The organism is Aquirufa sp. ROCK-SH2, from assembly GCF_054558315.1.
The window spans coordinates 346,029-576,714 of record NZ_JBPXKB010000003.1 but is presented as its reverse complement, the minus strand read 5'-3'; the positions used below and the strand labels follow the sequence as shown (position 1 = coordinate 576,714).

The 230,686-nt window shown below is 35.5% G+C and carries 205 protein-coding genes and 2 tRNA genes (2 of these 207 only partly in view); 114 read left to right on the top strand and 93 right to left on the bottom strand.

Annotation, left to right across the window (positions count from 1 at the left end; translation table 11 throughout):
* From V7S79_RS09645 to V7S79_RS09630, 4 genes are all read left to right on the top strand, one after another.
* On the top strand, positions 1-207 hold the final stretch of the coding sequence (locus tag V7S79_RS09645) for a type I restriction enzyme HsdR N-terminal domain-containing protein (RefSeq protein WP_459490377.1). It extends 252 nt beyond the left edge of the window; 207 of the gene's 459 nt are visible here — the last part of the coding sequence; its start codon lies beyond the left edge, outside the window; its stop codon occupies positions 205-207.
* Positions 204-1,835 (top strand): alkaline phosphatase PafA, encoded by a 1,632-nt coding sequence (gene pafA / locus V7S79_RS09640; protein WP_459490376.1) that lies wholly within the window; start codon positions 204-206, stop codon positions 1,833-1,835. Before V7S79_RS09645 ends, pafA begins: the two co-directional genes overlap by 4 nt.
* Before the next feature lie 83 nt (positions 1,836-1,918).
* Positions 1,919-3,229 carry a UDP-glucose dehydrogenase family protein gene (locus V7S79_RS09635; RefSeq protein WP_459490375.1) on the top strand — a complete coding sequence of 437 codons (1,311 nt, stop codon included), beginning with the start codon at positions 1,919-1,921 and terminating at the stop codon, positions 3,227-3,229.
* A gap of 83 nt (positions 3,230-3,312) precedes the next feature.
* A complete protein-coding gene (locus V7S79_RS09630; RefSeq protein ID WP_459490374.1) occupies positions 3,313-4,284 on the top strand; it encodes a UDP-glucuronic acid decarboxylase family protein in 972 nt (323 codons plus the stop codon).
* Between the two features lie 10 nt (positions 4,285-4,294).
* On the opposite strand, the gene xerD is transcribed toward V7S79_RS09630, so the two are convergent.
* Positions 4,295-5,203: a site-specific tyrosine recombinase XerD gene (gene xerD, locus V7S79_RS09625; RefSeq protein WP_459490373.1), complete on the bottom strand. Its 909-nt coding sequence runs from the start codon at positions 5,201-5,203 to the stop codon at positions 4,295-4,297.
* Between the two features lie 92 nt (positions 5,204-5,295).
* On the opposite strand from xerD, the gene aroQ reads away from it, so the two are divergent.
* Genes aroQ through mog form a run of 8 tightly spaced genes read left to right on the top strand, consistent with a single transcriptional unit; the run spans position 5,296 to position 11,010 of the window.
* Positions 5,296-5,721 carry a type II 3-dehydroquinate dehydratase gene (aroQ, locus tag V7S79_RS09620; RefSeq protein ID WP_459490372.1) on the top strand — a complete coding sequence of 142 codons (426 nt, stop codon included), beginning with the start codon at positions 5,296-5,298 and terminating at the stop codon, positions 5,719-5,721.
* A 3-nt stretch (positions 5,722-5,724) separates the two neighbouring features.
* Positions 5,725-6,786, top strand: coding sequence for an aminotransferase class V-fold PLP-dependent enzyme (locus V7S79_RS09615; RefSeq protein ID WP_459490371.1), 1,062 nt, complete (start codon positions 5,725-5,727; stop codon positions 6,784-6,786).
* A 5-nt stretch (positions 6,787-6,791) separates the two neighbouring features.
* Positions 6,792-7,361 (top strand): MarC family protein, encoded by a 570-nt coding sequence (locus V7S79_RS09610; RefSeq protein ID WP_459490370.1) that lies wholly within the window; start codon positions 6,792-6,794, stop codon positions 7,359-7,361.
* Position 7,362: 1 nt separating this feature from the next.
* A complete protein-coding gene (locus V7S79_RS09605) occupies positions 7,363-7,983 on the top strand; it encodes a ribonuclease H1 domain-containing protein (RefSeq protein ID WP_459490369.1) in 621 nt (206 codons plus the stop codon).
* The gene (locus V7S79_RS09600; RefSeq protein WP_459490368.1) at positions 7,970-8,686 is read left to right on the top strand and encodes a tRNA1(Val) (adenine(37)-N6)-methyltransferase; all 717 of its coding nucleotides are present in this window, start codon (positions 7,970-7,972) and stop codon (positions 8,684-8,686) included. The genes V7S79_RS09605 and V7S79_RS09600 overlap by 14 nt, the downstream gene beginning before the upstream one ends.
* Before the next feature lie 49 nt (positions 8,687-8,735).
* A complete protein-coding gene (locus V7S79_RS09595) occupies positions 8,736-9,689 on the top strand; it encodes a glycosyltransferase family 2 protein (protein WP_459490367.1) in 954 nt (317 codons plus the stop codon).
* Positions 9,690-9,691: 2 nt separating this feature from the next.
* The gene (locus V7S79_RS09590) at positions 9,692-10,486 is read left to right on the top strand and encodes a tRNA threonylcarbamoyladenosine dehydratase (protein WP_459490366.1); all 795 of its coding nucleotides are present in this window, start codon (positions 9,692-9,694) and stop codon (positions 10,484-10,486) included.
* Complete coding sequence (gene mog, locus V7S79_RS09585) at positions 10,486-11,010, top strand: molybdopterin adenylyltransferase (protein WP_459490365.1); 525 nt, start codon at positions 10,486-10,488, stop codon at positions 11,008-11,010. The genes V7S79_RS09590 and mog overlap by 1 nt, the downstream gene beginning before the upstream one ends.
* 88 nt (positions 11,011-11,098) lie before the next feature.
* Here mog and V7S79_RS09580 read toward each other — a convergent pair whose 3' ends face one another.
* From V7S79_RS09580 to aat, 3 genes are all read right to left on the bottom strand, one after another.
* Positions 11,099-11,329, bottom strand: a complete 231-nt coding sequence (locus V7S79_RS09580) for a hypothetical protein (RefSeq protein ID WP_459490364.1) — start codon at positions 11,327-11,329, stop codon at positions 11,099-11,101.
* A 61-nt stretch (positions 11,330-11,390) separates the two neighbouring features.
* Positions 11,391-12,413 carry a glutamate 5-kinase gene (proB, locus tag V7S79_RS09575; protein WP_459490363.1) on the bottom strand — a complete coding sequence of 341 codons (1,023 nt, stop codon included), beginning with the start codon at positions 12,411-12,413 and terminating at the stop codon, positions 11,391-11,393.
* 54 nt (positions 12,414-12,467) lie between these two features.
* On the bottom strand, positions 12,468-13,070 hold the full coding sequence (gene aat / locus V7S79_RS09570) for a leucyl/phenylalanyl-tRNA--protein transferase (RefSeq protein WP_459490362.1): 603 nt from the start codon (positions 13,068-13,070) through the stop codon (positions 12,468-12,470).
* Positions 13,071-13,299: 229 nt separating this feature from the next.
* Here aat and V7S79_RS09565 point away from each other — a divergent pair, with 229 nt between their 5' ends.
* The 12 genes from V7S79_RS09565 (at position 13,300) to V7S79_RS09510 (ending at position 27,865) form a co-directional block, all read left to right on the top strand.
* Complete coding sequence (locus V7S79_RS09565; RefSeq protein ID WP_459490361.1) at positions 13,300-13,968, top strand: GNAT family N-acetyltransferase; 669 nt, start codon at positions 13,300-13,302, stop codon at positions 13,966-13,968.
* A gap of 1 nt (position 13,969) precedes the next feature.
* Positions 13,970-15,160, top strand: coding sequence for an argininosuccinate synthase (argG, locus tag V7S79_RS09560; RefSeq protein WP_459490360.1), 1,191 nt, complete (start codon positions 13,970-13,972; stop codon positions 15,158-15,160).
* 151 nt (positions 15,161-15,311) lie between these two features.
* The gene (gene argC, locus V7S79_RS09555) at positions 15,312-16,265 is read left to right on the top strand and encodes an N-acetyl-gamma-glutamyl-phosphate reductase (protein ID WP_459490359.1); all 954 of its coding nucleotides are present in this window, start codon (positions 15,312-15,314) and stop codon (positions 16,263-16,265) included.
* Positions 16,266-16,291: 26 nt separating this feature from the next.
* Positions 16,292-17,413, top strand: a complete 1,122-nt coding sequence (locus V7S79_RS09550) for an aspartate aminotransferase family protein (RefSeq protein ID WP_459490358.1) — start codon at positions 16,292-16,294, stop codon at positions 17,411-17,413.
* Between the two features lie 129 nt (positions 17,414-17,542).
* The gene (locus tag V7S79_RS09545) at positions 17,543-19,660 is read left to right on the top strand and encodes a peptidylprolyl isomerase (protein WP_459490357.1); all 2,118 of its coding nucleotides are present in this window, start codon (positions 17,543-17,545) and stop codon (positions 19,658-19,660) included.
* Between the two features lie 71 nt (positions 19,661-19,731).
* Positions 19,732-21,405, top strand: a complete 1,674-nt coding sequence (gene gldG, locus V7S79_RS09540; RefSeq protein WP_459490356.1) for a gliding motility-associated ABC transporter substrate-binding protein GldG — start codon at positions 19,732-19,734, stop codon at positions 21,403-21,405.
* 93 nt (positions 21,406-21,498) lie between these two features.
* A complete protein-coding gene (gene dnaN / locus V7S79_RS09535; RefSeq protein ID WP_459490355.1) occupies positions 21,499-22,623 on the top strand; it encodes a DNA polymerase III subunit beta in 1,125 nt (374 codons plus the stop codon).
* 8 nt (positions 22,624-22,631) lie between these two features.
* The gene (locus V7S79_RS09530; RefSeq protein ID WP_459490354.1) at positions 22,632-23,054 is read left to right on the top strand and encodes a thioredoxin family protein; all 423 of its coding nucleotides are present in this window, start codon (positions 22,632-22,634) and stop codon (positions 23,052-23,054) included.
* A 97-nt stretch (positions 23,055-23,151) separates the two neighbouring features.
* Positions 23,152-24,180 carry a sterol desaturase family protein gene (locus V7S79_RS09525; RefSeq protein WP_459490353.1) on the top strand — a complete coding sequence of 343 codons (1,029 nt, stop codon included), beginning with the start codon at positions 23,152-23,154 and terminating at the stop codon, positions 24,178-24,180.
* 163 nt (positions 24,181-24,343) lie between these two features.
* Positions 24,344-26,767, top strand: coding sequence for a TonB-dependent receptor domain-containing protein (locus V7S79_RS09520; protein ID WP_459490352.1), 2,424 nt, complete (start codon positions 24,344-24,346; stop codon positions 26,765-26,767).
* Between the two features lie 136 nt (positions 26,768-26,903).
* Positions 26,904-27,485, top strand: coding sequence for a hypothetical protein (locus tag V7S79_RS09515; RefSeq protein WP_459490351.1), 582 nt, complete (start codon positions 26,904-26,906; stop codon positions 27,483-27,485).
* A complete protein-coding gene (locus V7S79_RS09510) occupies positions 27,482-27,865 on the top strand; it encodes a hypothetical protein (protein WP_459490350.1) in 384 nt (127 codons plus the stop codon). The genes V7S79_RS09515 and V7S79_RS09510 overlap by 4 nt, the downstream gene beginning before the upstream one ends.
* On the opposite strand, the gene V7S79_RS09505 is transcribed toward V7S79_RS09510, so the two are convergent.
* From V7S79_RS09505 to V7S79_RS09495, 3 genes are all read right to left on the bottom strand, one after another.
* Positions 27,866-28,480 carry a LolA family protein gene (locus tag V7S79_RS09505; protein ID WP_459490349.1) on the bottom strand — a complete coding sequence of 205 codons (615 nt, stop codon included), beginning with the start codon at positions 28,478-28,480 and terminating at the stop codon, positions 27,866-27,868.
* A gap of 9 nt (positions 28,481-28,489) precedes the next feature.
* Positions 28,490-30,973: an FtsK/SpoIIIE family DNA translocase gene (locus V7S79_RS09500; RefSeq protein WP_459490348.1), complete on the bottom strand. Its 2,484-nt coding sequence runs from the start codon at positions 30,971-30,973 to the stop codon at positions 28,490-28,492.
* 61 nt (positions 30,974-31,034) lie between these two features.
* Positions 31,035-32,069: a quinone-dependent dihydroorotate dehydrogenase gene (locus tag V7S79_RS09495; protein WP_459490347.1), complete on the bottom strand. Its 1,035-nt coding sequence runs from the start codon at positions 32,067-32,069 to the stop codon at positions 31,035-31,037.
* A 187-nt stretch (positions 32,070-32,256) separates the two neighbouring features.
* On the opposite strand from V7S79_RS09495, the gene V7S79_RS09490 reads away from it, so the two are divergent.
* Genes V7S79_RS09490 through V7S79_RS09480 form a run of 3 tightly spaced genes read left to right on the top strand, consistent with a single transcriptional unit; the run spans position 32,257 to position 34,857 of the window.
* Positions 32,257-33,219: an alpha-E domain-containing protein gene (locus V7S79_RS09490; RefSeq protein ID WP_459490346.1), complete on the top strand. Its 963-nt coding sequence runs from the start codon at positions 32,257-32,259 to the stop codon at positions 33,217-33,219.
* Between the two features lie 52 nt (positions 33,220-33,271).
* Positions 33,272-33,997 carry a peptidase gene (locus tag V7S79_RS09485; protein ID WP_459490345.1) on the top strand — a complete coding sequence of 242 codons (726 nt, stop codon included), beginning with the start codon at positions 33,272-33,274 and terminating at the stop codon, positions 33,995-33,997.
* 5 nt (positions 33,998-34,002) lie between these two features.
* A complete protein-coding gene (locus V7S79_RS09480; protein WP_459490344.1) occupies positions 34,003-34,857 on the top strand; it encodes a transglutaminase family protein in 855 nt (284 codons plus the stop codon).
* Positions 34,858-34,943: 86 nt separating this feature from the next.
* Here the strand turns inward: V7S79_RS09480 and V7S79_RS09475 are convergent, their stop codons facing one another.
* The gene (locus tag V7S79_RS09475) at positions 34,944-35,675 is read right to left on the bottom strand and encodes an MlaE family ABC transporter permease (protein ID WP_459490343.1); all 732 of its coding nucleotides are present in this window, start codon (positions 35,673-35,675) and stop codon (positions 34,944-34,946) included.
* Positions 35,676-35,713: 38 nt separating this feature from the next.
* Here V7S79_RS09475 and V7S79_RS09470 point away from each other — a divergent pair, with 38 nt between their 5' ends.
* Together V7S79_RS09470 and V7S79_RS09465 are read left to right on the top strand one after the other, a co-directional pair.
* The gene (locus V7S79_RS09470; protein WP_459490342.1) at positions 35,714-36,409 is read left to right on the top strand and encodes an SDR family oxidoreductase; all 696 of its coding nucleotides are present in this window, start codon (positions 35,714-35,716) and stop codon (positions 36,407-36,409) included.
* Positions 36,410-36,420: 11 nt separating this feature from the next.
* On the top strand, positions 36,421-37,683 hold the full coding sequence (locus V7S79_RS09465; protein WP_459490341.1) for a replication-associated recombination protein A: 1,263 nt from the start codon (positions 36,421-36,423) through the stop codon (positions 37,681-37,683).
* Here V7S79_RS09465 and V7S79_RS09460 read toward each other — a convergent pair.
* Positions 37,680-38,342, bottom strand: a complete 663-nt coding sequence (locus tag V7S79_RS09460; RefSeq protein WP_459490340.1) for a thiamine diphosphokinase — start codon at positions 38,340-38,342, stop codon at positions 37,680-37,682. The two genes, V7S79_RS09465 and V7S79_RS09460, sit on opposite strands and share 4 nt — an antisense overlap.
* 2 nt (positions 38,343-38,344) lie before the next feature.
* On the bottom strand, positions 38,345-38,818 hold the full coding sequence (moaC, locus tag V7S79_RS09455) for a cyclic pyranopterin monophosphate synthase MoaC (RefSeq protein WP_459490339.1): 474 nt from the start codon (positions 38,816-38,818) through the stop codon (positions 38,345-38,347).
* Positions 38,819-38,895: 77 nt separating this feature from the next.
* Between moaC and V7S79_RS09450 the strand changes: the two genes are divergently transcribed.
* From V7S79_RS09450 to V7S79_RS09440, 3 genes are read left to right on the top strand one after another with little or no spacing between them, the layout of a single operon-like run.
* Positions 38,896-40,080: a molybdopterin molybdotransferase MoeA gene (locus V7S79_RS09450; RefSeq protein WP_459490338.1), complete on the top strand. Its 1,185-nt coding sequence runs from the start codon at positions 38,896-38,898 to the stop codon at positions 40,078-40,080.
* 5 nt (positions 40,081-40,085) lie between these two features.
* Positions 40,086-41,099, top strand: a complete 1,014-nt coding sequence (locus tag V7S79_RS09445) for a dipeptide epimerase (RefSeq protein WP_459490337.1) — start codon at positions 40,086-40,088, stop codon at positions 41,097-41,099.
* A 1-nt stretch (position 41,100) separates the two neighbouring features.
* Positions 41,101-42,132: an aminotransferase class I/II-fold pyridoxal phosphate-dependent enzyme gene (locus V7S79_RS09440; protein WP_459490336.1), complete on the top strand. Its 1,032-nt coding sequence runs from the start codon at positions 41,101-41,103 to the stop codon at positions 42,130-42,132.
* Positions 42,133-42,139: 7 nt separating this feature from the next.
* Here the strand turns inward: V7S79_RS09440 and lgt are convergent, their stop codons facing one another.
* A complete protein-coding gene (gene lgt, locus V7S79_RS09435) occupies positions 42,140-42,976 on the bottom strand; it encodes a prolipoprotein diacylglyceryl transferase (RefSeq protein WP_459490335.1) in 837 nt (278 codons plus the stop codon).
* A 72-nt stretch (positions 42,977-43,048) separates the two neighbouring features.
* A complete protein-coding gene (locus V7S79_RS09430) occupies positions 43,049-43,192 on the bottom strand; it encodes a hypothetical protein (protein WP_459490334.1) in 144 nt (47 codons plus the stop codon).
* 206 nt (positions 43,193-43,398) lie between these two features.
* On the opposite strand from V7S79_RS09430, the gene V7S79_RS09425 reads away from it, so the two are divergent.
* The 9 genes from V7S79_RS09425 (at position 43,399) to V7S79_RS09385 (ending at position 52,930) form a co-directional block, all read left to right on the top strand.
* Positions 43,399-44,562 carry a PepSY-like domain-containing protein gene (locus tag V7S79_RS09425; RefSeq protein ID WP_459490333.1) on the top strand — a complete coding sequence of 388 codons (1,164 nt, stop codon included), beginning with the start codon at positions 43,399-43,401 and terminating at the stop codon, positions 44,560-44,562.
* A 62-nt stretch (positions 44,563-44,624) separates the two neighbouring features.
* On the top strand, positions 44,625-45,194 hold the full coding sequence (locus V7S79_RS09420) for a hypothetical protein (protein WP_459490332.1): 570 nt from the start codon (positions 44,625-44,627) through the stop codon (positions 45,192-45,194).
* Between the two features lie 64 nt (positions 45,195-45,258).
* Complete coding sequence (locus V7S79_RS09415; RefSeq protein ID WP_459490331.1) at positions 45,259-46,005, top strand: NIPSNAP family protein; 747 nt, start codon at positions 45,259-45,261, stop codon at positions 46,003-46,005.
* Between the two features lie 43 nt (positions 46,006-46,048).
* Entirely contained in the window at positions 46,049-46,969 is a 921-nt protein-coding gene (locus V7S79_RS09410; protein ID WP_459490330.1) for a hypothetical protein, read from the top strand.
* A complete protein-coding gene (locus V7S79_RS09405) occupies positions 46,953-47,996 on the top strand; it encodes a glycosyltransferase family 2 protein (protein ID WP_459490329.1) in 1,044 nt (347 codons plus the stop codon). The genes V7S79_RS09410 and V7S79_RS09405 overlap by 17 nt, the downstream gene beginning before the upstream one ends.
* Positions 47,997-48,072: 76 nt before the next feature.
* Positions 48,073-51,132 (top strand): PVC-type heme-binding CxxCH protein, encoded by a 3,060-nt coding sequence (locus tag V7S79_RS09400; RefSeq protein ID WP_459490328.1) that lies wholly within the window; start codon positions 48,073-48,075, stop codon positions 51,130-51,132.
* A gap of 1 nt (position 51,133) precedes the next feature.
* Complete coding sequence (locus V7S79_RS09395) at positions 51,134-52,045, top strand: hydroxypyruvate isomerase family protein (protein WP_459490327.1); 912 nt, start codon at positions 51,134-51,136, stop codon at positions 52,043-52,045.
* Between the two features lie 55 nt (positions 52,046-52,100).
* Positions 52,101-52,388: an autorepressor SdpR family transcription factor gene (locus tag V7S79_RS09390; RefSeq protein ID WP_459490326.1), complete on the top strand. Its 288-nt coding sequence runs from the start codon at positions 52,101-52,103 to the stop codon at positions 52,386-52,388.
* 56 nt (positions 52,389-52,444) lie between these two features.
* Positions 52,445-52,930 carry a hypothetical protein gene (locus V7S79_RS09385; protein WP_459490325.1) on the top strand — a complete coding sequence of 162 codons (486 nt, stop codon included), beginning with the start codon at positions 52,445-52,447 and terminating at the stop codon, positions 52,928-52,930.
* A 25-nt stretch (positions 52,931-52,955) separates the two neighbouring features.
* Here the strand turns inward: V7S79_RS09385 and V7S79_RS09380 are convergent, their stop codons facing one another.
* The 3 genes from V7S79_RS09380 to V7S79_RS09370 are packed head-to-tail and all read right to left on the bottom strand — an operon-like array spanning position 52,956 to position 55,795.
* A complete protein-coding gene (locus V7S79_RS09380) occupies positions 52,956-54,218 on the bottom strand; it encodes an MFS transporter (RefSeq protein ID WP_459490324.1) in 1,263 nt (420 codons plus the stop codon).
* On the bottom strand, positions 54,199-54,981 hold the full coding sequence (locus V7S79_RS09375; RefSeq protein ID WP_459490323.1) for a hypothetical protein: 783 nt from the start codon (positions 54,979-54,981) through the stop codon (positions 54,199-54,201). The genes V7S79_RS09380 and V7S79_RS09375 overlap by 20 nt, the downstream gene beginning before the upstream one ends.
* Positions 54,968-55,795, bottom strand: a complete 828-nt coding sequence (locus V7S79_RS09370; RefSeq protein ID WP_459490322.1) for an MOSC domain-containing protein — start codon at positions 55,793-55,795, stop codon at positions 54,968-54,970. The genes V7S79_RS09375 and V7S79_RS09370 overlap by 14 nt, the downstream gene beginning before the upstream one ends.
* Positions 55,796-55,904: 109 nt before the next feature.
* Between V7S79_RS09370 and V7S79_RS09365 the strand changes: the two genes are divergently transcribed.
* Complete coding sequence (locus tag V7S79_RS09365; RefSeq protein ID WP_459490321.1) at positions 55,905-57,260, top strand: TolC family protein; 1,356 nt, start codon at positions 55,905-55,907, stop codon at positions 57,258-57,260.
* Positions 57,261-57,373: 113 nt separating this feature from the next.
* Here V7S79_RS09365 and V7S79_RS09360 read toward each other — a convergent pair whose 3' ends face one another.
* Positions 57,374-59,179: an ABC transporter ATP-binding protein gene (locus V7S79_RS09360; RefSeq protein WP_459490320.1), complete on the bottom strand. Its 1,806-nt coding sequence runs from the start codon at positions 59,177-59,179 to the stop codon at positions 57,374-57,376.
* Positions 59,180-59,252: 73 nt separating this feature from the next.
* Here V7S79_RS09360 and nusB point away from each other — a divergent pair, with 73 nt between their 5' ends.
* From nusB to V7S79_RS09330, 6 genes are read left to right on the top strand one after another with little or no spacing between them, the layout of a single operon-like run.
* The gene (nusB, locus tag V7S79_RS09355) at positions 59,253-60,416 is read left to right on the top strand and encodes a transcription antitermination factor NusB (RefSeq protein ID WP_459490319.1); all 1,164 of its coding nucleotides are present in this window, start codon (positions 59,253-59,255) and stop codon (positions 60,414-60,416) included.
* A 2-nt stretch (positions 60,417-60,418) separates the two neighbouring features.
* A complete protein-coding gene (locus V7S79_RS09350) occupies positions 60,419-60,718 on the top strand; it encodes a YtxH domain-containing protein (RefSeq protein ID WP_459490318.1) in 300 nt (99 codons plus the stop codon).
* 1 nt (position 60,719) lies between these two features.
* Positions 60,720-61,169 carry a DUF1573 domain-containing protein gene (locus V7S79_RS09345; protein ID WP_459490317.1) on the top strand — a complete coding sequence of 150 codons (450 nt, stop codon included), beginning with the start codon at positions 60,720-60,722 and terminating at the stop codon, positions 61,167-61,169.
* Positions 61,170-61,182: 13 nt separating this feature from the next.
* Complete coding sequence (gene yajC / locus V7S79_RS09340; protein WP_459490316.1) at positions 61,183-61,485, top strand: preprotein translocase subunit YajC; 303 nt, start codon at positions 61,183-61,185, stop codon at positions 61,483-61,485.
* A gap of 9 nt (positions 61,486-61,494) precedes the next feature.
* Positions 61,495-62,913: a dephospho-CoA kinase gene (gene coaE / locus V7S79_RS09335; protein WP_459490315.1), complete on the top strand. Its 1,419-nt coding sequence runs from the start codon at positions 61,495-61,497 to the stop codon at positions 62,911-62,913.
* A 40-nt stretch (positions 62,914-62,953) separates the two neighbouring features.
* The gene (locus tag V7S79_RS09330) at positions 62,954-64,798 is read left to right on the top strand and encodes a DNA polymerase III subunit gamma/tau (RefSeq protein WP_459490314.1); all 1,845 of its coding nucleotides are present in this window, start codon (positions 62,954-62,956) and stop codon (positions 64,796-64,798) included.
* Positions 64,799-64,801: 3 nt separating this feature from the next.
* Here the strand turns inward: V7S79_RS09330 and V7S79_RS09325 are convergent, their stop codons facing one another.
* The 9 genes from V7S79_RS09325 to V7S79_RS09285 all read right to left on the bottom strand — a co-directional run bounded on the left by V7S79_RS09325 (position 64,802) and on the right by V7S79_RS09285 (position 75,279).
* Positions 64,802-66,061: a glutamate-5-semialdehyde dehydrogenase gene (locus V7S79_RS09325; RefSeq protein ID WP_459490313.1), complete on the bottom strand. Its 1,260-nt coding sequence runs from the start codon at positions 66,059-66,061 to the stop codon at positions 64,802-64,804.
* 55 nt (positions 66,062-66,116) lie between these two features.
* Complete coding sequence (locus V7S79_RS09320; RefSeq protein WP_459490312.1) at positions 66,117-69,188, bottom strand: hypothetical protein; 3,072 nt, start codon at positions 69,186-69,188, stop codon at positions 66,117-66,119.
* A gap of 38 nt (positions 69,189-69,226) precedes the next feature.
* Positions 69,227-70,270 carry an NAD(P)/FAD-dependent oxidoreductase gene (locus V7S79_RS09315; protein WP_459490311.1) on the bottom strand — a complete coding sequence of 348 codons (1,044 nt, stop codon included), beginning with the start codon at positions 70,268-70,270 and terminating at the stop codon, positions 69,227-69,229.
* Positions 70,257-70,943 carry a (d)CMP kinase gene (gene cmk, locus V7S79_RS09310; protein WP_459490310.1) on the bottom strand — a complete coding sequence of 229 codons (687 nt, stop codon included), beginning with the start codon at positions 70,941-70,943 and terminating at the stop codon, positions 70,257-70,259. The genes V7S79_RS09315 and cmk overlap by 14 nt, the downstream gene beginning before the upstream one ends.
* 4 nt (positions 70,944-70,947) lie before the next feature.
* Entirely contained in the window at positions 70,948-71,664 is a 717-nt protein-coding gene (locus tag V7S79_RS09305) for an alpha/beta fold hydrolase (protein WP_459490309.1), read from the bottom strand.
* Positions 71,665-71,674: 10 nt separating this feature from the next.
* Positions 71,675-72,925, bottom strand: coding sequence for an ATP-dependent Clp protease ATP-binding subunit ClpX (gene clpX / locus V7S79_RS09300; protein ID WP_459490308.1), 1,251 nt, complete (start codon positions 72,923-72,925; stop codon positions 71,675-71,677).
* 6 nt (positions 72,926-72,931) lie between these two features.
* Positions 72,932-73,639: a ClpP family protease gene (locus V7S79_RS09295; protein WP_459490307.1), complete on the bottom strand. Its 708-nt coding sequence runs from the start codon at positions 73,637-73,639 to the stop codon at positions 72,932-72,934.
* A gap of 144 nt (positions 73,640-73,783) precedes the next feature.
* Complete coding sequence (locus tag V7S79_RS09290; RefSeq protein WP_459490306.1) at positions 73,784-75,124, bottom strand: trigger factor; 1,341 nt, start codon at positions 75,122-75,124, stop codon at positions 73,784-73,786.
* Between the two features lie 73 nt (positions 75,125-75,197).
* Positions 75,198-75,279: transfer RNA gene (locus V7S79_RS09285), tRNA-Leu, on the bottom strand.
* A 251-nt stretch (positions 75,280-75,530) separates the two neighbouring features.
* Here V7S79_RS09285 and V7S79_RS09280 point away from each other — a divergent pair.
* Positions 75,531-77,207 (top strand): sodium:solute symporter family protein, encoded by a 1,677-nt coding sequence (locus V7S79_RS09280; protein WP_459490305.1) that lies wholly within the window; start codon positions 75,531-75,533, stop codon positions 77,205-77,207.
* A 65-nt stretch (positions 77,208-77,272) separates the two neighbouring features.
* Here the strand turns inward: V7S79_RS09280 and V7S79_RS09275 are convergent, their stop codons facing one another.
* Positions 77,273-77,851, bottom strand: coding sequence for a peptidylprolyl isomerase (locus V7S79_RS09275; RefSeq protein WP_459490304.1), 579 nt, complete (start codon positions 77,849-77,851; stop codon positions 77,273-77,275).
* Between the two features lie 48 nt (positions 77,852-77,899).
* Positions 77,900-79,102, bottom strand: coding sequence for an MFS transporter (locus tag V7S79_RS09270; protein WP_459490303.1), 1,203 nt, complete (start codon positions 79,100-79,102; stop codon positions 77,900-77,902).
* A 271-nt stretch (positions 79,103-79,373) separates the two neighbouring features.
* Between V7S79_RS09270 and V7S79_RS09265 the strand changes: the two genes are divergently transcribed.
* Genes V7S79_RS09265 through V7S79_RS09255 form a run of 3 tightly spaced genes read left to right on the top strand, consistent with a single transcriptional unit; the run spans position 79,374 to position 82,737 of the window.
* Positions 79,374-80,513: a Gfo/Idh/MocA family protein gene (locus tag V7S79_RS09265; protein WP_459490417.1), complete on the top strand. Its 1,140-nt coding sequence runs from the start codon at positions 79,374-79,376 to the stop codon at positions 80,511-80,513.
* A 14-nt stretch (positions 80,514-80,527) separates the two neighbouring features.
* Entirely contained in the window at positions 80,528-81,673 is a 1,146-nt protein-coding gene (locus V7S79_RS09260; RefSeq protein WP_459490302.1) for a Gfo/Idh/MocA family protein, read from the top strand.
* Between the two features lie 11 nt (positions 81,674-81,684).
* Positions 81,685-82,737 carry a sugar phosphate isomerase/epimerase family protein gene (locus V7S79_RS09255; protein ID WP_459490301.1) on the top strand — a complete coding sequence of 351 codons (1,053 nt, stop codon included), beginning with the start codon at positions 81,685-81,687 and terminating at the stop codon, positions 82,735-82,737.
* A 110-nt stretch (positions 82,738-82,847) separates the two neighbouring features.
* Here the strand turns inward: V7S79_RS09255 and V7S79_RS09250 are convergent, their stop codons facing one another.
* The 11 genes from V7S79_RS09250 to kduD form a co-directional block, all read right to left on the bottom strand.
* Positions 82,848-83,267 carry a hypothetical protein gene (locus tag V7S79_RS09250; protein WP_459490300.1) on the bottom strand — a complete coding sequence of 140 codons (420 nt, stop codon included), beginning with the start codon at positions 83,265-83,267 and terminating at the stop codon, positions 82,848-82,850.
* A gap of 117 nt (positions 83,268-83,384) precedes the next feature.
* The gene (locus tag V7S79_RS09245; protein ID WP_459490299.1) at positions 83,385-84,485 is read right to left on the bottom strand and encodes a hypothetical protein; all 1,101 of its coding nucleotides are present in this window, start codon (positions 84,483-84,485) and stop codon (positions 83,385-83,387) included.
* Positions 84,486-84,562: 77 nt separating this feature from the next.
* Complete coding sequence (locus V7S79_RS09240) at positions 84,563-85,081, bottom strand: hypothetical protein (RefSeq protein ID WP_459490298.1); 519 nt, start codon at positions 85,079-85,081, stop codon at positions 84,563-84,565.
* A gap of 19 nt (positions 85,082-85,100) precedes the next feature.
* On the bottom strand, positions 85,101-87,074 hold the full coding sequence (dnaG, locus tag V7S79_RS09235; RefSeq protein WP_459490297.1) for a DNA primase: 1,974 nt from the start codon (positions 87,072-87,074) through the stop codon (positions 85,101-85,103).
* A 1-nt stretch (position 87,075) separates the two neighbouring features.
* Positions 87,076-88,314 carry a NupC/NupG family nucleoside CNT transporter gene (locus V7S79_RS09230; RefSeq protein WP_459490296.1) on the bottom strand — a complete coding sequence of 413 codons (1,239 nt, stop codon included), beginning with the start codon at positions 88,312-88,314 and terminating at the stop codon, positions 87,076-87,078.
* A gap of 18 nt (positions 88,315-88,332) precedes the next feature.
* Complete coding sequence (gene ppk1, locus V7S79_RS09225) at positions 88,333-90,618, bottom strand: polyphosphate kinase 1 (protein WP_459490295.1); 2,286 nt, start codon at positions 90,616-90,618, stop codon at positions 88,333-88,335.
* Between the two features lie 3 nt (positions 90,619-90,621).
* Positions 90,622-90,840, bottom strand: a complete 219-nt coding sequence (locus V7S79_RS09220) for a hypothetical protein (protein ID WP_459490294.1) — start codon at positions 90,838-90,840, stop codon at positions 90,622-90,624.
* Between the two features lie 3 nt (positions 90,841-90,843).
* Positions 90,844-92,811, bottom strand: a complete 1,968-nt coding sequence (gene gyrB, locus V7S79_RS09215) for a DNA topoisomerase (ATP-hydrolyzing) subunit B (RefSeq protein WP_459490293.1) — start codon at positions 92,809-92,811, stop codon at positions 90,844-90,846.
* Between the two features lie 143 nt (positions 92,812-92,954).
* A complete protein-coding gene (gene purH / locus V7S79_RS09210) occupies positions 92,955-94,475 on the bottom strand; it encodes a bifunctional phosphoribosylaminoimidazolecarboxamide formyltransferase/IMP cyclohydrolase (RefSeq protein WP_459490291.1) in 1,521 nt (506 codons plus the stop codon).
* Positions 94,476-94,527: 52 nt separating this feature from the next.
* Positions 94,528-95,703, bottom strand: a complete 1,176-nt coding sequence (locus V7S79_RS09205) for a glycoside hydrolase family 88 protein (RefSeq protein ID WP_459490290.1) — start codon at positions 95,701-95,703, stop codon at positions 94,528-94,530.
* A gap of 30 nt (positions 95,704-95,733) precedes the next feature.
* Positions 95,734-96,498, bottom strand: coding sequence for a 2-dehydro-3-deoxy-D-gluconate 5-dehydrogenase KduD (gene kduD / locus V7S79_RS09200; protein ID WP_459490289.1), 765 nt, complete (start codon positions 96,496-96,498; stop codon positions 95,734-95,736).
* A gap of 120 nt (positions 96,499-96,618) precedes the next feature.
* On the opposite strand from kduD, the gene V7S79_RS09195 reads away from it, so the two are divergent.
* From V7S79_RS09195 to V7S79_RS09180, 4 genes are read left to right on the top strand one after another with little or no spacing between them, the layout of a single operon-like run.
* On the top strand, positions 96,619-96,999 hold the full coding sequence (locus V7S79_RS09195) for a hypothetical protein (protein WP_459490288.1): 381 nt from the start codon (positions 96,619-96,621) through the stop codon (positions 96,997-96,999).
* 59 nt (positions 97,000-97,058) lie between these two features.
* On the top strand, positions 97,059-97,841 hold the full coding sequence (locus V7S79_RS09190; RefSeq protein WP_459490287.1) for an MbnP family protein: 783 nt from the start codon (positions 97,059-97,061) through the stop codon (positions 97,839-97,841).
* 30 nt (positions 97,842-97,871) lie between these two features.
* The gene (locus tag V7S79_RS09185; RefSeq protein ID WP_459490286.1) at positions 97,872-98,891 is read left to right on the top strand and encodes a cytochrome-c peroxidase; all 1,020 of its coding nucleotides are present in this window, start codon (positions 97,872-97,874) and stop codon (positions 98,889-98,891) included.
* A gap of 1 nt (position 98,892) precedes the next feature.
* Positions 98,893-99,789 (top strand): hypothetical protein, encoded by an 897-nt coding sequence (locus tag V7S79_RS09180; protein ID WP_459490285.1) that lies wholly within the window; start codon positions 98,893-98,895, stop codon positions 99,787-99,789.
* Here V7S79_RS09180 and V7S79_RS09175 read toward each other — a convergent pair.
* Complete coding sequence (locus V7S79_RS09175) at positions 99,781-101,079, bottom strand: glycoside hydrolase family 88/105 protein (protein ID WP_459490284.1); 1,299 nt, start codon at positions 101,077-101,079, stop codon at positions 99,781-99,783. The two genes, V7S79_RS09180 and V7S79_RS09175, sit on opposite strands and share 9 nt — an antisense overlap.
* A 60-nt stretch (positions 101,080-101,139) precedes the next feature.
* A complete protein-coding gene (locus tag V7S79_RS09170) occupies positions 101,140-103,968 on the bottom strand; it encodes a PQQ-dependent sugar dehydrogenase (RefSeq protein WP_459490283.1) in 2,829 nt (942 codons plus the stop codon).
* A gap of 145 nt (positions 103,969-104,113) precedes the next feature.
* Between V7S79_RS09170 and V7S79_RS09165 the strand changes: the two genes are divergently transcribed.
* Positions 104,114-104,545, top strand: a complete 432-nt coding sequence (locus V7S79_RS09165; protein WP_459490282.1) for a YybH family protein — start codon at positions 104,114-104,116, stop codon at positions 104,543-104,545.
* Between the two features lie 6 nt (positions 104,546-104,551).
* On the opposite strand, the gene V7S79_RS09160 is transcribed toward V7S79_RS09165, so the two are convergent.
* Positions 104,552-106,255: an amino acid permease gene (locus tag V7S79_RS09160; RefSeq protein ID WP_459490281.1), complete on the bottom strand. Its 1,704-nt coding sequence runs from the start codon at positions 106,253-106,255 to the stop codon at positions 104,552-104,554.
* Positions 106,256-106,355: 100 nt separating this feature from the next.
* On the opposite strand from V7S79_RS09160, the gene V7S79_RS09155 reads away from it, so the two are divergent.
* A complete protein-coding gene (locus V7S79_RS09155) occupies positions 106,356-107,351 on the top strand; it encodes a glycosyltransferase family 2 protein (protein ID WP_459490280.1) in 996 nt (331 codons plus the stop codon).
* Here V7S79_RS09155 and V7S79_RS09150 read toward each other — a convergent pair.
* Entirely contained in the window at positions 107,348-107,569 is a 222-nt protein-coding gene (locus V7S79_RS09150; protein WP_459490279.1) for a PspC domain-containing protein, read from the bottom strand. The two genes, V7S79_RS09155 and V7S79_RS09150, sit on opposite strands and share 4 nt — an antisense overlap.
* Positions 107,570-107,890: 321 nt before the next feature.
* Here V7S79_RS09150 and V7S79_RS09145 point away from each other — a divergent pair, with 321 nt between their 5' ends.
* Positions 107,891-108,085, top strand: coding sequence for a cold-shock protein (locus V7S79_RS09145; RefSeq protein ID WP_109322468.1), 195 nt, complete (start codon positions 107,891-107,893; stop codon positions 108,083-108,085).
* A gap of 217 nt (positions 108,086-108,302) precedes the next feature.
* On the opposite strand, the gene lysS is transcribed toward V7S79_RS09145, so the two are convergent.
* A complete protein-coding gene (gene lysS / locus V7S79_RS09140; protein WP_459490277.1) occupies positions 108,303-110,018 on the bottom strand; it encodes a lysine--tRNA ligase in 1,716 nt (571 codons plus the stop codon).
* Positions 110,019-110,183: 165 nt separating this feature from the next.
* Here lysS and V7S79_RS09135 point away from each other — a divergent pair, with 165 nt between their 5' ends.
* Positions 110,184-111,659 carry a Do family serine endopeptidase gene (locus V7S79_RS09135; RefSeq protein WP_459490276.1) on the top strand — a complete coding sequence of 492 codons (1,476 nt, stop codon included), beginning with the start codon at positions 110,184-110,186 and terminating at the stop codon, positions 111,657-111,659.
* A 219-nt stretch (positions 111,660-111,878) separates the two neighbouring features.
* On the opposite strand, the gene V7S79_RS09130 is transcribed toward V7S79_RS09135, so the two are convergent.
* Both V7S79_RS09130 and V7S79_RS09125 read right to left on the bottom strand, forming a co-directional pair.
* The gene (locus V7S79_RS09130) at positions 111,879-112,091 is read right to left on the bottom strand and encodes a hypothetical protein (RefSeq protein WP_459490275.1); all 213 of its coding nucleotides are present in this window, start codon (positions 112,089-112,091) and stop codon (positions 111,879-111,881) included.
* 81 nt (positions 112,092-112,172) lie between these two features.
* Positions 112,173-113,156, bottom strand: coding sequence for a pyruvate dehydrogenase complex E1 component subunit beta (locus V7S79_RS09125; protein ID WP_459490274.1), 984 nt, complete (start codon positions 113,154-113,156; stop codon positions 112,173-112,175).
* A gap of 144 nt (positions 113,157-113,300) precedes the next feature.
* On the opposite strand from V7S79_RS09125, the gene aroB reads away from it, so the two are divergent.
* Positions 113,301-114,326, top strand: coding sequence for a 3-dehydroquinate synthase (gene aroB / locus V7S79_RS09120; RefSeq protein ID WP_459490273.1), 1,026 nt, complete (start codon positions 113,301-113,303; stop codon positions 114,324-114,326).
* 97 nt (positions 114,327-114,423) lie between these two features.
* Here the strand turns inward: aroB and gatC are convergent, their stop codons facing one another.
* The 4 genes from gatC to V7S79_RS09100 are packed head-to-tail and all read right to left on the bottom strand — an operon-like array spanning position 114,424 to position 116,780.
* Positions 114,424-114,711 carry an Asp-tRNA(Asn)/Glu-tRNA(Gln) amidotransferase subunit GatC gene (gatC, locus tag V7S79_RS09115; RefSeq protein WP_459490272.1) on the bottom strand — a complete coding sequence of 96 codons (288 nt, stop codon included), beginning with the start codon at positions 114,709-114,711 and terminating at the stop codon, positions 114,424-114,426.
* On the bottom strand, positions 114,698-114,892 hold the full coding sequence (locus V7S79_RS09110) for a hypothetical protein (RefSeq protein ID WP_459490271.1): 195 nt from the start codon (positions 114,890-114,892) through the stop codon (positions 114,698-114,700). Before V7S79_RS09110 ends, gatC begins: the two co-directional genes overlap by 14 nt.
* A 2-nt stretch (positions 114,893-114,894) precedes the next feature.
* Positions 114,895-116,400, bottom strand: a complete 1,506-nt coding sequence (gene gltX, locus V7S79_RS09105) for a glutamate--tRNA ligase (protein WP_459490270.1) — start codon at positions 116,398-116,400, stop codon at positions 114,895-114,897.
* An 8-nt stretch (positions 116,401-116,408) separates the two neighbouring features.
* Positions 116,409-116,780, bottom strand: a complete 372-nt coding sequence (locus V7S79_RS09100) for a Rid family detoxifying hydrolase (protein WP_459490269.1) — start codon at positions 116,778-116,780, stop codon at positions 116,409-116,411.
* 73 nt (positions 116,781-116,853) lie between these two features.
* Between V7S79_RS09100 and V7S79_RS09095 the strand changes: the two genes are divergently transcribed.
* A complete protein-coding gene (locus tag V7S79_RS09095) occupies positions 116,854-117,750 on the top strand; it encodes a DMT family transporter (protein WP_459490268.1) in 897 nt (298 codons plus the stop codon).
* Positions 117,751-117,939: 189 nt separating this feature from the next.
* Here the strand turns inward: V7S79_RS09095 and V7S79_RS09090 are convergent, their stop codons facing one another.
* Positions 117,940-119,034 (bottom strand): chorismate mutase, encoded by a 1,095-nt coding sequence (locus tag V7S79_RS09090; protein ID WP_459490267.1) that lies wholly within the window; start codon positions 119,032-119,034, stop codon positions 117,940-117,942.
* Positions 119,035-119,147: 113 nt separating this feature from the next.
* On the opposite strand from V7S79_RS09090, the gene V7S79_RS09085 reads away from it, so the two are divergent.
* The 6 genes from V7S79_RS09085 to V7S79_RS09060 all read left to right on the top strand — a co-directional run bounded on the left by V7S79_RS09085 (position 119,148) and on the right by V7S79_RS09060 (position 123,313).
* A complete protein-coding gene (locus V7S79_RS09085) occupies positions 119,148-120,356 on the top strand; it encodes a proline dehydrogenase family protein (protein ID WP_459490266.1) in 1,209 nt (402 codons plus the stop codon).
* Positions 120,346-120,936 carry a lipoprotein signal peptidase gene (locus V7S79_RS09080; protein WP_459490265.1) on the top strand — a complete coding sequence of 197 codons (591 nt, stop codon included), beginning with the start codon at positions 120,346-120,348 and terminating at the stop codon, positions 120,934-120,936. The genes V7S79_RS09085 and V7S79_RS09080 overlap by 11 nt, the downstream gene beginning before the upstream one ends.
* A gap of 24 nt (positions 120,937-120,960) precedes the next feature.
* On the top strand, positions 120,961-121,692 hold the full coding sequence (locus tag V7S79_RS09075) for a sulfite exporter TauE/SafE family protein (protein WP_459490264.1): 732 nt from the start codon (positions 120,961-120,963) through the stop codon (positions 121,690-121,692).
* 140 nt (positions 121,693-121,832) lie between these two features.
* Positions 121,833-122,168, top strand: coding sequence for an ArsR/SmtB family transcription factor (locus tag V7S79_RS09070; RefSeq protein ID WP_459490263.1), 336 nt, complete (start codon positions 121,833-121,835; stop codon positions 122,166-122,168).
* Between the two features lie 2 nt (positions 122,169-122,170).
* Entirely contained in the window at positions 122,171-122,692 is a 522-nt protein-coding gene (locus V7S79_RS09065) for an ArsI/CadI family heavy metal resistance metalloenzyme (protein ID WP_459490262.1), read from the top strand.
* A gap of 12 nt (positions 122,693-122,704) precedes the next feature.
* Entirely contained in the window at positions 122,705-123,313 is a 609-nt protein-coding gene (locus tag V7S79_RS09060) for a low molecular weight phosphatase family protein (RefSeq protein WP_459490261.1), read from the top strand.
* 130 nt (positions 123,314-123,443) lie between these two features.
* Here V7S79_RS09060 and V7S79_RS09055 read toward each other — a convergent pair whose 3' ends face one another.
* The 7 genes from V7S79_RS09055 to V7S79_RS09025 form a co-directional block, all read right to left on the bottom strand.
* On the bottom strand, positions 123,444-124,661 hold the full coding sequence (locus V7S79_RS09055) for a DUF3570 domain-containing protein (protein WP_459490260.1): 1,218 nt from the start codon (positions 124,659-124,661) through the stop codon (positions 123,444-123,446).
* A 12-nt stretch (positions 124,662-124,673) separates the two neighbouring features.
* Positions 124,674-124,901 (bottom strand): DUF4266 domain-containing protein, encoded by a 228-nt coding sequence (locus V7S79_RS09050; RefSeq protein ID WP_459490259.1) that lies wholly within the window; start codon positions 124,899-124,901, stop codon positions 124,674-124,676.
* Positions 124,898-125,842, bottom strand: a complete 945-nt coding sequence (locus V7S79_RS09045) for an FAD:protein FMN transferase (RefSeq protein ID WP_459490258.1) — start codon at positions 125,840-125,842, stop codon at positions 124,898-124,900. Before V7S79_RS09045 ends, V7S79_RS09050 begins: the two co-directional genes overlap by 4 nt.
* A 7-nt stretch (positions 125,843-125,849) precedes the next feature.
* A complete protein-coding gene (locus tag V7S79_RS09040; RefSeq protein ID WP_459490257.1) occupies positions 125,850-126,269 on the bottom strand; it encodes a thioredoxin family protein in 420 nt (139 codons plus the stop codon).
* Positions 126,270-126,281: 12 nt separating this feature from the next.
* On the bottom strand, positions 126,282-126,896 hold the full coding sequence (locus V7S79_RS09035; protein ID WP_459490256.1) for a Rieske 2Fe-2S domain-containing protein: 615 nt from the start codon (positions 126,894-126,896) through the stop codon (positions 126,282-126,284).
* A gap of 108 nt (positions 126,897-127,004) precedes the next feature.
* On the bottom strand, positions 127,005-128,435 hold the full coding sequence (locus V7S79_RS09030) for an amidohydrolase (protein ID WP_459490255.1): 1,431 nt from the start codon (positions 128,433-128,435) through the stop codon (positions 127,005-127,007).
* Positions 128,432-129,298, bottom strand: coding sequence for a diacylglycerol/lipid kinase family protein (locus V7S79_RS09025; protein WP_459490254.1), 867 nt, complete (start codon positions 129,296-129,298; stop codon positions 128,432-128,434). The genes V7S79_RS09030 and V7S79_RS09025 overlap by 4 nt, the downstream gene beginning before the upstream one ends.
* Positions 129,299-129,450: 152 nt before the next feature.
* On the opposite strand from V7S79_RS09025, the gene V7S79_RS09020 reads away from it, so the two are divergent.
* Positions 129,451-130,863 (top strand): PQQ-dependent sugar dehydrogenase, encoded by a 1,413-nt coding sequence (locus V7S79_RS09020; protein ID WP_459490253.1) that lies wholly within the window; start codon positions 129,451-129,453, stop codon positions 130,861-130,863.
* Between the two features lie 86 nt (positions 130,864-130,949).
* Here the strand turns inward: V7S79_RS09020 and V7S79_RS09015 are convergent, their stop codons facing one another.
* A complete protein-coding gene (locus V7S79_RS09015) occupies positions 130,950-131,582 on the bottom strand; it encodes a uridine kinase family protein (RefSeq protein WP_459490252.1) in 633 nt (210 codons plus the stop codon).
* A 61-nt stretch (positions 131,583-131,643) separates the two neighbouring features.
* Positions 131,644-132,180 carry a class I SAM-dependent methyltransferase gene (locus V7S79_RS09010; RefSeq protein ID WP_459490251.1) on the bottom strand — a complete coding sequence of 179 codons (537 nt, stop codon included), beginning with the start codon at positions 132,178-132,180 and terminating at the stop codon, positions 131,644-131,646.
* Between the two features lie 57 nt (positions 132,181-132,237).
* Between V7S79_RS09010 and V7S79_RS09005 the strand changes: the two genes are divergently transcribed.
* Together V7S79_RS09005 and V7S79_RS09000 are read left to right on the top strand one after the other, a co-directional pair.
* Positions 132,238-132,729 (top strand): gamma carbonic anhydrase family protein, encoded by a 492-nt coding sequence (locus V7S79_RS09005; RefSeq protein WP_459490250.1) that lies wholly within the window; start codon positions 132,238-132,240, stop codon positions 132,727-132,729.
* Position 132,730: 1 nt separating this feature from the next.
* Positions 132,731-133,207 (top strand): SixA phosphatase family protein, encoded by a 477-nt coding sequence (locus tag V7S79_RS09000; RefSeq protein WP_459490249.1) that lies wholly within the window; start codon positions 132,731-132,733, stop codon positions 133,205-133,207.
* Between the two features lie 265 nt (positions 133,208-133,472).
* Here V7S79_RS09000 and kdsA read toward each other — a convergent pair whose 3' ends face one another.
* From kdsA to V7S79_RS08980, 4 genes are read right to left on the bottom strand one after another with little or no spacing between them, the layout of a single operon-like run.
* Entirely contained in the window at positions 133,473-134,282 is an 810-nt protein-coding gene (gene kdsA / locus V7S79_RS08995) for a 3-deoxy-8-phosphooctulonate synthase (protein WP_459490248.1), read from the bottom strand.
* A 2-nt stretch (positions 134,283-134,284) separates the two neighbouring features.
* Positions 134,285-135,325, bottom strand: coding sequence for a UDP-N-acetylmuramate dehydrogenase (gene murB / locus V7S79_RS08990; protein WP_459490247.1), 1,041 nt, complete (start codon positions 135,323-135,325; stop codon positions 134,285-134,287).
* Position 135,326: 1 nt separating this feature from the next.
* The gene (locus tag V7S79_RS08985; protein ID WP_459490246.1) at positions 135,327-136,055 is read right to left on the bottom strand and encodes an ABC transporter ATP-binding protein; all 729 of its coding nucleotides are present in this window, start codon (positions 136,053-136,055) and stop codon (positions 135,327-135,329) included.
* Between the two features lie 26 nt (positions 136,056-136,081).
* Positions 136,082-137,299 carry a bifunctional 3,4-dihydroxy-2-butanone-4-phosphate synthase/GTP cyclohydrolase II gene (locus tag V7S79_RS08980; RefSeq protein ID WP_459490245.1) on the bottom strand — a complete coding sequence of 406 codons (1,218 nt, stop codon included), beginning with the start codon at positions 137,297-137,299 and terminating at the stop codon, positions 136,082-136,084.
* Between the two features lie 93 nt (positions 137,300-137,392).
* Between V7S79_RS08980 and V7S79_RS08975 the strand changes: the two genes are divergently transcribed.
* Positions 137,393-138,100, top strand: a complete 708-nt coding sequence (locus V7S79_RS08975; RefSeq protein WP_459490244.1) for an ABC transporter ATP-binding protein — start codon at positions 137,393-137,395, stop codon at positions 138,098-138,100.
* Positions 138,101-138,216: 116 nt separating this feature from the next.
* Here the strand turns inward: V7S79_RS08975 and pgeF are convergent, their stop codons facing one another.
* The 4 genes from pgeF to V7S79_RS08955 all read right to left on the bottom strand — a co-directional run bounded on the left by pgeF (position 138,217) and on the right by V7S79_RS08955 (position 142,967).
* Positions 138,217-138,891 carry a peptidoglycan editing factor PgeF gene (pgeF, locus tag V7S79_RS08970; RefSeq protein ID WP_459490243.1) on the bottom strand — a complete coding sequence of 225 codons (675 nt, stop codon included), beginning with the start codon at positions 138,889-138,891 and terminating at the stop codon, positions 138,217-138,219.
* Positions 138,892-139,068: 177 nt separating this feature from the next.
* A complete protein-coding gene (locus tag V7S79_RS08965; RefSeq protein ID WP_459490242.1) occupies positions 139,069-139,701 on the bottom strand; it encodes a gluconate 2-dehydrogenase subunit 3 family protein in 633 nt (210 codons plus the stop codon).
* Entirely contained in the window at positions 139,701-141,455 is a 1,755-nt protein-coding gene (locus V7S79_RS08960; protein ID WP_459490241.1) for a GMC family oxidoreductase, read from the bottom strand. Before V7S79_RS08960 ends, V7S79_RS08965 begins: the two co-directional genes overlap by 1 nt.
* 81 nt (positions 141,456-141,536) lie before the next feature.
* Entirely contained in the window at positions 141,537-142,967 is a 1,431-nt protein-coding gene (locus tag V7S79_RS08955; RefSeq protein ID WP_459490240.1) for a trypsin-like serine peptidase, read from the bottom strand.
* A 70-nt stretch (positions 142,968-143,037) separates the two neighbouring features.
* Here V7S79_RS08955 and V7S79_RS08950 point away from each other — a divergent pair, with 70 nt between their 5' ends.
* From V7S79_RS08950 to V7S79_RS08935, 4 genes are all read left to right on the top strand, one after another.
* Entirely contained in the window at positions 143,038-143,754 is a 717-nt protein-coding gene (locus tag V7S79_RS08950; RefSeq protein WP_459490239.1) for an SDR family oxidoreductase, read from the top strand.
* A gap of 163 nt (positions 143,755-143,917) precedes the next feature.
* On the top strand, positions 143,918-145,231 hold the full coding sequence (locus V7S79_RS08945) for an MFS transporter (RefSeq protein ID WP_459490238.1): 1,314 nt from the start codon (positions 143,918-143,920) through the stop codon (positions 145,229-145,231).
* A complete protein-coding gene (locus tag V7S79_RS08940) occupies positions 145,228-146,178 on the top strand; it encodes a carbohydrate kinase family protein (protein ID WP_459490237.1) in 951 nt (316 codons plus the stop codon). The genes V7S79_RS08945 and V7S79_RS08940 overlap by 4 nt, the downstream gene beginning before the upstream one ends.
* A gap of 7 nt (positions 146,179-146,185) precedes the next feature.
* Positions 146,186-148,132: an alpha-amylase family glycosyl hydrolase gene (locus tag V7S79_RS08935; RefSeq protein ID WP_459490236.1), complete on the top strand. Its 1,947-nt coding sequence runs from the start codon at positions 146,186-146,188 to the stop codon at positions 148,130-148,132.
* Here V7S79_RS08935 and V7S79_RS08930 read toward each other — a convergent pair.
* Together V7S79_RS08930 and dusB are read right to left on the bottom strand one after the other, a co-directional pair.
* A complete protein-coding gene (locus tag V7S79_RS08930; RefSeq protein WP_459490235.1) occupies positions 148,129-149,418 on the bottom strand; it encodes a DUF2851 family protein in 1,290 nt (429 codons plus the stop codon). The two genes, V7S79_RS08935 and V7S79_RS08930, sit on opposite strands and share 4 nt — an antisense overlap.
* A 246-nt stretch (positions 149,419-149,664) precedes the next feature.
* Complete coding sequence (gene dusB / locus V7S79_RS08925; RefSeq protein ID WP_459490234.1) at positions 149,665-150,657, bottom strand: tRNA dihydrouridine synthase DusB; 993 nt, start codon at positions 150,655-150,657, stop codon at positions 149,665-149,667.
* Positions 150,658-150,690: 33 nt separating this feature from the next.
* On the opposite strand from dusB, the gene V7S79_RS08920 reads away from it, so the two are divergent.
* From V7S79_RS08920 to V7S79_RS08890, 7 genes are all read left to right on the top strand, one after another.
* Entirely contained in the window at positions 150,691-151,650 is a 960-nt protein-coding gene (locus tag V7S79_RS08920) for a CPBP family intramembrane glutamic endopeptidase (protein WP_459490233.1), read from the top strand.
* Between the two features lie 3 nt (positions 151,651-151,653).
* Positions 151,654-151,869 (top strand): putative signal transducing protein, encoded by a 216-nt coding sequence (locus V7S79_RS08915; RefSeq protein ID WP_459490232.1) that lies wholly within the window; start codon positions 151,654-151,656, stop codon positions 151,867-151,869.
* Entirely contained in the window at positions 151,863-152,699 is an 837-nt protein-coding gene (locus V7S79_RS08910) for a phosphatidate cytidylyltransferase (RefSeq protein WP_459490416.1), read from the top strand. The genes V7S79_RS08915 and V7S79_RS08910 overlap by 7 nt, the downstream gene beginning before the upstream one ends.
* A 60-nt stretch (positions 152,700-152,759) precedes the next feature.
* On the top strand, positions 152,760-153,476 hold the full coding sequence (locus V7S79_RS08905) for a carboxypeptidase-like regulatory domain-containing protein (RefSeq protein WP_459490231.1): 717 nt from the start codon (positions 152,760-152,762) through the stop codon (positions 153,474-153,476).
* A gap of 862 nt (positions 153,477-154,338) precedes the next feature.
* Entirely contained in the window at positions 154,339-156,156 is a 1,818-nt protein-coding gene (locus V7S79_RS08900) for a 3-keto-disaccharide hydrolase (protein WP_459490230.1), read from the top strand.
* Positions 156,157-156,177: 21 nt separating this feature from the next.
* On the top strand, positions 156,178-158,136 hold the full coding sequence (locus V7S79_RS08895) for a hypothetical protein (RefSeq protein ID WP_459490229.1): 1,959 nt from the start codon (positions 156,178-156,180) through the stop codon (positions 158,134-158,136).
* A gap of 8 nt (positions 158,137-158,144) precedes the next feature.
* Complete coding sequence (locus V7S79_RS08890; RefSeq protein WP_459490228.1) at positions 158,145-159,068, top strand: bile acid:sodium symporter family protein; 924 nt, start codon at positions 158,145-158,147, stop codon at positions 159,066-159,068.
* A gap of 169 nt (positions 159,069-159,237) precedes the next feature.
* On the opposite strand, the gene V7S79_RS08885 is transcribed toward V7S79_RS08890, so the two are convergent.
* On the bottom strand, positions 159,238-160,131 hold the full coding sequence (locus V7S79_RS08885) for a sugar phosphate isomerase/epimerase family protein (RefSeq protein WP_459490227.1): 894 nt from the start codon (positions 160,129-160,131) through the stop codon (positions 159,238-159,240).
* A gap of 110 nt (positions 160,132-160,241) precedes the next feature.
* Here V7S79_RS08885 and V7S79_RS08880 point away from each other — a divergent pair, with 110 nt between their 5' ends.
* Together V7S79_RS08880 and V7S79_RS08875 are read left to right on the top strand one after the other, a co-directional pair.
* Entirely contained in the window at positions 160,242-161,312 is a 1,071-nt protein-coding gene (locus V7S79_RS08880) for a Gfo/Idh/MocA family protein (RefSeq protein ID WP_459490226.1), read from the top strand.
* 151 nt (positions 161,313-161,463) lie between these two features.
* Positions 161,464-163,500 (top strand): M13 family metallopeptidase, encoded by a 2,037-nt coding sequence (locus tag V7S79_RS08875; protein WP_459490225.1) that lies wholly within the window; start codon positions 161,464-161,466, stop codon positions 163,498-163,500.
* Between the two features lie 125 nt (positions 163,501-163,625).
* Here the strand turns inward: V7S79_RS08875 and V7S79_RS08870 are convergent, their stop codons facing one another.
* The 11 genes from V7S79_RS08870 to V7S79_RS08820 all read right to left on the bottom strand — a co-directional run bounded on the left by V7S79_RS08870 (position 163,626) and on the right by V7S79_RS08820 (position 186,091).
* Positions 163,626-163,874, bottom strand: coding sequence for a 4a-hydroxytetrahydrobiopterin dehydratase (locus tag V7S79_RS08870; protein ID WP_459490224.1), 249 nt, complete (start codon positions 163,872-163,874; stop codon positions 163,626-163,628).
* A 153-nt stretch (positions 163,875-164,027) separates the two neighbouring features.
* The gene (locus V7S79_RS08865) at positions 164,028-166,514 is read right to left on the bottom strand and encodes a zinc-dependent metalloprotease (protein ID WP_459490223.1); all 2,487 of its coding nucleotides are present in this window, start codon (positions 166,512-166,514) and stop codon (positions 164,028-164,030) included.
* A 23-nt stretch (positions 166,515-166,537) separates the two neighbouring features.
* Positions 166,538-168,949: an alpha/beta hydrolase family protein gene (locus tag V7S79_RS08860; protein ID WP_459490222.1), complete on the bottom strand. Its 2,412-nt coding sequence runs from the start codon at positions 168,947-168,949 to the stop codon at positions 166,538-166,540.
* 82 nt (positions 168,950-169,031) lie between these two features.
* Positions 169,032-170,513, bottom strand: coding sequence for a RagB/SusD family nutrient uptake outer membrane protein (locus V7S79_RS08855; RefSeq protein ID WP_459490221.1), 1,482 nt, complete (start codon positions 170,511-170,513; stop codon positions 169,032-169,034).
* Positions 170,514-170,523: 10 nt separating this feature from the next.
* Entirely contained in the window at positions 170,524-173,676 is a 3,153-nt protein-coding gene (locus V7S79_RS08850) for a SusC/RagA family TonB-linked outer membrane protein (protein WP_459490220.1), read from the bottom strand.
* 150 nt (positions 173,677-173,826) lie between these two features.
* Entirely contained in the window at positions 173,827-175,257 is a 1,431-nt protein-coding gene (locus V7S79_RS08845) for a SusD/RagB family nutrient-binding outer membrane lipoprotein (protein ID WP_459490219.1), read from the bottom strand.
* 20 nt (positions 175,258-175,277) lie between these two features.
* Positions 175,278-178,484 (bottom strand): SusC/RagA family TonB-linked outer membrane protein, encoded by a 3,207-nt coding sequence (locus tag V7S79_RS08840; protein WP_459490218.1) that lies wholly within the window; start codon positions 178,482-178,484, stop codon positions 175,278-175,280.
* A gap of 365 nt (positions 178,485-178,849) precedes the next feature.
* Complete coding sequence (locus V7S79_RS08835) at positions 178,850-179,848, bottom strand: DUF1735 domain-containing protein (RefSeq protein ID WP_459490217.1); 999 nt, start codon at positions 179,846-179,848, stop codon at positions 178,850-178,852.
* 37 nt (positions 179,849-179,885) lie between these two features.
* The gene (locus tag V7S79_RS08830; RefSeq protein WP_459490216.1) at positions 179,886-181,325 is read right to left on the bottom strand and encodes a SusD/RagB family nutrient-binding outer membrane lipoprotein; all 1,440 of its coding nucleotides are present in this window, start codon (positions 181,323-181,325) and stop codon (positions 179,886-179,888) included.
* Positions 181,326-181,354: 29 nt separating this feature from the next.
* On the bottom strand, positions 181,355-184,606 hold the full coding sequence (locus tag V7S79_RS08825) for a SusC/RagA family TonB-linked outer membrane protein (RefSeq protein WP_459490215.1): 3,252 nt from the start codon (positions 184,604-184,606) through the stop codon (positions 181,355-181,357).
* Between the two features lie 168 nt (positions 184,607-184,774).
* A complete protein-coding gene (locus V7S79_RS08820; protein ID WP_459490214.1) occupies positions 184,775-186,091 on the bottom strand; it encodes a GntT/GntP/DsdX family permease in 1,317 nt (438 codons plus the stop codon).
* Between the two features lie 127 nt (positions 186,092-186,218).
* Between V7S79_RS08820 and nadC the strand changes: the two genes are divergently transcribed.
* Both nadC and nadA read left to right on the top strand, forming a co-directional pair.
* Positions 186,219-187,079 (top strand): carboxylating nicotinate-nucleotide diphosphorylase, encoded by an 861-nt coding sequence (nadC, locus tag V7S79_RS08815; RefSeq protein WP_459490213.1) that lies wholly within the window; start codon positions 186,219-186,221, stop codon positions 187,077-187,079.
* Positions 187,076-188,065 (top strand): quinolinate synthase NadA, encoded by a 990-nt coding sequence (nadA, locus tag V7S79_RS08810; protein WP_459490212.1) that lies wholly within the window; start codon positions 187,076-187,078, stop codon positions 188,063-188,065. The genes nadC and nadA overlap by 4 nt, the downstream gene beginning before the upstream one ends.
* 79 nt (positions 188,066-188,144) lie before the next feature.
* Here nadA and V7S79_RS08805 read toward each other — a convergent pair whose 3' ends face one another.
* Positions 188,145-188,606 (bottom strand): RidA family protein, encoded by a 462-nt coding sequence (locus V7S79_RS08805; RefSeq protein WP_459490211.1) that lies wholly within the window; start codon positions 188,604-188,606, stop codon positions 188,145-188,147.
* The gene (locus V7S79_RS08800) at positions 188,603-191,248 is read right to left on the bottom strand and encodes an MGH1-like glycoside hydrolase domain-containing protein (protein WP_459490210.1); all 2,646 of its coding nucleotides are present in this window, start codon (positions 191,246-191,248) and stop codon (positions 188,603-188,605) included. Before V7S79_RS08800 ends, V7S79_RS08805 begins: the two co-directional genes overlap by 4 nt.
* Before the next feature lie 182 nt (positions 191,249-191,430).
* Here V7S79_RS08800 and V7S79_RS08795 point away from each other — a divergent pair, with 182 nt between their 5' ends.
* From V7S79_RS08795 to V7S79_RS08770, 6 genes are all read left to right on the top strand, one after another.
* The gene (locus tag V7S79_RS08795) at positions 191,431-192,402 is read left to right on the top strand and encodes a GSCFA domain-containing protein (protein WP_459490209.1); all 972 of its coding nucleotides are present in this window, start codon (positions 191,431-191,433) and stop codon (positions 192,400-192,402) included.
* Positions 192,403-192,463: 61 nt separating this feature from the next.
* Positions 192,464-193,546 carry an Mrp/NBP35 family ATP-binding protein gene (locus tag V7S79_RS08790; protein WP_459490208.1) on the top strand — a complete coding sequence of 361 codons (1,083 nt, stop codon included), beginning with the start codon at positions 192,464-192,466 and terminating at the stop codon, positions 193,544-193,546.
* An 8-nt stretch (positions 193,547-193,554) separates the two neighbouring features.
* Positions 193,555-193,803 (top strand): NifU family protein, encoded by a 249-nt coding sequence (locus tag V7S79_RS08785; protein WP_459490207.1) that lies wholly within the window; start codon positions 193,555-193,557, stop codon positions 193,801-193,803.
* Between the two features lie 12 nt (positions 193,804-193,815).
* On the top strand, positions 193,816-195,528 hold the full coding sequence (locus tag V7S79_RS08780) for a D-alanine--D-alanine ligase family protein (protein WP_459490206.1): 1,713 nt from the start codon (positions 193,816-193,818) through the stop codon (positions 195,526-195,528).
* Positions 195,529-195,531: 3 nt separating this feature from the next.
* Positions 195,532-196,059, top strand: a complete 528-nt coding sequence (locus tag V7S79_RS08775; protein ID WP_459490205.1) for a YfiT family bacillithiol transferase — start codon at positions 195,532-195,534, stop codon at positions 196,057-196,059.
* 400 nt (positions 196,060-196,459) lie between these two features.
* Positions 196,460-198,892 (top strand): TonB-dependent receptor, encoded by a 2,433-nt coding sequence (locus V7S79_RS08770; RefSeq protein ID WP_459490204.1) that lies wholly within the window; start codon positions 196,460-196,462, stop codon positions 198,890-198,892.
* Between the two features lie 89 nt (positions 198,893-198,981).
* Here V7S79_RS08770 and V7S79_RS08765 read toward each other — a convergent pair whose 3' ends face one another.
* A complete protein-coding gene (locus tag V7S79_RS08765; RefSeq protein WP_459490203.1) occupies positions 198,982-201,585 on the bottom strand; it encodes a TonB-dependent receptor in 2,604 nt (867 codons plus the stop codon).
* Between the two features lie 147 nt (positions 201,586-201,732).
* On the opposite strand from V7S79_RS08765, the gene V7S79_RS08760 reads away from it, so the two are divergent.
* The 11 genes from V7S79_RS08760 to V7S79_RS08710 all read left to right on the top strand — a co-directional run bounded on the left by V7S79_RS08760 (position 201,733) and on the right by V7S79_RS08710 (position 213,990).
* A complete protein-coding gene (locus V7S79_RS08760; RefSeq protein ID WP_459490202.1) occupies positions 201,733-202,281 on the top strand; it encodes a GNAT family N-acetyltransferase in 549 nt (182 codons plus the stop codon).
* A 213-nt stretch (positions 202,282-202,494) separates the two neighbouring features.
* On the top strand, positions 202,495-203,469 hold the full coding sequence (locus tag V7S79_RS08755; protein WP_459490201.1) for a Rossmann-fold NAD(P)-binding domain-containing protein: 975 nt from the start codon (positions 202,495-202,497) through the stop codon (positions 203,467-203,469).
* A 9-nt stretch (positions 203,470-203,478) separates the two neighbouring features.
* Positions 203,479-204,258 (top strand): acetylglutamate kinase, encoded by a 780-nt coding sequence (gene argB / locus V7S79_RS08750; protein ID WP_459490200.1) that lies wholly within the window; start codon positions 203,479-203,481, stop codon positions 204,256-204,258.
* Complete coding sequence (locus V7S79_RS08745) at positions 204,258-205,349, top strand: M20 family metallo-hydrolase (protein WP_459490199.1); 1,092 nt, start codon at positions 204,258-204,260, stop codon at positions 205,347-205,349. The genes argB and V7S79_RS08745 overlap by 1 nt, the downstream gene beginning before the upstream one ends.
* Before the next feature lies 1 nt (position 205,350).
* Positions 205,351-206,703: an argininosuccinate lyase gene (gene argH / locus V7S79_RS08740; RefSeq protein WP_459490198.1), complete on the top strand. Its 1,353-nt coding sequence runs from the start codon at positions 205,351-205,353 to the stop codon at positions 206,701-206,703.
* A gap of 186 nt (positions 206,704-206,889) precedes the next feature.
* Complete coding sequence (rpoN, locus tag V7S79_RS08735) at positions 206,890-208,332, top strand: RNA polymerase factor sigma-54 (RefSeq protein WP_459490197.1); 1,443 nt, start codon at positions 206,890-206,892, stop codon at positions 208,330-208,332.
* 338 nt (positions 208,333-208,670) lie between these two features.
* Positions 208,671-210,101, top strand: coding sequence for an asparagine--tRNA ligase (gene asnS, locus V7S79_RS08730; protein ID WP_459490196.1), 1,431 nt, complete (start codon positions 208,671-208,673; stop codon positions 210,099-210,101).
* Positions 210,101-210,478 carry a diacylglycerol kinase family protein gene (locus V7S79_RS08725; protein ID WP_459490195.1) on the top strand — a complete coding sequence of 126 codons (378 nt, stop codon included), beginning with the start codon at positions 210,101-210,103 and terminating at the stop codon, positions 210,476-210,478. The genes asnS and V7S79_RS08725 overlap by 1 nt, the downstream gene beginning before the upstream one ends.
* A 14-nt stretch (positions 210,479-210,492) precedes the next feature.
* The gene (locus V7S79_RS08720; protein WP_459490194.1) at positions 210,493-211,146 is read left to right on the top strand and encodes a DUF4290 domain-containing protein; all 654 of its coding nucleotides are present in this window, start codon (positions 210,493-210,495) and stop codon (positions 211,144-211,146) included.
* Between the two features lie 9 nt (positions 211,147-211,155).
* On the top strand, positions 211,156-212,463 hold the full coding sequence (gene murA, locus V7S79_RS08715; protein WP_459490193.1) for a UDP-N-acetylglucosamine 1-carboxyvinyltransferase: 1,308 nt from the start codon (positions 211,156-211,158) through the stop codon (positions 212,461-212,463).
* Between the two features lie 195 nt (positions 212,464-212,658).
* Entirely contained in the window at positions 212,659-213,990 is a 1,332-nt protein-coding gene (locus tag V7S79_RS08710) for an MATE family efflux transporter (RefSeq protein ID WP_459490192.1), read from the top strand.
* Between the two features lie 621 nt (positions 213,991-214,611).
* On the opposite strand, the gene V7S79_RS08705 is transcribed toward V7S79_RS08710, so the two are convergent.
* Positions 214,612-215,412 carry a TerC family protein gene (locus tag V7S79_RS08705; protein WP_459490191.1) on the bottom strand — a complete coding sequence of 267 codons (801 nt, stop codon included), beginning with the start codon at positions 215,410-215,412 and terminating at the stop codon, positions 214,612-214,614.
* A gap of 157 nt (positions 215,413-215,569) precedes the next feature.
* Between V7S79_RS08705 and V7S79_RS08700 the strand changes: the two genes are divergently transcribed.
* Positions 215,570-215,647 (top strand) — tRNA-Val (locus V7S79_RS08700).
* 148 nt (positions 215,648-215,795) lie between these two features.
* On the opposite strand, the gene V7S79_RS08695 is transcribed toward V7S79_RS08700, so the two are convergent.
* The gene (locus V7S79_RS08695; protein ID WP_459490190.1) at positions 215,796-216,521 is read right to left on the bottom strand and encodes a hypothetical protein; all 726 of its coding nucleotides are present in this window, start codon (positions 216,519-216,521) and stop codon (positions 215,796-215,798) included.
* 257 nt (positions 216,522-216,778) lie between these two features.
* On the opposite strand from V7S79_RS08695, the gene V7S79_RS08690 reads away from it, so the two are divergent.
* Both V7S79_RS08690 and V7S79_RS08685 read left to right on the top strand, forming a co-directional pair.
* On the top strand, positions 216,779-217,810 hold the full coding sequence (locus V7S79_RS08690; RefSeq protein ID WP_459490189.1) for an endo-1,4-beta-xylanase: 1,032 nt from the start codon (positions 216,779-216,781) through the stop codon (positions 217,808-217,810).
* Positions 217,811-218,296: 486 nt separating this feature from the next.
* Entirely contained in the window at positions 218,297-218,776 is a 480-nt protein-coding gene (locus tag V7S79_RS08685) for a YybH family protein (protein ID WP_459490188.1), read from the top strand.
* Between the two features lie 43 nt (positions 218,777-218,819).
* Here V7S79_RS08685 and V7S79_RS08680 read toward each other — a convergent pair whose 3' ends face one another.
* Positions 218,820-220,352: a sulfatase family protein gene (locus V7S79_RS08680; RefSeq protein ID WP_459490187.1), complete on the bottom strand. Its 1,533-nt coding sequence runs from the start codon at positions 220,350-220,352 to the stop codon at positions 218,820-218,822.
* Positions 220,353-220,483: 131 nt separating this feature from the next.
* Positions 220,484-221,143 carry a hypothetical protein gene (locus V7S79_RS08675; protein WP_459490186.1) on the bottom strand — a complete coding sequence of 220 codons (660 nt, stop codon included), beginning with the start codon at positions 221,141-221,143 and terminating at the stop codon, positions 220,484-220,486.
* Between the two features lie 61 nt (positions 221,144-221,204).
* Between V7S79_RS08675 and V7S79_RS08670 the strand changes: the two genes are divergently transcribed.
* Positions 221,205-222,107 (top strand): CorA family divalent cation transporter, encoded by a 903-nt coding sequence (locus V7S79_RS08670; protein ID WP_459490185.1) that lies wholly within the window; start codon positions 221,205-221,207, stop codon positions 222,105-222,107.
* Between the two features lie 150 nt (positions 222,108-222,257).
* On the opposite strand, the gene V7S79_RS08665 is transcribed toward V7S79_RS08670, so the two are convergent.
* A complete protein-coding gene (locus tag V7S79_RS08665; RefSeq protein ID WP_459490184.1) occupies positions 222,258-222,425 on the bottom strand; it encodes a hypothetical protein in 168 nt (55 codons plus the stop codon).
* Between the two features lie 240 nt (positions 222,426-222,665).
* Between V7S79_RS08665 and V7S79_RS08660 the strand changes: the two genes are divergently transcribed.
* From V7S79_RS08660 to V7S79_RS08650, 3 genes are all read left to right on the top strand, one after another.
* A complete protein-coding gene (locus V7S79_RS08660; RefSeq protein WP_459490183.1) occupies positions 222,666-222,851 on the top strand; it encodes a type II toxin-antitoxin system HicA family toxin in 186 nt (61 codons plus the stop codon).
* Entirely contained in the window at positions 222,851-223,237 is a 387-nt protein-coding gene (locus V7S79_RS08655) for a helix-turn-helix domain-containing protein (protein ID WP_459490182.1), read from the top strand. The genes V7S79_RS08660 and V7S79_RS08655 overlap by 1 nt, the downstream gene beginning before the upstream one ends.
* A 135-nt stretch (positions 223,238-223,372) precedes the next feature.
* Positions 223,373-224,509, top strand: a complete 1,137-nt coding sequence (locus V7S79_RS08650; protein ID WP_459490181.1) for a hypothetical protein — start codon at positions 223,373-223,375, stop codon at positions 224,507-224,509.
* A 66-nt stretch (positions 224,510-224,575) separates the two neighbouring features.
* On the opposite strand, the gene V7S79_RS08645 is transcribed toward V7S79_RS08650, so the two are convergent.
* On the bottom strand, positions 224,576-225,292 hold the full coding sequence (locus V7S79_RS08645; RefSeq protein ID WP_459490180.1) for a type III pantothenate kinase: 717 nt from the start codon (positions 225,290-225,292) through the stop codon (positions 224,576-224,578).
* Positions 225,293-225,326: 34 nt separating this feature from the next.
* Here V7S79_RS08645 and panD point away from each other — a divergent pair, with 34 nt between their 5' ends.
* Positions 225,327-225,677, top strand: coding sequence for an aspartate 1-decarboxylase (gene panD / locus V7S79_RS08640; RefSeq protein ID WP_459490179.1), 351 nt, complete (start codon positions 225,327-225,329; stop codon positions 225,675-225,677).
* Here panD and panB read toward each other — a convergent pair.
* Together panB and panC are read right to left on the bottom strand one after the other, a co-directional pair.
* Positions 225,674-226,489, bottom strand: a complete 816-nt coding sequence (panB, locus tag V7S79_RS08635) for a 3-methyl-2-oxobutanoate hydroxymethyltransferase (RefSeq protein ID WP_459490178.1) — start codon at positions 226,487-226,489, stop codon at positions 225,674-225,676. The two genes, panD and panB, sit on opposite strands and share 4 nt — an antisense overlap.
* Positions 226,467-227,342, bottom strand: a complete 876-nt coding sequence (panC, locus tag V7S79_RS08630; RefSeq protein WP_459490177.1) for a pantoate--beta-alanine ligase — start codon at positions 227,340-227,342, stop codon at positions 226,467-226,469. The genes panB and panC overlap by 23 nt, the downstream gene beginning before the upstream one ends.
* A gap of 51 nt (positions 227,343-227,393) precedes the next feature.
* Between panC and coaBC the strand changes: the two genes are divergently transcribed.
* Positions 227,394-228,584 carry a bifunctional phosphopantothenoylcysteine decarboxylase/phosphopantothenate--cysteine ligase CoaBC gene (gene coaBC, locus V7S79_RS08625; protein ID WP_459490176.1) on the top strand — a complete coding sequence of 397 codons (1,191 nt, stop codon included), beginning with the start codon at positions 227,394-227,396 and terminating at the stop codon, positions 228,582-228,584.
* A gap of 58 nt (positions 228,585-228,642) precedes the next feature.
* Here coaBC and V7S79_RS08620 read toward each other — a convergent pair whose 3' ends face one another.
* The gene (locus V7S79_RS08620) at positions 228,643-230,052 is read right to left on the bottom strand and encodes a Gfo/Idh/MocA family protein (protein WP_459490175.1); all 1,410 of its coding nucleotides are present in this window, start codon (positions 230,050-230,052) and stop codon (positions 228,643-228,645) included.
* A 157-nt stretch (positions 230,053-230,209) separates the two neighbouring features.
* Between V7S79_RS08620 and V7S79_RS08615 the strand changes: the two genes are divergently transcribed.
* Positions 230,210-230,686, top strand: the 5' portion of a protein-coding gene (locus V7S79_RS08615; protein WP_459490174.1) for a sugar MFS transporter. 843 nt of this gene lie beyond the right edge of the window; the window shows 477 of its 1,320 coding nt (coding positions 1-477); it begins with the start codon at positions 230,210-230,212; its stop codon lies beyond the right edge, outside the window.

Genomic DNA, 230,686 nt, shown 5'->3' with positions numbered 1-230,686 from the left:
CCCAATGGCAGTATTTATTTATTAATCGAGTGTAAAGCACCACATATAGCAATTTCTGATGTAACTTTGGCACAAATTAGCCAATACCAAAAAAACCATCAGGCACAATACATTTCAATGACCAATGGTTTAGAGATTCAAACATTTAACATGAATAATAACAGTATAGATTCAACTTCCAACAATCAATTTCCAACCTATTTATGAAAAAGTTTTTTATCATTTTTTTATGTAGTTTCATCAGCTTCTCACAATTTTCGTTTGCTCAAAGCAAAGCTAAAACACTTCCTAAAAGACCGGCATTGGTAGTAGGAATTGTTGTGGATCAAATGAGATATGATTATTTAAACAAATACAACAATCGATATTCTGATGGAGGATTTAAGCGTTTAATGAGAGAAGGTTTAAATTGCCAAGACAATCATTATAATTATGCTCCAACGGTTACTGCTGCAGGTCATGCCAGTGTTTACACAGGAACTGTACCAGCGGTCCATGGCATTGTAGGCAATGAATGGACAGATGTAAAATCGGGCAAAAAGGTATATTGTACGGAAGATTCAACCGTAAAAACAGTTGGAACAACAGGAAATACAGGTCTTATGTCGCCAAAGAATTTATGGACAAGTACCATTACAGATCAATTAAAAATTTCTCAAAACTTTCGCTCTAAAACAATTGCAGTTGCATTAAAAGACAGAGGTGCGATTTTACCGGGTGGTCATTTGGCAGATGGGTCTTATTGGTATGATTCCAAAGAAGGTAGATTCATTAGTTCTTCTTTTTATTTCAACGAATTACCGAAATGGGTTCAAGATTTCAATGCTCAAGAATTGGCCAAAAAATACGTTGCACAAGGTTGGAATACACTTTACCCGATTGCTACCTATACGCAAAGTTATGTAGATGATAATCCATTTGAAACAAAATTACCTGGTGAAAAAACACCTACTTTCCCACATGATTTGAAAGGAGGAAATCCATTGGAGGTACTTAGAAGTACACCTTATGGCAATACCATTACCAAAGATTTTGCCTTGAAAGCAATAGAAGCGGAAAAATTAGGCCAAAATGGAACAACCGATTTTTTAGCCATTAGTTTTTCCTCTCCGGATTATATTGGCCATGCATTTGGACCACAATCCATTGAATTGGAAGACAATTATTTAAGATTAGATCGTGAGATTGAGGAAATTTTAAGCACTTTGGATAAGAAATTTGGCAAAGATAATGTACTTGTTTTTTTAACTGCAGACCATGCTGTGGCGGAGGTTCCTGGATTTTTAACTAGTAAAAAAATGCCCGGTGGAATATATGATAAAAATAAGGCAACAGAGGAAGTCAAAAAAGCCATTACATCAGAGTTTGGAGATGTGAATTTAATTTTAGCTGAAGATAATTCTCAAATTTATTTAAATCATACCTTGATGAATAAAATGGGCATTGACAGACATAAATTAGAAACAGTTTTAAGAAAGGCTTATCAAAAAACGGAAGGGTTTTCTGAGTTAGTTGATATGCAGAAAATTTACGCAAGTAGCTTAATTTCCAATTACAAAACCTTGGCAGAAAATGGATACAATCCTGCAAGAAGCGGTGATTTCATGATCTTATTGAAACCACAATGGTTTATGGGTTATAAAACAGGTACTACTCACAGTACTTTATACGCTTATGACACGCATGTCCCTTTGTTGTTTTATGGATGGAAAGTGCAAGCCAATGAGTACACCAAGCGCACTAGCATTTCAGATATTTCTACTACTTTAGCTAATTGGCTCAAATGTATGGAGCCGAGCGGAAGCATTGGAAGCGTGATTCCATTTAAGTTATAACGAAAGCCTTTTTGAAAATAAGATTTTTTAAAGAAAATGCCTTACTTTTGTGCTAAATTTTTGAACATATTAAAGAATAATTTATGAAAATTGCTGTTGTTGGAACAGGTTATGTTGGATTAGTTACGGGTACATGTTTTGCAGAAACGGGTAATTATGTAACATGTGTTGACATTAATGAAGAAAAAATCAAATTGATGCAATCAGGCAAAATACCTATTTATGAGCCTGGTTTAGAAGATTTATTTTTACGAAATACAGCAGAAGGAAGATTAACTTTCACCACTAATTTATCAGAAGGCATTAAAAATGCTAAGGTCATTTTTTTAGCTCTACCAACCCCTCCAGGAGAAGATGGATCTGCAGATTTGAAATATATCTTACAAGTTGCCGATGATTTAGGCCCTTTGTTAGAATCGTATACTGTCATCATTGACAAAAGTACAGTTCCTGTTGGAACGTCTGAATTGGTAAAAAATGCCATTTCAAAAAAGGCAAAAGTAGAATTTGATGTAGTTTCTAATCCCGAATTTTTAAGAGAGGGTGTGGCTGTTGAAGATTTTATGAAACCAGACCGAGTGGTTATTGGAACAGAGTCAGACAAGGCAAAAGAATTAATGTCAAAATTATATGCACCATTGGTACGTCAAGGGAATCCAATCATTTTTATGGATGAACGCTCGGCAGAAATGACCAAGTATGCAGCGAATGCGTTTCTTGCCACTAAGATTACTTTTATGAATGAAATCGCTAATTTATGCGAGTTAGTGGGTGCGAATGTGGATGACATCAGAAGAGGTATTGGTACAGATTCTCGCATTGGAAAAAGATTTTTATTTGCAGGAATCGGATACGGCGGAAGTTGTTTCCCAAAAGACGTTCAAGCATTAGCAAAAACATCAGAAGAAAACAATTACCAATTCCATATTTTGGATAGTGTAATGAAAGTGAACGAGTCGCAAAAAACGAAATTATTGCCTCAAATCGTTACACATTTCAACAATGATTTGAAAGGTAAAAAAATCGCTATCTGGGGTTTAGCTTTTAAACCATATACAGATGATATTCGTGAGGCTCCAGCGCTTTATAATATTGATGCTTTATTGGAATTGGGTTGCGAGGTGCATGTATATGACCCTGAAGCTATGCCAAATGTGGAGGCAATTTTAGGCGATAAAGTTACTTTTTGTAAAAGCCCCTATGATACTATTTCCGATGCAGATGCCTTATTAATTGTTACTGAATGGCCTCAATTTAGGACTCCAGATTTTGATAAAATGGAAGCCTTATTGAAAAACAAAGTCATTTTTGATGGTAGAAATTTATACGAATTACCACAAATGAAAGAATTAGGTTATACGTATTATTCTATCGGAAGAGGGGTAGTGAGGTAAGAGGTAAGAGGTAAGAGGTAAGAGGTAAAAGATAAGAGGTTTTACATCATTTAAATTTGATAAAATTTACAAGATATAAATTTATGAAAAGAGTATTAATAACAGGTGGTGCAGGTTTTTTAGGTTCACATCTTTGTGACAGATTCATCAAAGAAGGTTATCATGTCATTGCCATGGATAATTTAATTACAGGTGATTTAAAAAACATTGAGCATCTTTTTAAACTCCCTAATTTTGAATTTTATCATCACGATGTTTCGAAATTTATCCATGTACCGGGTGAATTAGATTATATCTTGCATTTTGCATCGCCAGCCTCTCCTATCGATTATTTAAAAATCCCTATCCAAACATTAAAAGTGGGTTCTTTAGGTATTCATAATTGCCTGGGTTTGGCTCGTGTTAAAAATGCTCGAGTATTGATTGCTTCAACATCTGAAGTTTATGGAGACCCATTGGTTCATCCACAAACAGAAGAATATTGGGGAAATGTAAATCCAGTAGGCCCAAGAGGAGTATATGATGAAGCTAAACGTTTCCAAGAGGCCATGACCATGGCTTATCACACATTTCATGGTCTAGAAACAAGAATCGTTCGAATTTTTAATACCTATGGTCCAAGAATGCGATTGAATGATGGTCGTGTTTTGCCTGCATTCATCGGTCAAGCCCTAAGAGGTGAAGATTTAACCATGTTCGGTGATGGATCTCAAACAAGAGCATTTTGCTATGTAGATGATTTAGTGGAAGGAATTTATCGTTTACTTTTGAGTGACTATGCCCAACCAGTGAATATTGGAAATCCAGATGAAATTACCATCAAAGAATTTGGAGAAGAAATCATCAAATTAACAGGAACCTCCCAAAAACTGATTTCACTTCCATTACCAACGGATGATCCAAAGCAACGTAAACCTGATATTACAAAAGCTAAGGAATTATTAGGATGGGAGCCCAAAGTTTCTCGCGCGGAAGGTTTGAAAATTACTTATGAATATTTCAAATCTTTGAGTCCAGAAGATTTACACAGAATGGCTGAACATAAATCTTTTTAATTCAGCACTCTTATTTCAATTTATTCAGCGGGTGAAAGTCTTGAACGATTTGACTCAAATAAGCCCGATCCAAATGGGTATATATTTCTGTGGTCAAAATAGATTCATGCCCTAACATTTCTTGAACAACTCTTAAATCGGCACCTCCTTCAATCAAATGTGTAGCGAAGGAGTGCCGAAAAGTGTGTGGACTAATAGACTTGTCAATTTTAGCTTTTTGTGCTAAATCTTTACAAATCAAAAAGACCATTACTCTGCTTAATGCCCCCCCTCTTCTATTCAAAAAAACAATGTTTAATGCTTCTTTTTTGACGGAAATAGTAGATCGAACAGATTCAATGTATAATTTCAAATAATAAAATGCATCTTTCCCTGCAGGAACGAGTCGTTCTTTATCTCCTTTACCTCTGACTTTCAAAAAACCAATATCTTCATAAATATCTGTCAATTTCAAATTGATCAATTCTGAAACACGTAATCCAGCCCCATAAAGCATTTCTAACATGGCTCGATTACGTACACCTTCATTGTTTGTTAAGTCATTTTGTTCCAAAATGGCCACAATTTCATCATAAGAAAGAGTATCAGGAAGTTTTCTAGCCTTTTGTGGGCTTTTTAAATGGACTGTAGGATCCATTTTTAAGACATCATCAAAAACCAAATATTGAAAAAAACTGCGAATTCCAGATAAACACCTTGCTTGCGAACTAGGCTCAATCCCCAAACCATGCAAATCGTTTAAAAATGCCATCAGATGAAATTCTTCCACCTGTTCTACCGTCAATTCAGAAAATCCTGTTTGAAACAAATAATTACCCAATTTTTGAATATCACGTAAATAAGCCTCTAAAGAATGATTAGATAGACCTCTTTCAATTTTCAAATAATTACCAAAAGCTTGGATTTCTTTATCCCACATGCATTTTTCAAAAACAAACATGTAAATTTAGAGGAATTACGTATTTTTACATCCTTTGGTAGAAGATAAGTGCTGATCTAAAATGAATAATCATGAGTAAGAAGAAAATTTTAATCCTGAATGGCCCTAATTTAAACTTATTAGGAACAAGAGAACCAGAAATTTATGGCCACCAAACTTTTGAACAATATTTGGAAATACTACAAGATAAATTCGCAAAAGAATTAGACATTACTTATTTCCAATCCAATGAAGAAGGTCAACTCATCAACAAATTACATGAAGTGGGCTTCAGTTATGATGGTATATTAGTTAATGCAGGGGCATATACGCATACTTCTATTGCCATTGCAGATGCTATTTCGGCCATTAAAACACCTGTGATTGAAATACATATTTCCAATGTACATGCGAGAGAAAGTTATAGATCGCATAGTTATTTAAGTGCCAAATGCAAAGGTATTATCATTGGTTTTGGATTAAGAGGATACGAATTAGGCCTGAATTCATTTATCTAAAAAATGTTATCATTTTACCCCGGACCTTCAAAAGTTTACCCTCAAAGCTTGCAATTCATTCAAGAAGCCTATGAGAATGGTATTGTGAGCATTAATCATAGAAGCGAACGTTTTGAAGTTTTGCTCAGAGAAACCTTAGAGTCACTTCATCAAAAATGGAATATTCCAGAGGATTACACCATTTATTTCATTTCTTCTGCAACAGAAGCATGGGAAATTGTTGCCCAATCTTTAATCATTAAAAATTCTTTACACTTGCACAATGGGGCATTTGGCAAAAAATGGGCCCATTATACCAAAGAAATTGTTCCGAATGCCAAAGATTTGACTTTTGAAAAAGAAGAAAGTTTATCAGATTTTTTAAAACAATCTCCCGATAATCTTTTAGAAAATATTGACACCATTTGTGTAGTACAAAGTGAAACCTCCAACGGCACTGGCCAAAAAATAGATAGAAGCGATTTTGGTTCTCAAGATGATCTGATTATTGCTGTAGATGCAACTTCTTCCATGGCTGGCATTGAATTGGATTGGCAACAAGCAGATGTTTGGTTAGCCTCTGTTCAAAAATGCATGGGAATTCCAGCGGGATTAGGTGTATTAATTTGCTCTCCCAAGGCTCTTAGAAGAGCAGAATCTTTGGGAAGAAAAGATCATTACAACTCCATTCTTTTGATGGAAGAAAACAGAAAATTATATCAAACTCACTATACACCCAATGTGTTGGGTATTTATTTACTAAACAGATTGAGTCAGACTTTACCAAATATCAAAGAAATTGACCAACAAACGAAAGTCAAAATGAAAATTTGGGAAGATTTTTGGATGAAAAAAAACAGGTTTGAATTATCCTTTTTAATTAAAAACCAAAGCTTAAGGCTACCAACTGTTCTTGCCTTAGAAGGAAAGCCAGATCAAGTAAAAAAGATTCAACAATTGTGTCAAATGAACAATATTGAATTAGGTAAAGGTTACGGTGAATGGAAAGAAAGCACCATTCGTATTGCGAATTTCCCGAGCCATACTTTGGAAGACATTGAAACACTCATTCACTTATTAAAATAATAGCCATGAACTTCAATATTAAAGAAATTGTATCTTCATCATTGATTCTATTCTCTGTCATTGATATTTTAGGATCGATTCCTATTATTATCGATTTAAGAAAAAAGAATGGAGATATTCATCCAGAGCAAGCCACATTGGTTTCAGGATTAATCATGTTGGGCTTCTTTTTTGCAGGAAAATTCATCTTGCGTTTATTGGGTGTTGACACGAATTCATTTGCTGTAGCAGGTGCATTAATTTTATTCTTAATAGGTCTGGAAATGACACTCGGAAGAAACATTTTCAAACCAGAAGAAATAGCAGATGGTTCGCATTCGATTGTGCCATTAGCCTTCCCAATCATTGCTGGGGCAGGAACCATGACCACCTTAATTTCCCTTAAATCACAATTTGAAGAAGAAAATATCATCATAAGTATTTTCATCAACTTAATCTTCATCTACATTGTATTGAAGTCAAGCACCTGGATTGAGAAAAAACTAGGTAATGTAGGTACACAAATTTTGAGAAAAGTATTTGGAGTTATTTTGATTGCCATTGCTATTAAAATATTCAAAACGAGATTGTTTTAATATGGCGAAAAAACAAAAATATTATGTGATTTGGGCTGGCCATCAAACAGGTGTTTTTGATTCTTGGAAAGAAGCGGAAAAACTAATCAAGGGTTTTCAAAGTGCTCAATACAAATCATTTGATACGCTCAAAGACGCAGAAGAGGCGTTTAAGAAAAATTATTGGGCGAGTATACAACCTAAGCAAGTAAAATTAAAAAGTAGCAGCCATTCCAAACCGATTGTCCCAAGTATTTCGGTGGATGCGGCTTGCTCCGGAAATCCTGGAGTTTTGGAATACCAAGGCGTTAATACCGAAACAAAAGATGTTTTATTTGCTCAAGGCCCTTTCCCACAAGGAACAGTCAATTTAGGCGAATTTTTAGCTTTAGTGCATGGATTGGCCTATTTGAAAAAACAAAACTATAGCATACCCATTTATTCTGATTCCAGAACAGCCATTGCTTGGGTAAAAAAGAAAGCGATTAAAACGACACTTGAAAGAAATGCCAAAAATGCGGATTTATTTCAACGAGTGGATAAAGCCTTGGAGTGGTTACACAACAATACCTATGAAACGCCCATTTTAAAATGGGAAACAGAAGATTGGGGAGAAAATCCAGCTGATTATGGCAGAAAATAGATCCATCTTTACTTTCAAAAAATTTCAATTAGCACACGGTGATCCTGGATTAAAAATAAGCACAGAGGCCTGTTTATTAGGCGCCATTGCCAGTAATTTTGCCAAAGGAAATATACTTGATATTGGAACAGGTTCTGGACTTTTAGCCTGCATGATGGCCCAAAAATGTCCTGAATCAAACATCACTGGAATAGAAATAAATACGGAAGTTGCGCAATTAGCTCAAGAAAATTTCAACAAATTTCCGCTTTCAAATAAATTAACAGTCATCAATATTGATTTAAATGACTTCAAGTCGAAGGAATTATTCGATTTCATTGTATGCAATCCTCCATTTTTCAGTAACCATTTAGCAAACCAAAATCAAAGCAAACATATTGCCATTCATAGCGATTTGTTGGATCCAAATGATTTATCAAATGCCATTAGTCAATTATTAAATACCCATGGACAAGCTCTTGTTTTGTATCCAGCATTAAATATGCAAATATTTGAAAAATCACTTTTTGATAAGAATCTATATATCAATCAATTAATTGAAATTTACCCTAATCCATCATTGCCATTACTCCGTCAAATAGCGCTCATTTCTCATTCAAAAACCGATAAAAAAACTTCAAAATTGACCATTAAAAATGCATCAAATGAATATTCCGATGTATTTAAAAATCTACTTCAACCCTACTATTTAATTTTCCCATAAAAAATAACCGTAGTATTTTGTATTTTTGCAAGCTTGACAAGATAAATCGATGTTACAAATCTCAATTATTGTTCCTCTTTACAACGAGGCAGAATCTCTTCCAGAGCTTTGTGCTTGGATAGATAGAGTTATGCAAGAAAATCAATTTTCTTATGAAATGATTTTCATCAATGATGGATCAAAAGATGATTCTTGGGAAGTTCTGCAGGAATTAAAAAAAGAATATAGCACCATCAAAGCGATTTCTTTTGCCAGGAATTATGGAAAATCCGCTGCTTTACATGAAGGCTTTTTATTGGCACAAGGTTCGGTAGTCATTACCATGGATGCTGATTTACAAGATTCTCCGGATGAAATTCCAGGATTATATAAAATGATTACAGAGGAGGGTTATGATTTAGTGTCTGGTTGGAAGCAAAAAAGATTTGATCCCATTTCTAAAACCATTCCTACCAAATTATATAACGCAGCTACACGTAAAATATCAGGAGTTTATTTACACGATTTCAATTGTGGTTTAAAAGCTTATAAATTAAAAGTGGTAAAAACTTTAAAATTATACGGAGAAATGCACCGCTACATTCCTGTTCAAGCCAAATGGAATGGTTTTACCAAGATTGGAGAAAAAGTTGTTCAGCATCAATCGAGAAAATATGGTGTAACTAAATTTGGTTTGGAAAGATTTTTGTATGGATTTTTAGATCTATTATCCATCACCTTTGTACAAACATTTGGAAAAAGACCCATGCACCTGTTTGGTAGCTTAGGAATATTATCCTTTTTTACGGGAACCATCATTACTTGTTGGTTAATCGGTGAAAAATTATACAATATTTCACAAAACCTAAAATATCGAAATGTTACAGACCATCCACTATTTTATCTGGCATTGGTCGCAATCATTTTAGGGGTTCAATTATTTTTAGCTGGATTTATTGGTGAATTGCTTGTAACCAATTCTGACAAAACAACCCAGTATCAAATCAAGGAAGAAATATCCTAGTTATGCAAAAAAAAGATCTTAAATGGTTAAGCCGTTCAGAGTTATTAATTGGAACTGAAGGGATAGAAACATTACAAAATGCACACGTTTTAGTGGTTGGATTAGGTGGAGTAGGTTCATTTGCGGCTGAATTTATCGCTCGTTCTGGAGTAGGTAAAATGACAATTGTGGATGGTGATGTTGTAGATCCCACCAATCGAAATAGACAATTACCTGCATTAGCGACAAATCATGGAGTTGCCAAAGTAAAAATCATGGCTGAGCGATTATTGGCCATCAATCCCGATTTGGAATTAATTGCACATGAAACTTTTTTAAGTCCAGAAGCTGCCAAAGAAATTTTAGAAGGGACTAAATATGATTATGTTATGGATTGCATTGATTCCGTAACTCCTAAGTTAACCTTATTAAAAACAGCATTTGATTTAAATTTAAAGATTGTTAGTTCCATGGGTGCTGGAGGAAAATTAGATCCCACCAAAATTAGAACGGCCGATTTGTTTGATACCAGAGAGTGTTATTTAGCCTCTTTGGTTAGAAAAAGAATTCGAAAATTAGGCGTCAAAAAAGGCATTAAAGCCGTATTTTCCTTAGAAAAAGTAAAAGATGAATCATTGATTTTAACAGATGGTTCAAATTTTAAAAAATCCGCCTACGGAACCATTTCCTATTTACCAGCTGCATTTGGAGGTGCCTGTACATCAATAGTCATCCGAGATTTACTCAACGAACCCATTCCGATGGAAAAAAGACCAAAAGCCTTTTTGAAAATGGAAAAAAGAAATCCCAATAAATAATGATACAAATCGGTGTAATTAATATTTCAGATAGAGCTAGTGCTGGAATTTATGAAGATATTCCTGGCAAAGCTGTGGTAGAAATATTGAAAGAATATTTAATAAGCGATTTTGAAGTTATTTATGCAGTTGTTCCAGATGAACAAGATCAAATTGAGGATGCATTGTGCAAAATGGCAGACTTGGATAATTGTTGTTTAATTGTGACAACTGGAGGAACTGGACCAGCACCAAGAGATGTTACACCTGAGGCAACTGAGGCTGTTTGTGCAAAAATGATGCCCGGATTTGGAGAATTGATGCGCCAAGTAAGTCTACAATATGTACCCACGGCAATTTTGAGTCGCCAAACAGCAGGAATTAGAGGTCGATCTCTAATCATCAATTTACCAGGCAAACCGAGTGCCATCCGTCAATGCTTAGAAGCAGTTTTCCCTGCTGTCCCCTATTGCATAGATCTCATCGGCGGAGCATTTTTAGTTTGTAATGAAGAAAACATCAAGGTTTTTAGACCGAAGAGTTGAGAGAGAAGAGAGAAGAGAGAAGAGAGAAGAGAGAAAAGTGAAAAAACTATTACCTATTACCTATTACCTATTACCTATTACCTCTTACCTACTTACAAGGCTTATAAATAGCACCTGTAGCGAAATCTACCACCGCAAATGGCCAAAAAATCACAATATCTGCAATTAGTGCTACAGGGCGTACAGCTCGTGTAGGTCTACCTGGTGCAGGTTTTGTCCGCTGGCATGAACTAATTGGCCCTCCCAAAACGGTAGCACATGAGCTAAGGGTTATTGAACCCAACAAAAGAAAAACTGAATAAACAATGATTTTTTTCATGATAATTTAATTTAGAACTTCTTACCTTTTACCTCTTACCTATTACCTATTACCTATTACCTCATATCAACACTATATCATCCGCATGTGCAAGCTCCCCACTCGAATGTAAAATTTCTTCTTTAGAACAACGAGAACGAGCGATCGCTATTGTGTTGCGATCAAAATCTAATAATTCGATGACTTCACCTTTTTCAAAATCGCCGATATATTCTTTTACCCCAACGGACAATAAACTTTTTCTAGAACGAACTGCTTTTTCTGCACCTTTGTCCAAAACTACTTTGCCCGAAATCAAACTTCCAGCTGCCAGCCATTTTTGTCTAGAAGACAAACTCGCTTCTTGCGCGTCAAAAAAAGTCCCTATTTCTTCTTTAAAAGCAGATACGATTCCATCAGCATGATCTAAACCGAAAATGACCACTTTAATGCCTAATCGAGTGGCTAAACGAGTAAAAGTCAACTTAGAAATCATTCCTCCCAAGCCTGTACTTGATTTTTCAGAACTGACAACAGATAATACGGAAGCATCTATATGAGGCACGGAACGAATAATTTCTCCATTTTCATTCAATAAACCGCCTACAGATGTACTGATCAATAATTTACTAGCACCAAATCCTGTGGCTATTAATGTCGCTAATTCATCATTATCAGAAAATTTCAATTCCACATTACTCACCACATCATTCTCATTTGCAATGGGAATAACACCGCTTTTCCATAATTCCTGATACGTTTCTTTTAATTGCAAAAATTGTTCTCTTTGTGAAAAATGATGTCTTTCACACAGACTTTGTGCAATAGCAATACCATATTTCTGAAAATAATGATTGTATTTCGCAATTAAAATAGGGTTTCCAATGGCTGCCGCCGCCTTTCGTTCAGATAAGGTTCCTTTGTATTTTTTCAAAAATGATTTACCTGCAGCCACAGCTCCGCTGGAAACCAAAACAATGTGAAAGTCCTTGTGTAAAGTAGCCACTTGAGAAGCAATTTTCTCCAAGGTTTGTTCATTCACCTCGCCATTACTGTGTGTGATTGAAGAAGAACCAAATTTAATAACTAGGATAGGCTTTGCCATGAACGAAATCTCAAAACTTAATAAAGAGCCCTAAGTTAGCCCAAAACAACGAAATTAAGGCAATTTAAACGGGCATTTTTTCACTAAAGCTAAATTCAATTGTTGCAAATATGCATTTCTTGAAATTTCTATCGCACCATATCTTTTCACATTATCATTCATGAATTGAGTATCTAATAAAGTAAATCCATTCGTTTTGAGAATTTGAATCAAATAATGAAAAGCCACTTTGGAGGAATTTGGAACCAAAGAAAACATTGATTCTCCCATAAATGCAGCTCCAAAACTGACACCGTACAAACCTCCTACTAATTTATGATTCAAATATGCTTCTACCGAATGAGCAAATCCAGCTTGATGTAATTTCGTATATAATTGAATGATGTCTTCACTAATCCAGGTTTCTGGATCATTCTGACGTGGAGCAGCGCAATAACGCATCACTTGCTCGAAATTTTGATCGATTCGTATTTCAAAATAGGATTTATTAAGAACAGGCTTCAAAGATTTAGATGGCTTATAAGTTTCAATTGGGATAATGGCTCTAGGATCTGGATTGTACCATGAAATATCACCACTTTCGTCTGCCATGGGAAAAAATCCCGCTTGATAAGCTTGAGCTAGCATTTCAATTGTGATAATATTTTCAACTTCCATAAAATTAATTGTTGGTTTATTGGCATTTTAGCTTTGAATTATTGAAATTGCAAGCTAATTCCGACAAACTTATGGTGAAAAGCCATTGTTTACAAAAAGAATGTTGATAAAATTATCTTACATACGATTAATTTCTCCGATCCGACGAAGGCGACGATACATATTTAGGGTATGATACTATCCCCTATTTATCTGTAATTAATTTATCATTTTTATTTGTCGTCATTGAATGAATTCATATACTGTTCAAGTTGCTAGTCAAGTACATTTTGACCTAGCAGAGTCAATTTGCCACGAAATGGCAGAGTCTGCCAAAGCCCGTGGGACTGGGATCGCTAAGCGTACACCCGAATATTTGAAAGAAAAAATGTCAGAAGGTAAAGCAATTATTGCCACCGATGATGTAACTGGAGAATTTGTAGGCTTTTGTTATGTGGAAACTTGGCAACACGGAAAATTCGTTGCCAATTCAGGTTTAATTGTTAAGCCTGATTATCGAAAATATGGAGTAGCAAAAGCAGTTAAACAAAAAGCTTTTGAACTTTCTAGAACAAGATATCCTGAAGCAAAAATCATAGGCATTACTACCTCTTTGGCAGTAATGAAAATCAATTCAGATTTGGGATACGAGCCAACAACCTTCTCAGAGTTACCAGTAGATGACAATTTCTGGAAAGGTTGTGAATCATGCGTGAATTATGATATCCTTACTAGAACAGAACGTAAAATATGTTTATGTACAGGAATGATTTATGACCCGAATCAAACCGAAAAGAAAACGAACGAAGAATTGGATGAAAAATGGTTATTCCTTAAAAACATTTCCGTTTTCAATACTTTAAAAAAATTCAAAGAAAAATTATTAATGCCCTTTCACAAAAAAGGAAAATCAAAATAATATGAGCAAGCCGAAAGTAATATTAGCATTTAGTGGTGGTTTAGATACATCTTTTTGTGTCAAATATTTAACTGAAGAACGTGGAATGGAAGTGCATTCTGCTTTGGTAGATACAGGTGGATTTTCTCCTGAAGAATTGAAAACCATAGAAGAAAAAGCCTACTCATTGGGCGTAAGTTCACACGTAACTTTGGATGTAGTTCAAGAATATTACCACGATTGCTTGCGATATCTCGTTTATGGTAATGTCTTAAAAAACAATACATATCCTTTATCTGTATCTGCGGAAAGAGTTTTTCAAGCGACAGCTGTTGCTAAATACGCTCAAAAATTAGGAGCAAAAGCCATTGCGCATGGAAGTACAGGTGCAGGAAATGACCAAGTACGTTTTGATGTTGTTTTTAGAATATTAATTCCAGAATGTGAAGTAATTACTCCTATTCGCGATTTACAATTATCTAGAGAAGCTGAAATTGAATTTTTAAAATCGAAGGGGGTTGTTCAAGAATGGCATAAAGCCGCTTACTCTATTAATAAAGGACTTTGGGGAACATCTGTGGGAGGAAAAGAAACCTTGACTTCCAATGGATATTTGCCGGAAGAAGCTTGGCCAACACAGTTGACCAATCACCAGCCACAAAAAATAACCTTAGAATTTGAAAGTGGAGAATTAGTTGGATTAAATGGCAAAAAATCGAGTTCTTCCGTTGCAGCAATTCGCGAATTAACTGAAATCGCAGGTGCTTATGCGATTGGAAGAGACATACACGTAGGAGACACCATTATTGGAATCAAAGGACGTGTAGGATTTGAAGCTCCAGCTCCTTTGATCATCATTAAAGCGCATCATACCCTAGAAAAACATATTTTAACCAAACATCAATTGTATTGGAAACAAAATTTGGGAGATATGTATGGAACATTGCTACATGAAGGTCAATTTTTAGAGCCCGTGATGCGAAATTTTGAAACGTTTTTGGAAAATACCCAATCAAATGTAACGGGAACGGTTCATGTTCAATTAGCACCTTACCAATTCCATATTTTGGGAATTGAATCTAAATATGACTTAATGTCATCTGCTTTTGGTGCCTATGGAGAAATGAATAAAGCTTGGTCAGGTGATGATGTAAGAGGATTCTCGAAAATTGTATCGAATCAAACGATGATTCATAGAAAAGTTAATGAGTAGTTGATGTAAGAGGTAAGAGGTAAGAGGTAAGAGGTAAAAGGTAAGAGGTAAGAGGTAAGAGGTAAGAGGTAAGAGGTAAGAGTTTTCTCTTTTCTCTTTTCTCTTTTCTCTTTCCTCTCTTCTCTCTTCTCTACACTTAAAACTAAAAAAAATGAATGCAAGAATAGGAATTATTGGTGGTGCTGGATATACTGGAGGAGAATTATTACGAATTCTAATCAATCATCCCTTGGTTGATGTGGCATTTGTGCATTCAAATTCACAAGCCGGGAAACCTGTTTATCATACGCATACGGATTTGCTAGGATCCACTAATTTACATTTTACGAAAGAAATTTTTCCTGTAGATGTATTGTTTTTATGTTCTGGCCATGGCGAATCGAAAAAGTTTTTAGAGGCGAATGAGATTGCTTGGCATACTAAAATCATTGATTTAAGTACTGATTTTAGAGATGAATCCAATGGATTTGTTTATGGCTTGGCTGAATTTCAAAAAGAAAAAATTCAATCTGCAACTAAAATTGCCAACCCTGGTTGCTTCGCTACTTCCATTGAATTAGCCATGTTACCTCTAGCAATGAATGGATTGATTTCATCAGACATCCATGTTTCAGCAGTTACCGGTTCTACTGGAGCTGGTCAAGCATTGTCGAACTCAACTCATTTCTCTTGGAGAAACAATAACGCAAGTATATATAAAGCTTTTACCCACCAACATATCACTGAAATTGGGCAAACTTTAAGTTATCAAAGCACATTACCTTTGATTCATTTCATTCCCTACCGAGGGAATTTTTCAAGGGGAATCATGGCGAATGTTTATACCCAATATGCTGGTACCTTGGAAGAAGCAAAGGAACTTTTTGAACAATTTTATCAAAATTCTCCCTTTGTCTTTGTCAGTGATAGTCCAGTAGATGTAAAGCAAGTCGTGAATACCAATAAATGTTTTTTACATTTAGAAGTTCACAATGGGCAATTATTGGTTAGCTCTGTGATTGACAATTTATTAAAAGGTGCCTCAGGTCAAGCGGTTCAAAACATGAACTTAATGATGGGATGGCCAGAAGATTCAGGACTAAAATTAAAAGCAATTGGTTTTTAATTACGTTTAAAAGACAAAATATCAAAATGAAATTATTTGACGTATATCCACTATATCCCATTGAATTGGTCAAAGCACAGGGTTCAACAGTGTGGGATAAGCAAGGAAATGAATATTTAGACCTTTATGGAGGTCATGCAGTTATTTCGATTGGTCATTCTCATCCCTATTATGTGGAAAAAATGACCCATCAATTACAAAACATCGGTTTTTATTCCAATTCAATCGTCATTTCAGGACAAGAAGAATTAGCTGAAAAATTAGGTCGAATTTCTGGTTATACAGACTACAACCTGTTTTTAACTAATTCTGGAGCAGAATCGAATGAGAATGCTCTAAAATTAGCTTCCTTTCATACGGGAAGAAAAAAGGTAGTTGCTTTTAGTCATGCATTTCATGGCAGAACAGCAGGTGCTGTTGCAGTAACAGATAATCCAAGCATTGTTGCACCCATCAATGATACTTCACATGTAACATTCTTGCCATTTAATCAATTAGATGGATTAGAAAATAACATTACCGAAGAGACTTGTGCGGTCATTGTAGAAGGAATTCAAGGGGTTGGTGGGATTCAAGTGGCAAGTGATGAATTCTTAAAAGCACTTAGAAAGCGTTGCACAGAAACGGGAACCATGTTAATTCTGGATTCAGTACAGTGCGGATATGGAAGATCAGGTAAATTCTTTTCACATCAATTTGCAGGCATTCATCCGGATATGATGACTACTGCCAAAGGAATGGGGAATGGTTTTCCGATGGGTGGAGTTTTAATTTCCCCTGAAATAAAAGCAAGTTATGGCCTGTTAGGAACAACTTTTGGAGGAAACCATTTAGCTTGTACCGCAGCTAATGCAGTTTTGGATATCATCGAAAATGAGTCTCTTATTGAAAATGCAGAAAAAATAGGCGATTATTTGATGCATGAATTGAAAGGAATTTCAGGAATTAAAGAGCTTAGAGGAAAAGGTTTGATGATTGGAATTGAATTAGAACAAGCAGTTGGCCCAATCAGAGATGCCTTATTATTCAAGGAAAATATTTTCTGTGGATATGCAGGAAAGCATACTTTACGTCTACTTCCAAGTTTGGGAATAGACCAACAGATAGCCGATCGATTCTTAACAAGTTTGAAGGCTGTACTAAATTAATTGATAATTTAAGGGTAGATTAAAATAAAGGCTTGCTTTTTCAGCAGAAATGTAATTATTTTGCGTTTCTTTTGACTAGGATTTAGTCTTAAATAAAGAAGAACTAATAAAGTATATAATAAATTTTCAATGGCATTAATTACAAAAATTAGAGAGAAGTCGGGTATTGCTGCTGCAGCAATTGCGATCAGTTTAGTATTGTTTCTTGTAGGTAGTGATATTTTTCAAGGCAAATCGTCTTTATTCGGAGGTAATTCTCAGGAAATAGGCAAAATAGCTGGAGAAAGCATCATGATTACTGATTTTCAAAAGAAAGTAGAGGAGGCGACAGCTAATTACACCGCGCAAACAGGAAAAGGTCCTGGAGAGCAAGAGCAAGCAATGATTCGTGACCAAGTTTGGAATCAATATATTTTAGAAATCGCTTACAAAAAAGAATTTGATGCTTTGGGTATCAAAGTTTCGGATGAGGAGTTAATTGATATGGTTCAAGGAAACAATATTCATCCTTCTGTTCGTCAACAATTTACTAACCCACAAACGGGTCAATTTGACAAAACGTTTGTGATTCAGTTTTTGAAAAATTTAAAAACCATGCCTGTTCAACAACAACAAGCTTGGGCTAATTTTGAAAAATCAATTTCACAAGATCGTATTCGTTCAAAATATGAGAACTTAATTCGCCAGTCGACTTACGTGACTCAAGCAGAGGCTCAAAAAGAGTATCAAACTCAAACAGCTAAGTTTAACGCTCGTTTCCTTTATGTTCCTTTCTTCTCTATTCCTGACACAACTGTTAAAGTGACAGATACTCAGTTAGAAGAATATTTAGCAAAACACAAGGACCAATACAAAGGAGCGAATACACGTTCTATTCAATATGTAACGTTCCCTGTTATTCCTACGAAGCAAGATACTGTTGAGTTTTATACATCAATTAAGAAGTTAGCGAAAGACTTAGCGGTTGCACCGAATGATTCAGCATTTGCTATGTTAAATTCAGATGTTCGTACTCCATACTTAGTTTCTTATTCTGAAATTCCTGAGCAAGTAAGAGCTCAATTAGGTACTTTCCAAGTAGGAGGAATCTATGGTCCATTTAAAAATGGCTTAACTTATTCCATTTACAAATATGGTGGAGTAAAGAAAGATACTTTGTTCACTGTTCGTGCTAGCCATATTCTAATTGCTCCTGCGAATAAATCAGATTCAGCTAAAGCTCAAGCGAAAGTTCGTGCAGAGTCTATTTTAACTCAAATCAAAGGTGGCGCAAACTTCGAGACATTGGCTCAAATGAATGGAATGGACGGTACTGCTCAAAATGGAGGAGATTTAGGTTATTTCAAAAACAATGGTTCAATGGTTAAGTCTTTTGAAAATGCTATTTTCGGATTTAATGGTACAGGTTTATTACCTGGTGTAGTTGAAACAGATTTTGGATATCATATCGTTAAGGTAACAGATCCTAAATCAAACACTAGCTATAAATTAGCTGCTATCAATAAAACCATTGCTCCTTCGCAATCAACACTTGATAGAGTTTACACTCAAGCTGATGCCTTTGCAAATGCAAATGGAACATTAGCTGCGTTTGAGGTAGCTTTGAAAAAAGACAAGAACTTAATTATGATGCGTGCCAATCGTTTGGCAGAAAATGCAACAAGCATCAATAACTTAAGCAATGCACGTGAAATAGTACGTTGGGCATTTGATGAAAAAACAAATGTAGGCGATGGTTCTCAAAAAGTATTTGAGCAAGATAATCAATACATCATTGCTTATTTAAGTTCAAAAACAGAAAAAGACAATGTTAAAGTTGATGACTACCGTGAAGAATTAACTGCTCGAGTTAGAAATGATTTGAAAGGAGAAAAAATTGCAAGTAAATTAGCTGCAATCAATGGTTCTTTGGAGCAAATCGCTCAAAAATATGGAGCTGGTGCTTTAGTGGAAAATGTAGCTGATATTACGTTGGCATCTGGTATGTTAAACACTGCTGGTCCTGATCCAATCGCTTTAGGTAGAATTGCTGGTTTGAAAAACGGAAAGCGTAGTAAAGTGTTTGTAGGTGAAAATGGAGTTTACATTGCAGAAAAAACTTCAAGTGTAGCTGCTCCTGCTTTAGCTGATTATTCTAATTATAAAAATCAAATTCAAATGATGGGTGTTCAAAGAGCATCTTTTTACATCAATGAAGCAATCAAAGAAAATGCAAATATTGTAGATAAGCGTTATAAATTCTATTAATATTTCTTAATATTCAACAAGAAAAAGCATTCTGTAAAGGATGCTTTTCTTGTTTATAGTACATTTGTAAAATGAATTTCAAATTGAAAAATTTCTCTTGGCTTTTATATTTGATCATAGGTTTTCTTTTGATCGGAATAAGCCCTTTGATCAAACTCAGATTTGACTTAAGTGAAGAGAAAAAATTCACGATCAGTGAATCCAGCATAAAGGTTTTAAATCAATTAGATGGACCAATAAAAGTCAAGATTTATTTAGGTGGCGACAATCTTCCTGGTGGTTTTAAACGATTGCATCACTCTTTAGTAGAATTACTGGAAGATTTCAAAAAGCATAGTAGTCAAGATATTATCATCGAACAAATTGATTTATACAAAGACTATCCCAATGAAAAGGAAAGACAAGCGCTAATTTTTGAATTAGATTCATTAGGTATCCCTCCAACCAATATCGTTAATAAAGAGCAAGGAAAAGCTGTTTCACTTTTGGTAGTCCCTGGAATTACCATCGAAAAATCTGACCGAGTAATAGGTGCTTTATTGCTAAAAGGAAATCAGTTAAATTCCCCACAAGAAATCCTCAATCAAAGCATTGAAAATTTAGAATATGAAATTATCCAAGTAGTCCATAGCCTTGAAAATAAAGAGAGAAAAAAAATCGGATTTTTTCTAGATTACAGTGGTGTACCTGCAATTAAACAATTAGATTTAATCGCAAGCCTAAGAAAACAATATGACTTATACCCTGTCGATTTAGGCCAATCCCCTACCTTGGTTGGTTTAGATGCCTTCTGCATCATTCAACCCAATAAAAAATTCAATCGCTTAGATCAATTTAAAATCGACCAATTCCTTGTCAAAGGAGGAAAAGGTATCTTATTTTTAGATGGCACAAGAGTAGATACGGTCCAAAATCAAGGATTGGTATTTTCAAGAATTGAAAATGGCTTGGAAGAAATGCTTTTTCATTATGGCCTTCGAGTGAATGCCAACTTAGTGAAGGATGCTCAGCTATGTGGAGCCATTCCACTTGAAGTGGGTAATTTTGGAAATAAGCCCTCCTTGCAATTAATGCCTTGGCCTGCATTTCCATTATTGATGGCTAATCCAAATTCGGTTATTACCAAAAATTTGGATGCTATTTATGCCAAATATCCATCGAGTATTGATACCATATCTGGAAGTAATTTAAAAAAATCAATCTTACTAAGCACAAGTGCTTTCACGCAGACTCAAAATGCCCCAGCAACGCTGCCATTCTCTGCTTCTGGAAAAGACTTTGACCCAGAAAAATACAAGAGTGGTCAGAAGGCGATTGCCTATCTTCTAGAAGGACAATTTAAATCCATGTTTAAAAACCGAATTGCGCCAGACGATACACTTTCTAACTATTTTGTAGAAAATAGTAAACAAAACGGAGCTTTAATTGTGGTTGGAGATGGAGACGTACCTTTAAACTCCATCGATCCAAATACAAAGGGACCAATGGCCTTAGGATTTGATCCATTTTCTAAACATACTTTTGCGAATAAAGATTTTATTTTAAACGCGTTTAACTATTTGTTGGACGACAACAAAAGTTTGTTGGCGAGAAATAAAAATATCCAATTAAGACCCTTGGATAAATCAAAAATAGAGAATGAAAAAAGCTTTTGGCAAGGATTAAACATCATTGTCCCTATACTTTTTGCAGCAATACTAAGTTTACTGATAATCCTTTATAGAAAGTATCAATTCAGTAAATAAAACCTTTGGTATAATACCTAAAATATTTTAACTTCAAGGTTTAATTGCAAAAATTACTCAAACTAAAGAATCAAATTTAATTCTTCCATACTAATGAAATTCAAAGTAGCCTCAAACGTATTGCTTAAGCAAATTTCCGCCATCGGTGGTGTTGTAGCTAGTAATCCTATTATTCCCATTCTAGAAAACATATTAGTAGAATTAGAGGGCAACCAACTAATTTTAACAGCCTCTGATTTACAGACTGTTATGACTACAAGAGTAGAGGTTGATGGATCAGAAAATGGCTCAATTGCTTTACCAGCAAGATTATTATTGGAAACATTAAGAAGTCTTCCTGAACAACCAGTTACTATTTCTGCAGACCAAGGAACATTTGGTGCAGAAATTGCTACAGCAAACGGACGTTTTAAATTAAGTGGAGAAAACCCAATCGATTTCCCTAGAATCCCTGAGGTTAGTAAAAATCAATCCATTTCATTGTCAGCAATGACTTTAGGCGAAGCAATTGCCAATACCTTATTAGCAGTTTCAAATGATGATATGCGCCCTGCCATGACGGGTGTTTTAATTCAAATGACAGGAGATCATACTAATTTTGTTGCTACTGATGGTCACAGATTAGTGAGATACAGAAGAAATGATATCAAAACAGAGGGTCAAAGTTCATTGATCTTACCTAAAAAAGCCCTGGCTCTATTAAAATCTACTTTGCCTTCCGATGATACAGAAGTGAAAGTAGAATTTAGCCAATCGAATGCATTTTTTAGTTTCCAAAGTTTTCAATTGATTTGTCGTATTATCGATGAGCGTTTCCCAGAATACGAAAACGCTATTCCAAAGCAAAACAATAACATTGTTACCATCAATCGTTTGGAATTCCTTAGCTCTGTTAAGCGTATTTCAATATATTCAAATAAAACGACTCATCAAATTCGATTGAAGCTAACTGCGAACAAATTAACCCTGTCTGCAGAAGATTTAGATTACTCGAACGAAGCCAACGAAGCCCTTTCTTGTGAATTTTCAGGAACTGACATGGAAATCGGTTTCAATGCCAAATTAGTCTCTGAATTATTGAGTAATTTAAGTGCTAAATTTGTCGATATTAAATTAAGCGAGCCAAACAAAGCAGGATTAATCATTCCATCGGATCAAGATGAAAATGAAGATATCTTATTGTTGGTAATGCCAGTGATGTTAAATTCTTACAACTAATATCAAATATGAAAACTTCCATTTTATCTTTGATTTTTGGCTTGATGATCACTTTTTCATCCATTGGCCAAGATGCTCCTAAAGGAGTAGAGTTTTTTCATGGCAGTTTTCGCCAAGCCTTAGCAAAAGCAAAAAAGGAAAATAAAATGATCATGTTTGATGCCTACACAACTTGGTGTGGACCTTGCAAAATATTGAAATCAAAAGTTTTCCCAGATAGTGAATTAGGAAATTATATCAATAGTAAATTTATTTCGATTGGTGTTGATATGGAAGCTGGAGAAGGACCTGCATTGGCTAATATGTATCCTTTGGAAGGTTATCCTACTATTTTCTTTTTAGACGCTAACGGAAAGGTGAAAAAAAAAGTATTGGGTCTACCTCAAGGGGGAGCCAAAGAATTATTAGCCATCGCTAAAGCAATCAAATAATTCTAATTTGCCCATCTCATTCTTATCCTTTGTGATTCTTCGCAAAGGATATTTTTTTATCAAAAAATTACTAAATTGTTGAAATAAATATTCATCAATGATTTATCTTTCCCTACTTTCTTTCTTCAAAGACGAACTAATTTCCTTCTTTGGTCTGTATTCCATTTTAGAAATCATACAATCAGGCGACTATTCTAGCTTAAGTACTTGGGACGGACTAAAAGCCTTGATTTCTCCCATTTTACCCTTCCTACTCCTCTTAGAAATCCTTCGTGCTATTATTTACAAGAGATTTAAAATAGATCATTATAGAACTCCCTTCTTGATATTTTTAGGAAACAAAGTTATTTCAAGATTCATTTCTATCGCTGCAGTTTCCTTTTGTATCGTAACCTTAGAACCATACGCACTGCTACAAATTGAACCAACTTGGTATTGGTTTATTTATGCCTATGTCATTTGGGAGTTCGCTCATTTCATCTATCATTATTTAGGCCATAAAGTTCGATTATTTTGGTGTTTGCATTCTACACACCATGCTCCTATTGAAATGAATTTATTTGTTTCCAATGCTCATTTCTTTTTAGAAGCTCCTTACGCAGATATTATCAGAACGAGTATTTGTATTTTAGCAGGTGTGCCTCCTATTTTATTATTTGCTGTGATGTTTGTCGATGGCACTTGGGGAACGTTTATCCATGTTGGTGAAAATATCATAAAAGATGGGCGATTAGGTTTTTTAAACAAATTCTTACTTACACCCTCACACCATCGGGTACATCATGCTAAAAATCCATTGTATATGGATACCAATTTTTGTAACCTTCTTCCTATTTGGGACAAAGCTTTTGGTACATTCCAAAATGAAGATGATAAGATAAAAATTGAATATGGAATCACTCGTGACTACAATCCACAAAATTATTTCGATGTGTATTTTGGTGAAATCTTCCTACTCTTTAAAGACATCTACCAAGCACCAGGAATTGTAAATAAAATCAAATACCTTTTTATGCCACCCGGCTGGAGTCATTTAGGAGACTCAAAGACTGCTAAACAAATCAGAACCGAATTTTTAAAGAGTAAGGATCCTCTTCTTAGTCCGAATGAAGCAACAAACTGTTAAAAATTCAATTCGAATCGATTCGTATTTCAAATAAAGACGATAAGCTCTTCATTAAAATTATTATTTAAAATTATTATTTAAAATAATTCTAAATAGTGTTGCACAAAACAACTAAGTGCAATATATTTGTACTCTATTTATAATTAGTCTAAATAAAATTTAAATGAAAAAAGTCTTCGTATTATTTATTTTATTACTCTCTTTTCCATCATTAGCCCAATTAGGAAGCATTTCAGGTCAAATTAAATCAGAATCGAATGAGCCACTTCCTGGTGCTTCCATCGTATTAGTAGGAACCGTTCGAGGTGTGGAAAGTAATTCATCTGGCGATTATATCATTAAAGGATTAAAGTCTGGGAGTTATACTCTAAAAGTAAGTTTTGTCGGCTATAAGTCGATCTTTCAGGATTTAATAATAAAAGATGGTGAAATGATCAAAGCCAACTTTTTACTAAGTGATGCGAATGAATTGAAAGGTATTTCGGTATATGCTCAATCCGGTGTAAAAGGAAATGCATTTTTACCTCAAGTGAACGAATACACCATCACTGCTGGCAAAAAAAATGAAGTAATTATGCTAGATAATTTGCAAGCCAATTTAGCAATGAATAATTCACGTCAAATTTTTTCTAGAACGCCAGGTATATCTATATGGGAAAGTGATGGTTCTGGTATACAATTAGGAGTCGCCTCAAGAGGTCTTTCCCCCAATCGATCTTGGGAATTCAATGTAAGAATGGATGGTTATGATATAACTCCCGACCCTATGGGCTACCCAGAAGCTTATTATACTCCTCCAATGGAAGTGGTAGATCGAATCGAGATAATTCGCGGAGCCAGTTCCTTACAATATGGACCGCAATTTGGAGGATTAATGAACTTTGTTTTACGTAAACCCAATGTATCGACAAAATTGGTGATTGAAAGTCAAAATACAACTGGAAATAATGGATTATTTAGTTCGTTTAATTACCTAGGTGGTACATCAGGTCGATTAAGCTATACGACTTATTATCAGAAAAGAATGGGCAATGGATGGCGTCAAAATTCCTACTTCAATACCGACCATTCCCACGGAGAAGTTTCCTACGCATTTTCCAATAAATTAAAAATGGGAGCTCAGTTGACCTATATGTACACTCAAAGTCAACAAGCTGGTGGTTTAACAGATATAGCTTTTGCTCAAAATTCTCAACAGAGTACACGCGCCCGTAATTGGTTTAGCAATCCTTGGTTTATTTATGCTCTTACCGCAGACTATCTTATTAACACGAAATCAAAGCTTTCTTTTAAATACTTTGGAACCACTGCTGAACGTAGTTCGGTAGGATTTACTAAATCTATTACGGAAGTAGATCCCATGGGTAGCCGACAAGTTGACCAAGATTACTACCAAACAAATGGCATAGAATTAAGGTATTTGGTTGACTACAGTTTGGGTTCATGGAAAAACACATTAGCCACTGGAATTAGGTATTTTAATGGTGAAATTAAACGAAAACAGCTTGGAGTTGGCTCCAATGGAAGTTCAATGGATTTTGCGATCCAAGGTTTATTTACAAGAGATTTGACCTTTCATAATACCAATTACGCTGCATTCGCAGAAACGATTTTGAGACCTTCTACGCCATTGCTTATTACTTTAGGTGCACGATTGGAGCAAATTGACACACATATGCAAGGACAATCTGGTTTAAGCTCAACCGGCACTCCAATAGCTGCTATTCCTAGTAGTCGGGGAAGAACTTTCGCACTATTCGGCATAGGAACTGAATACAAGATTAGCACTAACAGCAAATTATATAGCAATATAGCGCAAGCATATCGGCCCGTTTTGGCATCCGATTTATTGCCACCGGCGACTTCAGACATAATTGACCCCAATTTAAAAGATGCCAAAGGTTTTAATTTTGACTTAGGTTATAGAGGTGAAATAGGAAATTACTTAACCTTTGACTTCGATTATTTTTATCTTGATTACGATGATCGTGTAGGAACAATTTCTCGTACGAATACAGATGGCAAAATATATCAATATCGAACAAATTTAGGACATTCAGTTTCAAAAGGCATTGAAGCCTATGTAGAATTCAGTCCAACGAGCGCATGGTTAAAAAACCGAAAACTGGGTAACATTTCTATGTTTGCTTCAATTGCGGCAATAAATGCACGTTATATGGACTTTAAAACAACTATTGTTTCAAATGGCCAAATTGTAGAAGGTAACCTTGCTGGCAAACAAGTAGAAAATGCTCCTGAAAAAATTAATCGATTTGGAATTACCTATTCTAAAAAAGGCCTATCCATGAGTTGGCAAATCAGTGATATTGGTTCAACATTTGCTGATGCAAGCAACACAATATTACCCAATGCCGCTGCTACTACAGGACTAATTCCATCTTATCAGGTTCAAGATATTTCTGGTTCTTATAAATTCAAAAAATATGCTCAATTGAAATTTGGAGTAAATAATATAACTGATGCAAGGTATTTCACCAGACGCTCTGGAGGCTATCCAGGCCCTGGATTATTACCGGCAGATGGAAGAACTTGGTATATTGGTTTGAATTTAAAATTTCTCAATTAAATCCAACAAATAAGTTAACACTGATTATTTATAAAATTCTTGAGGTCAAAAATACCCTAAAATCACAAAAGATTGTAAAATCACAACTCAAGCAGAGTTAAATGAATGTATTTTTGACCTTATTAATTTTTTAACCGTGCTATTAAATCCACTAGAAACTCAAATTATAAACGAATTAATCTGTGATCTCTGTTCTAACCTAATAGATGAAGATCAACGAGCATTAATTTCTCAAAATTGCCTAAATGCTTATAAAAATCCATTTGATTACATTCAAGAAAATGAAGAAAATTTGGGATGGATTACTATTTCTCTGGAAACGGCAAATCAATTCATTGCTTCCTCTGTTCCAGCACTTGCCATCTGTCATTGTTTAACGAGTCATTTAAGTAACTTTTTTATCAAAGGATTTGAATTGGACCTCATACATTTGCAAATCAAACAAAAGATTCAGCACAAACGCTTTCCTGAGATAGATAAATACTATAAAACCATCAAAGCAAATGATAAAAAGAAAGTTTCCATCCACTCTTTTGAGAAATACAAAGCTTGGATTTCAAAACAAATCACAAAAATTGATCCCAATTTAACTGCTGTATATTTTGATGATCACTTCAATGATAACTTATATTTGTGCTTAGTTAAAATAGATAAAACACAAAGAATTCTTGCCAATTGCCGTTTATTAGGAATTCACATCAAGTCCATTCATTCATGAAAGCATATTTCATCCTTTGCTTACTTTTTTTAGGAACACATTCAAAATCATTCGCACAATCAACAATCGTTGGTGGGAACCAAGATAAACATGGTTGCTTGCCTTCTGCAGGGTACCAATGGAGTGAGTTAAATAAAGATTGTATTAGGCCATTTGAATTAAAGCTTCAATTAAGCAATAAGTCACACAGTTATAATTGTGGAGTTTTATTTTCCAAAGACAAAAAGAAAGTGGAACTATTCTGTAAAGAAGGTGTCTTTATGCTAAAAAGGATAAAAAACAAAAACGATTTTTATCTTTCTAAAAACGGATGGGTTTTTGAGAAAAATAAAAATCGTTGGATGGTGAAATCAAAAACAAAACAAATACTCTATCAATAATTAGCGTAAATCATTGATTTCTACACCAGGAAATGCTTTTTTATCGAAACTGAAATACTTGTCATCTACACCGGCATTGGCATTCAGTTTAGTGACTTTAAAGTTTTGCTTTTTACCTGATTTGTTGATAATTGTCCATTCTTTGACAGAGGAATCAGACTTATTGATTTTTATACTAATCTTCTGAACTTGTGCTGTTTTAGCATTAGGCGACAATTCCACTGTAACAATTGGACCGGCTTCAGAAACAAGGGACATTTTATAAGCTTTTTTATCAAAAGTATATATTTTGGCTGGACTTAAATCACCTTCATTGGGGTCAAAATTGGAAATATTCACTTCATTAATTTCTTTGATGTAAGTTGATACTTCTTTTCCATTATTGAAGATTTCTTGTCCAGATGTTTTCAAACGAAATTTATTTCCCTTAACAGTGATAGAACCAGTCATTGATGCTCCTCCACCTTCCGTTTGATAGCTAAAATTGGCAGCAAAAGAAGACATTGCTTTGTACTTTTTCTGCATTCCATCAATGTAACTGAGAGCTTTATTTGCTTGAGCCAACGTAAGATGTGAAACCAATAAAACAAGGACAATTAATGTGTAATTTTTCATAATTTTTATCTATAAATTTCTTAGTAATTCTTCTAAACTTGCATCATCTTTTACCAAAACCTCTCGAGCTTTAGATCCACCAAATGGCCCAACAATTCCTGCTGCTTCTAATTGATCGATCAATCTACCCGCTCGATTATATCCTAATTTCAACTTTCTTTGAATCAAAGACGTAGATCCTTGTTGATGCATAACGATTAATCTAGCAGCCTCGTCAAAATACTGGTCGCGATTACTCGGATCAAAATCGCCTCTTTCTTGGCCGCCTACTTCATCTGAATCTGCCTCAGGTAACAAATAAGCCGATTGATAGCCTTGTTGATTACCGATAAAATCACAAATATCTTCCACTTCTGGAGTGTCAACAAACGCGCATTGCAAACGAATAACTTCTGAGCCCATTGATAGCAACATATCCCCCATTCCAACTAATTGATCCGCACCGCCAGCATCAAGGATCGTTCTTGAATCAATTTTAGACATTACTTTGAAGGATAATCGAGCAGGGAAATTGGCCTTAATCGTTCCTGTAATTACATTCACACTTGGTCTTTGAGTGGCAACCACCAAGTGAATACCAATTGCTCTTGCCAATTGAGCTAAACGAGCAATAGGATGCTCGACCTCTTTACCGGCTGTCAACATCAAATCGGCTAATTCATCTATCACCAAGACGATATACGGCATAAAATCATGCTTATTTGGATCAAGACGGCGATTAATAAATTTCTGATTATATTCTTTCAAATTACGACAACCTGCATCTTTCAATTTGTCGTAACGTAAATCCATCTCTTTACACAAGGAATTCAACGTCGCTACAACCTTTTTTGTATCAGTAATAATGGCCTCCTCTGAATCAGGCAAACATGCCAAAAAGTGTCTTTCCAACTTATTAAACAAAGAAAGCTCTACTTTTTTAGGATCAACTAACACAAACTTTAAAGTAGCTGGGTGCTTTTTATAAATCAAAGAGGTTAAAAGCATATTCAAACCTACAGATTTACCTTGTCCCGTGGCTCCAGCCATCAACAAATGGGGCATTTTGGCCAAATCGGCTACAAAAATTTCATTGGAAATATTTTTTCCCAACGTAATGGGTAGATCAAAATTGCATTTTTGGAATTTTTCAGAACCGATCACAGCTCTCACTGGAACCATTTCACGATTCTTATTTGCCACTTCTATACCAATTGTACCTTTTCCTGGCATTTGACCTATGATACGAACGCCCATCGCAGCTAGTGAAAGCGATAAGTCATCTTCTAAAGAAGTAATCTTACTTACCCGCACACCTGCCTTTGGAACAATTTCGTAAAGCGTAACTGTTGGCCCAATTGTGGCTTCAATTTTTTGAATACCAATGCCATAATTCAGTAAGGTTTCAACAATCTTTTCCTTATTTTCTTTCAACTCATCCATTGTTACTTGGGTCGTCTGATTTTTTTGATCATACTCCTTCAGTAAATCGAGTGTAGGAAATTTATACTTCGGTAAATCAGCTGTTGGATCATATAAACCCAATTTAGCTACTAAATCATTGGCAGTAATTTCACCACCTGAAACAGGTACTTCCTCTATGGATTCATCCGCTTCACTGGCCTCCTCTGCCACTTTGTAGGTAAAAGTTAAATCCTCCGTCGGTTCAATTTCAGGAACAGATTGAACTTTCTCATCTGAAAAAGTGATAGGATTAAGCACTTCTATCTCGGTTTCAACCTCCTCAAGCTTCTTCTCGGGTGGTAAATGAGGTCTAAACGTTGACTCATCATCATTATCTTCTCTAACAGAAATATCATCGTCTTCGAAATCCTCATCAAATAATTCATCTGTATCTTCCAATGTTGAAGTGGGATTCGCCAATTCATGATTAGATTTTGATTTAGCTTTCGGACGAGGATTTAATTGATAAAAAATGACTACAAAAACAGCTCCAACAAATACGATGACAAAAACCGACAAATAGCCAATTAATTGTTGAAGTTTTTCATTCAAAAAGTAGCCAAAACCTCCGCCTAAAGAATGAGGCAAATCGAATTGATATACAAAAAAACCAATTAAGATACTTCCCCAAACTACATAAAACAACACTTGCCAAGTTAAATCTCGGATAGAAATCAACTCCTTTTTAAATGCCAAACGAACAGCGGAAAGAATAAATAAGGGAATTAACAAAAAGGATGAAATTCCAAATGTCTTGAATAAAAAGAAATGAGCCACTTTTGCACCAAACAATCCAGCAAAATTATTGACAGGAATATTGCTTCCATCAATGACATCCATCGGACCTAATTCGATCTCACTTTGATCTGAAATCCCTGTGAATAAACTAGAGGTAAATGAAAAAAGCAATAATGCACCAATGATAAATAGAAAGCCAGCAAATATAAATTTTCCTTGGTCGGAACGCATTTGCTTTGCAGCAATATTTTCCTTTTGTTCATCAAAATTCAACTGAAGCGATGAAGGTTTACCTGAAATTTGTTTTGCCATGTAGAGAACACTGATTTAAAGAGTTTAAATTACTAAATTTTAGAGCGATTTACAAAAGAAATTAAAGTCCCGACTTTAAAATTTCTTGATTAATTTCTTTAATTAAACCAGGCCCTTCGTAAATAAAACCTGTATAAATTTGAACCAAACTCGCGCCAGCCTTTATTTTATCCAAAGCATCTTCTCCAGAATGAATCCCTCCTACACCAATGATTGGAATTGTACCATTCGATTTTTTGTACAAATAGGCAATCACTTCAGTGGAACGTTTGTTCAAAGGCTTTCCACTCAAACCACCGGATTCTTTAGTAAGATCTTGTGGAGATTGTAAACCTTCCCTTGATAAGGTAGTATTGGTTGCGATAATACCTGCCAACTTCGTTTCTGAAACAATTTCAATGACATCATCCAATTGCTCATCGGATAAATCTGGAGCTATTTTCAGTAAAATTGGCTTGGGTTTTGATTTTGCATTGTTTAATTTTTGCAAACCCGACAATAATTTTTTCAAAGGCTCCTTTTCCTGTAGGGCTCTTAAATTGGGCGTATTTGGCGAACTAACATTCACCACAAAATAATCTACCCAATTAAATAATACCTCAAAACATTTTTGATAATCTTTATCCGCTAATTCATTGGGGGTAACTTTATTTTTCCCCAAATTCCCCCCTACAATAACTTTCGATTTACGAGCCATTAATCGTTCTTTCATGGCATCTAATCCATGATTGTTAAATCCCATTCGATTAATAATGGCAGAATCTTTCGGCAAACGAAACAAACGTGGCTGAGGATTTCCGTCTTGAGCTTTCGGCGTCACTGTTCCAACCTCAATGAACCCAAAACCTAACTCCGCAAATTCATCAATTAATAAAGCATTTTTATCAAAACCTGCGGCCAAACCAACTGGATTGGGAAATTTAATTCCAAAAACCTCTCTTTCTAAATTGGGATGTTGAAAAGCATAAACTTGACGAAAAATGGATTTCGCAAAAGGCACTTTCATCATTAGTCGAATACTTGTAGCTACAATTTCATGCGCCTTTTCGGGACTAAATAAAAAAAGTAGTGGCTTGACGATTAATTGATAAAACATAAAAATGGGGATTGTAATTGAAAAACGAAATTACAAAAATCAATCAAGATACTTGGAATATGTCAAGGAATTAATGCAAAATAATTAGTCAAAATAAAAATAATACAAATTTCAGGTGGTCAATTAAAAAATACTTCTAATTTTAGACATCCTTCTAGGAAATCAAGCATTTAAAACAATAAAGCCTATGTTAAGTCGTGTTGCCAATTCCATTTATTGGATGAATCGCTATATCGAGAGAGCTGATAATTATGCTCGTTTCATCTCGGTCAATTTTAATCTTGCCTTGGATTTACCCCCCAATGTGCCCGAACAATGGGAGCCTTTAATCGTGGCAACGGCTGATCATTACAATTTCTTTGAGCATTATTCAGCTCCCAATAGAGAAAATGTACTTTACTACATGACATTCGACATTAAAAATCCTAATTCCATCCTTTCTTGTTTGTACAGTGCAAGAGAAAATGCTCGTACCATTAGAGAAAGTATTTCCAAAGAAATGTGGGAATATGTCAATCAAATTTATTGGAAAGTAAAAGACCGTGTGGAAGGAAGCAAAAATTGGGAAATAGCAAGGTACCAAGGTTTTTTAGAGGAAATTAAATCTGGAAGCCAATTATTTTATGGCATTGTAGATTCAACTATTACTAGAGGAGAAGGTTGGCATTTTGGTCAATTAGGCAAACTATTGGAAAGAGCAGACAAAACGACTCGATTCTTGGATGTAAAATATTTCACTTTATTACCAGATATAGATGCGATTGGTTCACCCTTGGATTTATTGTTATGGTCTTCTGTGTTAAAATCAGTCTCTGCTTACAATATGTTTCGGCAACAATACAAAGGGATCACCCCTTCCTATATTGTTGAATTTTTAATTTTAGACAAGAATTTTCCAAGATCAGTGGTACATTGTTTAAAAGATGCTGAATTATCATTGTATGCCATTTCAGGTACTTCATCTGAATCAGGCTTCTCTAATTTGGCAGAAAAGAAATTATCTAAACTTTTGTCTGAAGTAGAATTCACTGAAATTGATGATATTTTATCCACAGGTCTCCATCAGTTTTTAGATAATTTCCAATCAAAAAACAATGAAATCGGGCAAAGTATATTTAATACCTATTTTGATCTAAAGCCTGTCAATTAAATCTTTCATTTGAAATATATATTGTAATTTCGCCAAAATTTTAAATCCCAAAATGACTTTTTGCTTAGGTATTACCGTAAAAGAAGGATTAATCGCTATTGCTGACACAAGAATAACAGCAGGCAATGAGATGTATTCTAATAAAAAAATTTCCATACACGAAATAAATAATCATAGTCTATTCATCATGTCAGCTGGATTAAGATCAGTTAGAGATAAGGCTATAACCTATTTTAATCATACCATAGAGCAAGAAGAAGACTCGTATAATTATATGTTTGAAGCAGCTACTACTTTTGGCACTATGCTTAAAAAAGTAGCTGCTGAGGACAGAGAAACCTTAGAAAAGGAAGGTTACCAATTTAATTTACATGCTATTATTGGGGGACAAATGCCAAAAGATAAAGAGCATAAGCTCTTTTTAATTTTTCCTGAAGGTAATTGGATTGAAATTAATGATGGACTAAAATATCAGATAATAGGTAATTCCAATTATGGAAAACCATTGTTAAATAGGAATTTAACGTATGATACATCCTTAAAGGATGCATTAAAAATGGGCTTTCTTTCTTTTGACGCCACTCAAGTAAGTACGAATGACGTTGACTTCCCAATAGACGTTGTCGTATATGAAAAAGACAGCTTCAAGGCAAAAGAAATCAGACTTCATAAAGAAGATATGCAAGAAATTTCAGATGAATGGAATTTGGCCTTGAGAAAATCATTAGAAAAAATAGACGAAGGCTGGATGAAAAATCTTGTTTCTTTATCCAAATAAGACCCATGATCGCTAAAATAAAGCATAAATTAAAATATACTTATTCTTCTCCCGTTGTATTAGATCCACATATCATCTATTTACATCCAAGAAAAAGTGCCTTATTAACTGTCTTAGATTATTCCTTAGCTATACACCCAAGACCGGTTCAAGTTTCTAAAAATCTAGACCCTGAAGGTAACATTCAAAATATTTTATTCTTCAATGAACCCACAGAAGAATTAACCATCACAATGAATGCCAAAGTGGAAACAACTGAATTCAATCCATTTGATTTCGTTTATTTCCCTTTTGAAAGTAAATTATTGCCTATTACGTATACCAAATCCTATCAAAAAACGCTTAGCCCTTATTTAGGTTTAGAAGGTGTCACTACGATCGTTGAACAAGTAGCTCGACAAATTGGCTCTGAAGTTCAGTGGAAAACCTCCGAATTTCTTACGGCATTGAATGAATTTATTTATAAAAACTTTGCTTACGAGATTCGGGAAGAAGGGCCACCAAATTCCCCAGAATTCACGTTAACCCAACGAAAAGGGACTTGTAGAGATTATGCCGTTCTTTTCTCTGCATTATGTCGTGCCTTAGGATTAGCTACTCGATTTGTGAGTGGATATTATACGGGCATTGCTCCAGTTGATTTACCGAATCAAAGTCATTATTTACACGCTTGGGTGGAAGTTTATTTACCTGGCGGTGGTTGGAGAGGTTACGATCCTACGCAACATGAAGTTGTATCTGGTAATCACATCCCTTTAGCAGCTTCTTGCCTAGCAGAAGAAATTACTCCAGTCTTTGGCTCATACCGAGGAAATGCGCAATCTACATTGGAAACGGAGGTTTTTATTGAGAGAGTTTAGAAGATAGAAGAGAGAAAAGAGAAGAGAGAAAAGTAATGTACCTCATACATCTTACATCATACATCATACATCATACATTTTACATCTTACCCTACCAACAACTGCGCTAACAAATAATCGGCTATTAAAATGGCGATACAAGAATTGGTAACAGCAGCGGTACTCGATTTGCCCACTTCATAAGCTCCACCGCTGGTATAAAACCCTTGAAAAGAAGCAATGGTAGCTACAATAAAAGCAAAAACCACAGACTTCACTAAGGCAAAAAACATATAATTTCCTTTGAAATCAAATTGCAATCCATGTACATAAGCTTCAGGAGTAATAGCACCTGTTAACCAACCAGCTACATAACCTCCCATGATGGCCAAAAAACAAGCTAAGGTTACTAACATGGGAAACATCAACATGGAAGCAATGATTTTGGGCAAAACCAAATAGGAACTAGAATTAATCCCCATTACTTCCAAAGCATCAATTTGCTCTGTAATACGCATAGTTCCTAATTGACCTGCAATATTGGATCCTACTTTTCCACTTAAAACCACGCAAGTGATGGTCGGACCCATTTCTAAAATCGTAGAATCTCTTACAATTAAACTGATAATATACTGAGGCACAAATGGGTTATCCATGTTGGCAGCAGTTTGAACACAAGTAACGGCACCTAAAAAAGTAGATACTATTGACACAATCAAAACAGAACTAATACCAATATCCATACATTCCTGCATGACCAAAGAAAAATAAACCCTAAATTTTTCAGGATTTGTAAATAGCTTACTCAGGAAGATTAAATATTTACCTAATTTTGACATGCGTAAATCTAAAAGATTGCAATAAAGCATCAAATATAATGAACAAATCCGTAGTAATTAGTGGAGGAAGCCAAGGAATTGGTAAAGCACTCGTAAAAAAATTCTTGAATGAAGGTTTTAAAGTCTATACATGTGCTAGAAAAAAAGCTGGATTAGATCAATTAATAGAAGAATGTCAATCAGATTTATTGAAAACATTCGTAGCTGATTTGAGCAATAAAAATGAAGTAATGGATTTTGCCGATTGGATTTTGACACATGAAAAAAGCATTGATGTTTTAATCAATAATACAGGCGTGTTTTTACCTGGACAAATTCAAAATGAAGAAGATGGCGTTATTGAAAAGCAAATCAACACTAATTTATACAGTGCTTACCATTTAACTCGGAAATTATTACCCCAATTTATTCAAAACAAAAGCGGCTATATTTTCACTATTTGCTCCACTGCGTCGATTACTGCTTATACGCATGGAGGCTCCTATTGCATTAGTAAATTTGCTTTATTGGGATTCACAAAAGTATTAAGGGAAGAATTAAAAAATTCAGGGGTTAGAGTAAGTGCTGTTTTACCCGGTGCGACCTTAACTGCTTCTTGGGATGGAGTAGATTTACCCAAAGAACGATTTATTCCTGCAGAAGATATTGCAAGTACCATTTTTGGCGCCTACCAACTTTCGCCCTCTACGGTCATTGAAGAAATTTTAATTCGCCCTCAATTAGGTGATATTTAATAGACAATACCATGCAACCATTAGCTGAACGAATGCGTCCTTCCAAATTGGAAGATTATATTGGTCAAGATCATTTAATGGGTCCCAATAGTCCATTAAGAAAAGCATTAGATGCAGGGCATTTACCTTCGTGTATTTTATGGGGTCCTCCAGGTGTTGGAAAAACAACACTTGCCTCTCTAGTGGCAAATACCTTAAAAAGGCCATTTTATACACTCTCAGCGATACAATCAGGCGTAAAAGAAGTTCGAGAGATCATTGAACTTGCCAAAAGAAATAAACTATTTGATAGTCCTTCACCCATATTATTTATCGATGAAATACATCGTTTTTCAAAATCACAACAAGATTCATTGCTCGGTGCGGTTGAAAAGGGAATCGTTACATTGATTGGAGCAACGACAGAAAATCCATCTTTTGAGGTAATTTCAGCGCTACTTTCCCGATGTCAAGTATATGTATTGGAGGCGCTAAAAGTGGAAGATCTTCAAAAAATGTTGGATAAAGCAATTTTGACAGATCCATTATTTATTTCAAAAAAAATAACTTTAAAAGAAACAGAGGCTCTTTTTCACTTTTCTGGTGGAGATGGCCGAAAATTATACAATCTATTTGAGCTCATTGTTTCTTCAGAAAATAGCCCAAAAATCACCATAACCAACTCGCTTGTAACCGAGCGGTTACAAAACAATTTGGCTTTGTATGATAAAGATGGAGAGCAGCATTATGACATCATTTCAGCATTTATCAAGTCGATCAGAGGTTCAGACCCTGATGCTGCCATCTATTGGCTAGCAAGAATGTTGGCTGGAGGAGAAACATTGGAATTTATAGGACGACGCTTATTAATACTTGCTGCCGAAGATATTGGTTTGGCAAACCCAAATGCCTTGTTATTGGCACAATCTTGTTTTGAATCTATCCGAGTAATAGGCAACCCAGAATCAAGGATAATTTTAGCTCAAACTGTCATCTACTTAGCAACCTCCGCGAAAAGTAATTCAGCCTATCAAGCCATCAACTCAGCTTTGCAATTTGTTCAACAAACAGGTAATCTTCCAGTACCCTTGCATCTTAGAAACGCCCCTACCAAATTAATGAAAGATTTGAATTATGGAGCTGATTATAAATATCCACATGATTACCCTGGAAATCATGTCGCTCAAAATTATTTTCCTAGCATGAATGACTACCCTCAATTTTATCATTCAGGACAAAACCCGGCGGAAGAAAAAATCAATGAAATTCAGAAAATCAGAAAAAAACAAAATTAATCATGACATTCCATCATGAGCAAAGCACCTGATTGATAGGATATTTTCACCATTCCGTCTTGCTTCGACTCATTACTTGAACTCGTTTGGATACCCAAGGCTAACTTCTCATGGTTCAAATCATACAATAGTCCAGAACTTTTAACGTGATGCGCTTCACCTAATGGCATAATCGACAAAGGAGTTTTGGCTGGATACCATTTCTCAAAGACTTTTGGTAATGGATAAATCAAAGAATAATCATCAATCATAACAATTTTCAACCGATCTGAATATCGAACCATGGAATGAAAATTATTTAAGGTATGATCCATTCTTTTTCCTGTTGCCCAAACAACATTAACAGCCGAATGTCCCTCTTCCAACAAATAATCAAATGCTTTTTCTAAATCGGTTTTGTCTTGATTCGGCGTGAAAACACGTTTCATCGGATAAGAAGATAAGTCTATTTCGTCCAAAACTATTTCACGATCAAAATCCCCTAACCATACATCTACCTTTACTCCTAACTGATACACATGTTCCAAAGCACCATCTAAGACTACGACAGTCGGAGTCCATTCCAACAACTGATTTAATATATCCATGGAGCACATTTGTCCATTGGCTATGATTAGTGCAGGTTCTTGTTTTTCTCGAATGATATGATGTGAAGACATGATTAAGCGTTAAAATCAGACTTTCCGCCTGTTTTATAAAGTAATTTTGTCTCTTTAATTATAATCCCTTTTGAAACAGATTTACACATATCATAAATCGTCAATGCCGCCACACTCGCTCCAACCATCGCTTCCATTTCAACTCCTGTTTTTGCAGCCAAACGACAAAGACAATGAATTTGCAATGAATCTTCCAATACTTCAATTTCAAATTTGCAAGCATCTAATCCCAAAGGATGACAAAGAGGAATCAAATCTGCCGTTTTTTTCACAGCCATGGTCCCAGCTAAAATAGCAGTTTGTAAAATGCTACCTTTTTTATTTTCCCAGCCTATTTTCACAAAACTATCTACTACATCCTTGCCTAGCCATACAATTGATTGAGCTTTTGCTTCTCGAACTGTTTCTGATTTATGACTTACATCTACCATTCCGGGTTGACCAGAAGGATCCAAATGTGAAAATGTATCTCCCATGACTCAATTTTTAAAAAATAAAAAACAAAAATACATCAGATTGAATCATTTTACTGATTTTTTTTCCAAATTTATGTATGATTAAAAATTCCGCCATGATAAGTCCTGAAAAAGCTTTTGAAATAATTCATTCAATTCCCCTACCTGAATCATATCAAACTTTAGCCATCGAAAATTGTATTGGATATCCATTAGCTGAGAATATTTTTGCAGATAGAGACTTTCCTCCTTTTGATCGAGTTATGATGGATGGAATTTGTGTTGAAGATTTTGGTCAAAATGAATGGCCCATTGAAGCCATTGTATTTGCTGGTGAAAAACAAATCGAACTTAAAAATCACTCTGCAGCTATTGAAATAATGACGGGTGCGGCATTACCGAAAAATTGCACGACCGTCATTAAAATAGAGGATCTAGATTTTTTAGAAAAAGAAGGTTCAAAATGGGTAAAATTAAAAGATGGTATTTCGGCAGAAAACAATCAATTCATTCATTATCAAGGGATGGATGCCAAAAAAGGCGAAATAATTGTTTCAAATCAAACTATACTTGGGCCCATTGAAATCGCATTAGCCGCTTCTGTCGGTAAAACAGAATTAAAAGTAGTGGCAAAACCCAACATTGGCATTTTCTCCTCTGGCGATGAAATAGTAAATATATCTGAAACGCCATTAGACCATCAAATTCGAGTTTCGAACTCAGTGATGATACAAGCGAAATTAAAATCCTTGGGATATCAAACAGAAATCGCACATTTAATTGATGAGAAATCAAGCATTTTCAATACCTTGGAAAAAGCTCTACTAAAGAACGATATTTTGCTTATCTCAGGTGGTGTATCTGCTGGAAAGAAGGATTTTTTACCAGAGGTTCTTAATGAATTAGGTTTTGAAACCCTCATTCATAAAATTGCGCAAAAACCTGGAAAACCGCTTTGGGTTGGAAAAAATAAAGAAGGGAAAGTAATATTTGCATTCCCTGGAAACCCTATATCGACCTTGGTTTGTTTTTATGCCTATTTTCTTCCTTGGATTCAGGAGAAAGAAGTTTTTATGGGTAATATCAATTGCCATAAATTATCCAAAGCATTTGAAAAATTAGGACATTGGATTCCAGTTCAACAAAACAAGGAAAATGGTTTTTACGAAAGATTGACGCATAATGGTTCTGGCGATTTAATTCATTGGCAAAAAGCCGACGCCTTAATTTATCAGGCATCAAATTCAATCCATACATCTTTACCTTTTATTCCGCTAAAATAATGAATATGGAATTAATCCTTCATCAATTTAATCTTCCTTTAAAACATACATTCACGATTACACATGAATCTAGAGATGTGCAACCAACGCTGATTGTAGAATTAAAATGGCATGGTAAAAGTGGTTTCGGCGAAGCAACGGAAACGCCCTATTATGGAGTCAGTATGGATAAAATGATCAATCAATTGAATAACATTTTACCTCTTTTACCTAATGATTATTTACCACATCCCAATGATTTTTGGCAATTAATGTCCAAAGAATTACTCGATGATCACCCCTTTGCACTTTGTGCATTAGATGTGGCTTATTGGGATTTATGGGGCAAAACACACAATAAAAAACTATACGAAATTTGGGGATTAAGTACCGAAAACAACCCCATCACTGATTATACCATTGGCATTGACACCATAGAAAAAATGGTTGAAAAAATGAAAGAAATGCCTTTTCCTTTGTATAAAATCAAATTAGGCACTGAAAACGATATTGAAATCATCAAAGCTCTTCGTATAGAAACCGAAGCCATTTTCAGAGTAGATGCCAATACCGCTTGGTCAGCAGAGCAAACCATACAATTTGCTCCCGAATTAAAAAAATTAGGTGTAGAGTTTATTGAACAACCTTTGAAAGACAAAGATTGGGAAGGAATGAAACTCATAAAAGCACAATCTGTCTTACCAATCATCGCTGATGAAAGCTGCATTTTAGAAGAAGATGTAGAAAAATGTGCTAATTACTTCGATGGGATCAACATCAAATTGATGAAATGTGGAGGAATTACTCCTGCATTAAGAATGATTCAAAAAGCAAGAAAATTGAATCTTAAAGTCATGGTGGGCTGTATGACTGAATCAACCATCGGTTGTTCGGCAATTGCCCAATTATTACCCTTGCTGGATTATGTCGATATGGACGGTTGCCTGCTAGTCGATGATCAAATATCAACAGGCATAAGTATCGAATATGGCAAAGTAATTTATTCTGAATTGGCTGGAACGGGAGCAAATTTGAAATAATATGACGAATTATAGAATTACCCAAAATTGTTTACCTGAAAAAATCATCCAATACCAAGGAGAAAATAAAATTTGGTTGGGAGGAACCAATTATTTAGGGATTGGTTTTCATCCTTTGTTTCAAGAAAAATTAAAGAAAGGAATCGAATTATTTCCTCAAAACTGGGGTAGTTCAAGAAGAAATAATTTACAATTAGATATTTGGGGGAAATTTGAAGATCAACTTTCAGAAACATTTCCAGGAAAAAGTGTTGCCTTGTGTTCTTCTGGAATGGCAGCCGCACAAACAGCCCTGTATTTTATTCAAAAAAATCATCCACAATTAAGTCCCAATTTAGCACCTTTCACTCATCCTGCATTATGGATGCCTCAGGCAGAAGTTGCGAAAGGAACTTATAAAGACTGGGCCGAAAATATTTCTCAAACGAATAATCAATTATATGGTTCTGATGGAATTGGGGCACCTATTGTTCAAGAATTTGAACTAGATTGGACAAAAAAAACAAGTCCCAATTCATTTATTGTCATAGATGAATCACATCGATTTGGATTAAAAAACATTCATTTAGAAAGCCCGAGTACCTTAATTCAAACAGCTTCTCTTTCAAAAGCCTATGGAATTCCTGCTGGAATGATCATTGGTCCTAGAGATTGGATAGAAGAATTAAAAAAAGATCCATTTTGGGTAGGGACCTCACCTCCCAATCCAGCCTTTATATATGCCAGTTTAAATGCACAAGAAGCATACGAAGAACAAGTTGCCTTACTTAACGAAAGAATTCAATACTTTCAAACCTTGTTACCTATTTCCTCAACTAGTGCTATCCAAAGGGTAGAAAATTATTCCGGATTCAGTTGCAAAGAACCCGAACTTTTTCAACACTTATTAAAGGATGGATTTTTAGTCAATCAATTTGCCTATCCAAATCCGAATGCCCCTGCCATTTGCAAAGGCATTATTCACCCCCTTTTGTCAATGGAGGAAATTGAGTTATTAGCCAATTCGTTTAACAAATTTCAGGCTTCTTTATAAATTAAAATTACCCTAATTCCTTCGCTTTTTTATTGGAATACCAAAGAACAATAAAGCCAAAAGCTACGGCTGGAATAGATAATTGTTGACCCATATTTAAACTTAACTGATTTTCAAATTCACTTTGATTTTCTTTCAAAAACTCATAGAAAAATCGAAGTGTAAATAAAATAATCATAAAATAGGCTGTCATTAATCCTTCTTGCGTTTTTTCCTTTTTCTTATTCCAAAACCACATTAAAAAGGCAAAAATCACTAAACACGAAAGTGCTTCATATAATTGCGAGGGATGTCGCGGTACAACATGACCTAAATCGCCCGTTGAAAACTCTAAATCTCTAAAAAAACGAAATCCCCAGGGTAAATCCGTTGGTTTTCCAACAATTTCGGAATTCATTAAATTTCCCATTCGGATAAAAAATCCACCTAAAGCAACAGTTGGAACAACACGGTCGGTAACGTACAAATAAGACTGACTTGGGTTTTTACGTACATATAAATAAAAAGCTGTAAATAAGCCAATGGCTGCACCATGAGAGGCTAATCCAGAAAAAGGGGGAGTAATCATTTGAAGAAAAAACTTACCTGGATTTTCTTGAAGTAAAGGAAATTCATAGAAAAAATAGTGTCCTACCCTCGCCCCTATCACTGTAGCTACCATGGCATACATCAATAATTGATCAGCTTGTTCAACAGGTCTACCCTCCTTTTTAAAAATATAACTTAATACTTGAAAACCAGCTAAAAATGCTGTCGCAAAGCATAATCCATACCAACGAATGGAGAAACCGAATAAATTAATTATTTCTGGATCAGGATTCCAATCAACGAACGTGATGATCATATTCAATAAGGTGTTTTTTCAGAAGATTAAATCAAAATTAAGACAATTTTAATGAATTATCTTCATGAAAAATTATTTATGCACCTTTCGTAAAATTTGAAAACTCACTTTTTTAATCACTTTTGCAGGATATAATTTATGAGGAAAGCCCATTGAATAGGCATTTAACCCAATCATAAATAATAGAATAGTAAAAATAAAGGCTTTTTTTGACATCCGTTTGTTGAATTGATGGACAAATATATAAAACAAATAGTACTTTGCAATACAAGGTACTATAAATTATAAAATTTGTTTTAACACAAATTGTATCCAAGATGCGCCGATTCGTCGACAAGTTGCATTTTCAAATGATTTTTTTGAGATATTTGAGCACAAATCACGAGTGTTACGTTTAAAACTAATTTTAAATTCAAAAAAACATGAAAAACATTCTTTTAAACTCCGCCTTTATCCTTTTGATTGGTATGGCATCTTGCTCCAAGGAGGATGCTTTAAATCCAACAAGTCAAAGTCAAGAAATTCCAACAGCAGTTGTACAATCTGTTACCTCTGCGTTTCCTACAGCTCAAGTAAATTATACTGTTATCAAATCGAATAGTTTATATGGAGCTGATGTACAGACGACAAGTTCTGGTTCTGATAAACAATTAATTTTAGATGGTTCTGGCAAAATCAAAGAATCTTCTACTCAAATTAATCAAGCAGATTTACCAAAAACAATCTCAGATTATTTAGAAGCAAATTTCAAAGGGTTCACCTTCGGAAAAGCTTTCAAAAAAACAACGGGTACAATTGGCTACCGAGTTGACATTCAATTTAATGCTGAGCGTTATTCTTTATTCTTCGACGAAGCAGGAGCTTTGGTTTCGCAAATCAAAGGAATGGCAGGCAAACAAGGAGGAAAAGGAGAACGTCCTGCCCCTGCTGCAACGCAAGTGGCTTTAGCTGATCTTCCAACAGCTGTTCAAACAGCGCTTGCTGGGTACACATTTAAAAGTGCCGTTGTCATGGTAGATAAAAATAATGTAACAAGATACCATGTACATGCCGAAAAAGACGGAATTGTTTATGATTTAGATTATGATTCAACTGGAAAATTACTTGAATCGCATCAAGAGAATGGCAAAGGTGCAGTTGTTACTAAAACAGAACTAACAGTTTTGCCAAATGAAATCAAAACCTATTTGAATACAAATGCCGCTGGATGGGTTCTGAAAAATGCAGTTATAATCAAAAAAGATAGTGTTGCTATTCATTACCACGTTGTAGTAACAGTTGGTGGCAATACATTAACTTATATGTTTGATGGTAATTACAATGCAATTCAAAATGCAGGAAAAGGTCCAAAAGACAACCCTACTCCTCCAAATTATGTTGTAACAGAATTAACCAAAACTCAATTATCTGCTGCAATTATCACTTACCTAGACACCAATTACGCTGGCTGGACTTTAGATAAAGCTGTTAGTATTTCTAAAGATTCAATTGTTGATGAATATGAGGTGTTTATTACGTTGAATTCAAAGAAATACAAAATTGAGTTCGACGAAACAGGAAAATTTGAAAGTGCTCGCTTGTTATAATAATTAGGTTTATTTGTTTTAAAAGGCTTGCAATCGCAAGCCTTTTTTTTGTACTTTGTTTCATGCAAGATATTGAACCATCTTATCAGTGGGAAAGCATTTATAATGCTTCACATGATCCAAAATCACCTTTCTTTGGCAGAAAATATTCTCAAACAACCTATGAGAATGATATTTATGGATACTATATTCATCCACTTTGGGACGAAATTGATTCCGAAACACTTTATTGTAAAATCCTGTTTACAGATTATCAAAATAAATATACAATCATCGAATTATTTGGCGAGTGGAATGATACATTACACAATGATATCATGCTTTTAAAAAGAAATGTGATTGATCATTTAATTAACCAAGGAATTAAATATTTCATTTTAATTGGGGAAAATGTTTTAAATTTCCACGGCACATTGGAAGATGATTATTATGCTGAATGGTTTGAGGAGGTAGAAGAAGGGTGGATTGTTGGAATTAATTTTGCCGAATTTGTTACGAGAGAATGGACTAAATACAAATTAGATTATTATATCAATTTTGGCGGAAGTTTAGATTTTGAAAATTGGAGAACTGCAAAGCCTGAAATTTTATTTTCAGTTGTTGACCAAACCATTGCAAAACGCTTAAATTAAATAAAGAGCAGGACAATACTTTCAAGCAATCATTTAACTTTACATTTTAAACAAATTTAATATTATGAAAAAATTACTTACAATCGCATTGCTTATGATTAGCATGTTTTCATTTGCGAAAAAAACGGATTCTAGATATTACGAATTAAGAATTTATTATTGCCATCCTGGTCGTTTAGATGCTTTAATTACTCGTTTCACGAACCACACGACCAAAATTTTCGAAAGACACGGAATGACCAATGTTGGATATTGGATTCCAAATAAAAACGAAAGTAATGCCCTTTATTACATTCTTTCATACCCAAGCCAAGCAGAAAGAGATTCTTCTTGGAAAAAATTTGGAAGAGATCCAGAATGGAAAGAAGTTTCTAAAAAATCGGAAGAAAGTGGTAAAATTGTGGCGAAAGTGGAAAGTATTTTCATGAAAGCGACTGATTTTAGTCCAAAAATCAAACCATCGTCCAAAGGAACTGATAGAACTTTTGAAATGAGAACATATACTGCTACTCCTAATAATTTGGAAAATGTATTAAGTAGATTTAGAAATCATACAGTCAAACTTTTCAAAAAGCACGGTATGCAAAATATTGCTTATTTCACAACCATTGAAAAAGACCCTAATGCACAAGGAAAACTACTTTATTTCTTGGCTCATGATAGTGAAGATGCAGGAAAAGCTTCTTTTGATAGTTTCAGAAAAGATCCAAATTGGATTAAAGTAAGAGATGAATCAGAAAAAAATGGAAAAATTGTAGAAAAAGTAGAATCTATCTACATGCATCCGACAACTTTTTCGACTATCCGATAAAAGCTTTATATCTTTGTGGGCTAAACACCCACAAAGATTATTTATGCAGTGGATTAAACAAGGGTTAATTTTTGATAAATGCCATGCCCAAGTACCAATAGTTGATACGAATCATGACGGATTTTGGAGAATCTATTTTTCAAAAAGAATCAATAGAGGAAATAGTCAACCAAATTTTATTGATGTTGAATCAGGCAACCCACAAAATATTCTTCGGGAATCACCAAAACCCATATTAGAATTAGGTGCTAGAGGTTCTTTTGATTGGGCAGGTATTATGCCAACTGAAATTCAACAAGTTGGAAATGATAAGTATCTGTTTTACATCGGGTGGTCCAATCGTTTAGATGTACCTTATCACAATAATTTAGGACTCGCAATAAGTCAAGATCAAGGAAATAATTACAAAAAATTCTCATTAGGCCCTATTTTTGCTACTTCTTACATGGAACCCGGATATGTAGGAACAATTTCCATTATTCAAAAAGATTCAACATTTTTTGGATACTATCTTTCATGTCGAACATGGGAAGAGCTAAACGGAAAAATAGAACCTATTTATGATATCAAAATCGCTCAATCCGATAATCTAATCGACTGGAAGCCATTAAATATTAGTGCAGTTGCTCTAGAAAATCAAGAAGGTGGTATTTCGAAAGCATCCATTTTAAAAATGAATGACACTTATTACCTTTGGTATGCAGTTCGAAATAAAACGAATTATCGAGAAAATATATCTGATAGTTACCGAATAAAATGTTCCATCAGTGAGAACCTGATTGATTGGAAAAGAATTGACAATTTAGGTTTAGATATCGATTTAAGTTCAAACTGGGACAATCAGATGGTTGAGTATCCACATGTTTTTGAATTCGAAAACAAAATTTATATGTTTTACAATGGCAATAATTTTGGAGAAACAGGATTCGGATATGCTATTTTAAGCGATGAAAATGGATTTTAGTAAGTGGGACAAACATCTGTATGGGTATCCGAGTTTGAGTAAAAAACCCAAATTAAGTATCTGCTTAATTACATATAACCACGAAGAATATTTCGAAAACTGTATTGAAAATATTTTATCTCAAAAAATAAATTTTGAAATAGAAATCATCATTGGAGAAGATTGTTCAACCGACAATACAGCAAAAATTGTAGAAAAATATGCTTTAAAGCATCCAACTTTAATAAAAGCATTTATTCGACCTATAAACTTAGGTGCGAAAACAAATTTCCTTCATTGTTTTTTTCAATGTAAGGGAGAATATGTACTATTCATTGAAGCAGATGATTACTTCACAGATGAAAATAAATTACAAATTCAAGTAGATTTTCTTGACAAGCACCAGAACACTTCTGCGTGTTTTCATAATGCTCTAATCGTTTATGAAGACAATTCCAATAGAAAATCAGAATATATAAATTCCTCTGACCAAAAAATTCTGACAGAAACAAAGGATTTTTTCAAACAAAAAGAAACCTGGTTTATGGCTACCGCAAGTGTTATGATGCGGAGAAAGTATGTTGAAAAATTGCCTGAATGGTTTCTAAATTGTAAGAGTGGAGATATCCCAATGTATGTCATATTGGCTGAAAATGCACCCATTGCTTACATCAATAAAACGATGTCAGTTTACCGTAAAAATTTAAATGGACAAAGTTATACAGACCATACTCATTCTATCGATTTCATTAAAAATAGAATCTATATGTATTCGAAATTAAACGGATACACGAATCAAAAATATCAAGTGCTTATAAAAGCAATTTTATCTGATTATTATAAAATGGCCATTTCATGCCAGACTATCAAACCATATCTTTCCAAGCGAATCTTTTACCTATTAAAATCCTATTGGCAAGTTCCACCTAAAAATAAAAAGGAGCTATTTGCAGACATAAAATTTTATTTATTCTCTGAAAAATTTCTAATTAAATACCTGAACCTTCGAAGTAAATTGAATCAATTTTTCAAAATAAGTCAACCATAAAATATTAATTGTATTTTTTGGAATTTCAATGATTAAATAGGATATTTAAAAGAATTCAAAAAAACCTATTTAATACATGAAAATCAGTAAAAATTTGCGCCCTTTAGGTGTCGTGTTTCTTTTTGCGTTTCTATCACTTTCTATCTTTTCATTCAACTTTTTACCAAGCAATCGCTGGGCAAATATCTTATTAGATTCCTTGACTGAAAGTGAAAAACGCCTACCTCAAAATGCATTAAAAGGCTTAAAAATATTTCCAGGATTAGAAATAAACTCATTTGCCACCGAGCCAATGCTTCAAAATCCAACTAACATGGATATTGATGCAGATGGAAGAATTTGGATTGTTGAGGCATACAATTACAGACCTAATATCAACGGAAATCCAACAACGCCCAATGGTGATCGAATATTAATTCTAAGCGATACCAATGGAGATGGAAAAGCGGATTCTCAACAACTATTTTATCAATCCAAAGATCTAAATGCACCTTTAGGAATTGCTGTTTTAGATTCCATGGTCATCGTTTCGCAGAGTCCATATATCTGGAAAATGTTCGATGATAATCGAGATGGAAAAGCAGACCGCAAGGAAATTATGTTTCAAGGAATTGGAGGGGAACAACATGATCATGGTGCTCATTCATTTACTTTCGGCCCAGATGGAAAACTTTATTTCAACTTTGGAAATGAAGGAAAACAGTTATTAGATGCAAATGGAAAGCCTGTTTTGGATCAAGATGGAGATCCCATTGGACCTAAAAAATACAGACAAGGAATGGTTTTTCGTTGTGATTTGAATGGAAAGAATGTAGAAGTATTAGGTCATAATTTTAGAAATAATTATGAAGTAGCTCTTGATTCTTATGGTGCCCTTTGGCAATCAGATAATGATGATGACGGTAATAAAGGTGTAAGAATTAATGCGGTTTTTGAACATGGAAATTATGGGTACACGGATGAAATGACAGGAGAAGGATGGTCGGTTAATCGGACGAATATTGAATCTGAAATTCCTTTACGCCATTGGCATTTAAATGACCCAGGCGTTGTCCCCAATTTATTGCAAACTGGTTCGGGTTCTCCTACGGGCATTTTAGTTTATGAAGGTAAACTTTTACCTGCTGTGTTTCAGAATCAATTAATTCACTCTGATGCTGGCCCTAATGTTGTTCGTAGTTATGGAATAAGTAATGCTGGAGCAGGATTCAAAGCACAAATTAACAATATCGCAGAAGGTACCAATGATCAATGGTTCAGGCCTGCCGATGTTTGTGCAGCGCCTGATGGTTCTCTTTTTATCGCTGATTGGTATGATCCTGGCGTAGGTGGACACCAAGCTGGCGACCAAGTAAAGGGTAGAATTTATCGAATTGCTCCCAAAGGTCATGCTTATCAACCTTCAAAAATCAATCTATCAAATATTGATGCGGCTTTGCAGGAACTAGAAAATCCCAACCTGTCTAGAAGATATTTAGCTTTCAACCGATTGGTTAAAGGTGGAACGGAAGCTTTGAATAAACTAAAAAGCGTATTTTATCATCATGCGAATCCACGCATACGCGCAAGAGCCTTTTGGCTAATCAACCGAATGAGTAATAACTCTACTATCATAACAGAAGCAAGTAAGGATTCAATCCCTGAAATCCGAATGATGGCCATCAGAGCTGCCAAACAATTAACTTTTGGCAAATGGAAGCCAATCGCAAGGGAATTAAGCAAAGATGCGAATCCGCAAGTTAGAAGAGAGTTAGCTATTGCATTAAGACATAATTCTGAACCTGAGGCCAACAAAATTTGGGCGGAATTGGCTTTACAACATGACGGACAAGACAGATGGTATTTAGAAGCTTTAGGTATCGGTGCAGATGACATTTGGGATGGACGGATAAATCAATATTTAGCATTGGAAAATGTCCAAAATTCAAAAGGATTTTCGGATATCATTTGGCGATCACGTTCAGAAATAAGTTTACCGCATTTATTCGGTTTTCTTGAATCAGATAAAAATTTGAACGAAAAATTGAGATATTTTAGGGCCTTGGATTTCGTTAAAAGTGATTTGAAAAATCAAAAATTGATTCAATTAATGTCTGGCAAATTTAAAAACGACTTAAATAGCCAATTGGTCACTCTTCGACATTTGAATGCTAGCTATATTCAAAAAAACAAAGAAGCGAAACAATTAGTCATTTCATTATTACCCAAAACATCGGAAAATGAATATTTAGAATTAGTCACTAAATATGAAATTGAAGAAGAAAAAAATCATTTACTTCAACTTATTCTTCAGAGAAAACAAAGCAGAAAAGTGGGTCAAGTGCTTTACAAATTAAAAGGTGGAGCTGAATTAATTCAATCTGAATTTCCAAAACAAGATGAAAAAGGAAAAAGCTCTATCATCGAGTCTATTCGATGGACTGGTACAATTCCATCCATTCAAATGCTTTTCGGAATTATGCTCAATCAAGACTATTCATTATCCATTCGTAGAGAAGCAGCCACAGGAATTGGAAATTCGTCCAATGGAGAAGATTTTGTGTTGAAAATTTTGAAAGAAAAAAGTGTTCCTCAAAATTTAATACCATCGGTCGTGGAAAGTGTCAGCAAAACGTGGAGAAAAGCCATTCGTTTAGAAGCCAATACTTATTTAGGAAGCAGTAACAATAGTCAAACCACCAAAAATAAGCACCCTGAATTGAATGAATTGATTAAAATGAAAGGAGATGCGAAAGCAGGTGTGAAGGTTTTTGTCAATCAATGCTCGATGTGTCACCAAATATTTAATGAAGGCATCGACTTTGGACCTAAATTAACAGAAATAGGCTCAAAATTATCGAGAGAGGGACTTTATATATCTGTATTTTACCCAAATTCTGGTATTGGTTTTGGTTATGAAACTTTCGAATTAATCACAAAATCTGGTGAAACCTATCAGGGAATCATTGTTTCAAAAACTGAAACAGATATAGCATTGAAAATTCCAGGAGGGATCATTCAAAATTTTAAAACTTCGGCCTTAAAATCAATCAAACAATTACCTAACTCATTAATGCCAGAAGATTTAGCCAATCAAATGAACACAAAGGACTTAACTGACCTTATTGAATATTTATCAACTTTAAAAAAGAAATAACATGGATCGTCGATCATTTAGTCAATTATTAAGTGGTGGTTTATTAACTACGGGTTTGAGTACTAATGCTCAAGCTAACAACTTGGTAGAAAATCAAGCGCCTTTTAGCTTGAATTATGCTCCGCACTTTGGAATGTTTAAAAATCATGCAGGCGATGATTTAATGGATCAGCTTAGATTCATGCATGAGATGGGTTTTCGTGCTTTGGAAGACAATGAAATGGGTGGAAGAAGTGTAGAAACACAAACAAAGGCAGGTGAACTTTTGGCCAAACTTGGTATGGATATGGGTGTATTTGTTGTCAAATTTGATGGATTCTTTGATAAACAACACATGACAACTGGTAAAAAGGAATGGACAGAGATTTTCTTAAACGCATGTCGTAAATCTGTAGAAACAGCAAAACGCGTTAATGCTAAATGGATGACAGTTGTTCCAGGTAATTTCACAAGAGATTTACCGATGGGAATTCAAACAGGACATGTCATTGAGAATTTAAAAAGAGCAGCGGAAATTTTTGAGCCGCATAATTTAACAATGGTATTAGAACCATTGAGCGATAACCCAGATTTATTTCTAAGATATTCCGATCAGACTTATATGATTTGTAAAGCGGTAGGTAGTAAGTCATGTAAAATCTTATTTGATATGTACCACATGCAAAGAAATGAAGGCAACATGATCAAGAACATGGATTTATGTTGGGATGAAATCGGATATTTGCAGATTGGGGATAACCCAGGAAGAAAAGAGCCAGGAACTGGTGAAGTGAATTATGCGAACATCTTCAAACATTTACGTGAGAAAAACTTCAAAGGTATTTTAGGGATGGAACATGGTAATTTCCATGCAGGAAAAGAAGGTGAAATAAAATTAATTGAAGCTTATCGAAAAGCCGACAAAGGATATTAATTTGGAGTTCTCAAAAATTAATTAGACATTTGCTTAATTAAACGTTTAAGCAATTATGGAATTAATTTTCAAAGCACTCAATGACCAAACGAGAAGAGAAATACTCACATTTTTGATTCAAGGCCCTCAGAATGCGGGTAAAATTGCACAACAATTTGATATGACAAAACCGAGTATTTCTCATCATTTGGATTTACTAAAACAAGCCGATTTAATCCAATCTGAAAAAAAAGGACAATTCATTTATTATTCTTTATCGAAAAGCAGTTTTGAAAAAATAAATCATTGGTTTCAAGAATTCACTAAACATTTTGAATTCCCTAAACCAAAAATTAGACTTTAATATTAATTGCCAATAGAAGCAAAAATTGTAAATTCGCTAAATTTAACATTGTATCAATGAGTTTCCACTTACCAACATCTGCCCAAGGATTAAGCCCATATTTATCTAAAAACACCATCGGAGTAGGAATTACGCAATTACCTAAGAGAAATCTGTTTCAATCGATTGGAGACTATTTTGCAGAAAAATCAGGCAATAAGCGAATTTCCTTTGTGATTGTTGATGAAGCAGGAATTAAGATTTTACATTTTCGTGGAGAAAGTTTAATCGAAAATTGGGAAATCTCCTTTGATAAAATCAATCAATTATCCGCCACAAAATCGAGTACCGACGATGGGGTTATTTCAACCATTAATTGCCAATTAGATGAAATTATCTCTACTGACAAAAATGGCGTACACAAAACCAAATCACATTCCATCGTGATTTTACCTTGTTATTTTGGATTTAACTTGACTCAATTGAATTCCCCAACAGATATTCAATGGGCGAATGACAACAGAGAAAAAATTAGTCAATTTCTAAAGGAAAAAAGCAAATAAAACGTACCTATTTCCTTCTCTATTTTTAATCTTCGGCTATTTTTTTATTCACCTGAATATTAAATAATTCTTTGGAAGTATAAGCAACAATACTTACGAGAAATAAGGTCACTCCCGCACCTAATAAAACGGATGTGACTGTCCCAAAAAGCTTCGCAGCTAATCCAGATTCAAAAGCCCCCAATTCATTGGAAGAGCTTACAAAAATACCATTCACTGAAGAAACACGCCCTCGCATTTCATCCGGAGTGTAAAAACGTAAAATAGTTTGTCTAATAACTACACTCACTGAATCGAAGGCACCAGTGAAAAATAAAGCAACCACAGAAACCATAAAATTAGTGGATAAACCAAAAACCAAGGTTGCAAGCCCAAAACCCATGATTGCTAAAATTAAATTCCTCCAAGCTTTTTCTAGCGGTGGAAAATAAATCATGAAAGCCATGGTCAGAACCGCTCCGATTGATGGAGCTGCTCTCAAAATCCCTAAACCCTCCGCTCCTACTTTCAAAATATCCTCCGCAAATACTGGTAAAATAGCGATCACTCCGCCAAAAAGCACAGAAAACAAATCCAACGAAATGGCGTAAAGGATGATTTTAGTTTTAAATACAAATTGAATACCTTCTTTTAAACTATGCCAAATAGATTCATGCGTAACTGTTTTAACAGGAACCGGTCGATTTTTAATAAAAAACAAAGATGTCATCACTCCTATCAACAAAAAAATAATTGTCAACAAGGAGTTACTTAAACCTAAATATGCGTAGAGAAACCCAGCGACTCCAGGACCTAAAATAGCACCCAATTGCCAAAAGGAACTGTTCCAAGTAGCAGCATTGGCAAATACCTCTTTTGGAACTAAAAATGGATTCAAAGAAGAAGCTGCAGGAGAGAAAAAACCTTTGGACAATCCAATTAAAAATATGACAAAATAAATGATATAAATATGTGTGGAGGAGCTAGCCTGCGTTAATTGTACACTTGAATAAAGCAATAAAACGGACCCAAGAATGATAACGAATAAACTTATCTGCATAATCTTTTTCTTATCTCGATTATCCGCATAATGTCCACCAAATAAAGCCAAAGATATATAGGGCAAGGCTTCAGCCAATCCAATTAACCCAAGTGCTAATGGATTGTGAGTAATTTTATAAATTTCATAGGAAACGATGACTTCTTGCATCAAAAGAGCCATGGTAAACAAGGTATTGGCACAGACAAATGCTCTAAACTCCGCGTATTTCAATGCGACATAAGCATCCTTATTTTGAAAAAAACTCATAGATGAAATAGATTATTGGACTAAAAAAAGCTAACTCTCCAACCCATCTCTGCTGGATCGAATAAGCAAAATAGTGAATCCAAACTTGCAAACAAAACGTTATGACAAAAGGAATAATTAAGTCTATCGTGTGGATTTCAACATTTTCAAAAAATACCCATCCGATAATACTTAAAAATATTAGTTCAATACCTATTAAAATGAAATTCCAATTTTTCGTTTTTTCATCCTCCAAACTGCTGAATAAAACTAAATTTTGAAATACGCACAGGTATAGCAAAACAAAAAAAAGACAAAAATCCTCATTAATTCCCGTCTTAAACAAAATAGACGCGCTAATACCTAAGGTGTAAAAAAATGCGGTAAAAAACTCTTTAGAACCTAAAACATATTTAAATAATCCACGCCACCAAATAAACCAATAAAAAACCACTCCAATTAAAATTGCTACTCCAATTTTAATTAAGTATAAAGGAAGAAAAAATAGATTGATAATAGATAATACGATTAAAATTAGGATGATTGCATTGATGAACTTTTGATGTTGATATTGAAAAAAGTGACGCTCATCTTGAGGAATATTTTTTTTCAAATCAATTCTACGATCGACTAAATAAATCAACCAAATAGCAAGTAATAGGGCTAATATATGTGAATTGGGAGGAATGGTATGACAAATAAAATGACTCCCAAAAAGTTGATACAAGATTGCCCCAACAACTACGTCTAAACTAATCAAATGCAGGTACTTAATAAGTCGCATTTTTTGTTTGTTGAACACTAATTATATCCCCAATTTTGATATTTCCCAAAGTCTTTGGTACAAATTGTTGGCCAAAATATACCTTCCCTCCAAAATTGCGATATTCACTAAGACCTTTTAAAATTTCCTTGGAAATAACTCCTGATTTTGGATTTACATTAACCAAATTACATCGAGCACAAGGTTTTGCGCCAAATAATTTTACCTCACCTATATTTATCTCTTTCCAAGTATCTTCTACATAGGCTTCATCATTTGAGACAACAATATTGGGCCTAAAACGCATCAAACTAAACGAACCTACTTTTTGTGCCAAATCATTTACTGAAGCTTCTGAACAAAGTAAAATGGGCAATGAATCTGCGAATGAACTTTGATTTGATACATTTGTTTGATATTTTTCTTTGATGATTCTAGGAGATTCCTCGATCAATTTTACCAATCGAATCGGCATTTCTAATAAATCTGAAAAAAAATCAGAAAAATCCTCTTCGACTAATTTAGCCTTCACTTGATCATCCCAGATTTGAACATCAATTAAACTACCTAAGATGGGGGTAAAACTTAATTTTTTCCGTAAATGGGAAACCTTATCAAGGATTTCAATCCCGCTTTGATCGGGAAGAAAACTAAGATGAAATCGAATTAAGCTTGGTAAGGTTCTTTGAGAAATAAACTTTCCATTTTCATCTATGAGCATAAATCGACGGTCATGCTTTAAGCCTTTTTCATCTATAACTGAGGAAGGCAAAGAAATAGCTCCTAAAGATTTTATGGGATAAATGTACAAACCACTAACTTTCATTTCATTCATAATGTAAAAATAGAAATTTAACATAGAAAATAACCCAAAGAAAGCCAGAATTCAGATAGACTACCCTTACTTATCGGCTAAAGGCAAGAATAATTGATTCAAATTAAGTATGTTTGTAATTGGAATCTATTTTTTATTACCTATGAAACTATCAGGCAAAAATATTGGCCTTTTTATAAGTCTATCATTATTTTCTATTGCACAAATTTCCGCACAAACCAATCTAACCTTGGAATCGGCCATTGAACTTGGATTAAAAAACCATTATTCTATTCAGGTTTCAAAGAAAAAAGAGATTCAAGCGCAAAATGACAATACATTAGGGAATGCGGGATTCTTACCTACGATTACTGGAGTCGCGACAAAAAACTATACTGTATCAGGAATTGATCAAGAGTTTTTTGGTGGATTAAGACCTCCATTGGTACAATCAGGCGTTAATTCTAATTCTGGAAATGCAGGTGTAAACATGGCCTGGACCTTATATGACGGCAAAGGAATGTTTATTTTAAGAGATCGATTTGCTGAATTACAAAAATTAGGTGCCAAGCAAACTGAAACGACTATTGAAAATTTAATCGCGCTAATCAGCACATCTTATTATGAAATTATTCGTCAAAATTTAAGAGTCAATAACTTTAGAAAAGGTTTAGAGATCTCAAACGATCGACTAAAATTAGCGAAAGATCGCTATGAAGTGGGCCAAGGTTCAAAAGTTGATTATTATTCAGCTCAAGTAGATTTCAATGAGGACAAAGCTGCATTGTTGGCACAAGAACAATCCTTAATGAATACAAAGATTGGATTCAATACCTTATTAGTGAGGGATCATTCGACAGATGTTTCTATTAACACTGGTATTGAACTTTTTCCAAAAATCAATTTAGAAGAACTGAAAGCACAAGCTTTACAACAAAACCCAACCTTAATGTCGGCTATTTTAGCCAAAAAGGTTGCTGAATTTGATATCAAAAATTTAAAAAGTCAGCAATACCCACAAATCGACTTACTTGCTGGATACAATCTTAATTCAGTAAAAAATGGTGCTGGATTTGGGGTTGAAAAAGGCTCATCTGACATTTTAAATTACGGATTAAGAGCTACAATTAATATTTTTGATGGAAGCAACCAAAAGCGTCGAATTCAAAATGCTAAAATCAATGCAGAAATTGCTGAGCTACAAATTGAAGATTTAAAAAACAATTTATTATCGTCGATTGAAAAGGCATTCATATCCTACGAAAATGCCTTAAATCTGATCAATTTAGAAACTGAAAACTACGCAATTGCCAAACAAAACATCGACATTGCATTTGATCGTTTCAAAGTTGGAATCGCAACTTCCTATGAATTAAGAGAAGTTCAACGAAATGCTGTGGCAGCCGAAACAAGATTGATTGAGGCAAAATTCTCCGCTAAAACAGCTGAAATTGAATTGATTCGTTTGAGCGGGAAGATCATATAAAAGAGGTAAGAGGTAAGAGGTAAGAGGTAAAAGGTAATAGACCGATGGTTGAGGGAGTAGAAGTCAAGGGTCGAAATAATTTCTCTTATCTCTTACCTCTTACCTTTTACCTCTTACCTAATAACCTCCTCCGTATTTAGCTGCTGTTGGTATAAATCAAAGTACAAACCTTCTTTTTTCATAAGGCTTGTGTGATTTCCTGATTCTTTAATTTCTCCATCTTGAAGAATAAAAATCCGCTTAGCTAATTTGGCAGAAGAAACACGATGAGAAATAATCAAACACGATTTATTTTTCATCAAGGATTTCAAATTTTCTAAAATCGTATGCTCCGTATGCGTATCCACTGCAGAAAGACAATCGTCTAGCACCAACATCTTGGGATTCTTAGCTAGGGCTCTTGCAATGCTGACTCTTTGTTTTTGGCCACCAGAAAGCGTTACTCCTCTTTCACCTAAAATGGTTTCAAACTTTTCTGGAAATTCAATGATATTATCATAAACATCTGCGTTTTTGGCAGCCTGTTCTATTTCTTCCTGACTTAAATTTTCTTGACCAAATCGAATATTTTCAGATATACTGGTGGAAAACAAGAATACTTCTTGAGGAACAAATCCCAAATTTTTACGCACTAATTGAATATCCCAGTCTTTCAAATCTACTCCATCCAATAAAATTCTACCTTCTGAAGGATCATAAAACCTTGCCATTAATTGTGCCACGGTACTTTTACCCGACCCTGTAGTTCCCAACATAGCAACCGATTCTCCAGGTTTAATCTCAAAATTCACCTTTTTAAGCACAAGTGTATCCGTCCCAGGATAAGCAAAACTAACATTTTCAAAAAGCCAATGCCCTTCTATTTCTTTTGAAATTTGTAAACCAACTTCCATTTCAGAACGAGCATCTAAAAATTCATTGATTCTTTTTTGAGATGCTGCCGCTCTTTGGATTTGTGAACTTGTCCAACCTAAAGCGGTAACCGGCCAAGTTAACATAAACACATACATGATAAATTCTGCAATATTACCGACCGTCATTCGTCCTTCCATCACCTCTTTGGAACCAATAAAAACGACAAATAATGTACTTAATCCAACAAGCAAAGAAATCATTGGAGTAAACAAAGAATCAATTTTGACTAAATCAAGTGATTTTTTACGGTAATTGGCAGAGGCATCAGCGAAGGACAAAATAGACTCTTTTTCACGAACAAAAGATTTTAACACTCTGATTCCCGAAAAAGCCTCTTGTGCAAAAGTTGAAATGGAAGATAATCCAGCTTGTATTTCCTCCGATTTCTTCATAATTAAGGAATTGATGTAATAAATACTGATGGATAAAACAGGTAAAGGAAGTAAAACATACCACATCAATTTTACATTGACCTGATACATATAGTAAATCACTAAAATAAAGACACTAATTAAATTTAAGCCATACATGATACTAGGCCCCACATACATACGCACTTTGCTAACATCTTCTGAAATCCGAGCCATTAAATCGCCCGTATTTTGTTTCCTATAAAAGGAAAGTGGAAGCGTTTGATAGTGCTCATAAATCTCATTTTTTAATTCGTATTCAATATGTCTCGACATTACAATCAAGGTTTGACGAACCAAAAACAAAAATACGCCTTTGATCAAAGCCATCAACACGATCAAGCCACCATAAAAAAATAAGGTTGTGGCAAATACTTCATAAAAAGCAGTTTGAATTTCAAATCCTTTGAATAAAAAATACACATGAATGGTATCTGTGACCAAATCAAGTGCAAAACGGATTAATTGGGCAGGAACAACACCAAAAAAATTGGAACAAAAGGTAAAAATGATTCCCAAAATTAGTAACCATTTGTACTTCCAAAAAAACTTATTCAAATGACTCAGCGCTCCCATAATAAATTTACTTCCCACAAAGATAGAATGTTTATCAATTAAAATTCTTAAATTTGTACTTCAAAAAAAACACAACGGTCTTTATTTTCGAATGGTAAACAGGAGATTACTTAGAGTAAAAACATTTCAAGCTTTATACGCTTATCATACTCAAGAACGCGCACAATTTCAATTGGCTTATGATGAATTAGGCAATATTTTTCAACCTGATTTATCATTAATGATAGCCAAAGAAGATCAAATGCCGAAATTAGAGGGTTTGAAAAAACTGGCAGAAATCCAATTAAACGAACTTTTTCAAGCAATTCCTTCCGAAGAAACCATTCCGAGAGAAGCTTCTGATGCTGCGAATTCTGTCTTTCGTGTTTATCATCAAGAACAAAGAAAAATCGCGAACCGACTTAAAAAAGAAATGCTTCAAGAGGTGGAGAACATTTATGTTCAATATCTAAAAATCCTTTTTTACATTCAATCCATTTCAGAAATTGCATTTTGGGACGAAAACAGAAGGTTATTAGAAAACCCAATCAAAACATCTCTTTTAGGTAAAAACAAGATTTTAGCCATTTTACCAAAATGGTCTGACCTTCAAAACGAAATAAAAAAACATCATATTGGTTGGTCGGAAGATGAAGAAAATCGATTAAAAAAAGTATTTATTGAAGGAATCTTAGTCGACAATCAGTTTGTTGAGTACTTACCCAACGCGGGCAAAAGCTTTCCAGATGATTTGGAGATGGTGAAATACCTATTGAAAACTTTTATTTTAAAACACCCGATTATGACGGAGTATTTTGAAGAAAAAGATTTAAATTGGCATTTGAATAAAGATGTAGTAAAAAGTCTTTCAACTAAAACTTTTAAAATTGAAGCTTTAGAAGATTTACAATTACAAAATTTAGCGATTCAATGGGAAGATGATAAATTGTTTTTTGAACAATTATTTGAAACAACGGTACAAGAAGACAAGAACTTAGAAACTTGGATCGGTGATCAAACAAAAAATTGGGAAAATGACAGATTAGCAATGTCTGATTTAATTATTTTAAAAATGGCCATTGCAGAAATGATTAACTTCTCTAGTATTCCTGTTAAGGTTAGCATTAACGAATACATTGAATTAGCAAAAGACTATTCAACTCCGAAATCTGGACAATTCATCAATGGTGTTCTTGATGTAGTTTCAGCCAGATTAATAAAAGAAAATATAATTAAAAAATCAGGTCGAGGTTTAATCGACATAGCCAACAAATAATTATGAGCAGATCTTCCAAAACCTTTTGGGCATTTTTAGTAGGTGCAGCGACTGGCGCAGTTTTAGGTATTTTATACGCACCAGATAAAGGAGAAAATACAAGAAGTAAATTGTATTTTCAATTAAATAAATACCGTGATCAGTTGAAGCAATTGATCAATGATATTGTTGAAGGAAAAGAAATTCCAGAAACAATGGCAAAATCAGAAGGAAAAAAAGTGGTGAATGACACAAAAGTGAAAGCGGAAAAATTATTGGAAGATGTGGAAAAAATGATGAGTCAAATCAAAGCGAAGCCATAATATGACAATCCTACGCTTATTTTTCATTCTTATTTTAGCGGGAACGATTTCCTGTACCAATAAGCAAAAAGAAGAAGCGAGTGCTACTGAAAATGCGATACCTTTAGAATTAAAGCCTACGGCAGAAAAAAAACCGATCATGAGATTTGATCAACCCTTGGTTTATTTGGGTAAAATCAAACAAGGAGACAAGGTTTCATATACGTATCATTTTAAGAACAAAGGTAATCTTCCATTGAAAATTGTAACCGTAAATGCCTCTTGTGGTTGCACCACTCCAAAATGGAGTCAAAATTTGATACAACCTGGTAAAAAGGGATTTATCAAAGTCACTTTTGATTCTAATGGAAAAGAAGGCAAATTACTAAAAACCATCACCGCCTATTGCAATACTATTCCAATGGACAACTCGGTAGGTTTTAAAATTGAAGTATTAGTTCCCAAAAAATAAAACAAACAAAATTATGTTATACCTACAAGCAAGTAACCCACAAATGATGCAAATCATTCTTTTCGGAGGAATTTTCGTCGTTTTTTACTTTTTCATGATTCGTCCACAACAGAAAAAAGCGAAAGAAGCCAAAAAATTCATTGATGAATTGAAGGCTGGAGATAAAATCGTAACGATTGGCGGCGCACACGGTACCATTGTTACTTTACGTGAAAAAACTGTTTTGGTTGAAGTTGATTCAAGCAAAGGTGTTCGTATCGTATTTGAAAAATCAGCAATTTCGAAGGATGCATCTTCTCGTTTAACAGAAGAATAAAAGATTTTTATGTCAAAGAGCCTGCCACCCATTATTGGTATTACAGGCGGAATAGGATCCGGCAAATCAATCATTTGCCGGATTTTTTCATGTTTAGGCATTCCAGTTCTTGAAGCGGATAAAATTGCTATTCAGTTAATTGAAGGTGAATTAAAAAATCAGGTCTTGGAACTGTTAGGAAATGACGCATTTGATTCGAATGGCAGATACCAAAGAAACTGGGTTCGAAAAAAAGTCATGGAAAACGCCCAGCTCTTGTCTGAACTTAATGAAATTGTGCATCCAGCTGTTAGAAAACAAGTGGAAATTTGGAAAAATGAAAAGAGCACTGCATCCTTTAAAATCTATGAATCGGCCTTATTGACCTCCAAAAACAAACCCGCATTCGTAGAAAAAATCTTGGCCATAGAATGTCCTTTGGAAGAAAGAATTACCAACATTCAACGTAGAAATAACTATAACCTAGAAGAAACCATGAAAATAATACAAGTACAACCGAGCGAAAAAGAATATCAAACTGGCGCTGACTTCATCATTCACAACAATAAAAAAACTCGTATTTGGCCACAAATAGAGGCAATATTCAAGAAAATGAGTCTTTTGATGCTGATCCTTGGAATGTTCATAACATTTTCTAGTTTGGGTCAAATCAAAGCCATGACCTTTAATATCCGAATGGATACAGAATCAGACGGAGTCAATCAATGGAAAAACCGAATTGTTATGTGTGGAGATTTAATCAAATACCATCAGGCAGACATCATCGGAATGCAAGAGGCATTTGTTCATCAAATCAAAGATGTACAAAAAGTGTTACCACAACATATTTGGTTTGGAAACGGTAGAGATGATGGAAAAGAAGAGGGCGAATTTTCACCCATTTTTTACAATAAAAACAAGTACAAAGTACTTATTCAAAAAACCTTTTGGCTATCCGATTCATGCGAAAAAGTAGGATTTGGATGGGATGCAGCATGTAGACGGGTGGTTACTTGGGGGCATTTTCAAGAAATCAAATCAGGAAAGAAATTCTTTGTTTTCAATACTCATTTTGATCATTTAGGGAAAATAGCGAGAAGGGAAAGTGCAAAGTTGGTTCTGAAAAAAATAAAAGAAATTGCTCAAAATTCCCCAACAATTTTATTAGGCGATTTCAATGCCAGTCCTGATGACGAACCTATTCAAATTTTAGTGGATGAAAACAATCCTGATAAAATAATTAATAGTTCAAAAATTAGTCGAAATGGGCATTACGGTCCAATAGGATCTTTTAATGGATTTAAATCAGAGAGAGAAAAATCTGAAATTGATTATATTTTTGTCAAAAATGGCATTAAATGTTTGCAGCATTCAACCCATTCTGAAACATGGAACAATAGGTACCCATCTGATCATTTTCCAGTAAGTGCAACTCTGATTTTACCCTAATTTCATTTTGGAATTTATGGCTTAAAAGCTAACTTGCAGTATGGAAAATTTTATTGTTTCTGCTAGAAAATATCGCCCTACACAATTCGATTCAGTTGTTGGTCAAAGTCACATTACAACTACCTTAAAAAATGCAATCAGGTCCAATCATTTGGCACAAGCATTTTTATTTTGTGGTCCAAGGGGTGTTGGAAAAACGACTTGCGCTAGAATTTTAGCAAAGACAATTAATTGTGAAAATTTACAAGCAGATGGTGAGGCATGTGGTCAATGTGATTCTTGTAAATCCTTTCAAGAAAATACTTCCTTAGCTATTCACGAATTAGATGCAGCTTCAAATAATTCCGTTGATGATATCCGTAACCTTATCGATCAAGTTCGATATCCTCCGCAAGGTGGAAAATATAAAATCTACATCATAGATGAGGTTCATATGCTTTCTCCAGCGGCTTTTAATGCTTTTCTTAAAACATTAGAAGAACCACCGAGTTATGCTATTTTTATTTTAGCGACCACCGAAAAGCATAAAATACTTCCTACGATCTTATCACGTTGCCAAATCTTTGATTTCAATAGAATTCAATGGAAAGATATGGCATCTCACCTAAATTCGATAGCTGAAAAAGAAGGTATACAAGCCGAGCCTTTAGCTCTTGAATTGATTTCTATCAAAGCAGATGGTGGTCTAAGAGATGCCCTTTCTATGTTTGATTTAAATGTTACTTTTTCTACGGACAATGTTCTAAGGCATAAAGATGTACTTGAAAATCTACATATTTTAGATAGTGATTATTATTTCAAATTAACCGACCATTTTATTGATCAAAATCACAGTGATTCATTGCTATTGATTGATGAAGTGATGAGAAAAGGTTTTGATGGTCATCAATTCATCAGTGGTTTGATGGAGCACTTCAGAAACCTTTTATTTGCAAAAGACCCAAAGACTTTGGCCTTGATGGATTTTGGAGATGAAATAAAAGTGAAATTTCAACAACAATCTGCAAAAACATCTGCATCATTTACCTTATCTGCTATGAACATTTGCGCACAATGTGAGATACATTATAAAAGCGCAAAAAATCCTAGGCTTCATTTGGAATTAAGTATTTTAAAAATAACTTATTTACCATCTGTCTACCAGCCTGTCAACCAACCTGTGGTGGAGGGCGGCGACGGAAAAAAGTCTAATACAACTACCGAAAAGGTAGTTGAAAATTCTTCTACCCCTACCGCAAATATTGTTCCTGAGAATAAACCCATTGTTGAAGGTAACATTCATGCGCCGGTAACAACTGCAGAACAACCGTCTACACTTCAAGCTAATACCAGCAAAGAGTTGGTCAAGGAAGTACAAATTCCTGCACCAACTTCTATCATTCAAAATACTTTAGCTGCGCAAAAACCAGTTTCAGGAGGAAGCGGACTCCGGAGTGCAAAAAAAATCATTGATAACAATTCTCAAAAAGAATCGAATAATTCAAATTCCAATGGGAATATCCATGAGATGAATCATCCATTTACTTTTGAGGATATCAAAAGAGAATGGCATTTCATTGCGGAAGAATTTAAGGCACATAATTTCATCAATAAATATGTGATGATGAACCGACCTTTTGAATTGATTGAAACGATACTTCATATCAAAGTAGAAAATGAGGTGCAAGTTCAACAGTTCAATGAAAATATTCGATTGGAGTTACTTTCCACTTTGAGGGACAAATTGAAAAATCAATTAATCGATATTGAATTGGATATTATTGAGTATGTAAAGAATGATAAAAGGGCATTGTATACTCAGTCAGACAAATATGAATATTTGGCAAACAAATACCCTTTATTAGTTGAAATGAAACAAAAATTTGGATTAGATCATGAATTTTAATTCTTAACGAATTTGTCCATTTCCTTTAATAATCCATTTTTCAGTTACTAATTTTTCTAAAGCAAAAGGTCCCCTTGCGTGCAATTTTTGAGTGGATATACCAATTTCAGCACCTAATTCAAACACGCCACCATCGGTAAATCGAGTAGAAGCATTCCAGTAAACAGCTGCCGCATCTACCGCTTTTAAGAAATAATTGGCTTCCGATTCATCCTCTGTGACAATTGCCTCAGAGTGCCTTGAAGAATAAGTAGAAATATGTTTTAAAGCCTCTTTCAAGGAATTAACAATTTTGATGGAGCAAGCATAATCTAAAAACTCCCTACCAAAATCAGACTCTTCAGCGATTTGAACCAATGGATAATTCAACTTTGATAATATTTCATAAGAAAGAATATCGGCATATATCGTCACATTATACTTCAATAATTCGGGCGCAATTTGTTTTAAAAATTCATCTGCCTGATTTTGATGCAACAAAATGGTATCTAACGAATTACAAACGGAAGGCCTTGAAACCTTAGCATTAACCACGACTGGGACCGCTTTTGCCAAATCGGCAAATTCACTTACGTAGGTATGACAAACCCCAGCACCTGTTTCAATGGTAGGAACCAATGACTCCTTACGAACACGTTGAATCAATGCTTCTGAACCTCTAGGTATAATAACATCAATGTATTTTACAGCAGTTAGCATCGTACTTACATGCTCACGATCTGTCGGCATCAAACGAACTAAATCAGTTGAAAAACCGCATTTACTTAAGGCTAAATGAATTATTTTAACTAAAACAGCATTAGAATGCCAAGCGTCTGTTCCACCTCTTAAAACGACAGCATTACCAGATCGAATACAAAGTGCCGCAACGTCGATTGTTACATTAGGTCTTGATTCATAAATAACTCCAACAACGCCTAAAGGGACTGCTACTTTTTCTAATAACAAACCATTTTTCAAGGTTTTAGAAAGTAAGCTTGTGCCAGCTGGATCGGGTAAAAGCGTAATATCTCTTACACTACTAGCTAATGATTTTATTCTATCTTCATTTAACAGCAAACGATCTCGCATGGGATCTTGAGAATTCATTTTTTCTAAATCCTTTGCATTTTCTTGGATGATTTCATTAGAATGCTCTTCTAGACTAAGTGCGATTTCAAATAATATCTGGTTTTTAGCTTCTGAAGTAGCTAAAGCAATGGAAGAAGATGCATCTTTAGTTAATGCAAACAAATTGATCATATCTGTTGTACTGAAAGTCATACTAATTTAATTTGACATACATTCCTAGGAACATATAGAAGAAAAATCGATGGATTTAAAAATCATGCCCAATGGTTAAATAGCTAACGGGAGCTTTAATTTCTCCACTTTCTAAACCATAGGCGTAATCCAATTTAAAAAAATATCCAAAAAATTCTGCTCTAGCCCCTACCCCATAACCCAATAAAAATGGATTTCTAAAATCCGTAACAGTTGCTTGAAATGGATTAGGTAGTCCACCATATACATTGGTATTAAAGCCATTCGATTTAGAAAATGGGCTAGCACCTGTCCAAGCAGAACCAATATCCGTAAATCCAATTAATTGTAAGGTATTGATAAATGTAGAACGGTTATAATCTGAGCCTAAGAAGCTTTTCACAGGAATACGCAACTCCATATTGAACAATAAATGATTGGTTCCTGATAATCGATTAACATTAAATCCACGTAAAGGACTTGCAAAATCACTCATAAAAATATCTCTTTGGGCGATACCTGATTTTCCTAAAGGATTTTCCTTATTACGAGCCTCTCTTTGCACAAACAACCAATTATCCATCCCGCCTAGCATTGTTTGTGGCGCATTATCACCAAAAATATGAGAAGCTGTAAAACGAGTCGCTAAAAATAAGTTATTCGAAATTTTAATATACTTTCTAGCATCCAATTTTACCCTAGAAAAGCTTTGAATACCCGTATTTAAACCTATTTCACTTTCGAAAGAGGCAGTCATCCGAAAACCCGTTTTCAGATTTACGGCAATCGGTTCAGTATGATCAAATGAATATTCTACTTTAGTCCCACCGTAAGAAGAAACATTTTCTGGCGTATTGAGGTAATACTGATCAAATGCCCTATTTAAGGTATAAATTCCTGAAACAGATAATTTACTTCTTAAATTGAATGGGTAAATACCTTTCATTTCAAGGCGATTATGTCGAATTTTTTGAGAATAAAGTTCCGTTTCTTGATCCAAAACCTTTCGGTCGAATCGAAAATTCCAATCAATTTTTTTAGCTAAATAAGAATATTCCCCCCAGAAATCCACATTCTTAAGATTAGCGGCTAAAAACACACCTGTTTTTATCAAATGATTCTCCATTAAATCATTCATTTTTACTTCAAAGGAATATCCTAAACCGCGAACTGGATCCGATAAAAATTGGCCCTCGGAATTATTAATCACGAATGAATTTTCATAATTAAAAGGTCCTACAATTTTTCCGGTTAGATTTTTTGCCTTTAAGGCTTGTTGCCTTTCCAAACGAGTTTTTCTTTGCTCAAAACGTCGATTTGACAAGGAAGAAAAAGTATCAACAGAATCTAAGGTGCTCGTTGAAGAACTAAAATCATCATTAAAAGCAACCCAATCAATATTGGAGATCGATTTAATTGATTCTTTAGTGATACTTTTCAATTGTTGATTTAAAATATCATTTGATTTAAATACGAGCAAATCATCAGACTGATCATAGGCCAACCAAGAACCACTGCGAATGGTTTTTTCCTTGAATGACGAGTCTTTAGGAGCGTAAATTACCCACGAATTTCCTGTAGGATATTGACTCAAAAACGTCCAAGTTGAATCTGTATTAAATCTCAAATCTTTGATTTCGCCTTCGTGATAAAACAAAGGAATAGGCTGAGATGGTTCTTCTGTATTCCATTGATAGGCCGCAGTATACTGCCCTTTCGTATTTTTTGTTTGAACTAGGGAATCTTTGATGGCTTTTGAAACGTAATAAACCCCATCAGATGCTGGCATCCAATGAGCTTCTGTTTCATCTTCAGGATCTTGAGTCACGGCAGAATATCTCGCCCGTCTCAAATCATAAATACCAAGGTCCACTTGACCATTTCGCAGGCTTCTAAGCAATAATCGCTGATTATTAGAGGATAGTTCAAAATCCAATATATTTAAATCACCTAATTTTTTTCTTGTGTCGACGCGAATATTATTCTTCCCAGCGTTTAAAGGAGCATAAGTTTGTAACCAAGTTGATCCGTCTTGGGTAAAAATCAAAGCCAACACATTGGATTTGCCCCAACTGATTAATGGACCTTTGGTACGAAATGTCTCTAAAGGATCTTTTACACTCGCCTGAAATACATTCGTTTTCTTTTTAGTGGATAAATTCAATAATTGAACATGGTACTTCGACGAAGATTCAGTAACGTAGGCAAGCCATTTCCCATCTTTGCTTAATTCAAAATCTTTGATACTTTCATTTTCCATCAAATCAACTTGAGTCAAGAGATTGATGTTGGAAGGCAAACTAGTATTTGATTCGATCGATTTATATTGATTAATATTAAATTTAGCCCAATCCTGTAACATTTTAGCAAATGGTTTTTTCAAAGTACTTGAAATACTGGATTGTTCATTTCGAATGATTCGTGTCAAATTTAAAATATTACTAATTGGACTTATTCCATACATTTTAACAATATAAGACCAAATGGATTGTCCCAGCCATTCCGCTTCTTGACCTCTTGCGATGGTTAATTTGCGAATTTTATTATTCGCGATGACTTGATAGGCAAATTGATTCATTTCAGGTGTATCACCTTCTGCTATATAGGCAGCAATTCCCAAAATATACCAATCAGAAACAGACAATAACAGTGAATTTTGGAGAGCATCTTTAATACTACCTCCAAAAAGCATGTCATGTACATACACTTTTACTACTTCTTTAATCAACTTTTTCTTGAAATCAAGCAAATTTTCCTGAAAAGCGATTTCAATTTTAAATTTAGAATAATTCTCTTCTCTTATTTCAGCAACTGAAGACAGACTGACACCGCTATTGCTTTGAAATAATTCTTCATTCGATGGATATAAAAAAACCTTTGTTTTTTCGAAAGGAGAATAACCGAGGGTGTTCGAAATTCGTGTAAAATCACCGTCTAAAATACGTAATGCATTCCGAGCTAATGATTCATTTTTACCGTAAAAATAGACTTCAAAATTTTGGCTTGATAAGTATTTCCAATCAAACTCGTGATATTGAATTCTCGTTTTTTCAACTTTTCTTTGAGTTGGATAAAAATCTTGGGCAAGCGTGGTTAGCGACAAGCTAAAGAGCAATAACAATAAAAAGGATTGTAAAGTCTTCCTCATTTGCAGTATTTTAAAAGCAATAAGTCAAATTTAATGATTTATACTGAAAATAAATGGTAAAATCGACGAATTGATGCCTCCTCATGTATCATATTCTTGTTTTGAAATTCGTCCAACCATTGTTGAGCAAAATAAGGTATTAATGAAACTCCTTTGGAACCAAAACCATTGAAAATTGCCACAGGAAGATTAGGATGAAAACCTACAAAGGGACGACGATCTTGCGTGGCAGGACGTACACCACTGATCAATTCAAGGGCAGTATATTCATCTATTTGAAATTGCTGTAATTTCTTTTCTAAGTCGGGCAAAGCATTTGTATGCGGCAAAGAACTTAAATCATCCCATCGATAAGTGGCGCCCACTTTAAATTCATCTTTTGAAATGGGTAAAATAAATCCATTTTTATTCAGAATGTAATCTGAAGATAGTGTCTTGTTTTTAAATCGCAACAACTCCCCTTTGGCAGGTAAAAAATTCAAATGCCCAAAATAAGGATTATGGTGATGGCAATGGAAACCTTCACAAAAAACAATTTGAGAAAAACATTCAGAACCAATCTGAATTGAAGCATTTTCTTCCACAAATTCTATTGAATCAAAAATTACCTCTTTAGAATAAAAGACTCCTTTTTTGACAAAATAATCTTTGGAAAGACTTAATAATTTCGCAACATCTAACCAGCCTGTTTTTTCAACCCAAACCCCATCATCCGTCCATTTCAAAAATGCATTATCAATCTCACTTTTTCTATCCAATAACCATTTCTTCATTTCAGCATTGGCAAAAGGGCGAAAAAGAGGCATCGGATGAAAAAAAGAATCATTTAATTCCTCTTCTAATTGCTGATAAAAAGGAAAAAGGTAGTCAAATAATTCATTGGCTAACCAAGTTTCTTCCAATTTTCTGCCGGTAACTGGATTGAAAATACCTCCTGCAGCCATGGAAGAGGTAAAATGTGTTTTTGGAGAATCCCAAATTTGAAAAGGGAGATTAGCTCTGTGTAAATGATGAGCCAAAACAGTACCTGCAAGTCCTTGACCTACAATTAAAACAGGAAAATCTTTCTTATTTGATTTCACTTTGTACACGACGTACTTGTTCTAGGACAAATTCAACCTGCTCATCTAAACTGCGATATGAAGTATCTAAATCTACTGCATCAACAGCCCTTCTTAAAGGACCTTCTGAACGATTAGAGTCGATTTCATCCCTAATTTTTAAATTTTCAACAATTTGTTCCAAGGGCAAATCTTCGCCTTTTTGTAATAATTCAAGCTTTCTTCGTTGTGCTCGAATTTCAGGTTTAGCTGTCATGAAAATTTTCAATTCAGCCTTCGGAAAAACAACTGTACCAATGTCTCTTCCGTCCATCACAACCCCTTTAGATTCCCCCATTTTTTGTTGCTGAGCAACCATCGCATGGCGAACAATAGGAATGGCACTTACTTGGCTAACCATATCAGAAATATACATTTTTCTAATTTCAGCCTCCACATTTTCGCCATTCAAAATGGTATCGGATGCTTGACGTTGGGCATTAAATTGAAAAGTAATATGTATATGTTTTAATGCTTCTTGAACTTGTTCTAACTGGTTTATATCAATTTGATGACGAAAAAAATACAAAGCAACTGCACGATACATGGCACCAGAATCAACAAACACATAGGATAATGCTGCTGCAACTTTTTTGGCAGTGGTACTTTTTCCACAAGAAGAAAAGCCATCTAAGGCAATGATAATTTTCGACATCCGATTAATTAAAAAAATGATGAATGGTCTCAAAGCATTTTTCTGACTCTTCATAAGCAGATTGATGTGCTGATTGAGAGAAAACAACCATTTGATGCAAGTTAGAATTTAATTGTATACATTCTTGTATATCTGCCTTAGAAATCATTCCATCCAAAGCTCCATGTATGAATAAAAAAGGGATAGAGGTTGCTTTTAATAATTCCCGACCATCCATTCGATTTTTCATTGCTATGGTAGCAGCAATTAAGCCCTCAGCAGATAAAGTTTGATAACGCTGAATGAGCGTTTGAATAACAGTTGGATTTTTTTCGGAAAATTCGCTTGAAAATAAATTGGGAACAAAGGGTCCGATGAATTTTTCTACACCCACATTCTGAATAAATGTGGCCGTTTTATCTCGATTCAGCTTCTTTTCATCTGAATCAGGAAAGGCGGTAGAATTTAACATCACTACTTTCAAAATACGGTCCGGGTATAATTTTGCTAATTCAAGTGCAATATACCCACCCATTGAATGCCCTACTATATTAAAAGTTGATTCTGCAGGTAAAGAATTCATCAATTTATGTGCATAATCTGACAAATGTTTACAATCTGTCCAATGGGCAAAATCGGGACAAAAATAAGAGCTCTTCCATTCAAAATGGGGAAGAAAATCATCCCACATTCGATGATCTTCTCCAAATCCATGTAAAAAAATAATTGATGGAGAGCCCATATAAACTATTTTAAGCGACTCCTTTTAATTGATGAAAAACGGTTTTCTCAAACTTTTCTTTGGCATAAGAAAGACTAACATCAAAAGCAGCTAAATTTTCTTGAGAAGGAATTTCAAACATCGCATCCGTCATGATCGCTTCTAAAATAGAACGTAAGCCTCTTGCTCCTAACTTATATTCCATCGCTTTTTCCACAATGTAAGCCAAAGCATCTTCTGAAAAGGTCAATTTAACATTTTCCATCTCAAAAAGCTTTTCATATTGTTTTACCAAAGCATTTTTTGGCTTGGTTAAAATGGATAATAATGTTGAACTATCCAATGGATTCAAATAGGTTATCACAGGCAAACGACCTAATAATTCAGGAATTAAACCAAATGATTTTAAATCTTGGGCAGTAACATATTTCATGATTTGATCTTGTTCAAACGATTCATGAAATGTGTCATCTCCAGAGAAACCAATGGGTCTAGAGTTTAAACGTTTTGCAATATGGCGCCCAATTCCATCAAATGCACCACCACAGATAAATAAAATATTTTCCGTATTGACTGCGATCATTTTTTGGTCTGGATGCTTTCTTCCACCTTGAGGCGGTACATTGACAATAGAGCCTTCCAATAATTTCAATAAAGCTTGTTGAACACCTTCACCCGACACATCTCGTGTAATGGAAGGATTATCTGATTTACGCGCTATTTTATCTATCTCATCAATGAAAACAATACCATTTTCTGCTTTTTCTACATCATAATCTGCTGCCTGAAGTAGTCGAGTCAAAATGGTTTCTACATCTTCACCCACATAACCAGCTTCCGTAATTACGGTCGCATCTGCAATGCAAAAAGGCACTTGTAATTTTTGTGCCAAAGTACGAGCTAAATAAGTTTTACCAGTTCCCGTTTCACCCACCATTAAGATGTTAGACTTTTCAATTTTAACATCGTCGTTAGAAGGAACCTGCATCAAACGCTTATAATGATTATAAACAGCCACAGATAAATGCTTTTTAGCTTCATCTTGACCGATGACATATTCATCTAAATGTTTTTTCAGATCGATGGGTTTAACTAATTCAAAATTCTTTTTGCTGGTTTTAGTTTTGGAAGATTTAAAACCTAATTCTTCTTGAACTACTTTATAACCTTGTTCTAAACATGATTCGCAAATTTGTCCATCAATTCCAGACAAAAGAATGCCAACTTCATTTTTAGAACGACCACAAAAGGAACAATTATTATTTTTTTTGGAACTTGCCATTATTACTTAAACAGTACGCGTTAAAATTTCATCAATTAGACCGTATTCTTTCGCCTCAGCAGCTTTCATCCAATAATCACGGTCACTATCTCTTTCTATCTCTTCAAAAGATTTTCCAGAATGCTTCGCTAAAATTTCATATAATTCATGACGAATTTTCACGATTTCACGAGCAGTAATTTCAATATCACGACTTTGGCCTTGCGCTCCACCAGAAGGTTGGTGAATCATTACGCGAGCATGCTCCAAAGCAGAACGTTTTCCTGCAGCACCACCAGCTAAAAGCACAGCCCCCATTGAAGCGGCTAATGAAGTACAAACAGTTGCCACATCTGGACGGATATAATTCATCGTGTCATAAATACCCAAACCTGCATATACAGAACCACCTGGGCTATTGATATACATAACAATATCTTTTTTTGCATCCGTTGACTCCATAAATAATAATTGAGCAACGATGATATTGGCCATATAATCATCTACAGGTACACCCATAAAAATGATACGATCCATAATCAAACGAGAGAAAACATCAATTTGAGCAAAACGCATAGGTCTTTCCTCAATGATGTATTGAGTCATATCTTCAATTTGATGTAATGGACGATCACCTATATGATTCATGTATTGATCCACCGCTAAGCCATTTAGGCCTCTGTGGTGAACAGCATATTTACGAAATTCTTCTCCTGATAATTCCTTTGGATACATAGTATGTAAAGTTTAAGATTCAAATTTAAAATAAGTTTCGGATATATTTATTCCAATGAAGGCTCTAACACAAAACACGAAAGCTTAGTTCACAGAAAACCCCGCAAAAACGGGGTATATCTGAAATTATATGTGACAAAAATTTTACAGCGCAGCTGCAATTTCTTTGAATTTATCTACATCAATTTTACTCACTTTATGAGGTACATTTTCAACTAACACTGTAGAAACTTTGTCTGCAAATGCTTGGTTATATAAATTCATAAAGTTGTCTGATTTCGATTTATCGCTCAAATAACCCATGGCAATTTTCTCAATCATCTCATCAATTCCCGGTTGATCAGCAGATAAATAACCTCCAAATTGTTGACGAACCATGTCTTTTGCTTTTTCTACTACCTCAGCATAATCTACTTTAACATCAAATTTTTCTGCAATTTGGTTTTTAATCAAATTCCAACGGATATCTTTCTTTACGTTATCAAAGTCAGCCTCAATTTGATCTGGAGTAAATTTTCCTTCGTTAATACGAATCAACCAAGTTTTCAAGAAATTCTCTGGTAAATCAATTTTAATTTGCTCCAAAAGTGCTTTTTCAGCATCTATTTTCAACAAATATTCTGCTTCTCTCTTGTAATTCGACTGAATGATTTCTGTTACTTGCTCTTTGAAAGATGCTTCGTCAGTTGCTTTTCCAGGACCTAACACTTTATCAAAAAATGCTACATTTAGTTCCGAAGGTACTGAACGTGTAATGTCTTCCACTACGTATGAAACTTCACCTGACAAATCTGCTACTTCCTCCTCTTTCTTACCTGTTGCCAAAGCCAAAGACTTTGCATCAACAAATACCTTATCAATCGCGAATTTCAATGTATCACCTACTTTCGCGCCAATGAAAATCTTTTTAGATTTCTCTACGATAGCATGCATCGGAATAGCTGACTTTTCTACCCAATCTCCTTGTGTAAAAGTTCCAAATACCAAATCACGATCTTCTACCGACTCAGGATGAGTTTGCTCACCAAATTGCTTTTTCAAATTTTCGATGGTCTCATCGATTTCTTTCTTATCCGCTTTGATTTCGTAAGAGGTAATTGTTTTGATTTTAGACAAATCAACAGTAAAATCTCCGTGAAAACCTAAATCATAATGAAAAGTAAATTCAGTATCTTTTTCCCAATCGATGGAATCAGCTTCGTCTACAGCAGGTAAAGGCTCGCCTACCAAGTTCAACTTATTTTCTTTGATATAATCACTTACTTCGTGACCTAGCAAATGATTAATTTCATCTACTAAAGTAGATTGACCATATAATTTCTTTACCAAAGGCATAGGAACCATTCCAGGTCTAAATCCTTTAATACTAGCTTTTTTACGGTAATCTTTTAATTTTTTGTCAACTTTTTCTTGGTAATCTGGACCAGAAACTACAACCGTCAAACGACCTTCTAAATCATTTGTTTTGTTGAGTGAAATATTCATAAGGAAATGTTTAAAAATTTCTATTAAAAAAAGCCCCCAAAACCTTTCGGTGTTGAGGGCTTGCCGATGGGTGTACGGGCGGAGGGACTCGAACCCCCATGCCTCGCGGCGCCAGATCCTAAGTCTGGTATGTCTACCAATTCCACCACGCCCGCTTATAATTGGAGGGGCAAAGGTAATTAGCAATTTTTATTATTCCAAAGATGAATCGAAAATTAAATCATGAATATTGAAAGTTTCGTCGCAAATCCAAAAATATAAAGTACAAAGTATCTATTTTTGTGAGCAATCAAATAAACTATGTCAGAAATAAGACCTAACTGGAAAAAATGGTACGCCACACTATTAGCGTTTCTGATTGCTATTATCTTGTTTTTCCTTCTTTTCAGTCAAATTTACCAATAAGATGCAACACTTAGATTGGCTCGTATTAATGCTTACCATTGGTGGAATTGTTGCCTACGGAAGTTGGAAAGGAAAACAATCGAAACATTCTTTGCAAGGATTTTTACTAGCGGATAGACAAATGCCTTGGTATCATATTTTATTATCTGTCATGGCCACACAGGCCTCAGCGATTACTTTTTTATCTGCTCCAGGACAAGCTTACACGGATGGTATGCGATTTGTTCAATTCTACCTTGGATTACCATTAGCGATGATTATTTTGTCCATCACTTTCATTCCGCAATATTATCAACTCAAGGTTTATACAGCCTATCAATTTTTGGAAGAGCGATTTGATGCAAAAACAAGAATACTGACTAGTTTATTATTTTTAATACCCAGAGCTCTTTCCACGGGTGTCACCATTGCAGCCCCTTCTATTATATTATCAACTTTGTTAGGTTGGGATCTTACCTGGACAAACACCATCACTGCCATTGTTGTTACGGGATATTGCATCTTAGGTGGATCCAAAGCAATTTCCTATACCCAAATGCTCCAAATGTCTGTTGTATTGGCAGGAATGGTCTTGGCAGGAGTTTTCATTGTATGGAACTTGCCCAAAGAAATTGGAATGAATGAATCTCTACATATTGCTGGAAAATTGAACAAAATCAATTTAATCAATTGGAAATTCGACCTAAACGATCGGTACAATATTTGGTCCGGAATTATTGGTGGATTCTTTTTACAATTATCATATTTCGGAACAGATCAAAGTCAAGTTGGAAGATACTTAACTGGCCAATCCGCTACAGAAAGCAAAAAAGGATTGTTGTTAAATGGTTTTTTAAAAATCCCCATGCAATTTTTCATTTTGCTGGTAGGAATTTTAGTTTTCGTGTTTTATCAATTTGAAGAACCGCCGATGTTTTTCAACAAAAACACAGAAAAAGTTTGGAAAGAAAATTCATCTTATACTGATCTAGAAAATCAAAAATCAACTATTTTTGAACAGAAAAAAAAGGAAGAATTAGCATTAATAACCGCACTAAAAAGTGGGAAGGATTCAGAGATAGAACAAAAAAAAGAATCGGTAAATCGATTAAATGAGTCTCAAAATCAAATCATCAAAGAAGCAAAAGAAATCTTGATGAAAGAAAATCCTAAAGTAGAAACACAAGATACGAATTACATTTTCTTACGTTTTATCACAGATTTTTTACCAGTAGGATTGGTAGGATTTTTAATCGCGATGATTTTACTTTCTTCCATGGGTTCTATGGCCTCTGCTTTTGGCTCCTTAACTTCCACAACCATGGTTGACATTTATCAACGATTTTTAGTTCCCAATGAAAGTAATCAACATTATTGGTGGACGTCTAAAATAATCACACTGATTTGGGGAATATTCTGCTTGTTTGTAGCACAATTTGCTGTGAATATGGGCAGTTTAATAGAAGTGGTTAACATCTTAGGCTCTTGGTTCTATGGCACGATTTTAGGTGTATTTTTATGTGCTTTTTATTTACCAAAAACCAAAGGAACACACGTCTTTTGGGCCGCCATCATCGCTGAAATAATTGTCATTTATGCTTGGAAAATCGACTTAATGGCTTTTCTTTGGTTAAACGTATTAGGTTGTTTGTTGGTTGTTGCGTTGGCAAAAATGATGGAGGTAGTAGGTAAGAGGTAAGATGTGGCTTCGAGAACCTCAGCCACCAAGTTTTCTCACTTCTCTTTCCTCTCTTCTCTCTTTTACTACTTTTCAATAGAAATCGTAAACCGAACTGGCACAACAGGTTTTTCATCGAAGGAACGTAATTTTTTAATGGCATCTACTACTTCTAGACCTTTGGTGATCTTACCAAAAACAACATAATTTTTATAATAGGCCTTTGCTTCTTCTGTATTTGTAACGATAAAAAATTCTGTTGGTGACGACGCTTTTTCCGGATTACCTTCATCGTACCTAGCCATGGCAATAGTTCCACGAACAGGCTTTAAATCATCAATGTATTCAGCAGGAACAAGATAATCTAAGCGATCGAAATACTCTCCTCCCCCTTGCATTCCAGAATCATAAATATTTCGGTAAAAATAGCGATCCTTAAAATATCCCATCTTAACCAATCGAATAAAATTAATTCGATGCAATGGTGTCCTATTGTCAAGCTCAATGTGAACATCACCCAGCCGAGTTTCAATAACTACTTTATTTTCTGGATGCTCATTTTGTACTAAAAGCAATTGTTCTTTTACCTTATTGGGATCCAATTTCCAATTGGGTTTACACGCAATCAATACAAATACGAATAATAATGGTAGAATTTTGGACATAAAAAATGGGGGCAAAAGCCCCCAAATTTAAATAAAATTAAGCTTAGATTAAGCTACTTTTTTTCTTGTAAAATAAAGAATTGCAAAAACAACTATTAAGATACCTGGGAAAATCATGATATTACTCAATGTTGCCTGACCCGCCGCTAAATCAGCTGCATCACCTGCAAGACCGCTTGCTACAGCTACAGCCTTATTATCATCGATCCATCCACCAATGATTGGTTGGAACATCGAAGAAGAAAACATTCCAAGACCACCCATGATAGATAATCCCAAAGCTCCTGTTTCAGGTAAATTTTCAGCTACAAAACCTAACATATTTGGCCAGAAATAACAAATACCCAAAGCATAAATAAATGCAGCAAAATACAAAGTAGAACCTGACATAGTGCTCATCAAATACAAACCTGCCAATGCAAAAATAGCTGATCCTAATAATACTCCAACGGTATTAATTTTAGCAATAAGTGGTCCAGCGAAATAACGACCTACAGCCATTAAACCTGTTACTAAAGCTAAAATTAACATAGGACTAGCACCTGCTTTTGATAAAATTGGAGCAACCCATTGCTGAGGACCAAATTCAGAAATAGCTGTTAAAGCCATGCAAGCTAACATGAATAAGTATAAAGGATTCAACATTGCTTTAAAATTACCCATTGTTGAATTATCTGCCACTTTCGGTTTAGGAAATGCTTGACCAAAGAATAGGTAAGCGTAGATAACTGTTGGGATTAAAATCACCCAAATTTGTGCTTGCCATGACATAGCATTATCAGTCATGAACTTAGAAATCAAAGATCCAACAACAATTCCACCAGGGAACCACATGTGGAAACGATTCAATTTACTACTCATTTCATTTCCAGAATAAGCATCTGCAATCATAGGATTACAAGCAGCTTCTGTACAACCATTACCCAAACCAATGAATAAGGTTGAAATCAATAAAGTGTTGTAATCAACGGCATAAATAGTTAGTAAAATACCCAATGCATGAGCTACTAACGCAATTTGCATGATTAATTTAGGTCCAATTGAAGTGTAGAAAACTCCCCCTAAAATCATTGAAATCGGGAAACCTAAAAACCACATTTGATTGATGTGACCCAATTGAACATTGTCTAAATTCAATTCAGTACCTAATTGTGGTAAAATACCTGCTCTAATACTAAAAGAAAAAGCAGTCGTAATAAGCGCAAAACAACTCGCTAAAAATAGACGGTTGGCATTAACTGATTGGTTCATAAGAATTTAATTTATTATAAAGGTTTAGAAAAATACTTTTCTTGAAAAATTTAAATAATTTATTAAAAAAATCTTGTCAAAAAAACAAAAAGATTTTTAATTATTAATATTAAATTGAAATTATTTTCAAAAATATTTAAAAAACACACCGAAACATTGTCCATATTAATCAAAATATGCCCTATTTTTGTGTAAATACTAAATCTTATTAAATATGATTCAAGGAGGTACTTCCACTCTTTCAAAAAGTCGCCAAAGCCGAAAATTAAAAATGGGAATGATTGGCGGAAGTTTAGAAGCCTTTATCGGGGCAGTTCATCGCAGAGGAGCTCAGTTAGATGGGGAAATCGAATTAGTTTGTGGCGCATTTAGCTCTAGCCCAGAAAAATCAAAATTGACGGGAGAATCTCTTTATTTGGACTCGAATCGAGTATATGCCAATTATGAAGAGATGATTTTAAAGGAAAAGGAATTACCTGAAGGAGAGCGCATGGATTTTGTTTCTATCGTAACCCCGAATCACATTCACTTTCCAGCTGCAAAATTTGCCTTAGAAAACGGATTCCATGTAGTTTGTGATAAACCCGCTACCTTGAATTTGGCTGAAGCGAAAGAATTAAAAAAAGTAATCGAAAAATCAGGTTTAATCTTCGCATTAACGCACAACTATACTGCCTACCCTCTTATCAAAGAAGCCAAACATTTGGTAGACACAGGGGAATTAGGAGAAATTCGTAAAATCATTGTAGAATATCCCCAAGGTTGGTTAATTGATTTGGTTGAAGCAACTGGTCAAAAACAAGCCGCTTGGCGAACAGACCCTGAAAGATGTGGCGCTGCAGGAGCTATTGGTGATATCGGAACACATGCAGAAAATATCATTGAATACATTACAGGATTACATATTGATGAATTATGTGCTGATTTAACCATTTTCGTAGAAGGAAGACAATTGGATGACGATGGAAATATTTTGATCCACTATAATAACGGAGCAAGAGGCGTTTTGCATTGCAGTCAAATTTGCAATGGAGAAGAAAATGATTTCAATTTCCGTATTTATGGATCAAAGGCAGGATTAGTTTGGCATCAAATGGATCCTAATACCATGGTCATTAAATCGAGAGATGGTGGCAGTAGAACTATCCGTACGGGAGTTGGAAATTTATCTCCACAAACACAAGCTCATACGCGTCAGCCAGCGGGGCACCCAGAAGGATATGTAGAAACTTTCGCTAATATATATCGCAATTTTGCTTTAGCAGTAAGAGCAAGATGGGAAGGAAAAGCACAAAACCCGATTTATGATTTCCCAGGTATTGAGGAAGGAATCAATGGAATGGCATTCATTGAAAATGTTGTTCGTTCTTCCAAAGACAATCAAAATAAGTGGACAAAATTTGAAATTTAATATTAAAAATAATCATGACTAAAATTAAAGTTGGAATTGTTGGTACAGGTTTCATCGGACCTGCTCACATTGAGGCCTTGAGAAGATTGCCCAATGTGGAAGTTGCTGCACTTTGTGAAGTAACAGTTGAATTAGCTGAAGCAAAAGCAAAGCAATTAGGCATTGGCCGTTGGTACACCTTTGAAGAATTATTGAAACAAGATGATATTCAAAGTGTACACATTTGTACACCCAATTTCTTGCACTTTTCACAATCAAAAGCTGCTTTATTAGCAGGGAAACACGTTGTTTGTGAAAAACCTTTAGCAAAAGACTTGCATGAAGCTGCTGAATTAGTTGAATTAGCTGCTAAATCAGGTTTAGTTAATGCAGTTCACTTCAATCTACGCTATTATCCATTGGTTCGTCAAATGAAAACCATGCGTGAAAAAGGAGATTTGGGTCAAATATTTTCAGTCATTGGAAGTTATTTACAAGATTGGTTATTCTATAATACAGATTACAACTGGCGATTAGAACCAGATAAATCGGGTGATTCAAGAGCCATTGCAGACATTGGTTCACACCTTTTAGATATCATCGAATACATTACAGGATTAAAAACAGTAGAAGTGATGGCCGACTTTAATACGGTCCACCCTATTCGTAAAAAGCCATTAAAGCCGATTGAAACCTATTCTGGCAAAATGTTACAACCTGAAGATTATGCCGATGTTGCTATCAACACGGAAGATCACGCGAACGTTTTATTGCGTTTTGACAATGGGAATAGAGGTTCTGTAACCGTTTCACAAGTTTCAGCGGGGCGTAAAAACCAATTGAAATTAGAAATTTCTGGTTCTAACCAAACATTTGCATTTAACTCAGAGGCACCCAACGAGTTATGGATTGGTAATAGAGACAAAGCAAATCAAGTTTTGATGAGAGATCCATCTTTGGCCTATGCAGAAGCAAGAGATATCATGACATTCCCAGGTGGACACAATGAAGGATTCTCAGACACATCTAAGCAATTATTCAAAGAGGTTTATGCGGCTATTGAGCAAGGAAAACAACCTGAAAAGCCAAGTTTCCCAACTTTTGCAGATGGATATAGAGAATTATTAATTTGTGAGAAAATTTTAGAAAGTACACGCAAGCAAGCTTGGGTTAAAATATAATTGAATCAACTATGCAAACAATTAAAGGACCAGCTATATTTTTAGCACAGTTCATGGGCGATGAAGCGCCATTTAATAATTTAGATAATATTTCTACTTGGGTTGCTTCTTTGGGATATAAAGGGGTTCAGTTTCCCTCTTGGGATGCTAGATGCATCGATTTACAAAAAGCTGCAGAATCGAAAACCTATTGTGATGAAATCAAAGGGATGTTAGCATCAAAAGGCTTACAAATCACTGAACTTTCGACACATTTACAAGGACAATTAGTAGCGGTAAACCCAGCTTACGACCTAGGATTTGACGCCTTTGCACCAGATGCTGTCAAAGGAAATCCGAAAGCAAGAACAGAATGGGCGATTCAACAATTAAAATATGCTGCTAAAGCATCTCAAAATTTAGGATTGAATGCGCATGCTACATTTTCTGGATCATTAATGTGGCACACTGTTTACCCATGGCCACAAAGACCTGCTGGATTAGTTGAGCAAGGTTTTGCGGAATTAGGAAGACGCTGGATGCCTATTTTAAATACATTTGATGAATGTGGCGTTGATTTATGCTATGAAATTCATCCAGGAGAAGATTTACATGATGGTGTAACTTTTGAGATGTTCTTAGATGAAGTAAAAGGACATAAAAGAGCAAATCTATTGTATGACCCTTCGCATTTTGTTTTGCAAGCAATGGATTATAAACAATACATCGATTTTTATCATGAGCGCATAAAAATGTTCCATGTAAAAGATGCTGAATTTAATCCAACAGGAAAACAAGGTGTTTATGGAGGATATCAATCTTGGATCAATCGCGCAGGACGTTTCCGTTCTTTGGGAGATGGACAAGTGGACTTCAAAAGTATTTTCTCTAAATTAACTCAATACGGATACGAAGGTTGGGCCGTTTTAGAATGGGAATGCTGTATCAAAGATCCTGTTCAAGGTGCTACGGAAGGTGCTCCTTTTATTGCAAGTCATATCATTAAAGCTACCGAAAAAGTATTTGACGATTTTGCTGGTACTGGAGCAGATGAAGAATTCAATAAGAAGATTTTGGGACTGTAAAGGAGGTAAGAGGTAAGAGGTAAGAGGTAAGAGGTAAGAGGTAAGAGGTAAGAGGTAAGAGGTAAGAGGTAAAAGGTGGCTGAGGTTCTCGAAGCCACCTTCTATCTAATTTAATCGAAAACATAAATAAACCAAGCTGCTGAAAATAACACAACATTCTTAACAATATATTGGCCTGTTAAAGTTAATGTCATAAAAGATTGCCAAGTTTCGTTGGGCAGAAAAAATACAGGTAAAAAGGTCGTAAACATGTGACCTAACATAATCCAAAAAACTAATTTGGTTAACCGAGGAAATAACCATAAGATTCCAATCAAACATTCACCTAGTCCTAGAATCAGTAAGAAGGAATGAATTGACATAAATGGCTCCAATGTCAAATTGAACAATTTTGTCACCAAGCCTTCAGCGGGTGATACACTATACACCTTTAATAAGCCAAACCATATATAAACGATGGCAATCATTGAACGATTCATCCAAGATGCAATCGTTAGTTTGCTGAGTAATTGTTTGCTAACTAATTCCATAATGACATGGGGTTTAAAACACCGTTCGTCCATTTTTAGACGAACAGTGTAAAATTGTAAGAAAAACGAATAAGTTAAAATGATTTAAATCATCATTTTTCCTAATAAATGCTAGATTTAAAAGCGTTGAGAAATGGTTGCGGATAATAAATAATCTGCAAACGCAGCATCTCCATGCTTATTATTTGCCCAATCATTCGCACTTTTAATTCGATTTCTTTGTGTAGCCAAAGGCAATGAAACAAAAAGCATGGTATTATGATAGGTATAACTTAGGCCAGGCTCAATAGAAAAAATAAAGCCCGGGCGACGAAATCCATCACTTCCTCCGATTAAATCATAAGCTGGAATCCCTTCAATTCTAGCACCTAATGTGGCTCCGATTCCTGCTTTGGCAGAGACAACATAATTGAATCCTACCCTACCCGCATATTGATCCGCTACCGAATGATATTGAACCATTAAGTCTGTTACCGGTTTATCTGGTGCATTTTGTAAGGTTGAATTCGTATTCCGTGGATTAGACAAATAAAAGGCATTGTAGTAAATGGAAGTCCTTGTGAATAATTGTTGATAACCTTGAATTTCCAAATTAATACCAACTCCTCCATCGCCTAATTGAATTGATTGATCTACCGCTTTTTCCACAGTATAATCAGTGCCATCGGCTTTTCTTCTATGTACGACATCCATGGCATTACTATTACCCGTTGGTAATTTTATACCTAATCCAACACTAAAATTTCCTTTGGCATGTTTCAAAGGATCAAGCATCCAATAATATGCCGTTAAACGTAAATCGCCGATACCATTTGCTAGGGTTGAGAATCTTTTTTGATCGGGATTTCCTGCCAAAGCATTTCCATAATGCTCGTACATGGAAGACCTCAAGTTAAAGTTAATGGGCAAATTGGCTACCAACGAAAAACGATCTGTGAATGAATATGTAAGTCCTAAATCTAACGATTGAGAATCGTTAATGACATTATTATTTGCCGCTTCACGTTGTGGTTGATAGTCTGCTCCTACAAAATGCTTGTACGAATGTAAACTACGGAAACCTAAAGCAACTTGCCATGCACCTGGGTGCATCATTGCATTTGTATTTGTACCAGTTCCTACGGAACAACTCATGTGTCTAACTGCCACACAACCTTGACCAAAAGTAATAGAAGAGACACCTACGCATAGTAGTGCCAACAATAAAATATTTTTCATTTTTGCTTAATTTTTTTTGAATAAAATACCAGATTTCTCAAGGCATAATAATCCCTTGAAACCGATTTATCAGAAAATTAAGCTTGCCGAGGCGGCAGAAATGAATCAGATTGAAAATCTGAGGTAGATAGAATGGAATGATTGAATTTATCCTTTTCGATGGGCCATTCGATGATATAAAATACCCATCCATGAGAATTATCACAATATTCTTTCACCAAAGTATTAATCAACTTGGATTTAGGAGAACCGTTTTCGGGTTGGTCAGTCAAATGCTCTTTAACCTGATTAGCTAAATCGAAAAAATTCTCTCGAGCACTTCGATCAGCAACCATCGTGGTATATAAAGTATCATTTTTTAACCTTTGTTCGGTCATTTGATAAAACTCATCCCCACTTCTTACTTCACCTTTTACCTCTTTGGGCGCTTCCCAATCGGTATGATACGGTAATGCAAGCGGTATTTTAACAAGGACAGTTTCAGACTCTTCTAATTGAATGGAATCAAATTGATTATCTAAAATATATTTCAAAGCGAATCCACCTGCTTGATAAAGCAGCACACAAATCAATAAAAGGGATAGGGCTTTTTTCATAAAATTTTCCAAAAATAGACTATTTTTCAATAACTGTTCCTAATTCTTGGGAAATATTTTTTTGAATTTCTTTCAATTGGATAAATTCCAAAAGCAATTCATTGATGGAATCTGATGCTCCATCGGCTTTATCCAATAAATTTAATACGTCTTGGAGTTTTTGATCATTATAGACTTTACGTAATCTCAAAACATTTTTGTAAGCCAAATCTTCCAACATTTCGTCTTCTCTACTGACCCGTATTTCATGTTTATCCTTCCATAAATCAGACAAATTATGTTTCTCTGAAGCAAAATCAATCGCAATTTTTTGAATTTCTTCCTCTGGGTGGTGCAAGAAATATTCTGGATTTACCTGTTTATTTTGACGAATTTCTTCTCGACAAATGGTCAGTATTTGTTGATAAATCGGTAATTGAAAGTCAGTATCCTCCAACTCGTCAATCATATATTGTGTCAAGGTCAATCCCGGTGCCGCTTCGGAATTAATCTCCAAATGCCCAAAATTCATAATTAAACGAATACATTCGGATTCCTGATAGAAAGCCAAATTTTGAACTTGTGGTGGACTTTCATGATCGGTTGGTTCAAAAAGTCCTTGAAGTTCTTGGTATTCCTGAGCGGAAAGTTGTTTATTGGCATCTCCTTGTTGGGAAGAAGATTTCTGTTTTAAACCTTTGAGATGAATCTTGTTTAATTCAGCTATCAGCACATCTTCCTCCAAACGCATCAAAGAAGCTGTTTTTTGGATAAATAGACTTCGCTGAATGGCATCTGGAATTTTTGAAATGCTTTGAACCATTTCTTTGATCAATTCTGATTTCTTGAATGGATCATCCCCCGCCTCTTTCATAAACAAATTGGCTTGGAAAGAAATAACATCCTTTGCTTCTTTTTTGATGTAATCTAAAAAAGCTTCACTACCAATTTTACGAACAAAACTATCTGGATCATTTCCTTCAGGAAAGACAACTAAATTCACTTGCAATCCTTCTTCCAAAATCAAATCCATTCCACGCAGGGCAGCCTTTATTCCTGCATTATCACCATCATAAAGTACAGTAACATGCTTGGTAAAACGGGCAATTAATTTGATTTGATCAGTGGTCAATGAAGTACCTGAAGAAGCCACAACGTTTTTTATACCTGCTTGATGCAAAGATATCACATCAGTATATCCCTCTACCAAATAACAAACATCCAGATTTCGGATTTCATTTTTGGCTTGCGCAATTCCATAAAGTATGGATGATTTATGATAAACCTCCGTTTCTGGAGAATTCAGGTATTTAGCTTGTGAGGACTTACTCGCATCACTTTTTAATATTCTTGCACCAAAAGCAATGACCTTCCCTGAAACATTATGAATGGGAAAAATAACTCGATTTCTAAATCGATCATATACTTTACCTTCCTCATTTCTCTGCGTGACTAAACCTGCTTTTTCAATGATTTCCTGAGAATAACCTTGTTTCAAGGCAGTTTTAACAAACAAATCCCAAGACTCAGGGCTATATCCTAAATCAAAGGTTTGTATGGTTGCATCAGAAAAACCTCTTTCTTTAAAGTAGGGCAATGCGATGGATTTACCTTCATCCGTTGCATGTAATTGATTTTTAAAAAACTCTTTGGCATATTCCAAAATGATAAATAAGCTTTCACGCTCATTTTGACGATTCATCTGATCGTCCGTCATTTCTTCTTCTTGAATTTCTATGCCATATTTTTTTGCCAAATGGCGAAGGGCTTCTCCATAGCCAAGGCCCTCAATGTCCATGATAAATCGAACAGAATCACCCGCTTTACCACAACCAAAACATTTGTAAATCCCTTTGCTTGGGGAAATAGAGAAAGAAGGAGTTTTCTCTCCATGAAAAGGGCAGCAAGCCCAATAGTTCGCTCCCTTTTTCTTAATAGTTACATAATCCCCTATGACATCAGCCACAGCAGCCGTTTGCTTGATTCGTTCGACGGTTTCGGGATCAATTCTCATCTTATAATAATAAACCTGCTAAAGTAGCTGATAAATAACTAGCTAAAGTTCCAGCAATCAAGGCCTTGAAACCTAATTTTGCTAAATCGCTTCTTCTTGAAGGGGCTAATTCACCAATTCCACCAATTTGTATAGCAACAGAACTAAAATTAGCAAAACCACACAAGGCAAAACTTGTAATTGCTACAGTTTTAGGATCAAGCGTTTGTTTAAGTTTTACCATATCCAAGTATGCCACAAATTCATTCACTACCATTTTCTTACCCATTAAGGCACCTGCTACTTCTACATCTACTGCTGGCACTCCCATTGCGAAAGCAAAAACAGAAAATACTTTTCCTAAGATTAAATTCATCGATAACGTTGGCATTCCGATTAAATTACCAATATGTCCCAAACCTAAATCCACCAATGCGATTAATGCAATAAATCCAATTAACATGGCAATAACATTCAAACCCACTTTTAAGCCTTCACTAGCTCCAGCTGCAATGGCATCTACTAAATTAGCATGGGATTTTTGAATTTCTAATTTCACTTCACCATGCGATTCTGATTTCACCGTTTCAGGAAACATAATTTTTGAAATAACTAATGCTCCTGGAGCTGCCATCAAACTTGCAGCCAGTAAATAAGCTGCTGGCACACCCAGAGAAATATAAACAGCCATAACTCCACCTGCAATACAAGCAAAACTACCTGTCATAGAAGCCATCAATTCTGAATTAGTCATATTTTTCAAATAAGGCTTAATCATAATTTGAGCCTCCACTTGACCGACAAAAGTAGAAGCCACGTTGGAAAGAGCCTCCGCCCCACTTACTCCCATTAACCAATGTACCCCTTTTCCTAAGACAGCTACAACCCTTTGTAATACACCTAAATGGTAAAACATATTGACCAAAACTGCGACAAAAATGATGGTCGGAACGACTTTGAAAAAGAAAATATATTCATTTCCTGGTCCAAAAGCCTTGGCCATTAAACCTCTATCTACTAAAGAACCAAACACAAATATCGCCCCTTTATCCGCCTGTCCTAATAAAGTATTGATTGAATCCCCTAACCATTGAAACGTTGCTTGACCCACTTCTGTTTTTAAAATAAAAACGGCTAAAAAAATCTGAAGCAATAAGCCAACGCCAACTGTTCTGTAATTGATTGCCTTTCGGTTATTGGACATTAAAAAAGAAACGCCGAGAATTAGTATAATCCCTAAAAGGCCTGTAAATCTTTCCATATTAAGTATTGGTGTAGGTTAATTTTTAGTTTCTAGATTGTGTGTATATTGTGCAAAGTTAATTTCTTCTACTAAATCCGTTTCATTTAGATGGTAAAATTCTTCATGAATGTTAAATGGCTGCTCACTTAAAACTTTCCAATAAGTTCCGTCTTCTTGCATTTCATAAGAATTGACCGTATCTCTCAAATTCCATTCCAAAATAGTCGTAGCTAAATTTCTAGCTCTTGGATTTACTAATTCAAACAAAGATTCAATTCGGCGGTCAAAACTACGTACCATTACATCGGCAGAGCCACCATAAACCTTGGGAACACCTGCATTGTGGAAATAATATAAACGGGTATGTTCTAAATAATTTCCTACAATAGATTTAATAAATATATTTTCAGAAAGTCCTTTTCTCTGAGGTTTTAAGCAGCAAACTCCTCGAATGATCAATAGTACTGGCAAACCTTCTTCAGAGGCATCATATAAGGCTTCAATCACCTTTTTATCTTGCAAAGAATTTATTTTCCAACAAATACCTGCAGGTAAACCCTCTTTTAAATTCTTCACTTCTTGCTCAATCATCTCTACCAAACGATTACGCATATCTCTAGGTGCCGTAATTAAATGCTCATAATGCGTCGGCATTGAATGACCTGTAATTACATTGAAGAACTCAGAAATATCTTGGGTAATTCGAGAATCGGTCGTCAACAATCCGATATCTGTGTACAATTTAGCTGTATCTTCATTGTAATTACCCGATGACAAGTGAGCATAACTCATTACATGCGAGCCTTCATTTCGAATTACTTGCAATAATTTCGTGTGTGTTTTTAATCCTGGAATACCATAAATAACGAAACAACCTGCCTTTTGCAATTTGGTCGCTTCTCTGATGTTATTTTCTTCATCAAATCGGGCTTTTACCTCGAAAAGAACCGAAACGTGTTTACCTTGTTCCGCCGCTCTTAATAAAGCATTACTAATTCGTGAATGCTTAGAAATACGGTATAAAGTGATTTTTATAGCCAATACATTCGGATCATCCGCTGCTTGTTCCAATAACTGAATAACCGGTTCAAAATTATTGTAAGGATGGTGCAGTAAAATATCTCCACGACGAATCGTATCAAAAATATCATCAATTTTGATGGACTTTAATCCCAATGGAGGAACAACCGCATGTTGACTCGGTAATTTAGCTTTAAATTCAGAATGCTTTAAAATTTGCCAAAATGCCGTAAAATCTAAAATAGAAGATTTCACAAAAATGTCGGACTTTTCTAAAGACCAACGCTTCAACATTTCTTCTAACAAATATTCGGAATGATTTTCTTCTACTTCAACCCGCGTTACACGACCTAATCGGCGATCTTTGATTTTTTTCTTGATTTCATCTACAAAGTCCGTTTCCGCATCTTCATGCTCAACCACATCGAAATCGCCATTTCGAGTAATTCTAAACAAAGAGGAAGATTCTATTTCCACATTGCGGTATAATACCTGTAAATGGTGACGAATTATTTCTTCAATAGGTACAAACAAAACTTGATCTTCCCTTTCGATGATATAAAACCTCGCCAAATTCAATGGAATTTGAACGAATGATATTTTATGGTCTTTATGAGATTTATTTTTGGGATTTTTCTTATCTGAATGCCCAATTGTAACGACCCCAAAAATCAATGTTTTAGCTAATAAACTTGGAAATGTATGCGTATGGTCAAAAACCATCGGCGTCAACATTGGGTAAATTGTTCGATGGAAATAAGTTTCCACTTCTAACATTTCCTCTGAATTTAAGCTATCTAAATTCGCTAAACTTAATCCATTTTCAGGAAACAAAGGCAATATTTCTTCACGAAACAAGCGGTGTTTTTCTTTACTAAATTCTTGCGCTTCGGCGATTAAAGTATGCTTAAATGGCATCAATGTGAGCCCAGAATAATCTGTACGCTCTTTTCCAAAGTCAATGTAATTATACAATGAACCCACACGAATCGTAAAAAATTCATCCAAATTTGAAGCCGTAATAGCTAAAAACTTCAATCGATCAAACAAGTTTTTGGAAGTATCCCTAGCCTGATCCAACACTCTTTCATCAAACTTCAACCAGGATAGGTCACGTGAAATAAATTTAGACTTAGCGATGACATCTTGCGATTTCTGCATCGATTTATCTATTTTTTTTCCCTGTTCCCGAGGAGCCATTAAATTTATTTTCCAATTTTTAGGACGTAAGAAAGACAAAAGATTCCCTTTTTGGGAATCTTTTTTGCCTAAATCTTCTAAATTTTCATTCAAATGACTCATAAATTAAGCATTAAATTGTTGGTCTTTTATTGCTTCGTAATCGGAGCCTAATCGCCCAATTTCATGCATCAAATACTTTTGTAATTCAATATTAAATAAACGTTGATCTTCAATAGACAAAGAAGCATAGTAATCTTTCAATTCTTGATTAATTGCTAATTTATCTGATTCTGTAGCAGCGTTAATAGCTCTTACATGATACGATTTGAAATCAAAATCCATCCTCTAAACGTCTACTTTTGCGTATTTAGCATTCTTTTCAATAAAGTCTCTACGTGGAGCAACTTCATCACCCATCAACATAGAGAACAATAAATCAGCTTCTATCGCAGAATCGACTGTCACTTGTTTTAAGGTTCTTGATTCTGGATTCATGGTTGTTTCCCACAATTGCTCTGCGTTCATTTCTCCCAAACCCTTATAACGTTGAATACCTACGCTTTCTTCTTTACCAGCACCTGCCAATTCACGAATTGCTTCATCTCTTTGTTGTTCAGTCCATACATAACGAACTGCTTGACCTTTCTTCACTTGATAAAGTGGAGGTTGAGCAATGTAGATATAACCATTATCCACTAACTCTCTCATATAACGGAAGAAGAAAGTTAAAATCAAGGTACGAATGTGACTACCGTCAACGTCCGCATCGGTCATGATTATGATTTTATGGTATCTTAATTTATCAATGTTCAAGGCTCTTTCGTCTCCATCCTTTCCGAATGAAACACCCAAAGCAGTGATCATATTTTTAATCTCTTCGTTTTCGTAAATACGATATTCTTGCGCTTTCTCCACATTCAAAATCTTACCTCTCAATGGCAAAATTGCTTGAAAAGCTCTATTTCTTCCTTGCTTGGCAGTACCACCCGCCGAGTCTCCCTCGACAAGATATAATTCACAAACATTCGGATCAGAATCTGAACAATCGGCAAGTTTACCTGGCAATGAATTAGAACCTAAAACCGTTTTTCTTTGAACCATCTCACGAGCCTTACGAGCTGCGTGACGAGCTTGAGCGGCAAGAATCACTTTGGCTACAATCTGACGTGCCTCTTTTGGATGCTCTTCTAACCAAGCCTCCAACATATCTGACATGGCTGCAGAAACAGCTCCAGATACTTCTCCGTTTCCTAATTTCGTTTTCGTTTGACCTTCAAATTGAGGCTCAGCAACTTTCACCGAAATAACAGCCGTTAAACCTTCACGGAAATCGTCTCCTGCGATGTCAATTTTTAATTTTTCTAAAGCACCCGACTTGTCTGCATAATTTTTAAGCGTACGCGTCAATGCACCTCTAAAACCCGCAACGTGAGTACCTCCTTCTATCGTATTGATATTATTGACATAAGAAACCACATTTTCAGAATATGAAGTATTGTACATCATAGCCACTTGAACAGGAACCCCATTCTTATCGCCTTCCATGTAAATAGGCTCTGCAATTAATGCTTCACGAGTGGCATCCAAATACGTAACAAATTCTCTCAAACCACCTTCTGAGAAAAACTCCTCCGATTTTGGCTCACCGTTCTCATCTAAATCACGTAAATCGGTTAAAACAACACGAATACCTGCATTCAAGAAAGATAATTCCCTTAAACGACCAGCAACAGTTTCATATTTATATTCAGTTACTGTAAAAATCGAATCATCTGGTTTGAATAAAACAGAAGTTCCAGTTGTATCTGCTACTCCAATTTCTTTAACTGGATATTGCGGTACACCTATTTTATATTCTTGTTGGAAAATTTTACCTTCCCTACGCACTGTCACTTTCAAATCGGTCGACAAGGCATTCACACATGACACACCCACACCGTGCAAACCTCCAGAAACCTTGTAAGTATCTTTATCAAATTTACCCCCAGCGTGTAATACAGTCATTACAACCTCTAAAGCAGAACGCTTTTCTTTGGTATGCATTCCTGTAGGAATACCACGACCATTATCTTCTACCAAAATAGAATTATCGGTATTGATAGTCACTTTGATTTTATCACAATGGCCAGCCAATGCTTCATCTATCGAGTTATCAACTACCTCCCAAATTAAATGATGTAAACCTTTGATACCGGTATCACCGATGTACATGGAAGGACGTTTACGAACCGCCTCTAAACCTTCTAATACTTGAATATTATCTGCACCGTAATTTGCCCGATCTTGAGCTGCTGAATCTTGTGCTTCTGACATAATTTTGTATAAATTGTTAATTGGAAATACTATTGACTATACCCATGCAATAGCATTTTATATTTTTAAAACTCAATCTTAAAAATACGATTTTTTTCCTTGAAAAACTAAAATATTTCCAAGGAAAAATACCGTAAAAAATTTTAATGTTTGAAATGACGAATTCCTGTCATCACCATCGCAATTCCATTCGCATCACAATAGTCGATAGAATCTTTATCCTTGATGGAACCACCTGGCTGAGTAACAGCAACAATTCCTGCTTTTCCTGCTATTTCAACACAGTCTGGGAAAGGAAAAAACGCATCAGATGCCATAACAGAGCCTTGTAAATCGAACCCAAACTCTTTTGCTTTTTCAATCGCTTGCTTCAAAGCATCTACTCGAGAAGTTTGACCCACGCCAGAAGCTAACAATTGTCCTTCTTTGGCTAATACAATCGTATTCGATTTGGTATGCTTACAAATTTTCAAAGCAAAGGCCAATGCACGCATTTGCTCTTCGGTTGGAGCTATTTGGGTAACTGTTTTGAAATCAGCCACACCCTCCATCACTAAATCTTTATCTTGCTCCAAAACCCCATTCAACAATGTTTTAAACATTACTTTTGGAAAATCTTGTGCATTTCTTTTCAATAAAATTCTATTTTTCTTTGTCTTTAAAACCTCTAATGCCTCTTCTGTAAACGCAGGAGCAATTAATATTTCGCAGAACAATGGATTAATCGATTCAGCTGCTGCTTTATCAACGGTTTGATTGGTCGCCAACACTCCGCCAAAGGCAGAAATAGGATCACAAGCTAATGCCTTCTCATACGCTTCTTGAACACTTGAACCCGTTGCAACTCCGCAAGCATTCATGTGCTTGATAATCACAAAGGCTGTTTCAGAAAATTCATCCAACAATGTTAAGCAGGCATCTACATCGACTAAATTGTTATAAGACAATTCTTTTCCGTGCAACTTATCAAAAAGGCTTTCTAAATCGCCATAAAATTTACCTTGTTGATGCGGATTTTCACCATAACGCAAAGAATGCGCTGGCAATGCTTTATAATTCGTTAAATCAGCCACTTCTCCTGCAAAATAGCGCTGAATCGCGCCATCATAATGCGAGGAAACTGCAAATGCCTTTTGGGCAAAACTTCTTCTTTGTTCCAAAGTTGTTGCTGCTCCATTTGCTGAAAAAATCGAAAGTACCTCTGCATATTGCTCACGAGAAGATACAATCAAAACATCGGCAAAGTTTTTCGCCGCTCCACGTATCAATGAAATTCCACCAATATCAATTTTCTCAATAATATCCTCATCTGAAGCTCCAGAAGCAACTGTTTCTTCAAAAGGATATAAATCCACCATCACTAAATCCAATGCAGGAATTTCATATTGTTTGGCCACTTCTACATCAGAAGCTAAATCGCGACGATACAAAATACCACCAAAAACTTTTGGGTGTAAAGTCTTCACACGACCACCAAAAATAGAAGGATATCCCGTTAAATCCTCCACAGGAATAACAGGTATACCCATTTCCTCAATGAATTGTTGCGTTCCACCTGTGGAATACAAAACAACTCCTGATTGATGAAGTTCTTGAATAATAGGCGCTAAACCGTCTTTGTAATAAACTGAAATTAAGGCTGATTGAATTTTCTTTAATGACATGGGGCTTGTAATAAATTGAAGCCCCAAAGGTACGAATTAAAACAAAATTCGACTAATTTTTAGATTGCTTATTCTTTAATTTTTCATATCTCAATAAAGCCTCCAAATAGTAATAATCAGCATAAATCAAAGGCACATCTATTTCGGAATTCAATCCTTTTGCCCCCACGCAATGCTTAATTAAGAAATTATTATTTTCACCTAAAGCTGCTCTGTAAGCAGGGCTCGACAGAGATTCTAGCATTTTAACTGCGTCAGAATAATATTTTTTACCTTTTACACCGGAATAAGTAGATAATTCCAACAAGGCTGATGCTGTAATAGCACCTGCTGATGCATCTCTTTCTTCATTCGGAATGTTGGGTGCATGGAAATCCCAATAGGGAATTTTATCAGAAGGCAAATTTGGATGATTCAAATAGTAATCCGCAATTTTCTGAGCAAAGTCCAAATATTTTTTATCCTTTGTTTCACGATACATCGCTACATAACCATATATAGCCCAAGCATGTCCACGTGTCCAAGTCGATTCATCTTGATATCCTTGATGTTGCTTTTTAGCCAAGACTTTTCCATCTACATCGTAACAAATGACATGATAACTTGAAAAATCAGGTCTAAAGTGATTTTTGATGGTATTATCTGCGTGAGTAATGGCAATTTGCTTGTAGGTCGGATCGCCTGTTTCTCTTGAAGCCCAAAATAGCAATTCCAGATTCATCATGTTATCAATGATCACTGGATACTTATATCCTCCTTTGAAACTATTCCAAGATTTGATTAATCCAATTTTAGGATCAAATCGTGTTGCCAATGATTTTGCCGATTGAATCAAAACTTTTTTAGCTTTGGGGTCTTTGGTTAATCTCAATTCATTTCCGAACGAGTCAAACATCATGAATCCCAAATCATGCGTTCCTGTGTTGAATTGTTCCTTTTCTATGGCTGCTGTCCATAATCGAGCGGCCTTCTCCCATTTAGCGTCTTTTGTTTTTTCAAATAAATACCACAAGCCACCTGGGAAAAACCCAGAACACCACCAATGAGAAGGCATATTCCGATACGTTCCATCGGGTTTTGCTGAATGAATGGTTACACTTGTGTCAGGATGATCCGCCAACATTTTGGTGTATTGTTGAGCTGCTAATTGAAATTGTTTGTTTACATCTATTTTTTGAGCAAAAACAGAGCTTGATAAGAACAAAAATACTAGACTTAATTTTTTCATGAGTTGATAGGTTTTAAAAATTCAATCGTATTATCTTCCCATCCAACCGCCATCTACGGTTAAGATAGTTCCATTTACATAATTAGAAGCAGCTGAGGCCAAAAACACTACAGGTCCTTTGAAGTCATCTGGCTCTCCCCATCTTCCAGCTGGAATCCGAGACAAGATAGACGCACTTCTGTTGCTGTCATTTCTCAAAGCCTCTGTATTATCCGTTGAAATATATCCTGGGGCAATAGCGTTTACATTAATTCCTTTGCTTGCCCATTCATTGGCCAATGCCATCGTCAAACGAGCAATTCCCCCTTTACTTGCGGCATAACCTGGAACATTGATACCTCCTTGAAAACTCAACAAAGAAGCAGTAAAAATAATTTTACCTGATCCATTCGCGATCATATTACGACCAATTTCTCTGCTCAAAATAAATTGAGAAGTTAAATTAACTTCCAACACTTCATCCCAATATTCATCTGAATGATCAGCTGCAGGGTCTCTTAAAATAGTCCCCGCATTATTCACCAAAATATCTATTCTAGGAAATCTTTTTATCAATTGCTTGATAAAATCATACAATGATTCACGATCTGAAAAATCGGCTTGAAAGGCAGTAAAACTTCTTCCCAAGGCTGTAATTTCCTTTTCAACTTCTGAGTTATTCAATTCCAAATTAGCTGAAACACCAATAATATCAGCTCCAGCTTCAGCTAAAGCAACGGCCATGGCTTTTCCAATCCCTCTTTTACAACCAGTTACTAAGGCTATTTTGCCAGATAAATCAAATGAATTTTGCATAGATTAAATTTTAAGTAAAAGTAAATCAAGGGTAAACTTTACTCAAATGAATTCTACCATTCTCCAATTTATGACAAAAATCATTTCGATATTATCCACCTGAAATACTACCTTTGTGGCATGATTATTAAAATTTGCTCGTGGGTATTGTTATTTGCCATGCAAATTCCTCTTGTCAACCAATGGGGAGCGGTGGCATATTACCGAGTAAATCAGAATTACATCGCCAAAAATCTTTGTATCAACAAGGATAAACCCAAAATGAATTGTAATGGTCATTGTTTTTTGATGAAACAACTAAAGGCCCAACAAGAAAAAGAAGAAAAATCCAACCAACAAAAATTAGAAAAGGCACCCGAAATTACTTTGATTTTCAAAGAAAATATTTCTATTACATTTTACCGTGGCATTCAAGTTTCCATTAACCACCAATTTCATTACTTGGATTCCCTAAGTTTTGAATACACGCTCAGTCAAAATAAACCTCCACAATCTGTATAAACTTCCGTTTTAAATTTTCCCATTTCCGAATGTAAGCATTCGGACAAAACGATTTATACATGAAAAAATTACTATTCATGGCTGTTTGGGCTATTGCCTTTGCATGCCAAAAAGACGACTTAGATACCTTTGGAGTAAACGATAAAAACCAAATTATTTTAGATTTAGATCATCGAGTGGGTGCTCAAACTTTGGTACTGAATGACACAAAGTACACCAATGCTTCTAAAGAAGATTTCACCGTTTCAACTTTCAATTATTTCATTTCCAATATCATTTTAAAAAATGAATCAGGTGAAAATTTTATTTCAAACGACTATTTTTTAATCAAAGAATCAGAAACGAATTCCCAACAACCCATTTTAACGAATGTTCCTGCAGGAAACTATTCAGAAATAAGTTTTATTATAGGTGTTGACAGCCTAAAAAGCACCTCAGCGGTTGATCAAAGAACAGGCGTACTTGATCCCGCCGCTTATGGCAATGACAACATGTATTGGTCTTGGAATTCGGGATATATCTTTTTAAAACTAGAAGGTATTTCTTCCAAAGCACCCTTGAATTCTGCTGGACTTAATAAATTCCAATATCATATTGGAGGATTTGGAGGCAGATCAAGCGTTACGACCAATAATTTAAGAAAGATTACGCTCAAATTGCCTCAGCAAATTACTGTTAGGAAAAACATCTCCCCTTCCATTCATTTCATCGTTGATATCCAAAAAATATTTGGCACAAGTAATCTTATTTCAACCGAGCCTGTCATAATGAATCCAAGCAATGGCAAGAAAATAGCGGATAATTACCAAAGCATGTTCAGTATTGATCACGTACATAATTAATCTTTCAATGTATTTAAACGGGCTTATTTGATGAAAATACGATTCCTACTTTTGTGCTTTTTAATTAGTTGCTCCTCGGAAAAAAAGGAAGCTATTTCACCAATACCCCTTGTTGAAACATTTAAAATTCCTCAAAATTTTCCTGCAACTGTTTATTCATTATCGAGCAACCCGATTAATAAGGTTGGTTTCGAATTAGGAAAAGCATTGTTTAATGACCCTATTTTATCCAGAAACAATACGATATCATGTTCTGAGTGCCACAATCAAAGTTATGCTTTCACGCACCATGGACATGATATCAGTCATGGAATCGATAATCAAAAGGGTTCAAGAAATGCTCCAGCAATTCAAAATGTAGCTTGGCAACAAGATTTTTTTTGGGATGGTGGCGTTAGTGATTTGGATTTATTTTCCATTGCTCCCATAGAGAATCCAGTGGAAATGGATGAAAAGTTGGGAAATGTAATAGAGAAACTAAAAAAATCGCCAAAATATCCAGCCTTATTCAATAAAGCCTATGGGAGTAGCGAAATAACTAGTTCCAAATTCTTGAAAGCGCTTTCTCAATTCATGCTTTCCTTGGTTTCATCCAATTCCAGGTATGATAAATATGTCCGCAATGAAGGTGAAATTTTAAACAAACAAGAGTTGGAAGGAATGAAACTCTTTAAAGAACATTGCAGTACATGTCATTCCGGAGAATTATTTACGGATCAATCATATAGAAACAATGGACTCCAAATACAAGGCACTAAAGATCCTGGCCGTTTTCGAATTACAGAAAAAGAAAACGACCGCTATAAATTCAAAGTGCCAAGTTTAAGAAATATCGATGTAACATCTCCCTACATGCACGATGGCCGATTTTACACCTTAGATCAGGTCTTGGAACATTATTCTTTGGGTATACAAAAAACACCCAATCTAGATCCAAATTTAGCGAATGGAATACCTTTAAATGCAGATCAAAGATTACAAATCATCGCTTTTTTGAAAACATTAACTGACAAAGAATTTCTAAACAACGCTAATTTTAGCTCGAATTAAAATGAAAAAAACAATTCTATTTTTACTAATATGCTTTCCTTCTTTGGGTTGTGATATTTGTGGTTGTGCCAATAGCAATTCATTTTTTGGATTAATGCCAGCATCCAATCGGAAATTTATTGGTCTTAGATACCGCCAACAAAGTTATGATTCCCATGTTGGGAGTAGCTATTTGGCTTCAAAAGAGGACTTTTTTACCACAGAAATTTGGACACGTTTTTATCCCTTGGAGAAACTTCAAGTTGTCGGATATATTCCTTATAATTTTCACTACCAAAATTCACCTTCTGGCGAATATGCCACAGAGGGAATCGGTGATCCATCCTTTTTATTTCAATATAATATAATCAATACCCTTTTGGATAGCACTGTTCATACCATCAATCAAAACTTTTTAATCGGAGGCGGAATAAAATTACCGTTTGGGAAATTCAGATATGATGAAAGCAATCCATCTGAAGTTGCCAATGCCAATTTCCAATTAGGAACAGGAAGTACCGATTTCTCCTTTAATTTGACTTATGGATTGAGGTATAACTACTGGGGAGTCAATTTGGATGGGCAATACAAATTGAATACAAAAAATCCGATGAATTACCAGTTCGGAAATAGAATTAGTGGAGGGGCTACATTATTTTACACCTATGGAAAAGGGCATAAAGTAACGCTAATGCCTTATACTAACCTATATACGGAAAAATCATTTTATGATTCCCAATCAGGATTATCGAATCATTCAACAGGCGGAACAATCAGCCTCTGGGGAATAGGTACGGAATTTTATGTCAAAAAATTCATGTGGGGAATAAACTATCAAATTCCCATTCATCAAAATATTGCCAACCTTCAGATAAATGCAAAAAATCGCATCTCAGCACATGTAAGTTGGCTATTTTAAATGCACAGCCGAATCGTTGATTTGATAATTGTTTTTTGACAATAATTCTATCATGGAAGAACCCGCTAACAAAACTGGACCATAACCATGCGCAGCGAATGGTGAAATCGGGCGGTGATAGTAAAAGGCAGGGTCCCAAGCTAATCCGGTTCCTACGCAAGTACCCTCTACTTGTCCTTTTTCATTCACTTTGCTAGCAGTGGCATTCCAAGCCAATATGGCTGAGGGGCCATAAGTTTTGGCATCTAACCAACCCATATTGATACCTTTTGAGATGACATAGCAATAAATAGCTGTGGCAGATGTTTCCAAATAGGAATCATTTTTATCCAATAATTGATGCCAAAAACCAGTACCATCTTGATAAGACATTAAGCCTTTTAAATGATTTTTTAATTGCTTTAAAATTTCTGGTCTAGCAGGATGTTTCGCTGGTAAATATTCTAACATTTCCGCTGTAGTTAAAAGCGCCCAGCCATTTGCTCGTGCCCAATGAAACTCAGGATGCTCCGTAGCATCAACTAAATAACCATGCATAAAAATATTCAATTGCGGATTAAACATTCTTTTGCGATAAGCATTGAATTGAAATACCGCTTCTTCATATTCCCCCAATTGTAAAAGGGCTGGAATGGCCATGTATAAATCATCTAACCACATCGTATGATGCAAAGGACGAATTCTTACCAAGGTTTTATCTGGCAAACGATGCTCTTCTTTTAGAATAAAATCAGAAGCTCTTTTGGTAACAAAAGTCATATCGGTAGAAAATCCAGCCTTTTTTGCTTTCACTACGGCCATTCCCATGGCGCCAATATCATCCAATGCTCTTGGGTGAATTAAACCATGTAAAACATGCTTGGCATCATTTTTTTGAGCATCCGGAATTCCTGAAGCAATTAAATTCAAACGATTAAAAACATAATCTTTGTACTTATTATTCCCTGTTACTTGGGTCAAAGCCAACATTCCCGAATAGGTTACCCCCCATTCATAAGAAATAGGACGAAAATCTCCTTTTGAGAAAACAATTTGATCCGTAAATGCTTGACCAGGAGCCCAAGTTGCACCCGAATTTTTATCCACAAATCGATTGGGTGTAGCGATTTCCAAATAATTAAAAACGCGATCAATCACATTTTGAATTTCAGCTACTTTGGGAGCACCATAAGGCGTCGGATAATCAGGTTGTAAGGCATGTAAAGGTGCAGTTGCATCTGATGCTGCCGTAATATTTTTTTGAGCAAATAGACTCGAAGAAAATAATAAGAATAAGAATGTGTAGCGCATAAAAAAAGGGTTTCTCAACATGAAAGCTAAGAAACCCTTTTATTTACTGAAATTGAAATGCTATTTTTTCATTTCAACACTAGAAATTTGTACAACAATTTGTTGTTCTTTTACTGCTGGATTAACGGCCACAAAATACACATCATGTGATCCTGCAGTCGGAGTAATGGCTACTTTTTGAGCAGTTGGGCCCATTCTACGTGGTCCTTGGCCAGCTGCCGGTGCAGCAGCAGGAGCAACAGGACCCGTTGGTGTACCCAAAGAAGCACCTTTTTGATTAGGGTTGGCAGCAGGTGCAGGACCAAAACCACCTTGTGCCACTTCAATTGGATTCGTCTTGCCAATGATTGCTCCTGTTGGAGAATCTAAGTGTATTTCAATCACACCACCTGAGGCATTCGTTCTTGCTTGCGCAGAAGCTGCAATTTCAATGTTGGTGATGCCTGTCAAATCAATGCCTTTATAAGCAATGTATGGATTCTTACCCACCATATTAGTCGCTCTCATTGGAGTGATTAATTGTTGAATACCATAAGTCAAATCTGCTTTTTCAACATCTAGAGATGGATGACGTAAGAATAACCATTCCTCCGATTGAACTGGGGCAATTTTCTTATTTCCTTTGTCTAAATAAGTCGCACGAACAACAAAAACGCCTTTTGTACCTGCTTGATTATCTGGTTTTTTCAAAGACAAATCACCTGCCAACGCAATTTTATTCGAAGCTTTTTTCTCTGTCAAACTCATGATATAAGAAACCATTGTTTTAGCATCCGCTTTAGAAATACTTGGGTGAGCAGCCATGGAATGTTCTCCCCAAACTCCTGTTCCTCCAACTATCACTTTGTCAGCCAATTTCTCAATCACATCTTGTCCTTTGTATTTCTCAGCTACTTCCAAATAACTAGGTCCCACAGAACGAACATTTTGAAGGTGACAAGACTTGCAATCACTTTTATTGATTAATCGTAATCCCGCAGCGGCAAACAAATCGCTATCTGCTTTTCTGTGACTTTGTGACATTTCGATTGGATCATATCCGTAAGGAATGTAATCCAAAGTAGCTGCAACAGCATCTGCAGAAATACCATTTCCTAAACTTCCGTCTTCTTTATCTTCAACTTCAATTTTATATTTCGGAGCAGAATCTGAGAAATAGAATGTCTTGTTTGCATTTTCAAACGCAATATTTACTTTAGGAGCTTCATTACCAACCAATAATTCCAAAGAAGAAGAATTACTCAAACCTTTTGGATCAGTTGCTTTTAATACAACTTGGTATTTACCAGCTTCTGCCAATGTCAAAGATGGATTCGCACCTGTCAAAGTTTTAACTAATTTACCTTGTTTCTTAACTGTCCATGTAAATTTCAAGGCATCTCCATCGTAATCTTTGGATCCTTCCGAAGATAATTGAGTGGTCATTGGAGCAGCACCTTTCGTTTTAGTAGCACTCACTTCCACAAATGGTTTACGATTTCCTCCTTGATATTCTATTTTTACCAAACGAGCATTGTCATTTCCTTTGAACCAAGCTGATCCATATTCTAATACATATAAATCACCTTCTGGACTAAAGTCCATATCAATCGCACTTCCAAAAGATGAATTAGGCATAAAACGCTCCATCGACTTATAATTGCCATTTTCATCCATCGTTACCGACATAATCCAACCACGCATAAATTCAACAATTAACCATTTTCCTTCATAGTACGCTGGGAAAGCTCTTTTTGCATTTGGAAAATCAGAACGATGGTAAACAGGTCCTCCCGTTGCACTTCTTCCCGCTGCACCTACCAAAGGAAATTCTTCCGAAGTTCCATAAGGATACCAAATCATCGGTTTTTGTGCTGCAGGCAATTCTCTTAAACCTGTATTATTAGGAGAATCATTAACTGGATGTGCTGGATCAAACTTTGGACCAATAGCCATTGTTTCAAAATTGAAATCCGTATAAGGTTGATTGTTTCCTATAAAATATGGCCAGCCAAAAAATCCAGGTCCTTTTGCTTGATTAAATTCATCAAAGCCTTTTGATCCTTTTTCTGAATCCACAGAAGCATCTGGACCTACTTCACCCCAATATAAAAATCCAGTTTTAGAATCTAAACTTGGTCTCCATGGATTTCTATGACCCATGGTATAAATTTCTGGGCGAGTTTTTGGTGTTCCAGGTGCAAACATATTTCCCTTTGGAATGGTATATGAACCATCTTTTTCAGGATGAATACGTAAAATTTTACCTAATAAGCTGTTTGTATTCGCTGCTCCACGTTGATCATCCCAATAAGCTTGACCCGGGCGCTCATCGATGGTAGCATATCCATCTGAATTACTGTTTGAAGTATTGTTTCCTATCGTTAAAAACAAATTTCCTGATTTATCGAAAACCATTCCACCACCTGTATGACAACATTCTTCACGCTGAGTAGGAACTTCTAAAATGACTTTTTGCTGATCAATCAATAACTCCTCATCTTTTAATTCCATACGAGCCAAAATATGTTTGGCTTCCGTTGGATGTGCATAATAAAGATAAATCCAATGGTTTTCATTGAATTTTGGATCCACAATAATACCCATCAAACCTTCCTCCGCTTCACGCTTTTGTCCAGCTCTATTGGTGTATTTGGTATTTACATTAATATGCCCAATTACCTTAGTAATTTTCGATTGAGGGTCATATTGTTTTACATCCCCTTTTCTTTCTGCAAATAATATTTGTCCCGTTGGAAGAAAAGTTAATTCCATCGGTTCATCCAATTTTTCAACCAAAACAGATTTTACAAATCTATTTTCTTCTGGTGCTTGCGCTTGTGATTGAGCAGGGAAATAAATGGAACAAATTAATGAAATAGATAAAAATGTTTGTAAGAGTCGTTTCATATATAGAAATTTGACAGGTTTAAAATTGTTATTTTACAAAAATGATACAATAAACTCAAAACAAAAAATGAATTATCCTGAATGATACGAAATTCAGTTTTTTGTCGACATTAACATCTTCTTTTTTAACAAAATATCTCCTTTTATGCATAAAATATTTTACATCCTACTATTTATTCTTTTGAGTACTGTTTCATTCGCTCAGCGAAGCAAAGACCAAAAAGCCATTCGAAATGTACTTTTCACGCAACAAAATCTTTGGAATGAAGGAAAAATAGCTGATTTTATGGAATTTTACCAAAAGTCGGACGATCTAAAATTCATTGGAAAAAATGGCATTACAAAGGGCTGGAAAGCAACTTTGGAAAGGTATTTAAAAACCTATCCTAATAAAGAGGCCATGGGTCAACTCACTTTCGACATCCTAGAGGTTGATGTAATAAATGGAAAAACCGCATGGGTCCTTGGAAAATGGACTTTACAAAGACCTCAATTAGGCAACTTAGGTGGCCACTTTACATTATTAATGAAGAAAATAAATGGGAAATGGTTGATCTTAAGAGATCATACGTCCTAATTTTCTCTATACAGGTGTATTCAATTTACTCTTCCGATAACTGTAAGAAAAATAGATCAAAACACCTGCCAAACACCAATAGGTAAATCTTTCCCAGTTTTGAGCACCCATTTGTGTCATTAAATACATATTTACCAATAAACCCAAAATGGGAATTAAAGATAATTTTTTTGTCACACTATAAAATGCCATGACAAACCAAATGGCAAAAAAGCCTGCCATGATAAGATGATCAACTCTGTTTTCGCCTGAAAAATAGGCTGAAATGGATACGTCTTTGAAGGTATAATAAATAGCCACCAACCAAGTTAATCCAACCCAATAACTAGCATTAATATAAGGAATCTTAAATTTCGATTTTTTCTGATTTTCAGGATCTAAATCTAAGACTAAAACACCCCCACAAACCAACACAAAAGCAAATAAAGTTCCGATCGAACTTAAATTTATGACTTCTTCCAAATTGGCAAACAAGGCAGGAATTCCAACCAATACACCAGTCATGATGGTTGAAAAAGAGGGCGTTCTGTATTTGGAATGTATCCTAGCAAAGGCCTTGGGCAACAATCCATCTCTTGACATGGTCATCCAAATTCTAGGTTGACCCATTTGATAAACTAACAAAGCACTTGTCAAGGCAATCACCGCACTGGCAGCAACAATTCCAGCAACGCCCGGTAAATTGACTTTCATAAACATAAACGCCAATGGGTCTTCTATACCTGCTAAGCTATGAGAAGGAACAATGCCCGTTAATACCAACGTAACTAAGACGTACAAAACGGTACAGATAATCAATGCCCACATCATTGCCTTTGGAATATCTCGTTGCGGATCCTTACATTCTTCTGCAGTAGTTGAAATAGAATCAAAACCAATATAAGCAAAACATACAGCTGCTACGCTCTTCAAAACACCACTGATTCCATTGGGTGCAAAAGGTGTCCAATTATCCACTTGAACATAAAAAGCACCCACTCCCACGACAATCATAATGACTAATAATTTCAAAATCACTAAAATATTGTTCATATTTTTGGTTTCTCTGATACCGATGTAAACCAAATAAGTAATTGCCACTGTGATTAATAAGGCAGGAATATTGGCAACAAAATGCCATCCAAATAAATTTGGTGCATTCGAATAGGCGATAAATCCTTCTCTCAAATTCACATTCAATGTTTCTAAAGATTGGCCTTGAGCAAGCAAAGGTTCCACTTGTACAAAAGCTCTTTTGGCAGATAAAAAATCCATTGTTAAATATTCCGGAACGTGTAAACCCAATCCTTCTAATAAATCAACGAAATATTTAGACCAAGAAATGGCCACAGCAACATTTGAAATGGCGTATTCTAACAATAGATTCCATCCTAAAATCCAAGCAACAATTTCACCTAAACTTGTATAAGCATAAGTATAAGCAGATCCACTGATTGGAACCGTAGAAGCAAAACGTGCGTAACAAAATGCCGTAAACATACAAGCTAAGGCAGTAAACACAAACAACAAAGAAACCGCTGGGCCTCCATTGGCGGATGCTTGCCCAATGGCCGAAAAAATACTTGCGCCAATGATGGCAGCAACTCCCATAAACGTTAAATCTCTAACTCCTAAATTCCTTAACATGGAATGTCCTTCAAGACCTTCCATTGCTTTTTGATCGGATATGATTTTTTCAACTGATTTTTTACGAAAAATAGAGTTGGCCATTTTAATTTGTTGGATGATTTTTTAAATAGTGACAAAAATACATTTTTATCATTGAAATTCTATTTCATTAAATCCTTTAACTTTGCAGGAAATCCAATTTATGTCTGTAGCAATTGTCATCCTGAATTTCAACGGAAAAAAATACTTAGAAAAGTTTTTACCCAAAGTCATTGAAACTTCTACAGATGCCATTATATATGTAGCTGACAATTCTTCAACAGATGATTCAATTGCATTCTTGGAGAAAAATTATCCAGATATTCGACGAATCAAAAGTGATCGAAATCGGGGTTATGCTGGTGGATATAATTACGCATTACAACAAATTGAGGCGGATTATTTTGTTTTAATGAACTCTGATATTGAACCAAAAGCGAATTGGTTATCGCCATTAGTTACATATTTCAAGGAAAATCCCAAAACCGCTGCACTACAACCCTTCATATTAAAATACGATCAACCGGATTATTTTGAATATGCTGGAGCAGCAGGCGGAATGATTGATTCATTGGGCTATCCCTTTTGCCGAGGAAGAATTTTTGATACCTTAGAAAAAAACGAAAAGCAATATGCTACATCAAAGGTACATTGGGCAACGGGAGCTTGCTTGATGGTAGATGCCAAAAAATATTGGGAAGTGGGTGGTTTAGATGACTATTTCTTTGCCCATCAAGAAGAAATTGATTTGTGTTGGCGATTGAGAAGAGCTGGCTACGAATGTGCGGCTATCGCAGAAAGCGAGGTTCTCCACGTAGGAGGTGGCACATTAAACAAAGAAAGTCCGTTTAAGACCTTTTTGAATTTCAGAAACAACCTCATTTTACTGCATAAAAATCTACCGAAGAAGACTAAATTCAACAAAATTGCTTTCAGGTTATTGTTGGATGGAATTGCGGGAATCAAATTCGCAATTGGTTTTCAATGGAAACATACATTCGCAATTATAAAGGCGCATTTCGGATTTTACTACTATCTTTTTTTCTATTCCAACAAACAACAGTTAAAAGGAAAAGAACATCCTGTTCAACTCTATCCTAAATGGATGATTGTTGAATATTTTATCAAAGGAAAGAAAAAGTATAAAGAATTAGATTAGATGTCCCAAACTGAAGGATTGTTTCTTTGACGCAAATAGCGACGAATATTCATCCAAAATGCCAGAATCAAATAAATAATAATGGGAGATCCCATTGTAATGAAAGAAGTGTAAATAAAATACAATCTGATACTGCTTGTAGAAATTTTAAACTTCTCTCCTATTCGAGTACAAACTCCGAAAGCCTGATTTTCAACAAAATATTTTAGCTTTTCCATGGATGAGTGAATAAGATGCAAAGATAAAACTTATTTCTGTGAATTCAAGTAGCAACAAAATAAAATTAATACAATTTTTAATTTGAAAAATTACATATACAACAATAAAATATTAAATTTCAAATAATTTATTTTAAAAATGCTTGCATCTAATATATTTTTTTCTACATTTGAGCACTTAAATTTTTTAATTCTTCAAAATTCTCGACTTCCTGTCTATAGTATCTCCTCTGATTATTCCAGTTTATCGATTCTAAATTCATCCGGTCTTTTTTTGCGCAGTTTAAATTGTTTGGGTTTTAATTTTTTAACATTTTTTTTATGCAAACTGGTAAAGTAAAATTTTTCAACGAAACTAAGGGTTTCGGTTTCATCGTAGATGATCAAACAGGTGAAGACATCTTCGTACACGTAACTGGCTTAGCTGGAGTTACTATCCGTGAAAACGATTCAGTTTCTTACGAGGTAACTGACGGAAAACGTGGTGCAAACGCAATCAACGTAAAGAAAATCTAATTTTTCTCCGTTGTTTTTGATTAGAGCAAATCAGTAACTAACAATATATATAGGATTACCTAAAAAGATTGCAACATTGATCTCTAGTTAAAGGGAAACAAAAAAGCCTCCAGGAATGGGGGCTTTTTTTATAATTATGAATTTTAGTTATTAGTTTTTAGTGATTAGTTATTAGATAAATATTTACAAAAAACAACTAATAACTAAACACTAATAACTAAACACTAATCCACTTCTCCACTTCCTCCTTACTTGGCATAGCTGCATCAATTTTTAATTTTTTGCGCATACCTCCTAAATCATTAAATACTTTATTGGGATTAGCCTCGTTCAATGCTTCGATGGTTAAAATACCCATTTTTTGCAAAGCAGGAATCCAAATTTCAGCGACTCCCCTATCTTTAAATGCTTGTTCAGAATCTACTTCCTTAACCACTTCAGGGCGCATTTGAGGAAAAAACAATACTTCTTGAATAGAGGCTTGATTGGTCATTAACATGGTTAATCGATCTATTCCAATCCCAATTCCAGAGGTAGGTGGCATTGCATACTCCAAAGAGCGGATAAAATCATGATCCATTGCCATCGCCTCATCGTCTCCTTTTTCTGCCAAACGCAACTGATCCTCAAAGCGCTCTTTTTGATCTATCGGGTCATTTAATTCGGAATAAGCATTGGCAATTTCCTTACCATTCACAAATAATTCAAAACGCTCAACCAAACCTTCTTTCGAACGATGCTTTTTGGTCAAAGGCGACATTTCTACCGGATAATCTGTAATAAATGTAGGTTGAATTAAATTAGCCTCCACTTTTTCTCCAAACAATTCATCAATTAATTTACCTTTACCCATTTGCTCATCTACTTCCATACCAAAAGACAAGCATTTAGCACGAAGTTCGTCTTCTGATAAAGCATCTACATCTACTCCAGAATACTGTAAAATTGCACCAGAAATAGTCAATCGAGGATAAGGACCAGCAAATTCAATTTGATTTTCACCCACTTGAATTTTCGTTTGGCCGTGTAATTTTCTTGTTACTGTCTCAAAAATCAACTCCGTTAGATTCATCATCCAATGGTAATCTTTGTAGGCAACATAAAATTCTAATGAAGTAAATTCTGGATTATGTGTTCTATCCATACCTTCATTACGGAACATTTTACCAAACTCATATACTCCATCAAAACCACCAACAATCAATCTTTTCAAATATAATTCATTGGCAATTCTCAAATACAAAGGCATATCCAAAGTATTGTGATGCGTTTTGAAAGGACGTGCTGAAGCTCCACCATGTACTGCTTGTAAAACGGGAGTTTCTACTTCTAACCAACCACGCTCATCAAACATGGTACGCATTGTAGATATTATTTTGGCACGTTTAATGAAAATATCTTTAACACCTTGATTTACAATTAAATCAACATAACGCTGGCGATAACGCATTTCTGGATCAGAAAATGCATCAAAGGTTTGCCCATCTGCCTCTTTTACCACAGGCAATGGTTTCAAAGCTTTAGATAAAATAGTAAACTCACGAACATGAATCGAGATTTCACCCATTTGAGTCGTAAAAACATATCCTTTTACGCCAATGATGTCACCAATATCCAATAACTTTTTAAATACGGTGTTATACAAGGTTTTATCCTCACCCGGACACAAATCATCTCTTCTAAAATACAATTGAATACGTCCAGAAGCATCTTGCAATTCTGCAAAAGAAGCATTCCCCATGATTCGAAAACCCATCAAACGGCCAGCCAATGTAACATCCTGAAAATCATTCGATTCTGGTTTATACTCAGACAATATTTGAGAAGATTGAATATTTACAGGATATTCCTCCGCAGGATACGGATCGATACCTAATGCCATCAAATCCAAACGTTTTTGTCTTCTTAGCTGTTCTTGCTCACTTAAAATCATAGAGTATTCAATTAAATTGATTAAAACGCAAAATTAGCTATTAATTAGGGGATATGAAAATTTAGAACTTTTTCTTAATTTTTGTTAACAAGAAACAAAGCAGTCCTATTTTGCGTTAAATTCGCATCAAGAAATTTAACACGATAAAAATTTATAGCAATGGAAATGAAAAACTCAATTAAGACCTACGTGATTATCGCATTATTATCCAGTGGTATAACTTTAGGAGCATTTCAATTATTTAACCTAAGTAATTCTGGATCTTCATTTGAAGGGCCTTCCGCATTTACAACCCACGTTTCTTCACCCTCTGTTCCAGGAAATCCAGGAGATTTCACCTTTGCAGCTGAAAAAACAACACCGGCAGTTGTACACATTAAAACAAAAATTGCACAAAAATCCATGGGGCGTCAATTTTCTAGCCCATTTGATGATTTTTTTGGATTCGGCGACCCATTTGGAGGAGGACGTAGACAACAGCCACAAGTTCAAGAAGCTTCTGGTTCAGGGGTAATAATCAGTGCTGATGGATATATTGTAACCAACAATCACGTGGTAGCAGAAGCTGAAGAAGTTTCTGTGATGTTAAATGACAAAAGAGAATTCAAGGCGAAAGTAATATCAACCGACCCTTCTTCTGATTTGGCAGTCATACAGATCAAAGCAAACAACCTTCCTTTTTTAACTTTTGGTGATTCAGATGCATTGAGAGTAGGCGAATGGGTATTAGCGGTTGGTAATCCATTTAATTTGGAATCAACAGTAACAGCGGGTATCGTTTCAGCCAAAGGCCGTCAAAATATCATTGATCGAGATTCAGAGGCATCTGCAAATCCTTTGGAATCATTCATTCAAACGGATGCCGCGGTTAATCCTGGAAATTCGGGAGGAGCATTAGTCAACTTAAAAGGTGAGTTGGTGGGTATCAATACAGCCATTTATTCTAAAACTGGCCAATTTGCTGGATATTCTTTCGCAGTTCCAGTTAGTATTGTCAAAAAAGTTTCTGGCGATTTAATCAAATACGGAAATGTTCAAAGAGGATTTTTGGGAGTTTCTATTTCAGATGTCAATTCTAAATTGGCGGAAGAAAAAGATTTAAAAACCAATACAGGTGTATACGTAAATGGCTTCTCAGAAAATAGTGCAGCAAAAGATGCCGGAATTAAAATCAATGATGTCATTGTTAAAATTGATGGCAACGAGATAAAAACCTTAGCCAAATTAATGGAATTAGTTGGTAGCAAACGACCAGGCGAAAAGGTAAATGTAACGGTTAACCGTGATGGACAAAATAAAGAATTTGCTGTTACTTTGAAGAATAAGGATGGAAATACATCCATCGTCAAAGGAGATACTGGCGAGTCTTATAAATCTGACTTTTTAGGTGCGAAATTCGGTAATCTATCAAGTTCTGATAAAGAAAAATTTAATATTACATCTGGTGTTAAAGTGATTGAAGTTTTAGAAGATGGCCGCTTAGAAATGTATGGATTAAACAAAGGTTCGATCATTACCAAAATCAATGATAAGCCAGTAAATAGTCCAAAAGAGGCCATTGAATTACTAGAAGCTAGAAAAAGCAGAATTAAACTTGAAGGAATTGATATCGATGGATCAAAATTCATTTATGTATTATAGTGGTTTGAGGTTTGAGATTTAAAACAAAAAAGCCCTAGAAGATTCTGGGGCTTTTTTAGTTCATGTCCAAAATTGTGAGCTAAATATTTTAAGCATTCAAGATTAAGAAATCAGGAGATATAATAGAATCAAAAGGGTGCGGGAATTGAGACTAATAACAATATCATACAAGGTTAAATTATTTCCGAGCCCCACAACTCTTGAACATGATCCTTTTTTTTATGGTTTCCTTTTCAAACGAATAAATTTGATTACATCGGAGATTCCAACATAAAATAGTAAAGGAACGACAAGAAATGCTGCAAATAAATCTTTGAAGGATGGGTCATTGAAATATTCAGAAAAATGACTTATAATGTGATATAAAGAAGCAAGAGATAAAAATAGATAAAATAAAGAGGTAGGCAAATTAACTTTTTTATTAGTCTTCATTGAATATAAGGGTTAGGTAAAAAAAAGAACACATCGGTTATCCAATGTGTTCTTCAAAATTATTCATTTATTTCAAAAAAACTACTTTTTATAAGTAACTGTTTTAACGGCTTGAATGGTACGTTCGATACTTGGTAAGATTTCTTCAATCAAAGTAGGTGCATACGGCAATGGCAAATCTTTTGAATTCACACGAACCACAGGTGCATCTAAATAATCGAAAGCCCAACGCTGTAAATGATACGCAATTTCAGAAGAAATAGCAGCTAAAGGATTTGCTTCCTCAACTACCACACAACGGTTGGTTTTCTTAACTGATTCAACTAGAGTAATATAATCAATAGGACGAACGCTACGTAAATCAATCAATTCACAAGAAATACCTTGTTTTTCTAATTCTTCGATTGCAGGCATTACTACCCTTGAAATCATTTTACCAAAACTAACGATGGTAACATCCTTACCTGGCTTAACAATGTTTGCTTTACCAATTGGAATTAAAAACTCTCCATCAGGAACCATTCCTTTGTCGCCATACATCAATTCAGATTCCATGAAAATCACAGGATCATTATCTCTGATAGATGCTTTTAACAAGCCTTTGGCATCAGCTGGATTAGAAGGCACTACTACTTTTAAGCCTGGTGTATTGGCAAACCAATTTTCGAAATTGGAAGAGTGTTGAGATGATAATTGGCCTGCATTTCCAGTAGGTCCACGAAAAACGATTGGACAAGAATACTGACCTCCAGACATCGACATTAATTTAGATGCCGAGTTGATTACTTGGTCAATTGCTACTAGAGAGAAATTGAAAGTCATGAACTCAACAATTGGACGTAAACCATTTGCTGCCGCTCCAACACCAATCCCACCAAATCCTAGCTCAGCGATGGGCGTATCAATTACACGCTCAGGACCGAACTCATCCAGCATACCTTGTGAAACTTTATAAGCACCATTGTACTCAGCTACTTCTTCACCCATTAAAAATACAGATGAATCTCTTCGCATTTCTTCTTGCATGGCCTCACGCAAGGCTTCTCTAAATTGAATTTCTCTCATAATAATATAAAGGCTCTTGGAAAATCCCAACCGAGCGCAAAATTAGCTAAGAATTCGCATACCACAAAACCAAAAATATTCGATAAATCACTCATTTTAATATTTTCGTGGTATTTTTGAATATAAATATGAATTTCAAAGCCAATGTCTGTAAAAATAGCTGCCATTTCTGACTCTTTAGTAGATTTTTTAAATCAAAACGAATATTCTCATATTGCAGTTTTGGTAGATGAAAACACACAAAAACATTGTTTACCGAAAATCATTTCATTTTTGCCCAAAAAATTCACCAAGATTGTCATTAAATCCGGTGAAGGAAATAAACATTTAGGCACATGTGAAAAAGTTTGGGAAGCGATGACCAAAGCTAATATGGACCGTCATGGTCTATTAATCAATTTAGGTGGTGGGGTCATTGGCGATTTAGGTGGATTTTGTGCCTCGACTTACAAAAGAGGAATTGATTTCATACAAATTCCAACCACTGTTTTGGCGCAAGTTGATGCAAGCGTTGGTGGAAAATTAGGCATCGATTTTCATGGCTTTAAGAATCACATTGGTGTTTTTCAATTACCCAAAACGGTATTGATTGACCCTACATTTACGAGCAGCTTACATTGGCGTGAAAAACGTTCAGGTTATGCAGAAATCATCAAACATTGTTTAATCAGAGATGCTGAAAAATGGTTTACCATTAGCAAACAAGACTGGGAGACAGTAGACATTGCTGCATTGGTGAGTCATTCCGTGGAAATTAAAAAAGCTGTCGTTGCAGAAGATCCAAAAGAAGCTGGACTTAGAAAAATTTTAAACTTTGGGCATACATTAGGTCACGCGGTAGAAACCTATTTATTGGACAAAGGAAAACGTCGAATTTTACATGGCGAAGCAGTAGCAGTTGGCATGATTACCGAGGCATTTATTTCTTATCAAAGGGGCTTAATTAGCTCAGAAGAGCTCAATTCCATTGAAGCCTATCTATTTGAAACGTATGGCAAAGTTAGCATCGCTGAAAATGAAATTCCCACCATCATTGGATTAACCTTGCAGGATAAAAAGAACAAAGGAAACGAAGTTCGCTTCTCACTCTTAACAGGAATTGGCGATTGTGGTTATGACATTCCTGTTAGCAAGGCAGAAATGAAAAAAGCCTTGGAGTACTACCTTTAGAAGAGAGAAGAGAGAAGAGAGGAAAGAGAAAAAAGAGGTAAGATGTGGCTTCGAGAACCTCAGCCACCGAAATTTTCTCTTTTCTCTCTTCTCTTTTCTATTCAATCACCTGAGGAACTTTGAAATATTGATCGTTCGCATCTGGAGCAAGATTTAGTGCTTTTTGGCGATCTAAATTCTGAATGGCAACATCTTCTCTGAATTGATTAATGGCTGGCGTGATATGAACCAAAGGTTCTACTCCAGTGGTATCGACTTGATTAAGCGCTTCCATCCAATCCAATACTTTATTGATGGAAGTTTGAACTTCTTCAATTTTATCTGGATTTAGCTCTAATCTTGCTAAATGCGCAATTTTCTCAACATCCTCTTTATTTACTTTCATCGTCTTTTTGTCTTATTTTTTTATCATCAGGCATTTCTTTGTCCAAAAAAGCATTGATTTTATCTCGATCCAAATTGGAAGTTATTTGACCAAAAGAATCTATATTTAACTCAAAACCAGCTAAATCTGGATGGACTTTAGGTGCTTTTGATTCAGACTTGGATGGATCTTTCTTTTTCATCTTTATAAAACGGGAAATTTATCTAAAGCTAATTTCAAACGTTCAAACACTGATTCTTTACCCCAAAGTTCCATGGATATCATTAAATCAGGACCCGCTCCTTTTCCGCTTAAAGCAACACGTAAAATTTGCATAACTTTACCCATTTTAATTCCGGCTGCTTCTAAAGTTTGATGAATACATTCTTTAATTTGGTCAGCTGTCCATTGATCATTACAACTTGGTAAGTTTTTTAAAATTAAATCCAAACCTTGTTTTGCCTCAGCATTCCACTTATTAGCAATAACGGCTTCCTCATAACTGGCTGGAAATAAATAAAAATCATCTACTAAAGATTGTAAATCTTGAGGAAAAGTAATTCGATCAATGAATAATTTAACAAAAGCCAAAGCTTGACCCGCTTCTAATTTTGGTAAAAAATCTGTTGCTAATTGATTTACATCTGATTTTTTCAAATATTGTTCATTGAACCATTGTGCTTTTTTTACATCAAATTTCGCCCCTGCTTTATTGATTCTTTCTAAAGAAAAAGCTTGAACTAATTCATCTAAACTAAACAATTCTTGTTCCGTTCCTGGATTCCAACCTAAAAATGCTAAGAAATTAATCGTTGCATCTGGTAAATATCCTTCTTGTTTAAAACCTTTTGAAATAGCTCCTGAAATTGGATCTGTCCATTCCAAAGGAAAAACAGGAAATCCTCCTAAATCTGCATCTCTTTTAGATAATTTACCATTTCCTTCAGGTTTCAACAACAATGGTAAATGCGCAAATTGTGGAGCCTTCCAACCAAAAGCTTGATATAATAAAATATGTAATGGCGCAGAAGGAAGCCATTCTTCTCCACGAATCACATGCGTAATTTCCATGATATGATCATCAACTACATTGGCTAAATGATACGTTGGCATACCGTCAGATTTCATCAATACTTTATCATCAATGCTGGATGTATGTACATGTACCCAATCTCTGATACTATCTTGAAAACGAATTTCGCCTTTGGCAGGTACTTTCAGACGAATCACATAAGGTGTGTTCGCATTCAATAACTCTTCCACTTCAGTTGCAGACAATGCCAGTGAATTTCGCAATTTGACACGGGTTAAGGCATTGTATTGAAAGGCAGATCCTTGGCTCTCAAACTGATTACGCATGGCGTCTAACTCTTCAGAAGTATCAAACGCATAATATGCTTTGCCTTCGTTCAATAATTGATCTGCATATTGTTTATACAAACCTTTGCGTTCACTTTGACGATAAGGCTCATGAGGACCACCTACACCAACACCTTCATCGGGCATAATGCCTAACCAGGCAAGACTTTCTAATATATATTGTTCAGCACCAGGAACAAAACGTGCCTGATCTGTATCTTCAATACGAAGCAAAAACTTCCCACTTGTCTGGCGAGCTAATAAATAATTATATAAGGCAGTACGTACTCCACCAATGTGTAATGGTCCTGTAGGACTAGGTGCAAAACGAACTCTAACGGGTAATGACATGAATTTGATTATTTATGGGCAATACAAGAAATTTCAACGCGCACATCTTTCGGCAAACGAGCGACCTCCACGGTTTCTCTCGCAGGAGGATTTTCGGTAAAATATTGACCATAAACTCCATTTATGGCAGCAAAATCGTTCATATTTTTGACAAAAATGGAACATTTAACAACATGGTCGAAAGTAAAACCAGCCTCTGTTAAAACAGCATCTATATTTTTCATTACTTGATCCGTTTCTTCCTCAATACTTGCTCCCGCTTCAAATGTCGATAAAGCTATTTGACCAGAAACATACAACACATTATCAATTTGAACCGCTTGAGAATAAGGGCCTATAGGTGCTGGCGCAGCAGCCGATAAAATTATTTTTTTTGTCATAACTTTGAAAAGAAATGCAAGTTACCAAAATTTGTTACTAAATCCTGAATCCTCAAAGCCTTTCATTATTTTAATGCTCAAAAAAATCCAAGAATTACTTTTCAATCAAAGAGGCATCTTATTTATGCTGCTTTCATCTTTATGCTTTGCATTGATGTCGGCATTAGCAAAAGAAATGAATAAGGTCTTTCCTTCCATTGAACTAGTACTATTTCGAAATATGATTGGTTTACCTTTTTTAATTGGAAGTTTATTCCTGAAACGACCCATTCAAAAAGGAGGTAGATTAGGCTTTTTGATTTACCGTGGATTTTTAGGGGCATTTACTTTATATTGTTTATTTTATGCATTGGAGCACTTGGGCTTATCTTTAACCAATACGTATGGTCAAGCATTCCCTCTCTTTATTGCAATTTTTACATTCATTTGGATCCCCAAAGAAAAGCTATCAGGCCAGCAAGTGTTATTTTTATTGATGGGCTTTTATGGAATCCTACTCATTTTCAGACCCGATGCTGCCGTTAGTTGGCAAAAACATAGTATCGGCGTACTTTATGCCATTGGCACTGCATTGGGTTATATGGCCATAAAAGAAGCGCAAAATTACTATGATTCAAGATGGGTGATTTTTTCTTTCATGGCTGCGGGATTTACAGCATCAAGCATATCCTTGATTTTAGGTACTCATTTCGACCTTGCACCTAATTTCTGGATTGCCAAATGGGTTCAACCTCAAGGAATAGAATGGGTTAAAGTTTTATGCCTTGGATTATTGGCATTAGGTGTTCAAAGTTTCACAACGCAAGCATTGCGACATGAAAAAACAAGTATTGTTGGGGCTATTGGCAATAGCAGCGTATTGTTTTCTATCTTAATAGAAATTCTGATAGGCCATGGATTTCCTACTTGGGTAGGATTAATTGGAATGGGATTGGTTCTAGTGGGTAGTTATCAAGTGAGTAAAAGGTAATAGGTATTAGGTAAAAGGTAAGAGGTAAGAGGTAAGAGGTAAGAGGTAAGAGGTAAGAGGTAAGAGGTAAGAGGTAAGAGGTAAGAGGTAAGAGGTAAGAGGTAAGAGGTAAGAGGTAAAAAACTAATCACTAAAAACTAATAAACTTTTACCTTTTACCTCTTACCTCTTACCTCATCTTACCTCAATTTATGCTGTAGCAGAATTCATCACCTCCGTTTGTTTACGGATTGATTCTAAGTGAACTAATTTGAATAGTTCCTCAATAAATTCTGGATATAAACCTAAACCTTTAGCTTGATTTGCACGGTCGCCATGAACTTGCTTCCAACGATCTAATTGCAAAACAGCAACGTTGTTATCACGCTTGTACTCTCCTAATCTTTCAACAATAGACATACGAGCAGCTAAAACTTCTAACAATTCACGGTCGATATTGTCGATTTTCTCACGTAATGCAGCTAATTCATTAGAGAAATCAGAACCATAGTTTGATTTTCTAACATCCAATGAACGCAACATCTCGCCTAATTGCTCAGGAGTTAATTGTTGAGAAGCATCCGACCAAGCAGCATCTGGATCACGGTGAGATTCAATGATCATACCATCGTAATTCAAATCTAAAATTCTTTGAGATAATTCAGCTAAATAAGCACGCTTACCAGCCATGTGAGATGGATCTCCGATCAAAGGCATTTGTGGGAACAAACGCTTTAATTCAACAGCCATTGACCACATTGGTGAATTTCTATATTTTGTTTCTTGCGCATTAGAGAAACCACGGTGAATTGCACCTAATTTCTTAATACCTGAATTTTGTAAACGTTCAAAAGCACCAACCCAAAGAGCTAAATCTGGATTAACTGGATTTTTAACCAAAACAGGAATATCAACACCCTTAAGTGCATCAGCTAAATCTTGTACATTGAAAGGATTCACTGTTGTACGTGCACCAATCCACAAAACATCTACTCCATATTTTAAAGCTAATTCGATATGCTCTGGTGTAGCAACTTCAATTGCTAAAGGCAAACCAGTTTCTTTTTTAGCTTCTACCAACCATTTCAAAGCCGGTTCTCCCATTCCTTCAAAACTACCTGGACGTGTACGAGGCTTCCAAACACCTGCACGCATGATGTGTGCATAGCCTTCAGCTTTTATACGGCGGGCGGTTTCTAATACTTGCTCTTCAGTCTCTGCTGAACAAGGCCCTGCAATGATCAAGGGTTTGCCATCAGTCTGAATCCATTCGTTCATCGGCACTATTTCTAAATTGGCATTCATAATAATCTAAGGTTAACTAGAGCAAAGGCTCAATATGTATTATAACTAATTTCTAACAAAACCGATTTTCGGTAAAACTTATTCTCTTATATTTGCAAGCTATTTCAAATACAATGAGTCAAACACCCATGTCTGAAACAAAACAAATCCCTCTTTCTTTCGAAGATACAGAAATTGCTTTTGCTTCTAAAAACAACTTTCAATTAAACAAATCATATTGGATTTTCGCCATTATGAACTTAAATTGGCTTGTAAAGTTAGGGACTTTTTTTATCAAATTGTTCCTTTTCTTGCATTTTCCAATAAAAAAATTAATAAAAGCCAGTATTTTTCAACAATTCTGTGGAGGAGAAAGCATTGATGCCTGCAATTCTACTATAAAAAACTTATCTAATTCTAATATTGGTACGATTTTAGATTTTTCTGTAGAAGGAGAAGAAAATCAAAAATCCTTTCGAGCAACCAAAGAGGAAATCTTAAAAACGATTCATAAGGCTCACAATAATCCATCCATTCCTTTTGCTGTTTTCAAAATTACAGGTATTTTTCACACTGAACTTTTAGAAAAATACCAAGCAGAGGAACAACTTTCAGGTAAAGAATTGGCCAATTTTGAGGAAAGCAAATCGTTTTTATTAGAAATATGTCAATTATCTGCAGATCTTGGAGTACGTTTATTCATAGATGCAGAAGAAAGTTGGATTCAAAATTCCATTGATGATTTATGTTATGAAATGATGGCGAAATTCAACAAAGAAACCGCAATCATCTACAACACCTACCAAATGTACCGCGTAGATATGTTGGATAATTTAAATATAGCTAACCAAGAGGCCATAAAAAATCATTATTTCTTGGGTGCAAAATTAGTTCGTGGAGCCTACATTGAAAAAGAAAGGCAAAGAGCGCACGAGGAAGAATATTCTGAACCTATTCACAAGGAAAAATCAGGAACGGACAAAGATTTCAACCTTGGACTCCAATTTTGTTTAGCAAATTTAGACAACATCCATTTCTGTATCGGCACGCACAACGAGGAAAGTTGTATATTACTTTGCCAATTGATGCATGAAAAAGGAATTGAGAAAAACCATCCAAATATCTATTTTGCACAACTTTTAGGCATGTCGGATAATATTAGCTACAATTTGGCTGCCAATGGTTACAATGTTGCAAAATATGTACCATACGGGCCTGTAAGTGCCGTAATGCCTTATTTATTTAGAAGAGCTGAAGAAAATAGCTCCATTGCAGGTCAAACCTCAAGAGAGTTTGCTCTGTTAAAAAAAGAAGTTTCGAGAAGAAAAAACAATGAAAAATAATCCGCTATATTACTTTATCATCAGTTTGATTGTCATTGTTTTGGACCAAGCGATCAAAATGGCTGTTCATTTTTATATGGATCCTGGTTATTTTGGAGAAATAGAAATTATTGGATCTTATGTAAAACTGCATTATACCCTTAATCCTGGAATGGCCTTTGGCATTCAATTAGGCTCCGTATATGGCAAATTAATGCTAACATCTTTTAGAATAATTGCTATGTTCGGCATTGGTTATGGGTTATTCCAACTATGTAAAAAGGATTCACACAAAGGATTATTAATTTGTGTCGCAATGATTTTAGGCGGTGCGATTGGGAACCTCATTGATTCCATATTTTATGGTGTATTTCTTGGAAATGCCCCTGAATCAGCTCCATTTACTTGGTTTCACGGACAAGTCATTGATATGTTTTTCTTCGATTTTTGGGAAGGAACACTTCCATCTTGGATTCCAATTTGGGGAGGAACTTACTACTCCACTCCTATTTTTAATTTTGCAGATGCTTCTATTTTCTGTGGGGTAGTTGCCATTTTGATTTTCCAAAATAAATTTTTCGGAGAAACAGAAAATAAATAAATTTTCAGAACTAAATATTGCTGGATGGATCCCAATTATTACTTGTTTTTCGTTCTTGCATTATTAGCTGAAATCATTGGCACTGTTAGTGGATTTGGCTCTTCCATTTTATTTGTTCCCTTAGCTGCCGCTTTCCTAGATTTCAAACTAGTGTTAGGTATAACTGCTGTTTTTCATGTATTCAGTAATATTTCTAAAATTTATCTATTTCAAACAGGTATAGACAAAAAAATCGTTTTCAAATTGGGGCTTCCAGCCGTCATATTCGTGATTTTAGGTGCCATTTTGACAAAATATATTCCACAAAAAGAAATTGAAATTGGCATGAATTTCATCATTCTCGGAGTGGCTATTTATTTAATTTCTGGACAAGCTGGTAAACTCAAGCAAAGCAATACCAATTTATATGGAGGAGGAATTATTTCTGGATTTTTAGCTGGACTTATTGGGACTGGCGGTGCGATTAGGGGAATCATTTTAGCAGCTTTCAACCTAGAAAAAAGTGCGTTTATTGCCACTTCCGCCATCATTGATTTTGGCGTAGACAGTAGCAGAGCGTTGGTATATATCTACCATGGATATTTCCAGCTTCAACATTTAGTTCTCATCCCTTTTTTAATTATAATCAGTATCATAGGCACCTATTTAGGTAAATTGATTCTCACTAAAATTTCTGATCAAATATTTAAGTACATTGTATTAGGAGTCATTATTTTAATGTCAGCTATTCAGGCGGTGAACTACTTTGTGAGGTAAGAGGTAAGAGGTAAGAGGTAAGAGGTAAGAGGTAAGAGGTAAGAGGTAAGAGTAGAATCGTGAATATTGGTCGATTTTATAAAAAAAATTCTTTTTTTTCATATTTATTCATCGTAATATTGCAATGTAATATTTAAAACATGGGAGTAACGAAATCCAATTTATTTAGTCAGTCACAAAATGAGCTTGCGCAAATGGCAAAAGCCTTGGGTCATCCGGCACGAATTGCCATATTAGAACATTTATCAAAGACGAACTCTTGTATAAACAGTGATTTAGTGAATGAATTGGGTTTAGCTCAAGCAACCATATCGCAACACCTAAGAGAATTAAAAGATCTTGGATTCATACAAGGTAGTATTGAAGGTGTTTCCGTTTGTTATTGTATCAACGCAGAAAAATGGAAGCAAATCAATCGAATCTTTGAACAATTTTTTAAACAATTTCCGAATCAATCAAATACTAATTGTTGTTAATTATGACAAATTCCGCCATTTTCCCTCGAATGCACGTTTCGCTTTATGTAAGCAACTTAACGGCAACAGTCAATTTTTATTCTACATTTTTTGGAAAACCTGCTGATAAAATCAAACCAGGTTATGCCAAATATATCTTAGATTCCCCTTCTTTGATAATATCCTTCATTGAAAACCCAGAAAGAGTTCAATCCAATTTTGGTCACCTGGGATTCCAAGTTGCTAGTCAAGAAGAAATGATGACTAAATTAGAAATAGCTAGAAATCAAGGCATTGTTTCAAAAGAAGAAATTGGCACATCTTGTTGCTATGCGGTTCAAGATAAATTTTGGGCAAATGACCCTGATGGAGTTCAATGGGAAGTATATTATTTTCATGAAGATGCAGAGTTCAATGACCCACATTATGAAAATTCGGATGCTTCTGCTTGTTGTATGCCACCCGTATCTGAAGTTAAAGAAAAAATTAAAATCGCTGAAATTCCATATCCCAACGCATGCGCTCCTGGTTCAGGATGTTGTTAAAATAGAACAAATATGTTTCCCATCTTAGAAAACAAATTAGACGAAATCTTTGCCTTAGCCATCTCTGATGAACGTAAAGAGGTATTACAAGTGTTGATAGATTATATCAAAAACAAAAGAAAAAAAGAAGAACCCATTCGTTTGAATTTTATTTGTACACATAATTCGAGAAGGAGTCAATTTTCTCAAATTTGGGCACAAACCGCTGCTGACATTTATGGTATTCCTGCACAATGTTATTCGGGTGGCGTTGAGGTTACAGCTTTCAATGAAAGAGCGGTTGCCTCCATCGAACGATTTGGATTCAAAATATCCAAAAGAGGTCATTCAAATCCGATTTACTTTGTATTTAATACCCAAGATGCCAACCCAATCATTACTTTTTCTAAAGTATTTGATGATGAAATCAATGCTAAAAATGGATTTGCGGCTATCATGACGTGTTCTCATGCTGATGAAAATTGCCCATTTATCCCAGGAGCAGAAGCTAGAATTGCCGTTCGTTTCGAAGACCCAAAAGCCTTTGATGACACCGAAATTGAGGCAGCAAAATACGATGAAAGATCCATGCAAATAGCCTCAGAAATGTTTTATGTTTTTGCGAATGCGATAGAGAAGTAGGAAGAGAGAAGAGAGAGGAGAGAAAACGGAAAAAAAAGAGAAGAGAGAAAAGAGAAGAGAGAAAATTGTATCTTCTTTCCCAATTTCCTCTCTTCTCTTTCCTAGTTTTCTCTCTTCTCTTTTCTCTCTTCTATTTAATTTTAATCATCAAAGAAACGCTATGTCCTTCCATGCCCGTGGTTCGCGAATAATATCCGTATCTGAATTCTAAGGCATTCCAATTGATTAAATTAGCAATTCCGCCTGGAGGAGCGATCCTAAAACCAGCACCGATAAATGCACTCGTAAAATTAGATATATCATAATCGGATGTGTAAAATTCTTCCGAGGGTGAATGTTTACCTTTCGCATTAAAGTATTTTGCCGCAGATTGAATGTTCAAACGGTAAAATGGACTAACAGAAAAGAAAGGTGATATTTTATAAGGCACCTCTATATTGAAAGTATGTGCACTCATTCCCCAAGAATCGACATAGGCCCGATAAAATGCCCTTATGATCGTCTTATCGCCCATAAAATAACTTAAACGGATTCCCACGGGCAATTTTAATCGAGTACCTGGCAATTTTTCAACCGTTTCATTGCCATTGGTAAAATATACCCGATGAAAAGGGGTACTCAACAAACCTTCTTGGTAACTTGGCTCTATCGTCCCTAATATTTGTAAACGTTGATTAATTACCTGTGAAAGTGAAAAAGCCACATTATAAGAATTTCTAGCTTTAAAGTCTATATTTCTTTGATCTCCGTGTGCACCAGAAGGGTAATTATATGGTCTCAATTCAGAAGGCAAAATGCACATGTAGGTATCTAAATAGGCTCCTCCTTTGACCGAAAATTCAGTATTTTTATCTTTTGACAACTTGGTTATCCCTGCATTAAAACCATGTGATTGGTAATCATATTCGGTAGAATAGGCATAACCTAGAGACTGGGTAATTCCAGACAAATCGTTCTTAACTGACCAATTTATACTTGGATAAATATGAACATCCTGTTTAGATGCCGAAGAAACAGTTAATGGATCAATTTGATCTGAAGAAGCAGAAGTATATCTGTCAATATTAAAATCGGCAGTGAAACTATGAAGCCGATTAAACATATCCATTTTGGAAAAACGAATTTCAAACGAATTACCAATATTAGTTAATTTTTCAGATCCAACACCACCCGTGATGGCGGAGTTATTACCATCTTGAGTATAATAACCAGACACCAAATTAATCTCTTCAAATTTCAATTTACGCTTTTGATAAGCAATTGAATCTACTCTTGAAACCGTATTTTGAGCTTTTATACCTTGTAAAAAAGAACAGTAAATCCCTATGGCTAAAATAAATTTTTTCATCTTCCTTACTGATTAATTACATCCACAACCACCACCACTTTTTCCGCCATTGGCTCCAGAGGCTCCTTCTCTATACAAATAAAAACTTTGCTCAAACTTTTCGCTTTTACGAGCAGCTAATTCCATTTCACTATCATTGATTCTGCTTTTTTGATATTCTCTCACTCTTGTACAAGAAGAGACAATAAAAAGCGACAAGATGGATAAGACAATCAATCTTTGATTAGGATTTAATTTCATAAGGCAAAAGCTAAATGTTCTTTTAAAGAAATATTTTTGGAGGTATAAATTTTATTATCATCATCGATAATGACACAAGCAACACCTTCTATTTGGTTGATTAAATCGAGGGCCACTTCTATCCCCATTACGGCAATGGGTGTAGTCAAAACATCTGCCAATTCGGCAAAAGGAGCTAACACAGTAACACTTTTTATTCCGTGTATCGGAAAACCCGTTTTAGGATGAATAGTATGCGAATATTTAACACCATCAATCCAGACGAATTTTTCATAATTTCCAGAGGTGGCAGCAGCAGAATTTTTCAAATCGAATTCCGCAAAGATTTTTCGAGAATCATCTGGATGAGCGATTCCAATTTTCCATCTCTCCCCTGTTTCTTGAGTTCCCCAAGCACACATATCTCCTGAGGCATTAACTAAACCATTTTCAAATCCTAATGAGACCAATAATTTCTTCGCACAATCTGCCGCATAACCTTTACCAATACCTCCAAAACCCATGCGCATTCCTTTTCGTTTAAGAAATACTGTCTGATCTTCCGCATTCAATTCTATATGTCTAAAATCGATCAATTCAACCGATTTTTTTGCCAACTCAGCAGAAGGTAATTGAGTCATGGATTGGTCAAAATTCCATAAACTTTTGTCTATTGAACCATATGTTAAATCAAAAGCACCCTGGGTAATTTCAGAAATTTTTTGAGCTCGTTGAATCAATTGAAACACTTCAAGATCTACTTTTTGTGGAGCTATTCCTGCTAAGTCATTGATTTGATTAATTTGACTATTTGATTGATAAGTGGATAATAATTGTTCTATACGTTTTATTTCGTTGACAGCCTTGCTGAGTCCTTCTTCAGCCATTTGTGCATCATCGCAGACTACACCGATGACAAAACGATTGCCCATTAATTTTTCAGTTTTACTAAAAAGCTGCATGGACATATTAATTAAACTGCTTTATTTCTGCAATAAATTTTGGAATAGAGGCTTGATAACCCTCCCATTCATGCAAGACTTTGCCATTTGAATCAATCAAAACAGTTAAAGGAAATTTGCCATTGGGATTATATTTCTCCGCCAAAATATCATTTTTATCTTGTTGGATTTTATCCAATTGATTCTTTTTCAAGCGAGGAAAATCTGCCCGAATTAACACTAATTTTTCTGAGGAAAAATTTTTAAATTCCGCCGATTCAAACACATCTTTTTTTAATTTAATACAAGGTCCACACCAATCTGAACCACTAAAATTCAATAAAATCAACTTGTTATTTTGTTTCGATTCTGTGACAGCTTGATTAAAATCCAAACCCCAATCGCCCAAAAACAATACTTGTAATAAAAATAAAAAAGCTAACTTCATTGTTCTTTTAAATTAATATATCACTAAGGTTTTTCCATCATTTGCTGTATTATAGATTAACAATGGCGATCTTGCAATGGTATTTAAATTTGATCCATTCAATGCGAATCTGGCACCATGATCGGTGCAATAAAATTCTGTTTTATTAAATACAACTCTTCTTTTGGGTTCATGCGTACATAAATTAGTCGCTGCGACATAATTACCATCTGAAGTTCTTCCTACCACAAACATATTACTCACAATCACATATCCGCCAGCACTTGCAAGGCTTTTCGCTGAAGTAGAAGTTAAATCGATTTTTGCTAATGGGGAGGTGATTTTTGCCAAATCAGCTGTAGAAACTGTTCCAGCTGGCAAAGTTGTAGTTGTTCCACCTGAACCACCGGATGTAGAACCACCCGTATTACTCGAGCCACCATTGGAGGAAGAACCACCACTAGAGGCAGCTGCAGATTTTGAGGTACTATCTAAACTAGCTACTGTTTCACCATTTTTATTCAATATCAAAGATTCAATAAAATAATCTTCTTTTTGACTACAAGCACTTAGAGCGGCCATTAAAGCTGGCCCAGTGAATCCGACTTGTTTTAAAAATTGGTAGCGATTAATATCTTTTTTCGACATTACTGAAATTAATAATTGTGATAACTCAAAAATAAGCGAATAAAAAATCAATTTAGTAGTGTGCCTTTCAAATAATAGACAATAACCCTTTTTTTGAAGACCATTCGCTTAGTCTCTATAATTTAGGGCAGGTTTTCTATCGCCAAGTAGAGATTTATATTTAAAATCAGCCCCTTGTCTCAATTTTAACTCTTCCTTAGCCTCTTTTACCAAATTAGGATTCATCAATAAATCGATGGCTGTTCCTGCCAATGTTTTGGCAGCTACCATCATTCCTTTGGTACCAATACTAGTTCCACCTGATGCTACAGCTTGCCAACTGTGAGCGGCAGTACCTGGCACCCACGTCGCAGCGACCATCGCAATTGTAGGAACGACCCAACTTACATCTCCCACATCAGTAGAGCCATTACTGAGAGGATCTTCTCTATTTGGATTGACAATTTGAGTAGAATTTACATCTATTTTTTGCATACCAACTGTTTGCTGTAATTGTTTCGCAAAAGCTAATTCCTGCGCGTTTAGCGTAAAACCTCCTACAGAAACCATATTTTTATCCAACACTTTGGCTAGTGAATTATTGGGTAACAATTCATAAACCCCACCTATTACCTCTAATTCTACTCTTGTACCTGTTCCCATTGCCGCACCTTCGGCGGCTTTCTCAATACGTGACCAAACATCCTCTACAACGGATCTTTGCGGAGATCTCACATAATAATAAACTTCCGCAAAATCTGGGACGATATTAGGAGCCTTGCCTCCGTTGGTAATCACATAATGAATCCGAGTAGAACTGGGCACATGCTCACGCATCATATTAGCCATAAAATCCAGCGCCTCCACTCCATCTAGAGCAGACCTGCCTCTTTCAGGAGAAGCTGCCGCATGAGAGGAAAGACCATAGAATCTAAATTTGCCCGTTTTATTTGCCAAAGAGGAAGTATTGCTAGTCGCATTCATATCATTGGGATGCCAATGTAAAACAACATCTACTTGATTAAATAAACCCTCTCGAACTAAGTAAACTTTTCCAGAACCTCCTTCTTCCGCAGGAGAACCAAAAAATTGAATGGTCCCTTTTTGACCTGTTTCTTTTAACCAATTTTTCACAGCAATCGCTGCCGCCACAGAACCAGTTCCAAACAAATGATGCCCACAAGCATGGCCTGCATTTGCCCCCAAACTTCTTTTGGTAGGAATAGAATCTTGAGATAATCCAGGCAAAGCGTCATATTCACCTAATATTCCTATTACAGGGCCACCTGTTCCATAACTAGCAATAAATGCTGTAGGAATTCCTGCAACACCCGGCTGTATGGTAAAACCAGCTTGTTTCAAGGTTTCTTGCAAAAGCAATGAACTCTTTTGTTCCTTGTATCCAAGTTCCGCATAAGACCAAATATTCTGGGCGATGCGAGCAAAATAGGATTCTTTTTGACTTAATTGTGTCAATACTTTTTTCTTTTGAAGATCTTGACCTAAAAGACTGATGGAAATAAAAAGGAAATAAAAAGCGATTAATAAGACTTTTTTCATGTTCTTGAAGGCAATAAAAAGTTAAACTGATTTTTTAAAACTTTGAATTCAAATTCATTTGCCTCCAACATTTCCCCGTCCAATTGAGCTTTAAGAATTCGATTGGTTGAAATACTAACGTCAGAGACTTCTAAACTCTCAACAAATGGAAAATGAATGTGCCAACCCATTTGAACAGTAGGCATTAAGACAATTCGTTGTAAAATATTGATGGGTTGACAAAGAATCAAATTAAGCTTCCCATCTTGAATGGAGGCCATGGGTGCAAATAAAAATCCCCCTCCGGCCCGAGAAGAATTGAAAACCATACATAAAAATACTTTTTTAGTAATGGTATCTCCGTTCAGTTGATATGTAATTTCGTACGATTTAAATGTAAAAATTTTAGGAATAGCCGCTAAAAAATAACCCCAAAATCCACCTATATAACGAATTGATTTCATCGATTTCAACACCTCTCCTTCAATCCCTATTCCCACTCCATTTAAAAAATATTTTCCATTGCAAAGTCCAGCATCTACTGCTTGAATTTCTCCATTGATCGCCACCTCTAAATGTTGCTCACGACTTAGTTTACCATACAATTTCCAATAAAAATCATTTCCTGTTCCACCTTTGAAAAGAATAATTGGTATTTTAATAGTTGGATATTGATTAATAAAATAGCACATCGTTCCATCACCCCCTAGTAACCAAATTCGATCAAAAGAACTTAAATCTTCTGGCCAAAATTGATCAAACAATTGGATATTTAAGTGATTAGAAATTTTAGTGGCATTTTCAAAGACCCATGTAACATAGGCCTTCGTTTTTGAGTCTGTTTTTAAAGGGTTTACTAAAAATGCAATTTTCAAAGTATTCATATTTAAATGATAAATATAATTGATTTAATAGAGAATTCCCTCAGAAGCGTAAGAGTTTAAATAAGTAATTTGCACATAATACCTGCAACAAATTTGCTTAAACTTTGTTACTTTAGTGTTTCCATCATTTTGAATAAAAACTTATCAATCATATGAAAAAGCAATTTCTAAGTCTTTTTTTAATTAGCGCAGGTGCCTTGAGCATTATGTCATTGAAAATTGTCAATCAACCAAAAGCCTTGGTACAAGATCCTGAAAAAAACTACACGCAATATTGTTCTAGTTGCCATGGCGAAAAAGTGGAGGCTTTTGTAGATCGCCAATGGAAACACGGTAAAAGCAAAAATGAATTGGTTTCAAGTATCACCAATGGTTACACGGATTTAGGAATGCCTACATGGAAAGGAATTTTAACTACAGAAGAAATCAATCAATTAGCTGATTTAATTGTAGAAAATTTAAAAACAGTTGATCAATACAAATTTGCGAATAAACCCACCTCTAACCATTTTTCATCAGAGGGCATGAAAATTGTTTTGGACACCATTGCAACTGGATTTGAAAGTCCATGGGGTTTTGCACAATTACCCAATAATGATTATTTAATTACAGATCGTTCTGGTTCTTTATATTTAGTTGATCAAAAACAACATAAGACATTGATCAAAAATACTCCGGAGGTAATGGCAAAAGGACAAGGAGGTTTATTAGATGTAGCTTTACATCCAGATTTCAAAAATAACGGTTGGGTTTATATGTCTTATTCTAAATTCAAAAAAGATGGGGCTATCACTTTAACTAGTACTGCGATTGTAAGGGGTAAAATCAAAAACAATGAATTTGTTGAAGCCCAAGAAATTTTCGAGGCTCAACCTTATACCAAAACTTTCCATCATTTTGGTTCAAGAATTGCGTTTGACAAAAAAGGATATTTATTTTTCAGTGTAGGAGAAAGAGGAATGGAAAAAGAATTCCCTCAAGAAACCAACAATGATAATGGTAAAATTCATCGATTAAACGATGATGGAAGCATTCCAAAGGACAATCCATTTGTTGGAAAAGATAAAACAAAATTCCATCACAGTATCTATTCTTATGGACAAAGAAACCCGCAAGGATTAACATTAAATCCATATACAGGAGCAATTTTTGAAACGGAACATGGCCCTAGAGGTGGAGATGAGTTGAATATTATACAGGCGGGTAAAAACTATGGTTGGCCAGTCATTTCTTATGGTATCAATTATGATGGAAAACCCATTACGAATATCAGTAAAAAAGAAGGGATGGAACAACCTGTCAATTTTTGGATTCCCTCTATTGCTCCTTCTGGATTGGCATTTGTAACAAGTGATAAATACCCAGCTTGGAAAGGCAATTTAATGATGGGCTCATTGAGATTCAATTACATGAATCGTTGCATCATCAAAGACAATAAAGTAGTAGGCCAAGAAAAAGTTTTATTGAATATCGGCAGAATGAGAAATGTCAAAATGGGTTCAGACGGATATTTATATGTGGGTGTAGAAAATCCTGGAATGGTTTTTAGATTAAGACCGGAGTAGATTAAGGTAAGAGGTAAGAGGTAAGAGGTAAGAGGTAATAGAGAAAACTAAAAAACTTTTACCTATTACCTCTTACCCTTTACCTATTACCTGGTTTCCACTTTCGTTTTCAAATAACTAACAATCACTTCCAAGCCTTTTTCGAAATGGTTATTGTTGGGAATGACGATATCTGAACTTCTTTTATGGGGACGAATATATTCTTCAAAAGTTGGTTTAACATGGTATTTCCAGCGATACATGACGTCTTGAAGATCATATCCGCGCTCCTCATTATCTCTTTTGATGCGTCGTTTCAATTTTATTTTATCTCGGGCATCGATAAAAACTTTAAGGTCTAATAAACTCGCGACATCTGCAAAATGGAACACAAATATTCCTTCCACCACCAATATTTTCCTTGGCTTAAAAGTTAAAGTAGCAGGAATCTTTTCCGAATTATTAAAGGTATATTCCAAACGAGTTACCTCTTCCCCATTTCTTAATTTCTCTATATCTTGTGCAAATGCAACATCATCAATTGCTCCTGGTAAATCAAAATTTTCAATTCCATTGATATCTTTTATCTGCTCATGTTTAGGGCGATAATAATTGTCTTGAGAAAGCAAGCAAATATCATCTTCTTTAAATTGAGCCATCAAGCTTTGTAAAAATAAGGTTTTACCAGAGGCACTCCCCCCAGTTATTCCAATGATAAACGGTCTATTAGTTGATGTCATGCTTTATTAAATTGGGCACAAAATTGCGAAAATCAATTGATTTTTGATAAAAAATAATGAATTATTCGTTTATAAATAGAAAATAACTTGCTAAATCATCCTTTTTATGAATTTTGGAAAATTTAAATCCGACATTCTCAATTAAGTCAATTAATTCATTTTGATAAAACAATGGAAATCCACATCCTTCATGAATAAATCGATCTTTCAAAGACAATTCTTCCTCAACAAAAAGAAAGGATCCTTTTTTGCCTATTCGTTTACATTCTCTCAAGACCTCTATTTGATTTTCTATTTCATGCAAGGCATTAAAAATCAAAATTCCATCGATGCTTTTTTCTGGCAAATTCAATTGGCGAGCATCTAGATTCATGATTTCACATGAAATATCTAATTTTTTCTGATACTGTTTTTCAAAATAGTGAATGGTTTCACTGACATCTTGTTGATTTAATAAATCCTCATTGGGATCAACTAAAAATAGTTTTGAGCAAGGTTGATTGAATAACAAATTGATTTCCCACCATGCTCCACCACAACCAATTGAAATAAGTTGGTCACTACTTTGCCATTTAAGCACATTCAATAGATCTTTCATAAAATTATTTCTTCTAATTTACTCACTTGGAGCTATATTTGAAAAAATTATCAAATTATGGCCAATTTTATAGCTCCCAATTCAAGTGTAATGGGAAAGGTAAGTATCGGAAAAGATGTGACTATTTGGTATGGAGCCGTGGTTCGTGCGGATGTTGAAGAAATAATCTTGGAGGAAGGTTGTAATATTCAAGATAATGCTGTTTTGCATGCAGATGAAGGCGATAAGACAATCATAGGAAAATTTGTAACTGTGGGCCACTCAGCCATAGTTCATGGTGCTGAAATCGGCGAAGGCAGTTTAATTGGAATGCATGCTACCGTCTTAAATAGAGCGAAAATTGGAAAATATTGTTTAATTGGTGCTCATGCATTGGTGACAGAAGGGATGATCATACCTGATTGTTCATTGGTATTGGGGACTCCTGCTAAAATCATTAAAACATTGAGTGTGGAGCAAATTCAAAAAATGAAAGAAGGCGCACAACATTATATAGAAATGGGAGAAAAACATTTAAATGGTGCATATCCTTTGATAAAAAACACATAAAATGGTCGAATTAATATTAATTAGACATGCCAATGCTGGTGCTTATATCGAACCGGATTTCGATAGACAATTATCTGAAAAAGGTAAATTGGAAGCTCAACAAACGGCCCAAGTATTAAAATACTCAGGACATCAACCTGGAACATGGCTTTGTTCCTCTGCCAAAAGAACACTAGAAACCACAAAAATCATACAAAATTATATTCCCGAATTATTTACCGCCATGATTCAAGATGAGAATTGGTATCATTCAACGGGGAAACAGTATGTTGAAAACATCTATCAACAAAAAGACCCTATCATTTATTTAGTAGCCCACAATCCTTCTATTTCTTATTTAGCATCCTATTTCACCAATCAAAACATTCAAATGGAAACTGCAGAAGTTATTCATTTACGCTGGGAATATGCCGACAATTGGACTGAAACAAGTAAAAACTCGGCTGAAATAATTTATCAATATAACCCCAAAATTTAAATAGATGAATCGTAATAGAACAATTTTTAGATGGGTAATAATCCTATTTACGTTATTAATGGTTGCTTTGGCGATTGATATGGCTAGAAATACGACTGCGCCCTGGAACAAGATTAAGGTAAGAGGTAAGAGGTAAGAGGTAAGAGGTAAGAGGTAAGAGGTAAGAGGTAAGAGGTAAGAGGTAAGAGGTAAGAGGTAAGAGGTAAGAGGTAAGAGGTGGCTTCGAGAACCTCAGCCACCGAATTTTCTCTCTTCTCTTTTCTAACTAAACAATACTTTCTCTCACACGCAAGAGTTTCTCCAAAAGGCCTTCCAACTGATCCAAAGGAAGCATATTAGCTCCATCAGATTTAGCGATGCTAGGATTTGGATGAGTTTCAATAAATAATCCATCTGCACCAACGGCAATAGCCGCTTTGGCGATGGTTTCTATCAAAGCTGGCTGTCCACCGGTAACACCACTTCCCTGATTAGGTCTTTGCAAAGAATGAGTACAATCCATGATTACAGGCACCTTAAATGCCGCCATTTCAGGTATATTTCGATAATCAACGACTAAATCACCATATCCAAAGGAATTACCTCTATCCGTTAAGTAAACAACTGCTTCAGGGTTTTCATGCATGACTTTTTCAACCGCAAATTTCATGGATGCACCCGACATAAATTGTCCTTTTTTGATATTCACAGCTTTACCTGTTTTAGCAGCGGCGGCTAATAAATCCGTTTGTCGACATAAAAACGCAGGAATTTGCAAAACATCTACATAAGCGGCTGCCATGGCAGCCTCTGCACTTTCATGAATATCCGTGACAGTTGGAACATTCAAATGAGCTCCCACTTCTTTTAAAATTTCTAAAGCTTTGATATCACCAATTCCTGTAAAAGAATCAATTTTTGTTCGATTTGCTTTTCGATATGATCCTTTGAAAATAAAGGGAATACCCATCGACTTGCACATGGCGTCAATTTTCTCACCAATTTCAAAAGCTAAATCGCGACTTTCAATGGCACAACTTCCTGCCATTAAAAAAAATGGACCTTTACCAATGCTTTCAAGAGTAGGTAATTTCATATTTATATAATATTTACTTCTGTTTCTAAATGGACTCCAAATTTATCAAAAACGGATTTCTTAATCTTCTCAGACAATTGAACAATTTCCGTACCTGTTGCATTTCCATAATTGACTAATACAAGTGCCTGTTTGCTGTGGACTCCTGCATCTCCTTCTCTATATCCCTTCCATCCTGCTTGTTCAATGAACCAACCTGCTGGGAATTTAACGTCAGAACTTCCCAAGACGGGATAATGAGGAATTCCTTCAAAAGCTTTCATCAAACGATCGGCTTCCTCCTTTGAAACGGTTGGATTTTTAAAAAAACTACCCGAGTTTCCAATTTCTTTGGGATTGGGTAATTTACTTTGACGAATCTCAACCACTGCCTCCGCAACATCTTTTATGGATGGCTGAACAATATTTTTCGCTTGTAATACATCTTGAATCGCACCATAAGATGTTTGGGGATTTGCTTGCTTATTCAATTTGAAACAAACAGAGGTAATCAAATACTTTCCCTTTCCTGCATGCTTAAAATAACTTTCACGATACCCAAACTGACAATCTTCATTTTTAAATTGATCTATTGTCCTATTCGATAAATTCAATGCTTCTAAATGATCAAAAGTATCTTTTATTTCAACACCATAAGCCCCTATATTTTGCATAGGCGCAGCACCAACGGTCCCTGGAATGAGGGATAAATTCTCTAAACCTGACCAATTATGTTGAACAGTATATTGAACCAAGTCATCCCAAATAACTCCCGATCCAGCCTTTATCCAAACATACTCGGCGTCCTCTTTGACTATTTCTTTCCCCATCAAGGATATTTTCACGAGTAAAGCATCGAGATCTTTAGTCAGTAAAATATTACTCCCTCCTCCTAAAAAAAAATGCGGAATAGAGGCATATTTTCCTTCATTTAATAATTGAATGTATTGTTCAATCTTGGTTATTTCTGTATAATATTTTGCCTTAACGTCTATACCAAAAGTATTCAATGTCTTTAAAGAAACATTTTCATGAACTATGGGTGCTTCTGACTGTTGCTCCATGTTAAATTAACTTAGTTGACAAGAATTCTTGTAATGCAGGTTCTGTGGTTTGTAATAAATTAGATTTACTGCCTTCCCATAATTTTTTTCCATCTTTCAAAAACATGATATACTCTCCCATTCTCATCACAGAATTCATATCATGCGAAATAACAACCGTTGTGATATTATATTCTTCTGTGATCTCTTGAATCAATAAATCAATTTTAACAGCTGTTAAAGGATCCAAACCAGAGTTGGGTTCGTCGCAGAAAAGGTATTTGGGATTCATTACAATCGCTCGAGCAATTCCCACTCTTTTTTTCATTCCACCTGAAATTTCTGAAGGCATTAAATGAGCGGCATGTTCCAAACCTACACGCTGAATGCAATGCATCGCACGATCATTTTTTTCCGAAATGGATTGAGAGGATAAAATATCCAAAGGAAATCGAACATTTTCTAACACTGTTTTAGAATCAAACAATGCCCCACCTTGGAATAAAACGCCCATTTCTCGACGAATTTCCTTGACAGTTTCTAAGTCGCCATGAATAATATTACGTCCATCAAAAAGAACCTCGCCTTTTTCTGGATTCAAAATACCAATCATGCATTTCAGCAATACACTTTTACCAGTTCCACTCCCACCAATCACCATACTAATAGTTCCTTGTTTGAAAACACCATCGATTCCATCCAAGACTACTCGTCCATTAAATTCCTTATGTATTCCTTTAATTTCAATCATAGCTTTAACAATCAGCTAACCAAAGACTATTTCAGAATGGTATGACCCATTTTATCTCTTTTCGTTTTCAAATAAGATTCATTGTGTGGATTAGCCTGAATTTCAATAGGTACAGATTCTACAATTTCTAAACCATAACCCAATAAACCGGCACGTTTTTTAGGATTATTTGAAATTAATCGAATTTTATGAACACCTAAATCACGTAAAATTTGAGCACCCACCCCATAATCTCTTTCATCCATTGCAAACCCTAATTCTAAATTAGCCTCCACGGTATCTCTACCCATTTCTTGTAATTTATAGGCTTTCAATTTATTCAACAAACCAATTCCTCTACCCTCTTGAAACATATATAAAATCACGCCTTTGCCCTCTTTTTCGACCAATTCCATTGCTTTATGCAATTGTCCCCCACAGTCGCATCTACAAGATCCAAAAATATCTCCTGTTACACAAGAACTATGTACTCGAACCAACACGGGTTCATCTTTATCCCAAGTACCTTTGATTAGAGCTAAATGGGTATCTCCCGTATTTTTTTGTTTAAAAGCGATTAATTCGAAATTTCCCCACTGCGTTGGCATATTTACGCCAATTTCACGATGAATCAATGACTCTTTGTTCAAACGGTATTCAATCAAATCCTTGATTGTCACCAATTTTAAATTGAATTTATCTGCAATACGGCGCAAATCTGGCAATCTTGCCATATTTCCATCCTCATTCAACACTTCAATTAATACGCCAGAAGGTTTAAAACCCGCTAAACGGGCAAAATCCATGGATGCTTCCGTATGACCAGTTCTTCTTAAAACGCCTTCGGATTTACTTTTCAGAGGAAAAATATGACCAGGACGCCCCAAATCAGCTGGAGTAGTTGTTTGATCAACTAAAGCTCTAATTGTTTTAGAACGATCAGAAGCAGAAATTCCTGTTGTGCAACCGTTTCCTAATAAATCGACAGAAACAGTAAAGGGTGTTTCGTGGGATGTTGTGTTGTTATCCACCATCATCTCTAGTCCTAGAGCATTACAACGATCTTCTGTGAGTGAAACACACATCAAACCGCGCGCTTCCGTAACCATAAAATTGACTAATTCAGGAGTAATAGCTTCTGAAGCACAAATCATGTCACCTTCATTCTCTCTATCCTCATCATCCGCCACAATAATTATTTTACCTTGACGGATATCTTCAATTGCATCTTCAATACTATCTAAACGAATCTGTTCCTCTTGCATAAATTAAGCATTTTTACCAACGAAAACACAAAGGTAAGCAGTTTTAGTTCCCATTTTACCTACCTTTGCAATATTATCAATAATCTTTCGAGTATGTCGATTAAAGTCAGCCATCTTTCTAAAAAATTTGGACAACAAAAAGCGGTCAATTCCATTTCCTTTGAAATAAAAGAAGGAGAAATTGTAGGATTTTTAGGCCCGAATGGTGCAGGCAAATCAACATCGCTGAAAATGTTGATGGGACAAATCAAAGCAGATGAAGGCGATGCACAGATTAATCAATTTGATATATCTGAAAACCCCATTGAAATAAAAAAAATCATTGGCTATTTGGCAGAAAACAATCCTTTGTATACCGATATGTATGTCAAAGAATTTTTACAATTTGTTGGAGAGATTCATCAAATTCCAAGCAAAAAACTGAAACAAAGAATTCAAGAGGTTATTGACTTAGTAGGTTTACAAAAGGAACAAAAAAAGAAAATCAACGAACTTTCTAAAGGTTATCAACAAAGAGTCGGGATTGCTCAAGCGATTTTGCATGATCCTAAAATATTAATTTTAGATGAACCAACCAGTGGCCTTGATCCCAACCAAATGACAGAAATCAGAAATCTGATCAAACATTTAAGTCCAGGCAGAATCATTTTATTTTCCAGCCATATCCTCAGTGAAGTAGAATCTATTTGCGATCGAATTTTATTGATTCATCTTGGAGAACTTCGAGCTGATTGTAGTTTAAGTGACGCTAAAGCCTACATAGGAGGATTGGAAGCGTTTTTTAAAGAAAGAACCGTATGATGTAAGAAGAGAGAAAAGAGAAGATAGAAGAGAGAAAACCTCTTACCTCTTACCTCTTACCTCTTACCTCTTACCTATTACCTATTACCTTTCACCTCTTATCTTTTACCTATTACCTATTTAAATCCAATCACCGCTAACATTCTACCCGTACTACCATTTTCTTTTCTGAAAGAGAAAAAAAGGTCATTGTTTTTGATTGTACATAAAGGAGATATTTCAATTTGTTTGACGCCCGCATTTTGCAACTGAATGGCATTGGCTTTTTTCAAATCAACATGAAATTTGTCTTTTATTTTCACTTTAACCTCTGCTGAAAATTGCTCTGCTACCTCATCTCCCACTTCGAAAAATTCTTGACTGATGCATGGTCCAATGTAAGCTAAAATATCATTAGGGTTCGTTTGAAATTCCCCCTGCATTTTTTCCACAGTTTTACGAACAATCTCTTTTACAGTCCCCTTCCAACCTGCATGAATCGCTGCTGCCACTTGATGAACGGGATCAGCCAATAAAATAGGACAGCAATCAGCGATACCCACGCCAGGAAAAACATTCAGGGTGTTGGTGATGATTGCATCAAAATTTTCCGCGTATATGGGTGAATCTGTAACTAGAATTTGATCACCGTGACATTGATAAGAACGAGCTAATGCATCGAATGGAATATCTAATTTTTCAGTGAAACCTAAGAGATTATGTTGTATATTTTCAGGGGTATCAGGAGTATGTACACCTAAATTTAATGAGTCGAATGGGAAAGGACTCACGCCACCCTTTCGTGTACTCACCGCAGCTACTATTTGCTGATTGGATTTGAATATGTGAGGAATTATCAAATAAGGTAATAGGTAATAGGTAAGAGGTAAGAGGTAAGAGGTAAGAGGTAAGAGGTAAGAGGTAAGAGGTAAGATGAATATATATAATTTTTAATTCTTAATTCATCCTACATCTTACCTCAAATTTAGTTACGCAAAGCCATATTTGGCTAATACATCGGCAGGAACTCCTTCCCATTCATTGGGAGTATTTCCTTTATAGCCTAAATCTTCAATTCCCATTTTAGAAGTAAAGTACCCCGTGGCGGTTAAATTTCTCATCATAGAAAAGAAACTAACACCTTGAGAGAATTCTTTTTTAGCTAATTCAGGATAAGCGATATCATCAACTATCTTGATACGTTGTGCTGGAGTGATTTCAACGAATACTTTTTGAAAACGCTTTTTTGATTCAGCATCTAACCATCCTAAACCTCCTCTAACAGGTGTTTTCAATTCTGGTTTGTCTTTTACAATGAACTCAATAAAACCTGTAACGCCCGATTGAGAAGCACTACCAAATTTACCATCTGCAGGAATAATAATATCCGTAAGAACAGTGATAGTAGCAAGTTCATGTGCATTTAAGAACTTTTCAGCCATTAAACGAGCATCTCTTTCTGCTTCATCTTTTGTACGACCACCAGGAATTTTCAATTCACCTGTGGCAGTTTTGGGAGCAGGGAAATGATCTAATGATTCTGCTGCTTGAATATCTGGACTCAACACTGCAAGTCCCAATGAACTTAATCCTAAGTTTTTTAAATAATCTCTTCTTTTCATTAGATATTGCCTTTTTTACGTTGATCTAGAATATATTCTGACGTTCTTAATGATAATGCTAAAATGGTTAAAGTAGCATTTTTATCACCTTGAGAAACGAATGGAGCTGCATCAGCCACAAATAAGTTTTTCACATCATGTGCTTGACAATTTGAATTCAACACAGATGTTTTAGGATCATTACCCATACGCGCAGTACCTACTTCGTGGATGATTTTTCCTGGCTCAGCTAATCCATAATTATTTTCTGGACCTGGCTTTTTACCCATTGGAACTCCACCCATAGCATGAATAATTTCTTCAAACGTTTCTTGCATGTGCTTAGCTTGCTTGATTTCGTAATCAGACCATTTATAATGGAATCTTAATACCGGAATACCGTATTTATCCACCGTAGTTGGATCTATTTCGCAATAATTATCTTCTCTAACTACTGGCTCACCTCTTCCTGCAAATCCAACATAAGCACCATAGAATCTCTTATAATCTTCTTTTAGGCTTAATCCATATCCACCTGCAGGCTTAGCTTTTCCATCTTTGGCATATTCAGCCTTACCATTCATTGATTCAATACCTGAACCAAATCCATAACCAGGCATTCCCATACCACCACCGTATTCAATGTGATAACCTCTAGGAAAATCCAACTTTTTGTTATCTAACCACCATGGAGTATAAATGTGCATTCCTCCTACTCCATCTTCATTGTAACGAGGTCTGTCTAATAAAGCAGGAATAATTCCAGAACGAGAAGCTCCAGTAGAATCATTCAAATATTTACCAACTACTCCTGAAGAGTTAGCTAATCCATTGGCGTATCTTGAGCTCTTAGAATTCAATAATAAACGAGCAGTTTCTCCAGCACTTGCTGCCAAAATAACCACCTTAGCTTTGATTGAATATTCTTGAAGGTTAACCGTATTTACGTAAGAAACACCGGTTGCTAATCCAGTAGTAGGATCTGTCATTACCTCACGAACCATCGCATAAGTAATCAAAGTCGTATTTCCCGTTGCAACTGCAGGTTTAATTAAAACAGAAGATGAAGAGAAGTCGGCATAGGCCATACAAGCTCTTCCGCATTGTCCACAATAGAAACACTTTCCACGTTCATCATTGATTTTCTTCGTCAACATAGCCATACGAGATGGATACGTTGGAATTCCCAACTTTTTGTTGGCCTTCATGATCATCAACTCATGTAAACGAGGTTTTGGAGGCGGTAAAAATTGACCATCTGGATCATTACGTAATCCTTCATTGGTTCCAAAAACGCCAATTAATTTCTCTACGCGGTCGTAATATGGCTTCATATCATCATAACCAATCGGCCAATCATCCCCTAATCCGTCTATACTAGCACGCTTAAAATCATCTGGTCCAAAACGTAAGGAAATTCTTCCCCAGTGATTGGTACGTCCACCCACCATTTTGGCACGAAACCAATCGAAGGTTGTTCCATTTTTAGATGTATAAGGTTCTCCCTCAATGTTCCATCCTCCATAAGCAGCATCAAAATCACCAAATGGACGGGTAGAACTTGCTCCCCTTCTTGGCGACTCATAAGGCCATTTTAACTGAGTGATGTTTTTAGGATCAGCGGGATCAAAAGGTTGTCCAGCCTCAAGAACACAAACTTTAACACCAGCTTTTGCCAATGTATAAGCTGCCATTCCCCCTCCTGCTCCAGAACCAACAATCACCACATCAAAAACTTCTTGCTGAGCTTTAATATAAATCGAATCGTTTATCATAAATAGGTATTATTTTAAAAAGTCGAAAATAGAAAATTTAAAATTAATATTCTAATATTTCTATCCTGAAAATAGCAATTTCTATTTCTGCAAAATAAATTCCTTCACATTAGATTCATTTCCTGCAAGATCAAACCCATAAATACATACTTTAGCAGGCAATTCGCTCGTCGAAATAAATTTAGCAAATCGATAATAAGGTTCAAGATCCGTTTTATCGGCACAATTGCAATTGGCAGCAGGGCCCACCTTCCATTCATAATTGACAATTTCAGGATATTTAAAAATCGGTTCTATGGAATAACCGTCAGAACCTTTGTTTTGACTTAATTGAATTAAATCTGCATTGGGTGCAGTAAAATCCATTTTAAAGGTCAAATAATTTTTTTGTTGATTCCGCAAGAAACTAATAACGTAAAATCCTTCCTTTTCGGGAAAATGTACCTTCATAGTATCAGAAGTCATGGGTAAAAAGCCGATGGTGTTTTTCCTGTTGTACGATTCCAATAAATCAATTCGATAAGACGTTTTTGAATAATCGGATGAAATAAAGTGTAATAATTCATTGATCGATCGAAATCGATTAAAATTCCGAACGTCGTTATCTAAGCGAACATTAAAATTGGTTGGCTTTTCCAATTCATTACTTGGTAATTGTATATCAAAAAGCCCCTTATTGTTAAAACTATTACGTATCGAACGGATATCTAAGGTATAAGTAGTGGAGGCATGAACAGTTGGACTATAATTATTCAAAAATTCACAGGGAGAACCTAATTCACAAGTCCCAAGGCCATTGGCGGTGGTTGTATTCACCATCCCCCATATTCCTTTATTGAGATTTTCCATAACGGGAGAACCTGAACTCCCTCCCGCAATGTTTTTAAAATTATTGGAATAAAAATCTTGCCATAGCCAAATAAATTCCGCAATCGAAGTACTATTTCCTTGAGTTCCATTGCTAACTCGCAATTGTATCGGTTGTAAAGAAAGTGGAAAACCAAATGTTTGTATGCTGCTTCCCAAAGCTGGTATTGAACTTGCTATTTTCAATGGAATTATTCCGGCTTTTTTCAATTCTTGATTACTATGATTCAACTCTACAATGGCCAAATCTGTCCCTTTCATTGTAGCATAGGCAATCTTTTTTGTCGAAAAACTAATTTGTTGACTTTCAGGCACACCTGCTAAAACCTTAAATGTCACTTTTGCATTCAATGGAACGTCGACATAAATGGGATTATCTTCATAATTAAAATTGGTACAATGTCCGTTTGTGATAATGTATGCTGGGGAGTCTAAACTCTGATTGGGGACTTCAATATAGGTTGCCGTGCAAGTCATTGGTCCTTCGAATTGACCAATCGCAAAAAGTCGAGAATCAAAATTTGGCATATTAGCATCCACTAATCCATCAGGAATTAAGGTATTATTTTCTTCCAAAGGTTGTTTACAAGAAAAAACAATTTGAATGAAAACGAATAGGAAAATAAATCTGAAAGGATTAATCATTGAATCAATTAATGGTTAAGTTTGACAAAAGAACGAAATCGATCGAATTTTATTACGAAAATATAAAAAAATGACACAAATACCTCGCACAGCCATCATAACAGGTGCATCCAAAGGAATCGGAAGGGCATTGGCCATCCATTTAGCACAACAAAATTTTCAATTAAGTTTAATAGCAAGAAATGTCGGCGAACTAAAAGATTTAGCTGCTGAAATAACAGAAATTGGCCATCGTCCTTTATATTTTGCTGGAGATGTTGCGGATGAAGAATTTGTTCAAATGGCAGTTGAAAAAACGGAACATACCTTCCAAAAGATTGATTTTTTAATCAATAATGCAGGTATTGGCGCTTTTGGACCAACGGAATCCTATACAGCTGAACAATGGGATGCAGTTTTTGCGACGAATGTCAAAGGAACATTTCTATTTTCCAAAGCAGTATTACCCTTCATGAAAAATGCTAAAAAAGGACATATTATTTCCATCGCTTCCGATGTGGCGAAACGTGTTTTTGATGGTGGCTCATTGTATTGTGCTTCCAAATACGCCCAACATGCATTTTCGGAGGCTCTGAGAAAAGAAGTTAGAAAAGATGGAATCAAAGTTTCAGTTGTTTATTCTGGACTAGTTGATTCCATGTTCCATGCTGAACCTCAAGGACATCCTTCTCACCAAGATTGGTTAAGCCCAAATGACATGGCAGAAAGTATTGCTTTTATTATGAATCAGCCTCCGCACGTGGTGATTGATGAATTGATGATTCATCCTTTGAGTCAAGAATATTAAATAGAAAATAGAAGAGAGAAAAGAGAAGAGAGAAAAGAGAAGAGAGAAGAGAGAGAAGAGAGAAAAGAGAAAAGAGAAAAGTGAAAAGAGAAAAGTGAAAATGGGTTCTTTGCTAATTTCAATATGATTATTTATATTTAAAATTGTATTTAAACATTCAAGCATGGCGTTCAAAAAACCTTACCTCACTTTCAGTCAAATTATCAACATGAATGTCGGATTTTTTGGCATTCAATATTCATTCGGATTACAACAAAGTGCAGTCAATCCTATTTATGATTTTCTAGGGGCTAGTCCGGATCAAATCCCCTTACTCAATCTGGCCGGACCCGTTACAGGCTTACTCATTCAGCCATTTATTGGTGCATTAAGTGATAGTACATGGCATCCTAAATGGGGCCGTCGGAAACCGTATTTTTTTATTGGAGCCTTATTATGTAGCATTTGTTTACTGCTTTATCCATTTAGTAGTTCACTTTGGATGGCTGCTGGACTCTTATGGATATTAGATGCGGGAAATAACACCGCCATGGAACCTTACAGGGCATTTGTGGCTGATAAATTAAATGAAGAACAACAACCTACGGGTTTCCAAATGCAAAGTTTTTTCACGGGTTTTGGACAAACTTTGGCCAATTTATCTTTATTTATTTTTCCCATGATTTTCATCGGAAAGACTGGATCATTGCCTACTTGGGTTTATGCCTCCTTTTTCTTAGGAGCTGTTTGTTCCATAGGTTCCATTTGGTGGTCCATGAAAACAACAGAAGAAATAGTGCCTAGCGATGAAGAATTAGCCTTATTAAGATCTAAAAAAATATCCCTGGGCGAATCTTTAAAAGAAATCATTGAAGCCTTTACCGTTATGCCAAAAGTCATGTGGCAATTGGCCTTGATTTATTTATTTCAATGGTATGCACTTTTTTGCTATTGGCAAAATTCCTCTAAAAGTATTGCGCTTTCCATTTGGAATGCAACTCCCAAGGATAACCCAACTCAATATGAAGAGGCTGTTTCTTGGACAGGTTTAGTGAACGGTTGGTATAACATTGTCACTTTTTTATCGGCATTGGCACTGGCAAGATTTGCCAATAAATATGGAGCAAAAAGCGTACACATGATTTGTTTACTTTTAGCTGCAGCAGGATTCTTGACTTTCCCTTTTATTCAAGACAAAAATTTATTGTTCGTAGCTATTACAGGTTTCGGAATTGGATGGGCAAGTATGATGGGAATTCCTTATTTATTGGTTGTAAATGAAATACCCAAAGAAAGATATGGCGTTTATATGGGAATTATTAATATGATGATTGTCATACCAATGATTCTGCAAAATATCACTTTTGGATACATTTTGAAGAATTTTTTGGGCAATGACTCGAGAAATGCCATTATCTTTGCAGGCGTTTTATTGGTTCTAGCAGCCATTGCAACGGCATTAATTAAACCCTCCATAAAAAATTCAGTAAGCGAATGAGTGTATTGTGTATCGGCGAAGCCTTAATTGATATGATATGTACAGATAAAGGCAGTGCTTTATCTGATGGTCAAAATTTTCTTAAAAAACCGGGAGGTGCTCCCACCAATGTAGCAGCGGCCATCGGTGCTTTGGGTGGCTCTATTAGTTTGACAGCAAAAGTTGGACAAGACCCATTTGGGAAGCATTTGAAAGAAGTGATGGATTCCTTTGAGGTGGACACGCAATATCTGTTTACTGCACCTGAACATTTTACCACATTTGCTTTTGTTTCACTCATGTTAGACGGCGAAAGGGATTTTATTTTTAATCGGGGTGCGGACGCAGAATTAAATTTGGAGGAAATTCAGTCCATTGATTTAAATCCTTTTTCCATTGTACATTTTGGTTCAGCCACTGCCTTTTTAGATGGGCCCTTGAAAGCGTCTTATTATCATTTACTAGAGCAGGCAAAGAAAAAAGGCAAAATCATCAGTTTTGATCCCAATTATCGTCATTTATTATTTGGCGACAAACAAGAAACTTTTATTGAGCAATCGCTTATTTTCTTACAACAAGCTGATTTTACTAAATTAAGTGATGAAGAAGCGATGTTGATTACAAGAACCCCAACCTTAGAGGCTGCGACTGAAAAATTACTTCAACTATGCCCGGGAGTTTTTGCCATAACTTTGGGTAAAGAAGGTACATTGTTGGGCTTAAATCAACAAACCTATGTTATGACTAGCATAGAGGTAAAACCTGTAGATACCACAGGAGCTGGTGATGCATTTGTCGGTGCAGTTTTATATCAAATTGATCAAATGGGCATCACCGATATCCAACAACTTTCGATCGAAGATTGGCAAAAAATCATTCAAAATGCAAATCGAGCGGGAGCAAGAACCTGTGAATACATGGGAGCCATGGAAGCATTTAAACATTTAAATAACAGCATTTTTAATTAATACATCTGTGTACAATTCCTACTTACAAAATACAATTAACAACTATTCTAAAAGCTTAAAAATTGGCAAAACAGCCAATGATAATGCTTTTTTACAGCGGTTTACTGCTAATATTGCTGATATCAGTGAAATTTTTGATCAAATATATTCCAAACATCCCATGGCAAGTCCATTGTTTGAACTTTTGATCAAAAGTATTTTTAATGCCCATTTGGAAAGAACTAAAGATTTAAAATCTAGAGATGATTCCAAAGCTGAAAAAGGCACCTGGTTTTTAAGTAATCAGTTGATGGGAATGAGTCTTTACGTAGATCGATTTGCTGGTAACATTCAGGGTTTAGGTAAGAAATTGGATTATTTAGAAGATCTTGGCGTTAACTTTTTACACTTAATGCCTTTGTTTAAAAGTCCTGAAGGAGAAAGCGATGGCGGTTATGCGGTGGAAGATTTTCGTCAGGTAGAGGAAAGATTAGGATCCATTGAAGATTTAAGAAAACTACAATCCAAACTACAGTCGAAAGACATGTATTTAATGATTGATATTGTTTTGAACCACACCTCTCATCACCATGAATGGGCAAAAAAAGCAAAATCTGGCGATAAAGAGTATCAAGATTACTTTTATTTCTTCGATGACCGTAGAATTCCAGACGCGATGGAGGAACATCTTCCTGAAATATTCCCTGAAAGCTCTCCCGGAAGTTTTACTTATATTGAGGAAGTGGACAAATGGGCGATGACAGTATTTCATCATTACCAATGGGATCTTAATTATACGAATCCAAAGGTGTTCATTGAAATGCTGAATAATGTATTCTTTTATGCCAATTTAGGTGTGGATGTACTGAGAATAGATGCACCTGCCTTTATTTGGAAGCAAATGGGGACTACGTGCCAAAATCTCCCAGAAGCACATAAATTATTGCAACTCATCAAATTATGTGTGGAAGTTGCTACGCCAGGAATGGCATTATTGGGAGAGGCTATTGTGGCCCCGGCACAGATCATGGAATATTTTGGAACAGGCAGATTTGCGACTCACGAGTGTGATTTTGCTTATAACGCTACTCAGATGGCCTTGCAATGGGATGCGCTTGCCACAGGTGATACTCGAATTATGTTAGCGGCGCAACATGAATTACTGAAAAAACCTTTGGGTGCGACATGGGTAACCTATACAAGATGTCATGATGATATTGGCTTGGGGTACGATGATTACATGATTGATCAAGTGGGCTATAATCCATATTTACATCGCCTTTATTTGAAAAATTATTATGGCGGGCTTCAAGAAGATTCACCAGCTTCAGGCGCTCTTTTTGCGGTTAATCCTAAAACTCAAGATGCTAGAATTTCAGGTTCATTAGCTTCTCTTTGTGGATTAGAAAAAGCCGTAGCAAGCAAGGACAAAAAGAAAATTGAAACTGCTATTCAAAAAATCCTTTTGATGCAAGCTCATTGTTTCTTTTTAGGAGGTGTACCAATCTTGTTTTATGGAGATGAAGTCGCTTACCAAAATGATTATTCCTATTTACAGGATCCAGGTAAGAGTTATGATAATCGCTGGATGCATCGCCCAATCATCGATTGGAAAAAGAATGCAAAATCAAAAAAAGAAGGAACTACCGAGTATCAAGTTTTTACAGCTACGAAAAAACTCATTGAATTACGTAAAAGTTTAGATGTAGTCGCTGATTTCAAAAATTTAGAATGGATGAGCAGCCATAATCCGGCAGTCGTGGGATATATTAGATCTATTGAAAATAAGAAAGTTTATTTCTTATTTAATTTCAGCGAAAACGAACAAAACCTAACCTTTTTCGCTTTCGACAAAAACGGGAAAAGACCGAATAAGTTAAAAGATCTTTGGTCAAATCAAACGATATCAGTTGGAATGGATCATGATCATTTACATTTTCAAGCTTATCAATTTTATATTTTAGAAGAAGTTTAACAATTAATGCCTCCTTGTACGATTTCTTTACCCATTTCGCAATGGAGGCATTTTTTTTGTGTACAATAATTTTTATGTAAATGTAAGCAAGCCTGCGAATCAGCCGCGGATCGAATAGGCAAATGTAAATTTTTGAAAATATTTACGATGCTATTTTCCTCTAGGCGTAATTCATTTAACCAACGCATAGCCTTTTTTCCATATTCGTATTGCTTTTTTATTTTAGCATAGGTAATTAACATCGGTATTAAAGTGTTGATGCAAATGGATTGAAAGGAATATAGTCCAAGGCTTGAATAATTTTTACTGGATATTTTACCAAAATGATAATGGCTATCCCAATAAAAATCCAAGGGAATTTCAAACAATGTTTTAATTGTATTTAATTCCTTTATTTCTAATAATAAAGAAATCAATGAGCAATTAGATTTAATCATTTCTGAAAACTGAGCCAGACGGATGGTTGGAAAATTATAAGGACGAAGTCGCAAAAATTTCCAATCAGAAATATGCAAATAGTTCTTATCCCATTGGTGTTTTTTTTGCAAATGAATGAATTCTTTTCGTAACACTTTTTGGTAATCATCTAAAATGGGTTCTTCCAAAAATCCACCTAAACCAAATAAAATACTTTCCACGGCATAAGGTCTATCTCTGTACCTCAATATGGTTTTAAGGGAAATAGATTGAGCTAATCGCAACATCGGTTCTGCATTGACACGAAAACCGAAACTTTTGGCCAAGGATTGATAAAAGGTTTCCTCCCAATCGAAATGATTTTTCTCAAGTAATTCAGCCATTTGATCTGACTTTTCATTCAAGCGTTCTTTCAAACATTTGTCTAACATGGAATACTTAATCTCAACTGGAATTTTTTCAAAAAATGCCTCACAAAGCAAGGAAGATTTATCCTCCAATTTGAAAGAGCTATTCGTGAGCGACAGATCGTTTATGTAATTAGAAAGATTTAATGTAGGTATCAATGTTCCATCTTGGTAACATACTTTTGTGTCTTCTTCCCAAATAACGTGCAATACCACATTTTCATAAGCATGATCTGTGTCATGGTGATGCACATACCAATCCGATGCTTTTACATGTAATTCAACAGAACCCACCCATTCGATACCATCAATTCTAATTTTAGCATTTTGAAAATCAGCACCTGAGTGAAAATTTTCGATTCCAGTAGAGATAATATTTACATTTTGTCCTGAAGTAGACAATAAAGACAATTGGTCAAATAATCTATTTTTCCAAAAATAGGCTAGGTATAATTCGTTCATATTCGCTCGAAATTTTCAAACGAATGTAATGGCTAGAAATAAAAGTTGTTTGATAATTTGATGGAATAGCGATAATTATCAATTTATTGAAAAGAGCTTTGATGTATGAGGTAAGATGTAAGATGTAGAGAGGAAAACAGCCTTAATGATTCTTAATGACTTAATGTTTAAAAGATTATTAACCATTAAGAAATTAAGAGATTAAGAAAAATAAGAAAAACTTAATGCTTCTTAATGCCTTAATGTTTAAAAATCAATAACCATTTGATAAAACTGAGAAACTTCTTGTAAAATTTGAACGATTTCTTCAAAACTACTAGATGTAACTAATCGACTGCGGAATGGTTTAAAATGATCCAATCCTTTGAAATAATTGGCATAATGACGACGCATTTCAACAATACCACCGTGATTACCTTTCCAACGAATGGAAAATTCTAAATGTTTAAGACAAACTCTAATTCGCTCTTGCAAATCTGGCCCCGCTAAATGCTCGCCAGTTTTCAAAAAATGTTTGATTTCATTGAAAATCCAAGGATAACCAATGGATGCACGACCAATCATGATGCCATCTACCCCATATTTATTTTTATATTCTAAAGCCTTCTCTGGGGTGTCAATATCGCCATTTCCAAAAATTGGAATTTTGATTCGTGCGTTATTTTTGACTTTGGAAATCAATTCCCAATTAGCTTCACCTTTATACATTTGAACGCGTGTTCTACCATGTACCGTTAAAGCTTGAATTCCAATATCCTGCAAGCGTTCTGCTACTTCCTCAATATTTTTGGTAGACTCATCCCATCCTAAGCGGGTTTTTACCGTAACAGGTAAATGTGTGGCATCCACAACAGCTTTGGTCATAGCAACCATTTTCGGAATATCTTGCAGCAAAGCCGCTCCTGCACCTTTGCAAGCGACTTGTTTTACCGGACAGCCATAATTAATATCAATCAAATCGGGTCCTGCCTTTGTTGCAATTTCAGCACAAGCAGCCATTGTTTCAATAGAACTCCCAAATAATTGAATGCCTATGGGGCGTTCATATTCAAAAATATCTAATTTCTGAACACTTTTAGCTGCATCGCGAATAAGTCCTTCGGAAGAAATAAACTCGGTATACATCAAATCAGCACCATTTTCTTTGCAAACTGCCCTAAAAGGCGGATCAGACACGTCCTCCATGGGTGCTAAAAGTAAAGGGAAATCACCAAGTTCTATGTTACCAATTTTTACCATTCTCTTAAAAAATTATGTAAATTTACGACCATTATGCAAGAAAACTATTATTCAGGGCCAAGCAATTGGTTTAACATATTTTCAAAGCTTCTTAGCTTATTTGGTTTTTTCCTACTTGGTAGTTTCATAGGACAATTCATTGGCTTATTTGTGGTGTTAATTCAAACAGATTTGATTACTCAAATTAAGTCCAATAACCAGCAGCAATTGACCTTACAAATGGTACAATTCCTCAATCATCCAGAAGCTTTTCCGAATGGCCATAAGGCAATGATGAGTTTTCAATGGTTCAGTGCATTGTTCAGTTTTGTATTTAGTGCTTGGGCGTTTAATCGATTTGTCAACAAACAGACTTTGAATGATTTAAGTCCCAACGAAGCTCCTTCATGGAACATTTTTCTTTGGTCCATCATTGCCTTACTTGTTTCATTGCCATTAATGGAATACATCATTCAATGGAATCAGCAAATTCAACTACCAGCTGCCTACCATAGTCTGGAAGAAAGTATGAAAAGTAGTGAACAATTGGCCGAAAAATTAACACGATTTCTAATTCATTTTGAAACACCTTTGGATTATATTACTGGATTAATTGTTATTGGTGCAATGGCAGGATTGGGTGAAGAATTGTTTTTTAGAGGGATATTACAAAATCTTTTTGAAAAATATTTAAGCAACAAACATGTAGCCATCTGGTTAAGTGCTGCTATTTTTAGCTTCATCCATTTCCAATTTTATGGATTTTTCCCAAGATTACTCTTAGGTGCATTTTTTGGTTATTTATATGTTTGGTATCGAAATATTTGGATTCCAATTGTTGCTCATTTTTTCAATAATGGATTTAGCTTGACCATGAGTTATTTATACCAATTGAAAAAAATCAACGTAGATCCAGAACAAAGTATTCAATATATGCCCATTTGGTCAGCTGCTGTTTCACTAATTTTCGTATCTTTCTACCTTTACCGATTACACAAATATAAAACGAGTTAAAAGATGAAAGATTGGGAATTATTAGGTGTATCTACAAATGGCATTGATTTAGAAATTCAAAAGTCTGCCTTATTAGAAAATTGCCAAATTCAGGCAATTGTGATCAATAAAAAAGTAAGTGGCTATGAATTAGGAAATTGGGAACTGTATGTTCATCAATCTCAGGCTGAGGCAGCCAAAGAATATTTAACAAGTATATCAGATAATACCAAATCTTAATGGGCATTCGAAACCTTTCCAATTTACAGCAAAGAGTCATTGCAGCCATCATTGCTGTACCTTTCCTGTTGTTTTGTATTCATTTCAGCGACTATACTTTTTTAGGATTATTTCTTTTAATTGGTGCAGCAGCTCAATTGGAATTTTACAAATTAGTAGGCAGTTTTGATGGAAATCTGCCCTTGACTTTTTATGGAACATTTTGTGGAATTGTATTACACTTATTGACTTTTTTCATTGAAAAAGGAATGATTGGTTATCAAAATTATTACATACTTTCTCCTTTATTAGCCATCATATTTTTCATCAAATTATATAAATCTAAAGATGAAAAACCTTTCCAAAACATTGCTTATACCTTCTTGGGAATTATATACGTGGCCTTACCCTTTGCACTTTTAACCGTTTTGGCATTCATCAAAAATGAAACGTATGATCCTCAATTGATCATGGGATGTTTGTTTTTATTATGGGCCAGCGATTCAGGGGCTTATTTTGCAGGTACTAAATTTGGAAAAACAAAGTTATTCGAGAGAGTATCTCCGAAAAAATCATGGGAAGGTAGTATTGGTGGAATGGTAACTGCTTTAATCGTTGCCTACTTTATATCCAACTATTTTACGAATTATGCTGCATGGCAATGGTTTAGCATTGGAATCATTATTGTAGTAGCGGGTACTTATGGCGATTTAGTAGAATCTTTATTTAAACGAAGTATCAATATCAAAGACTCCGCGAATACCATTCCAGGTCATGGTGGGTTTTTAGATCGCTTTGATGGCTTGTTATTATCCATCCCATTTATCATTACTTTTTTAAAATTATTTTAATTTAACATCGTTTAACTAATAGAGTTGGTTAATATTCGTTTAAAAAGCGAAATTCGATTTATGAAAATTTGGAGTAGCTATAAATACCTGTTTTTCTTGATGCTTTTTGTAAGCTCATTCCACATGTTCGGTCAAGGACAAGATAAAACAGTGCTTTTTACCGCACGCGTAATTTCATCACAAAACTCTGAATATTTACCACTCGCCTATGCTTTTAATCCCAAAGCAGGAAGTGGATCTTTAAGTGATAATTTTGGCATCATTGAAATGTATGTTTTCCCTGGAGACAGCATTGTTTTTTCCTACATCGGTTACAAGAAAAAATATTATATCATACCCAAAGATACTGAACTAACGCATCGAGCAATTATATTAATGGATGAAGATTCCAAGATGCTTTCGGAAGTAAAGGTTTACAGGCATTCATCGGAAGAAGAATTTAAAAAGGCTTTTCTGGATATGCGTTTATCCGATGAGAAGCAACGAAGTATTTTAGATCGAAATTTGGAACAATCCAAACTAAACGTATTTGCTTTACAAGCTGGATTGGGAGCGGCATCTAATTTCAGGAATTTTTCCGATCAAATGACCTATTCCATCGCCAATCGATCATTTATTAACTCGCCAACTTTGGCATTAACAAATCCATTTGCTTGGATGAGTTTCCTCAAATCGATAAAAAATGGCGATCTAAAACGAAAGGATTACAAAAAGGCCTACGAGTTCTTACCCAAGGAAAATATTTCTAGACAACAATTCTTGAAGGAAAACAAATAATCTTTTGAAATATTAAGAAATCCAAGTAACTGATTAAGAATATAAGTTTTTGGATTGCTAATCCAATTTACATTTCTTAGGGGGTATGGGGCCCCCTTCCCCCAGCAATTTACGCGTTTAAAAGTTCAGTTGTTTGATAAAATTAATCACGAAAATCAGCTAGTTGATTCATTCAAATGTTTTTAATTCCCTCAAACATTCGAATCATGTTCAATAATTGTGTGGCTGGAAATTCGACAGGCTCAGCAAATGTGCTTAGCCAACGCTATTTCTTCTTTTTTCAAACTCATCAATAGGCTTTCGGTTAATCCCAACGAAAGATTTGAACGTAGCGGTAGAGATCTATGATGTAAGAGGTAAAAGGTAAGAGGAATTGAGAATGTAGAATGTATAATCTGAAATCATCTTTTCTTCTTTCTTACGTCATACATCTTACATCATACATCATTTTCATTCGTCTTGGATTAACTTGCGACAAATAAGTTTTTTTGTTTCTTTTTTTTTTCAAAAAAAGAAATACCATAGAAAATGAATTAGCCAGAAAATTGCATTGTCGGCAAGCAATAAGACAATTAAATTTGATTTAGTCACAATCTTTGAAAAGGATTCTAAATTTTAGGTTTTAACTCTTAATTCTTAATTCGCATTAATAATTATTACATCCTATGTTCGCATCCGTTTGATTCTATCATATCCTGATATTATTTAAACATTAAGGCATAAAGAAAACATTCCCTCAACTCATTTCTTTCTGCTATCGATGTATAACCATTTTCAGGACAAAGAAATAATTAGATAATCAAACTCTTTTCTATCTTTGCAATCACATATACAATTTTTTATTAAAAAAATCCAAAACAGAATGTTTCAAAAAATTAACATCCCAAAACTGGGCTTTATGCTATTTTTCTGTAGCCCATTTTTCCTACACGCTCAACAAAACATTTCACTCAATGATTTGAGTTTTTGGAAGGTCAACAATAAAACAAATTGGCAAATTGCAGGAGATGTAAATGCCGATTTAACAATTTCGGAAGCTATGTCTACTAGCCATGGAACTGGTGTTTTAGTAAATTTGCCCAACAAAGAAAATAGAGCCAATTTAATATCAACACAAGAATTCGGAGACGTAGATGTTTCATTCGATTTTATGATGGCCAAACATTCTAATTCGGGATTTTATTTACAAGGCCGATATGAAGTGCAACTTTTAGATAGCTGGGGAGTACTAAACCCAGGAACCGGAGATTGCGGTGGAATTTACAAAAGACGAAAATTCATTCCTCAAGAATATTTATACGAAGGCCATGCTCCTAGAATTAATGCTTGTTTGGCACCTGGGCTTTGGCAACACATGGAAATTTCTTTCCAAGCACCCAAATTTGATGCAAAAGGACAAAAAATCAGCAATGCAAAAGTATTATTGATCAAATTAAATGGTGCTGTTATTCAAGAAAATGTGGAACTAACTGGCCCGACAGGTGGACCCATTTCAGAAACAGAAGCTGCTCTTGGGCCATTTATGATTCAAGGAGACCACGGAGCAGTAGCTTTCAAAAACTTGAATATTAAAGGTTTTACAGGTAAAGAAGTAAAAATGTCTGCGGTAGACTATCAAGTTTATTTAGGTGAATTTAAAAACGCCAAAGATTTCATAGGAAAGAAAGCCAACACATCCGGCAAAATAGACAAATTAACTTGGGAGGTAAGTCCACAAGAAAATAATTTAGCAGAAATATTCAAAACAACTTTAGAGGTTCCCGTTGCAGGAAAACACCAATTTGAATTCATTATTGCTGGGAATTCCATTGTCAATATCAATGGAAAAGAAGTACTGAGTAATCAATGGAGAGATAATAGCAACAAAAGAACGATTGAAATCGACTTACCTGCTGGAAATGTTCCTGTTGAAATCATTTCTTACAAAACAGATGGTTGGTTGAGACCCGCATTAGGAATGTGGATTCAAGGACCAGAATTTAGATCAAAAGCCTATCATTCTATTTCATCTTTATTGGGAGCCAATGCCTCTGACCCAATTTTATTGGATGCAAAAACCAACACGGTTTTTAGATCTTTTACTGATTTAATAAAAAATGGTAAAAAAATTAAACGAATTGTACATGGTGTCAATGTAGGTAGTCCAAGTAATTTACATTATACCTATAATCTAGACAATGGAAGTATTGTTCAAATTTGGAAAGGAGAATTTTTAGATACTTCACCCATGTGGGATGATCGTGGAGACGGTTCTTCGAAAGCCAGAGGTGCCATTTTAACATTAAATGATGCGGCTACATTCATTGGAACAGAAAACAAAGATCAAATAGAAGAATCTATTCCAGAAAAAGACAACTTCAAAACGTTGGGTTATGAAGTTGACGAAAACGACTTACCTACTTTTCATTATCAAATGCAGGGTGCAAAAGTGGATGATCAAATTCGAGTAAAGGAAAACAAAATCTTAGAAAGAACACTTTCAATCAGCAATTTTAATAACAATCAAGTAATTCGATTAGCCATAGGAGAAGAAATAATTTCTTTAGGCAATGATTTATATGCTTTGGATGGCAAAAAATATTTCATCAAAGCGACGAATGCAAGCATCACTGGATCAGGCTCCATGAAAATTTTGAGTACTCCAGCTAGTGCAAAAATCACCTATGAAATACTTTGGTAATCCATTTAGAAAGACATCAAAATGAAATTGAACATACAAAATATTGCAAAAACATTAATAATAACAGCCTTTACTTTGAGCCAAACCTTGGCACAAAAGGCCGCAACAGAAAACGATTATTATAAAATCATCAAATTACCCGTTCCAGAAGGGATTGTTTTGGAAGTTGGAGGAATGGTTACTTTACCCAATGGTGATTTAGCCGCTTCAACTCGAAGAGGTGATGTATATATCATTGAAAATCCAACTTCTAATCACCCAAATTTCAAAAAGTTCGCCAGTGGATTACATGAAATTTTGGGATTAGCCTTTAAAAATGGTCATTTATATTGTGCCCAAAGAGGAGAATTAACCCGCTTAGTCGATGCGAATGGAGACGGGAAAGCGGATAAATATGAAACAGTTTATTCATTACCCATTTCTGGACATTACCATGAATATTCATTTGGACCCAAAGTGGGCCCTGATGGATCTTTTTATGTAACAGGTAATGTTGGATTTGGTGCTTCTGATTGGTGGGCAGGAAAATCACTTGCACCTTGGAGAGGTTGGACGATGAAAATATCAGAAGATGGTAAAATGGAGCCTTTTGCAGCTGGCATGCGCTCACCCTGTGGAATCGGAATGTTAAATGGCGACTTCTTTTATGGTGATAATCAAGGCGATTGGCAAGGATCTGGTTTTATTTCACATGTAGAAAAAGGTGATTTTATGGGTCATCCCGCTTCATTAAAATGGGCAGATAGACCGGAATCTCCTGTTAAAATGAGAAAGGAATTGGTATTTGCTAAAGTAGATCCAAGAGATAATCCATTTGTCAAACCAGAAAATATCGAAAACGAAAAATATACTACGATTTATGAGATGTCGAAAAACATTTATCCGGACAAGCAAATCAAATCTCCTGCAGTTTGGTTGCCACATGGCGTTTTAGGTATTTCAACGTCTGAAATTATTAGTGATGAATCTAATGGAAATTTTGGTCCATTTTCAGGGCAAATTTTTGTTGGAGACCAAGGTATGTCGAAAATTGCGCGTGTGTTTTTAGAAAAAGTGAATGGACAATACCAAGGCGCTTCTTTTGATTTCAAATCAGGATTTAGATCTGGTGTCCTAAGAATGGCTTGGGCAGGTGGTGAAAATGGTATGTATGTAGGAGGCACCAATCGTGGTTGGGGATCAGTTGGAAAAGAAGCTTTCGGTTTAGAGCGACTGGTTTTTACAGGCAAAATGCCTTTTGAAATGAAAGCTGTTAGAGCTATGCCAGACGGCTTCGAGATAGAATTTACCAGTCCTGTAAGTAAAAAAACGGCAGAGAATATTGCCAATTATGAAGTTTCAAGTTACACCTACAAATATCATCCCGTATATGGTAGTCCGATGGTTGATAGAAAATTCAATTTGGTTAGAGGTGTGCAATTATCAGAAGATGGCTTAAGAGTTCGTCTTGTTGTAGATAATCTTCGTTTAGGCTATGTTCACGCCATTATTCCCAATGTAAAATCAGCCAATGAGGGGAATGAATTATTGCATAATACTGCATATTACACTTTGAATAATATTCCAGCAGGAGCAAAAGCTACTTTTCCTTTGACGAATCAAAAAATCAACCAAGGTAAATTACAAGAAGATAAAGGTTCAAAAGTAAATACTCCAGACAATCAAAAGAAGGAAGCGGCTCCCAATGTGGAAGGTGAAAAATTAAAAGCTAAAGCTGGAATTATTTCAACAGAAGAAGCGATGGTTTTGCTGAAAAAACACGCTTGTTTGGCTTGTCATAAAGTTGATGAAAGAGCGGTCGGACCTGCGTACACAGAAATTGCAAAAAGAAAATATAGCAATGCCCAAATAGCGGCCTTAGTAGCAACTCCAAAACCATCTAATTGGCCAGATTTTAGCACACCTATGGCACCCATGAGTCATGTACCCAAAGGCGATGTATTAAAAATTGCAGGTTGGATTAATTCTTTGAGAAAATAAAATTAAAAATGGTGAGTATTTTAAATCGAATTTCATTTTCCTTTTGGATAATCATTGTGGTAGGAATAGCACTAATTTATCCACAGCCTTTCATAGGTATTGGCAATATTCAGTTTAAAATACTCATCATTCCATTGTTACAAATCATCATGTTTGGCATGGGGTCCACCATGGGAATGGAAGATTTTCAAGAAATTTTAAAGTCGCCCAAAGCCGTATTTCTAGGCGTATTCTTTCATTTTTTAATCATGCCCTTGGTAGGATTTGGGATCACCAAAATGATTTTTTTTCCTCCTGAAATTGCCGCAGGAATTATTATGGTCGGTTGTATGCCCTGTGGATTAGCATCCAATGTCATGTCTTATATCGCAAAAGCTAATGTGGCACTTTCCTTGACACTTACTGCTGTTGCCACATTGATTGCCCCAATATTAACGCCATTTTTAATGGAAAAATTAGCAGGACAACTGATTGAGATAGACTTCTGGAATATGGTTTGGGAAATCAGCAAATTGATTTTAATACCTATTTTCTTTGGGGTACTTTACAAGAAAATAATTGGAGAAAAATGGACTTGGTTACAAAACAACCTAACGACAATCTCTATGTGGAGCATCGCCATTATCATCATTATTATAACGGCAAACGGAAGAAATGCATTATTGACAGTTGGGCCCATGTTGGTTTTAGCTTGTTTAATCCATAATGTCATGGGATTCATCTTGGGTTACTGGGGCGGTAAATTAACAGGTCTTCCAGAAAAAGACTGTCGAACTATTGCGATTGAAGTTGGCTTACAAAATTCTGGCTTAGCCTCTGGATTAGCCATGGCCATGGGCAAGGTTTCTACACTCGGCCTTGCCCCTGCCATTTTTGGCCCATTAATGAATATCAATGGCTCTGCTTTAGCTAATTATTGGAAAAGGAAATGATTTGTTTAGGTAAGAGGTAATAGGTAAGAGGTAAGAGGTAAGAGGTAAGAGGTAAGAGGTAAGAGGTAATAGGTAATAGGTAAGAGGTAATAGGTAAGAGGTAAGAGGTAAAAGAGGTAAGGTTTCTCTTTTCTCTTTTCTCTTTTACCTATTACCTCTTACCTTTTACCTAATTAAGTACCTTCCTCAAACTAGCCATACTCGTTGCGATACTTTCATACGGATTTTTAGCCATATCATGCTCTACGAAAAAGTGTTGTAATCCGCCGATAGAAGCTGACTGGAATATTTTAGCATAATCAATGATGCCATTTCCTACGGGTAATATTTCAGAGAAATCCTTGTTGAAATCTTTTACGTGACATAATGGGAAACGTCCTGGATGTTGTTTGAACAAATCAACCGGATCAATTCCTGCTTTCGACACCCAACCTAAATCTAATTCAAATTTCATTAAATCCGATGGAACTTCTTTAGCGAATACATCAAAAGGGCGAAGACCTTCTATTGTTTTGAATTCAGCATCATGGTTGTGATAACAAAAAGTTAAACCTGCCTTTTTAGCTGCTTCACCCGATTTATTTAAAATGCTTACAGCTTCTTCTATTTCCTGTTTACTATCAATTGGGATATTGGCACAAACCAAATATTGTACGCCTGATCCTGATAATGAATCAATAATTTCATTGGTATCAAATTTCAAAGAAAGCATTTTAGGCATTTTAGACGAATCAAAACCGGGTCTTGGCTTAAATGGTGCACCCATAGCATGATGTGAGGTCCATGTCATTCCAATCGATGTCAAATATGAACTAAATTCTTTGGCTGTCATTCCATAAAAACCTGGTAGCATACTAAATGCAGATTCAATTTCCTTATACCCTGCATCAGCCACTTTTTGTAAAGAGCCTTTGACATCCTTTTCAATTTGACCAAATAAGGTAAATAATTGTAATCCGACAGGGCATGAAGCCATAGATTGTGCATGAACTAAACGTGGAGCCAAGATACTAGCTGCCAAAAATGTACCTGATTGTTGAAGAAATTTTCTTCTAGAGTTCATATTAAAATAATTTAAGGTTTAAATAAAATTAATGTATTTTTTTGATACAATAAAATTATTTTCCCAATTCTAATCATTTTATAGTAAATTCAAGGCTTTAAAATTAAACTATGAAAAATATACGTGTCTTAGTAGTTGGCTGTGGAAATATGGGTGCTTCACATGCTAAATCATATCAAAATTCACCCGGATTTGAGATCTGTGGCTTAGTTTCACCTGGATCAAGCAAAGAAACACTTGACAAAGCCTTGGGAGGAGGAAATACCTTATATTCAGATTATTATCAAGCATTGGCAGATTCAAAACCTGATGCCGTTTGTATTTCAACTTACCCAGATACACACGAAGACTACTCCATCGCTGCCTTGAAAGCAGGCTGCCATGTTTTTTTAGAAAAGCCCATAGCAGATTCATTGGAGGGAGCTGTCCGTGTAGCGGAGGCCGTTAAACAATCTGGGAAAAAATTAGTTGTAGGTTATATTCTACGCCATCATCCCTCGTGGATTAAATTCATTGAAATAGCTAAAAACATGGGAAAACCTCTAGTTATGCGAATGAATCTGAATCAACAAAGCCATGGGTATATGTGGGATGTTCATAGAAATTTAATGAAAAGTTTGAGTCCAATCGTTGATTGTGGCGTTCATTACATTGATGTAATGTGTCAAATGACTCGCTCCAAACCTCTTCGAGTTTCGGCAATCGGAGCCCGAATGACGAATGATATTCCAGATGGAAATTATAATTATGGGCAATTACAAATTTATTTTGAGGATGGTTCTGTGGGTTGGTATGAAGCTGGATGGGGTCCAATGATTTCTCAAACTGCCTATTTCGTCAAAGATGTATTCGGACCCAAAGGATCCGTATCCATCGTGGCCAAAGACGCAGGTGGAGAAGGCAAGTCAGATGATGTAGAATCGCATACCAAAACGGAATCCTTGCGTGTCCATTATTCAGATATTGATGAACAAAATAAATTCACAAAACCCGATGAATGGGTCAATTTAACCGATGAACCCGATCATCAAGGCTTATGCGATAGAGAGCAAGCATTTTTCTTGAAAGCTATCTCCGAAAACACCGATTTAACAGACCACGTGGAGGATGCAGTTAATAGTTTACGTATTGCATTTGCATGTGATGAATCGGTTAGAACGGGGAAGATGGTTACTTTGTGAGGTAAGAGGTAAGAGGTAAGAGGTATGAGGTAAGAGGTAAAAAGTAAGAGGTAAGAGGTAAAAGGTAAGAGGTAAGAGAAAAGAGGTGGCTGAGGTTCACGAAGCCACCGAGTTTTCTTTCTTCCAAAATTAAAATCAACAAACAAAAAATATGAAAAAAAACTACCAATGGCTCGTTGCAGCCGGATTATTGACAATTAGTCAAATTAATTTTGCCCAGGATAAGCCATTTAAATTCATTGATAAGGCAAATATGAATTTAAATGTAAAACCAGGAGATGATTTTGCAGAATATTCAAATGGAATTTGGGTGAAAAACAATCCCATTCCAGCCAAAGAAACAAGATGGGGAAGTTTCAATCAATTGAGAGATTTCAACATCAATGCAGTAAAAAATATCTTAGAAAACTCGCTAAAAAATCAATCAAAGGCTGCACCTGGGTCTATTGAGAAGCGCGTTGCGGATTTTTATGCAGCAGCGATGGATAGTTTAACCATTGAGAAATTAGGCTATAGTCCAATCAAAGAAGACCTAAATAGAATTGAAGCAATTTCAAGTAAAACAGGAATTGTAAATGAAATGGCTAATTTCAGAACTTCGGGAATTGGCACACCTTTATATGGTTTTTATGTAGGACAAGACAGAAAGAACATTGAAAAAATGGTTCCTCAGTTGAGTCAAGGTGGAACTAGTTTACCTGATAGAGATTATTATTTAAAATCGGATGCGAGAAGTTTGAAAATTCAAGAAGCATACAAAAAATACATCGTATCTCTATTCACACTTATCGGAACATCAGAAGAATTAGCTAAGAAAAATGCTGAAACGATTTTCCAATTAGAAAAGCAATTAGCTGATGCGCAAATGTCGAGGGTGGAAATGAGAGATCCATACAAAACATATAACAAATTATCATTTATCGATTTCCAAAAAAGCACACCTGAAATTGATTGGAATAACCAGTTCAAAACATATGGTATTCCTCAACAAGATTCTATCTTAGTTTCTGCTCCTAAGTTTTTTGTGGCGGCGAACAAATTGTTAGCAACAGAATCATTGGAAAATTGGAAAACCTATTTGACATGGAATTTATTAAAAAATTCAGCAGGTAATTTAAGTAGTCCTTTTGTGAAGGCCAATTTTGCTTTTTCTCAAGTTTTATCTGGGCAAAAAGTTCAAACACCGAGATGGCAAAGAATGTCCAGTTTAACCGATGGAACCATTGGGGAACTACTTGGTCAATTATATGTAAAGGAATATTTCAAACCAGAAGCAAAAGCTAGAATGGTCGAATTAGTGGAAAATTTGAGAAAGGCTTTTGAAATCAGAATCAAGAACTTGGATTGGATGAGTCCAGCTACGAAAGAAAAAGCATTGGCCAAATTACATGCCTTTACTCCTAAAATTGGTTATCCAGATAAATGGAAAAACTATGATGGATTGGAAATAAATGACAAGACTTTTTTCAACAACCTAAGAAGTGCCAGCATTTGGGGTTTCAAAGAAAATATCAGCCAATTAGGTAAGCCAGTTGATCGTAGTAGATGGGGAATGACTCCACCTACGGTAAATGCCTATTACAGTCCTGTGATGAATGAAATTGTCTTCCCAGCAGGGATTTTGCAATTCCCATTCTTTGCAGCTGAAGCAGATGACGCCTTAAACTACGGTGGAATTGGAGCAGTAATTGGTCACGAAATGTCGCATGGTTTCGATGATTCAGGTAGTCAATACGACAAAGATGGTACGTTGAGAAATTGGTGGACTCCCGAAGATTTAGCCAAATTTAAAGCTAAAACAGCCTTATTAGGAGCACAATTTGATGCCTATACCATTTTAGATACCTTACACGTGAATGGCAAATTGACCATGGGGGAAAACATTGGCGATTTAGGTGGATTGAACATGGCTTATGAAGCATTCAAAATGACAGAGCAAGGAAAATCCAAAAAGAAATTAGATGGATTCACTCCAGACCAACGCTTCTTTTTAGCTTGGGCGCAAGTTTGGAGAGGTAGTTCATTGCCTGAAACAGCCGCACAATTAGTTCAAACAGATCCTCACTCTCCTGCTGAATTTAGAACCATCGGTGCACCTGTCAACATGGATGCATGGTACAAAGCATTCAAAGTGAAACCAGGCGATAAGCTATATAAAAAGCCAGAGGATCGAATTAAGATTTGGTAATTGAAGAGAGAAGAGAGAAGAGAGAAGAGAAAACCGATGGCTGAGCGGAGTCGAAGCCAGAGGTTGTGAGAAGTAAAAATAGGTGGCTGAGGTTCTCAAACGGTGGCTGAGGTTCTCGAAGCCACCTATTTTTGTTCTAGATAAATCTGATCCAAAAATCGTGCTAAAACCCAATCTTTTTCAGTGACCATATTCCCTGCATCGTGCGTGGTCAATTTCACATGAACCTTATTATAAACGTTGGTCCATATAGGATGATGATCTGTGTTATTGATAAAAGGAACTGCTGATTGCATAAAAACCATTGCCTGCTCAAAACTAGCAAATTCAAATGTTTTGATTAAAGCTTGTTCTTCTAATTTCCACTGGTTCATTTTTTCATTTTTATAAATTAGGTAAGAGGTAAAAGTAAAGTTATTAGTTATTAATTGTTAGTTATTAGTATTTAGAACCTATTACCTCCTATTACCTTTTACCTTTTACCTCTTACCTCTTACTTATTACCTATTACCTATTACCTAATCCCCTTATTTTGGAAATAGTATCGTTTGAATCCTATCCATGCAATCATCCAAATGATAACGAGTTTCTAAATCCAAATTGGTTGTTTTATTCGCTTTCAAACTAGATAACAAATTTTTCAATTCTGCTTTTGCGATGGAACGAATATCAGATTGATTGACAGAAAAATAATCTTTATTTGTTGCCGAAATAGGCATTTGTTCCGTCAAAATGTATTTCAATCTGTCTATATATGCTTTCTGCAAATTGCGTCTGTAAATATCAATTTTACTGCCTGCATTCAACTCCTTCCAAATTCCAGCTCGCAAATCAGTAAATAAATCGATTGGTTTGTAGTAGTCTGTTTCTAAATTTATCCCATTAGACAAACGACTGAACACTTCAAAACTGATTAAACGATTCAACACCGCCACTTGTAATGTTCTAATACGCTCTATAGACCCAGTGAATTGACTATTTTTAATCAACTCTTTATTTAACAGCCATTGAGTATCCGAAAAGGCATTATCCAATATCCACCGCACAGAAGTTTGTTGGGTTTGCTTTGTAACTAAAAAATAAGAATTAAGTCCTTGATTCGGCTTTCTTAGATTTTCCGTATATCCACCTACGTTAGTTGCAACATGGTTGACATATCGATTCCAACAACTCAATAATTCCTCATGCAGTTCTGCCAAGTCATCATAATTATTGGTTTTTGTGCTTGTCCAAACATGTAAATTCTTTGCCACAAATTTCAAATTTTTCAATGCATAAGTACTTGCGCGAACTGGGTCATTACCAATATCCTCTGTCTGTGAACTTGGATCAAAAGTATTCGCTTGACTACCAAATCTAAATCTTTTGTCTTTGGCTTTTTCCTCAATCCATTTGTCTAAAATGGGTACTTCCGACTCGGGAGTAGTAGCCTCCGGGATAATCCTATACCCCCAATTAACAACATAATCATCATAAGGACCCATTTTTCTGATAAATCGAACTCCTTTATCTCCCGGCTGTGCGATATAATTGAATCGAGCATAATCCATGATGGTAGATGAAATACCAAATTCATTGGTAAAATCTGCTTTTCGATAATCTTCCACTTCATAGGAACTACTTGCTCCCATATTATGTGGAAAACCCAAAGCATGGCCCACTTCATGCGCAATAACCATTTCCATCATTTCACCAATATCCTCTTCTTTCGTCTCCAATGTTCTTGCCTTCTCATTGGCTGCACCTGTTTCCAATAAATATCGATTTCGATAGGATCTCAAATGATTATGGTACCAAATAATATCACTTTCAATGATTTCTCCTGTTCGAGGATCACTCACACTCGGACCCATTGCGTTTCGTGTCGTGCTTGCAACATAACGAATAACGGAATAGCGTATGTCTTCAGGAGAAAAATCAGGATCTTCTTCTTTACTTGGCGGATCTTTGCAAATAATAGCATTTTTAAACCCTGCTTTTTCAAATGATTTTTGCCAATTCTCTACGCCTTTTTTAATGTGTTTCCTTAATTTTTCCGGAGTTGCCGGATCCAAATAATAAACAATTGGCTTAATAGGTTCCACTAACTCCCCTCTTCGATAAGCAGCCATGTCTTTAGGCTCTAATCGCCACTTTCTAATGTAGGTTTTTTGATCAGATTTCAACTCCTCACTCGAATAATCGTATTGTTTTTGAGTAAACCAACCCACTCTTTCATCAAATAAACGAGGTTTCATCGGAATCTCAGGCAACAAAATCATCGATTGATTCATTTGCAAACTAATGGATTCGGTACTAGAAAGCATGGATGGTTTTGAAGCATTGTAGGTAAAATCTTGGATTACCTCAATATTCAAAGGAAAAGATTTGATCGAATGAATGAAACTTCTAGAAGCATCTAAACCTTTCACTTTGTACATATCTCTCAAAGATGCGTCTAAACCACTCAATGCCATTACATCACTCGAATAAAACTTTGTTACATCAATGACATAATTCGAGGAATCCTTGCTATACGTTTCAATATCAAAAGCATACAAAGTTGGCTCATAATTATTAGCTTTTACTGATATACTAATCGGTAAAGAATCATTTGCAACAGAGGCATAAGACCTTACTTTGATCAAAATTTTCTCTTGAAATTTCTCCCAGACAATAACCTGTTCATTGGTTGGTGTACCAGCATTGTAATATCCTCCACCTAAACCACTTGGAATTTTTGCAATTCTACTTACTAAAAGCATCTCCTTGCCCAGCAATTTTTTAGAAATTTCAAAATAATATTTGTCTGCTACTTTATGAGAAGTAAACAGACCCGCTTTACTGATTGCTTCTTTCGTAATGACTTGCTGATAATCTTTGCCTTTTTTATCCGCTTTTTTTTCAGGTGTCGTTTCAACAGAGGTAGCGCCACTACCAGCAGTTTTTACTGGCAATTTCACTGTTTGTCCTTTCGAAATTTGAATCACTAACAGCAAGATCCAAACAGTTTTAAATAAATACGTATTTTTCATATTCTTGATAAGAGTTTAATCGATTATTTGACAAATTTTTGCAACCAATTATTTTGTTCCCAAAGCAGGTGTAACAAATTTTCCTTCCCTCTATAACTATGTGCTTCGTAAGGTAAAAAGACGAATCTTACTGTCCCTCCATTACCTTTTATCGCCGCATACAAACGCTCACTGTTTATCGGATACGTTCCTGTATTATCATCCGAATCTCCATGAATTAATAAAATTGGTTCTTTGATTTTATCCGCATAACTAAAAGGACTCATTTCATAATACAGTTGGGGTGCCTGCCAATAAGTACGGTCCTCGTTTTGAAACCCAAAAGGAGTCAATGTCCGATTATAAGCTCCACTCCTAGCTATTCCAGCCTTAAATAAATCCGTATGTGCTAATAAATTGGCTGTCATAAATGCACCATAACTATGTCCACCTACTGCCATTCGTTTAGGATCACCCACCCCTAAGTTAACCAAATGATTAATCGCAGCCTCGGCATTCATTTTCAATTGATCTACAAAATTATCGTTCGGTTTTTTATCTGCACTTGTGGCAACAATGGGCATTTCAGCATTATCTAAAATAGCGAAACCTTGGGTAACGTAGTAAATCGGAGATGCCCAACTAAGCGTTGTAAACCGATCTTTACTGCCTCGAACTTGTGCAGCATCAGCAGCAGAATTAAACTCTCTTGGATATGCCCAAATTAACACAGGCAAAGGCCCATCTTTTTCTTTGTTGTAGCCTTTTGGTAAATATAAATCACCCGTTAAGTCAACTCCATCGGCACGCTTGTATTTGACTTTCTCTTTGCTAATATCCATCAAACCTGGATAAGGATTCGGGAAATTGGTTAATTGTACGGATTGCTGAGCTGTGGAAAGATTTTTTAAATAATAATTAGGAACTTCTTTTTGAGATTCTTTTCGAGTCAAAATCAATAAATTATCTGGATCTATTACTTCATCAACCATTTCAAATGTTCCTTCCGTTGATCTCCAAATAATTTCATTTTTTTTGCTCGCCAAATCAAATTTAGCTAAAAATGGCAAATCACCTTTCGGAGAAGATCCCGCTATATTATTCATTAAAATTTTGGAACCATGATCAAAAGAATAAATGACATTTCTTCCAAAAGCATTACGTTTTAGCACTGGTGTACCTGGATTCGTATAAGCGTCAGTCATATTTCTTTCATACAAAAGAGTGACCTCATTAGTTTCAGAATTATATCGACTTACTTTAAGGGTTTGTTTTACACGTAACATTTCAGTGATCAAAGCCAATTTTGAATCTCCCCAAGTAACTCCCGCAAATCGGGATTTTGTTTTGAACAATTCCTTAGCTTCACTTACAAAAGGCGCTTTTAAAGCATATACAGCATCATGAAATTCAACTTGTTTTTTGATCAATCCACTATCTAATGGCATTGCCCAAACGATGGTCGCCGCTTCATCCTCTCTCCATTCAAAACCTCTTGCCACATTTTGAACATTATCATAACCCGAGGGAGCAGTTTCTGTAGAAGGAAGTGAGGCAATTGTTTTCACTAATTTCCCAGTTAAATCCATTACTTGAATGTTTGTTGGAAAACCATAAGCTGTTACTACATAAGAAAATGGCTTAGCCAAGGATTTCACAAGTAAATAGTTTTTATCTGGAGATAAATCTTGATATGAATAAATAGCAGGTTGACCAATCAACTTCTCTTGACCATTTTTATGAATTACGAGTTGAGAAGTGGCATAATATTCAAATAATTGCTCATCATAGGTCGACTTAATCAAGTCTTGAAAAGTTGGTCTTGGAGCAGCTTTTCCAATGTTTTGTTGGATAGTTGGACCTTTGGGAGTAATCGGTTTCTTCGGAGCGCCTGCGGCAGAGTGAATCGTAGATTTATATAATAAGGTTTGATCATCCATCCAGATATAAGGCAAGCCTAAAACATTATTAAGAGGTCTCTTATTTATTTTCGTTGCTCTTCCACTTTCTAAGTCAAGCGTATATAAATCTACATGATCAAATTCAGTTTGAGTGAATGCCATTTTTGTTTCTGAAGGACTCCAAGTAATATTTCCTGCATTGAGATTTTTTGGCATTCCAGTCAAAACAATAGCTTTATTATTCTTTATATTTTTCAAAGAAATGGAATTAATAAAGGTTTGTCTACTAGGCGAAAAGTTATTGGGATTAAGTCGCAAACCAGCGATTCTAAATTCAGGTTGCCCGAGTTCTTCCACGGTTGGGTAGGAATTTCGCCCAAATTGCAACATCCATTTGGCCTTACTGTCCAATCGAATGGTTGGAGTTGGTTTGGCTAATAATAAATCTGAAATTTCTTTGGGTGGATTTTGGTATTCTGAAGCATCTTGACCAAAGAGTAAGTGCTGAGTGGCAAAAAATAACAATACAATCAAAAATTTCAAAATATGTTTCATAGTATCAGATATGTTGAAGTGAAATTTAATGAGAAAAAAAAAGGTGGCCAATAAAAGCCACCTTTATTCTTAAAAATCAAAATTACAATGGGTTTTGAACTACTGCTGGGTTAGCATTGATTTCACGACGAGGAATCAAGAACTCCCATCTTACATCACCCGGAGCAACGTCAAACAATAAAGCCACTGAAGCGATATGATTAGCTCCATTTCTATTCAAAGGAGCATTTAAACGCTTCAAATCTAAGAATCTATGTCCTTCACCCCAAAGTTCAATACGGCGGTGAACTAATATTTCATCGATTAATGCTTGGCCTGTATTCGTAGATTTTACATAAGCAGCATCTCTAGTTTTGATTAAATCAAACAAAACTGTTGCAGCACCAGCATCATCATTTAAACGAGCTTTTGCTTCTGCCTCAATTAAATACATTTCCGCAGCTCTCATGTAAGGAACATCCCCCATAGCAGATGTGGAAGGTGTACCTGGTAATCTGAATTTTTGATTCAACCATTTCACACGAACGCCACCTGGAGGTACAATAGAGTTGGCCGCTGTCGGTGTTTCAACCCACATTTTACTACGCACATCCGTTTGAGGAATTTGTTTGTACAACAAGCTATTGATTGCTTTTGGATACGTTCTAATTACTGTTGAGTTGTAATTACAAGAAATATAAGAATGGTATCCTCCAAAATATTCTGTTTGATCTTCTAAGTGATCAAATCCCCACATCCATTCTGCATTGGCGATATCTTGGAAACCATCCAAATAACTAGTTGCATTCATAGGAGTATATCCAGCTCTAGCTTCCGCAGCATACTTCGCAGCATTGGCCCAATCTTGTTGAACTAAAGCAACTCTTGCTTGTAAACCTTTTACCACGCTTAAATTGATATGCGATTTATTAACACGAGTCGTTGTTAGCAATGTTGCAGCCTCAGCCAAATCTTTATTGATTTGAGTGTAAACTTCTTCAACAGTATTACGAGCTTTTCCCTCTGTTGTTGGTTCTAAAACCAAAGGAACTCCTAATTGAGCATTTGGTTTTGCTTTCGCATCATAACGCTTTCCATACAATTGTACCAAATTAAAATAACCGAAAGCACGCAAGGCAAGAGCCTCTCCTTTCAATGTATTTCTATCCGCAGCAGGACCCACGGCCTTTTCGATATTAGCGATTCCTAAGTTGGCATTACCAATAATACGATAATATAACTCATAAGGAAACTGCGCCATGGTATTCACATCTGAACGATGAGCAGTCCATCTTGTTTCACCAACATGCCAAGAAGCAGATGTAGTACCAATGACCATATCTTCACCCATATGATCTAAAATAATCATCATCGCTGGATGTCCTGAATGACCTTGAGAATTTAAATAACGAACAATAAATGAACGATAAATTCCATTGATTGCCGCTGCTGCATTCTTGGTTGTTGAATATGCAGCCGTCGCATCGATACTAGCCGTCGGATTAGTATCCAAATAAGTTGTTTCGCATGAAAATGAAATCATGCCAAAAACAAAAGCTAAAAGTAAAATATATTTATTTTTCATGATTCAATGATTATAAAGAGAATGATAGACCTAAAACTAGGGACTTGGCAGGACTGTAAACGTTACTTGTTGTACCACCAAAGTTTTGTTGCACGTTCATACCACTGCGACGAGACAACATAATGAAGTTTTCCCCACTAACATAAACTTGCGCATTATCAATTTTAAATTTAGATAAAATTGATTTTGGCAAACGATATGACAAAGTCACAGAACGAACATTCATGTAACTACCATCGATCAACCAACGGTCAGAAGCTGCATCAAAATCTGCTGTACGAGCGTTATCCATACGAGGAACATTTGTAATATCCCCTGGATTCACCCAGCGATTCATAATATCCACGTGTTTTGCATTATGGTATCCGGAACTCATTAAACTTGCATAAGCAGCATCATAAATTTTTCCACCCAATTGATATACCATTAAGGCAGATAAAGTAAAGCCTTTGTATTTCAATGAAGTATTAACAGAACCTGATAAGTCTGGAATAGAAGTTCCATTGTACCAATATCTAGCATTCGCAATATTATTAGTTAACGTATCACCATTTGCTGTTATACGAGAATTGGAAGGCACATAACTTACTGCACGATATTCCGCAACTCCTGTTTCAGGATTAACACCCTTGTATTCTCTCAACCAGTAATCATATAGAGAACTACCTTCCTTCAACTTTTTAGTACCATCAATGATTTCCTTACTTTCATTTGGCATTTTGGTAATCTTATTTTGGAAGTTAGTAGCATTCAAATCTAAACTCCAAACTAAATCTTTGGTACGAACAATATCTCCACTTAATTGTAATTCAATACCTCTATTGTACATAGATCCAATGTTTCTAGTTTCAGTTGCAATACCAACCGATAATGGTAGAGGTACAGCAAAAATCAAATTAGTAGATTGACGATCAAAATATTCAATAGTACCTGAAATTCGATTTTTAAGAATTCCGAATTCTAAAGCAACATCATAAGAAGTGTTCGTTTCCCATTCTAAGGATTTACTTCCCAAAGATGATTGTAAAATACCCGGTTCTAAAGCGTTATTCCAACCTAAGGCATAAAGCGGCTGCCAAGCATAATTACTAATTCCACCATCATTTCCAGTTTGACCATAAGAAGTCCTTAATTTCAAATTATCAATAAATGTTAATTCTTTGATAAAGTCTTCCTGATCTAAACGCCAAGCAGCAGAAGCAGAATAAAAAGTTCCCCAACGCTTATCTTGATAGAACTTAGAAGAACCATCACGACGAGCCGAAAACGACACAAAGTATTTTGAATCAAAATCATAATTCAAACGAGAGAAAAATCCTTCCACTCTACGTGTATCATATTGAGATGTCAAACTAGTTGTAGTGGTAAAGTTGATCAATTCGAAATTACCGTCTAATATTTGTTGTGAACGAGATCCATCCAAAATGTTACTTACCAAATTGTAATTTTCGTGACCCACTAATGCATCGACATTATGCTTTCCGAATGAGTGATTATAAGTCAACAATTGAGAAAGGTTATAATTGGTAATATTTTCAAATGTATTTTGAGCACGTCCTGCTGGAGCACCATCACCAATTTCTGGATTTCCAAATACGATTGAATTGGTATTAGTAATATCCACACCAACGTTGTTACTAAATTTAAAGTCTTTCAAAAAAGAAATTTCAGCAAATGCACGACCTCCTAATAAGTTTCTTCGGAAGAAGTTTTCGTTCAATTCTGTTTCAGCTACTACATGGCGACCACCGTATTGAGGACGATTTGATAAACCCAAAGAACTTAAGTTACCGTAATCATATCTTCTGTTACCATTAGTCAACTTTAAAAAAGAACCTGGACTAGCTGGATCATAAGCATAAACTGGATAAATCGGTGCCATACCTCTTGTAAAAAAGAAAGGATTGACAAATGAAGTTCCCCCATCTGCAGTAGACTGATTGGATGAAGTAACAGTCGTATTCATATTAGCACCTACTTTAAACCAATCATTCATTTGACTATTCACATTTAAACGAGCTGTGAAGCGATCAAAGTCAGATTTAATTTGGTAACCTTTATCGTTCAAATAAGAAACTGAAAGGAAATAATCAGATTTACCATTTGAACCAGAGAAATTTGCATTTACTTCATCACGAACACCTTGGCGCATGATAGCCTTTTCCCAATTTAAATCATCTGGATTGTAAATCATTTTGGCATTGGGATTCAATTTACCATCCAAACCAACTAATTCAGCGAAAGGAACATTGTAAACATTATAGCCCGTTCCAACAATAGCTCCCAAACCTGAAGAGGCAGCAGCATTTGCCGCAGAAAGCGATAATGGACTGGCGGTACGATAAGCTAAGTTGTTTCTATTAGCTTCCCACATCAATGGATAATATTCTGCAGCCCCAACACGGTCATATTCAGGTAATGCACGAGTGTTAAAACCTTTGGTATATTTAACATTAATCGAATTTTTCCCTTTAACTCCTTTTTTGGTTGTTACCATCACAACTCCATTTGCAGCACGAGCACCATATAAGGCAGTGGAAGCCGCATCTTTCAATACAGTAATAGACTCGATATCATCATTGTTCAAATTCGCAATATTAGCAGAATATGGAACACCATCCACTACATATAAAGGAGAATTGGAAGATGAAATAGAACCAAAACCACGAATACGTACATCTGGAGAAGATCCAGGTTGTCCAGACGTAGAAGTTGTAGTCACACCAGGTGCGATACCTTCCAAAGCTTGACCCACGTTAGTGATAGGTCTAACAGCCAATTTTTCAGCTCCAATTTTAGCAGAAGAACCAGTAAATGACGCTTTTTTAGCTGTTCCAAAGGTTGTAACGATTACTTCATCTAACGTAGAAGTTTCGGAACGCAAAACTACATTAATGACAGATTGATTACCCACTCTAATTTCTTGAGAAGCATATCCAACAGATGAATATACCACTAATGCATTAGGAGCAACTGATAACTTATAGTTTCCCTTAGCATCTGTAATTGTTCCCCTAGAAGAACCTTTAACAACAACATTAACTCCTGGTAGTGCATCACCATCATCTCCGGTGACTTTACCACTAATGGCTCTTTCTTGTGCAAAAGCTGGCAGTATAGCCATAATGCTCAAGAAGATACTGAATAGTAACTTTTTCTTCATAATTTTTTTGTTTGATGATAAATTAGTTTAAACACAATTGACTAAAAAACAAAGAAATAAGAAAATGGTTTTGATTTTTTGAAAAAAAAATAAACATAAAAAAAAGGGCAACTAAATAGTTGCCCTTTTTCAATTCAAATAGAATAAAAACTAGTTTTTATCCCAGAATAATTTAGTAGTAACAACATCACCACCTATAGCTGTTGAAGCTGCAGTGTAATTTGTTCCGTTCAATTGTTGTTCGTTAGCAGGATAAGTAAAACGGTTTGGAAATCCAGATTTAGCTGCTTTAGGAGCAGTAATTTTTGGATAATCTAAACGACGTAATTCAGTCCAACCATCGTATGGTCTATTGTATAAAGCAATCCATTTTTGAGTACCAATTTTTTGCTTCCAATCTCCTGCTGCAGTCGAATAAGCAACTTCTGGTTGAGCTAAATAAGCATCTGCATCTGCAGAAGTTCCACCCCAATAAATGATAGAAGCTTTAACTGCATTGTTGTAATGCGACTCTGCAGTTCCTGTAACATTGTAACCTCTTTCTTTTGCTTCTGCTCTCAAAAATTCAGTTTCAGCATAATCGATCAAGACAGAAGGATCAGCAGGATCAATAACTTTTGCACCAGCACGAGAGAAATCTACGTAAGTATTTGCCGCTCCTACAATACCTCCAGCATAATTACCAGCATTGTTAGTACTAAAGAACTTCGTTTTACGTGGATCATTCCAACCGATCAATTTATCCATCAAATCTTTCGCAGCGATATAGTCAGAACGACCACCTGTTACGATATCAACATAAATTGGATTTTGATTCGGAGAAGCTGTCATATAGGCAAAAAGACCATTATCTGAAGCAGAAGCAATTGCTCCTGCATCTGAAGCCTCTACCGCTGACTTTGCAGTTGCAGCGTCAGCATCAGCTAAGATCATACCTAAACGCATACGTAGAGAATGAGCAAATTTCAACCATTTAGCAGGTGATCCTTTGTACATAATATCTTCACTAGCAGCAAAAGAAGATCCAGCTGTGTTTAATTTTGTGATATCAGCATTCAAACGTGCAATTAAATCCAAAGAAATAGTCTTTGCATCATCATACTTTGGAAATAAAATAGATGGATTTAAAGCCTCTTTGTAAGGAACATCTCCAAATGTATTAACTAATACACTGTAGGTATAAACTTCCATGATATCAATGATCGCTAACTTGTTTGCCTTTTCTGTTGGAGACATAGAAGCATCAGCTGTGATAATTTTAGAAGATTCTCTTAAATCTGCAATCACATCACGATACATACTTGTCCACCAAGATTGTGGAATCGCTCTAGTAGTGAAATCATAGTTCGCTTCATCTTGATATACAGCCATAGCCCAATGACTAACTGTAAAACGGAACACGTTTGTGTTTACACTTGTAGCTGCTAAACGATCAGCTAAAGTTCTAACTGCATTGGTAAACAAAGTTGGAGCTGGAACAGCTGCTGGTTTCTTTGTTTCAATATTCAATTGAGATATATCTTCTGTACAAGCTGTTGCCAAAAGCAAAAGCGGTACAAAAATTTTCAAAATACTTTTCATCTTTCTATAATTAAGATTTATTAAAACAATAATTTAACGTTAAATCCAATAGATCTTGTCGTTGGATAAGCTCCTGATGAGTAACCTTGAGCATTTCCTGAAGACAAATTCTCCTCTGGATCTGCATATGGAAGATTTTTATAGATAATCCATAAGTTTCTACCAAATACTGAAACATCTACTCCTTTAACACCACCTAATTTTCTAACGATTGAGCTAGGTAATGAGTAAGTTAAATTAGCTTCTCTTAACTTCACATAGCTTGCATCATAAACGAATGCAGCAGCTGGATTACGATAGTATCCTAAAGCACCCCAATCATTCTCAATACGAGTTGTATTAGGAGTACCATCAGCATAAACGCCTGGATTGATGAAACCACCACCATTAGCGATTGTATTACGAGAAGGATTTCCTTTATCATTGATGAAAACTGATTCTGCTAATACACCTGTTGCAGCTCCATAATACATATCTAAAGAGAATAAATCTCCACCTTTCTTCATATCTACTAAGAAGTTAAATGTGAAGTTCTTGTATCTAAATGAGTTGTTAATACCACCAATCCAATCTGGATTTACATTACCAATATTGTTTGTAGTAGTTGTTGTCATATCATAATAACCATTTGCCTTAACAACTTTTTGGCCATTTACGTATTTCCAAGTCTTACCTTGAATAATTCCATAAGGTTGACCAACTGTTGCATTAACACTTACACCACCTTGGAAAGATGCCAATTGTAAGTTTTGACTATCATTGTATAAACTTAAAACTAAAGAGTTATTTTTAGTCCAATTCAAGTTAACATTCCAAGAGAAGTTAGCTGTCTTAATTGGATTAGCATATAAGCTCAATTCATAACCTTTGTTCTCGATATTACCAGCATTAACATAAGCACTTGTAAATCCTGTTGCAGCAGACACTGAAGCTGGCATGATTTGGTCTAAAGTGTTTGTTTGATAATAAGTAAAATCAAAACCTAAACGATTTTGTAAGAAAGCCATTTCTAAACCAATCTCTCTTGATTGAGTTTGCTCAGGCTTTAAGAATGGGTTATTTTGAGTACTTGGAACTGAGAATAAAATACTAGATCCAAATGGAGATGGTTGATCATATACGTTTTTGATAGCACCCCAAGGAGCATCATTACCTACAGTTGCATAATTCACTCTCAATTTACCAGAAGTTAACCAAGGTAAATCCTCAATATGGTGAGAGAATAACCAACTTGCTGAACCAGCATAGTAGTTATAAGCATTATTATCAACTGGTAAAGTAGAAGACTTATCACGACGAATAGTTCCATCTAATGTTAAAAAATCTTTGTATGTTAATGTAATACCACCAAATACACCAAATACTTCACGTGGAGCATAAGCCTCAGATGGAGCAGCAACAGTACCTTTTGAATTAGCAACTGAATACAAACCTGGTACAATTAAACCACCATTTGTAGCAGAATAAACTGAACGTACTAAAGATTTACGTAAGTTCACACCAGCTAATGCTTTTAAATTCAAATCAGTTAAGATATTCTTATCGAAATTAGCTAAAAAATCATAGTTAGTTTCGTTAAAGAAACGATCAAATCTAGTGTATCCAGCAACATCTTTACTTCCATAAGCTACACGCTCTTCTTGAAATTCAGAGTAAGTATCCAAAGTAACACGGCCCATGAAATTTAAATAATCAGCCGCTTTGTAGTTCAACATGGCATTTCCGAAAATACGAGTACGAGTATCGTTCTCATAATTTTGGTAACGTGTCCAATAGTAGTTATCTGTATAAATTGGTTTTAAACCTGCAGCAGTTGAAGGATCTGACCAGTTCCAAGTTACGTTTTTCTGATTTCTAAAATAAGCATCTTTTTGCTCTTGTAAATCAACGTTTGTTTGATACCACTGACGGAAGTTTTGGTTAACGTTCAAGCCACTGTAACCAGTTCCATAACGACCTTTTCCATCAACAACTGAAAAGTTAGCTGTTGCAGAAGCAGTTAATTTATTAGAAATAGCATAAGTACCACTTAAGTTCATGATATTCTTGGTGATATTACTATTTGGCAAAGTACCTCTTTCATCATTACGAGTATAACCTAATTTGAAAGTTCCTTTGTCTGTAGCACCATCTAACATGATGTTAGTGTTATTTGAAATAGCAGTCTCATAAAATGAAGCTGGAGTATTTTGAGCAGCAACCCATGGTTTTGCTTTTAAATAATTTGGACCAGCTGGATCAAATGAATCCCAATGATAAACCATTAAGCTAGGATCAAATTTTGTACCATAAGATGAATCTTCAGCCGTTGGAACTACTAAATCTTTCGTACCATCACCATTTGCATCAAAATACAAGAAACCATCTTTTTGGTATGGATCAGAATAACCTGCACCATATTGATTTTGGTAAGTTGGGAAAGTTGTTTTATCAATTGTTCCAACTGTTAAACCAGCATTAACTGTTAAACCTAAACCTTTCTTTGCTTTTTTAGAAGTAATCATAATTACACCATTCGAAGCACGAGAACCATAAAGTGCAGTTGCAGCAGCTCCTTTCAAAACGGTCATTGACTCAATATCGTCTGGGTTAATATCCGCAGCAGCATTACCGTAATCATAACCGCCACCTCCGCGTTGTTGTGTGCTTGAATTTTTGTTAGTGTTATCCACTGGCACTCCATCCACAACAAATAAAGCTTGGTTATTACCTGTCAATGATTTGTTACCACGAATTACTACGTTCGTAGATCCACCAATTGAGTTACCTTGAATAATGCTCAAACCTGCCACTTTACCAGAAAGTGCGGAAAATGCATTACCATTTCTAACACGCGTTAACTCATCTCCTTTAACCTGCTGTGCAGCATAAGGTAAAGAGTTTTTTGTACGAGTCAAACCTAAGGCAGTTACCACTACTTCATTTAATTCAGAAGCTAAAGGAGCTAATACCACATTAATAGTGTTTTGCTTACCTACGGTAACTGATTGAGTTTGATAGCCTACAAAACTAAACTGCAAAACAGTCGCATCTGAGGCATTAATTTTAAAAGTTCCATCTGCAGATGTAGCAACACCTTTAGAAGTCCCTTTAATAGATACTCCGACACCTGGTAGCGCGGATCCATCTTCAGCAGTTGTAACTTTTCCAGTTACCAATCTACTTTGTGCCAATAACGAACTAAAAACTGTCGTCATCAACAACATTACTAGTAAGATTTTTTTCATGTTGATAAATAAAGATTAAAAAATAATTGAATCTTAAATCTACTAAAAAAGTCCAATTATGATTAACCCTTAAAAATCACCGAAAAAAAACCATTAAACCTACATTAATTAAAAAATACACGACAAAAAAAATACGTCAAAAGACTCAAATAACAAATAAAAAGAAAAAAAACATTATTTGTGAAAAAGAAAATGAAAACCAATTTAGCAAAATAATACAATTTAACAAGCTTAAAAATATTAAAAAAATACTATTTTTTTCTGTAAATAGAATTGACAATTATCAATCATGTAAACAAAAAAAGAGCCCACAATAAATATTGTGAGCTCTTTGATAAAAAATGAATAAATTAAATAAAGATAATTTACTCATGAGAGAACTTCCAAACCTCATCCCAGGTAGTACGAACATGGGGAGCAGCTGGAACCAAAGAACGTTGAGTCATATTATACTTAATTGTCAACATTCTTTTACTTGCATCATAAGCATTTACCTTTCCAGTTGGGTCCAATCGAGCAGCTCTTGTATTAGCAGGAGTACCATAATAATTAGTTACACCAATTACCTTATCTGTTGCTAAATCAAATTCAAAAACAGGAGCAAATGAACCGTAACCCGATAAGCCTGTACCACCTCCAGTTGAAATAGGAATAAAATAATCAGCCCAAACAGTTGGATCATAAACTGCACATTTGGTTGCAGAAACGGTCTTCAAGGTTAATTCTAAATCTGCACCTTGCGTCTTTAAATTATCCGTTGCGTGTGTTAAAGTTGGATTAACAATATCTTCCATTGTGCCAGTAACCACATAAGTTCCATCATATTTATTTTTGATGGAGATTTTAGTAATAATGGTAGGCTTGTCCTTTGATAATAAAGTACCGCCTGCATCTACTACTTTAAATGCCATCGCAAACTTTTTAGATAAATCCCACTTCGCTCCATTCAAATTGATAACGAAGTTTTTAGCAAAATCACCTGAACCAAAAGTAATCGTATATTTTGTACCATTTTTAACGATACTTGGATTTGCTGCCAATGTGTAAATATCTGAAGGTAACACTTCATAATCCGTTTCATTGTCTGTATTGTATTTGGCAATTAATTCAGGAGCTTCCTGAATCGTAATCGTTCTAGTTGCCTTTAATTCAGCATTTGAATTCGGATCACGACGCAAATCAAATAAACTAATTTGCTTTGTGTCTAAAAACGGCAAATAAAATAAAGATTGATCAGGACCATCTTGAAATTTCAACAAGGGAGAACCTGCATCACCTAATGGAGTAACTTCGTCTTTGATACATGACTGCATCAAAAACGTCGCTAGGAACATTAATGAAAGGAATAATTTGATCTTTTTCATATTATAAATATTTTAAAAATTTTAAAATGGGGAAATATTAATTATTCCACCAAACTTTAGAATCTTGTGTATCTCCACCTGAAAGTGCACTAACCGCTGCTTCTACATTCGCTTTGTTCGAAGTAAATTCACCAGAACCATAGGTATATCTTCTTGGAATTTGCTTAGAAGCATTGGTCGCATCAGGCGCAGGAGTTAATTCAGGATATCCTGTCTTTCTCCAAATATTCCAAGCCTGCATACCATCTGGATAATGCGCTATGTATCTTTGAATAGCAATTTTCTTTAAATTACCAGCAGCACCTGCAGATTCTAAAGCTACAGTTGCCTGACTCAAATAATCGCCCGGTAAAGTAATTCCCCATTGCTCATGAGATAATGCAATACCTGTAGAATATACGGTTGCCAATGTTTCATTTGTCCAGCCATAATTCGCTGCCTCAGCTCTAGCCAATGCAATTTGACCTGCTGAAATGATCATAACACTACCATTTTCTTTTCTGAAATCACCACGTAAAATACGTGCCCAGTTCGTATTAGCTGACGTAAATGCTTCAACTTTTGCACGAACTAATCCATAAGGAACTCCTACTGCAGAGGTTTCTGATGCATTAGCAGCAGTTTGATCTTGTGTTGCACCTCCAAATGCTTTCTGACGACTATCTCCTAAAGAAGCCATTAAGTCTGTCATAGGCTTGCTTTCACCATAATCTTTACGACCATTGTATAAAGCGAACCAAGAACTCTTGTAATTTCCACCAGGGAAATTCAACACCATGTTCTGAGCATTGGATTGAATGTAACCACCTGCATCAGATAATGCTTTTGAGAATTCTGAAGCTGCATAGCCACCAGCTGCTGGAAAACGCTTTGATAATTGCAATGACATCAACATTCTCATAGAGTTAGCTGCACGCTTCCAAGAAGCTACATCACCTGCATAAATCAAATCACCTTTGATTGCCGAAGCATCAAACGATGCAGCAGCTTTTGTCAAAGCAGCAATCATTCCTTTGTAAATATCCTCTTGACGATCATATTTAGGATTGGCATTTTTTGCTCCTTGTAATGCCTCAGAATAAGGAACATCTCCCCATCTATCGGTAATTGTCCAGAAGATATATTGTTGCAAAATCTTAGCAACTTGAGTCATGTTATTGCTCTCATTCTTATCAATGATCACTTGCAAATCTTGCAATGGACCTGCATATTCTCCAACAAACTCAATTTGAGGTAAGCTGTATAATGATGCATCTGTATATTGAGTTTCTGAGAAATATTGACCGTATAAACCTGGTCTCACTGAAGCCGCATAACCACCTAAACCTGATTGTACATTGGCCATTAAAGCCGACAAAATAGGATCAGATGTGGCAGCTGGATTGACGTTGGTATCACCAAAATCATCCAATTTGGTACATCCCTCTACCCCTAAAAATAGTAGCGAAACGAATATATATATTATTTTCTTTTTCATGTCTTTTATAATTTATGAATTCAAATTAATTAAAATCCAAATTTGATATTGATACCATATCCACGTGTTCCAGGCCATTGTCCTGTTTCTCCGCTGACAGCAGAAATCTCTGAAGGATCAAAATCTTTCGTAGTTGCATAAATTAAAACTGGGTTTCTAGCAACCAAAGAAACATTTACGTTTTGGAAATATTTGCTCATACCTAATTTCTTAACTGGCAAATTATATCCAAATGAAATCTCTCTAATTTTAACGAATGTCAAATCATAAATATATGGATCAAATGTTTTGTTGTTGTAAAGGTTATGGAAGTAATCCTGTGCTTCAACATAAAAATCAACAGGCTCTCCTTTTTCATTTACACCTTTGGTATGAATACCACCACCATCTGCTACTGCATCACGGATTGGGTTTCCTTTATCATTGACAGTTGCTGTTTGAGCTGTTAAACCTGAGAATGATCCCCACATGTTAGACAATGACGCAAACTTTCCACCAATTTGGAAGTCCATGTTAACATTCAAAGTAAAGTCTTTCAAGAAAGTAAATGAGTTTTGCAAACCACCTGTATAATCTGGCAATACACTACCAAAGTATACCTTAGGATCGTTCACATAAAATCCACTTGCATCCAATACAGGTTGTCCGTTGATACGCTTAATACCATTTCCGTATAATTGTCCCCAACGCTTTCCTTCTGTATGTACCAAATATGGCATCGTTGAACCCCAAACACCTTGAACACTTGAAGTTTGAGTAATACCATACTTCGGAGATAATGACACGATATCATTTGCTACTAACTTAGAAATTGTTCCTGTAATTTTCCAAGAAAAATCTTTCGTTACAATCGGACGTCCATTCAATTGAATGTCCAAACCTTTCTTAGCAATCTCTCCAATGTTTGTCAATAAAGAGGTATAACCACTTGCTCCGTTTACACTTAATGCATAAGGGAAATTCTTTTCAGATCCTTCCCAATAAGTAGCAGAGAATCCTACACGGTCATTCAAGAAAGATAAGTCTAAACCAACCTCACCTTGTGTTACTACCGAACCAGAAATATTAGGATCTACTAAAGTATTAGATGCAGACATCAAGAAATTACTTCCCCACTTGTATTGTCCTAAACTGTAAGCAGAACCTGGGAAACGGTATGCACCGAATGTCTCATTGCTTGTTCCCAATGCTTTTGGAATTTCTCCCCACGATCCTCTTAATTTACCGTAGCTAATCCAAGGCAATGTTTTAGAAATCAAATCACCGAATACAAATGATAAACCTGCAGATTTTGACATCACAGAGTTAGCATTTTTCGGCAATGTAGAATACCAGTCATTACGTACAGTTACATCGGCAAATAAAATATTCTTATATCCAAATGTACCTTTTCCAATTAAAGCACGGTATTTCTCAGTCAAACGATCGTTACCGATAGTAGCTGGATCCACCGAGTTCGTTACTGTGAATAAATCAGAAACACTTAAACCGTTGTTTGTGTTAGCTGAATTACTTACATAATTCCACTCGAAAAAGTCTGTACCAACGTTAGCATCAATCGTGAAATCTTTGATTTTTTTGCTGTAGTTAGCAAACAATTCCATATTAGTACGATCAGAGTAAGTTTGTCCTGTGTAGTAATATCCTTTTGCTTCAGGTGAATTACCTGTTGTTTGCAAACCTGACTCGTTTAAGCGAGAGCTATAACGATAATCAGACATACCATTATTTTGCTGCTTTCTATAAGTAGCTGTAATTTTCAAATCGTCATTTACTTTGTATGTGAAAGCCACATTACCAAATAAACGATTTCTAGAATTTGTTTGATTAACTAAATCAAACCAAGAGAAAAAGTTATACCAGTAGTTACCTGCATAAAAGTTTCTTGGATTAGATGCGTCATAAGCATCTGGATTTGCGTGATTCCAAGAAGCATAAATACCATCTGGAGTTCTTAAATCTTTCAACTCTTTCATGATATTCATATCCAAATCTCTATGAAACCATTGGTTAAATGCTCCAGAAGATTGGTTAGAATAACCATCATCAATTTCTCCTTTTTGAACTTGACTAATATAATTGATGTCCGCACTAATAGATAAATGCTTGTTCAAATTATAAGAAGTTAATACGTTCAAGGTATTTTTATTCAATGAAGTATTAGCTAATAAACCATCGATTAATTGATTTCCATAAGTCAATTTGAATTTCAATTTATCTGTTGCAGAATTAATTGTAAAACTGTTGTTTTTAGTTACACCTGTTTGATAAAAATCACGCGCATTGTTTGGCTGAGCAACTAATGGAGCTGTCTTGAAAGAATACTTGCTTCCACCATACCAAGCATACCAAGGGATATACTCTTGTCCAACCATTCTAGGTCCCCAAGAAGCATCATCACTATAATCATGGTAATATTTACCATCTAATGCTTTCCAATCTTCTGGCTGACCAGCCTTCCACTTGTATTGCATCAAATCTGCATTCGCACCACCAGCATAAGAGTTTTGGTAATTTGGCAAAATATAAGGTGTTTCAAATAAAATACCTGTATTTAATGTCACTCCAATTCCTTGCTGATTCGCAGTTGCCTCTTTCAATGTAATGATGATTGCACCATTAGCACCTTGAGAGCCAAATTGAGCTGAAGCTGCAGCACCTTGTAAAACGGTTACGTTTTCAACATCATCTAAGTTGATATCATCACCGTTTGGAAGAATAGTACCATTTACAACATAAAGAGCACCATTACCCAAACCAAAACCAGATACACCACGTAAACGAACTTCAGTAGAACGTCCTAAAGCAGCAGCTGATTGTGAACGAACTTGAATACCTGAAACCTTACCCGCTAAGGCATTGTTTAAATTCGTTTGACGAATCGTATTCAAAGCTTTTTGGTCAACAACTTGATCATTGTTCGTAGAAGATCTTGCAGTACGCTTAGTTCCATAAGCACCCGTTACTACTACTTCATTTAATTCTGAAGCATCTGACTCTAACACTACATTGATTACTGATTGATTTCCTACAGCAACTGTTTGTGATTTATGACCCACAAAAGTAAACTGTAAAGACGCACCAGGTGCGATGGTAATTTTGTAAGTACCATTAACGTCGGATGAAGTACCCCGTGAAGTACCTTTCACGCTAATGTTTACTCCAGGAAGCGGCATGCCGTCCTCTGAGGAAGTTACCTTACCGGTCACTTGCCTGTTTTGGGCCAATAACGAACTGAAAGCGGTCGCTACTAGTACCCATACTAGTAAGAGTTTTTTCATGTTTTTTAGTTTAATGAATGATATATTTAAACACTTTATGAGGCAAGTTAATTTTTTTTTCAAAAATCACAAAGAAAAATTTTAAAAAATAGGATTCTACCCAAAGAATATTGCACCGAATACGCTTCTTGCCCTTATTAATTTGGAGAATTCTAATTTGACTTTAAATTAATTAATAATGACATTTAAAGCCAAAACCCCCAATAAGCCTACAAATGACACGATTGTTTCCATGATGGACCAAGAACGCATGGTCTCTTTCACGCTGATATTAAAATATTCTTTGAAAAGCCAAAAACCAGGATCATTCACATGCGAAAACATTAAACTTCCTGCTCCAATGCTTAAAACCATCAAATTCGGATCAACTCCACCCGCCTGAATGATAGGAAAAATCATCCCTGCAGCTGTTAAACCTGCAATTGTCGCTGAGCCTACGCAAACGCGGATAATACCGGCTGTCATCCAACCCAAGACCAATGGTGGGAAAGGCAACTCCAATAAATAACCCGCTATTTCTTTGCTGACACCTGAAACTAACAAAATTTCTTTCAAAGCTCCCGCTCCTGCTGTAATTAACAAAACCATCCCAACTTCTTTTACCGATTCTGTATATACGTTCATTATTTCTTCCATTTTTTTGCCCATCCTTAGTCCAAGTGTATAGGTAGCTATGATAATGGCAATCAACATAACAATAGCTGGATCAGCAATGAATTTCACGATGGGTGAAAGAGACGATTTAGAACCAACTAAAAACTCAAAAACGGTGGTTAAAATCAACAAAAAAACAGGAAATAAAGCAGTAATAAAACTCAAAGCCTTGCTTGGCAATTCTTCCACTGACTTTTCAGCCGTATTGAAAACGCGCAAAGGACGAATAGGCATATTTTTTAATGTTTTAGAAAATATGGGTCCTGCTAAAATAATCGCTGGAATCGCGACAATGATACCGTATGTTAAAGTGGTACCCATATTTGCACCAAACTGACTCACCAATGCTGCTGGAGAAGGATGGGGCGGCAGGAATCCATGCGCCACCGACAAAGATGCCATCATGGGAATTCCCGTCACAAGTGGATGTAATTTAAATTGATGAACCAAAGCAAAAATCAAAGGAATCATTAAGACAAACCCAACATTGTAAAACAAAGGTATTCCAATGATAAAACCTGTTAACATCAATCCCCAAGCCATATTTTTTTGACCAAAAACATTGATTAAGGTTCTAGAAATTTGTTGGGCAGCACCACTCTCCGCAACCAATTTACCCAACATTGCCCCTAAAACAATGATGGTTACCAAGGACCCTAAGGTATCTCCTATTCCTTTTTGAACGGATTTCGCTAAATCGATGAATGGAATCCCAAGAAGCATCCCAGCTGATAAACTAATAATCAAAAAAGCGATGAAAGGATTTACTTTTAAGTAAGTGATTAGAAAAACTAATAAAATGATGCAAATAATTACAATGCTAATAGCCATAATGTATTTAAATAGGTTCTTATCACAAATAAACAAAAAATTAGAGAAAATAAATACCTTCACAGTACTTAAGTAAATTTGTAAAAAGGAATTTCGTACTTTTGCCGTCTATCTTTCAAAATAGTTTATGTACCAATATTTAGCCCCTCAACATATTAAAGCTTTCATACAAGCTGCTTTAATAGAAGATGTCGGTCCAGGAGATTTTACGTCACTCTCGACTGTCCCACCTGACAAAAGAGGGATAGCACAATTGTTGGTGAAAGATCATGGTATTATTGCTGGAGTAGAATTAGCTAAGACTATTTTTCAAGAAGTGGATTCTGATATGATTTGTCGGACATTTATTCCTGATGGGCAGCGAATTGAACCAGGCCAAATTGTATTAGAAGTAGAAGGCAAAGCTCAATCCATTTTAAAAGCTGAACGTCTTGTACTTAATTGTATGCAAAGAATGTCGGGTATCGCGACATACACTCATTCTCTTGTCAATATATTAGAAGGAACCAGAGCTAAATTGTTAGATACTAGAAAAACAACTCCCAATTTCCGTTTAGCAGAAAAATGGGCTTGTAAAATTGGTGGTGCTACGAATCACCGTTATGCACTTTTTGACATGATTTTGATCAAAGATAACCATGTCGATTTTGCCGGGGGTATCAAAAATGCCTTACAACAGGCTCAGAAATACAACCTAGAAAACCAACTCGATTTGGATATAGAAATAGAGGTCAGAAATGAAAAAGAGTTGGAAGAAGTTTTAGAAATTGGTGGAGTTCAACGAATTATGTTGGATAATTTTAGTCCAGCCCGCCTGAGAGATGCTATTCGGAAAATAAATGGTCGATTTATCACAGAGGCTTCTGGAGGGATCAACGAAACTACTCTTCGTGCATTTGCAGAAACGGGAGTTGATTTTATTTCCGTTGGAGCATTAACTCATCAAGTAAAAAGTTTAGATTTAAGCCTTAAAGCCAAATACGAATGAATTTAGCAGAAGAAGCAAAAGAAGTTGGTTATATTTCTCGCTCAACACCAAAAGATCAAGCATTAATTGATGCCATCAAGCAATTGAAAAAAGAGAAAAATGCGGTTATTCTTGCGCATTATTATGTAGATGGGGAATTACAAGAATTAGCAGATTTTGTAGGTGATAGTTTGGGGCTTTCTCAGGCAGCAGAAAAAACAGATGCTGATTTAATTGTTTTTTGTGGTGTTCATTTCATGGGAGAAACAGCTAAAATTCTTAATCCAACGAAAAAAGTGGTTGTTCCCGACTTCAATGCAGGATGTTCGCTTGCTGATTCTGTACCGACTGATGAATTTATTGCTTTAAAAGCACAGCATCCCAATGCAGTTGTTGTTAGTTACATCAATTGCTCTGCGGAAATCAAAGCTTTAACAGATATCATTTGCACTTCTTCGAATGCTGTTCAAATTGTAGAATCCATACCAGCAGATAAAGAAATCATTTTTGCACCTGATGCCAATTTAGGTAGATATGTAGAGCATAAAACTGGTAGAAAAATGATCCTCTGGGAAGGTGCGTGCATGGTGCATATTGACATTTCTTTGGAAAAACTAAAGCAATTACGCTCAGATTATCCTGATGCGCTTTTAATTGCACATCCTGAATGCAAAGAAATCATATTAAAAGAAGCAGATTATGTGGGATCTACCACTGCCCTACTTCAATTTGTCGAAAAATCGCCAAATAAGACCTTCATTGTAGCAACAGAAGCTGGTATTTTGCATAAAATGAAACAAGCTGTTCCTAATAAACACTTGATTCCTGCACCAGCTAATGAACAAAATTCATGCGCTTGCAGCGAGTGTCCTTATATGAAAATGAACACCTTGGAAAAATTATACAACGCTTTGTTTTATGAATTACCCGAAATTGAAATCTCGGAAGAAATCAGAAAACCAGCTTTTAAGGCTTTGAAGGCGATGTTAGAGATAAGTGCGAAATAGGTAAGAGGTAAGAGGTAAGAGGTAAGAGGTAAGAGGTAAGAGGTATTTTCTCTTTTCTCTTTTCTCTTTCCTCTTTTAATTAATGTAACTCAAAAATCACCTCAATTTCCACTGGAATATTATCTGGTAATGTGCCCATGCCGACAGCGCTTCTAGCACCAATGCCCATTTCTTCCCCCCAAATTTTTGCAAAAAGCTCACTGCATCCATTAATGACATAAGGGTGACGCTCAAAATCGGATGTGCAATTCACCATTCCTAAAATTTTAACCACTCTTTTTACTCTATTAAGGCTTCCTAATTGAGCTTTTAAAGTAGATAAAATCGTTAAACCCACTTGCTGAGCAGCTAATTTACCTGCTTCCATGTCGAAATGTTCTCCCACACGACCAATGATTAAATCACCATTTAATTGCACCGGACCATGCCCTGAAACATAATATAAATTAACCAGCTGTAAACCTGGCTTATAAACGCCTAAAGGTTTTGGGGCTGGTGGCAATGCTAACCCTAAACTTGAAAAACTTTCTTCTGGTGTCATTTTTTATGATGTAATTGATGTATTATTTCTGAAATTAATCCTGTCCAACCTGTTTGGTGATTCGCCCCTAAACCTTTACCAGTATCTCCATCAAAATATTCGAAAAACAAATTAGAGCCATGAAATTCAGGATCTTTTTGCATTTTTTCGTATTCACCGTACATAGGAATTTGTCCGTCTTTATTCGGTAAAAACAAATCAATTAGACGTTTGGAAACTCCTTCTGCGGCAGTTTTGATATTGACCATACTTCCTGAATTAGTGGGATATTCCACTTCATAATCCGAACCATAATAGTCAGAAAATTTCTTCAAGGAATCAATCAATAAATAATTCATTGGAAACCAAATCGGTCCTCTCCAATTGGAATTACCTCCAAACATTTCACCCGTAGATTCTGCTGGAGTATAATCAACCTGAACGGTTCCTCCATCAAAACTAAATTTATATGGATTTTCTTTATGAAATTTAGACATCGATCGAATTCCAAAATCAGAAAGAAATTCGGTCTCATCAAACATCCGTTTCATGATCATTTTCATACGATGTCCACGTAAAATAGACAGTAATCTACTTTCTCCTTTTCCTGGTTCATACCAGCGAGAAATAAGATTAGCCAAGTCAGGTCGATTATTCAACACCCATTCCACTCGACGTTTAAACTGTGGTAATTTGTCCAACAAATCATGTGTAATAACTTCTACGGCAAACAAGGGAATTAGGCCTACCATTGAACGCACTTTTAACAACATCGCGCTACCATCTTCTTTGTGCAACATATCATAATAAAACTGATCATCTTCGTCCCATAGATTCAACTTCTCTCCACCCATGTTTTGCATGGCTCCCGCAATATGCAAGAAATGCTCAAAAAACTTAGAGGCCATATCTTGGTAAACGGGTTTTTCCAATGATATCTCACAAGCTATTCGTAACATATTTAAACTATACATGGCCATCCAACCTGTACCATCTGCCTGTTCTAAGTGACCTCCAGTTGGTAAAGTAGCAGAACGATCGAATACCCCAATATTATCCATCCCCAAGAAACCACCCCCAAAAATATTGTTCCCCCCTTCGTCTTTTAAATTAACCCACCAAGTAAAATTCAACAATAATTTATGGAAAATACGCTCTAAAAAAGTGAGATCTCCAACTCCATTATTCATTTGTTTGTCGATCTCATACACCTTCCATGTAGCCCATGCATGAACAGGAGGATTCACATCGGAAAACGACCATTCATAAGCTGGAATTTGGCCATTCGGATGCATGTAATATTCACGCAGAATTACGGCCAATTGTCTTTTGGCAAAATCTGGATCCAGGCGCGCCAAAGGAATGGTATGAAAAGCGAGGTCCCAAGCTGCAAACCAAGGATACTCCCATTTATCTGGCATCGATAAAATATTAGCAGCGTACATGTGCCTCCATGTGCTATTTCTACCTGCTTTTCGACTAGCATGTGGTTTAGGCATGGCAGGATCTCCTTTGATCCACTCAAAAACATTGTAATAATACCATTGTTTGGTCCAAAGCATTCCAGCGTAAGATTCACGTTGAATTTTCTTCAAACTTTCCTCTTTTAAATCGCCATGTAATTCATCATAAAACTCATCGGCCTCTTTGATTCTTTGTTCAAATATTTGATCAAAATCTTCAAAAGGTTGACGAAGCGTTTGAGCAGAAAAACGTAAACGATATTCTTTTTTACCTCCAGCTGGAATTTTATCTGAATATTTAACAGATGCTTTTGTACCGATATGATTGGGATTAACAGCACCCTTTTTCTTATTAACGACATATTCATTGATACCATCTTTAGTAAAATGGCTTGGGTTAGAAGAATGATACAAACGTTCATTGTTGGTCTCATTGTCACAAAACAAAAATTCCTCTGCATTTTCAGCATACAATTTAAAACGCCCAACCACACGATGATCTACTTCAATAAATGAATGTCCAACTCCCGTTAAAATGGGTTTGTATTGATAATTCTCATAGCCCCAACACCAAGTATTTCTGTACCAAATCGTAGGTAAAACAGTAATTGGCGCAGCAACTTTCGATTTATTATGAACAGTCACTTTAATCAAAATATCTTGTTCATCGGCTTTGGCATATTCCATCACGATATCAAAATATTCGTCTTTATCGAAAATGCCCGTATCCATCAACTCGTATTCTGGCTCTAATCGACTCCTTTTTTGACTTTCATCAATCAGTTTTTGGTAAGGAAAGGTTTGATGAGGATATTTATACAACATCCTTTGGTAGGAATGTGTTGGCGTTGAATCTTGGTAATAATAGAGTTCTTTTACATCTTCGCCATGGTTGGATTCCGCTGGTGTTAATCCAAAAAAACGTTCTTTTAAAATATGATCACGATGATTCCAAAAAGAAAACGCAAAGCACACATGTTGTTTATTATCAGAAATTCCCCCGATTCCTTCTTCTCCCCAACGATAAGCCTTTGATCTTGCCATATCATGAGTAACAGATCCCCAGGCATAACCACTTTCGGAATAATCTTCACGAACAGTTCCCCACTGACGTTCAGTCAAATAAGGTCCCCATTTCTTCCAACCTTTATTATCGTCTCTCGTTTTTAATCGCGCACGCTCAGCTCCAATTTCTGACATATTTCAATTTTATATGAATGCATTCTAGTTTGTAAACTTCAAATATATTGATTTCAGACAAAACTAATAATAGTAAGCATGCAAAATGGTTAATAAAGAATTAAAAATTAAGAATGTATAATTTAGAATTGAAATCCTTCAATTTCAAATTCTAAATTATTGTAAATTGCAGAAAAAAAAGCATGAAGTTGATGACTTCCATTCCCATTCCAGAATCACCAACTAAAATAAATCATTCTGATGCTATTTTAAGTATAGGTTCTTGTTTTTCAGAAAACATAGGTAACCTCCTGGAAAAATTACCTATAAACATCTTAAATCAACCTTATGGAACTTTATTTCATCCTAATTCAATTCAAAGAAGTTTAGAAACAACGACTCTCAAAAAAGAAGAATTAATCAATCAAAATGGTTTTTTTGTTCATCCAAATTTTCATTCACAATTTACTTCATCATCGGCAGAAAAATTGGAAAATGAATTGCAGGAAATTCAAGCATCGACCTCATCTTTTATTCAAAAAGCCAATTGGATGATTATTACCTGGGGAACTGCTTTTTACTATTTTGACAAAAATCTACAAAGACCAATAGCCAATTGCCACAAACAAGCCAATTCTCTATTCGAAAAAAAATTAAGCAGTGTACAAGACCTCAAAAATGAAAATCTTTCCTTTTTCGAGAAATTAAAAAAACTAAATCCTCAATTAAATATCATTTTAACTGTTTCACCTGTTCGACATACCAAAGACGGAATGATGGAAAATTCGATTTCTAAATCAACTTTGCGCCTTGCGGCTGATGAAATTTGCCGAGAATTAAACTTTGTCCATTATTTCCCTGCCTATGAAATCATGATGGATGAATTAAGAGATTATCGGTATTATGGTCCTGATTTGATTCATCCGAATGAAACAGCCATTCACATAATTTGGGAGCGATTTATCGCCACTTATTTCAACGAAGAACTTTTGAACATTGATAAAATTTGGAATAATTATTTATCCAGCATTCATCACAGACCACATCCCGAAAAACAATCGATTCAAAACGCGCTACTTGAAAAGATATTAGATGAAATCAAGACAAAATATTCCCATTTAACGATTGAAAAAACAGAAGAAATCATAAAGTCGAGAATTTTACCGATTAGTTAATTGGAATGGAAAAAGAATTTCAAAATACCGTATATTTGAGGTTTGAAAGGAAAAATCGAATATGGGAGAATTAAGTGTAACTAAAGAAATCATTCTTGGCGCCTTGAGTACTGTTCAAGAACCTGATCTTAAAAAAGATTTGGTCAGCTTGGGAATGATTAAAGATATTGAATTAGGAGTAGGCGAAGTGCGATTTACAGTGGTTTTAACCACACCCGCTTGCCCGTTGAAAGAAAAAATCCGTCAAGATTGTGAAAATGCAATTAAAAATTTGGTTCATCCAGATTTGAAAATTGTTATCAATATGACGGCTGAAGTGACTAGTTTGCAACAAAGTGATCCATTGATTCCTGGAGTAAAAAATGTCATAGCTGTGGCCTCCGGCAAAGGAGGAGTTGGAAAATCGACCGTTACTGCCAACCTAGCCATGGCCTTGAAAAATTCAGGAGCTAAAGTGGGAATTTTAGATGCGGATATATCTGGCCCGTCTATTCCTGTTATGTTTGGTGCTGAGGATATGCAACCTTTGGTTCAAGAAGTAAATGGTAAAAATAGAATTCAGCCAATTTTACAATACGGGATTAAAATGATTTCTATGGGCTTTTTAGCTCCCACGGAAAGTCCTGTGCCTTGGAGAGGTCCAATGATGACCCAGGCGCTTCGTCAGTTTTTTGGAGATACCAATTGGGATGAATTAGATTATTTGTTAATCGATTTACCTCCAGGAACGTCAGATATACATTTAACCTTGGTTCAATTAATCAAATTGACAGGTGCGGTAATTGTTACAACTCCACAAAAAGTAGCTCTTTCAGATGCGACTAAAGGATTACAATTTTTCAAACAAGCAGGGATCAATGTCCCTATTTTAGGCTTAGTTGAGAATATGGCCTATTTTACCCCAGAGGAATTACCTGACAATAAATATTACTTGTTTGGAAAAGATGGGGGTAAATCATTGGCTGACAAATACAAAGTGCCATTTTTAGGAGAAGTTCCACTTATTCAAGCCATCAGAGAAGCAGGAGATGAAGGCAAACCTATTGCATCTGCGGAAAGTCCAAGTGCCACTGCTTTTAAAAATATCGCTGAAAATTTAGCTCAACAAATTGCGATTACCAATTCCAAAGCACCCAACAATTAATAAGTAAAATGGAAAATCATCCTTTGTATACAAAAATTCAATCTGCATTAGATAGCATCAGGCCTTATCTGATTGCCGATGGTGGAAATGTGGAAATTGTGGAAATTACAGATGAAAATATTCTTCGACTCAATTTATTGGGTGCTTGTAAATCGTGCAATATGTCTGCCATGACTTTCAAGGCTGGCGTTGAGGAAGCCATTCGTAGAGAAGTACCTGAAGTTTCTTCGGTAGAAGATGTTAGTCAAAGATTTTAAAACAGCTTACATATGCGCATAGGAATATTTTTTGGAGGCCCTGCTAGAGAAAGAGAAATCAGTTTTGCTGGTGGTAAAACAGCGATGGCTCACATCAATAAAGCCCTTTTTCAACCTATACCTGTGTTTGTAGATGGATTGGGGAATTTTATATTGATCAAAGAAGAATTACTTTTTCAAGAATCAATCAGAGATTTCTATCCACCTACCTCCTATCAAAAAGCTCCATTTTCCGTTTATATTGAATCATTAGATGAACTTTCTAAGGAAGATTATTCCCAAATAATTGCAAGCATAGGGCAAAGAATAAGTCCAGAAGAATTTTCAACTTATTTCGATTTCGCCTTCATTGCTATGCATGGTCCTGGTTGTGAAGATGGAAGCATTCAAGGATTATTAGAATGGTATGGAATTCCTTATTCTGGTCCGAGTATCTTAGGATCAGCCATTGGAATTGATAAATCGAAACAAAATGAATGGCTTCAAAAAAGCGTTGGGTTAGAGAAGAAATATTTTGTTTTACAAAGAGACGATTACGAAAAATATGGTCGAGAAACCTTATTTGAACAAATAAAAAAAGAAATAGGCATTCCATTTGTTGCAAAAGCGCCACACCAAGGATCTTCCATCGGATTGGCATTTGTAAAAAAAGATTCATTGGAAGATTTTGATCAAGCCATCAAAAAATGTCTATTTTGTCAAGAAATATACCGTGAAAGTTGGTTACAATTTTCGCAAGAAGATAAAATAACGCTTCTTCAAAAAATGGTTAATTTGGATGAAGGAATTGGTTTTCCAGTAGTATTTCAAAAGAAAATATATCTTCATCCGAGTGATTTACTTTTTGATTTAGAAGCCTATTTCCAGCAAACAGTTACGAAAGCAAGTATTCAATCTGTCCATTCCGAAGATGCGATTTTATTGGAATCTTTTGTCAATGGAAATGAATTTAGTTGTGGAGTCATCCAAACCCCAAAAGGCGAGGCTGTTGCCTTACCTCCTACAGAAATAGTGATAGATGAAAGCATTGAGGTCTTCGATTTCAATGCAAAATATAAATCCAAAGCTACTCGGAAACGAATTCCTATGGACGCGACACTTCCGCACTTACACGAAATTCAAACACAAGTTAAAAAAGCCTTTGAAGATCTTGGATTTGGTGTTTGTACCCGAATTGATGGCTTTTTAACCTCGGAAGGACAAGTAGTGCTTCATGACCCTAACACTATTCCGGGGATGTCGCCGAGTTCTTTGATCTTCAAGCAAATGGCTGAAATTGGCTTGAATGTAACAGACTCGCTAACTTATTTTATCCGTCAATCTGTTAGGGAACGAATGAGATCGGGTAAGAATTACCATGCTTTCCGCTTATTGTTGGAAAAACTAGATCATCAGATTGAAAGTGTTTTAGAAGAGAAACGCTCCAAAGATTGCATAAACATTGAAATTTCAGGCGAAAACGAAGAGGCTTTAGAATTAAGTTTTCAAAAGGCAAAAATGAAAGCGAACGAATTAGCCGCTTTGGGTAATATTCAATTTAAAGTAACAACACCCATGGAAGTAGAGGAAGGTGAAGTGGAGTATACGCTTAATATGGCTCAACTATCCAAAGACTCTGCAAAAGAGATGATGGAAACCATTAAAAAAGGAGTTCACCCTTTGATTGCCAATACTCGACAAAATGCTGCAAGTATTACTAACTTTTTCACTATTTCTAACGTATAATTCATGGAAATCAACCCACTCCAATACCCCATAGGCCGATTTGCTGCACCAGAAGTTATCACTAAAGAAATCCGTACAGAGTGGATAAATATTCTAGGTGATTTCCCTAAAAAATTACAAGATGTTGCTGGTCAATTGACAGAAAAACAGCTAGAAACACCCTACAGAGAAGGAAGTTGGACAGCCCGTCAGGTTATCCACCATTTATTTGATAGTCATATTCATTGCTATGTTCGTATTAAAGCAGCCTTAACAGAAGGAGAAAATCCAGAAATAAAGGATTATAATGAAAATGCTTATGCAATTTTAAGTGATGGTCAGCAAGCTCCTATTGAAATGTCGATTTTGGGAATCCAAGGGCTTCATGCAAGATGGGTCTATTTACTAAATACTTTGCAAGAAGAGGACTGGGAAAAAACCTATTTTCATCCAACAAGGGGAATTACTTACCCGCTTGATCGTGTATTGGGAATTTACGCCTGGCATTCTATGCATCATTTGGCACATTTAGAAATCATCCTTCAAGCTTAATAAATCACTTTATTGAATATTTTGATAAAAATTTAAATGAAATATGTTCTACATTTCATCCATTGGTCCTATGAAAGGAACGCATCATTCAAAACAGTAAAATCATCAAACAACTGAACTTTTAAACACATAAATTGCAGGGGGAAAGGGGCCACATACCCCCTAAATAATAAAAATTAAATCAACTAATTAAAAACTGATATTTTGTATCGGATTATTGATTTTCTCTATCGATTTCCACAAATACGCTCACCTATCGTTTGTAACGAATATTCACCACTCGTCACAAGGTACTATGTAATACAAAGTACATCAAATACTTTTGTTTCAAAATAATGCAACCTTTTATTTTGAAATACATCTTATGAATTTTAATTATCCCTTTTATTCAATCCGCCCAATGAAAGTAATTTTCAGTTTACTATTTTTATCAATTATCCTATTTAATTCACAAGCCCAAAATAGCATCAGTTTCCATGTTAAGGATAATCAAAAACAAGCTATTCCATTTGCAACGATTCTAATCAAAAAATCAACAGATTCAACTAGCATAAAAGGCTTTATAAGTGATGAAAATGGGTTTTTCAAAGCTGAAAAAATTCCAGCTGGACAATTCAATTTTAAAATTCAAGCAACTGGGTTTTCTGCAAAAGAAATTAAATCAGTAGAAATAAGTCCAATCAGTCAACTCGATTGGGGAGATATTATTTTGAACAATTCAACTACAATTTTACAAGAAGTAAAAGTCAGTGCTGCCAAACCTTTGATTGAACGAAAATTAGATAAAACCATCGTTAATGTAGAGAATTCGGCATTGGCTGCAGGAAACACTACATTAGAACTTCTAGAGCGGTCATCTGGGATTATAGTCGATAAAGATGGAAACATTAGTATCAAAGGTAAATCTGGCGCCAAAGTATTGATTGATGGCAAAATATCTTATTTAACTGGCGCTGAATTAGCTAATTATTTACGAAACCTACCTGCTGATCAAATTTCACAATTAGAAATCATGTCGAATCCTTCCTCTAGATACGATGCGGCCGGAACAGGTGGCCTAATCAATATCAAACTAAAAAAGAATGCCAATATTGGGATGAATGGATCAGCCAATATCACCTATGCACAAGGATTTTATGCCCGAGAAGCACTTGGTTTAAATTTGAATTATAGAAAAAATGCTTGGAATGTATTTGGAAATGCATCTGCAGGATCAAGACCCATGATGGAAAAAAATTATTTATTAAGAAGGTTTCCTGCTCAAAAAGAACAATTTGAACAACATTTTAGCTACCCCAACAAAAATCAAAATGCACAAATCAAAACAGGGGTCGATTGGTATTATTCGACCAAAACAACATTTGGAATATTACTATCAGGCGCTTATACATTAGATAAACTGAATAATGGATTAAACGAAACAGTGCAATCCAATGATGCAGGCAAAGTATTAACCAGAACCAATACTTATAACTCTTTCCAAATGCCAAATTACAATTATGCAACTAATTTCAATTTCAAGCATAGTTTTGATACAACTGGCAGAGAAATAACGGTAGATTTAGATTATGCTAAATTCAATTACGATAATCAAAATGACTATATCGCTTCCTATATGTATGGCGATTTCACTAAAATCATTCCTGATACCATCATCCGAGTCAATTCTTTGTCGAATATCGATCAATATTCATTAAAGGCAGACTATTCAATTCCTAGCTTTTGGAAAGCAAAATGGGGATTAGGAATTAAATCATCTTATGTAAAAACTGACAATGATTTGCAATTCAGAGGAAAAACAGAATACGAAAACAATTATAATTTTTTAGCAGAGCAGGCGAATCGATTTATTTATTCGGAACAAATTCACGCTGGATACATCAACTCAGAAAGAAAGATTGGAAAATTTAGCTACCAATTAGGTTTAAGAGGTGAAATAACTATTGCAAATGGTACTTCGAAAGCCTATATCAATCAACCAGATTCATCCTTTCATCGAAATTATGCACAACTTTTCCCAAGTGCATTTTTACAATATGATGCTGGAAAAAACCATAGTTTGGGCTTTAATTATTCTAGAAGAATCGACCGACCAGGTTATTCAGATTTAAATCCATTTGTCTTTTATATCGATAATTATACTTACAACGTAGGAAATCCACTATTAATGCCTCAATTAACCAATTCGTTTGAACTAAGCCATACCTATCAAGGAGGCATTTCAACGACATTGGGATATAGCGTAACTGACCAAGTCATCACGCAATTATTAAAACAAGACACAGAAACGAGGAGAACCTACCAAACAACCGCCAATTTAGCCCAAAGAACTACGTATAGCCTCGGATTTTCATTACCTATTCCGATTAAAAATTGGTGGACTAGCAATACAGATATTTTCATCAATCAAGCACAATTAATTGGAAAGCTGGCAAGTAATCCCATCAATACAACAAAAAACATGTTTTACATTGCTACTAATCATACTTTCACTTTACCCAAAGAATATAAATTTGAAATTGGTGGAAATTATTTTTCAGGAGGACTAGAAAGTGCCTTTGTTTTTGGTGCAGGCGGAGCATTGAATGTGGGAATTCAAAAAACAATGATGAACAAACGAGCTACACTTCGATTGAATGCACAAGATATTCTCTACACAAGTAATCCAGAAGTAACGATTAAATATGCTGACCTAGACGTCATTGTTCGACCTAAAAATGACTCTAGAGTTTTCAGAATCAACTTTGCCTATCGATTTGGAAATAGCTTAATCAAAAGCGAAAGACAAAGAAGTACGGGATTGGAAGATGAGAAGAATAGGGTGAAAAAATAGAAAAGATGTATGATGTATGATGTATGATGTAAGAGGTAAGAAAAACAAAGAGTTTTACATCATACATCATACATCATACATCAAAATTTCTATCTCGGACCGCCGAAGCCTCCGCCTCCTCCACCCATACGACCACCGCCCATTCCAGGCATCATCATAGGTTGAGCTGCAGGTGCTGGGGTAGCATCACCACCATCTTTTGTGTCGTCGTTAGAAACAGATTTCTTTTTCTTAGTTGGTCCAAAACTCATTTTTCCAATACGGTAAGAGAAATTAATTTTGAAATTCATGTTTCGCATGGTATTCTCAGACAATTGATATAAGGTAGCAGTTTTGGTTTCATTACGCATCACAAAACCATTCGGAGTTAAGAAATTCTCTGCCCCAAATCCAATACTTCCTTTTTTGTTTTTAAAGTCTTTCTTGAAACTCAAGCTATACATTCCAAATCCACCTTGTGAGCCTTGCAATTGAACTTGGTTAACTCGATAAAAAGAAAATACTTGAGCGCCCCAGCCATTTCCAATGTTATAATTACTGAAAATTCTAAAATTTGATTGCAAACCTTCATTTTTAGCATTCAATAATGGATCTGGATTGTTGTTAGCTAAAACCATATAAGACAAATCGCCGCCTCCACCTAACATCAATTTATTGGACAAATTCACATTCAAATTAAGGTTCCATCCATAAGCATCTTCATTTCCAATGTTCATTGAAGTAGTCTTGATAACATCTCCAATCACTTGACGAATTCTACTGATCGCACCCGTTGTATTTCTCACGAAAAAGGAAGAAGAAATATAGGTTTGCTTAACAAATTTACTGTATGAAACTTCGTAATTATTGGTGTATTCAGGAGCCAAATTAGGGTTACCTACTGAAATATTCAAAGGATTCGTTGCATTTACGTTAGGATTTAAGTTCTCAATTCCTGGGCGTTGAATACGGCGATTAAAGCTAAAACGCCATGTACCTGATTTAAATGATTTAGAAAAATTCAAACTTGGAACAAATACTCCATAAGATGGAATAACTGTATTTTGATTCGATTCTTTATTTTTAAAATCTGCTGTAATATCTGTGTGCTCAAAACGTCCTCCCGCCTTAATGCTCCATTTATTTTTAGTTGTTAAAGTATAAGAACCATAAGTTCCCCAAATATTTTGATTATAATCGAAAACGTTACTTGGTAATGAAGCTAAATTGACTTTCTGATAAACGCCATCTGATCCAGCCTGAAAGGATTGGTAATCTGAAGTAACTTCTCTAGAAATAATTTTTGCCCCAAATTCGATCATCGACATTTTATTGATCGGTGTTTGGTAATCCATCTGGAACGTAGCCTCTTGATTGTAAGAAAGGTTTTCATTTTTCAAGGATTGAATTATCTCACTCATCGTTGATTTTGGATTCATCACCTGATTGTAAAAATCATTAGCTCTGTTGTTTCTACTATACATCGACAAAATGGAAAATTCTTTTTGAGCCTTTTCAAAAGTTCTTGTATAATCAACATTGATATCCACATTGGCCGATTGATCCAATGAATTCGTATTTCTTAAACTAGTCAACACATTGTTTCTCGTTTGACTTAAACCATCCTGCCAGTTATTTCCGTTTCTTAATCCAAAACGAACATTGGACGTAATAGAGTTACGCTTATTAATATCCCAGTCAAATCCCAATTGATAATTTCCAAATAATCCTTGACGTCTAGATTCAGCAGATTGAAGATTGACAGTTTCAACTCCATTAGAAATAGTTTTTTGAGTGCTCTCAAATTTCCCATTAACATTGTATTCTGTTCTTCCAAATCCTCCTAATGACAATCCCCAAGTTTTATTTCTAAAATTACCATTTAATGATAAATTAGATCCACGAATACCAGCACTAGAATCAAATGATAAAGTCAAACCTTGTAAGGTATTTTTCTTAGTAACAATGTTAATGATTCCCGCAGAACCTTCTGCATCGTATTTAGCTGATGGCGATGTAATTACCTCCACTGTTTTAATCATATCCGCTGGAATTTGCTTCAAAGCATCTGTAATGCTTGATGCCATGATCGTAGAAGGTTTATTGTTGATTAAAACTTTCACATTCGTACTTCCTCTCAAGGATGGATTACCGTCTAAATCGACAGACAACATAGGTACCTTTTTCAACACATCTGTTGCGTCTCCCCCACGGTTTGTTTGATCTTTTTCCGCATTATATACCGTTCTATCTACCTTTTCCTCAATCAAGGCACGTTGACCTTCTACCGTTACCTCTTGCAACATTTTAGTACTTGGCTGCATTTTAATTACTCCCAAATCGTGATCATCATTTTTTGAAGCCACTTCCACCAAAATTGTTTTACTCTCGTAACCAATAAATGAAATAACCAATTTATAAGAACCGACAGCTACTTTATTGATAACAAATTTACCCACTTGATCAGCTTGAGCTCCATCTACCGGGCGATTCGTCGTTTTATTGATTAAGGCTACTGAAGCAAAATCAACAGGTTTGCTATCCAATGAGTCTAACAAATATCCTACAATTTTTGCCGATCCTTTAGGAGCAGCTTGTGCAGTTCCAGGAATGACTGCTTCTTTTTTAGGTGCAGCACCAAATCCGCCAGGAATCTGAGCGAATAAAGACAAATTGATACTTAGGACGGATAATAAAAGGAATAATTTTTTCATATTTATTTTGGTAATTAGTAAGAATGAATTCTTTGATTCAAATTTAAAACCGACACAAAATTCAGTCTTATCAATATATAATTTCTTTTTTTGCGACCAAAACCTCTATTTTGTAGTTCAATTCAAGACTATTACAGAATCCACAAAATGATTTCAATCAAAACTCCTCGACTCGAACTTATTCCTTTGGATCATTCTTTGCTCCAAATATGGAATAAACAAGGACGTGAAGGCTTAGAAAAATCGTTGAATTTAAAACCTAACCCCTGGTTGGCTGAAAAGTTTTATGAAGATGAAACCAATCAAGCATTGATCAATTTTTGGCTTCCTATGACACACAAATTCCCCTTGGATTTTTTCTGGTACACAAATTGGGAAATTAAATTCTTAGAAAAATCCTGCTCTGTGGGGGGAATTGGTTTTTCAGGCTTGCCAAATGATCAAGGAAAAACAGAAATTGGCTACGTGATTGATCAGAAATACCGCCATTTAGGTATCGCAACAGAAGCTGTTACCTATTTAATTCAATGGGCTTCTCAAGATAAAGATCTTCAGTTTATAACAGCCGAAACGCCCCTTGAAAATCAAGGTTCCCAAAAAGTCCTAATAAAAAATGGTTTCGAGAAAACAGGCACCAGAGAAATTTTCGTCGAAGAGGTAATGCCTTTGGTTTGTTGGGAAAAGAAATTGAGGTAAGAGGTTAGAGGTAAGAGGTAAGAGGTAAGAGGTAAGAGGTAAGAGGTAAGAGGTAAGAGGTAAGAGGTAAGACTGTTTTCTCTTTTCACTTTTCTCTTTTCTCTTTTCTCTTTTCACTTGCCAAAACTATTTCCTCAAAAATCTTTCCAATCCTAAGACTTTTGGTAATTTTGCTAAATTATAAAAACAACATGCCAAAAGGCATATCTATTTATGTACAATTTCACTTCTGTTAAAGATGCCTACAATTTAGAGAACTTAGTAAAAGAAGCTCTCTTGATGAAAAAATCACCTAACTCAGATCGCACTTTGGGAAAACACAAGACCATGGGTTTATTGTTTTTCAATTCTAGCCTTCGTACCCGTCTTTCGACACAGAAAGCCGCGCAAAATCTAGGAATGGATGTGATGGTCATGAATGTTGGAGCAGATTCTTGGCAATTGGAAATGAATGAAGGTGTAATAATGAACGGTGACAAAGCAGAACACATCAGTGAAGCTGCAGCGGTCATTGGACAATATTGTGACATTGTTGGAGTAAGAAGTTTCCCTGGTTTATTGAACAGAGAAGAGGATTATTCGGAAAAAGTGTTAAACCAATTTATCAAATATACTGGTAAACCAATTGTTAGTCTTGAATCTGCAACGAGACATCCATTACAGTCTCTAACAGATTTAATTACTATTCAAGAGTACAAAAAAGTGGATCGTCCAAAAGTGGTTTTAACTTGGGCACCCCATGTTAAAGCTTTACCCCAATGCGTACCCAATTCGTTCGCAGAATGGATGAATTATGCGGATGTCGACTTTACCATTGCTCACCCAAAAGGGTATGAATTAGCTCCGGAATTTTCGGGAAATGCTAAAATTTGCTACGATCCAAAAGAAGCATTTGAAGGTGCCGATTTTATTTATGCCAAAAATTGGTCTTCGTATGAAGATTATGGCAAAATATTGAATTCTGACCCTGCTTGGATGGTTAGTATGGAAAAAATGAAATTAACCAATGATGCTAAATTTATGCATTGTTTACCTGTTAGAAGAAATGTGGTGGTGGAAGATGCTGTGTTAGATTCTGAACATTCCATCGTGATTCAACAGGCTGGAAATAGAGTTTGGGCTGCGCAAACAGTGATCAAAGAAATTCTTTTATCCCAAATGAAAAAGGAAAGTCCCTATCTTTTTTAATTAACCAATATGCAAAAACCTATATTAAATGTTATAAAAATTGGTGGGAATGTCATTGATAATGCGCCTCAATTGGAACAATTCTTACAGGATTTTGCTTCCATAGAAGGCTTTAGCCTTTTAGTACATGGAGGAGGAAAAATTGCCACTGAAATGGCTAAGGAGTTAGGCATTGAGAGTCAAATGATTGAGGGAAGAAGAGTAACAGATGAAGCAAGTTTGCGGATTGTGAGTATGGTTTATGCGGGCTGGATCAATAAATCGATTGTAGCTCAATTGCAAAGTAAAGGTAAAAATGCGCTTGGACTTTCTGGTCCCGATGGGCAATTGGTAATAAGCAAAAAAAGAAATCCTGAACCCATTGATTATGGTTTTGTGGGAGATATCGAAAAAATCAATGGACAAGCACTGAGTCAATTGATTCAGTTGGGCTACCATCCGGTTTTTGCACCCATTACCGCAAATAAAGAAGGTCAACTCTTGAATACAAATGCGGATACCATGGCGCAAGCCTTAGCCATTGCATTGAGCGAATTTTATCAAGTGAATTTGATTTACTGTTTTGAAAAACAAGGTGTTCTAATGGACCCAGAAAATGATGATTCTGTCATAAACAGCATAAATCGCGAAACATTTGAAGCATTAAAAAAAGAGGGTATTGTTTCAGCAGGCATGATTCCCAAATTAGAAAATGCGCTTAATGCGATTTCCAAAGGAGTTCATGAGGTTCAAATTACGCATGCAAAAAATGTAAAATTCCCTTCCAAAGGGACAACTTTAAAAGCATAATGATTACAGAAAAGCTATTTCTTGATGCAAAAGAACTATTAAGTCAATTAATAGCCCAAGTTTCTTTTAGCAAAGAAGAAAGTGGTACTTCACAAATCATTCAAGATTTTTTTCAGAAAAAACAAATCCCTTTTCATTGTTTCCTAAACAACGTTTGGGCAATAAACAAGTATTTTGATCCCTCAAAACCAAGCGTTTTACTAAATTCACACCACGATACAGTCAAGCCCAATGTCTCATGGACCTTTGACCCATTCACTCCTACTGAAGTGGAAAACAAATTATTTGGCTTGGGCTCCAATGATGCCGGGGCAAGTTTGGTTTGCCTAATAATCACTTTTTGTGAATTGTATGATGCCAAAGATCTTCCTTTTAATCTCGTAATAGCAGCGACTGCTGAAGAAGAGATTTCTGGCAAAAATGGCATTGAAGCATTATTAAAAGAGGAAAATTTTCCAAAAATAGATTGGGCCATTGTTGGTGAACCGACAGATTGTCAAATGGCAATTGCTGAAAAAGGACTTGTTGTCATCGATGCAAAATCCATTGGAAAAGCTGGACATGCTGCAAGAAATGAAGGAATCAATGCCATTTACTTGGCAATGGAGGACATCTTAACCATCAAAAATCATACGTTTGAAAAGGTCTCTCCTACTTTAGGACCCGTAAAAGCAACTGTTACAATCATAGAGGCAGGTAAACAACACAATGTCGTGCCTGATGTTTGTCAGTTTACCATCGACTGCCGGGTGAATGAGTGTTACACTTTATCGGAAGTCGTGGAAGAATTACAATCTTTGGTAAAAGCAGAATTAACTCCCCGATCTTTGCGCTTAAATTCGAGCAAAATGGAAGAAAGTCATCCTGTTGTAAAGGCCGCAAAAACATTGAAAATTGAATTGTTTGGATCTCCTACTTTATCAGATCAGTCTTTATTGAATTGTCCATCCGTAAAAATTGGACCAGGGCACTCAGGCAGATCTCACACGGCAGATGAATTTATATATTTGGAAGAATTGAAACAAGGCATTCAAACTTACCTACAATTATTATTAGAAACGAAGAAGTTTTACCCATTAAATTCTAAATAAAGTGGCAAAAATTTGGCAAAAAGAAAATCAAACAACAGATGCTAGAATTGATCAATTCACCATTGGAAATGACCCAATGTATGATTTGCAATTAGCTAGATACGATGCGATTGGATCCATGGCTCATATTACCATGTTAGAAAAAGTGGGAATATTAATAAAAGAAGAACTTGAGCCATTATTAATCGAATTAAAAAACATTTTAGCAAAAATCGATCAAGGGGAATTTGAAATAGAAGAAGGAATGGAAGATGTTCATTCTCAAATCGAATGGTTACTAACTCAAAAATTGGGTGATTTAGGCAAAAAAATTCATGCAGGAAGATCAAGAAATGATCAAGTTTTGGTGGATTTAAAGCTTTTTATGCGGGCTGAAATTCAAAAAATCGCCGCAGCTGTAGAGAAGCTTTTTGACTTATTATTAGTCAAAAGTGAATTACATAAAAACGATTTATTACCCGGTTATACTCACTTACAAATTGCCATGCCCTCTTCATTTGGGTTATGGTTTGGTGCTTATGCGGAAAGTTTGGTAGAGGATTTAGAATTATTAGAAGCAGCATTCCGTTTGGCAAATAAAAATCCATTGGGTTCAGGTGCTGGATATGGTTCTTCTTTCCCTTTGGATAGACAATTAACAACGGATTTATTAGGCTTTGAAGCTCCACATGTCAATGTGGTCAATGCTCAATTATCAAGAGGAAAAACGGAGTTTTTTGTTTTAACAGCGATTAGTCAAATTGCGTCTACCATCAGTCGTTTAGCAATGGACGTTTGTTTATACAATTCTCAAAACTTTGCATTCATTGAATTACCTGACACATTAACCACAGGAAGTTCAATTATGCCCCATAAAAAGAATCCAGATGTGGCGGAATTATTGAGAGGAAAGACCAATAAATTGAAAGCTTTGCCCAATCAATTACAATTGCTAATGAGCAATTTGCCTTCTGGTTATCACAGAGAATTTCAGTTGACCAAAGAACTTTTAATGCCTGCCATTGATGAAATAAAAGATGCCTTAGAAATAACGCATTACATGGCAACGCACATGAAAATCAAAAAAGACTTATTGAATGTTTCGAAATATGATCTTTTATTCAGTGTCGAAGCGGTCAATAATTTAGTGGTAGAAGGTATGCCTTTCAGGGAGGCTTACCAAAAGGTGGGCAAAATGATCCAAGACGGTGATTTTGATGGCTCAAGCAGACAATTAAACCATACCCATTTAGGAAGTATTGGAAATTTAGGTTTGTCTCAAATTCAAGATCAAAAAAATACGGTTTGGGCAAAATTTGGATTTGAAAAAGTAGAAAAAGCGCTGATGAGGTATGATGTAGGAGGTAAGAGGTAAGAGGTAATAGGTAAAAGGTAAGAGGTAAGAGGTAATAGGTAATAGGTAAGAGGTAAGAGGTAAGAGGTTTTCTCTTTTCTCTTTTCTCTTTTCTCTTTTCTCTTTTCTCTTTTCTCTTTTCTCTTTTCTCTTTTCTCTTTCCTCTCTTCTCTTTTCTCTCTTCTCATAACCGATAATTAACAAAGTATGAAAAGTGGTTTATCCATTAAAATTTCTCAACAACAGCGATTATCGCCTCAACAAATTCAATTTGTGAAATTGTTGCAGATACCTACTGCTGAGCTTTCTGCTAGAATAGAAGAGGAATTAGAGGATAATCCTGCCTTGGAGGAAGGAGTAGATAATGACCCCTTTGAAGAGAATGAGTCAAATGAGCGAGAAACCATTGAAGATCTTGAGCGTGAAGAATTAGAAATTGGGGATTATTTACAAGATGATTACTCAGGTTACAAAATGGCGGGTGATTCCTATGATCCTAATGAGGAAAGTAAAGAGCGCCCAATGGCGACGGTCCCAAGTGCAGAAGAATATCTTTTGATGCAAATTGGCTTTGTGGTAAAAACCAAAAGAGAGGAAATCATTGCAGAACAATTGATTGGCTCTTTAGAAAATGACGGGTATTTACGCAGAAATATTGAAAGTATCGTTAACGATTTGGCATTCACACAAGATTTCAACACGGATTATCAGGAAGTTGAATCTGTTTTAAAAATGGTTCAACAATTGGACCCAGCTGGAATTGGCGCACGCGATTTACAAGAATGCTTGCTTCTTCAATTACAGAGAAGAGATTTAGAGCAAGAGGTAAATAAAAAAGCCCTAATACTCATCGAAAAATATTTTGATGAATTTTCCAAAAAACATTTTGCTGTGATTCAACAAAAAATGAATTTGGAGGAAAAAGACTTCAAAAAAATCATTTCCATCATAACTAAATTAAATCCCAAACCTGGAGGTAGCTCAGAAGGAGAAATTGCACCTTATTTGCAAGCAGATTTCATTGTTACCAACAATGCAGGAAAGCTAGAAATAAAATTGAACGGCAAAAATGCCCCTGAATTAAAAGTTTCTCGTTCCTTTCAAGAAATGCTTCAAACCTATGAGAAAGGTGGAAAAGAGAAGAAAGAAATCAAAGAAGCCGTTACATTTATCAAACATAAATTGGATTCGGCCTCTTGGTTCATACAGGCAATACAGCAAAGGCAAGCAACATTACTCAAAACCATGCAAAGCATTGTTTCCTTGCAATATGATTTTTTCTTGACTGGCGACGATGCAAATTTGAAACCCTTGAAAATGAAAGAAATTGCCTCCATGATAGAAATGGACATTTCCACGGTTTCAAGAGTGGTTTCTGCCAAATCAGTTCAAACCGATTTTGGCATTTATCCTCTGAAATATTTCTTTTCAGAAGGTATAACTCACGAATCAGGTGAAGATTTCAGCACCCGAGAATTGAAAAATATCCTAAGAGAAATCATAGAAAATGAGAACCCCAATGACCCTCATTCTGATGAAGAATTGGAACAATTGTTGGCAGAAAAAGGATTCACTGTTAAAAGACGTACCGTTGCCAAATACCGCGAACAACTGGGTATACCGATTGCTAGATTGAGAAGAGGAGTTTAGAGAGGTAAGAGGTAAGAGGTAAGAGGTAAGAGGTAAGAGGTAAGAGGTTAAAAGAAACGCGCTCGGCTGTGCCGAGTGTGTACTATTAATTGAACTTGTAGTTCAATGTCAAAATCAAATTCAAACTGTGCCGAGTATGTACTTTTAATTGAATTTGTAGTTCAATGTCAAATTCAAATCCGTATTAATCGAATTCTAATAACTAACAACTTATAACTAAAAACTCTTACCTTTTACCTATTACCTCTTACCTCTCTTTCCTTGTTGCGAAATCAAAAAAAAATGCCTAATTTTAAGGCTAATTTGCCCGTTTGAGTAGGGCTACACAGAATTATTTTATGCAAATTAAAGAAATTTTACAGTTAGGTCCTTCTGACCAATCCATTACCGTTAAAGGTTGGGTTCGTACAAAACGTGTTTCATCTGCTGTTGCTTTTATCGCAATGAACGATGGATCTACCATTCATAACATTCAAGCGGTAGTGGCAGATGGTACAATTTCAGAAGAAACCTTGAAATTAGTAACGACAGGGTCTTGTATCGCCGTACATGGTCGATTAATTGCTTCACAAGGACAAGGGCAGTCGGTTGAAATTCAAGTTGAATCCATTGAAGTATATGGGACAGCGGATCCAGAAAAATACCCATTGCAACCTAAAAAACACTCTTTGGAATTTTTGAGAGAAATTGCTCATTTAAGACCTAGAACAAATACTTTTTCAGCGATTTTAAGAATTAGACATGCATTGGCATTTGCCATTCATACCTATTTCAATAACAATGGTTTCTTTTATTTACACACTCCAATCATTACAGGTTCGGATGCAGAAGGCGCTGGAGAAATGTTCCGTGTAAGTACTTTACCTGCATTGAATCCACCTTTAACAGAAGATGGAAAAGTGGATTACAAAGAAGATTTCTTTGGAAAAGAAACGAATTTAACTGTTTCAGGACAATTAGAAGGCGAATTAGGTGCAATGGCTTTGTCGAAAATTTACACATTTGGACCTACGTTTAGAGCTGAAAATTCCAATACGACTCGACACTTAGCCGAGTTTTGGATGGTAGAACCAGAGGTTGCTTTTTATGAATTAACTGATAACATGAACCTAGCGGAGGATTTTATCAAGTACTTGATAAAATATGCCTTAGATCATTGTGCAGACGATATTAATTTCTTGGAAAAACGATTATTGGACGAAGAAAAGACCAAGAAAAAAGAAGAGCAATCGGAATTAACTTTATCAGAGAAATTAAAATTCGTCAGCGAAAATACGTTTGAACGTTTAACCTATACCGAAGCAATTGAAATATTATTGCAATCGAAAGCGCATAAGCAAGGTAAATTCAACTATCCTGTAGAATGGGGCATTGATTTACAAAGCGAACATGAGCGTTATTTGGTTGAAAAACACTTCAAAAAGCCTGTTATTTTAACCAATTACCCGAAAGAAATCAAAGCTTTCTACATGAAGCAAGATGAAGACGGTAAAACAGTTCGTGCGATGGATGTTTTATTTCCAGGCATTGGCGAAATCATTGGAGGTTCACAAAGAGAAGATAATTACGAAAAATTATTGCAAAGAACGAAAGAGGTAGGCATCGAAGAAGATTCAATCTGGTGGTATTTACAAACAAGACAATTCGGTTCAGCTCCTCATGCAGGATTTGGATTAGGATTTGAACGATTGGTATTATTTGTCACTGGAATGAGTAATATTCGTGATGTAATACCATTCCCGCGTACACCAAAATCGGCAGAATTTTAATGATCAATTTAGGAAAAGCCTTCAAAAGTATTGCCATCGCTTGGTCTGGAATTATCCAATTGATCAAGTCGGAAAATAATGCTAAAATTCATTTAATTAGCACTTTTTTGGTGATAATCATTGGATTAAAATTGGATTTTATCAGCGTTGAATGGCTTTGGATAACCTTAGCTATTGCTGGTGTTTGGGTGGCTGAATTAATCAATTCTGCCTTAGAAAAAATCACTGATTTGGTCTCACCTGAACAACATCCTTTGGCCAAAAAAGCAAAAGATTATGCAGCTGGCGCAGTGTTGGTTATGGCTATTTGGGCCGTAGTCGTTTTTTGTATTGTATCATTCCCGCATCTTTTGATGCATTTAGTATTTTCAAATTAGTAAAAACAATTTTGATGAAAGAATACGGTTCAAGTGTACAGAAATTAGTTGATTATATTCTAACAGTCACTGATAGAGAAAAAAGAACGAAATACGCCTTCATTATGATTGAATTAATGAAGCAAATCCATCCTGGAATGAAGGATAACACGCAAGATTATTCCAAAAAATTATGGGACGACTTGTATATCTTATCCAATTTCAAATTAGATGTTGTTGGGCCATTTCCTCCACCCTCTCCAGAATCAGTGGGTAGAGCACCTAAAAAGGTCAATTACAACCAACATCATTTAAAATTCAAGCATTATGGCCGCAATGTAGAATTATTGATTCTTCGTGCCATGGCGGAAGAAAAGTTGGAAGACAAGAAAATCTTAGTTGCCTACATTGCCCGATTAATGAAAGGTTTTTATGTAACTTGGAACAAAGAAAGTGTAGACGATAAAGTCATTTGGCAGAACATCAAAGAAATGTCAGAAAATATGCTTTCGGCCGTGGTGGATGAGCTTTCGCAGGAAAATTTAGGACATGCAAAAGTGGCAAATAATGCTAGAAATGCTTATGCTTCTAACGATTTTGCTCCACAAAATAGAAACAATAATTACCGAAAAAATAACAACAACAATTACCGTTCCAATAGAAATTTCAATCCTAGACACAAAAAATAGTATCTAAATATGGCATCATTCAAAGTTACCGGCGGAAGAAAATTAAAAGGAGAAATCACCCCACAAGGTGCAAAAAACGAAGCGTTACAAATCTTATGTGCGGTCGTTTTAACTTCTGAGCCAGTTACCATTCATAATATTCCCAATATCCGTGACGTAAACCAATTAATTGATTTATTGGGAGATATGGGTGTAAGAACTCGTCGTTTGAATGAATCAAGCTTCGAATTTGATGCTTCTCAAGTAAACATCGAGTACCTTGAATCTGATACTTATAAGAAAAAAGCAGCAGCCTTGAGAGGTTCTGTAATGTTGGTTGGTCCTACTTTAGCACGTTTCAAAAAAGGAAGAATTCCTTCACCAGGCGGAGATAAAATTGGCCGAAGAAGACTCGATACGCACTTTTTCGGATTCATGAAATTGGGTGCGAAATTCAATTATAGCGCTGAAGATGGAGGTATTTATGAAGTGGATGCTTCAGAATTGAAAGGTACTTACATGCTTTTGGATGAGGCCTCTGTGACAGGAACAGCTAACATTTTGATGGCTGCTGTTTTAGCAGAAGGAACTACAACCATTTACAATGCAGCCTGTGAGCCTTATTTACAGCAATTATGCAAAATGTTAAACAGAATGGGTGCCAAAATTTCAGGCATTGGTTCTAATTTATTAACCATCGAAGGAGTAAAAGTTCTGGGTGGGACAGAACATACCATGTTACCAGATATGATTGAAATTGGCTCATTCATTGGAATGGCAGCCATGACTCAATCTGAAATCACCATCAAAAACTGTCAAATAGCAGAATTAGGAATCATTCCAACGGTATTCCAAAAATTGGGTATCAAAATGGAATTCAGAGGTGATGATATTCATATTCCAGCGCAAGAGCATTATGAATTGGAAAACTTCATTGATGGATCCATGTTGACCATTTCGGATCATCCTTGGCCAGGCTTCACTCCTGATTTATTGTCCATTATTTTGGTTACTGCCATTCAAGCCAAAGGAACAGTTTTGATTCATCAAAAAATGTTCGAAAGTCGCTTGTTCTTTGTTGATAGATTGATTGAAATGGGTGCACAAATCATTCTTTGTGATCCGCACAGAGCTACCGTAGTGGGCTTTGATCGTAAACAAACCCTTAAAGGCATCCGAATGTCCTCACCAGATATCCGTGCAGGCGTTTCTCTATTAATTGCAGCCATGTCTGCCAATGGCACTTCCATCATCGATAATATCGAACAAATTGACCGTGGATATCAAAATATTGATACAAGGTTAAATGCATTAGGTGCTGAGATAGTTAGGATTTAGGGAAGAGAGAAGAGAGAAGAGAGAAGAGAGAAGAGAGAAGAGAGAAGAGAGAAGAACGCGCTCGGCTGTGCCGAGTGTGTACTATGAATTGAACTTGTAGTTCAATAGGCTGATACAAAACGTGCTCTGAACTGCCGAGTGTGTACTATGAATTGAACTTATAGTTCAATCATTAATACAAAAAAACTAAACTCATTGAAAAAAATCGTTTCTACCATACAACTAGCAATCCCTATTGTCATTGGACAATTGGGAGTTATGTTGATGGGTTTGGCAGATACGATCCAAGTGGGTCAAATGAAAGAATTAGCTGCTGAAAGCCTAGGTGCTTCCGGCATGGCGGGATCCATTTTTTTCACCATAGCGATTGTAGGTTTAATTTGCTTACAAATCATTGCTCCTATGATTTCCAAAGCAGAGGCGGAGGATAATGTAACAGAAGTTGGACATTTATTAAGAGCAGGAATACGAATAGCTTTATTTTTGGCCATCATTACCATTGCCATCATTGGAATTGCGGGTTGGAATTACGATTTATTTCAGCAAACTGAAATCAACAAACAATTAACCCTACCCTTTTTGGCATTAATTGCCTTTTCAGTTATTCCCACCTTTCTTTTTACGGCGCTAAAAAGCTTTACTGATGGCTTAAGGAACACAAAAGTTGCTATGATCATCACGATTCTTGCACTCTTTTTCAACATTGGATTAAACCAAATATTAATCAACGGATTCGGTATCATTCCTGCTTTGGGTTTATTGGGAGCAGGAATTTCTACCTTAATCGCTCGAATATTAATGGCAGGAGCATTGGCCTTGTTTATTTTTCTCAAAAAGGAATACAAACCCTATTTTGTATCCAAATTATCTCATCAACATGCCTTGGAATTAGAAAAAAGCATTTTGAAAGTTGGCATTCCAAGTGGCATGCAAGGATTTTTCGAAATTGCGACTTTTGGTATGGCCGTGGTCATGATGGGTTGGATTAGCATAACAGCCCAAGCAGCTCACATTGTAGCCATTAATATGGCCTCATTGACCTATATGGCGGCGACCGGAATTGCTGCGGCTGGAGGAATCAACGTGGGAGCAGATTTAGGCGAGAAAAATAAAAAAGGAATCATTCAATCTGGTAATGCGGCATTGAAAATCGCTATTGGATTCATGGCCATTTGTGCCATTATCATGTACAGTGGTCGACATATTTTGGTAAGAGGTTACACTCAAGAAAACAATGTGATTGACATTGCAGTCCAATTAGTAGTTTGGGGTGCCATCTTCCAATTATTTGACGGCATACAAGCCGTGGCATTGGGATTATTAAGAGGCTTACAAGATGTCAAAATCCCAACAGCCATTACCATTTTTTGTTACTGGGTCATCGGCCTACCTTTAAGTTATTTTTTAGGCATTTATCTCAACATCGGAGCCACCGGCATCTGGATGGGTCTAACAGCAAGTTTAGTTTGCTCCTCCATTTTACTCCCTTGGCGTTTTTATTCTAAAGCACGAAGGGTTGATGTTTGAGGTAAAAGGTAAAAGGTAATAGGTAAAAATGCGAATTAAGAGTCAAAATATCTAATAATCACTTCTCTAATTACCGCTTCTTTTTTCAAACTCATCAATGAACTTTCGGTTAATCCCAACGAAAGATTTGAACGTAGCGGTAGGCGGAGCTTTGACAATGCGCAAAGGCGATGTGCGTCAGGGTCAAAGAAAATAGCCGAGAGCGAAGTGAAAATCGGTCAGCCGACAGGCTGATTCGTCTTGGATTAACTTGCGACAAATAAGTTTTTTTGTTTCTTTTTTTTCAAAAAAAGAAATACCATAGAAAATGAATTAGCCAGGAAATTGCATTGTTGGCAAGAAAAAGGTAATCAAATTTGATTTAGCCACAATTTTTGGAAAGGATCCTAAATTTTAGTTTTTAACCCTTAATTCGCATTAATAGGTAATAGGTAAGAGTGTTTGACTTATTGGCCTAACATCGGCTCTTTACTAAATGGGCAATTTGCTTCTCAAAGTAATAAATCCCATATTGGTAAATCAGGGTATTAAAATTTATTTCACCTATAACCTCTTACCTTTTACCTCTTACCTCTTACCTTTTACCTTTTACCTATTACCTCTTACCTCTTACCTCTTACCTCAAACCCTATTCTTCACATCCCTAATTTCCACATGTTTGGTAGATTTTTTACGCATTTGGATATTGATAAATTCCACAAATACGGAGAAAGCGATGGAGAAATATAGATAACCTTTAGGTACTTGACCGATGTGATTTCCGAGAATAACTACTTCTGAATCGTGGCTAGCTTCCGCGATGAGCATAAAACCGATCATGATTAGGAAAGATAAACCAAGGACTTGCAAGGAAGGGTGGTTATTGACAAAACGACCTACAGGGCCAGAGAAACCCATCATAATAAGGGCAGAAACGACAACGGCGATAATCATAATGGTTAAATCGTTGGACAAACCAATGGCAGTTAAAATGGAGTCGATGGAAAACACCAAATTAATGAGCGCGATTTGCGTCACCACTTTACCGATATTGGACATGGCTTTCTTACCCATGGATTTTTCCACATTGATCTCCTCCCCTTCCAATTTGTGAAAGATTTCATTGGTGGCTTTGTAGAGAAGAAATAATCCACCGACGAACAGGATAATGGATTGTCCAGTAGGAGCAGCAGATACACCCAATATATCAAAATGCGTAAAAGGTTTTTGTAGGGAAATCAAGAAAGAGATACCAAAAAGCAAGATGATACGAAAGATCATGGCTAAAGCGAGACCGATGTTACGGGCTTTGGATTGTTGATCATGCGGCAACTTGGAAGCAGTAATAGAGATAAAGATGATATTATCGATACCAAGAACGATTTCTAAAAAGGTTAGAGTCAATAAACTAACAAGATTGTCGACAGAGAGTAGTGATTGCATAAAAAAAATGAAAAAATATTTGATTGCAAAGATGGTGTGTTTCAAGGAGATAATCAAAAAATAAGGCTCAGCAATAAAAAAAATACACATTTTTTCTAAGTAGCATTTGCATAAAAAAAATAAAATTCAGATATTTGCAAACCGATTCACACGGAATGGTCTAATAGCTCAGCTGGTTCAGAGCACCTGCCTTACAAGCAGGGGGTCCTAGGTTCGAATCCTAGTTGGACCACCATTCAAAACACAAACACACCTTTCACATCAAATGAAAGGTGTTTTTTTTGATACCTACTAAAAATTCCACCATTTCTTCCACCAAAATAGTGTTTTTTAGTCCTTTTGTTTAAAACTATCCAATCAAGAAACTAGAAGAAGAATCCGTATTATTTTGATCCTTCTCGTTTTGAGAAATAAGTAAAGTCTACTCCAAAATCTACATTTACCCATATTCGATCAGGCAAACGGGTTAAATCATATTTTTGAATCCAATTTTGTCCAGATTGTTGAACGTTTATTGATTTAAAACCTATTGGATTATAAAATTCTGGGCCACTCAACACATCTTTTTGCACGTTTATTCCGACCAAGGTCGTATTTGCTAACGAGACTAGAATTCCTTTTTTATTTTCCGCTTTACCAGAAAAATGCATTTCCCCATTTTCTAAGAGAATCGCGCCTTCCACCATTACCTCATCACCAGCTTCTTCTAGATTAAGTTTTACATCGCCAAAACGAACCGCAAAACCCTTTCCCGCTAAACCCTTCATGATAGCTTGATTTTTCATCCCGATTGTCTCAGGTATAGATATCGCATCTTTTAAAGGTATGATAAGGTGGGCAACCCCTAATGAGCCATATTGCTTCTTTCCAATGAAATACCCTTCTGTGCTACACAAAAACAGCATTAACACGCCTTTACCATTTTGTATCCGCGGAACTTGGTTGGCCGGCAATATTTCCCGAAGCTTTGCCTCTGGAAGGCTCCAAAGCAATGTCAGCCCAATGGTTTTATCCTCTGAACGCATTTTCCAACTTTCTCCCTCTTTGATCGTAGCACAACTCATCAATAAAGAAAAAATAGCGATTAATCTTAAACCAATTTTCATCATCCTTCAAGGGAAGAAATCATTTGTCTCCCAACATTTTATTGATATTTCGAATTAAGAATCGTAAATGTACACAATTAACAAAAATATATTAATCCCAACAAACCCAATATAATTCGTATGGATTTAATCAGTTTTAACTAATTGCCCACCATTACAAAACCACCAGCAAAATTTGTATTTATATTTTCAGGCATTTTCGATGAATACAGAAAAAATTGAATTCATTTCAATTACTTTGTAAAACTAAATCCAAACCTATGAAAATATTCCTCCTTTGTTTACTAAGCAGCTCCATGCTCTGTTTTGGCCAAAAGGCTCCACTTCTTAAGGATGTAATTACTTTTCGATTAGGTGCCTCAGTTAATCCTCGCTTATTGAATGAGAATGATGCTTATCGTGAAATTGCAAACAATGAATTCACCAGCTTAACCGCTGAAAATCACATGAAAATGATGCTTGTGCATCCTGAGGCAGACCGATTTGATTTTTTGAAAGGGGATGAAATCGTGGATTTTTCGATGGCTACAGGTAAACGAATGCATGGACATACCTTGGTTTGGCATAATCAAGTTCCGCAATGGATGAAAGATTTTCAGGGTGATCAAGCAGCTTGGGAAAATCTATTAAAAACGCATATACAAACGGTTGCGAAGCATTATAAAGGCAAAGTTTCTGGATGGGATGTCGTCAATGAGGCCTTCCTAGATGATGGAAGCTTACGACCATCTTTATGGGCTGATCACATTCCCGATTACATTGCCAAAAGCTTTCATTGGGCACATGAAGCGGATCCTAATGCCACCCTTTTTTACAATGATTATGGGCAAGATGGCAAACCCAAAAAAATGCAGGCAATACTTTCTATGGTTCAGGATCTGAAGCAAAAGAACATCCCCATTCATGGACTCGGCCTACAAATGCATATCAATACTAATTCAAAAAAAACTGAAATCGAGGAGGTCATCAAACAATCCGTTCAGACAGGCTTAGAGATCCATTTTTCGGAATTAGATATTGCAGTGAATCCAAAAAACAATCCAGATTTTATCTACGACGAGCAAGTACAATCCAAACAAAATGATTTATTCACCTTTGTCTTTCAGGCATACCAGACGATCCCCGCTGCTCAACAATACGGCATAACATTTTGGAATGTATCCGATAAAGATTCTTGGCTTCGAGCTTATTTCAAAAGACCGAAAGAATATCCACTATTGTTTGATGATCAGTATGAAAAAAAGCAGGGGTATTTCAATTTGTGGAATATATTAAATAAGAATATGAATTAAGAGTTTAAAACAAAATTCAGAATCCTTTCCAAAAATTGTGGCTAAATTAAATTTAATTGTCGGAGGACCGATTTTCACTTCGCTCAAATCTTTCGTTGGTATTAACTAATAATGCGAATTAAGAGCCAAAACTTGCTTTGTGAACTTGGTGTTTAAAAATTGGAGTTAACACTGAGTGCTCGAAGTTTTTAAACATTAAGTCATTAAGAAACATTAAGATTTTTCTTTTACCTAACATCATACATCTCTACCGCTACGCTCAAATCTTTCGTTGGGATTAACTAATAGTAAATTGGATAGACAACCTATTTAAAAAAATAGTTTGACAAACAGCCAATTAGCCCTAAGAAAATTAATTGCTTGTACCACTTTTTGCAAAAGGGAACAAATAAAAAGTTCATAAATCTTATCATTCTTTGGATAAAAATTAAGTTCGTGGATGGCATAGCCATATCTCAATTTAATTTTAACAAAATCCATTTAATGATGAAAAAACTAATCTTACCCCTACTATTTGGAACCATCCTCTTCACTTCTTGCGAGAAAGCCGCAGAAAAGAAAGAAGCCATTAGCCAAGATTCCCTAAAAAAAGAAGTTGAAGCCTGGAATGTAAAATTTGAGGATATCGTAAAAAGCAAAGATTCCGTTGGTTTCGCTAATCTATTTTCAGAAGATGCTGTACGTATGGCTCCTAATACTACATCCACCGAGGGCAGAGGTGCCATTCAAAAAAGTGTTATAGAACCATTTAAAGTAATTGGCTCAACGAACCTTACCATGACAGATGCAATAGGTGATGAGAACTCTATTACCACTTTTGGAACCTACGAACATTTCTTACCAGATGGCAAACCACTTGAAAAAGGTAAATACATGGGTATTTTTAAACGAGTGGATGGCAAATTAATCGCCATTAGAGATATTTGGAATTCAGATGCTCCGGCTACAACACCTACGGTGAAATAACACTTTTAATTGGTCATTTGAGAAAGATAAAACACCTTTCATCTTAAATGGAAGGTGTTTTTTTGTTTTTACCTTCTTGTAACAATTTCGACAATTCTTCCACCAATTCTGGGTGCTGACTCGCCACATTGTTCTTTTCTCCGATGTCTTCACGTAGGTTATAAAGTTGTGGCGAAGAACTATTGCCTAATTCCACATTTACTAGCTTATTCAGGGCAGGACCTTTATTAGGCTCAATGTATTTCCATTCTCCTTTCACAATCGCAAGAAAATTCATTCCTTGTTCGATGAGCACTTTTCTACCATCAGAACTTTTCCCTAGCAAAGCAGGCAACATATTCTCACTATCTGAAGCTTCGTTAGAAGGTAATTTTTTGTCAAAAAATTGGGCAAAGGATGCGATAAAATCTATTTGACTCACCATTGCATTGGACACTTTAGGTTTGATTTTTCCAGGCCAATGAATCAACATTGGTACTCTAGTGCCTGCCTCAAAGGTACTATATTTTCCTCCTCGCAATGCTCCCCAAGGTGTATGCCCATTTAACTGAGAAACGGCACCATCCTGGTACCCATCATCCAACACGGGACCATTATCACTTGAAAAAATGATCATGGTATTATTTGCGATACCTAATTGAGTTAATTGATGTACAATTTCACCAACGGTCCAGTCTAATTGTAAAATCGCATCACCCCTTAATCCTAATCCACTTTTGCCCTTAAACATCGTAGAAGGCATTCTAGGCACATGCGGTTCGGTTAATGCATAAAACAAAAAGAAAGGATTTGCCTTGTTACTTTCTATAAATTCTTTGGCTTTCGTTAAAAAAGTAAGCGGCATTTCTTCATCGGTCCAACGTGCCAGTTGACCTCCAGACATATACCCTATTCTACCAATTCCATTCACAATGGTATTATCATGACCTTGGCCAGGAGAAGATTTTAGTTTTAACAATTCAGGATGTTCAAAACCTGTCGGATCATTGCCCACTTTTTGAGCATAGTTTACTTCGATGGGATCATTGGAATCCAGCCCAAGAACATAATTATTTTCTACAAAAACAGTCGGAACTCTATCCGCCGTGGCAGGAAAAATGAATGAATAATTGAATCCCACTTCATTGGGGCCTGGAGTTATTTTTTGATTCCAATTTTTTTGAACAGTATTACCCAGTCCAAGATGCCATTTACCTACCAAACCCGTTGAATAACCTTTTTGTTGAAACAAAGCAGGAAGTGTTATTTTATCCGTTGGAATAATTAATGCAGCATCTCCCGGTAAAATGCCTGTCCCAGATTTACGCCAAGGATACTGACCTGTCATTAATGCATATCGGGAAGGCGTACATGTAGCGGAGGTCGCATGTGCATTCGTGAAACGAATTCCACTTTTAGCCAATTTATCAAGATTGGGCGTTTTGATTTTCTTTGCTCCGTAACTACCTAAATCGCCATATCCCAAATCATCTACATAAATAAAAACGACATTTGGACGATTTGCTGTTTTTTGTGAATAGCCATAACTAGTTACCAACAAACTAATTGAAATGAATAAGCAATAGTTCAAACGCATAATTGTACCAATTTTGTAAAACAAACATAGTTCAATTCTTATTGAAACAAATAAAGAATTTTAAATATTTATTTTGTGCGAGAATAATTTACCCATAAAATTGTCATATAAAATCTGCTAAACAAAGACGTTTAATTTAGATTAAATCCTAAGGCTAAACCAACCCATGGTTTTTGATTATAAATCCAATGAGATACATTTTCATCTAGTAATTGATCAAATCCATAAGCAATTCCCAAAGTAAAATTATTGATAGCGATAAAACCTGCACCCCCCTTTGTAAAAGTTATTCCTTGATATTCATAAGCTACTTTTCCTTGACTCACATCGGTATTAATTTGTGCATTTCCTATGCCAGCAAAGCCCCCAACTGAAAATCCATAATGATCTATTTTTCTTTTGAATCGCTTAGATTGTGCTTGATCATAACTAACCTGAAAATAATCTTTGCGTTTGCCTAAATAAAGTGCCGCATTAATTTCACTATTGAGCTGATTGGGTAAACCAGCTTGAGAAACGCGATATTTGACTGGAATAGCAACAACATCTATATCAAAAGTAGATTTTTGAAAATTGGAAATACTATGGTCTTGAAACCTTACGATGGGAAGATTATAATTCAATTTCCCATTTTCCTCAGTGACCAAAAGTGTATCATTTTGAGTTTCAATGAAAACCTTTTTGTGATTCATTTGATAGGTCCCATCTTGCAATCCATATTTTGGAGTATTTCGAATTACAGTACAGCTTCCGAGTAGAATAAACAACAATAAATAAACTAAATAACGCATAATTGTTTAGATTTGAAGAGCAAGTTAATCAATTTAGTTTATCCCAAGATTAAATTTCCAGATGGCAATCGAATATTTTGAGAACAAAGTGCAGAAAATGAAATGGGTGGATGTGACAGCACCAACTCCCGCGGAATTATTTGAGATAAGCGAAAAGTATCACCTGAACCAATATGCCTTATCGGCTTGCTTGCAGCCAGACCACCTGCCAAAACATGAAGACATTGAAGGGACTCATTTTATCATTACTCGAGTGCTGCTACACATTCGAGGGGGGCAATCAGTGTCCATTCAATCCATTTCTACTAAAATCGCATTTTTTTATCGGCCAGGATTACTCATTACCATTCACCGCATTCCACACGATTTTATTCAAGAAGTTCGTACTCGATTTTTTGAGCACGGAAATTTTCATTTGGTAGAATCCATTGTTGCAAAATTACTTTGGCATATTTTACATTCGTATGAAACACCAGCCGTTAGTTTATCGAACGAATTAGATGAATTTGAGAGCAAAGTTTTCTCCCAAAATTTAACTCCGCAAATGTTATCTGAATTATACCAAATCAAACGAAAAGCCTTGATGAGCAAAAAACTTTTATTATTTAGTCAGGAGGCAGTTAGTTCCGTTAAATTACCCATCGCAGAAACGGATGTATTACAAGATTCCCGCGATTTACACCTAAAGTTGTTGAACATTTATGACCAAATTCACGAAGACGTTTCCAATTTAGTGAATTTTTATCTTTCGATTTCAGCGCAAAAAACGAATGATGTGATCAAAGTATTGACGATTTTCTCTGTATTTTTTATGCCGCTAACCTTTGTGGTTGGAATATATGGAATGAATTTCGAATACATGCCCGAGTTAACAAAACCTTGGGCATATCCAGCATTATTAGGATTCATGGTCCTAATCAGTGGTTTGATTTATTGGTGGTTTAGAAGGAAAAAGTGGTTGTAGAAATGAGGTAAAAGGTAAGAGGTAAGAGGTAAGAGGTAAGAGGTAAGAGGTAAGAGGTAAGAGGTAAGAGGTAAGAGGTAAGATATAAAAGGTAAAAAATTCTTTGCGTCGTTGTGTTAAAAAAAGAGTAAATAAGTTGACCGAGTACGATTATTCAGGTTTCAAGAATACGATTTTGTTTTCTTGAAGAACTACTAAATCAGATTTCTTAGCTTTCTTGTAGGCCATTAAATTGATTTTAACCTGAGCCATTCCAATTTCCAACTTCTCAGATGTTGTCAAATTCTTTTTTATTGTTTTTTGATTAATAGATCTCATTTTTCTTGATTTAATATTTTGTCTTTTTGAGCAATAAGTTCAGATTCGGCATTTGAATTATCATAAATAAACCAATCATCAACTAAAGACAAATATATGCTAAACAAATTGTTCAAAATAAAATAGTATACCAATTTTCTCTTTTTTCAAAAACCAAAAATTGAGAATATCAAACTTTTTATAATTATTTCAGCTATCTTGGATTGAATAAAAAAGTAAATAATAATTTACCTAATCGCTATGAAATGTACTGAAGCTTTGCGAATTTTGCAATCGCATGGATGGATTTCAATTTCTCAAAAAGGATCGCATATTAAATTATGTCATCCATCAAAAAATGGAATCATAATTTTTCCCAATCACGGAAGCCGAGAATTAGGAACAGGTTTACAAAAGAAAATCTTTAAACAAGCAGGAATCAACTAATGAAACGTTTTAAAGGACAAATTACTTTTATTGTAGAGATTACAAAAACAGGCTATTCTGCCTATTCAGAGGAGAATATATTATCTACAGGCAAAAATATTTATGAATTAACTAGCAATTTAGTGGAGGCTTCTAATTTATATTTTGAAGATGAAGGCTTTATAATTGGTATTGACCAAATAAAATTAACTTTCAATTTTAAGGAATTTTTCAAAGCATATCGTGTTATTAACGCTCACTTTTTAGCTAAAAAAATCGGTTTAAATCCAACATTATTATCACAATATGTCAACGGTCAAAAAGAACCTTCGAAAAAGCAATGCCAAAAAATCATTGAGGGCTTGCAATCCATTGGTAAAGAATTAATGGGTATTGATTTGATATAAATAGTATAAATTCCAGATAAATTCCAGAGTTGACGACCATTGAAGATTCTTTATTATTCAAAGCTTTTATTTTGTTTGTTTTTACTAATAAAATTCAGGAAATTGAATGTTAAAACAAGCTAAAAAAATCAATAAATGATTCAAATCAAAAGACTCTATTTCATCATCCCAACGTTCCTTTTTTTTGCTTGTCAATCAGAAAATATCGTGGAAACAAATCCTACAAATTTTAAACCATCAAATTTAAAAATATCTAGCGGAGATTACAACCTTAAAATACAATGGGATAGTATCAAATCAACTTCTATAAAATCATATAAAATTTACCGAGATACCCTTTCGGCTCCAACTAAAATATTGGTAGAAAATTATCCTAATTGTACTTTTGTCGACAAATTAATCATCCCTAATAAAAAGTACTATTACCGAATAAGTTCCACCAATTTGGCAGGAATAGAATCCGAATATTCCGTGGAAATCAATGGAAAAGCAGAGGAATCCATCAATACTGCCACGCCAATCAATGGTGAAATAGGTGGATTAAATTATGCTTACTGGGACTTCCCCAAAAAAACATTTACCAAAATTTCCCATGAGTTTACCATACATCGAAATCCAACCGCTTCAGATGGTTCGGTGACAGAAGATGGATTATACTATCAGTTTTATCAAGGTCAATTAAATGACGACATCGGGTTTTATTATGGTATCCAAAATTTGATTTACAATCCCAATGGTGGCACACCCAAAAAAGGAATAATTTTTTCACGCTGGGGTACCCGAGATATACAAAACTACAAACTAGCACCCGGTGGATTTGGGCAAAGTGCAGGTTATGAAGGTGATTTCATTGGAATCCGTTTGAATTATGAATGGACGATTGGCAATTATTTGATAGAATTAAAATTAGATAGCAGCGATAATATCGGTGATTGGTACGGATTGTATTTGACCAAAAAATCGAGTAATGAAAAAACGTATGTAGGATCCATTCGTTTTGAGAAAGGAATAAAATCTCAAGGAATCAAAACAGGCGGCATAACATGGACGGAATTGTTTTCCAAAAAGAACAAACTAAGCCCTTTACCGAATTGGCACATTTCTGTGGATCAAGTATTAGCAGACGATACTCCACCCAACAGCGTGTCGGTAGATTATAACCCTAATAAATTTGTGGGTTTTACTAACATCTTCACCACCAACAAAAAAGATATCCATTTCTTAATGGGTCCAAAAGTTAAAAAAGTAAATCCGAGTGGGAGGATATGGTAGGACATCTTTGTGACCTTTGTGTTAAAATCACAACAATAGCATTTCAATAATTAATTTAATTGGGTGCTATACCCCCACCAAACCCCACCATAACAAATGTTCATTCAACATAAGAGTTGAATCGCCTAAAATCCTATCCATAAAAACCGCATCTCCACCAGTTAAAATGACTTTACCTGTAGGGCAATTATTTTTGAAGGCTTGAATGAACCCGTTCATTTCAAATTGAACCGACTTTACGATTCCTAAGGCTAAATTCTCATGGGTGTTTTTTCCGAATTCCAAGTCATTTGAAAAAGTTGTCCAATCGATATGAGGTAATTTTTCAGTAAACTGATGCAATGCCTTCGCGCGCATTTCCAAACCCAAACTGATCACCCCTCCCTTAAATTCTTGATCTTTTGACACCCAATTATAGGTAATACAAGTACCCATTGATATAATCAAACAATCCTGCTGTGGATATTGACTAATTGCTCCTATTGCCAATATCTTTCGATCCATTCCCAATCCCTCTATTTGATAAGCGCCAAAGTTTAGATGTTTCAATACATCTTGATCGTTCAATAAACGCACTGGAGCAATCCTGGATAAAAATTGTAGATATGAATGGGGAATTTCTATCACACTTGAAATAATGATTTGCTCTATTTGAAAATTTCCAATCAAAGCCCACAATTCCTCCTCCTCAAATGATGTTAAATATTCAAATAATACAAAATCGCCTTGTTCATACAAAGCCATTTTTTTCAAGGTATTCCCAAAATCAAAACATACGATCATTTCTACTATATTTGCAGCTTAAAAATAAGAATTCATGTACCAAATACAAATATTAAAATCAAAAGTCCACCGCGTAAAAGTAACGGAAGCTAACATCGATTACGTAGGAAGTCTCACTTTAGATGAGGATTTAATGGATGCTGCCAATTTACTAGAGCACGAAAAAATACAAGTTGTCAATATCAACAATGGCGAACGTCTAGAAACCTACCTAATCAAAGGTAAAAGAGGATCTGGTATTGTTTGCCTAAATGGACCTGCGGCTCGTAAAGCTGTCGTAGGTGATATTGTCATCATTATTTCTTACGCGGTCATGGATTTTGAACAAGCAAAATCATTTAAGCCAACTGTCATTTTCCCCAACGAGCAAAACCAACTCGTTTAATACGACTCCGATGCATTAGGGAATTGCTGTGTTTTGACATCACTGATGTAGGATTTCACAGCATTTCCAATGCTCTCTTCTAAATTTAAATACTTACGCACAAACCTAGGATGAAAATCATTGTTCAATCCCAACATATCGTGCACCACCAAAACCTGTCCATCACAATCCGCACCAGCCCCTATTCCAATAATTGGTATTTGGATGGATTGAGATATTTCACTTGCTAAGCTAGATGGGATTTTTTCCAAAACAATGGCAAAACAACCCGCATCTTGCAATAATTGAACATCTGACATCAATTTTTGAGCCTCCTCTTTCTCTTTGGCTCTAACTTCATAACTCCCAAATTGATAGATACTTTGAGGTGTTAATCCCAAATGTCCCATCACAGGTATTCCAGCTCCCTCAATTTTATTTATGCTTTGAATAATTTCTAGACCGCCTTCCATTTTAATGGCATGTGCGCCCGTTTCTTTCATGATTCGGATTGCCGATGCCAATGCGACTTCCGAATTACTTTGGTAAGAGCCAAAAGGCAAATCCACAACCACCAAGGCTCTATTTGCACCTCTTACCACACATTGAGCATGATAAATCATTTGATCCAAAGTAATGGGTAAGGTTGTTTCATGGCCAGCAATAACATTGCTTGCACTATCGCCCACCAATAACACATCAATGCCCGCATGATCCAAAATTTTAGCCATGGTGAAGTCATAACAAGTTAACATCGAGATTTTCTCTTGTCTCGACTTCATTAGTTGTAAACTTTGGGTCGTAATTTTTTTAAATTCTTTGTGTATGCTCATGAGTCAAGTAAAAATTATCTATCAATCGAACCTGCCCTAAAAACGCTGCTACAATCACCAAAAATGAAAATTGTAGTTGAGAAATTTCTCTCATTTCATTGGGTTCAACAAATGCTATGTAATCTATTTTATGAAAGCCATTTTGGTATAACTGATCTTCGAACTGTTTTTTCAACTCATTTAAATCAAATGAATGGTTCAAAATACCTTTTTGAATGAATTGAAAACCCTTGTAAATAGCTAAAGCCTGTTTTCTCTCCTCTGGATTCAACCTTAAATTTCTGCTGCTCATGGCTAATCCATCTGCTTCTCGAATGGTCTTTCCGGTCAAAACCTGAATGTTGGATAAATCTTTATGTTGGGCAATCATTTTCCTTAAAACTGCCACCTGTTGAAAATCCTTTTCGCCTAAAAAAAGGGTATCCGGTAAGACCAGTTGAAGCAATTTTTCAACAATTAAACAAACTCCTTGAAAATGCCCAGGCCGATGCTCTCCTTCCCAAATTTGCTCCAATTCCCCTAATTCAAAATGCTTATTTTCATTCAATCCATTGGGGTACATTTCATCGACAGTCGGAAAAAAAAGAATATCGCAACCTTCTGAAATCAATAATTGTTTATCCGCTTCAATGGTTGAGGGATATTTTTCAAAATCTTTGGGGTCATTGAACTGAGTAGGATTCACGAAAATACTACATACAGTCACATCATTCGACTCCTTTGAAAGTGCAATTAAAGAAAGATGGCCTAAATGTAAGGCTCCCATGGTTGGCACAAAACCAATTTTTTTATTTTCAGATCGGAGAGTTTCTAAATGATTTTGTAAATCACTTTTAGAATGAAAGATTAACATAAAGCGGATTTTGAGGTAAAAGTATTTAATTTTGTACAAATCCCCATCAAATTGCTGAAAGGTAAGAAAATTATTATTGGTATTAGTGCAAGTATCGCTGCGTATAAAGCAATTCTTTTAGTTCGTTTATTAAAAAAAGAAGGCGCTGAAGTACGAGTTATCATGACCTCAGCTGCGAAAGATTTTGTTTCACCTTTGGTCCTATCTACTTTATCAGAGAATCCTGTTTGGATTGACTTTCACAAAGAAAATAAGTGGAACAATCATGTGGAATTAGGACTTTGGGCTGATCTGATGGTCATTGCTCCTGCAACAGCTAATACACTATCAAAATTGGCGAATGGCTTATGTGACAATCTTTTGATTGCTACGTATTTATCTGCTCGTTGTCCAATAATGATTGCCCCTGCCATGGATGAGGATATGTTTAAACACCCTTCTTCCCATTTAAATATAGAAAAATTAATTTCCTACGGAAACCAAATCGTTCAACCGGGAAATGGATTTTTAGCAAGTGGTTTAATCGGAGAAGGTCGATTAGCCGAACCAGAGGAAATTTTACAGGCAGTAATAGCTCAAATAGGTAGAAGCGAGGAATTCAGAGGTAAAAAAATAGTCATCAATGCAGGACCTACGCAGGAAGCCATAGACCCTGTACGATATATCTCAAATCATTCGACAGGTAAAATGGGAATCGCTTTGGCAGAAGCCGGTTTTTTAAAAGGAGCTGAGGTTGAATTGGTGTTGGGACCAACTCATTTATTACCCAAGTTTCCTGCCATAAAAGTTCACCATGTCGTTTCAGCAGCAGAAATGTTCGCTAAAATGCAAGAAATCTTTCCTGATTGCGATTTATTCATTGCCTCTGCTGCAGTAGCGGATTATCGAGCAAAGGATATTTCCAATGATAAAATCAAAAAAAATAAAGCAAATTGGTCGATTGAATTAGAAAAAAACATCGATATTTTGGCTCATTTATCTTCACAAAAAACACATCAAATAGTCATTGGTTTTGCCTTAGAAACTCAGAATGAGACCAACTATGCTTTGGAAAAATTAAACGCTAAGAACTTAGATGCCATCGTATTAAATTCGATGAATGATCAAGGTGCTGGATTTGGTACAGACACCAACCAAGTAAAAATGTTTTTTAAGGATGGTACAATTTCCGAGATGGGTTTGACAAGTAAATCTGAAATTGCGAAACAAATTTTAGAGGAAATCCAAGTGAATTTTTTCTAAAAAGCCTTAGTGTTAAAATCATTTTTTTAACACTAAGACAAATTGTTATCCTTTCATGTTAAGTCCTAACTCCCGTATTTCCTCCTTGACTTAAACTGATATCAACAGGTTGATTGGTTTTCCAAGATCCTCTAGTAAAATCTGGAACATCCATCGACTTGGAACGATTATTCACCGATATTTCACTTAAAGGCACGATAGAGCTCCATAACGCAGCATCATATACGTCTTGATCTAAAGGTAATCCATTTCTCAAGCAATCAATTAGACGCCAATCCATCATAAAATCCATACCTCCGTGACCTCCAATTTGCTTGGCTAATTCGCCAATTTTAGCAACAATGGGTGGAGCATATTTTTTCTCCATTTCTGCCATTTGTTCTGGCTTAATCCAATCGTGATGATGATCCGATATTCTAGGTTCAGGATATTTCATGGCAACTCCGTTTGTTCCACTTAATAAATGTATACGCGAATAAGGACGTGGACTAGAAACATCGTGTTGTACGATGATTGTTTTACCATGATGGGTTTTAATGGTAGTGGTATTCATGTTACCACGGAATTTTTTATCCACAAATTGTTTGTAATAAGGATCTTTTTCAGCCATTTCTTTAGCCATTTTTTGCATCGAAAAATCATCGGATTGAACTGAAACTAAATAGTCCATTTGATCTCCTCTATTTACATTCAAAAGCTGACAAATAGGCCCTAAACCATGTGTAGGATATAAATTTCCATTTTTCAAATTCGCTTTTAAACGCCAATTATCATAATATTGATCCTGCTTAAAGTTAGCACTTAATAGATCATGAATGTACGCTCCTTCCACGTGCAACAACTCACCAAAATAGCCTTGACGAGCCATATTGAGTGTCAATAATTCGAAAAAATCATAGCAACAATTCTCAAGCATCATACAATGCTTTTTCGTTTTTTCTGATGTTTCTACCAATTGCCAACATTCTTCTAAAGTAGTTGCGGCAGGCACCTCACACGCCACATGTTTTCCATGTTGCATGGCATATACAGCCATTGGGGTATGCAAATACCAAGGGGTAGTAATATAAATCAAATCGATGTCAGGCCTTTGGCACATTTCTTTCCAGGCCTCCTCCTTTTCTGTATAAGTAACAGGACTAATATTCATTTTTTTCAAAGCTTTCAGCGCACTGTCCACTTTACTTGGTCGAATATCACAAATAGCCACTGTTTCTACATTCGCTATTCGATTTACTCTGGTAATTGCACCTGAACCGCGATTGCCTAATCCAATAAATCCAATTCGAACGGTATCTATTTTTGGAGCAGCAAATCCAGACATATTAAAAGTCTGCTTGGTTTTTTTCATTAATTGATTAATCTGGTCTTCAGCAATATTTCCAGCTTCAGTAGACGAAAAGGAATGAGTTAATCCAATGGCAGAGAGACCTCCCATTTTAAGAAAATCTCGACGATTATTTTTCATGTTTATTTCGATTAAATAGGTTTTTGAGCATAGTGAAAAAATTAACCTCTCTTCATTATGTACATTATTTTCTTGAATTTATCTCAAATTACCAATTTTATTGCATCTTTAAAAAAATCAGTATAAATTAATACCTCTTAGAAAAACCTATTAAAAAATGAAAAATCCCGTAGCGGTCAGCTCCTTAACCCAAAGAGATACCCAAATTTCTATCATGCTGATTGCAATGATGTTTTTCATTTTTGGATTTGTGTCATGGGCTAATTCCATTTTAATCCCCTATTTTAAAATTGCTTGTGAATTGAGCAATTTTGAAGCATATTTCGTCACTTTTGCATTTTACATTTCCTATTTTATCATGTCCGTTCCATCCTCCTATCTTTTAAAATCCATCGGATTTAAGAGAGGAATGATGTTGGGATTTTGGATTATGTCAATAGGTGCCTTTATTTTCATTCCTGCAGCAATGGGCCGAACATATCCTTTGTTTTTAGTGGGTTTATTCACATTGGGGACTGGATTAGCCATTTTACAAACCGCTGCAAATCCATACATCACCTTACTAGGACCGAAAGAAAAGGCTGCCCAAAGAATCAGTATCATGGGTATTTGCAATAAAGGAGCCGGCATTTTA

What these genes read in the sequence shown, in the direction of transcription:
- pafA (WP_459490376.1), top strand. Translation starts at nt 204, where the DNA reads ATGAAAAAGTTTTTTATCATTTTTTTATGTAGTTTCATCAGCTTCTCA.
- V7S79_RS09635 (WP_459490375.1), top strand. Translation starts at nt 1,919, where the DNA reads ATGAAAATTGCTGTTGTTGGAACAGGTTATGTTGGATTAGTTACGGGT.
- V7S79_RS09630 (WP_459490374.1), top strand. Translation starts at nt 3,313, where the DNA reads ATGAAAAGAGTATTAATAACAGGTGGTGCAGGTTTTTTAGGTTCACAT.
- xerD (WP_459490373.1), bottom strand. Translation starts at nt 5,203, where the DNA reads ATGTGGGATAAAGAAATCCAAGCTTTTGGTAATTATTTGAAAATTGAA.
- aroQ (WP_459490372.1), top strand. Translation starts at nt 5,296, where the DNA reads ATGAGTAAGAAGAAAATTTTAATCCTGAATGGCCCTAATTTAAACTTA.
- V7S79_RS09615 (WP_459490371.1), top strand. Translation starts at nt 5,725, where the DNA reads ATGTTATCATTTTACCCCGGACCTTCAAAAGTTTACCCTCAAAGCTTG.
- V7S79_RS09610 (WP_459490370.1), top strand. Translation starts at nt 6,792, where the DNA reads ATGAACTTCAATATTAAAGAAATTGTATCTTCATCATTGATTCTATTC.
- V7S79_RS09605 (WP_459490369.1), top strand. Translation starts at nt 7,363, where the DNA reads ATGGCGAAAAAACAAAAATATTATGTGATTTGGGCTGGCCATCAAACA.
- V7S79_RS09600 (WP_459490368.1), top strand. Translation starts at nt 7,970, where the DNA reads ATGGCAGAAAATAGATCCATCTTTACTTTCAAAAAATTTCAATTAGCA.
- V7S79_RS09595 (WP_459490367.1), top strand. Translation starts at nt 8,736, where the DNA reads ATGTTACAAATCTCAATTATTGTTCCTCTTTACAACGAGGCAGAATCT.
- V7S79_RS09590 (WP_459490366.1), top strand. Translation starts at nt 9,692, where the DNA reads ATGCAAAAAAAAGATCTTAAATGGTTAAGCCGTTCAGAGTTATTAATT.
- mog (WP_459490365.1), top strand. Translation starts at nt 10,486, where the DNA reads ATGATACAAATCGGTGTAATTAATATTTCAGATAGAGCTAGTGCTGGA.
- V7S79_RS09580 (WP_459490364.1), bottom strand. Translation starts at nt 11,329, where the DNA reads ATGAAAAAAATCATTGTTTATTCAGTTTTTCTTTTGTTGGGTTCAATA.
- proB (WP_459490363.1), bottom strand. Translation starts at nt 12,413, where the DNA reads ATGGCAAAGCCTATCCTAGTTATTAAATTTGGTTCTTCTTCAATCACA.
- aat (WP_459490362.1), bottom strand. Translation starts at nt 13,070, where the DNA reads ATGGAAGTTGAAAATATTATCACAATTGAAATGCTAGCTCAAGCTTAT.
- V7S79_RS09565 (WP_459490361.1), top strand. Translation starts at nt 13,300, where the DNA reads ATGAATTCATATACTGTTCAAGTTGCTAGTCAAGTACATTTTGACCTA.
- argG (WP_459490360.1), top strand. Translation starts at nt 13,970, where the DNA reads ATGAGCAAGCCGAAAGTAATATTAGCATTTAGTGGTGGTTTAGATACA.
- argC (WP_459490359.1), top strand. Translation starts at nt 15,312, where the DNA reads ATGAATGCAAGAATAGGAATTATTGGTGGTGCTGGATATACTGGAGGA.
- V7S79_RS09550 (WP_459490358.1), top strand. Translation starts at nt 16,292, where the DNA reads ATGAAATTATTTGACGTATATCCACTATATCCCATTGAATTGGTCAAA.
- V7S79_RS09545 (WP_459490357.1), top strand. Translation starts at nt 17,543, where the DNA reads ATGGCATTAATTACAAAAATTAGAGAGAAGTCGGGTATTGCTGCTGCA.
- gldG (WP_459490356.1), top strand. Translation starts at nt 19,732, where the DNA reads ATGAATTTCAAATTGAAAAATTTCTCTTGGCTTTTATATTTGATCATA.
- dnaN (WP_459490355.1), top strand. Translation starts at nt 21,499, where the DNA reads ATGAAATTCAAAGTAGCCTCAAACGTATTGCTTAAGCAAATTTCCGCC.
- V7S79_RS09530 (WP_459490354.1), top strand. Translation starts at nt 22,632, where the DNA reads ATGAAAACTTCCATTTTATCTTTGATTTTTGGCTTGATGATCACTTTT.
- V7S79_RS09525 (WP_459490353.1), top strand. Translation starts at nt 23,152, where the DNA reads ATGATTTATCTTTCCCTACTTTCTTTCTTCAAAGACGAACTAATTTCC.
- V7S79_RS09520 (WP_459490352.1), top strand. Translation starts at nt 24,344, where the DNA reads ATGAAAAAAGTCTTCGTATTATTTATTTTATTACTCTCTTTTCCATCA.
- V7S79_RS09510 (WP_459490350.1), top strand. Translation starts at nt 27,482, where the DNA reads ATGAAAGCATATTTCATCCTTTGCTTACTTTTTTTAGGAACACATTCA.
- V7S79_RS09505 (WP_459490349.1), bottom strand. Translation starts at nt 28,480, where the DNA reads ATGAAAAATTACACATTAATTGTCCTTGTTTTATTGGTTTCACATCTT.
- V7S79_RS09500 (WP_459490348.1), bottom strand. Translation starts at nt 30,973, where the DNA reads ATGGCAAAACAAATTTCAGGTAAACCTTCATCGCTTCAGTTGAATTTT.
- V7S79_RS09495 (WP_459490347.1), bottom strand. Translation starts at nt 32,069, where the DNA reads ATGTTTTATCAATTAATCGTCAAGCCACTACTTTTTTTATTTAGTCCC.
- V7S79_RS09490 (WP_459490346.1), top strand. Translation starts at nt 32,257, where the DNA reads ATGTTAAGTCGTGTTGCCAATTCCATTTATTGGATGAATCGCTATATC.
- V7S79_RS09485 (WP_459490345.1), top strand. Translation starts at nt 33,272, where the DNA reads ATGACTTTTTGCTTAGGTATTACCGTAAAAGAAGGATTAATCGCTATT.
- V7S79_RS09480 (WP_459490344.1), top strand. Translation starts at nt 34,003, where the DNA reads ATGATCGCTAAAATAAAGCATAAATTAAAATATACTTATTCTTCTCCC.
- V7S79_RS09475 (WP_459490343.1), bottom strand. Translation starts at nt 35,675, where the DNA reads ATGTCAAAATTAGGTAAATATTTAATCTTCCTGAGTAAGCTATTTACA.
- V7S79_RS09470 (WP_459490342.1), top strand. Translation starts at nt 35,714, where the DNA reads ATGAACAAATCCGTAGTAATTAGTGGAGGAAGCCAAGGAATTGGTAAA.
- V7S79_RS09465 (WP_459490341.1), top strand. Translation starts at nt 36,421, where the DNA reads ATGCAACCATTAGCTGAACGAATGCGTCCTTCCAAATTGGAAGATTAT.
- V7S79_RS09460 (WP_459490340.1), bottom strand. Translation starts at nt 38,342, where the DNA reads ATGTCTTCACATCATATCATTCGAGAAAAACAAGAACCTGCACTAATC.
- moaC (WP_459490339.1), bottom strand. Translation starts at nt 38,818, where the DNA reads ATGGGAGATACATTTTCACATTTGGATCCTTCTGGTCAACCCGGAATG.
- V7S79_RS09450 (WP_459490338.1), top strand. Translation starts at nt 38,896, where the DNA reads ATGATTAAAAATTCCGCCATGATAAGTCCTGAAAAAGCTTTTGAAATA.
- V7S79_RS09445 (WP_459490337.1), top strand. Translation starts at nt 40,086, where the DNA reads ATGGAATTAATCCTTCATCAATTTAATCTTCCTTTAAAACATACATTC.
- V7S79_RS09440 (WP_459490336.1), top strand. Translation starts at nt 41,101, where the DNA reads ATGACGAATTATAGAATTACCCAAAATTGTTTACCTGAAAAAATCATC.
- lgt (WP_459490335.1), bottom strand. Translation starts at nt 42,976, where the DNA reads ATGATCATCACGTTCGTTGATTGGAATCCTGATCCAGAAATAATTAAT.
- V7S79_RS09430 (WP_459490334.1), bottom strand. Translation starts at nt 43,192, where the DNA reads ATGTCAAAAAAAGCCTTTATTTTTACTATTCTATTATTTATGATTGGG.
- V7S79_RS09425 (WP_459490333.1), top strand. Translation starts at nt 43,399, where the DNA reads ATGAAAAACATTCTTTTAAACTCCGCCTTTATCCTTTTGATTGGTATG.
- V7S79_RS09420 (WP_459490332.1), top strand. Translation starts at nt 44,625, where the DNA reads ATGCAAGATATTGAACCATCTTATCAGTGGGAAAGCATTTATAATGCT.
- V7S79_RS09415 (WP_459490331.1), top strand. Translation starts at nt 45,259, where the DNA reads ATGAAAAAATTACTTACAATCGCATTGCTTATGATTAGCATGTTTTCA.
- V7S79_RS09410 (WP_459490330.1), top strand. Translation starts at nt 46,049, where the DNA reads ATGCAGTGGATTAAACAAGGGTTAATTTTTGATAAATGCCATGCCCAA.
- V7S79_RS09405 (WP_459490329.1), top strand. Translation starts at nt 46,953, where the DNA reads ATGAAAATGGATTTTAGTAAGTGGGACAAACATCTGTATGGGTATCCG.
- V7S79_RS09400 (WP_459490328.1), top strand. Translation starts at nt 48,073, where the DNA reads ATGAAAATCAGTAAAAATTTGCGCCCTTTAGGTGTCGTGTTTCTTTTT.
- V7S79_RS09395 (WP_459490327.1), top strand. Translation starts at nt 51,134, where the DNA reads ATGGATCGTCGATCATTTAGTCAATTATTAAGTGGTGGTTTATTAACT.
- V7S79_RS09390 (WP_459490326.1), top strand. Translation starts at nt 52,101, where the DNA reads ATGGAATTAATTTTCAAAGCACTCAATGACCAAACGAGAAGAGAAATA.
- V7S79_RS09385 (WP_459490325.1), top strand. Translation starts at nt 52,445, where the DNA reads ATGAGTTTCCACTTACCAACATCTGCCCAAGGATTAAGCCCATATTTA.
- V7S79_RS09380 (WP_459490324.1), bottom strand. Translation starts at nt 54,218, where the DNA reads ATGAGTTTTTTTCAAAATAAGGATGCTTATGTCGCATTGAAATACGCG.
- V7S79_RS09375 (WP_459490323.1), bottom strand. Translation starts at nt 54,981, where the DNA reads ATGCGACTTATTAAGTACCTGCATTTGATTAGTTTAGACGTAGTTGTT.
- V7S79_RS09370 (WP_459490322.1), bottom strand. Translation starts at nt 55,795, where the DNA reads ATGAATGAAATGAAAGTTAGTGGTTTGTACATTTATCCCATAAAATCT.
- V7S79_RS09365 (WP_459490321.1), top strand. Translation starts at nt 55,905, where the DNA reads ATGTTTGTAATTGGAATCTATTTTTTATTACCTATGAAACTATCAGGC.
- nusB (WP_459490319.1), top strand. Translation starts at nt 59,253, where the DNA reads ATGGTAAACAGGAGATTACTTAGAGTAAAAACATTTCAAGCTTTATAC.
- V7S79_RS09350 (WP_459490318.1), top strand. Translation starts at nt 60,419, where the DNA reads ATGAGCAGATCTTCCAAAACCTTTTGGGCATTTTTAGTAGGTGCAGCG.
- V7S79_RS09345 (WP_459490317.1), top strand. Translation starts at nt 60,720, where the DNA reads ATGACAATCCTACGCTTATTTTTCATTCTTATTTTAGCGGGAACGATT.
- yajC (WP_459490316.1), top strand. Translation starts at nt 61,183, where the DNA reads ATGTTATACCTACAAGCAAGTAACCCACAAATGATGCAAATCATTCTT.
- coaE (WP_459490315.1), top strand. Translation starts at nt 61,495, where the DNA reads ATGTCAAAGAGCCTGCCACCCATTATTGGTATTACAGGCGGAATAGGA.
- V7S79_RS09330 (WP_459490314.1), top strand. Translation starts at nt 62,954, where the DNA reads ATGGAAAATTTTATTGTTTCTGCTAGAAAATATCGCCCTACACAATTC.
- V7S79_RS09325 (WP_459490313.1), bottom strand. Translation starts at nt 66,061, where the DNA reads ATGACTTTCAGTACAACAGATATGATCAATTTGTTTGCATTAACTAAA.
- V7S79_RS09320 (WP_459490312.1), bottom strand. Translation starts at nt 69,188, where the DNA reads ATGAGGAAGACTTTACAATCCTTTTTATTGTTATTGCTCTTTAGCTTG.
- cmk (WP_459490310.1), bottom strand. Translation starts at nt 70,943, where the DNA reads ATGTCGAAAATTATCATTGCCTTAGATGGCTTTTCTTCTTGTGGAAAA.
- V7S79_RS09305 (WP_459490309.1), bottom strand. Translation starts at nt 71,664, where the DNA reads ATGGGCTCTCCATCAATTATTTTTTTACATGGATTTGGAGAAGATCAT.
- clpX (WP_459490308.1), bottom strand. Translation starts at nt 72,925, where the DNA reads ATGGCAAGTTCCAAAAAAAATAATAATTGTTCCTTTTGTGGTCGTTCT.
- V7S79_RS09295 (WP_459490307.1), bottom strand. Translation starts at nt 73,639, where the DNA reads ATGTATCCAAAGGAATTATCAGGAGAAGAATTTCGTAAATATGCTGTT.
- V7S79_RS09290 (WP_459490306.1), bottom strand. Translation starts at nt 75,124, where the DNA reads ATGAATATTTCACTCAACAAAACAAATGATTTAGAAGGTCGTTTGACG.
- V7S79_RS09280 (WP_459490305.1), top strand. Translation starts at nt 75,531, where the DNA reads ATGCAACACTTAGATTGGCTCGTATTAATGCTTACCATTGGTGGAATT.
- V7S79_RS09275 (WP_459490304.1), bottom strand. Translation starts at nt 77,851, where the DNA reads ATGTCCAAAATTCTACCATTATTATTCGTATTTGTATTGATTGCGTGT.
- V7S79_RS09270 (WP_459490303.1), bottom strand. Translation starts at nt 79,102, where the DNA reads ATGAACCAATCAGTTAATGCCAACCGTCTATTTTTAGCGAGTTGTTTT.
- V7S79_RS09265 (WP_459490417.1), top strand. Translation starts at nt 79,374, where the DNA reads ATGGGAATGATTGGCGGAAGTTTAGAAGCCTTTATCGGGGCAGTTCAT.
- V7S79_RS09260 (WP_459490302.1), top strand. Translation starts at nt 80,528, where the DNA reads ATGACTAAAATTAAAGTTGGAATTGTTGGTACAGGTTTCATCGGACCT.
- V7S79_RS09255 (WP_459490301.1), top strand. Translation starts at nt 81,685, where the DNA reads ATGCAAACAATTAAAGGACCAGCTATATTTTTAGCACAGTTCATGGGC.
- V7S79_RS09250 (WP_459490300.1), bottom strand. Translation starts at nt 83,267, where the DNA reads ATGGAATTAGTTAGCAAACAATTACTCAGCAAACTAACGATTGCATCT.
- V7S79_RS09245 (WP_459490299.1), bottom strand. Translation starts at nt 84,485, where the DNA reads ATGAAAAATATTTTATTGTTGGCACTACTATGCGTAGGTGTCTCTTCT.
- V7S79_RS09240 (WP_459490298.1), bottom strand. Translation starts at nt 85,081, where the DNA reads ATGAAAAAAGCCCTATCCCTTTTATTGATTTGTGTGCTGCTTTATCAA.
- dnaG (WP_459490297.1), bottom strand. Translation starts at nt 87,074, where the DNA reads ATGAGAATTGATCCCGAAACCGTCGAACGAATCAAGCAAACGGCTGCT.
- V7S79_RS09230 (WP_459490296.1), bottom strand. Translation starts at nt 88,314, where the DNA reads ATGGAAAGATTTACAGGCCTTTTAGGGATTATACTAATTCTCGGCGTT.
- ppk1 (WP_459490295.1), bottom strand. Translation starts at nt 90,618, where the DNA reads ATGAGTCATTTGAATGAAAATTTAGAAGATTTAGGCAAAAAAGATTCC.
- V7S79_RS09220 (WP_459490294.1), bottom strand. Translation starts at nt 90,840, where the DNA reads ATGGATTTTGATTTCAAATCGTATCATGTAAGAGCTATTAACGCTGCT.
- gyrB (WP_459490293.1), bottom strand. Translation starts at nt 92,811, where the DNA reads ATGTCAGAAGCACAAGATTCAGCAGCTCAAGATCGGGCAAATTACGGT.
- purH (WP_459490291.1), bottom strand. Translation starts at nt 94,475, where the DNA reads ATGTCATTAAAGAAAATTCAATCAGCCTTAATTTCAGTTTATTACAAA.
- V7S79_RS09205 (WP_459490290.1), bottom strand. Translation starts at nt 95,703, where the DNA reads ATGAAAAAATTAAGTCTAGTATTTTTGTTCTTATCAAGCTCTGTTTTT.
- kduD (WP_459490289.1), bottom strand. Translation starts at nt 96,498, where the DNA reads ATGCAAAATTCATTTGATTTATCTGGCAAAATAGCCTTAGTAACTGGT.
- V7S79_RS09195 (WP_459490288.1), top strand. Translation starts at nt 96,619, where the DNA reads ATGATTATTAAAATTTGCTCGTGGGTATTGTTATTTGCCATGCAAATT.
- V7S79_RS09190 (WP_459490287.1), top strand. Translation starts at nt 97,059, where the DNA reads ATGAAAAAATTACTATTCATGGCTGTTTGGGCTATTGCCTTTGCATGC.
- V7S79_RS09185 (WP_459490286.1), top strand. Translation starts at nt 97,872, where the DNA reads ATGAAAATACGATTCCTACTTTTGTGCTTTTTAATTAGTTGCTCCTCG.
- V7S79_RS09180 (WP_459490285.1), top strand. Translation starts at nt 98,893, where the DNA reads ATGAAAAAAACAATTCTATTTTTACTAATATGCTTTCCTTCTTTGGGT.
- V7S79_RS09175 (WP_459490284.1), bottom strand. Translation starts at nt 101,079, where the DNA reads ATGCGCTACACATTCTTATTCTTATTATTTTCTTCGAGTCTATTTGCT.
- V7S79_RS09170 (WP_459490283.1), bottom strand. Translation starts at nt 103,968, where the DNA reads ATGAAACGACTCTTACAAACATTTTTATCTATTTCATTAATTTGTTCC.
- V7S79_RS09165 (WP_459490282.1), top strand. Translation starts at nt 104,114, where the DNA reads ATGCATAAAATATTTTACATCCTACTATTTATTCTTTTGAGTACTGTT.
- V7S79_RS09160 (WP_459490281.1), bottom strand. Translation starts at nt 106,255, where the DNA reads ATGGCCAACTCTATTTTTCGTAAAAAATCAGTTGAAAAAATCATATCC.
- V7S79_RS09155 (WP_459490280.1), top strand. Translation starts at nt 106,356, where the DNA reads ATGTCTGTAGCAATTGTCATCCTGAATTTCAACGGAAAAAAATACTTA.
- V7S79_RS09150 (WP_459490279.1), bottom strand. Translation starts at nt 107,569, where the DNA reads ATGGAAAAGCTAAAATATTTTGTTGAAAATCAGGCTTTCGGAGTTTGT.
- V7S79_RS09145 (WP_109322468.1), top strand. Translation starts at nt 107,891, where the DNA reads ATGCAAACTGGTAAAGTAAAATTTTTCAACGAAACTAAGGGTTTCGGT.
- lysS (WP_459490277.1), bottom strand. Translation starts at nt 110,018, where the DNA reads ATGATTTTAAGTGAGCAAGAACAGCTAAGAAGACAAAAACGTTTGGAT.
- V7S79_RS09135 (WP_459490276.1), top strand. Translation starts at nt 110,184, where the DNA reads ATGAAAAACTCAATTAAGACCTACGTGATTATCGCATTATTATCCAGT.
- V7S79_RS09130 (WP_459490275.1), bottom strand. Translation starts at nt 112,091, where the DNA reads ATGAAGACTAATAAAAAAGTTAATTTGCCTACCTCTTTATTTTATCTA.
- V7S79_RS09125 (WP_459490274.1), bottom strand. Translation starts at nt 113,156, where the DNA reads ATGAGAGAAATTCAATTTAGAGAAGCCTTGCGTGAGGCCATGCAAGAA.
- aroB (WP_459490273.1), top strand. Translation starts at nt 113,301, where the DNA reads ATGTCTGTAAAAATAGCTGCCATTTCTGACTCTTTAGTAGATTTTTTA.
- gatC (WP_459490272.1), bottom strand. Translation starts at nt 114,711, where the DNA reads ATGAAAGTAAATAAAGAGGATGTTGAGAAAATTGCGCATTTAGCAAGA.
- V7S79_RS09110 (WP_459490271.1), bottom strand. Translation starts at nt 114,892, where the DNA reads ATGAAAAAGAAAGATCCATCCAAGTCTGAATCAAAAGCACCTAAAGTC.
- gltX (WP_459490270.1), bottom strand. Translation starts at nt 116,400, where the DNA reads ATGTCATTACCCGTTAGAGTTCGTTTTGCACCTAGTCCTACAGGACCA.
- V7S79_RS09100 (WP_459490269.1), bottom strand. Translation starts at nt 116,780, where the DNA reads ATGACAAAAAAAATAATTTTATCGGCTGCTGCGCCAGCACCTATAGGC.
- V7S79_RS09095 (WP_459490268.1), top strand. Translation starts at nt 116,854, where the DNA reads ATGCTCAAAAAAATCCAAGAATTACTTTTCAATCAAAGAGGCATCTTA.
- V7S79_RS09090 (WP_459490267.1), bottom strand. Translation starts at nt 119,034, where the DNA reads ATGAATGCCAATTTAGAAATAGTGCCGATGAACGAATGGATTCAGACT.
- V7S79_RS09085 (WP_459490266.1), top strand. Translation starts at nt 119,148, where the DNA reads ATGAGTCAAACACCCATGTCTGAAACAAAACAAATCCCTCTTTCTTTC.
- V7S79_RS09080 (WP_459490265.1), top strand. Translation starts at nt 120,346, where the DNA reads ATGAAAAATAATCCGCTATATTACTTTATCATCAGTTTGATTGTCATT.
- V7S79_RS09075 (WP_459490264.1), top strand. Translation starts at nt 120,961, where the DNA reads ATGGATCCCAATTATTACTTGTTTTTCGTTCTTGCATTATTAGCTGAA.
- V7S79_RS09070 (WP_459490263.1), top strand. Translation starts at nt 121,833, where the DNA reads ATGGGAGTAACGAAATCCAATTTATTTAGTCAGTCACAAAATGAGCTT.
- V7S79_RS09065 (WP_459490262.1), top strand. Translation starts at nt 122,171, where the DNA reads ATGACAAATTCCGCCATTTTCCCTCGAATGCACGTTTCGCTTTATGTA.
- V7S79_RS09060 (WP_459490261.1), top strand. Translation starts at nt 122,705, where the DNA reads ATGTTTCCCATCTTAGAAAACAAATTAGACGAAATCTTTGCCTTAGCC.
- V7S79_RS09055 (WP_459490260.1), bottom strand. Translation starts at nt 124,661, where the DNA reads ATGAAAAAATTTATTTTAGCCATAGGGATTTACTGTTCTTTTTTACAA.
- V7S79_RS09050 (WP_459490259.1), bottom strand. Translation starts at nt 124,901, where the DNA reads ATGAAATTAAATCCTAATCAAAGATTGATTGTCTTATCCATCTTGTCG.
- V7S79_RS09045 (WP_459490258.1), bottom strand. Translation starts at nt 125,842, where the DNA reads ATGCAGCTTTTTAGTAAAACTGAAAAATTAATGGGCAATCGTTTTGTC.
- V7S79_RS09040 (WP_459490257.1), bottom strand. Translation starts at nt 126,269, where the DNA reads ATGAAGTTAGCTTTTTTATTTTTATTACAAGTATTGTTTTTGGGCGAT.
- V7S79_RS09035 (WP_459490256.1), bottom strand. Translation starts at nt 126,896, where the DNA reads ATGTCGAAAAAAGATATTAATCGCTACCAATTTTTAAAACAAGTCGGA.
- V7S79_RS09030 (WP_459490255.1), bottom strand. Translation starts at nt 128,435, where the DNA reads ATGAAAAAAGTCTTATTAATCGCTTTTTATTTCCTTTTTATTTCCATC.
- V7S79_RS09025 (WP_459490254.1), bottom strand. Translation starts at nt 129,298, where the DNA reads ATGAATACTTTGAAAATTGCATTTTTAGTAAACCCTTTAAAAACAGAC.
- V7S79_RS09020 (WP_459490253.1), top strand. Translation starts at nt 129,451, where the DNA reads ATGAAAAAGCAATTTCTAAGTCTTTTTTTAATTAGCGCAGGTGCCTTG.
- V7S79_RS09015 (WP_459490252.1), bottom strand. Translation starts at nt 131,582, where the DNA reads ATGACATCAACTAATAGACCGTTTATCATTGGAATAACTGGGGGGAGT.
- V7S79_RS09010 (WP_459490251.1), bottom strand. Translation starts at nt 132,180, where the DNA reads ATGAAAGATCTATTGAATGTGCTTAAATGGCAAAGTAGTGACCAACTT.
- V7S79_RS09005 (WP_459490250.1), top strand. Translation starts at nt 132,238, where the DNA reads ATGGCCAATTTTATAGCTCCCAATTCAAGTGTAATGGGAAAGGTAAGT.
- V7S79_RS09000 (WP_459490249.1), top strand. Translation starts at nt 132,731, where the DNA reads ATGGTCGAATTAATATTAATTAGACATGCCAATGCTGGTGCTTATATC.
- kdsA (WP_459490248.1), bottom strand. Translation starts at nt 134,282, where the DNA reads ATGAAATTACCTACTCTTGAAAGCATTGGTAAAGGTCCATTTTTTTTA.
- murB (WP_459490247.1), bottom strand. Translation starts at nt 135,325, where the DNA reads ATGGAGCAACAGTCAGAAGCACCCATAGTTCATGAAAATGTTTCTTTA.
- V7S79_RS08985 (WP_459490246.1), bottom strand. Translation starts at nt 136,055, where the DNA reads ATGATTGAAATTAAAGGAATACATAAGGAATTTAATGGACGAGTAGTC.
- V7S79_RS08980 (WP_459490245.1), bottom strand. Translation starts at nt 137,299, where the DNA reads ATGCAAGAGGAACAGATTCGTTTAGATAGTATTGAAGATGCAATTGAA.
- V7S79_RS08975 (WP_459490244.1), top strand. Translation starts at nt 137,393, where the DNA reads ATGTCGATTAAAGTCAGCCATCTTTCTAAAAAATTTGGACAACAAAAA.
- V7S79_RS08965 (WP_459490242.1), bottom strand. Translation starts at nt 139,701, where the DNA reads ATGAAAAGAAGAGATTATTTAAAAAACTTAGGATTAAGTTCATTGGGA.
- V7S79_RS08960 (WP_459490241.1), bottom strand. Translation starts at nt 141,455, where the DNA reads ATGATAAACGATTCGATTTATATTAAAGCTCAGCAAGAAGTTTTTGAT.
- V7S79_RS08955 (WP_459490240.1), bottom strand. Translation starts at nt 142,967, where the DNA reads ATGATTAATCCTTTCAGATTTATTTTCCTATTCGTTTTCATTCAAATT.
- V7S79_RS08950 (WP_459490239.1), top strand. Translation starts at nt 143,038, where the DNA reads ATGACACAAATACCTCGCACAGCCATCATAACAGGTGCATCCAAAGGA.
- V7S79_RS08945 (WP_459490238.1), top strand. Translation starts at nt 143,918, where the DNA reads ATGGCGTTCAAAAAACCTTACCTCACTTTCAGTCAAATTATCAACATG.
- V7S79_RS08940 (WP_459490237.1), top strand. Translation starts at nt 145,228, where the DNA reads ATGAGTGTATTGTGTATCGGCGAAGCCTTAATTGATATGATATGTACA.
- V7S79_RS08930 (WP_459490235.1), bottom strand. Translation starts at nt 149,418, where the DNA reads ATGAACGAATTATACCTAGCCTATTTTTGGAAAAATAGATTATTTGAC.
- dusB (WP_459490234.1), bottom strand. Translation starts at nt 150,657, where the DNA reads ATGGTAAAAATTGGTAACATAGAACTTGGTGATTTCCCTTTACTTTTA.
- V7S79_RS08920 (WP_459490233.1), top strand. Translation starts at nt 150,691, where the DNA reads ATGCAAGAAAACTATTATTCAGGGCCAAGCAATTGGTTTAACATATTT.
- V7S79_RS08915 (WP_459490232.1), top strand. Translation starts at nt 151,654, where the DNA reads ATGAAAGATTGGGAATTATTAGGTGTATCTACAAATGGCATTGATTTA.
- V7S79_RS08905 (WP_459490231.1), top strand. Translation starts at nt 152,760, where the DNA reads ATGAAAATTTGGAGTAGCTATAAATACCTGTTTTTCTTGATGCTTTTT.
- V7S79_RS08900 (WP_459490230.1), top strand. Translation starts at nt 154,339, where the DNA reads ATGTTTCAAAAAATTAACATCCCAAAACTGGGCTTTATGCTATTTTTC.
- V7S79_RS08895 (WP_459490229.1), top strand. Translation starts at nt 156,178, where the DNA reads ATGAAATTGAACATACAAAATATTGCAAAAACATTAATAATAACAGCC.
- V7S79_RS08890 (WP_459490228.1), top strand. Translation starts at nt 158,145, where the DNA reads ATGGTGAGTATTTTAAATCGAATTTCATTTTCCTTTTGGATAATCATT.
- V7S79_RS08885 (WP_459490227.1), bottom strand. Translation starts at nt 160,131, where the DNA reads ATGAACTCTAGAAGAAAATTTCTTCAACAATCAGGTACATTTTTGGCA.
- V7S79_RS08880 (WP_459490226.1), top strand. Translation starts at nt 160,242, where the DNA reads ATGAAAAATATACGTGTCTTAGTAGTTGGCTGTGGAAATATGGGTGCT.
- V7S79_RS08875 (WP_459490225.1), top strand. Translation starts at nt 161,464, where the DNA reads ATGAAAAAAAACTACCAATGGCTCGTTGCAGCCGGATTATTGACAATT.
- V7S79_RS08870 (WP_459490224.1), bottom strand. Translation starts at nt 163,874, where the DNA reads ATGAACCAGTGGAAATTAGAAGAACAAGCTTTAATCAAAACATTTGAA.
- V7S79_RS08865 (WP_459490223.1), bottom strand. Translation starts at nt 166,514, where the DNA reads ATGAAAAATACGTATTTATTTAAAACTGTTTGGATCTTGCTGTTAGTG.
- V7S79_RS08860 (WP_459490222.1), bottom strand. Translation starts at nt 168,949, where the DNA reads ATGAAACATATTTTGAAATTTTTGATTGTATTGTTATTTTTTGCCACT.
- V7S79_RS08855 (WP_459490221.1), bottom strand. Translation starts at nt 170,513, where the DNA reads ATGAAAAATAAATATATTTTACTTTTAGCTTTTGTTTTTGGCATGATT.
- V7S79_RS08850 (WP_459490220.1), bottom strand. Translation starts at nt 173,676, where the DNA reads ATGAAGAAAAAGTTACTATTCAGTATCTTCTTGAGCATTATGGCTATA.
- V7S79_RS08845 (WP_459490219.1), bottom strand. Translation starts at nt 175,257, where the DNA reads ATGAAAAGTATTTTGAAAATTTTTGTACCGCTTTTGCTTTTGGCAACA.
- V7S79_RS08840 (WP_459490218.1), bottom strand. Translation starts at nt 178,484, where the DNA reads ATGAAAAAAATCTTACTAGTAATGTTGTTGATGACGACAGTTTTTAGT.
- V7S79_RS08835 (WP_459490217.1), bottom strand. Translation starts at nt 179,848, where the DNA reads ATGAAAAAGATCAAATTATTCCTTTCATTAATGTTCCTAGCGACGTTT.
- V7S79_RS08830 (WP_459490216.1), bottom strand. Translation starts at nt 181,325, where the DNA reads ATGAAAAAGAAAATAATATATATATTCGTTTCGCTACTATTTTTAGGG.
- V7S79_RS08825 (WP_459490215.1), bottom strand. Translation starts at nt 184,606, where the DNA reads ATGAAAAAACTCTTACTAGTATGGGTACTAGTAGCGACCGCTTTCAGT.
- V7S79_RS08820 (WP_459490214.1), bottom strand. Translation starts at nt 186,091, where the DNA reads ATGGCTATTAGCATTGTAATTATTTGCATCATTTTATTAGTTTTTCTA.
- nadC (WP_459490213.1), top strand. Translation starts at nt 186,219, where the DNA reads ATGTACCAATATTTAGCCCCTCAACATATTAAAGCTTTCATACAAGCT.
- nadA (WP_459490212.1), top strand. Translation starts at nt 187,076, where the DNA reads ATGAATTTAGCAGAAGAAGCAAAAGAAGTTGGTTATATTTCTCGCTCA.
- V7S79_RS08805 (WP_459490211.1), bottom strand. Translation starts at nt 188,606, where the DNA reads ATGACACCAGAAGAAAGTTTTTCAAGTTTAGGGTTAGCATTGCCACCA.
- V7S79_RS08800 (WP_459490210.1), bottom strand. Translation starts at nt 191,248, where the DNA reads ATGTCAGAAATTGGAGCTGAGCGTGCGCGATTAAAAACGAGAGACGAT.
- V7S79_RS08795 (WP_459490209.1), top strand. Translation starts at nt 191,431, where the DNA reads ATGAAGTTGATGACTTCCATTCCCATTCCAGAATCACCAACTAAAATA.
- V7S79_RS08790 (WP_459490208.1), top strand. Translation starts at nt 192,464, where the DNA reads ATGGGAGAATTAAGTGTAACTAAAGAAATCATTCTTGGCGCCTTGAGT.
- V7S79_RS08785 (WP_459490207.1), top strand. Translation starts at nt 193,555, where the DNA reads ATGGAAAATCATCCTTTGTATACAAAAATTCAATCTGCATTAGATAGC.
- V7S79_RS08780 (WP_459490206.1), top strand. Translation starts at nt 193,816, where the DNA reads ATGCGCATAGGAATATTTTTTGGAGGCCCTGCTAGAGAAAGAGAAATC.
- V7S79_RS08775 (WP_459490205.1), top strand. Translation starts at nt 195,532, where the DNA reads ATGGAAATCAACCCACTCCAATACCCCATAGGCCGATTTGCTGCACCA.
- V7S79_RS08770 (WP_459490204.1), top strand. Translation starts at nt 196,460, where the DNA reads ATGAAAGTAATTTTCAGTTTACTATTTTTATCAATTATCCTATTTAAT.
- V7S79_RS08765 (WP_459490203.1), bottom strand. Translation starts at nt 201,585, where the DNA reads ATGAAAAAATTATTCCTTTTATTATCCGTCCTAAGTATCAATTTGTCT.
- V7S79_RS08760 (WP_459490202.1), top strand. Translation starts at nt 201,733, where the DNA reads ATGATTTCAATCAAAACTCCTCGACTCGAACTTATTCCTTTGGATCAT.
- V7S79_RS08755 (WP_459490201.1), top strand. Translation starts at nt 202,495, where the DNA reads ATGTACAATTTCACTTCTGTTAAAGATGCCTACAATTTAGAGAACTTA.
- argB (WP_459490200.1), top strand. Translation starts at nt 203,479, where the DNA reads ATGCAAAAACCTATATTAAATGTTATAAAAATTGGTGGGAATGTCATT.
- V7S79_RS08745 (WP_459490199.1), top strand. Translation starts at nt 204,258, where the DNA reads ATGATTACAGAAAAGCTATTTCTTGATGCAAAAGAACTATTAAGTCAA.
- rpoN (WP_459490197.1), top strand. Translation starts at nt 206,890, where the DNA reads ATGAAAAGTGGTTTATCCATTAAAATTTCTCAACAACAGCGATTATCG.
- asnS (WP_459490196.1), top strand. Translation starts at nt 208,671, where the DNA reads ATGCAAATTAAAGAAATTTTACAGTTAGGTCCTTCTGACCAATCCATT.
- V7S79_RS08725 (WP_459490195.1), top strand. Translation starts at nt 210,101, where the DNA reads ATGATCAATTTAGGAAAAGCCTTCAAAAGTATTGCCATCGCTTGGTCT.
- V7S79_RS08720 (WP_459490194.1), top strand. Translation starts at nt 210,493, where the DNA reads ATGAAAGAATACGGTTCAAGTGTACAGAAATTAGTTGATTATATTCTA.
- murA (WP_459490193.1), top strand. Translation starts at nt 211,156, where the DNA reads ATGGCATCATTCAAAGTTACCGGCGGAAGAAAATTAAAAGGAGAAATC.
- V7S79_RS08705 (WP_459490191.1), bottom strand. Translation starts at nt 215,412, where the DNA reads ATGCAATCACTACTCTCTGTCGACAATCTTGTTAGTTTATTGACTCTA.
- V7S79_RS08695 (WP_459490190.1), bottom strand. Translation starts at nt 216,521, where the DNA reads ATGATGAAAATTGGTTTAAGATTAATCGCTATTTTTTCTTTATTGATG.
- V7S79_RS08690 (WP_459490189.1), top strand. Translation starts at nt 216,779, where the DNA reads ATGAAAATATTCCTCCTTTGTTTACTAAGCAGCTCCATGCTCTGTTTT.
- V7S79_RS08685 (WP_459490188.1), top strand. Translation starts at nt 218,297, where the DNA reads ATGAAAAAACTAATCTTACCCCTACTATTTGGAACCATCCTCTTCACT.
- V7S79_RS08680 (WP_459490187.1), bottom strand. Translation starts at nt 220,352, where the DNA reads ATGCGTTTGAACTATTGCTTATTCATTTCAATTAGTTTGTTGGTAACT.
- V7S79_RS08675 (WP_459490186.1), bottom strand. Translation starts at nt 221,143, where the DNA reads ATGCGTTATTTAGTTTATTTATTGTTGTTTATTCTACTCGGAAGCTGT.
- V7S79_RS08670 (WP_459490185.1), top strand. Translation starts at nt 221,205, where the DNA reads ATGGCAATCGAATATTTTGAGAACAAAGTGCAGAAAATGAAATGGGTG.
- V7S79_RS08665 (WP_459490184.1), bottom strand. Translation starts at nt 222,425, where the DNA reads ATGAGATCTATTAATCAAAAAACAATAAAAAAGAATTTGACAACATCT.
- V7S79_RS08660 (WP_459490183.1), top strand. Translation starts at nt 222,666, where the DNA reads ATGAAATGTACTGAAGCTTTGCGAATTTTGCAATCGCATGGATGGATT.
- V7S79_RS08655 (WP_459490182.1), top strand. Translation starts at nt 222,851, where the DNA reads ATGAAACGTTTTAAAGGACAAATTACTTTTATTGTAGAGATTACAAAA.
- V7S79_RS08650 (WP_459490181.1), top strand. Translation starts at nt 223,373, where the DNA reads ATGATTCAAATCAAAAGACTCTATTTCATCATCCCAACGTTCCTTTTT.
- V7S79_RS08645 (WP_459490180.1), bottom strand. Translation starts at nt 225,292, where the DNA reads ATGATCGTATGTTTTGATTTTGGGAATACCTTGAAAAAAATGGCTTTG.
- panD (WP_459490179.1), top strand. Translation starts at nt 225,327, where the DNA reads ATGTACCAAATACAAATATTAAAATCAAAAGTCCACCGCGTAAAAGTA.
- panB (WP_459490178.1), bottom strand. Translation starts at nt 226,489, where the DNA reads ATGAGCATACACAAAGAATTTAAAAAAATTACGACCCAAAGTTTACAA.
- panC (WP_459490177.1), bottom strand. Translation starts at nt 227,342, where the DNA reads ATGTTAATCTTTCATTCTAAAAGTGATTTACAAAATCATTTAGAAACT.
- V7S79_RS08620 (WP_459490175.1), bottom strand. Translation starts at nt 230,052, where the DNA reads ATGAAAAATAATCGTCGAGATTTTCTTAAAATGGGAGGTCTCTCTGCC.